Source organism: Pseudomonas sp. PAMC25584 (genome assembly GCF_058135675.1).
In genome coordinates, this window is record NZ_CM176870.1 from 2,473,142 (window position 1) to 2,703,827 (window position 230,686).

At 61.6% G+C, this 230,686-nt stretch carries 175 protein-coding genes and 16 pseudogenes (2 of these 191 cut by a window edge); 114 read left to right on the forward strand and 77 right to left on the reverse strand.

Features of this window, described 5'->3' with window-relative positions; genetic code table 11:
* From ACS5Q8_RS11520 to ACS5Q8_RS11530, 3 genes are all read left to right on the forward strand, one after another.
* Positions 1-716, forward strand: partial view of a M20/M25/M40 family metallo-hydrolase gene (locus ACS5Q8_RS11520; RefSeq protein ID WP_276193478.1) — the 3' portion only. It extends 514 nt beyond the left edge of the window; the window shows 716 of its 1,230 coding nt (coding positions 515-1,230); the start codon falls outside the window, past its left edge; it ends in the stop codon at positions 714-716.
* Positions 717-846: 130 nt separating this feature from the next.
* Complete coding sequence (locus tag ACS5Q8_RS11525; RefSeq protein ID WP_276193476.1) at positions 847-1,713, forward strand: pirin family protein; 867 nt, start codon at positions 847-849, stop codon at positions 1,711-1,713.
* A gap of 116 nt (positions 1,714-1,829) precedes the next feature.
* Positions 1,830-3,275, forward strand: coding sequence for a mechanosensitive ion channel domain-containing protein (locus ACS5Q8_RS11530; protein WP_443694071.1), 1,446 nt, complete (start codon positions 1,830-1,832; stop codon positions 3,273-3,275).
* A gap of 129 nt (positions 3,276-3,404) precedes the next feature.
* Here the strand turns inward: ACS5Q8_RS11530 and gudD are convergent, their stop codons facing one another.
* Both gudD and ACS5Q8_RS11540 read right to left on the reverse strand, forming a co-directional pair.
* Complete coding sequence (gene gudD, locus ACS5Q8_RS11535) at positions 3,405-4,754, reverse strand: glucarate dehydratase (protein WP_276193473.1); 1,350 nt, start codon at positions 4,752-4,754, stop codon at positions 3,405-3,407.
* 12 nt (positions 4,755-4,766) lie between these two features.
* Complete coding sequence (locus ACS5Q8_RS11540; RefSeq protein ID WP_276193472.1) at positions 4,767-6,116, reverse strand: MFS transporter; 1,350 nt, start codon at positions 6,114-6,116, stop codon at positions 4,767-4,769.
* 319 nt (positions 6,117-6,435) lie between these two features.
* Here ACS5Q8_RS11540 and ACS5Q8_RS11545 point away from each other — a divergent pair, with 319 nt between their 5' ends.
* Complete coding sequence (locus ACS5Q8_RS11545) at positions 6,436-7,137, forward strand: FadR/GntR family transcriptional regulator (RefSeq protein WP_247396974.1); 702 nt, start codon at positions 6,436-6,438, stop codon at positions 7,135-7,137.
* Positions 7,138-7,215: 78 nt separating this feature from the next.
* Positions 7,216-7,803, forward strand: coding sequence for a LysE family translocator (locus ACS5Q8_RS11550; protein WP_247396973.1), 588 nt, complete (start codon positions 7,216-7,218; stop codon positions 7,801-7,803).
* On the opposite strand, the gene ACS5Q8_RS11555 is transcribed toward ACS5Q8_RS11550, so the two are convergent.
* From ACS5Q8_RS11555 to ACS5Q8_RS11580, 6 genes are all read right to left on the reverse strand, one after another.
* A complete protein-coding gene (locus ACS5Q8_RS11555; protein WP_465160208.1) occupies positions 7,745-8,638 on the reverse strand; it encodes an AraC family ligand binding domain-containing protein in 894 nt (297 codons plus the stop codon). The two genes, ACS5Q8_RS11550 and ACS5Q8_RS11555, sit on opposite strands and share 59 nt — an antisense overlap.
* A 101-nt stretch (positions 8,639-8,739) precedes the next feature.
* Complete coding sequence (locus ACS5Q8_RS11560; protein ID WP_253395061.1) at positions 8,740-9,165, reverse strand: GNAT family N-acetyltransferase; 426 nt, start codon at positions 9,163-9,165, stop codon at positions 8,740-8,742.
* 258 nt (positions 9,166-9,423) lie between these two features.
* Positions 9,424-9,561, reverse strand: coding sequence for a hypothetical protein (locus ACS5Q8_RS11565; protein ID WP_465160209.1), 138 nt, complete (start codon positions 9,559-9,561; stop codon positions 9,424-9,426).
* Between the two features lie 43 nt (positions 9,562-9,604).
* Complete coding sequence (locus ACS5Q8_RS11570) at positions 9,605-9,997, reverse strand: hypothetical protein (RefSeq protein WP_443694073.1); 393 nt, start codon at positions 9,995-9,997, stop codon at positions 9,605-9,607.
* A 206-nt stretch (positions 9,998-10,203) separates the two neighbouring features.
* Positions 10,204-10,569 (reverse strand): hypothetical protein, encoded by a 366-nt coding sequence (locus ACS5Q8_RS11575; RefSeq protein ID WP_465160210.1) that lies wholly within the window; start codon positions 10,567-10,569, stop codon positions 10,204-10,206.
* A gap of 322 nt (positions 10,570-10,891) precedes the next feature.
* Positions 10,892-11,383: a GNAT family N-acetyltransferase gene (locus ACS5Q8_RS11580; RefSeq protein WP_276193468.1), complete on the reverse strand. Its 492-nt coding sequence runs from the start codon at positions 11,381-11,383 to the stop codon at positions 10,892-10,894.
* Positions 11,384-11,887: 504 nt separating this feature from the next.
* On the opposite strand from ACS5Q8_RS11580, the gene ACS5Q8_RS11585 reads away from it, so the two are divergent.
* The 4 genes and pseudogenes from ACS5Q8_RS11585 to ACS5Q8_RS11600 all read left to right on the forward strand — a co-directional run bounded on the left by ACS5Q8_RS11585 (position 11,888) and on the right by ACS5Q8_RS11600 (position 16,034).
* Complete coding sequence (locus ACS5Q8_RS11585) at positions 11,888-14,590, forward strand: M10 family metallopeptidase C-terminal domain-containing protein (protein ID WP_465160211.1); 2,703 nt, start codon at positions 11,888-11,890, stop codon at positions 14,588-14,590.
* A 313-nt stretch (positions 14,591-14,903) separates the two neighbouring features.
* Positions 14,904-15,224: pseudogene (locus ACS5Q8_RS11590) on the forward strand (helix-turn-helix domain-containing protein); the annotation flags it as partial.
* Positions 15,209-15,499, forward strand: a pseudogene (locus ACS5Q8_RS11595) (GFA family protein); the annotation flags it as partial. The pseudogenes ACS5Q8_RS11590 and ACS5Q8_RS11595, both read left to right, overlap by 16 nt.
* Before the next feature lie 97 nt (positions 15,500-15,596).
* Positions 15,597-16,034, forward strand: a complete 438-nt coding sequence (locus ACS5Q8_RS11600) for a GNAT family N-acetyltransferase (protein ID WP_276193466.1) — start codon at positions 15,597-15,599, stop codon at positions 16,032-16,034.
* Between the two features lie 263 nt (positions 16,035-16,297).
* Here ACS5Q8_RS11600 and ACS5Q8_RS11605 read toward each other — a convergent pair.
* Positions 16,298-16,570: pseudogene (locus ACS5Q8_RS11605) on the reverse strand (fructose-bisphosphate aldolase).
* Between the two features lie 250 nt (positions 16,571-16,820).
* Complete coding sequence (locus tag ACS5Q8_RS11610) at positions 16,821-17,102, reverse strand: hypothetical protein (RefSeq protein ID WP_426244313.1); 282 nt, start codon at positions 17,100-17,102, stop codon at positions 16,821-16,823.
* A 577-nt stretch (positions 17,103-17,679) separates the two neighbouring features.
* On the opposite strand from ACS5Q8_RS11610, the gene ACS5Q8_RS11615 reads away from it, so the two are divergent.
* The 3 genes from ACS5Q8_RS11615 to ACS5Q8_RS11625 are packed head-to-tail and all read left to right on the forward strand — an operon-like array spanning position 17,680 to position 21,983.
* Positions 17,680-19,266, forward strand: a complete 1,587-nt coding sequence (locus ACS5Q8_RS11615; RefSeq protein ID WP_276193461.1) for a ShlB/FhaC/HecB family hemolysin secretion/activation protein — start codon at positions 17,680-17,682, stop codon at positions 19,264-19,266.
* A gap of 7 nt (positions 19,267-19,273) precedes the next feature.
* Positions 19,274-21,088: a two-partner secretion domain-containing protein gene (locus ACS5Q8_RS11620; protein WP_465160212.1), complete on the forward strand. Its 1,815-nt coding sequence runs from the start codon at positions 19,274-19,276 to the stop codon at positions 21,086-21,088.
* Entirely contained in the window at positions 21,057-21,983 is a 927-nt protein-coding gene (locus ACS5Q8_RS11625; RefSeq protein WP_465160213.1) for a FecR domain-containing protein, read from the forward strand. The genes ACS5Q8_RS11620 and ACS5Q8_RS11625 overlap by 32 nt, the downstream gene beginning before the upstream one ends.
* Before the next feature lie 24 nt (positions 21,984-22,007).
* Here ACS5Q8_RS11625 and ACS5Q8_RS11630 read toward each other — a convergent pair whose 3' ends face one another.
* A complete protein-coding gene (locus tag ACS5Q8_RS11630) occupies positions 22,008-22,475 on the reverse strand; it encodes a copper chaperone PCu(A)C (RefSeq protein ID WP_276193456.1) in 468 nt (155 codons plus the stop codon).
* Positions 22,475-23,080, reverse strand: coding sequence for an SCO family protein (locus ACS5Q8_RS11635; protein WP_276193455.1), 606 nt, complete (start codon positions 23,078-23,080; stop codon positions 22,475-22,477). The genes ACS5Q8_RS11630 and ACS5Q8_RS11635 overlap by 1 nt, the downstream gene beginning before the upstream one ends.
* Positions 23,081-23,475: 395 nt before the next feature.
* Here ACS5Q8_RS11635 and ACS5Q8_RS11640 point away from each other — a divergent pair, with 395 nt between their 5' ends.
* From ACS5Q8_RS11640 to hemN, 4 genes are all read left to right on the forward strand, one after another.
* A complete protein-coding gene (locus ACS5Q8_RS11640; protein WP_276193454.1) occupies positions 23,476-24,792 on the forward strand; it encodes an OprD family porin in 1,317 nt (438 codons plus the stop codon).
* A gap of 96 nt (positions 24,793-24,888) precedes the next feature.
* Entirely contained in the window at positions 24,889-25,332 is a 444-nt protein-coding gene (locus ACS5Q8_RS11645) for a CopD family copper resistance protein (RefSeq protein WP_247405576.1), read from the forward strand.
* Between the two features lie 90 nt (positions 25,333-25,422).
* The gene (locus ACS5Q8_RS11650) at positions 25,423-26,742 is read left to right on the forward strand and encodes an oxygen-independent coproporphyrinogen III oxidase (RefSeq protein WP_465160214.1); all 1,320 of its coding nucleotides are present in this window, start codon (positions 25,423-25,425) and stop codon (positions 26,740-26,742) included.
* Positions 26,729-28,114 (forward strand): oxygen-independent coproporphyrinogen III oxidase, encoded by a 1,386-nt coding sequence (gene hemN, locus ACS5Q8_RS11655; protein ID WP_443694079.1) that lies wholly within the window; start codon positions 26,729-26,731, stop codon positions 28,112-28,114. Before ACS5Q8_RS11650 ends, hemN begins: the two co-directional genes overlap by 14 nt.
* A gap of 672 nt (positions 28,115-28,786) precedes the next feature.
* Here the strand turns inward: hemN and ACS5Q8_RS11660 are convergent.
* The 11 genes from ACS5Q8_RS11660 to nirS are packed head-to-tail and all read right to left on the reverse strand — an operon-like array spanning position 28,787 to position 37,696.
* The gene (locus ACS5Q8_RS11660) at positions 28,787-30,241 is read right to left on the reverse strand and encodes a cytochrome D1 domain-containing protein (protein WP_276193451.1); all 1,455 of its coding nucleotides are present in this window, start codon (positions 30,239-30,241) and stop codon (positions 28,787-28,789) included.
* Positions 30,238-31,062: a uroporphyrinogen-III C-methyltransferase gene (cobA, locus tag ACS5Q8_RS11665; RefSeq protein WP_426102379.1), complete on the reverse strand. Its 825-nt coding sequence runs from the start codon at positions 31,060-31,062 to the stop codon at positions 30,238-30,240. Before cobA ends, ACS5Q8_RS11660 begins: the two co-directional genes overlap by 4 nt.
* Before the next feature lie 44 nt (positions 31,063-31,106).
* The gene (gene nirJ, locus ACS5Q8_RS11670) at positions 31,107-32,288 is read right to left on the reverse strand and encodes a heme d1 biosynthesis radical SAM protein NirJ (RefSeq protein ID WP_276193449.1); all 1,182 of its coding nucleotides are present in this window, start codon (positions 32,286-32,288) and stop codon (positions 31,107-31,109) included.
* Between the two features lie 12 nt (positions 32,289-32,300).
* Positions 32,301-32,801 (reverse strand): siroheme decarboxylase subunit beta, encoded by a 501-nt coding sequence (gene ahbB / locus ACS5Q8_RS11675; RefSeq protein ID WP_426102377.1) that lies wholly within the window; start codon positions 32,799-32,801, stop codon positions 32,301-32,303.
* Positions 32,776-33,219, reverse strand: coding sequence for an Lrp/AsnC family transcriptional regulator (locus tag ACS5Q8_RS11680; protein ID WP_443694081.1), 444 nt, complete (start codon positions 33,217-33,219; stop codon positions 32,776-32,778). Before ACS5Q8_RS11680 ends, ahbB (ACS5Q8_RS11675) begins: the two co-directional genes overlap by 26 nt.
* Positions 33,212-33,727, reverse strand: coding sequence for a siroheme decarboxylase subunit beta (gene ahbB / locus ACS5Q8_RS11685; RefSeq protein WP_276193446.1), 516 nt, complete (start codon positions 33,725-33,727; stop codon positions 33,212-33,214). Before ahbB (ACS5Q8_RS11685) ends, ACS5Q8_RS11680 begins: the two co-directional genes overlap by 8 nt.
* Entirely contained in the window at positions 33,724-34,182 is a 459-nt protein-coding gene (locus ACS5Q8_RS11690; protein ID WP_465160215.1) for an Lrp/AsnC family transcriptional regulator, read from the reverse strand. Before ACS5Q8_RS11690 ends, ahbB (ACS5Q8_RS11685) begins: the two co-directional genes overlap by 4 nt.
* 1 nt (position 34,183) lies before the next feature.
* The gene (locus ACS5Q8_RS11695) at positions 34,184-35,353 is read right to left on the reverse strand and encodes a cytochrome D1 domain-containing protein (protein WP_465160216.1); all 1,170 of its coding nucleotides are present in this window, start codon (positions 35,351-35,353) and stop codon (positions 34,184-34,186) included.
* Positions 35,350-35,667 (reverse strand): c-type cytochrome, encoded by a 318-nt coding sequence (locus ACS5Q8_RS11700; RefSeq protein ID WP_276193442.1) that lies wholly within the window; start codon positions 35,665-35,667, stop codon positions 35,350-35,352. The genes ACS5Q8_RS11695 and ACS5Q8_RS11700 overlap by 4 nt, the downstream gene beginning before the upstream one ends.
* Positions 35,668-35,683: 16 nt before the next feature.
* A complete protein-coding gene (locus ACS5Q8_RS11705) occupies positions 35,684-35,998 on the reverse strand; it encodes a c-type cytochrome (protein WP_247408236.1) in 315 nt (104 codons plus the stop codon).
* Positions 35,999-36,022: 24 nt separating this feature from the next.
* Positions 36,023-37,696 (reverse strand): nitrite reductase, encoded by a 1,674-nt coding sequence (gene nirS, locus ACS5Q8_RS11710; protein ID WP_465160217.1) that lies wholly within the window; start codon positions 37,694-37,696, stop codon positions 36,023-36,025.
* 195 nt (positions 37,697-37,891) lie between these two features.
* On the opposite strand from nirS, the gene ACS5Q8_RS11715 reads away from it, so the two are divergent.
* The 11 genes and pseudogenes from ACS5Q8_RS11715 to ACS5Q8_RS11765 all read left to right on the forward strand — a co-directional run bounded on the left by ACS5Q8_RS11715 (position 37,892) and on the right by ACS5Q8_RS11765 (position 51,106).
* Entirely contained in the window at positions 37,892-38,668 is a 777-nt protein-coding gene (locus ACS5Q8_RS11715) for a CbbQ/NirQ/NorQ/GpvN family protein (protein ID WP_426102375.1), read from the forward strand.
* The gene (locus tag ACS5Q8_RS11720; protein ID WP_443694085.1) at positions 38,652-39,215 is read left to right on the forward strand and encodes a cytochrome c oxidase subunit 3; all 564 of its coding nucleotides are present in this window, start codon (positions 38,652-38,654) and stop codon (positions 39,213-39,215) included. Before ACS5Q8_RS11715 ends, ACS5Q8_RS11720 begins: the two co-directional genes overlap by 17 nt.
* A 7-nt stretch (positions 39,216-39,222) precedes the next feature.
* Positions 39,223-39,453 carry a cytochrome C oxidase subunit IV family protein gene (locus ACS5Q8_RS11725; RefSeq protein WP_276193437.1) on the forward strand — a complete coding sequence of 77 codons (231 nt, stop codon included), beginning with the start codon at positions 39,223-39,225 and terminating at the stop codon, positions 39,451-39,453.
* 251 nt (positions 39,454-39,704) lie between these two features.
* Positions 39,705-43,700 (forward strand): annotated as a pseudogene (locus tag ACS5Q8_RS11730) (RHS repeat-associated core domain-containing protein); the annotation flags it as partial.
* Positions 43,701-44,093: 393 nt separating this feature from the next.
* A complete protein-coding gene (locus ACS5Q8_RS11735; RefSeq protein ID WP_426102369.1) occupies positions 44,094-44,450 on the forward strand; it encodes a hypothetical protein in 357 nt (118 codons plus the stop codon).
* 98 nt (positions 44,451-44,548) lie between these two features.
* Positions 44,549-44,647 (forward strand): annotated as a pseudogene (locus ACS5Q8_RS11740) (hypothetical protein); the annotation flags it as partial.
* 149 nt (positions 44,648-44,796) lie between these two features.
* Positions 44,797-46,743, forward strand: a complete 1,947-nt coding sequence (locus ACS5Q8_RS11745; protein WP_276193432.1) for a type VI secretion system Vgr family protein — start codon at positions 44,797-44,799, stop codon at positions 46,741-46,743.
* Between the two features lie 15 nt (positions 46,744-46,758).
* A complete protein-coding gene (locus ACS5Q8_RS11750; protein WP_426103151.1) occupies positions 46,759-47,193 on the forward strand; it encodes a DcrB-related protein in 435 nt (144 codons plus the stop codon).
* A 140-nt stretch (positions 47,194-47,333) separates the two neighbouring features.
* Positions 47,334-47,774 carry a c-type cytochrome gene (locus tag ACS5Q8_RS11755; protein WP_276193430.1) on the forward strand — a complete coding sequence of 147 codons (441 nt, stop codon included), beginning with the start codon at positions 47,334-47,336 and terminating at the stop codon, positions 47,772-47,774.
* Positions 47,775-47,777: 3 nt separating this feature from the next.
* A complete protein-coding gene (locus ACS5Q8_RS11760) occupies positions 47,778-49,199 on the forward strand; it encodes a cbb3-type cytochrome c oxidase subunit I (protein ID WP_261755623.1) in 1,422 nt (473 codons plus the stop codon).
* A 65-nt stretch (positions 49,200-49,264) separates the two neighbouring features.
* Positions 49,265-51,106: a nitric oxide reductase activation protein NorD gene (locus ACS5Q8_RS11765; RefSeq protein WP_465160218.1), complete on the forward strand. Its 1,842-nt coding sequence runs from the start codon at positions 49,265-49,267 to the stop codon at positions 51,104-51,106.
* Here the strand turns inward: ACS5Q8_RS11765 and ACS5Q8_RS11770 are convergent.
* The 3 genes from ACS5Q8_RS11770 to ACS5Q8_RS11780 all read right to left on the reverse strand — a co-directional run bounded on the left by ACS5Q8_RS11770 (position 51,100) and on the right by ACS5Q8_RS11780 (position 52,703).
* Positions 51,100-51,291: a protein DnrP gene (locus tag ACS5Q8_RS11770; protein ID WP_276193426.1), complete on the reverse strand. Its 192-nt coding sequence runs from the start codon at positions 51,289-51,291 to the stop codon at positions 51,100-51,102. The genes ACS5Q8_RS11765 and ACS5Q8_RS11770 overlap by 7 nt on opposite strands.
* A complete protein-coding gene (locus tag ACS5Q8_RS11775; RefSeq protein ID WP_276193424.1) occupies positions 51,288-51,971 on the reverse strand; it encodes a Crp/Fnr family transcriptional regulator in 684 nt (227 codons plus the stop codon). Before ACS5Q8_RS11775 ends, ACS5Q8_RS11770 begins: the two co-directional genes overlap by 4 nt.
* A 132-nt stretch (positions 51,972-52,103) precedes the next feature.
* Positions 52,104-52,703, reverse strand: coding sequence for a hemerythrin domain-containing protein (locus ACS5Q8_RS11780; RefSeq protein WP_426103155.1), 600 nt, complete (start codon positions 52,701-52,703; stop codon positions 52,104-52,106).
* 61 nt (positions 52,704-52,764) lie between these two features.
* Here ACS5Q8_RS11780 and ACS5Q8_RS11785 point away from each other — a divergent pair.
* From ACS5Q8_RS11785 to ACS5Q8_RS11815, 7 genes and pseudogenes are all read left to right on the forward strand, one after another.
* Positions 52,765-53,733 (forward strand): annotated as a pseudogene (locus ACS5Q8_RS11785) (sigma 54-interacting transcriptional regulator); the annotation flags it as partial.
* 135 nt (positions 53,734-53,868) lie between these two features.
* The gene (gene nosR / locus ACS5Q8_RS11790) at positions 53,869-56,001 is read left to right on the forward strand and encodes a transcriptional regulator NosR (protein WP_465160219.1); all 2,133 of its coding nucleotides are present in this window, start codon (positions 53,869-53,871) and stop codon (positions 55,999-56,001) included.
* 11 nt (positions 56,002-56,012) lie between these two features.
* A complete protein-coding gene (gene nosZ, locus ACS5Q8_RS11795; RefSeq protein WP_465160220.1) occupies positions 56,013-57,914 on the forward strand; it encodes a TAT-dependent nitrous-oxide reductase in 1,902 nt (633 codons plus the stop codon).
* 141 nt (positions 57,915-58,055) lie between these two features.
* On the forward strand, positions 58,056-59,321 hold the full coding sequence (locus ACS5Q8_RS11800) for a nitrous oxide reductase family maturation protein NosD (RefSeq protein ID WP_426103159.1): 1,266 nt from the start codon (positions 58,056-58,058) through the stop codon (positions 59,319-59,321).
* On the forward strand, positions 59,321-60,244 hold the full coding sequence (locus ACS5Q8_RS11805; RefSeq protein WP_276197949.1) for an ABC transporter ATP-binding protein: 924 nt from the start codon (positions 59,321-59,323) through the stop codon (positions 60,242-60,244). The genes ACS5Q8_RS11800 and ACS5Q8_RS11805 overlap by 1 nt, the downstream gene beginning before the upstream one ends.
* The gene (locus ACS5Q8_RS11810; RefSeq protein WP_276193419.1) at positions 60,241-61,071 is read left to right on the forward strand and encodes an ABC transporter permease; all 831 of its coding nucleotides are present in this window, start codon (positions 60,241-60,243) and stop codon (positions 61,069-61,071) included. Before ACS5Q8_RS11805 ends, ACS5Q8_RS11810 begins: the two co-directional genes overlap by 4 nt.
* 30 nt (positions 61,072-61,101) lie before the next feature.
* Positions 61,102-61,617: a nitrous oxide reductase accessory protein NosL gene (locus ACS5Q8_RS11815; protein WP_276193418.1), complete on the forward strand. Its 516-nt coding sequence runs from the start codon at positions 61,102-61,104 to the stop codon at positions 61,615-61,617.
* 12 nt (positions 61,618-61,629) lie between these two features.
* Here the strand turns inward: ACS5Q8_RS11815 and ACS5Q8_RS11820 are convergent, their stop codons facing one another.
* From ACS5Q8_RS11820 to ACS5Q8_RS11830, 3 genes are all read right to left on the reverse strand, one after another.
* Positions 61,630-62,310 (reverse strand): Crp/Fnr family transcriptional regulator, encoded by a 681-nt coding sequence (locus ACS5Q8_RS11820; protein ID WP_253395131.1) that lies wholly within the window; start codon positions 62,308-62,310, stop codon positions 61,630-61,632.
* A 907-nt stretch (positions 62,311-63,217) separates the two neighbouring features.
* Entirely contained in the window at positions 63,218-63,865 is a 648-nt protein-coding gene (narL, locus tag ACS5Q8_RS11825; protein ID WP_276193417.1) for a two-component system response regulator NarL, read from the reverse strand.
* Positions 63,862-65,664: a HAMP domain-containing protein gene (locus ACS5Q8_RS11830; RefSeq protein WP_276193416.1), complete on the reverse strand. Its 1,803-nt coding sequence runs from the start codon at positions 65,662-65,664 to the stop codon at positions 63,862-63,864. The genes narL and ACS5Q8_RS11830 overlap by 4 nt, the downstream gene beginning before the upstream one ends.
* Positions 65,665-65,975: 311 nt before the next feature.
* Here ACS5Q8_RS11830 and ACS5Q8_RS11835 point away from each other — a divergent pair, with 311 nt between their 5' ends.
* From ACS5Q8_RS11835 to ACS5Q8_RS11895, 13 genes are all read left to right on the forward strand, one after another.
* The gene (locus ACS5Q8_RS11835; protein WP_276193415.1) at positions 65,976-67,232 is read left to right on the forward strand and encodes an MFS transporter; all 1,257 of its coding nucleotides are present in this window, start codon (positions 65,976-65,978) and stop codon (positions 67,230-67,232) included.
* 2 nt (positions 67,233-67,234) lie between these two features.
* On the forward strand, positions 67,235-68,632 hold the full coding sequence (locus ACS5Q8_RS11840) for a NarK family nitrate/nitrite MFS transporter (protein WP_426101747.1): 1,398 nt from the start codon (positions 67,235-67,237) through the stop codon (positions 68,630-68,632).
* A 57-nt stretch (positions 68,633-68,689) separates the two neighbouring features.
* Positions 68,690-72,463, forward strand: a complete 3,774-nt coding sequence (locus ACS5Q8_RS11845) for a nitrate reductase subunit alpha (protein ID WP_465160221.1) — start codon at positions 68,690-68,692, stop codon at positions 72,461-72,463.
* Between the two features lies 1 nt (position 72,464).
* Complete coding sequence (gene narH / locus ACS5Q8_RS11850; protein WP_426101746.1) at positions 72,465-74,003, forward strand: nitrate reductase subunit beta; 1,539 nt, start codon at positions 72,465-72,467, stop codon at positions 74,001-74,003.
* Positions 74,004-74,006: 3 nt separating this feature from the next.
* Complete coding sequence (narJ, locus tag ACS5Q8_RS11855; RefSeq protein ID WP_276193411.1) at positions 74,007-74,762, forward strand: nitrate reductase molybdenum cofactor assembly chaperone; 756 nt, start codon at positions 74,007-74,009, stop codon at positions 74,760-74,762.
* The gene (gene narI, locus ACS5Q8_RS11860; RefSeq protein WP_443698211.1) at positions 74,755-75,435 is read left to right on the forward strand and encodes a respiratory nitrate reductase subunit gamma; all 681 of its coding nucleotides are present in this window, start codon (positions 74,755-74,757) and stop codon (positions 75,433-75,435) included. The genes narJ and narI overlap by 8 nt, the downstream gene beginning before the upstream one ends.
* Positions 75,436-75,445: 10 nt before the next feature.
* On the forward strand, positions 75,446-76,372 hold the full coding sequence (locus ACS5Q8_RS11865) for a peptidylprolyl isomerase (protein ID WP_276193410.1): 927 nt from the start codon (positions 75,446-75,448) through the stop codon (positions 76,370-76,372).
* Position 76,373: 1 nt separating this feature from the next.
* Positions 76,374-77,360, forward strand: a complete 987-nt coding sequence (gene moaA, locus ACS5Q8_RS11870; RefSeq protein ID WP_276193409.1) for a GTP 3',8-cyclase MoaA — start codon at positions 76,374-76,376, stop codon at positions 77,358-77,360.
* 225 nt (positions 77,361-77,585) lie between these two features.
* The gene (locus tag ACS5Q8_RS11875) at positions 77,586-79,586 is read left to right on the forward strand and encodes a ribonucleoside triphosphate reductase (protein ID WP_465160222.1); all 2,001 of its coding nucleotides are present in this window, start codon (positions 77,586-77,588) and stop codon (positions 79,584-79,586) included.
* A 31-nt stretch (positions 79,587-79,617) separates the two neighbouring features.
* Complete coding sequence (gene nrdD / locus ACS5Q8_RS11880) at positions 79,618-79,773, forward strand: anaerobic ribonucleoside-triphosphate reductase (protein WP_017849317.1); 156 nt, start codon at positions 79,618-79,620, stop codon at positions 79,771-79,773.
* A complete protein-coding gene (locus ACS5Q8_RS11885; RefSeq protein WP_276193407.1) occupies positions 79,770-80,465 on the forward strand; it encodes an anaerobic ribonucleoside-triphosphate reductase activating protein in 696 nt (231 codons plus the stop codon). The genes nrdD and ACS5Q8_RS11885 overlap by 4 nt, the downstream gene beginning before the upstream one ends.
* Positions 80,466-80,535: 70 nt before the next feature.
* Complete coding sequence (locus tag ACS5Q8_RS11890; protein WP_276193406.1) at positions 80,536-82,155, forward strand: methyl-accepting chemotaxis protein; 1,620 nt, start codon at positions 80,536-80,538, stop codon at positions 82,153-82,155.
* A gap of 895 nt (positions 82,156-83,050) precedes the next feature.
* Positions 83,051-84,310: an IS256 family transposase gene (locus ACS5Q8_RS11895; protein ID WP_276194114.1), complete on the forward strand. Its 1,260-nt coding sequence runs from the start codon at positions 83,051-83,053 to the stop codon at positions 84,308-84,310.
* A gap of 791 nt (positions 84,311-85,101) precedes the next feature.
* Here ACS5Q8_RS11895 and ACS5Q8_RS11900 read toward each other — a convergent pair.
* The 3 genes from ACS5Q8_RS11900 to gspH are packed head-to-tail and all read right to left on the reverse strand — an operon-like array spanning position 85,102 to position 86,614.
* On the reverse strand, positions 85,102-85,518 hold the full coding sequence (locus tag ACS5Q8_RS11900; protein ID WP_465160223.1) for a hypothetical protein: 417 nt from the start codon (positions 85,516-85,518) through the stop codon (positions 85,102-85,104).
* A gap of 35 nt (positions 85,519-85,553) precedes the next feature.
* Complete coding sequence (locus tag ACS5Q8_RS11905; protein WP_465160224.1) at positions 85,554-86,165, reverse strand: type II secretion system protein GspJ; 612 nt, start codon at positions 86,163-86,165, stop codon at positions 85,554-85,556.
* Positions 86,162-86,614: a type II secretion system minor pseudopilin GspH gene (gene gspH, locus ACS5Q8_RS11910; protein WP_276197636.1), complete on the reverse strand. Its 453-nt coding sequence runs from the start codon at positions 86,612-86,614 to the stop codon at positions 86,162-86,164. The genes ACS5Q8_RS11905 and gspH overlap by 4 nt, the downstream gene beginning before the upstream one ends.
* A 93-nt stretch (positions 86,615-86,707) precedes the next feature.
* On the opposite strand from gspH, the gene ACS5Q8_RS11915 reads away from it, so the two are divergent.
* The gene (locus ACS5Q8_RS11915) at positions 86,708-87,136 is read left to right on the forward strand and encodes a type II secretion system protein N (protein WP_276197637.1); all 429 of its coding nucleotides are present in this window, start codon (positions 86,708-86,710) and stop codon (positions 87,134-87,136) included.
* Here the strand turns inward: ACS5Q8_RS11915 and gspI are convergent.
* The gene (gene gspI, locus ACS5Q8_RS11920) at positions 87,123-87,509 is read right to left on the reverse strand and encodes a type II secretion system minor pseudopilin GspI (protein ID WP_276197638.1); all 387 of its coding nucleotides are present in this window, start codon (positions 87,507-87,509) and stop codon (positions 87,123-87,125) included. The genes ACS5Q8_RS11915 and gspI overlap by 14 nt on opposite strands.
* Before the next feature lie 148 nt (positions 87,510-87,657).
* Between gspI and gspG the strand changes: the two genes are divergently transcribed.
* The 22 genes from gspG to ACS5Q8_RS12030 all read left to right on the forward strand — a co-directional run bounded on the left by gspG (position 87,658) and on the right by ACS5Q8_RS12030 (position 123,856).
* Entirely contained in the window at positions 87,658-88,107 is a 450-nt protein-coding gene (gspG, locus tag ACS5Q8_RS11925; RefSeq protein ID WP_058427239.1) for a type II secretion system major pseudopilin GspG, read from the forward strand.
* 8 nt (positions 88,108-88,115) lie between these two features.
* Entirely contained in the window at positions 88,116-89,006 is an 891-nt protein-coding gene (gene gspK / locus ACS5Q8_RS11930; RefSeq protein ID WP_465160225.1) for a type II secretion system minor pseudopilin GspK, read from the forward strand.
* The gene (gspL, locus tag ACS5Q8_RS11935; protein ID WP_443696224.1) at positions 89,003-90,085 is read left to right on the forward strand and encodes a type II secretion system protein GspL; all 1,083 of its coding nucleotides are present in this window, start codon (positions 89,003-89,005) and stop codon (positions 90,083-90,085) included. Before gspK ends, gspL begins: the two co-directional genes overlap by 4 nt.
* A complete protein-coding gene (locus ACS5Q8_RS11940) occupies positions 90,078-90,590 on the forward strand; it encodes a type II secretion system protein M (RefSeq protein WP_276197641.1) in 513 nt (170 codons plus the stop codon). Before gspL ends, ACS5Q8_RS11940 begins: the two co-directional genes overlap by 8 nt.
* The gene (gspD, locus tag ACS5Q8_RS11945) at positions 90,587-92,893 is read left to right on the forward strand and encodes a type II secretion system secretin GspD (RefSeq protein WP_465160226.1); all 2,307 of its coding nucleotides are present in this window, start codon (positions 90,587-90,589) and stop codon (positions 92,891-92,893) included. Before ACS5Q8_RS11940 ends, gspD begins: the two co-directional genes overlap by 4 nt.
* A gap of 924 nt (positions 92,894-93,817) precedes the next feature.
* The gene (gene gspE / locus ACS5Q8_RS11950) at positions 93,818-95,236 is read left to right on the forward strand and encodes a type II secretion system ATPase GspE (RefSeq protein ID WP_276197643.1); all 1,419 of its coding nucleotides are present in this window, start codon (positions 93,818-93,820) and stop codon (positions 95,234-95,236) included.
* The gene (gene gspF, locus ACS5Q8_RS11955) at positions 95,236-96,447 is read left to right on the forward strand and encodes a type II secretion system inner membrane protein GspF (RefSeq protein WP_276197644.1); all 1,212 of its coding nucleotides are present in this window, start codon (positions 95,236-95,238) and stop codon (positions 96,445-96,447) included. Before gspE ends, gspF begins: the two co-directional genes overlap by 1 nt.
* Before the next feature lie 474 nt (positions 96,448-96,921).
* Positions 96,922-98,085: a substrate-binding domain-containing protein gene (locus ACS5Q8_RS11960; protein ID WP_247407671.1), complete on the forward strand. Its 1,164-nt coding sequence runs from the start codon at positions 96,922-96,924 to the stop codon at positions 98,083-98,085.
* Between the two features lie 196 nt (positions 98,086-98,281).
* Entirely contained in the window at positions 98,282-110,878 is a 12,597-nt protein-coding gene (locus tag ACS5Q8_RS11965; RefSeq protein WP_465160227.1) for a filamentous hemagglutinin family protein, read from the forward strand.
* Positions 110,879-111,615: 737 nt separating this feature from the next.
* The gene (locus ACS5Q8_RS11970; protein ID WP_247404307.1) at positions 111,616-112,209 is read left to right on the forward strand and encodes a transposase; all 594 of its coding nucleotides are present in this window, start codon (positions 111,616-111,618) and stop codon (positions 112,207-112,209) included.
* Between the two features lie 59 nt (positions 112,210-112,268).
* Positions 112,269-113,855 carry a ShlB/FhaC/HecB family hemolysin secretion/activation protein gene (locus tag ACS5Q8_RS11975; RefSeq protein WP_465160228.1) on the forward strand — a complete coding sequence of 529 codons (1,587 nt, stop codon included), beginning with the start codon at positions 112,269-112,271 and terminating at the stop codon, positions 113,853-113,855.
* A 24-nt stretch (positions 113,856-113,879) separates the two neighbouring features.
* Positions 113,880-115,679, forward strand: a complete 1,800-nt coding sequence (locus ACS5Q8_RS11980; RefSeq protein ID WP_465160229.1) for a DUF2341 domain-containing protein — start codon at positions 113,880-113,882, stop codon at positions 115,677-115,679.
* Between the two features lie 11 nt (positions 115,680-115,690).
* Complete coding sequence (locus ACS5Q8_RS11985) at positions 115,691-116,116, forward strand: ExbD/TolR family protein (RefSeq protein WP_465160230.1); 426 nt, start codon at positions 115,691-115,693, stop codon at positions 116,114-116,116.
* A gap of 3 nt (positions 116,117-116,119) precedes the next feature.
* Entirely contained in the window at positions 116,120-116,824 is a 705-nt protein-coding gene (locus ACS5Q8_RS11990) for an energy transducer TonB family protein (RefSeq protein WP_276197649.1), read from the forward strand.
* Between the two features lie 42 nt (positions 116,825-116,866).
* Positions 116,867-118,567 carry a putative porin gene (locus tag ACS5Q8_RS11995; protein WP_276197650.1) on the forward strand — a complete coding sequence of 567 codons (1,701 nt, stop codon included), beginning with the start codon at positions 116,867-116,869 and terminating at the stop codon, positions 118,565-118,567.
* Positions 118,568-118,585: 18 nt separating this feature from the next.
* Positions 118,586-119,212 (forward strand): DNA repair protein, encoded by a 627-nt coding sequence (locus ACS5Q8_RS12000; RefSeq protein WP_443694367.1) that lies wholly within the window; start codon positions 118,586-118,588, stop codon positions 119,210-119,212.
* Positions 119,213-119,231: 19 nt separating this feature from the next.
* Positions 119,232-119,702 carry a YbjN domain-containing protein gene (locus ACS5Q8_RS12005; RefSeq protein WP_276197652.1) on the forward strand — a complete coding sequence of 157 codons (471 nt, stop codon included), beginning with the start codon at positions 119,232-119,234 and terminating at the stop codon, positions 119,700-119,702.
* Positions 119,699-120,649, forward strand: coding sequence for a peptidylprolyl isomerase (locus ACS5Q8_RS12010; RefSeq protein ID WP_443698663.1), 951 nt, complete (start codon positions 119,699-119,701; stop codon positions 120,647-120,649). Before ACS5Q8_RS12005 ends, ACS5Q8_RS12010 begins: the two co-directional genes overlap by 4 nt.
* A gap of 51 nt (positions 120,650-120,700) precedes the next feature.
* On the forward strand, positions 120,701-121,678 hold the full coding sequence (locus ACS5Q8_RS12015) for a LysR family transcriptional regulator (protein WP_276197654.1): 978 nt from the start codon (positions 120,701-120,703) through the stop codon (positions 121,676-121,678).
* 91 nt (positions 121,679-121,769) lie between these two features.
* Positions 121,770-122,324 carry a histidine phosphatase family protein gene (locus ACS5Q8_RS12020; RefSeq protein WP_426100934.1) on the forward strand — a complete coding sequence of 185 codons (555 nt, stop codon included), beginning with the start codon at positions 121,770-121,772 and terminating at the stop codon, positions 122,322-122,324.
* Positions 122,325-122,369: 45 nt separating this feature from the next.
* Positions 122,370-123,125, forward strand: a complete 756-nt coding sequence (cobF, locus tag ACS5Q8_RS12025) for a precorrin-6A synthase (deacetylating) (RefSeq protein ID WP_276197656.1) — start codon at positions 122,370-122,372, stop codon at positions 123,123-123,125.
* A gap of 11 nt (positions 123,126-123,136) precedes the next feature.
* On the forward strand, positions 123,137-123,856 hold the full coding sequence (locus ACS5Q8_RS12030; protein ID WP_465160231.1) for an alpha/beta hydrolase: 720 nt from the start codon (positions 123,137-123,139) through the stop codon (positions 123,854-123,856).
* 131 nt (positions 123,857-123,987) lie between these two features.
* Here ACS5Q8_RS12030 and ACS5Q8_RS12035 read toward each other — a convergent pair whose 3' ends face one another.
* Positions 123,988-124,542: a DcrB/PsbP domain-containing protein gene (locus ACS5Q8_RS12035; RefSeq protein WP_276197658.1), complete on the reverse strand. Its 555-nt coding sequence runs from the start codon at positions 124,540-124,542 to the stop codon at positions 123,988-123,990.
* Positions 124,543-124,618: 76 nt separating this feature from the next.
* Complete coding sequence (locus ACS5Q8_RS12040; protein WP_426100938.1) at positions 124,619-126,427, reverse strand: monovalent cation:proton antiporter-2 (CPA2) family protein; 1,809 nt, start codon at positions 126,425-126,427, stop codon at positions 124,619-124,621.
* Between the two features lie 246 nt (positions 126,428-126,673).
* Here ACS5Q8_RS12040 and ACS5Q8_RS12045 point away from each other — a divergent pair.
* The 5 genes and pseudogenes from ACS5Q8_RS12045 (at position 126,674) to ACS5Q8_RS12065 (ending at position 130,657) form a co-directional block, all read left to right on the forward strand.
* Positions 126,674-126,980: pseudogene (locus tag ACS5Q8_RS12045) on the forward strand (type II toxin-antitoxin system RelE/ParE family toxin).
* The gene (locus tag ACS5Q8_RS12050) at positions 126,973-127,278 is read left to right on the forward strand and encodes an XRE family transcriptional regulator (RefSeq protein ID WP_465160232.1); all 306 of its coding nucleotides are present in this window, start codon (positions 126,973-126,975) and stop codon (positions 127,276-127,278) included. Before ACS5Q8_RS12045 ends, ACS5Q8_RS12050 begins: the two are co-directional and overlap by 8 nt.
* 57 nt (positions 127,279-127,335) lie before the next feature.
* Positions 127,336-127,647, forward strand: a pseudogene (locus ACS5Q8_RS12055) (helix-turn-helix domain-containing protein); the annotation flags it as partial.
* A 95-nt stretch (positions 127,648-127,742) separates the two neighbouring features.
* Positions 127,743-129,296, forward strand: a complete 1,554-nt coding sequence (locus ACS5Q8_RS12060; protein WP_443700737.1) for a DUF726 domain-containing protein — start codon at positions 127,743-127,745, stop codon at positions 129,294-129,296.
* Positions 129,297-129,337: 41 nt separating this feature from the next.
* Positions 129,338-130,657 (forward strand): Nramp family divalent metal transporter, encoded by a 1,320-nt coding sequence (locus ACS5Q8_RS12065; RefSeq protein WP_426100942.1) that lies wholly within the window; start codon positions 129,338-129,340, stop codon positions 130,655-130,657.
* Positions 130,658-130,683: 26 nt separating this feature from the next.
* Here ACS5Q8_RS12065 and ACS5Q8_RS12070 read toward each other — a convergent pair whose 3' ends face one another.
* From ACS5Q8_RS12070 to ACS5Q8_RS12080, 3 genes are all read right to left on the reverse strand, one after another.
* Positions 130,684-131,061, reverse strand: coding sequence for a type II toxin-antitoxin system VapC family toxin (locus ACS5Q8_RS12070; protein WP_443700738.1), 378 nt, complete (start codon positions 131,059-131,061; stop codon positions 130,684-130,686).
* On the reverse strand, positions 131,058-131,417 hold the full coding sequence (locus ACS5Q8_RS12075; protein WP_465160233.1) for a type II toxin-antitoxin system Phd/YefM family antitoxin: 360 nt from the start codon (positions 131,415-131,417) through the stop codon (positions 131,058-131,060). The genes ACS5Q8_RS12070 and ACS5Q8_RS12075 overlap by 4 nt, the downstream gene beginning before the upstream one ends.
* A gap of 143 nt (positions 131,418-131,560) precedes the next feature.
* Entirely contained in the window at positions 131,561-132,493 is a 933-nt protein-coding gene (locus ACS5Q8_RS12080) for a LysR family transcriptional regulator (RefSeq protein WP_426100948.1), read from the reverse strand.
* Between the two features lie 117 nt (positions 132,494-132,610).
* On the opposite strand from ACS5Q8_RS12080, the gene ACS5Q8_RS12085 reads away from it, so the two are divergent.
* From ACS5Q8_RS12085 to ACS5Q8_RS12110, 6 genes are all read left to right on the forward strand, one after another.
* Complete coding sequence (locus tag ACS5Q8_RS12085; protein ID WP_276197704.1) at positions 132,611-133,099, forward strand: DMT family transporter; 489 nt, start codon at positions 132,611-132,613, stop codon at positions 133,097-133,099.
* 4 nt (positions 133,100-133,103) lie between these two features.
* Positions 133,104-133,556 (forward strand): DMT family transporter, encoded by a 453-nt coding sequence (locus tag ACS5Q8_RS12090; RefSeq protein WP_276197705.1) that lies wholly within the window; start codon positions 133,104-133,106, stop codon positions 133,554-133,556.
* Between the two features lie 89 nt (positions 133,557-133,645).
* On the forward strand, positions 133,646-133,816 hold the full coding sequence (locus tag ACS5Q8_RS12095; RefSeq protein WP_276197706.1) for a metallothionein: 171 nt from the start codon (positions 133,646-133,648) through the stop codon (positions 133,814-133,816).
* 75 nt (positions 133,817-133,891) lie between these two features.
* Positions 133,892-134,656, forward strand: coding sequence for an AraC family transcriptional regulator (locus ACS5Q8_RS12100; RefSeq protein WP_465160234.1), 765 nt, complete (start codon positions 133,892-133,894; stop codon positions 134,654-134,656).
* Between the two features lie 91 nt (positions 134,657-134,747).
* A complete protein-coding gene (locus ACS5Q8_RS12105; RefSeq protein WP_426100950.1) occupies positions 134,748-134,921 on the forward strand; it encodes a DUF1427 family protein in 174 nt (57 codons plus the stop codon).
* Between the two features lie 30 nt (positions 134,922-134,951).
* On the forward strand, positions 134,952-135,911 hold the full coding sequence (locus tag ACS5Q8_RS12110) for a quinone oxidoreductase family protein (protein WP_465160235.1): 960 nt from the start codon (positions 134,952-134,954) through the stop codon (positions 135,909-135,911).
* Between the two features lie 48 nt (positions 135,912-135,959).
* Here ACS5Q8_RS12110 and ACS5Q8_RS12115 read toward each other — a convergent pair whose 3' ends face one another.
* The 3 genes from ACS5Q8_RS12115 to ACS5Q8_RS12125 all read right to left on the reverse strand — a co-directional run bounded on the left by ACS5Q8_RS12115 (position 135,960) and on the right by ACS5Q8_RS12125 (position 139,043).
* Positions 135,960-136,988 (reverse strand): purine-nucleoside phosphorylase, encoded by a 1,029-nt coding sequence (locus tag ACS5Q8_RS12115; protein WP_465160236.1) that lies wholly within the window; start codon positions 136,986-136,988, stop codon positions 135,960-135,962.
* Positions 136,989-137,002: 14 nt separating this feature from the next.
* Positions 137,003-137,950, reverse strand: a complete 948-nt coding sequence (locus ACS5Q8_RS12120; RefSeq protein ID WP_247408040.1) for a nucleoside-specific channel-forming protein Tsx — start codon at positions 137,948-137,950, stop codon at positions 137,003-137,005.
* 172 nt (positions 137,951-138,122) lie between these two features.
* Positions 138,123-139,043: an AraC family transcriptional regulator gene (locus tag ACS5Q8_RS12125; RefSeq protein ID WP_426100954.1), complete on the reverse strand. Its 921-nt coding sequence runs from the start codon at positions 139,041-139,043 to the stop codon at positions 138,123-138,125.
* A gap of 291 nt (positions 139,044-139,334) precedes the next feature.
* Between ACS5Q8_RS12125 and ACS5Q8_RS12130 the strand changes: the two genes are divergently transcribed.
* A complete protein-coding gene (locus tag ACS5Q8_RS12130; RefSeq protein ID WP_321860897.1) occupies positions 139,335-140,108 on the forward strand; it encodes an L-iditol 2-dehydrogenase in 774 nt (257 codons plus the stop codon).
* Between the two features lie 75 nt (positions 140,109-140,183).
* On the opposite strand, the gene ACS5Q8_RS12135 is transcribed toward ACS5Q8_RS12130, so the two are convergent.
* A complete protein-coding gene (locus tag ACS5Q8_RS12135) occupies positions 140,184-140,876 on the reverse strand; it encodes an NUDIX hydrolase (protein ID WP_465160237.1) in 693 nt (230 codons plus the stop codon).
* A 144-nt stretch (positions 140,877-141,020) separates the two neighbouring features.
* On the opposite strand from ACS5Q8_RS12135, the gene ACS5Q8_RS12140 reads away from it, so the two are divergent.
* Positions 141,021-141,668, forward strand: coding sequence for a nicotinamidase (locus tag ACS5Q8_RS12140; RefSeq protein WP_465160238.1), 648 nt, complete (start codon positions 141,021-141,023; stop codon positions 141,666-141,668).
* A 584-nt stretch (positions 141,669-142,252) separates the two neighbouring features.
* Here the strand turns inward: ACS5Q8_RS12140 and ACS5Q8_RS12145 are convergent.
* The 3 genes and pseudogenes from ACS5Q8_RS12145 to ACS5Q8_RS12155 all read right to left on the reverse strand — a co-directional run.
* Positions 142,253-142,408: a DUF2256 domain-containing protein gene (locus ACS5Q8_RS12145; RefSeq protein WP_247397565.1), complete on the reverse strand. Its 156-nt coding sequence runs from the start codon at positions 142,406-142,408 to the stop codon at positions 142,253-142,255.
* Positions 142,405-143,943 carry a cryptochrome/photolyase family protein gene (locus ACS5Q8_RS12150; RefSeq protein ID WP_443699930.1) on the reverse strand — a complete coding sequence of 513 codons (1,539 nt, stop codon included), beginning with the start codon at positions 143,941-143,943 and terminating at the stop codon, positions 142,405-142,407. Before ACS5Q8_RS12150 ends, ACS5Q8_RS12145 begins: the two co-directional genes overlap by 4 nt.
* Positions 143,944-144,224: 281 nt before the next feature.
* Positions 144,225-144,410: pseudogene (locus ACS5Q8_RS12155) on the reverse strand (thiol-disulfide oxidoreductase DCC family protein); the annotation flags it as partial.
* A gap of 336 nt (positions 144,411-144,746) precedes the next feature.
* Here ACS5Q8_RS12155 and ACS5Q8_RS12160 point away from each other — a divergent pair.
* From ACS5Q8_RS12160 to ACS5Q8_RS12170, 3 genes and pseudogenes are all read left to right on the forward strand, one after another.
* On the forward strand, positions 144,747-146,387 hold the full coding sequence (locus tag ACS5Q8_RS12160; protein WP_443694379.1) for a methyl-accepting chemotaxis protein: 1,641 nt from the start codon (positions 144,747-144,749) through the stop codon (positions 146,385-146,387).
* A 326-nt stretch (positions 146,388-146,713) separates the two neighbouring features.
* A pseudogene (locus ACS5Q8_RS12165) lies at positions 146,714-147,397 on the forward strand (PAS domain-containing protein); the annotation flags it as partial.
* 105 nt (positions 147,398-147,502) lie between these two features.
* A pseudogene (locus ACS5Q8_RS12170) lies at positions 147,503-147,937 on the forward strand (methyl-accepting chemotaxis protein); the annotation flags it as partial.
* Between the two features lie 294 nt (positions 147,938-148,231).
* On the opposite strand, the gene ACS5Q8_RS12175 reads toward ACS5Q8_RS12170, so the two are convergent.
* The gene (locus tag ACS5Q8_RS12175) at positions 148,232-148,393 is read right to left on the reverse strand and encodes a hypothetical protein (protein WP_465160239.1); all 162 of its coding nucleotides are present in this window, start codon (positions 148,391-148,393) and stop codon (positions 148,232-148,234) included.
* 70 nt (positions 148,394-148,463) lie between these two features.
* Positions 148,464-148,666 (reverse strand): annotated as a pseudogene (locus ACS5Q8_RS12180) (molybdopterin-dependent oxidoreductase); the annotation flags it as partial.
* 181 nt (positions 148,667-148,847) lie between these two features.
* Between ACS5Q8_RS12180 and ACS5Q8_RS12185 the strand changes: the two are divergent.
* Together ACS5Q8_RS12185 and ACS5Q8_RS12190 are read left to right on the forward strand one after the other, a co-directional pair.
* Positions 148,848-149,483 carry a TetR/AcrR family transcriptional regulator gene (locus tag ACS5Q8_RS12185; RefSeq protein ID WP_276197716.1) on the forward strand — a complete coding sequence of 212 codons (636 nt, stop codon included), beginning with the start codon at positions 148,848-148,850 and terminating at the stop codon, positions 149,481-149,483.
* Positions 149,480-150,157, forward strand: coding sequence for a glutathione S-transferase family protein (locus ACS5Q8_RS12190; RefSeq protein ID WP_247397576.1), 678 nt, complete (start codon positions 149,480-149,482; stop codon positions 150,155-150,157). The genes ACS5Q8_RS12185 and ACS5Q8_RS12190 overlap by 4 nt, the downstream gene beginning before the upstream one ends.
* 285 nt (positions 150,158-150,442) lie before the next feature.
* Here the strand turns inward: ACS5Q8_RS12190 and ACS5Q8_RS12195 are convergent, their stop codons facing one another.
* From ACS5Q8_RS12195 to ACS5Q8_RS12245, 11 genes and pseudogenes are all read right to left on the reverse strand, one after another.
* Positions 150,443-151,225 carry a hypothetical protein gene (locus ACS5Q8_RS12195; protein ID WP_247397578.1) on the reverse strand — a complete coding sequence of 261 codons (783 nt, stop codon included), beginning with the start codon at positions 151,223-151,225 and terminating at the stop codon, positions 150,443-150,445.
* Between the two features lie 226 nt (positions 151,226-151,451).
* The gene (locus tag ACS5Q8_RS12200) at positions 151,452-151,691 is read right to left on the reverse strand and encodes a hypothetical protein (protein WP_247397580.1); all 240 of its coding nucleotides are present in this window, start codon (positions 151,689-151,691) and stop codon (positions 151,452-151,454) included.
* Between the two features lie 209 nt (positions 151,692-151,900).
* Positions 151,901-152,037, reverse strand: a pseudogene (locus tag ACS5Q8_RS12205) (short-chain dehydrogenase); the annotation flags it as partial.
* A complete protein-coding gene (locus ACS5Q8_RS12210) occupies positions 152,036-152,851 on the reverse strand; it encodes a methyl-accepting chemotaxis protein (RefSeq protein ID WP_426101016.1) in 816 nt (271 codons plus the stop codon). The pseudogene ACS5Q8_RS12205 and the gene ACS5Q8_RS12210, both read right to left, overlap by 2 nt.
* 42 nt (positions 152,852-152,893) lie before the next feature.
* A pseudogene (locus ACS5Q8_RS12215) lies at positions 152,894-153,796 on the reverse strand (methyl-accepting chemotaxis protein); the annotation flags it as partial.
* A gap of 645 nt (positions 153,797-154,441) precedes the next feature.
* Entirely contained in the window at positions 154,442-155,152 is a 711-nt protein-coding gene (locus tag ACS5Q8_RS12220) for an SDR family oxidoreductase (protein WP_276197719.1), read from the reverse strand.
* 36 nt (positions 155,153-155,188) lie between these two features.
* Entirely contained in the window at positions 155,189-155,749 is a 561-nt protein-coding gene (gene folE, locus ACS5Q8_RS12225) for a GTP cyclohydrolase I FolE (RefSeq protein WP_247397583.1), read from the reverse strand.
* Between the two features lie 155 nt (positions 155,750-155,904).
* A complete protein-coding gene (locus ACS5Q8_RS12230) occupies positions 155,905-156,369 on the reverse strand; it encodes a thiol-disulfide oxidoreductase DCC family protein (protein ID WP_247397584.1) in 465 nt (154 codons plus the stop codon).
* 691 nt (positions 156,370-157,060) lie between these two features.
* Positions 157,061-158,071, reverse strand: coding sequence for a zinc-dependent alcohol dehydrogenase family protein (locus ACS5Q8_RS12235; RefSeq protein ID WP_247397586.1), 1,011 nt, complete (start codon positions 158,069-158,071; stop codon positions 157,061-157,063).
* 55 nt (positions 158,072-158,126) lie between these two features.
* Positions 158,127-158,423, reverse strand: a complete 297-nt coding sequence (locus ACS5Q8_RS12240) for an ArsR/SmtB family transcription factor (RefSeq protein ID WP_247397610.1) — start codon at positions 158,421-158,423, stop codon at positions 158,127-158,129.
* Positions 158,424-158,712: 289 nt separating this feature from the next.
* On the reverse strand, positions 158,713-159,171 hold the full coding sequence (locus tag ACS5Q8_RS12245; protein WP_247397588.1) for a winged helix-turn-helix transcriptional regulator: 459 nt from the start codon (positions 159,169-159,171) through the stop codon (positions 158,713-158,715).
* 97 nt (positions 159,172-159,268) lie between these two features.
* On the opposite strand from ACS5Q8_RS12245, the gene ACS5Q8_RS12250 reads away from it, so the two are divergent.
* A complete protein-coding gene (locus ACS5Q8_RS12250; protein WP_247397591.1) occupies positions 159,269-160,210 on the forward strand; it encodes an aromatic alcohol reductase in 942 nt (313 codons plus the stop codon).
* Positions 160,211-160,408: 198 nt separating this feature from the next.
* On the opposite strand, the gene uraH is transcribed toward ACS5Q8_RS12250, so the two are convergent.
* Together uraH and ACS5Q8_RS12260 are read right to left on the reverse strand one after the other, a co-directional pair.
* Positions 160,409-160,819 carry a hydroxyisourate hydrolase gene (gene uraH, locus ACS5Q8_RS12255; protein WP_247397592.1) on the reverse strand — a complete coding sequence of 137 codons (411 nt, stop codon included), beginning with the start codon at positions 160,817-160,819 and terminating at the stop codon, positions 160,409-160,411.
* A gap of 10 nt (positions 160,820-160,829) precedes the next feature.
* Positions 160,830-161,333, reverse strand: coding sequence for a GlcG/HbpS family heme-binding protein (locus ACS5Q8_RS12260; RefSeq protein WP_247397597.1), 504 nt, complete (start codon positions 161,331-161,333; stop codon positions 160,830-160,832).
* Positions 161,334-161,479: 146 nt separating this feature from the next.
* Here ACS5Q8_RS12260 and ACS5Q8_RS12265 point away from each other — a divergent pair, with 146 nt between their 5' ends.
* The 4 genes and pseudogenes from ACS5Q8_RS12265 to ACS5Q8_RS12280 all read left to right on the forward strand — a co-directional run bounded on the left by ACS5Q8_RS12265 (position 161,480) and on the right by ACS5Q8_RS12280 (position 163,949).
* Positions 161,480-162,151 (forward strand): heavy metal response regulator transcription factor, encoded by a 672-nt coding sequence (locus tag ACS5Q8_RS12265; RefSeq protein WP_247397599.1) that lies wholly within the window; start codon positions 161,480-161,482, stop codon positions 162,149-162,151.
* On the forward strand, positions 162,148-163,518 hold the full coding sequence (locus ACS5Q8_RS12270) for a heavy metal sensor histidine kinase (protein ID WP_276197932.1): 1,371 nt from the start codon (positions 162,148-162,150) through the stop codon (positions 163,516-163,518). Before ACS5Q8_RS12265 ends, ACS5Q8_RS12270 begins: the two co-directional genes overlap by 4 nt.
* Positions 163,519-163,577: 59 nt before the next feature.
* A pseudogene (locus ACS5Q8_RS12275) lies at positions 163,578-163,691 on the forward strand (NAD synthetase); the annotation flags it as partial.
* A 72-nt stretch (positions 163,692-163,763) separates the two neighbouring features.
* On the forward strand, positions 163,764-163,949 hold the full coding sequence (locus tag ACS5Q8_RS12280) for a hypothetical protein (protein WP_426100968.1): 186 nt from the start codon (positions 163,764-163,766) through the stop codon (positions 163,947-163,949).
* 138 nt (positions 163,950-164,087) lie between these two features.
* On the opposite strand, the gene ACS5Q8_RS12285 is transcribed toward ACS5Q8_RS12280, so the two are convergent.
* From ACS5Q8_RS12285 to ACS5Q8_RS12315, 7 genes are read right to left on the reverse strand one after another with little or no spacing between them, the layout of a single operon-like run.
* On the reverse strand, positions 164,088-165,119 hold the full coding sequence (locus ACS5Q8_RS12285) for an ABC transporter substrate-binding protein (protein WP_465160240.1): 1,032 nt from the start codon (positions 165,117-165,119) through the stop codon (positions 164,088-164,090).
* 14 nt (positions 165,120-165,133) lie between these two features.
* Positions 165,134-166,231 (reverse strand): NAD(P)/FAD-dependent oxidoreductase, encoded by a 1,098-nt coding sequence (locus ACS5Q8_RS12290; RefSeq protein ID WP_465160241.1) that lies wholly within the window; start codon positions 166,229-166,231, stop codon positions 165,134-165,136.
* On the reverse strand, positions 166,228-167,571 hold the full coding sequence (locus ACS5Q8_RS12295; protein ID WP_443694383.1) for an FAD/NAD(P)-dependent oxidoreductase: 1,344 nt from the start codon (positions 167,569-167,571) through the stop codon (positions 166,228-166,230). The genes ACS5Q8_RS12290 and ACS5Q8_RS12295 overlap by 4 nt, the downstream gene beginning before the upstream one ends.
* A complete protein-coding gene (locus ACS5Q8_RS12300) occupies positions 167,568-167,858 on the reverse strand; it encodes a (2Fe-2S)-binding protein (RefSeq protein WP_046383765.1) in 291 nt (96 codons plus the stop codon). The genes ACS5Q8_RS12295 and ACS5Q8_RS12300 overlap by 4 nt, the downstream gene beginning before the upstream one ends.
* Positions 167,858-168,652 carry an ABC transporter permease gene (locus tag ACS5Q8_RS12305; protein WP_276197725.1) on the reverse strand — a complete coding sequence of 265 codons (795 nt, stop codon included), beginning with the start codon at positions 168,650-168,652 and terminating at the stop codon, positions 167,858-167,860. The genes ACS5Q8_RS12300 and ACS5Q8_RS12305 overlap by 1 nt, the downstream gene beginning before the upstream one ends.
* A gap of 4 nt (positions 168,653-168,656) precedes the next feature.
* Positions 168,657-169,502 carry an ABC transporter permease gene (locus ACS5Q8_RS12310; RefSeq protein WP_276197726.1) on the reverse strand — a complete coding sequence of 282 codons (846 nt, stop codon included), beginning with the start codon at positions 169,500-169,502 and terminating at the stop codon, positions 168,657-168,659.
* A complete protein-coding gene (locus tag ACS5Q8_RS12315) occupies positions 169,499-170,527 on the reverse strand; it encodes an ABC transporter ATP-binding protein (protein WP_426100972.1) in 1,029 nt (342 codons plus the stop codon). The genes ACS5Q8_RS12310 and ACS5Q8_RS12315 overlap by 4 nt, the downstream gene beginning before the upstream one ends.
* 242 nt (positions 170,528-170,769) lie before the next feature.
* Here ACS5Q8_RS12315 and ACS5Q8_RS12320 point away from each other — a divergent pair, with 242 nt between their 5' ends.
* Positions 170,770-171,600 carry an IclR family transcriptional regulator gene (locus ACS5Q8_RS12320; protein WP_247399775.1) on the forward strand — a complete coding sequence of 277 codons (831 nt, stop codon included), beginning with the start codon at positions 170,770-170,772 and terminating at the stop codon, positions 171,598-171,600.
* On the opposite strand, the pseudogene ACS5Q8_RS12325 reads toward ACS5Q8_RS12320, so the two are convergent.
* Both ACS5Q8_RS12325 and ACS5Q8_RS12330 read right to left on the reverse strand, forming a co-directional pair.
* Positions 171,580-171,897: pseudogene (locus ACS5Q8_RS12325) on the reverse strand (thiol-disulfide oxidoreductase DCC family protein); the annotation flags it as partial. The gene ACS5Q8_RS12320 and the pseudogene ACS5Q8_RS12325 sit on opposite strands and share 21 nt — an antisense overlap.
* Before the next feature lie 109 nt (positions 171,898-172,006).
* On the reverse strand, positions 172,007-172,885 hold the full coding sequence (locus tag ACS5Q8_RS12330) for a GGDEF domain-containing protein (RefSeq protein WP_247399785.1): 879 nt from the start codon (positions 172,883-172,885) through the stop codon (positions 172,007-172,009).
* 396 nt (positions 172,886-173,281) lie between these two features.
* Between ACS5Q8_RS12330 and ACS5Q8_RS12335 the strand changes: the two genes are divergently transcribed.
* Positions 173,282-176,086, forward strand: coding sequence for an ATP-binding protein (locus tag ACS5Q8_RS12335; protein ID WP_465160242.1), 2,805 nt, complete (start codon positions 173,282-173,284; stop codon positions 176,084-176,086).
* Entirely contained in the window at positions 176,076-177,188 is a 1,113-nt protein-coding gene (locus tag ACS5Q8_RS12340) for an HD domain-containing phosphohydrolase (RefSeq protein ID WP_247399789.1), read from the forward strand. Before ACS5Q8_RS12335 ends, ACS5Q8_RS12340 begins: the two co-directional genes overlap by 11 nt.
* On the opposite strand, the gene ACS5Q8_RS12345 is transcribed toward ACS5Q8_RS12340, so the two are convergent.
* Positions 177,185-177,883, reverse strand: a complete 699-nt coding sequence (locus ACS5Q8_RS12345) for a response regulator (RefSeq protein ID WP_426100976.1) — start codon at positions 177,881-177,883, stop codon at positions 177,185-177,187. The two genes, ACS5Q8_RS12340 and ACS5Q8_RS12345, sit on opposite strands and share 4 nt — an antisense overlap.
* On the reverse strand, positions 177,864-181,241 hold the full coding sequence (locus tag ACS5Q8_RS12350) for an ATP-binding protein (RefSeq protein WP_276197730.1): 3,378 nt from the start codon (positions 181,239-181,241) through the stop codon (positions 177,864-177,866). Before ACS5Q8_RS12350 ends, ACS5Q8_RS12345 begins: the two co-directional genes overlap by 20 nt.
* A gap of 312 nt (positions 181,242-181,553) precedes the next feature.
* On the opposite strand from ACS5Q8_RS12350, the gene urtA reads away from it, so the two are divergent.
* The 10 genes from urtA to ACS5Q8_RS12400 all read left to right on the forward strand — a co-directional run bounded on the left by urtA (position 181,554) and on the right by ACS5Q8_RS12400 (position 191,572).
* Positions 181,554-182,762, forward strand: coding sequence for an urea ABC transporter substrate-binding protein (gene urtA, locus ACS5Q8_RS12355; protein ID WP_247399793.1), 1,209 nt, complete (start codon positions 181,554-181,556; stop codon positions 182,760-182,762).
* A 159-nt stretch (positions 182,763-182,921) separates the two neighbouring features.
* Positions 182,922-183,839 (forward strand): urea ABC transporter permease subunit UrtB, encoded by a 918-nt coding sequence (urtB, locus tag ACS5Q8_RS12360; protein ID WP_010564283.1) that lies wholly within the window; start codon positions 182,922-182,924, stop codon positions 183,837-183,839.
* 10 nt (positions 183,840-183,849) lie between these two features.
* Entirely contained in the window at positions 183,850-185,010 is a 1,161-nt protein-coding gene (gene urtC / locus ACS5Q8_RS12365; RefSeq protein WP_443695477.1) for an urea ABC transporter permease subunit UrtC, read from the forward strand.
* Entirely contained in the window at positions 185,007-185,765 is a 759-nt protein-coding gene (urtD, locus tag ACS5Q8_RS12370; RefSeq protein ID WP_247399797.1) for an urea ABC transporter ATP-binding protein UrtD, read from the forward strand. The genes urtC and urtD overlap by 4 nt, the downstream gene beginning before the upstream one ends.
* A 10-nt stretch (positions 185,766-185,775) precedes the next feature.
* Positions 185,776-186,465: an urea ABC transporter ATP-binding subunit UrtE gene (gene urtE / locus ACS5Q8_RS12375; RefSeq protein ID WP_046383753.1), complete on the forward strand. Its 690-nt coding sequence runs from the start codon at positions 185,776-185,778 to the stop codon at positions 186,463-186,465.
* A 217-nt stretch (positions 186,466-186,682) separates the two neighbouring features.
* Positions 186,683-187,912, forward strand: a complete 1,230-nt coding sequence (fmdA, locus tag ACS5Q8_RS12380) for a formamidase (RefSeq protein ID WP_465160243.1) — start codon at positions 186,683-186,685, stop codon at positions 187,910-187,912.
* Between the two features lie 2 nt (positions 187,913-187,914).
* Positions 187,915-188,262 carry an FmdB family zinc ribbon protein gene (locus ACS5Q8_RS12385; RefSeq protein WP_253396519.1) on the forward strand — a complete coding sequence of 116 codons (348 nt, stop codon included), beginning with the start codon at positions 187,915-187,917 and terminating at the stop codon, positions 188,260-188,262.
* A gap of 143 nt (positions 188,263-188,405) precedes the next feature.
* Positions 188,406-188,978 carry a DUF2239 family protein gene (locus ACS5Q8_RS12390; protein WP_465160244.1) on the forward strand — a complete coding sequence of 191 codons (573 nt, stop codon included), beginning with the start codon at positions 188,406-188,408 and terminating at the stop codon, positions 188,976-188,978.
* Between the two features lie 25 nt (positions 188,979-189,003).
* A complete protein-coding gene (locus ACS5Q8_RS12395; protein WP_443695480.1) occupies positions 189,004-190,359 on the forward strand; it encodes an MATE family efflux transporter in 1,356 nt (451 codons plus the stop codon).
* A gap of 40 nt (positions 190,360-190,399) precedes the next feature.
* Positions 190,400-191,572 (forward strand): MFS transporter, encoded by a 1,173-nt coding sequence (locus ACS5Q8_RS12400; protein WP_443697958.1) that lies wholly within the window; start codon positions 190,400-190,402, stop codon positions 191,570-191,572.
* Here the strand turns inward: ACS5Q8_RS12400 and ACS5Q8_RS12405 are convergent, their stop codons facing one another.
* Both ACS5Q8_RS12405 and ACS5Q8_RS12410 read right to left on the reverse strand, forming a co-directional pair.
* The gene (locus ACS5Q8_RS12405) at positions 191,573-191,938 is read right to left on the reverse strand and encodes a type II toxin-antitoxin system HicB family antitoxin (RefSeq protein ID WP_276197736.1); all 366 of its coding nucleotides are present in this window, start codon (positions 191,936-191,938) and stop codon (positions 191,573-191,575) included.
* A complete protein-coding gene (locus ACS5Q8_RS12410) occupies positions 191,935-192,141 on the reverse strand; it encodes a type II toxin-antitoxin system HicA family toxin (RefSeq protein ID WP_276197737.1) in 207 nt (68 codons plus the stop codon). The genes ACS5Q8_RS12405 and ACS5Q8_RS12410 overlap by 4 nt, the downstream gene beginning before the upstream one ends.
* A 256-nt stretch (positions 192,142-192,397) precedes the next feature.
* Here ACS5Q8_RS12410 and ACS5Q8_RS12415 point away from each other — a divergent pair, with 256 nt between their 5' ends.
* Together ACS5Q8_RS12415 and ACS5Q8_RS12420 are read left to right on the forward strand one after the other, a co-directional pair.
* The gene (locus ACS5Q8_RS12415) at positions 192,398-203,332 is read left to right on the forward strand and encodes a non-ribosomal peptide synthase/polyketide synthase (protein ID WP_465160245.1); all 10,935 of its coding nucleotides are present in this window, start codon (positions 192,398-192,400) and stop codon (positions 203,330-203,332) included.
* Between the two features lie 3 nt (positions 203,333-203,335).
* The gene (locus tag ACS5Q8_RS12420) at positions 203,336-216,949 is read left to right on the forward strand and encodes a non-ribosomal peptide synthase/polyketide synthase (protein WP_465160246.1); all 13,614 of its coding nucleotides are present in this window, start codon (positions 203,336-203,338) and stop codon (positions 216,947-216,949) included.
* A gap of 114 nt (positions 216,950-217,063) precedes the next feature.
* On the opposite strand, the gene ACS5Q8_RS12425 is transcribed toward ACS5Q8_RS12420, so the two are convergent.
* Together ACS5Q8_RS12425 and ACS5Q8_RS12430 are read right to left on the reverse strand one after the other, a co-directional pair.
* Positions 217,064-219,475 carry a TonB-dependent siderophore receptor gene (locus ACS5Q8_RS12425; protein ID WP_443700527.1) on the reverse strand — a complete coding sequence of 804 codons (2,412 nt, stop codon included), beginning with the start codon at positions 219,473-219,475 and terminating at the stop codon, positions 217,064-217,066.
* 111 nt (positions 219,476-219,586) lie between these two features.
* Complete coding sequence (locus ACS5Q8_RS12430; RefSeq protein ID WP_276197740.1) at positions 219,587-221,239, reverse strand: cyclic peptide export ABC transporter; 1,653 nt, start codon at positions 221,237-221,239, stop codon at positions 219,587-219,589.
* A 199-nt stretch (positions 221,240-221,438) separates the two neighbouring features.
* Here ACS5Q8_RS12430 and ACS5Q8_RS12435 point away from each other — a divergent pair, with 199 nt between their 5' ends.
* Entirely contained in the window at positions 221,439-222,266 is an 828-nt protein-coding gene (locus ACS5Q8_RS12435) for a formyl transferase (protein ID WP_276197741.1), read from the forward strand.
* Between the two features lie 61 nt (positions 222,267-222,327).
* On the opposite strand, the gene pvdO is transcribed toward ACS5Q8_RS12435, so the two are convergent.
* Both pvdO and pvdM read right to left on the reverse strand, forming a co-directional pair.
* Positions 222,328-223,200 carry a dihydropyoverdine dehydrogenase gene (gene pvdO, locus ACS5Q8_RS12440; RefSeq protein WP_276197742.1) on the reverse strand — a complete coding sequence of 291 codons (873 nt, stop codon included), beginning with the start codon at positions 223,198-223,200 and terminating at the stop codon, positions 222,328-222,330.
* Between the two features lie 89 nt (positions 223,201-223,289).
* Positions 223,290-224,639, reverse strand: coding sequence for a pyoverdine-tailoring dipeptidase-like protein PvdM (gene pvdM / locus ACS5Q8_RS12445; protein WP_443697408.1), 1,350 nt, complete (start codon positions 224,637-224,639; stop codon positions 223,290-223,292).
* 142 nt (positions 224,640-224,781) lie between these two features.
* Between pvdM and pvdP the strand changes: the two genes are divergently transcribed.
* From pvdP to tssL, 5 genes are all read left to right on the forward strand, one after another.
* Entirely contained in the window at positions 224,782-226,410 is a 1,629-nt protein-coding gene (gene pvdP, locus ACS5Q8_RS12450) for a pyoverdine maturation tyrosinase PvdP (protein WP_443695787.1), read from the forward strand.
* Positions 226,411-226,884: 474 nt separating this feature from the next.
* Positions 226,885-227,388 carry a type VI secretion system contractile sheath small subunit gene (gene tssB, locus ACS5Q8_RS12455; protein ID WP_465160361.1) on the forward strand — a complete coding sequence of 168 codons (504 nt, stop codon included), beginning with the start codon at positions 226,885-226,887 and terminating at the stop codon, positions 227,386-227,388.
* Between the two features lie 32 nt (positions 227,389-227,420).
* Positions 227,421-228,959 carry a type VI secretion system contractile sheath large subunit gene (gene tssC / locus ACS5Q8_RS12460; RefSeq protein WP_465160247.1) on the forward strand — a complete coding sequence of 513 codons (1,539 nt, stop codon included), beginning with the start codon at positions 227,421-227,423 and terminating at the stop codon, positions 228,957-228,959.
* A gap of 23 nt (positions 228,960-228,982) precedes the next feature.
* Entirely contained in the window at positions 228,983-230,338 is a 1,356-nt protein-coding gene (tssK, locus tag ACS5Q8_RS12465) for a type VI secretion system baseplate subunit TssK (RefSeq protein WP_465160248.1), read from the forward strand.
* On the forward strand, positions 230,335-230,686 hold the 5' portion of the coding sequence (gene tssL / locus ACS5Q8_RS12470; protein ID WP_276197748.1) for a type VI secretion system protein TssL, short form. It continues 332 nt past the right edge of the window; the window shows 352 of its 684 coding nt (coding positions 1-352); its start codon is at positions 230,335-230,337; its stop codon lies beyond the right edge, outside the window. Before tssK ends, tssL begins: the two co-directional genes overlap by 4 nt.

Consider the following 230,686-nt stretch of genomic DNA (forward strand, 5'->3'; position numbering starts at 1 on the left):
GCGAAGAAACCGGTTCCGACGCCGCCTCAGCGCTGATCCGCAAAACCGCCAAGGCCCACGACGTGACCTTGAATCTCGAGCCCGGTCGCCCGGCGGATGGCCTGGTGGTCTGGCGCAAAGGCAGCGCCACTGCGGTGGTCGAAGTCAAAGGCAAAGCCGCTCACGCCGGCGTCGCCCCGGAACTGGGGCGCAACGCCGCGATGGAAGCTGCCCACCAGATCCTGCAACTGGGCCAACTGGGCGATGCAGAAAAGAAAACCACCATCAACTTCACCGTGCTTCAGGCCGGTGATCGCGTCAACGTGATTCCTGACCAGGCGACGGCCAAGGCCGATGTGCGTGCGGCGTTGCCGGAAGAGTTCGACCGCATCGAGAAAGACCTGGCGCGGGTATCGGCCAACAAGTTGATCCCCGAGACGCAAGTGACGACCAGCCTGCTGCGCGGTCTGCCGCCGATGCCACAGACGCCGGAATCGGACAAATTGGTGGCGATTGCCCAAGGCATTTATGGCGAGCTGGGGCGCACGCTGACCATTGAAGGCAGTGGCGGCGCGGCGGATGCGAGTTTGTCGGCCGGGGTAGGAACGCCGACCCTGGATGGGTTTGGGATTGTCGGTGGGAATATCCACACGCCCGAGGAATATGCGGAGGTGGGGAGTGTGGCGCCGCGCATTTATTTGTTGAGCCGTATGATCATGGAGTTGGCGAAGCGCTGACTTGAGGTTCCCAGGGAACGTTCTGTGAGGACCTGCTGATTGTCCTATGCATAGAACGAACAAGGTCGCGTTTACCGGCTAGTACCCCGGGATCGAGGGGCTTAGGGTGTAGGCACTTTGGAGGTACACCATGAAGAAACTCATCGGCATCTACACCAGCCCCAGCGCCCATTGGGTCGGCGACGGTTTTCCGGTGCGCACGCTGTTTTCCTACGACTCCCTGGGCAAGCACATCAGCCCATTTTTGTTGTTGGATCACGCCGGCCCGGCCGATTTCACCCCGACTGCACAACGTCGCGGCGTCGGCCAGCACCCGCATCGTGGCTTTGAAACCGTGACCATCGTCTACGACGGCGAAGTCGAACACCGCGACTCCACCGGGGCCGGCGGCACAATCGGCCCCGGCGACGTGCAATGGATGACCGCCGCCAAGGGCATCCTCCACGAAGAGTTCCACTCCGAAGCCTTCGCCCGTCGCGGCGGAGTGCTGGAGATGGTGCAACTGTGGGTCAACCTGCCGGCCAAGGACAAAATGGCCGACGCCGGCTACCAGACGATTGTCGACGGCGATATTCCGTTGCTGCCGCTGGCCAATGAGGCCGGCCAGCTGCGCCTGATTGCCGGTGAGTTCGCGGGCACAAAAGGCCCGGCACGCACCTTCACGCCCATCGACGTGTGGGACCTGCGCCTCAACGCCGGCAAGGCGCTGACCCTGGACCTGCACGCCGGACGCAATACCGCGCTGGTGATCTTGCGCGGTACGGTGCTGGTCAATGGCGAAGAAATCGCGCGCCAGGGGCAATTGGCACTGTTTGAGCGCGACGGCACGCAACTGTCCCTGGAGCCCAGCGACGACGCCAGGGTGCTGCTGCTCAGCGGTGAGCCGATCGACGAGCCGATCGTCGGGCATGGTCCGTTCGTGATGAATACTGAGCAGGAAATCCATCAGGCGTTTGCTGATTTTCACTCCGGTCATTTCGGGCAGATGCAGCGCTGAAAGGTTGACGCCAAGCCTAATGTGGGAGCGGGCAAGCCCCCGCATTTCGCTCCGCGCTATACCCCCACATCCCCATTTCATGCGATCTTCTCGGCATTCACCCTGGAGTCGTCTGGATGCCCTCATTTATCGCTGATCACCCCATGTTGTGCGCCCTGGCGCTGATTTTTATCGACATCGGTGTATGGCGCCTGATTTCCGCTGACCTGGCTAACTGGAAGCTGGCGGCGCGGCTGGTGATTTTTGCGGTGTTCAGCGCCGTGTTGTTCAACGACGGCATGAACCCGATGCTCGTCGCGCCGTATGCCGACAATACCGCGTTGCACCTGGCCGCCACCGCGTTGCAGATCGGTTGGTGGCTGTTCGCGGCGCGGACCCTGACGGTGTTGCTCGGCGCGGTGATGATGCAGCGCGTCGGCCATACCGGTCGCCTGTTGCAGGACCTGCTGGGCGCGGTGATTTTCCTGATTGCGATCATCGCCGCCATGGCCTACGTGCTCGACCTGCCGGTCAAGGGCGTGCTTGCCACCTCCGGTGCGGTGGCGATCATCGTCGGTCTGGCGTTGCAAAGCACCCTCAGCGATGTGTTTTCCGGGATTGTGCTCAACACCACCAAGCCGTACCAGCTCGGTGACTGGATTTCCATCGACGGCACTGAAGGCCGCGTCACCGATATCGACTGGCGCGCCACACGCTTGCAAACCTCCCAGGGCAGCATGGCGGTGATCCCCAATTCGCTGGCGGCCAAGGCCAAGATCATCAATTTCTCGCGCCCGGCGGACATGTTCGGCCTGTCGGTCTGCCTGCAAGTCAGCCCCCACGCGCGTCCGCAAACCGTGATCGAGGCGTTGGAGCGGGCGATGCAAGGTTGCCGGCCGCTGCTGGCTAAACCGGCGCCGAACGTGGCGTTCAAAACCTCGTCCAGTGGCGGCGTCGAGTATGAAATCAGCGGTTTTGTACCGGCGATGCTACTCAAGCGCGAAGTGCGCAATCAGCTGTACGACCTGGCTTTCCGGCACCTGCAGGCGGCAGGCGTCGGTTTGCTGTCGGCCACCGAAAGCAGCACGCCGCTGGCGCTGTCAGGTGCGCGGGCGTTGCTGGAGCGCTCGTCGATTTTCTCCACCTTGCGCCAGGAAGAGAAGGACACCTTCAGCCAGAATATGACCCTGCACAGCTACCGTGCTGGCGAGATGATCCTGCCGGCGGGGGAAGTCAGCGATCATTTGTTTATCGTCGAAACCGGCGTGGTCTCGGTGATGCTGAACAAGAGCGGGCACACGTTCGAAGCCGGGCGCATGGGCCCGGGGGAAGTGATCGGCGAGGCCGGGATCTTGTCCGACGAGGCCACGCTGGCTGACTTCTGCGCCAAGACCTACTGCACGCTCTACCGCGTCGAGAAGGAATACCTCAAGCCGTGCCTGGATGCGCGGCATGACATCGGCGAAGCGATGAAAGCACTGCTGGATTTTCGCGTACATACGGCGCAGACCCTGACCCAGGAAGCGCCGGTGGTACCGGTGAAGAAGGGCTTCCTGCAGTGGTTGCGCAAGCGCGGGTTGTAAAACGATCAGGCAAACGCCTCCCTCGCCGCCTGCTCGGTGGCGCCGGCCTGATGCCCGAGGATGGTCGGGTGCTGGGCGTTGACGATATCGTCCCCCAGGCACCCGCAGCGTTGTCCGTCAAATACGCGTTCAGCGCACCAGGCACGGGCGCTTGTTATCGAAGCTCCAGCCGGGAATCAGGAACTGCATGGCCACGCTGTCATTGCGCGCGCCCAGGCCCATGCCCTTGTAGCGTTCGTGGGCCTGGGCCACGGCGTCCATGTCGATCTCCACGCCCAGGCCCGGTTTGGCCGGCACCTGGATGTGACCGTCGACAATCGGCAACGGCGCCTTGGTCAGGCGCTGGCCGTCCTGCCAGATCCAGTGGGTGTCGATCGCGGTGATAGCGCCCGGTGCGGCGGCCGCCACCTGGGTAAACATCGCCAGGGAAATATCGAAGTGGTTGTTGGAGTGCGAGCCCCAGGTCAGGCCCCATTCGTGGCACATCTGCGCGACGCGCACCGAGCCTTGCATCGTCCAGAAGTGCGGGTCGGCGAGGGGGATGTCCACCGATTGCAGCTGGATCGCGTGGCCCATTTCGCGCCAGTCGGTGGCGATCATGTTGGTGGCGGTAGGCAGGCCGGTGGCGCGGCGGAATTCAGCCATGACTTCGCGGCCCGAATAGCCGTTTTCCGCGCCGCACGGGTCTTCGGCGTAGGCCAATACGTGATGTTGGTCGCGGCACAGGGCGATGGCCTCCTTGAGTGACCAGGCGCCGTTTGGGTCCAGGGTGATGCGTGCGTCGGGGAAGCGCTCGGCCAGGGCGGTGACCGCTTCGATTTCTTCGGCGCCGCGCAACACGCCGCCCTTGAGCTTGAAGTCGTTGAAACCGTACTTGGCCTGGGCGGCTTCGGCCAGGCGCACGATAGCGTCCGGGGTCAGGGCCGGTTCATGGCGCAGGCGAAACCAATCGTCTCCATCGGCTTCGCTGCGGTAGGCCAGGTCGGTCTGCTGGCGGTCGCCGATATAGAACAGGTAGCCGAGCATCTTTACCGCGTCGCGCTGCTGGCCTTCGCCGAGCAGGGCGGCCACTGGCACTTCGAGGAATTGGCCGAGCAGGTCGAGCAGCGCCGCTTCCATGGCGGTGACGGCGTGGATGGTGATGCGCAGGTCAAACGTCTGCAGGCCGCGCCCGGCGCTGTCGCGGGCGGCGAAGGTGCGGCGCATGGCATTGAGGATGCTCTGGTACTCGCCGATCGGTTTGCCGATCACCAGGCTGCGCGCGTCTTCCAGGGTTTCGCGGATGCGTTCGCCGCCCGGTACTTCGCCCACGCCGATGTGCCCGGCGCTGTCTTTGAGGATCACGATGTTGCGCGTGAAAAACGGCCCGTGGGCGCCGCTGAGGTTGAGCAGCATGCTGTCGTGGCCGGCCACCGGGATCACTTGCAGGTGGGTGACGATTGGGGCGTGACTGGCGTGGTGCTGGTGTTCTGTGTTCATGAAAACGCTTCCTTATTTGCTCAAGACGGGGGCGGGGTGCAGCACGCTCGGGCTTTGGGCGCCGGGCCGGGTCTTGGCGAAGAACACCAGGATCGCCGCGAGGATCGAGGTGCCGGCCAGCCCATACAAACCACCCTGGATCGACCCGGTGGTCTGCTCCAGAAACCCGAAGGTGGTGGGCGCGACAAACCCACCGAGGTTGCCGATGGAATTGATCAGCGCGATCACTGCCGCCGCGATGCGCGCATCCAGGTAGCCCTGGGGAATCGGCCAGAACAGTGACGACGCCGACTTGAACCCAATCGCAGCAAAACAGATGGCGACAAAGGCAAAGACCGGCCCACCGGTGGTGGAGAAAAACATCCCCGCGGCGGCAATCAACAGCGCCGTGGCCACCCACGCCTGCTGGTGCTTGTACTTGCCGGCCAGGGCCGCGAACGAGTACATGGCGATGATCGAAATCAGCCAGGGGATGGAGTTGTAGAAGCCCACCTGGATGTCACTCAGGTCGCCCATCTTCTTGATGATGCTCGGCAGCCAGAATGTGGCGGCATAGATGGTCAGTTGGATGCAGAAATACAGGGCGCAGAACAGCATGATCTGGCGGTCCTTGAGCAGCGTGCCCAGGCTCGGCTTGACCGTGGTGGCGGCGTCACGCTCGCGTTGTTCGCGCTCGATCTCGCCCACCAGCGCGTCCTGTTCTGCGCGGCTGAGCCATTTGGCATCGTGGGGTTTGGAGTCGAGCCAGAACCACACAAAAAAGCACAGCAGCACCGAAGCCATGCCTTCGATGATGTACATCCATTGCCAGCCGTGCAGGCCCAGCCCGTTGATTTGCAGCAGCACGCCGGACAGTGGGCCGGAGATCAGCGAGGCCAGGGCCGAGCCGCTGAGGAAGATCGCAATCGCCTTGCCGCGTTCCACCCCAGGCAGCCAGCGGGTGAAGTAGTAGATCACGCCCGGAAAGAACCCGGCCTCGGCCACGCCCAGCAGAAAACGCAGGATGTAGAAGTGGGTTTCGTTCTGGATAAAGGCCATCAGCGTCGCGGTGATGCCCCAGGTGAACATGATGCGGGTCAGCCAGATACGCGCGCCGACTTTTTGCAGCAGCAGGTTGGAGGGCACTTCGAACAAGGCATAGCCGATAAAGAACAAACCGGCACCGAAACCATAGGCGGCCGCACCGATGCCCAGGTCGTGTTCCATGTGGGTGCGCACAAAGCCGATGTTGACGCGGTCGATGTAGTTGACGATGAACATGATCACGAACAATGGCAGCACGTGCTGCTTCACTTTCTTGATCGCGCGGGCCAGGACGGGGTCGAGGGCGGGCGCAGCTGTCGCAGGGCTGGAAGAGGTCACGGGGTAGAACTCCCACGGATTATTGTTGTGCGGGGATGGGTTCAGGGCTGCCGGAGATGTCTGACAACTTGATAGACATCATACAACTGCTTTTTTCTATGTGGCAATGTAAATTTCGGCGGTTTGAGCGCGCTGTAGGCGCTTTGTTTCCTAAGAATTAGACGTCGTTGTGCTTGATATCAACCGCGTCGACGCAATCCAAGGCAAGCCTACTCCCACAAAAATCGTGGCCAGACATAGTGGAATTTGTTTGTTGTCATACAAGTTGATGGCGGATGGAGATGTTAGTATTGGCCGGGCCCAACCCATGGAATGACCGATGCACAACGACGCCCCCCGCAAGCGCTCCCAGGGCCTTGCCCATGACATCGTCACTACGTTGACCCAGCGCATTCTCCTCGGCCAAATGGCGCCGGGCGAGAAGTTGCCCTCCGAGTCGGCCATCGTTGGCGAGTACGGCGTCAGTCGCACGGTGGTGCGTGAGGCGTTGTCGAAGTTGCAGGCCGCGGGACTGGTGGAAACCCGGCATGGGGTGGGCACCTTTGTGCTTGAGCGGGACCAGCGCCAGGGCCTGCAACTGAACCACGACACCGCCGTCAGCGTGCGCGGCATCCTTGAGTTGCGCCTTGGCCTGGAAACCCAGGCCGCTGCCCTGGCCGCGTTGCGTCGCAGCGAGGCGCAGTTGCAGCTCATGCGCCAGGCCCTCGACGACTACCAGGCCTCGCTGGCCAACAACGACAGCAGCGTCGAACCCGACGTGCGCTTCCATCAGTTGATTGCCCAGGCCACTGGCAACAGCTACTTCACCGATGTGATTTATCACTTGGGTAACTCGGTGATCCCGCGCACGCGCATCAATGCCCAGGAGCGCGGCGATATCGACCTGATGAAGCTGGGCCAGTTGGCCAACCTGGAACACGAGGCGATCCTCAAAGCGATCCGCCGCCAGGACCCCGACGCCGCCCGCGCCGCCATGTGGTTGCACCTGAGCAACAGCCTGGAACGCATGACCGGCGAGTAGCAGGGGTATTTTCTTCAATACCCGGCTCGCCGGGGTGTTTACCGTGGCCCTTGTTCATCACTACAACAAGGAACCGTAATGAGCTTGATCCTTTCCATGGCCGCCTTCGCGTTGGCCACTTCCATCACACCGGGGCCGGTGAATGTGGTCGCCCTCAGTTCCGGCGCACGCTTCGGGTTTGCCGCCAGCCAGAAACACGTGTTCGGCGCCGCCGCCGGCTTCACGCTGTTGCTGGTGTTGATCGGCCTGGGGCTGCATGAAGTGCTGGTGCGCTGGCCCATCCTGACCCAGTTGATCCAGTGGGGCGGGGTCGCCTTCCTGTTGTACATGGCCTGGAAGCTCGCGGTGGACGATGGCCGGCTGGACGCCGAAGGCACCGCAACGGCGCCGTCGATGTTGTACGGGGCGATCATGCAATGGCTTAACCCCAAAGCCTGGCTGGCCTGCGTGGCGGGGATGGGGTTGTTTGTCGCCGATGGCGACGCCAGGCAAGTATGGCTGTTTGCGGCGCTCTACCTGGTGATCTGCTACCTGTCGGTGGCCTGCTGGGCCTACGCCGGCACGTTTTTGCGGCGTTACCTCGGCAACCCGCAGGGCGTGCGGGTGTTCAACCGTTCGATGGCCGCGTTGCTGGTGGCCAGTGTGGGTTATTTGCTGATGGCTTGAGCAAGTCGCGGTATTGCCCCGGCGTGGCGGCGAAGTGTTGCTTGAAGGTGCGCTGGAAGTGCGCCTGGTCGGCAAAGCCGGCGGCCAGGGCCACGTCGGCGATCAGTTCGCCGTTGCGCAATTGAGTGCGGGCAAACTGGATGCGCCGGTTCACCAGAAACGCATGGGGCGTCAGGCCGTAATACAGCTTGAACGCGCGGATCAAATACGAAGGCGACAGCTCGGCCGCCAAGCAAATGTCTTCGAGTTTCAAGGCCTGAGTGCAGTGTTCGCGGATGTACTCAGCGGCGCGTTCCAGCTTGTGGTTGACCTCCCGCACCGGCGTGTTCGAAGGGTTCAGGCGCTGCTGCACCTCACTGAAGTAACTCACCAGCACGCTCTGTTTTTGCAGCAGTTCGGCCTGCTCATCCAGCAGCACCCGGTACAGTTCGATCAGGCCGTTGTACAGCACCGGATCGCGGGTATAGGGCGTATTGAACGGTCGATAACCCAGGTCGGTGCTGAAACCCAATTGGTGTTGCAGGTCCGTCAGCCAGGGGGTGTCGAGGTAGAGCATGTGATACGACCAAGGCTGGTCGTGGATCGGGTTGCACGCATGCACATCGCCGGGGTTCATCAACACCACCGTGCCGGCACTGATCTGAAAGGTGTCCGCACCGTGGTGGTAATCGCTGCACCCGGTGGTAATCGCGCCGATGGAAAAGTGCTCATGGGAGTGGCGGGTGTACGTGACCTTACGCCCATCGGCGATGGTCCGCGCTTCGATGAACGGCAAGCGCTCGTCGCGCCAGAAGCGCGGCGCTTGCGCGGGGTGAGTGGCAGTGTTCAGCGACATGGCGGTGGCTCCATCCCTCGAGAGATCGAGGGAGGATCATTGCACAGACGGCGGGGGCCGTCAGCCTGGAAGTCCGAGCTCATCTCCCATAAAGGGGAATCTCACAGCTGTTTAGACAGAAACACCCGGCTGCTACCTTCGGGTTCACAGGGTATTTCGCCAAACCGCACCCAACCGTTCTTTTCATAGAACCCCGGCGCCTGGAAGCTGATGGTGTAGAGCACGGCATTGCGGCAACCACGGCGTCGGGCTTCGTCTTCGAATGCGTGCAGCAATTGGCTGCCGATGCCTGCACCGCGCAACGTGGCGGGCAAATGGAAGAGGTCGAGGAAGGCCATGCCGAATGCGCTCCGGCCGGTGATGCCGCCGAGCACTTGCTGGGTGTGCGGGTCTTTGACCAGCACCGTCAGCGGGCGTCGGTCATGGTAGCCGGTGGCTTGTTCGTTGAACGCCGCCAGGCCGTTGGCGAGGATGCGTTCGGCATCGGGGTTGGGTTGGTCGCTGATTTCAATGAGGGGGTGCTGCATCGCGCTGGATTCCTTGTTGTGCTGAGCCTTGACTCTGTCCCTGGGGGCAGACTTTATGCTTTTTTCGCTGCGTCTGCCGCAGGATTTCCTACGCGAATTCCTGGGGTGTTTGCAGGTGTCGTTACCGTGGCGGTTGCCGGCTGCGACTTTTTGGGGGCGCGAATCGCGTTGCTGTTTTGGGTGAGCACGCAGTCGGCCGATTGTTCCTTTGGCCTCGAGTGCGGCGGCCATCACGTCGAGACGACCTATCGCAGTCGCCTAGCTCGACAACGTATAAAACCCCAGCAGGGCGCCCAGCCCGGTAAAAATAGCGCTGAGCGGCGCCCAGAAGGTCAGCACCTGTTTGAGGTTCTTTTTCAACGCTTGTTGAAAGGTGAGCGGTCTTGCGGTGATCACGTGGCAGTTCCTTCCCAGGACTTAAAATGAGCGGCGCTGATTGTTACTGAGCCTTTTGTTCGGTGTCGACAGGGGGCTCCTCCAGCGCAGCAGCGTCAGCTTTCGACCGCTGCTCCTGCTCCAATTGCTTTTCCCTGGCTTCCAGGCGCGCCTTACGATCGGCCTCGATACGTTCCTGTTCGTGGCGCTGCATCAACGCCTCAAGGTCCTTGGCCTGCTGGCGATTACGTTCTTCGAGTTGACGTAACTGCTCCCTGGACTGGCGCGCCTGCTCCTCGGCGCGTTGGTCGGCCTCCCGGCGTAACTGGTCGGCGGATGAGTTTCTGATGTGCTCGATGTCTTGAGCCGTGGCCCCGAATGAAACCGGCACCATCGCCATCATCGTTGCAGCGATCAAAGAGGAGGTTAGCAAGCGGCTGATATGCGTCCCGGACATCAAGGCATTCCGTGTCGATTCGTGGTGCCTTGTTGGACGCTGCAAAAAGGATAAGTTCCCAGGGTGGCTATTAAAAGGCCATCACCCTTGCGTGCCACGCCATCCCGCTGTGATCCGACGCCGAGGGTAGTACCGCGCGCCAGCCCTATGGCGTGCTGGCGGGGTGCTACTGGGGAGGATGAATCCGCCCCAGCCCGCCAGTTGCCTTACGCCCGCTGCCAGCCGACCATGTTATCGGGCGTGATCTCGAAATCGATGGCCTCGCGGTAAGGATCGCCAAGCGGGGCGTATTGGCCGTTGCCGGCTGCCTGGGTGGGTTGCCAGCTTTGGGTATTCGGATCGAAGACCTCGGCATCGTCCCCGGCGGTGCTATCCAAGGGGTTATGGCGTGGAGAGTCGTTATCGATGCTGTCCTGCACGCCGTTATCGCAGCCGCCCGGTTTGGCGATCAGGGCATCATCCCCTTTCGCAGGGCCCCGTGAGTTGTGGCTTGAATTGTCGTTAGTGAACCCGCTTGCGCCTGACACTGGGTAAAGCGCGGGGTATAGGTTGGAACCGCCGATGGAAGACATGAGTACACCTCGTTGATGGGGAATGAAAAGATCCGCCAGACCCCGGTCTGGTTGATCGCATCGGCAGGCTACCGAGTCATCAAGGGGCGCTCAATAAGGTGAATTCGGGCGGATGTAACCGGTTAAAACCGGCGCTGGGCGCATCCACAGAATGCGCGAGGTGGCTGTAGGGCGTGTCCGCGTCATCCTGCGCCGCGTCAGGCGTTGCGTCAGATGTTGGGCATGCCGATACGGGTTTTGCGGGTTGAAATACATTTGCCGATTGGGCGGTCGCTGACGGTTAGACGTTTCGACACATAAATGCGCCCCATGCGGCGCCGACCTAAAGGTCCATCACCATCTCGTGCCACGCCATCCCGCCATGATCCGACGCAGACGGTTGCACATAGCGGTAGCCCATGCGTGTGTACAACTCGACATGGCGGTCTTTGCACATCAAGTGAAGGGTCTGCTTACCCATCGCGCGCATGCGCTGCACGAACTCGCGCATCAACGCGCTGGAATAGCCCTTGCCCTGGTGCGCCGGGGCGACCACCACCGACATGATCACCGCATTCGGCGCCTCGGCCGAATGGCCGACCAACTCCTTGAACGCCTCGTCTGACATCACCACCTTGTGCGCGCAGCCGCTGTTGATGAAGCCCACCACCTCGCCATCTGCCTCCAGGATCAAAAAGCCTTGCGGGTACAACGCAATGCGCGTGGCGATTTTTTCCAAGGTTGCGGCTTCGTCGCCTTCGTAGGCGCTGATTTCAATGTCAAAGCAACGGGCGGCGTCGGTGGGGAGGGCGTTGCGGAAGGAGAGGGCGGGCATGCGGTTTCCTGGGGTGTTAAGCGAAGGGCCACATCATAGCGGGGTGTCAATAGCGTCGCCATCGCGGCCTCGCTGGGGTTCGTATATTGATAATAAAAGCGTGGAACTTGTCAGCGATGTATTTGCTGGTAGTAGGAGGTCGTCCCGGTGAAAATGCAAGTTTGTTAACGTCTTACACGGCAACTGATAATGGTTGTAAGAACGTGAGTGGTTGATGAGTTAGAGTGTTTCTGAGTGCTGTAGGATTTGGTTCCTTTGCTCTCGATTGTAGTGTGTTTCTTTATTTTTTGTTGTTAAAACATTGGGTTGGAACGGTGTGTTGTATATTCTGCGTTTTTTGGGCATGAGTGAAAGTTTGATTGTTTGTCAGGATGGTACTTTTATTTCCATGTGTTAAATAGGCTTTGGATTTCTATGGGAGGATAGGGTAACTAACGACTGAGGAGGTCGGTCGTTTGTAGTTCTGTTTGTGGTTGTCCAGAAAAACTAATCTAAGGTTTATTTATGACGCTTTCTGTTTCACCCTCCTTTCCATGCTGTATAGACCCTGGCTTACTGAGTGCGCTGCCTGATAAGCCTGATCACTCGATTTTCTACGGGGGGGCCAAGAAGCCAAACTTCAGCACGGACGAAGCTGCAAAACATATCACGCGTGGTAGTTATAAGTTTCACGATAGAAACAGCGATGGACAGGTCGTGATCTCTTATCGTTTTGAGGGCAATCTGACCCCAGGGCAAAAAGAGAGAGCCCTGCAGGCGTTGCGCTCCTGGGCGGATCTGGCCAATGTGACCTTTGAGGAAAATGCCCAGAACGCGGACGGATTAATAACTATAAAGGATATACCCGATGCTCGCGGCGGTGTGGCGACATTCCCGTTGAAAAACTTCGCCAATGTATCGGCAGATATTGGTACTGAGGACGCAGAGAGTTATCCAAAGCTGGGCAGTGATTTTCCATTTGTCGCGGTGCATGAATTGGGCCATGCCATTGGCCTTGAACACCCTGGCGGTTACAACGGTGGTGGCAGTTACGATGACAACGCCGATTACACCGAGGATACCCGGGCGCGCTCTGTGATGAGTTATTTTTCCGAACTTCATCGGCCGGGTTATGATTTCAATCACCTCTTGCCTTCCGCGCCAATGATGGATGATATCGCGGCGATCCAGCGTGTTTATGGCGTAAATACCAAAACCCGAAATACCGATACAACGTATGGCTTCAACTCCAACAGCGAGCGTGATGCTTACAGTCTGAAAAGTGCTGACGACAAGCCGATTTTCTGTGTGTGGGACGGTGGTGGAGAAGACACTCTGGACTTTTCCAACTTCGTCCAACATCAGGTCATCAACCTCAATGCCGAAGCGTTCTCTGATGTAGGGGGGCTCAAGGGGAATGTCTCGATTGCCAAAGGCGTGACCGTGGAGAACGCCATTGGTGGCAACGGCAATGACAACTTGACCGGTAATCAGGCGAACAATCGCCTGAAGGGCGGCGGCGGGGCGGATACGTTGACGGGCGGTAGTGGCGCAGATACGTTCATCTACGCGCAGGCGAGCGACTCTACGCCCGAGGCGCCCGATATGCTTGCCGACTTCACCTCTGGCGTAGACAAGATCGATGTCTCTGGGCTACTCAAAAAGTCGGGAATTAAAGCGCTCAATTTTGGTGGTCTGAACGGACGGCCTGGTGATGCACTGCTGAGCTTCGACCATAAAAGTGGAATGGGAAGTCTTGCCATCGATCTGACGGGTAATGGCAAGTCAGATCTGTTGGTCAACAGCAAGGGTGAAATCAAGTCGGGTGATGTGCTGGGATACGACGGTAAACCGGATGACCCCACGCCCAAACCCAAGCCGCGTAGCCAGGACACCATTTATGGGTTCAACTCGACCAGTGGTCAGGCTGAGTCCACCCTCACCTCGTCGTCAGACAAACCTCGGTTCAAGGTCAAGGACGATGGCGGAATCGATACCCTGGATTTTTCGGGATTCACCCAGAATCAGATCATCGATCTGCATGCCGGGTCGTTGTCTGACGTAGGCGGGATGAAGGGCAGCGTGTCGATTGACGCGTCGTCCACCCTTGAAAACGCGATAGGAGGCACAGGCAACGACCTGTTGATCGGTAACCACGCGGGGAATCGACTTAACGGGGGCGGTGGCGCCGACAAGTTATGGGGGGGAGGTGGCGCAGACATCTACGTGTACGACAAGATCAGCGACTCCGCACCCGATAGCCCTGACCTGTTGATGGACTTTGCGTCGGGCGAGGACAAGATCGATGTGTCCAGGCTTATGCGCGATGCTGGCGTTAAAAAGTTGAACGTTGTGAATACACTATCGGGGAGCGCCGGCGACGCTGTCCTGAGGTTCAACGGCGAAACTGGCTTGAGTCGCCTTGGCATTGACCTGGCGGGGGACGGTAAGGTTGACCTGTTGGTGACTGCGTTGGGTGAGATCAAGCCAAGTGACTTGGTGGCACATGATGAAAAGGAGCCCGATTCGAAGCCTGATCCGAAGCCGGAAAAAACTGAAGACACCATCTACGGCTTCAACTCCAACACTGGCAAGCCGCACATGACGCTGGTGTCTGCCAACGACAGACCCGAATTCGTCGTGCATGACAAGACCGGCAATGACACTGTCGACTTTTCCGGCTTCAGCCAGGATCAGACCATCAGCCTGCGCGGCGGTACACACTCCAGCGTAGGTGGAATGAAGGACACTATTTTTATCACGAAGAAAACGGTCGTTGAAAATGCCATCGGCGGAAGTGGCAATGACCGGATTATCGGAAACAAGGCTGATAATGTCCTGGTGGGTGGCGCCGGGGCTGATCACCTGCTGGGCGGTGGTGGCTGGAACACCTTCAAATACAACGCTGCTTCCGACTCTGCGCGTAACAGGCCAGACCTGCTGCTGGACTTCGCCACTGGCATGGACAAGATTGATCTGTCCGCCGTCGGACAGGGTGAAGGCATCACGCTGAACTATGTCGATAAATTCACCGGCAAGGCAGGTGACACCATGATCACATTCAACCCCACCACCGCGCGCTATCTGTTGGCGGTGGACCTGACCGGCGATGGTAAAACCGACTTTCTTATCAAGAGCACGCGTTTAATCAGCCCGGAAGACGTAGTTGGTCTGACGATGGAGAATGAACAATATATGTTGCGGCATGAGGGGGTGTTAGGCGCTTGAAAAAAATCAGAGGTGTACGTTAATCGAAAAGTATAAATCGGGGGGTGCGTGACCATCAGGTATTAACGATGGTCATGGCCCTCTTTTTATGCGTTTTTATTGAACTGGATGTTAGGCGCTAAACGCCCGTACATATCCGTTTCTTCGGTAACGGCCACTGATGGTTCCGCTCTTGCGGCGGCTCACTTTTGAAAAGCGCAAAAGTAAGAAAAACGCTCTTGCCGGTATGACTCATCCACATGGGTTACCAATCAGTTCACACACATAGATAACAGTTTTTAACTGACAGGGTCGATTTCGCGAGGATCTGACCATGCCCTGGAGAGAGCTCAAACCTATGGACCTCAACGTGATGTTCATCGTTGAGTATCTATCTGAAAAGCACAGCTTTAGCCGGCTGTGCCAGGACTACCCGATCAGCCGAAAGACTGGCGACAAATGGGTCGAGCGCTATGAACTGGAGGGACCCAGTGGGCTCGACGAACGTAGTCGCCGAAGGCACCACCAAACCTATGTGGTGCCGCTGGTTGTGAGGCAGGCAATTATTGAGCTTCGTTCGGTTGGCGAAACGATTCCAGGTCCTAAAAAGATCCAGAACGACCTGATGAAACGTTTTCCGGGGCAGCATTCGCCTCTTACGGGAGCGTTCCCCGTCGCGCGCTTCGAATACTTGGCGGCTCCATCAGCATCAAAACCTATGCGTCTTCCGAGACTGTTTTACGCAAGTTCTGCGCGGAGTGTGGTTCGATCCTTTTCTGCTCACGATCACAAGGTGAGTTTGCGAACTGGGTTTTGATAGCACTGGGCACACTCGACACGCGCTACGTGCCTCAAAAGCAGAAACACGTTCATGTCGATACCGCAGCCCCCTGGTACACACCATCCCACCCCGGCCCTAAGGTTGACTGACTGCGTTGAGTGGATTGGTGCCTCTTGCATCGCTCAACCTGTCCGCACGAATATTCTCTTTCGGTGAAAATGGCTCACTCCAAATCAGGGGCGATGAATGAAATATGTCGAGATTCAACAGATCGCACATCTGCCACCACAGATTCTTACCTTGGAAAAAGAAGCGATTGGGGAGGGTTTCAGGTTTCTCACTCGCCTGATTGCCGAATGGCACTCCAGGGCAAATCGCTTCGATGCGCCCGGCGAATGTCTGATGGCGGCATATTTGAACCAGCAACTGATAGGCATCGGAGGCCTGTCGGTTGATCCATATGCTGAGAACAATACGGCTAGACTGCGACGCGTGTACGTCGCAGCTTCGTCAAGGGGGAAACACGTCGGACAGACGCTGGTGAAAGCACTTGTTGAACATGCGGCTCTTCGGTTCGAGATATTGCGTCTTTCTACCGATACCTCTGAGGGAAACGCGTTTTATCTGCATTGCGGCTTCAGGCGTTCAGATGACGTGCACGCCACTCATGTCATGCTGCTTTAGAACGCCTGATTCAGACTGCACTCGGCCCGTCTTCACTACGTTGGTTGCTGGTCAAATCGGTGCTATTACGCAGCCAAGTGAGGTGGTCTGGTGGCCGACCTGATTCTGGTGGCCGGACTCGGTCAACTGTGGGAGCTGTCGAGCCCCCGCGAGGCTGCGATGGCGGCGGCACAAACACCGTCAAATCCAATTTCCCCCCAACTTTCAGTTCACCAAAAACCAGAAAACCCGCCACAGCGGGTTTCCTCATAACTCAAATCACATCAACTCACCGCAGGCGAATCAAACCCGCGTCGTTCCATCACCGTAAACACATCCGCCACATCCTGGACCATGATCCGGGCGGTATTGGCGGCGGTATTGATGTCGTGCTCGGCATAGTTGGACACATTGGAACAGGCCATCAGGTGCAGGTAGGCGAGCGCGGCATTGAGGCGCTCGCTGGCGCAGGCGTGCTACTCGCTGAGCGGGGCCGGGTAGTCGATTGCGGTTTGGGACATGGGGGTGAAGCGGCGGGGCGAATTTTGATGGGTCATAAGGTTCGATTCTATTTGGGAAAAAAGAATGACCACCTTGCTGCTGCGAAACAGATTGGGTGGCAACTGTGCGCGGGTTCGCAGACCAGGAAGAATCACCCCCGGCAGACCCGAAGGTCTCCCACGCACAGCCGCCATAAAGCGAGACGCAGGCGGACTCCGCCTGATCGCCGCGCTCAAGCCAGGGCCGACAACGCATCGGCCTGGCTGTGCTGAGTCACGCAGGCGTTACCCCTGATCAGCGATGGGATTACTCGCTGGGTCCGACGTTTTGGATGTTCAGTTGCTGCAGCCGTGCGTCGAGTTGCGTGCCGAAGTTGTTGACCGCCTTCAAGTGTCCCGGGCTGTAGGTGTCATCCGGACGGTCCGGGCGGAAGTGGACGGACAGCGGCACCACGTTGCCCGGCGGGTTCAAGTTGTTATCGAAGTAGGGCTTGCCGTGGTGTGGGTTCAGATCCTTGATGCCGTTAGCTTCTGCCACGTCAAAAAAGGTATCCAGCGTGCGGTATGCATCCTCTTCTCTTACGCCCATGCGTATGGTTTCCCTGTCAGGCGCGCCTGCTTGGGGGCGCATACGCAACTCTTCGGGCGGTGCAGCGTTGAGCGGGCTGTTCAACGGCGAGTGCGGTGGAATTCCTATCATGGTCAATACTCAAAGGCTGTTGAAGTGAAAACGGCTATTAGCCGTTTCCCTATGTGGGCAGCCTTCAAATACGGTTCCGTCAGGCACGGGCGGCGATTGATGCAGGTTATGTCGCCCGCACCGCCGAGGGGCGGTCAACGCAGCGAGTTCAGCATTTTTTGCAACATCTCATCACGCTGCGCCAACTAGTGCGGTGTCGGTCGGTGCAATCGCCGGAATTACCGACGTCTGGAACGGCCCGGTGTCGCCACCACGCGCTCTTTCGGCGCGAAGGCATCGGATACAGAGCGCTCGGTTGCGGCCGCCCGTGGCGGGGTGATGCGCGCAAACCCTTATGGATGCGAGGGAAATATATTTCGAAATGGCAATATAGTGGCTACAATCCGCGCCACGGGGGACTCGCCCCTGCTGGCTCTTCACGCAGCGTAAGCCGTTTAAACCTCACGCCGCCCAAGGGCCACAATCCATGATCGATCGTTTCATGCAGTTGCTGGTGCCTGCGTCATTGGCGCTCTGCACTTCTTTCGCGGTGGCCGCTGATAGCGAACCGCTGTCTCCACGCTTTGACATCACCCGCTTTGAAGTCCGCGGTAATACGCTGTTGCCAGCCCTTGAGCTGGAGCAGAGTGTGGCGCCGTTCGTCGGCACCCAGCGCGATTTCAGCGATGTGGCCAAGGCCCAGGAGGCGCTCGAAGACGTCTTCCATCGGCACGGCTATCAACTGGTGCGCGTCAATCTGCCTGAGCAGGAGTTGAACGGCGGGGTGGTGGTGCTGGAGGTGGTGCAGGTGCGTGTGGGCACGGTGACGGTGACCGGCAATCAGCATTTCAGCGAGGCGAATGTGCGCCAGTCCTTGCCGGGCTTGCAGGAAGGTGGCTCGCCCGACCTGACGGCGGTGTCCAAGAGCCTGAAGCTGGCCAACGAAAACCCGGCCAAGCAGACCGTGATGAAACTCAAGAGCAGCCCTGCCGGCAACAGCGTCGACGCCGATGTTCAGGTGAACGACGAGTCGCCGTGGAGCGCCGCGCTCAACCTGGATAACGGCGGCGCGAAGGAAACCGGGCGCACCTACGTGGGCGCGGTGCTGCAAAACGCCAATCTGTTCGGCCGCGATCAGGTGATGAGCCTGCAATACACCACCACGCTGGAGAAGCCCGAGCGCGTCAGCGTCTACGGCCTTGGCTACCACCTGCCGCTGTATGCGCTGGGCGATTCCCTGGACTTTTTCACCAGCTATTCGGACGTCGACAGCGGGACTGTGACGGCGGGCATCTTTGACCTGGCGGTCAGCGGACGGGGTACGGTCTTCGGCTCGCGCTACAACCAAAACCTGGCGACGGTGGGCAATTACCAGTCCAAGTTGATCTACGGTGTCGACTATCGGGCCTATAAAAGCAGCCTGGAACTGTTCGATGTACAACTGGGTAACGACATCACCGTCCATCCCGTCAGCCTCGGCTACCAGGGCACTTGGGTGCGCGTGGATGGCGACGCGAACGTCGGGCTGTCGCTGCTGCACAACATTCCCGGTGGGCCCAAGGGCCAGCAGCGCGATTTCGACCTGGCGCGCGCCCATGCCAGGGATGACTACACCGCGTTGCGGTTCGCGACGAGCATCACCCAAATCCTGCCGGCTGCCTGGCAGTTACGCGCCGCGTTGAACGGTCAGTACACCAAGGATGCCCTGGTGCCGGGCGAGCAGTTTGGGGCGGGCGGGGCGTCGTCGGTGCGGGGCTTCCGTGAGCGCGAAGTGAGTAACGACTCGGGTGTGGTCGGCAACCTGGAAGCCTACACGCCGCCGCTGTGCCTGGGGGGAGGGAGCTGGCAGTGCCGCGCCCTGGCGTTCTACGACGTCGGCTACCTGACACGCAACGACGCACTGCCGGGCGAGTTCGAGCACGTCAACCTGAGCAGTACCGGCCTGGGCCTGCGCCTCATCTACCGGCGCAACCTCAACCTGCAAATGGACTACGGCCATGTGTTGCATGCCCAGGCCAGCGAAACCCAGCGTGGCGATGATCGCCTGCATGTCCGTCTCAGCCTGGCCTTTTGAGGGTGCCATGAACATCAAACTTACCTTAATGGCGCTGTCCCTGGCTGCGGCAACGAGTGCCCTGGCGGCACCGGTCAACCCGGTGGTTGTCAACGGCCACGTGACCTTCACCCAGGACGGCAACGCCCTGACCGTCACCAACAGCCCTAATGCAATCATCAACTGGTCGAGTTTTTCCATCGCCCAGGGCGAGCTGGTGCGTTTTCAGCAGCAGAGCAGCAGTAGCAGCGTGCTCAACCGCATCACCGGCCAAGACCCCAGCGTGATCCTCGGCACGTTACAGTCCAACGGGCGGGTGTACCTGATCAACCCGAACGGCATCGTGTTCGGTGGCGGTTCCCAGATCAATGTCGGTGGCCTGGTCGCGTCGAGCCTGGCGATTTCCAACGCCGACTTTCTCGCCGGTAACCGGCGCTTTGCCGCCGACGGGGCGGTCGGCCAGGTGAGCAACCAGGGCGCGATCACGACGCCGTCGGGTGGCCAGGTGTATTTGATTGCGCCGGATGTGAACAACAGCGGCATCATCACCACACCTCAAGGCGAAACGGTGTTGGCGGCGGGGCACTCGGTGCAATTGGTCGACTCCAGCAACCCTGGCATGCATGTGGTGGTGTCGGCGCAGAAAGACCAGGCGCTGAACCTGGGCACGGTGATCGCCCAGGGCGGCAACATTGGCATCTATGGCGCCCTGGTCAACCAGCGCGGCACGCTGAATGCCAACAGCGCCGTAGTCGGAGCCGGCGGCAAGGTAGTGCTCAAGGCCAGCGGCAGCACCTTGCTCGAAGCCGGCAGCACCACCACCGCCACGGGCGTTGATTACGGCGGTGATATCCAGGTGTTGGGCGAGCAGGTCGGTGTGATGGGCAATGCGCGCATCGACGCCAGTGGCCAGCGCGGCGGTGGCCGGGTGTTGGTGGGCGGTGACTACCAGGGCAAGAACTCGGCGGTGCTGAATGCCAAGCAAAGTTATGTGAGCAAGGATGCCCGGATTTCCGCCGATGCGCTGGCCAGTGGCGATGGCGGCAAGATCATCGTCTGGGGCAATGACACGACGCGAGTCTATGGCACGCTGTCGGCACGCGGTGGGGCGGCCTCGGGCAAGGGCGGTTTTGTCGAGACGTCCGGGCATTTCCTGGATGTGGCAGGCGCGCGAGTCGATACGCGCGCGGCCCACGGGACGGCCGGCTTCTGGCAGTTGGACCCGGCGAATATCCTCGTCACCTCGTTCCTCTCCGGCCCTTCGGCCTCGCTGGGCGACGTGTCGGCTTTCGCCAACGCCCCGGGCGCCGACAGTGAAATCGATGCCGATCTGCTGTCCAATGCAACGTCCAACGTTTTGCTGCAAGCCACCCACGACATCACGTTCTACACGGGCGTTAACAACACCAACGACGGTGTCAGCCTCACCGCCCAGGCGGGCAACAACATCAACGTCAACTCGCTGATCCATTTCAACGGGGATATCACCCTGGCGGCCAACCATAACGGCGCGGGCACGGCCAGTGGCAGCGGGCGGGTGTTCACCGAGGGCGTGCCCACCGCAGGCGGGCGCTTGACGATCACCGACGTTGATCGGCTGCCAGTTCCAGAGCCAGTGCCAGTACCCGCGTCAGTGCTGACGGAACCGGTCTCTGTTGCGTTGAACTCAACACTGACCGTCATCATGAATCACGGCACATCCAGCTTTCCGGGTTCCAATGATTCGCCCGGGATGATCGCCAGTAATTTGCCCAAGGCGCCCGACGACAAGTCGACCACAACCCCAAATAATGATTCCCAGGCCAGCAAAAATGACTCTTTTAAAAAAGCCTTCTGCAATTAACTTGCTGCTGTTGCTGGCGCTGGTGAGTGCGGCGCCGTGGGTTCAGGCCGCCCCGGCGGCCGGTACCGTAATTCATCTGAGCGGGCCGCTGTTCGTCAAGAAACTCGACGGCAGCATGCGCGTGCTGGGCGAACAGTCGGTGGTGGAAGTCGGCGATACGTTATCGACCCAGGGCAAGGGCTATGCGCAAGTACGCCTGCGCGATGAGAGCCTATTGACGTTGCAGCCGCGCACGACGTTGAGCGTCGACACGTTTGCCTACGATGTGGCTTCGCCTGCGACCGATGCAGTGGTGTTCACCCTGAAACAGGGCGGGTTGCGCTCGGATGGCGGGTTGCTGGGCAAGCGCAGTCAGGATCGCTCGACGTTGATCACGCCCGGTGGCCGTATCGGCCTGCAATCGGCCAGCGTGCTGGTGTATTACCAGCCGGCGGCAGTTGTCGCGACGCATGCTTCGACCCGGCTGAAAAGCCTGGCCGTGGGGTTGGCATCATCGGCTGGGCACACCGACTCATCTTACCGAGCCTTCGCCGCTGCGGTGTCGGCGCGCTATGCGTATCGCCTGGCCAATGTCCTGGCATCGGCCGAGTCATGGGCGGAGCAAGGGCGCGCTTCGCTCGCGGTGTTCTCGTCTGAGTTGCCGGCAAAGTCGCCAGTTCTCGCTCCGGGTTTATACGTGCAGGTTTTAGATGGCGTGATCAACATAACCAACGGCGGCGGAACGCAGAATTTCGCGCCCGGCCAGTTCGGATTCACGCCAGGCTTCACTGCTGCGCCAGTGGTGGTACCGAAAAATCCCGGCATGCTGTTAACTTCGCCGCCCTCATTCACCGCGTCTACGCCTAAGGCGAATAGCGGTAGCGAATCGACTGACGTCAAATGTGAGGTGCGCTGAGCCCTATTGCGTGCGATATACCGATCAATGCATCTTGCCAGGGTCCATGCCACCCAACGCGCGGGCAGCCGCCTTGACCTCGACGCTCTGCTGCTCGCCCTTGGCATTTTCCACGGTCAAGGTCAGCGGCACTTGGTCGCCTTCCTTGATCTGGCCGGTCAGGCCCATCAGCATCACGTGATAACCGTTCGGGTCGAGCTTGACCGCTGTGCCCGCGGGCAGGGCGATTGAGTCCACCGGGCCCATGCGCATCACGTCGTCCTTCATGCTCATTTCATGGATCTGTACGTCCTTGGCCACCGGCGAGGCGACGCGCAGCAGTTTGCTGTCGCTGTCGGCCGTCACGGTCATGAACGCGCCGCTGGATGGCTGGCCCGGCACCGTGGCGCGCACCCACGCGTCGCTGACGTGGACCTGGGCGCTGGCGTGCGCGGCGAGACCCAGCAGGGACAGGCCGATCAGGGTGCGCTTGAGGTGTTGAACGGCAGTCATTAGCAGACCTCCATGACGGTGAGCAGGTCTTCTGCGCACTCTTTAGCGGTAAGGGATGCCGACAGGCCCAGGCGCAGGTTGCCGCGGGTGTCGAACACGAAACTGGTGGCGGTGTGGGACAGGGTGTAGGTGTCGCCGGCGGGGACCTTTTCATAAAAGATCCCGAACTCCTTGGCAGCCACGGCGATTTCTTCTGGGGTGCCGTACAGCGCTTCGAAGCTGGGGTCGAAGGCCTTGACGTACTTGTCGAGAATCTGCGGCGTGTCGCGCTCGGGGTCGAGGGTGATAAAAATCACCTGCATGATTTCGCCGTCGCGGCCCATCAGTTTCTTGGCCTGGGCGGCGCGGGCGAGGGTGGTCGGGCACACGGCCGGGCATTGGGTGAAGCCGAAAAATACCATCGGCATCAGGCCACGGAACGAACTCAGGGTGACGGTTTCACCCTGGGTATTCTTGAGCTTGAAGGTGCGGCCCATGATCTTGTCGCTCAAGTCCTTGCCGTACTTGAAATTCAACTTGGGGCTGTTGTCACAACCGGCCAGCAGGCCCAGACCCAACAGGCCCATGCCGGTCAGGACGTTGCGGCGGGTGAATAACGTATTCATCAACTGTGCATCCTGTGAAGCGCCTGCCTTGCTCTGGATCTATACACCAGGCGTTGAAAAGGAGTAAACGCGGAGGGCGCCAAGTCTACCAACCCTGGCCAGTCTGCGTAATCTGCGACGTTCTGCCACAGGGGGGCGCCGCAGTGAGCGTGGCCGTCGTGTTCCTGATCAGCCTGCTCGCAGGCGGCTGCCCGTGGGGGCTTGCGAGCCCCGGCGCGGCGGCTGCGCGCGTGGGATTGTTACAAGAAATGAAAAACTGAATGACGGTTTTAGCGACTGTTTCCCGGCCGCCCAACGCTATACCGTGCGCGCACCCGTTGAATGCAGCACCACCCGACCTACAAAGAACAGGGCTGGGCTGTGACGGGTCGCCTCAATTACTTTCAGGAGCCTTCATGAATCACAAGACTTGCATGGCGCTCGCCGTCTCCCTTGGCGCCGCGCAGCAGGTGGCTGCGTCGGGTTTTATCGACGACAGCAAAGCCACTCTCGACCTGCGCAATTTCTACTACAACCAGGACACTCGTAACGCCAAGGCCCCTACGGATAAGGAGTGGGGCCAGGCGTTCATGTTCAACTACCAGTCCGGCTTCACCGAGGGCCTGGTCGGTTTTGGCCTGGACCTGCAAGCCATGTACGGCCTGCGCCTGGACGCCTCGGGGCGCGCAGGCAAGGCCGGTGAGGACTACACCCCCGGCAGCGTTTTTCCGTTGTCCGATGGCAAGGCCGCCAACGACTTCAGCAAAACCGGCGCCACCGGCAAGATGCGCATCGCCCAGACCCAGTTCAAAGCCGGCACGCTGATGCCCAAGCTGCCCGTGCTGACCACCGAAGACGGCCGGCTGTTGCCGCAGACGTTCCGTGGCTATCAAGTGGACTCCAAGGACCTGGAAGGCTTCAACCTGATCGCCGGTAAAATCGAGCAGGTATTGGACCGTAACTCCAGCAACGGCCAGGGCATGTCCATCGCCGGTGCGAATGATCCGGTCAAGGGTAAGTCCAGCAACCAGTTCTACTACGGCGGGGTGGATTACGCCGTCAGCAAGCAACTGCAACTGCAGTACTACTACGCCACCCTGGAGAACTTTTACCAGCAGCACTTCTTGGGCCTGGTCCACAACTGGCAGTTGCCGGTGGGGCAGCTCAAGACCGACCTGCGCTATTTCTACAGCACCGCCGACGGCAAGAACGCCAGCGCCGCCGGGCGTGGCGAAGGTTATGTCAGCTCCGGGTATTACGGCGCGGGCGTCAACGCCGGCAAGGTCGACAACCGCCTGTGGAGTGCGCTGTTTACCTATGGCCTGTACGGCCATTCCGTGAGTCTCGGTTATCAGAAAACCACCGGCGAAAGTGACTTTCCCCATATCAACCAGGGGCAGGGCCGTTCGCTGTACCTGATTACCAACGCCCAGTCGCTGAAGTTCGTCAATGCCGGGGAGCAGGCCACGGTGGGCAGCTACGCCTACGATTTCAGCAGCCTTGGCATTCCGGGCCTGCGCTCGAGCGTGACCTATATCCACGGCAGCAACATCCAGGCGGCGCGTCGCGACAACAGCGAATGGGAGCGCGACCTGCGTGTCGATTACGTGATCCCCTCGGGCACGTTCAAGGGCCTGGGCCTGACCTGGCGCGGTGCGGTATGGCGCGGGAATGACACGGCCGACAAGGACGAGACGCGGCTGATCGTCAGCTACAGCATCCCGCTGCTGTAAACCGCGCAGCCGCAACGGCTTGATCGGTATCAAGGCCTGGCCGTGCGCCAGGCCGCACACTGAAGTCCCAACGGCCGGTCCCCTTGAGAGGCCACCATGCTTTACCCCCTGTTTCTAGTGGCTCACCTGTTCGCCGCGCTGATCTTCATCGGCACGGTGTTTTTCGAGGTGCTGATCCTGGGGCACCTGCACCGGCAATTGCCGGCGCGGGTGATGGTCTTGGTGGAGCAGGGCGTCGGCCAGCGTGCCCGGGTATTGATGCCGTGGGTGTTGCTGGTGCTGTTCGGCGCGGGCCTGGGCATGGTCTGGTTACGATACCTGCCAGTGCTGGCTGCGCCGTCGGCCTCTGCGTTTGGCACCTTGCTGACCCTCAAGCTGATCCTGGCCGCCAGCGTGCTCGTGCATTTTCTGCTGACCATGGCGCGGATGCGCTGGGGCTCGGTGAGTGCGCGTTATGTGCGCTGGGTTCATCTGAGCCTGTTCGCGCACATGGTCGCCATTGTGCTGCTGGCCAAGGGCATGTTTTACCTGAGCTGGTAGACGGGCGGGGCTGCGACCTTGACGCATATCAAGGTGCGTTGCCGGGTCGCACCGGACAATGCACCACCGCCGCCCGAACCGGAGTCTGTCATGCGCACCCCTCTTCATCCCGCTCGCTTTCGTCACGATCAAGGCGTGTTGGACCTGGCTTGCCAAACAGACACCCGCCGCTTCCATGCCGGTGTCGGCTCCCTCGACCTGTTGCGCGCCTTGCGCGACAGCCGTCTGCGCCAGCGGCCCCTGGCGCTGAACCTGCACTGGCCGACGAGCGACGTTGGCGGTGACTATTGGCACAGCCTCGCCCAGGAAATCCATCTGATCGGCTGCCAACTCGGCCGCCGCCAGCCGGTCGATCACTTTCACCTGCGCGGCACCACACCGGCGTTCGCCCAAGTGCAGCAGTTGATGGCGCTGTTGCATGAGCGCTTCAATTTTCTCGACCACGACCGGGGCGACTACTGCATCGACCTCGACCCCTGGCACATGGACTGGGCCACGATGGGCCTGCTCCGCGGACAAGGCTTCAACCATGCAAGCATCGGCGTGCCGGACGCCAACCGCGAGGGGCCGCTGTGCCAGGCGCGGTATCAGGACCCGGCGCCGATCGAGTCGCTGGTGGATGCGGCCCGCACCTTCGGGTTTCGCTCGGTGAACATCGACCTCGGCTACGGGCATGCATGGCAGACCCCGGCCAGTATCGAGCTGAAACTGGCCAGCCTGATCGCCCTGGAGCCGGATCGCTTGCAAGTATTCGATTACGCCCACGCGCCTTCGCGCTATCAATCCCAACAACCCCAGGCGTTCTGCAGCGAGTCGGATAAGAGCGCCATGCGCCGTCTCTGCTTTCAGCACCTGGCGGCGGCGGGGTATCACTACATCGGCCTGGGCCAGTTCGCCCGCGCCGACGATGACCTCAAGCAAGCCCAGGAACGCGGGCGCCTGAGCCGTAACTGCGAGGGCTTCACCCTGCACGGTTACTGCGACCACGTCGGTTTCGGCCTCGGCGCCATCAGCCAGATCGACACCCTGTGCGTGCAGAACACGGCCGATGCCCGCGAGTACCGCGAACAGTTGGGTAATGCTCAGCTCGCCACGCAGCGGGGCTGGTTTCGCGAGACTTCTGACCCGGTGCGCCTGCACGTGGCCGAACGCCTGGCCTGTGACCTGGAACTGGATGTGCAGGCGGTGGAACGGCGCTACGGACTGGTGTTCGCGCGCTATTTCGCCTACCTGTGGCCGCTGCTGGAAGCCCTGCACCGCGACGGTCTGATCGAGCTGTCCGCGACGTTCATCTGGTTGCTGCCGGCCGGCCTGCCGCACGTGGATGGTATCTGCGCACTGTTTGAACGGGCAGCGCTCGCCACCCCGGTCAGTGCCAACGACGAGGTGATCGACCATGAGTGCGTTTGAATTCGACCGTGCCCTGGTGCACAAATACGACCGACCGGGACCGCGCTACACCTCGTACCCGACCGCGCCGCAGTTCAACAGCGCCTTTGCCCTGGATGACTATCATCAGGCGGTCCGCGCCAGCCACCAGGTGGCCGCGCCCAAGGCGTTGTCGGTGTACATCCACATCCCGTTTTGCCAGAGCCTTTGTTATTACTGCGGTTGCCACAAGATCATTACCCGCAAGACCCACCGGGCCGTGGAGTACCTGGCTTACCTCAAGCGCGAGATCCAGATGCAGGCGGCGTTGTTCGAGCGTTCCCGGCGCCTGACCCAGTTGCACCTGGGCGGCGGCACGCCGACCTACCTGGACGATACGCAACTGGCCGAGTTGATGGCCTGCCTGGCCGAACACTTCACCCTGGATGACAGCGACGCCCATGAGTTCTCCATCGAGGTCGACCCGCGCACCATCAGCGTCGAGCGGATCAACACGCTGCGCCGCCTGGGTTTCAATCGCCTGAGTTTCGGCGTGCAGGACTTCGACCCCGACGTGCAGGCGGCGGTCAATCGCGTGCAAAGCGAAGCGCAGATTCTGCAGCTGGTGGCGGCCGCCCGTGAGGCACGCTTCAAGTCGGTGAGCGTCGACCTGATCTATGGCCTGCCGCTGCAAACCGTGGCCAGCTTCGACGTGACCTTGAACAAACTGATTGCCCTGCGCCCCGACCGTGTGGCCGCCTACAGCTACGCGCACTTGCCGAGCCAGATCCGCGCCCAGCGCATGATCCGCCCTGAAGACATGCCCCCGCCGGCGCGCAAACTGGAACTGCTGGAACTGACTATCCGCCGCCTGACCGAGGCCGGTTACGTCTACATCGGCATGGACCACTTCGCCTTGCCCGACGATGAACTGGCGCTGGCCCGCGCCAACGGCACCTTGCAGCGCAACTTCCAGGGTTATTCGACCCATGCCGACTGTGACCTGATCGGCCTTGGCGTATCGGCCATCGGCAAGGTCGGTGACAGCTACAGCCAGAGCGTCAAGGAGCTGTCCCAGTACTACGCCCGGCTCGACGCGGGGATGCTGCCGGTGCAGCGCGGCTATCGGCTCAACCCGGATGACGTGCTGCGCCGTGAAGTGATCAACGGCCTGATGTGCGATGGCCGGGTCGACTTCGCACGGATCGAGGCCACCCACGGGGTGCGCTTCAACGACTATTTCGCCGAGGCATTGGTGCAATTGGATGAGCAGGTGGCGGACGGGTTATTGCTGATCCAGGCCGATGCGCTGCAACTGTTGCCCAAGGGCCAACTGATGGTGCGCAGCGTGGCCATGGCCTTTGACGCCTACCTGGGCGGCGCGCACAAAGGCCAGTTTTCCCGCACGGTTTGAGTGGATAGGGCTGTATGCCCTGTGGGAGCTGTCGATCGCCATTCCGCCCGCACCGCGGTCCCCTTGTGGGCGCTGTCGAGCTGCAGCGAGGCTGCGATAGCGGAGTGTCAGGCGCCAAAAGTGTCAGCAGAACCGGCGCCATCGCAGCCTCGCCGGGGCTCGACAGCTCCCACAGTAGATCTCCATTTTCGCCCGCACCGAGATCCCCTTGTGGGCGCTGTCGAGCTGCAGCGAGGCTGCGATAGCGGAGTGTCAGGCGCCAAAAGTGTCAGCAGAACCGGCGCCATCGCAGCCTCGCCGGGGCTCGACAGCTCCCACAGTAGATTTCCATTTCCGCCCGCACCGAGTTCCCCTTGTGGGAGCTGTCGAGCTTCAGCGAGGCTGCGATAGCGGACTGTCAGGCACCAAAAGTGTCAGCAGAACCGGCCCCCTCGCAGCCTCGCCGGGGCTCGACAGCTCCCACAGTAGATTTCCATTTCCGCCCGCACCGAGTTCCCCTTGTGGGAGCTGTCGAGCTTCAGCGAGGCTGCGATAGCGGACTGTCAGGCACCAAAAGTGTCAGCAGAACCGGCGCCATCGCAGCCTCGCCGGGGCTCGACAGCTCCCACAGGGGATTTTCATTTCAACCCATACCGGGTTCCATCGCTGGCGAGCAGGTGTCCGGCGCGATGTTCAGTGCGATGTGCCTTCGGCAAATTCAACCTTGTTGCCCACGTTGTACTTGCCCGACGGTTTGTTCATCGGGATGCGCTTGATCTCCTTGAGTGTCTGGCTGTCGTAGACGATCAACGCTCCATCGGTGGCCCAGATGCTCAGCAACAGGTAGCGGCCATCGCGGGTGAATTCGACGTGGGCGGCGGTCTTGCCTGGCATTGGGCGTAGGGTGTGGGCGATCTCCAGGGTTTGTTTGTCGATCAGGTGGATCGCATCGTTGTCCGGCCCGAAAAACACATCGCTCCACACGTAGCGCGAGTTCGCATGGCTGCGCATGAAAAAACCCGGGCCCAGGGTGGGGATCTGCTTGATCAGTTTCCAGGTCTTGAGGTCGATCACCGAGATTTGCCCCTTGCTGATATTGGGCGTGGCAAACACCCACTGGCCATTGCGCTGCCAATACGTGCCCGAACCCAGGTGCGGCATGCCGGACAGCGGGATGTCGGTGACCACGTGGCCGCTGTCCAGGTCGATGACCTGGCCGCCGCCGGCCTTGCGTGAGGTGGCGATCAGTTGGCGGTAGTCGGGGGAAAACGAAAAGTCATCGAGCACGTCCTGAGCCTGGATTCGCCGGGGTTCGAAGCTCGGCTGGGCGGCGGCATAGGACAGCTCCCAGACTTCATTCACGTCCTTGAGCGCCACGATAAAGCTGTTGCGCGGCGGTGCGGTGTACACCGCGCTGACCCGGGACGCGGTGTCCAGGGTCTTGACCAGCGACAGGTCGCGGGCATCCAGCACCACCAGGTTGCCTGGCAGGTAATTGCCCACCAGCACCCAGCGTCCGTCCTTGCTCACCGCGAGGTTGCGCGTGTTGAGTGCCACGCGGGTCTCGGCGATCAGTTTCAGGTTGTGCAGGTCGTACAGGCTGATCCAGCCGTCGCGCGAAGCGAAGTAAACAAAACGCCCGTCGGGGGAAAATTTCGGCCCGCCGTGGACCGCGAAATGGGTCGGGAAGCGGTCCAGCACGGCAAAGGTGTCACCGTCGAGAATGTCGATGTGATGGTCGCCGGACTCCACCACCACAAACAGGTTGAGCGGGTCGGCATGATGCGAAGGCGTGGTCGGCAAGCGGCTCAGGTCTGCCAGCAGGGTATGGCTGTTACGGATGTCCTGCTCGTTCCAGGTTGCCGGTGTGGCGGGCGGTTGCTGCAGGAAATTCGCCAAGCCGTCGATCTGCGCGGCACTCAGCTGTGGCGCAAACGCGGCCATCTGACTGGCCGGGCGCCCTTGCTCGATGACCTTGCGCACTTCCTCGGGCTTGATCCGCCCCAGGCTTTCCGGGAGCAGCGCCGGGCCGCTGGCGCCAATGCGGTTGAGGCCGTGGCAGCTTGCGCAGTGACGTTGGTAGTCCTCGGCCGGCGTGCCGTGTGCGGCGGTGGCCCAGAGCAAGGGCACCAGCAGCAGGCGTTTCATACCGCCACCGCTTCGCGGGCCGGTGACAGGCTGGCGGGGAAGTGCAGGGCGGCCCCGGCGAACAGGTTCACCACGTGGCCAATTACCGTCAGGGTCGGCACACCGGGTGCGCAGTCGGCGGCCATTGTCGGCAACTGGCGCAGGGTGCCACGCGCCACGTGCTGGTCGGCACGCGCGCCGTTGCTGATCAGCGCTGCCGGGGTATCCGCCGGCAGGCCTGCCGCCACCAGGTGTTCGGCGATCAGCGCGAGGTTCGACAGGCCCATGTAGAACACCAGCGTCTGGCTCGGCTCCGCCAGGCTGGCCCAAGGCAGCTTCAACGCGCCGTCGCGTTGCAGGTGCCCGGTGACGAAGCGGCAGGAGTTGACCAGGTCGCGGTGGGTCAGGGGGATGCCGGCATAGGCGCTGCACCCGGACGCGGCGGTGATGCCCGGCACCACCTGGCAGGGCACGCCGTGGGCCAGCAGGTATTCCAGCTCCTCGGCGCCACGGCCGAAGATAAACGGGTCGCCGCCCTTGAGGCGCACCACGCGTTGGCCCTGGTCGGCCAGTTCCACCAGCAATTCGTTGAGCTCATCCTGGGGCAGGCTGTGGCAGCCGCTGGCCTTGCCCACGTAATGGCGCGCGCAAGTCAGCGGGATCAGCGCCAACAACTCGGCGCTGACCAACCGGTCGAAGACCACCGCATCGGCCTGCATCAGCAGGCTCCAGGCGCGCAGGGTCAGCAGGCGCGGGTCGCCGGGGCCGGCACCCACCAACGCGACTTCGCCGGGGTGGAAGGGGCTGTGCAAACTGGCAGGTAAGGCGGTCGGAGTGTGCATGAGACGTCCTTGATACATCATCAGGTGGGCTGCCCCCGGTTGTGTCACCGGGTGGTCGAGCAAGGGATCAGGCTGCAAGGCTGCAGGGCGATCTCGGCGTCGCTGAGGTGGCAACCGGGGTCGGGGCCCCAAAGGTCGCCATCGGCCCAGGCGCGGGTGCGCGTATTGCCGTTGCAGATCGGCAGCCAACGACACTCGGCACATCGCCCGCCGATGGCCCGCGGGTGTTCGCGCAGGCGCAGCAGCAACGGGTCGGGTTGGTCGAGCCAGAGTTGGCGGAACGTGGTGTTGCGCACATTGCCCACCGAATGCTGCCACCAGTAAGTGTCGGGGTGGACCTCGCCGGTGTTGTCGATGTTGGCGACGCCGCTGCCCGAGGCATTGCCGCCCCAGTTGTGCAGCAGGTGTTCCAGTTGCGGGTAATGCTCGGGCAGATGCCGGTGGACCCATTGCAGCAACAGCACCGCGTCGGCGTCGTTGTTGCCGCTGACAAAATCGCTGTCGATGCCGTGCTCGATGTCATGCCAGGCCTGCTGGAATATCAGCATCATCGCATCGCGGCTCATCTGCCGGTGCGCGTCCAACTGGCGGCTGCGCTTGCCGCGCCCGCTGTAGTTGAGGTGCGACAGGTAGAACTTCTGTACATCGTAGTCACGCATCAGCGCCAGCAGTTGCGGCAACTGCCCATGGTTTTCCTGGGTCAGGGTGGTGCGCAGGCCCACGCGAATTCCGGCCTCGCGGCACAGGCGGATAGCGTGCATCGAACGCTGGAAACTGCCCTGCAACTGGCGGAACGCATCGTGGGTCGCCTGTAGGCCGTCGATGCTGATGCCCACGTAATCGAAACGCGCGTCGGCGATCTGCTGGATATTCTGTTCGTCGATCAGCGTGCCGTTGCTCGACAGCGCGACAAAAAAACCTTTGTCGCGGGCATAGGCGCTGAGCTGGAACAGGTCTGCGCGCAGCAGCGGTTCGCCGCCCGACAGAATCAGCACGCGCACCCCGGCCGCGTGCAAGTCATCGATCACCTGGAGCGCGGCCGGGGTGTCCAGTTCATCGCGAAACACACTGTCGGCGCTGGTGGCGTAACAGTGTTTGCAGGTGAGGTTGCAGCGCCGCAGCAGGTTCCAGATCACCACCGGCGGCCGGTCTTTGCCGGGCGGCGAGGTGCGGGGCGGCGGGCATTGTCCGGCCAGGGTACGCAGGTACTGACTGATCCGCAGCATGGGGCGCTCCTTCTAGTGGGCCGGCGTCAGGCGCAGGCCGGTTTTTTTCAGGATGCGGCTGCTCACCAGCATCTCGTCGGCGCGGCAGGCATCGCCGAGCAGGTAGCGCAGGTGCTCGCGGTAGCTGTCGATTTCTTCGCGGCTACGCCCATGCACCATGGCGAACAGGTTGTAGGGCCAGTCGGGACGGCGCGGGCGGCGGTAGCAATGGCTGACAAACGGCTGCGCCCCGATCAATTCGCCCAGGCGCGGCATTTGCTCGTCGCGCACATCCCACACGGTCATGCCGTTATGGCGATAACCCAGGCGGTAATGGTTGGGCACGGCGGCGACACGCCGGATCGCGCCCTCGGCCTGCAGGCGCTTGAGCAAGTCGAGGGTCGACTCGACGCTGATGCCCAACTGCTCGGCGAGCCAGCCCCAGGGATCGTCCACCAGCGGTAGGCCACCCTGGGTGAGGGCGACCAGGCGCAGGGCCAGGCGGTCGTCAGACCGGGAAATACAGACCGACATGGTAGGTTTGCTCCTTCGGCAGATTGAGCACCGCCAACCCCGTCAGGGTCTCGATGCGGGACAGCGTGGCGGCCAGTTCCGCCTCGGTGCCGCAGGCCAGCACGAACCACATGTTCCAGCGGTGTTCGCGGCGGTAGTTGTGGGCCACCTGGGGCAATGCGTTGAGTTGTTCGGCGACCGCCTCAAACCGCGCCTCGGGGACAGTCAACGCGGCCAGGGTGAAGACGCCACCGAGGCGCTCGACATCGAACATCGGACCGAAGCGCGTCAGCACCCCGTCTTCGAGCAGGTCATGCAGGCGGTCGAGCACTTCACTCGGCTGGCTGTGCAGTTCCTGCGCCACCTGCTGCCAGGGATCGCGCACCAGTGGCAGGCCGTGTTGCAGTCGATTGATCAGGCGCCGGTCGAGATCATCCATGGGCCCACACCTGCGACGACGGCGGCGTAAAGCGCCCACCGCATTGCTTGAAGGCGCGGGTGCTGAACAGCAGTTGGTGCGGCAGGTCACTCAATTGCTGCTGTTCCAGCATCCGCTGGATATGCGCCGTGACCTCCTCGCGCTCGCGGCCATGCACCATGCAGAACAAGTTGTAGCGCCACTGCGGCAGCCGGCGCGGGCGCTGATAACACAGGTTGACGCCGGGCGCGCGGCCCAGGCGGTTGCCGACTTCATCCACCAGCGCATCGGGCACGTCCAGCACCAGCATGGCATTGGCGACAAAGCCCAGGGCGCGGTGATTGAGCACCAGGCCGACGCGGCGGAACAGGCCTTGTTCCTGCCATTGCTGCATCTGTTGCAACACTTGGTCATGGTGCGCGCCGATCTGTTCGGCGAGGTTGTCGTAGGGGCGCGAGACAAGAGGCAAGCCGCGTTCCAGGCATTGGCGCAGGTCGAGCATTTGCTCTTGGCTCAGTGGGACGATCATGGATGCGCTCCCAGGGAAAACCCGAGGTCGATGCGGTAGGCGGTGAGCATCGGCAGGTCCAGGGGGATGAGGCCGGTGTCTTGCTCCAGTTCGTCGAGGATGTGTTGCAGGTGCTGACGGTGCGGGCCAGTCAAGACAAACCACAGGTTGTAGTGATGCTCGCGGGCATAGTTATGGTTGACTTCCGGGTACTGGTTGACGCGTCGCGCCACCTGTTCCAGGCGGTCGACCGGCACCGCCAGGGCGGCCAGGGTGCTGGCACCGGCGCGGGTGTGTTCGAACACCGGGCCGACCCGCGACAGCGAGCCGGCCAGTTCCAGGCGGTGCAGGCACGTCATCAACTGTGCTTCGCTGCAGCCCAACACCTGGGCCATTTCGCGATAAGGTTCGGCGCACAGCGGCATGCCGTGCTGGTAGCGTTCGATCAATTGACGGCTGAGCAGGTCAAGGTCCATTTCAATACCCCATTTTTTGCGCGCGGCTGCTGAAGAAAATTCCACTGGGACTCAAGGCCGGCAAGGTCTTGAGCAAGGTCATGCGGTACGGGTCCCAGATCTGCACCTGCTCGCCGTCGCGCACCGACAGCCACAGCTGTTCGCCACGTCCGGTGAACTCCATGTGCAGCACGCCGGGGCCGGGGCGCAGGTCGGCCACCACGCGGTGAGTCTCGGTGTCGATCACCTGCACGCGGTCGTTGTCCGGGTAGGCGAAATTGACCCACAACTGGCGCCCGTCGGGGCGTGCGGTGACGAAAATCGGTTGGCCGGCCACCTCAATAGCGGCGGTCTGCTGCCAACTGCGCGCATCCATCACCAGCACTTGGTGATGGCCGACGGCGGGCACAAAGGCTTGGTTGTCGGCCACGGCCCAGCCTTCGAGGTGCGGCATCTTGTACACCGGCAGTTTTGCCTGGCCGCGCCCGTAATCCGCGAGCACGCGCTTTACGCCGCGCTCCGGATGCCACAGGTCGAGTTGGGCCATGCCGTCCTCACCGAACAGCCCGGCCATGTAGTAATGGCCGTCGGCGGTGATCAGCGCGTCATAGGGTTGCTCGCCAATGCCCGGGTACCGCGTGATCCGCGGGGTGTTGCCCTGGCTGAAATCGGCGCTCCAGATCTCGCCGCTGTCGAACAGGCTGAACACGAAGCGCTGGCCGGGCGCATCCACCAGGCCCACCACCCGCGAGCGTTTACCGTCGGCCAGGGGCGTGGCGGGAATGTCGGCGACCTGGGCCAGGGTCACCGCATCGAACACCTTGACCCCGCCGGGTTGGTAGTTGGAGACGGCAATCAGACGCCCGTCCTGGCTGATCGCGCCGCCGATGCTGTTGCCGCCCTGGAGGATGCGTTTTTCAATGCGTTGGCGCAGCAGGTCGACTTTGGTCAGGCCGCCATCGCGGCCGAAAATGTAGGCATAGCGCTGGTCGCGGGAAAACACCGCCGAGGCGTGCGACAGGTCGCCCAAACCGTCGATCCGCCCCAGCTCGGTCATCCCGCTGGTTTCGATGATTTGCACACTGGCGCTGGCGCGTTCGATCACCAGGCCCAGGTCGCCAGTTCCGCGCAGCGGCGGTTGGGCACAGGCGCCGAGCAGCAGGCACAGCGATAGAAGAGTGGGACGCATCATGGTGCGGGGCTTCCTTGCAGGAGGCGTTCGACCAGCCAGGCGATCTCGCCGGCACTGAGCAACGGCGCCCAGCCGGGCATCGCGCGGGCAGGGCGGCCATAGGTAATGGTGGCGTTGAGGCTGTCGCGGCTGTGCCCGGCGAGGGCCGCCGGGGTGAGGGGCGGGCCCAGGCCGCCGGTGAGGTACAGGCCGTGGCAGGCGCCGCAGTCCTGGGTCAGCAGGTGTTCGAGGCGGGCGGCGTCCGGTGTGGCCAGCGCCCGCGCGGGAATCAGCAGGAGCAGCGCCATGGCCGTACCGATCGTCGATGCATTCATGGCGCGCTCCTTGTGCTTATTTCAAGGTCAGGACCCATTCGGCCAAGACCTTGGCTTCGTCTTCCGTCACCTGATTCGGCGGCATCGGAACCGGTCCCCAATTGCCCTGGGTGCCGTTTTTGATGCGGCTGGCCAGGGTCACGGCGGCGTCTTTCACACCGGCGTTCTTGGCCGCAACATCCTTCAAGGCCGGCCCCACCAACTTGCTGCCAACCATGTGGCAGCCGACGCAGGGTTTGCTGTTGAACAAGGCCTGGCCGTCTTGTGCAAGGGCCGGTTGCAGGCTGAATGCAGCGATGCAGGCCAGCAGCGCGAAGAGAGTATTTTTCATTGGAAGTCCTTGTGTTGATGGGGCTCAATAAATGTCGTGTTGGGTGTTGTAGACATTGAATTTTCCGGTCGGGGTGATCAGGCGCTTGTCCTTGATCACCGCCTTGAGCTTCAAGGTCTGGTCGTCGATCACCACCAGCGCCGATTCCTCGGTCTGGCCGTTCCACACCGAGAACCACACCTCGTCGCCGGCCTTGTTGTATTCCGGCTGCACCACCCGCAGCGCGCCTTGCTTGATGCCGGCGTATTCGGCGATCGGCAGCACGCTGTAGCCCTTGTCCAGATGGTCGATATCAAACACCGCCGCCGATTGGCTGAGCTTGGCGTCGGGGTTGAGGGTGGTGTCGACATACAAATGCCGGGAGTTGGGATGGGTCTTGATAAACAGCGAGCCGCCGCCCTGGCCCTTGAGCGATTCCACCTGTTTCCAGGCGTATTGCGGGTGGTTGATCGGGTCGGTGCCGATCACCGAAATACCGCCGTCGCCCAGGTGGCTGGTGGCCCAGACCGGCCCGTAGGTGGGGTGCACAAAGTTGGCGCCACGGCCTGGGTGCGGGGTCTTGCCGACCTCGACCAGCGCGGTGAGCTTGCGTTCCTTGGAGTCGATCACCGCGACCTTGTTCGAGTTGTTGGCCGCCGTCATGAAGTAGCGGTGCGTGCTGTCCCAGCCGCCGTCATGCAGGAACGGCGCGGCGTCGATGGTGGTGATGGTGAGGTTCTTGATGTCCTGGTAATTGACCAGCATCACCTTGCCGGTTTCCTTGACGTTGACGATGAACTCCGGCCATTCGTGAGAGGCGATGATCGCCGCGACACGTGGCTCGGGGTGGTATTCCTGCTTGTCGACGGTCATGCCCCGGGTGGAGACGATCTGTTTGGGCTCCAGGGTCTCGCCATCCATGATGGTGAACTGTGGCGGCCAGTAGGAACCGGCGATGGCGTACTTGTCTTCGTAGCCCTTGAACTTCGAGGTCTCCACCGAGCGCGCCTCGATGCCGACCTTGATCTCGGCGACCTTGGTCGGTTCGGCGGGCCACAGGTCGATCATGTCGATCTTGGCGTCGCGGCCGATCACCAGCAGGTAGCGGCCCGAAGCGGAGATCCGCGAGATGTGTACGGCATAGCCGGTGTCGATCAGTTTGACGATTTTCTTGCTGTCGCCATCAATCAACGCGATCTTGCCGTCGTCGCGCAGGGTCACGGAGAACAGGTTTTCCAGGTTGAGGCTGTTCAGCTGTTTCTTCGGCCGGTCTTCGGGCTTGACCAGCACTTTCCAGGTCTTGAGGGTTTCGGCCATGCCCCATTCCGGTGGGGTTGGCGCGGTGTGCTGGATAAAGCTGGCCATGTGGGTGATCTGGGTTTTGGTCAACGCGTTGGAGGTACCCCAGTTCGGCATGCCGGCGGGGGAGCCATAGGTGATCAAGGCTTCCAGGTAAGCCTGGCCACGGGCCTGGGTGATGTCCGGGGTCAGCGGTTTGCCGGTGGCACCCTTGCGCAGCACGCCGTGGCAGCCGGCGCAGCGCTCGAAGTAAATCTGTTTGGAGGTGTCGAAGTCGGCCTGACTCATGTCCGGCGCGCCGGCGCTTTTCACTTCTGTCGGCTGGGGTGCGCCATGGGCGCTCAAGGGCAGTGCCAAGGCCAGCGCGCAACTCAGTGCGGCGAGGCTCAGGGTGAAGGGGTTTCTGTTGCGAGTCAGCATTCCATTTACTCCTCAGGCGGGACCTTTGCGGTGCCTCGCAACGCGGTGCGGGGCGCAGGTTCTTCGTGCCGGCACAGACTATGGCGCCGTGCCGGAATACCTGCTTGACCGCGATCAAGTTCGCCGCAGGCGACGCTTGCCAAGTTGTCGCAGGCGCCCGTAGCGTGGCCGTCAAACCCGCTGTGGATGCCTGTCATGACTGAGCCCTTCTACCAACCCCTGGACAATGAACACCTGCTGTTCGAACACGCCTGGCGCCACCGCATGCCGGTGCTGATCAAGGGCCCTACGGGCTGCGGCAAGACTCGCTTCGTGCAGCACATGGCGCACCGTCTGCACTTGCCGCTGTACACCGTGGCCTGCCACGACGACCTGAGTGCCGCCGACCTGATTGGCCGTCACCTGATCGGCGCCGAGGGCACCTGGTGGCAGGACGGCCCGCTGACCCGCGCCGTGCGCGAAGGCGGCATCTGCTACCTGGACGAAGTGGTCGAGGCCCGCCAGGACACTGCCGTGGTGCTGCACCCGGTGGCCGACGACCGCCGCGAGTTGTACCTGGAGCGCACCGGCGAAGTGGTCAAGGCGCCGCCGTCGTTCATGCTGGTGGTGTCCTATAACCCCGGTTACCAGAACCTGCTCAAGGGCATGAAGCCCAGCACCCGCCAGCGTTTCGTCGCGATGCGCTTCGATTACCCGGCCGTCGAAGGCGAGGCGCGCATCGTGGCGCGTGAGGCTCAGGTGGACCTTGCCCTGGCGACCCAGGTGGTGCGCCTCGGCCAGGCCTTGCGCCGCCTCGATCAACACGACCTGGAAGAAGTCGCCTCCACGCGCCTGCTGATTTTCACCGCGCGCCTGATCGCCGCCGGCATGCCCATTCGCGAAGCCTGCCTGGCGTGCCTGGCCGAAGCGCTGACGGACGACCCGCACACCGTGGCCGCCTTGATGGACGTGGTGGATGTGTACTTTGCCTGAACCCCGCCGCCTGCCGGGCGACCTGGCGATGTGGTTTTTCATCCTCGCCGAGTTGTCGGTGTTCGCGATTCTGATCCTCGCGTTCGCCGTGACCCAGGTGCTCAAACCCGAGGTGTTTGCCGCAGGGCGCGCGCAACTGGACACCTCCACCGGGCTGGCGATGACCCTGAGCCTGTTGACCGCCGGGTTGCTTGCCGCGTTGGCGTTGCAGCAGGTGCGATTGCAGCGCTGGCGACGCGGCGCCGGTTTATTCGTCGCGGCGTTGTTGGTGGCGCTGGTCTATGTGGCGATCAAGCTCACCGAGTACGCCCACCTGGGCGCTGCGGGACTCGGCCTGGAGCACAGCACGTTTTTTACCTTGTACTGGATACTGACCGGGTTTCATTTCCTGCATGTGCTGCTGGGCATGGTGATTCTCGCGTGGCTGGCGCTGGGCTGCTGGCGCGTCGGGCTGTCGGTCGGCGGGCTGGAGTCGGGGGTGCTGTATTGGCACATGGTGGATCTGGTGTGGGTGGTGCTGTTTCCGTTGGTTTACGTGATTGGATGAGGTGCTGATGACCGCTTCCCAAGGGTTGATCGTGTGTTGGGCTACGTTGGTGTTGCTCAGCGTCGGCACCGTGCTGGCCGGCGGCTCCGGGCTATGGCTGGCGGTTTTGCTGCTGGCGGTGGTCAAGGCGTGGATGATTGCCGATGGGTTCATGGAGTTACGGCATGCCCCCAGGTTTTGGCGCGCTCTGGTGCTGGGCTGGCCTGTCGTTTTGGTGTTGGTGGTGGGGCTTGTCTAGGCTCGGAGTGCCCAAGATCAAAAGCCAAAGCGAGGCGGCCGTATAGCCGACTTGATCCGGTCACCTGTGGGAGCTGGCTTGCCTGCGATGGCATCGCCTGGGTGGACCTGATGGACTGAGGTGTCTGCATCGCAGGCACCTGCGCTCCGCCTGCTTTGGGAAAATTCTTACGCCTCTCTCGGAAAGTCTCACCTGAGCAACGCGTTAGTTGCGTGATTTGATTCCGGCCTTTTCAGGCAGGGATTGCAGGCATGACTGACGCGTTTTGGGCCGCCCGCGAAGGCGATGCGCTGCTGCACACCTCAATGATGGCCGATGTTCTCGGCGGTGTGCTGGAAGTCGCGGCCTATGCCGCCATCACGTCCGTGGGCTGCCTGGCCGCCGGCGCGTTGATCGCTGCAGCGACCGGCGTGACCATCGCCACTGGCGGCGTTGGCTGCGTCGCCCTGGGGCTGGCGGTCGGCGCTGTGATGGGGATCACCGCCGGGCTCTCGGGGGCTGACGTGAAGATCTCCAGTTGGTGCGAAACCGCCGCCAACTGGGTTTTTCCGCCGGTGATCGAGGCCTTTATCAGCAGCGGCTCAGACGACGTTTTCATCAATGGCAAACCGGCGGCCAGGGCGGCCGGAAAGATGATGGCTGTGCCGGTCGCGGCCAGTGAGCCACCGGCCCCCAGTTTTCTGGACATGGCACAGGGATTTTTCTCACAACTGTGGCGCCCGACGGTCGCCACACCCGCTGCCGGTACCGTGCCGTGTCCGCTGGACACGGTCGCCTGCACCAAGCACCCGCCCATGCCCGAGCAATTCATTGCCGAGGGTTCCAGTTCGGTCTTCATCAACGGGCAACCGGCCGCACGCAGCGGTGACCGCAGCACGTGTGACGCCAAGATCGGCAGCGTCGAGGGGCTGATTTCTGCCGATGTGCGTATCGGTGGCGACCCCGTCGTGGTGCGCGAAATTCGCAGTGGAAAGACACCGGGCGTCGGCTTGGCGATTGCCGCGCTGCTTGCGCTACGCGGCAATGTGAAAGGCTTTAGGAGCACATTGCCGTGCCTGGTCGGCGGCGCGGCGGTGGGCGGAGCCGTGGCCTATGGAACCAGCAAAATCACCTCGGCACTCAACAGCGCGGTCAACGGCACGCCCAACCCGGTGCATAGCCCGACCGGGGCCAAAATCCTCGGCGCCGAAGAAGAACTGGACTTCGTGCTGCCAGGCCTGCTCCCCATCGACTGGCAGCGCTTCTACAGCAGCCTTGACCAACGCCACGACGGCCTTTTCGGCGCCGGCTGGAGCGTTGCCTATGAGGTCGCCGTCGAGATCGATAACGATGAACACCTCACCTACATCGATGAGCAGGCGCGCCGTATAGACATCGGCTACATCCCGTTGTCAGGCGGCGCCTTCAGCACCGGCGAAGGCCTTGCGGTCCGGCGCAGCGCCGACGGCGCCATCCTGATCGAAAGTATCGACGGCCTGTATCGGCTCTTCGAACCCGACCCTCTGAACCCCTCGCGGATGCGCCTGCATCTGCTGGGTGATCGTAACGAAGGGCGCATCTTTCTGGATTACGACGCCCAGGGTCGCCTGTGCCGCCTGCGCGACAGCCATGCGCTGATGCACGTCGACGTGAGCTACACCGTCGAGCATCCGCGGCGCGTGAGCCATATCGAGCGCCGTTACCTGCATCGGCAACATTTTGCTGGGCGCAGCGACGTGTTGGTCAGCTATCGCTACGACACCCACGGCGACCTGGCTGAAGTCCTCGACGCACAAGGCACGAGCCAACGACGTTTTGCTTACGACAGCGCGCGGCGCATGGTCGAACACCAACTGCCGAGTGGCTTGCGTTGCTTCTACCAATGGCGCGCAGTGCCTGGCCCGCAGGGTGAAGAATGGCGCGTCAGCCGGCATTGGACCGATGCCGGCGATGCATTCACCTTCGACTACGACCTGGATGCCGGTATCACGCGCGTCACTGATGGCCTGAAACGGGTCAGCACACGCTATTGGAACCCGCATTACCAGATCACCCGCTACGTCGATAACCTGGGCCATACGTGGCAGTTCGAATGGAGCGAAGATCGCCAATTGCTCGGCGCGATTGATCCGCAAAACGGCGAGTGGCGCTTCAGTTACGACGAATCCGGCAACCTGAGCGCAGTGACCGATCCACTGGCCAGGATCAGCAACACCCAGTGGCTGGCGCATTGGGCATTGCCCGAAGTGGAAACCGACCCGGCGGGCAACCGTTGGCATTACCGCTACGACCGGCATGGCAACTGCATCGAAGAGATCGATCCGCTGGGCAACCGCACCCGTTATGTCTATGACGATTTCGGCCAGCCGGTGCAGATCATCGATGCCACCGACAAAATCCGGAAGCTGCACTGGGACGAGTGGAGCCAACTGATCGAGGAAGTGGATTGCTCGGGCTACGCCACCGGCTACCAGTACGATGCATTCGGCAATGTGGTGGTGCACACCAATGCTGAAGGTGAGTCGGTGCGCTATCAGTACAGCCGGCAAGGGTTGTTGCTGGAATGCCGATTTTCGGACGGGCGCCTTGAGCATTTCCAGCGCAACGCCAGTGGTTATCTGACGGGCTATGTCGACCCCGCCGGCAACATTTCCCGCTATGCCTACGACCGGCGCGGCCAGGTTAAACAACGCTGGGACGCGCATAACCGCTGCGTCACCTTCGACCACGATGCCTACGGGCGACTGCTGAAACTGACCAATGAAAACGGCGAAAGCTATCGCTTTGAGTGGGACGCAGCCGATCGCCTGGTGCAGCAACAAGACCTCGACCACAGTCGGCGCTGCTATGCCTATGACCCGCTGGATAACGTCGTCGCCGTCGGTTACCTGCCGGGAAGCGAAGGCGAGGCGGTAGACGCGCTGACACACCAGCTCCAACGCGACCCGCTCGGGCGCCTGGTCAGCAAAGTCACCGCCGACGGCACCACCGTTTATAAGCACGACCTGAACGACCAACTGGTCGCGGTCACCTTCACCGCTCTCGACGGTCGCGAGCAAGCACTTGGCTTTAGCTATGACGCGCTGGGGCAACTGCTCGAAGAACACAGCTCGGCGGGGTGTCTGCAACGCCATTACGACGAATTGGGCAACCTGACTCAAACCCACTTGCCTGACGGACGCTGGCTCAATCGCCTGTACTACGGCAGCGGCCATCTGCATCAGCTGAATCTCGACGGCCACGTCATCAGCGACTTCGAACGCGACCGCCTGCACCGCGAACTGCAACGCACTCAGGGTCAACTCAGAACAAATACCGACTATGACCGCAGTGGCCGGGTCCGCTCACGCCAGCGTCGCAGCATCGACCAACCGTGGCAGTTGCCGACATTGGTCGAAACCCACTACAGCTACGACCCCAGCGACAACCTGATCGGACGCCGCCGTACCGACCGCCAAGAGCACCTGGCCTACGACAGTAGCGGACGTATCCTCGTCAGCCAACAAATAGGCCGGATCGAAACCTATGCCTAGGATGCGGCAGCCAACCTGCTCGACGGGCCACAACAAGGCGGCCTGGTACGGCATAACCGGCTGCTGACGTATCAAGACAAGCGCTATACCTACGACGCTTTGGGGCGAATGGTTGAAAAGCGTAGCGCTGTGCGAGGTGTGCAGCGTTTTGCCTACGACGCCGAAAGCCGGTTAGTTGAAGTACGCAATGACAACGGCAGCGTGGTCAGGATGGCCTACGACCCGCTGGGTCGGCGCATTGAAAAAACTGAACACGGCAGCGATGGCTGTCCGCTGGGCGAAACCCGGTTCACCTGGGATGGCCTACGGTTGTTGCAGGAGCATAAACACAGTCAGACCAGCCTCTATCTCTACGATGGCGACAGTTACGAGCCTCTTGCCAGGGTCGACGGTAACGGTGAATACCAACGCGTGCGGTATTACCACAACGACCTGAACGGCTTGCCGGAGCAACTCACCGAGGCCGACGGCCATGACGTCTGGCGAGCGACTTATCGGGTGTGGGGCAACACGCTGGAGGAGGTGCGGGAGCCTTACTTCATTGAAGAGCAGAATTTGCGGTTTCAGGGGCAGTATCTGGATCGGGAGACGGGGCTGCATTTTAATACGTTTAGGTTTTATGATCCGGATGTGGGGAGGTTTACGACGCCGGATCCGATTGGGTTGGAGGGGGGCTTCAATCTTTACCAATATGCTCCAAACCCTATCAGTTGGATTGATCCATGGGGTTGGGCTAGCTCAAATCCTGGTGTGTATGACGTGTCGTTTGAGGCTCATATCAGCAAGGATATTTGGCATTCGAAAGACATGGTGCATTTCGCCGAATCCAACAGGCAGCTTCACTACGCGATGAAGAATGACCCCGTGTTGAGAAACACCGTAGAAACGAAGCACCCAGGTATTTCAGAGTGGGTAGCACCGAAGAAGAATGGCAAATTCAGATCGATAGCCTTGGCGGGTTCTACCTGGCACCACCATCCCGTCGTAGGCGGTAATCTACAGTTGGTAAGTTATGCAGACCATAAAGATCGTCACGGCGATTACCACCCTAAAGGTCCTAATGGGAAGCGTGTAGGCGGACGAAAAACCTGGGGCGGCGGTTCGTCTTGTAGAAAATAGGAGTTATCTGTGAAAAAAATACAAGGTATTGCAAACCTTTTTGACACCATTCACCCAGTTTCCGAGAATGCGTGGGTATATACCAATTTAAAAAAATGGGAGCAGCAGCCAGAAAATGCAGTTTTTTATCTTATTACTGAGGATGAGATTGATGAGCTTGAAGAAGATGATGAAACAGTAGAAAACACCGCAGGTGAGAGCATCCCTAAGTCTTTGGAGCGAGAAAACGTCGAAACTTGGCTTGAAGTTCAAACCTTGCAAGCAATATCACAAATTATCCAGAAAAACGTTAAAGCTCCCAATAGCATTATTTTGATCCAAGCAATTAACCACTATCGGGAGTACGACGACTTCATGGAGGTCTGATTTGTACACTGAGACGAAATTTCCCGTTAATAGTGTTTGTTTTTTCGGCCACTTAATCGAGTGCAAAAAGGCATAAATATAACGGTCCTGAAGGGCATGAATTCCTCACGCGCATGCTCGAAGGCAAGGCGCAGGCGGGTGTGCGGATCAGTAGCCGGGATAACGAATTGCACTACGCCTTCAGCGACGCCGAATAACGACTGTTGGAATGCGGTTTAAATGTGGGAGGGGGCTTGCCCCCGATGGCGGTGAATCAGTCACCACATGCATCAACTGACACACTGCTATCGGGGGCAAGCCCCCTCCCACATTTGGATTGGGTTCCTTCAGCTATTAGGGTACTTCGATGCTATTCAACCAAACCTCACGCCTAGCCAAAATCACCAGCCCCCTCGGGCCGGACGTGCTGCTGCTCAATCAAATGGGCGGCGGCGAAGCGTTGGGTCGGCTGTTCACCTACGACCTGCAACTGACCTCCCTGGACGCCAACATCGACCTCAACCAGTTGCTCGGCAAGCCGATGAGCGTCGGCGTGCAACTGGCAGACGGCGGCGAGCGGCATTTCCACGGGATCGTCGCGCAGTGCAGCCAGAGCATTGACCAGGGCCAGTTCGCCAGCTACCAGGTGACGCTACGCCCGTGGCTGTGGTTGCTGAGCCGCACCTCGGACTGTCGGATTTTCCAGAACCTGAGCATCCCGCAGATCATCAAGCAGGTGTTCCGCGACCTGGGTTTTTCCGACTTCGAAGACGCCCTGAGCCGGCCATACCGCGAGTGGGAATACTGCGTGCAGTACCGCGAAACCAGCTTCGATTTCGTCAGCCGCTTGATGGAACAGGAAGGCATCTACTACTTCTTCCGACACGAACAGGACCGCCACGTGCTGGTGCTGGCCGATGCCTACGGCGCCCACACCACGGTGCCGGGATACGCGTCGATTCCGTATTACCCCAAGGACGAGCAGCAACGCGAACGCGACCACATGCACAACTGGCACCTGGCGCAGCAAGTGCAGCCGGGCTCGCTGGAGCTCAACGACTACGACTTCCAGCGCCCCAGCGCGAGCATCGACGTGCGCTCGGCCATGCCGCGCCCGCACACCGCCGGCGACTACCCGCTGTACGACTACCCCGGCACCTACGTGCAAAGCGCGGACGGCGAACACTACGCGCGCACCCGCATCGAAGCGCTGCAAACCCTGCATGAACAAATCGAATTCAGCGGCAACGCCCGCGGCCTCGGCTCCGGCCACCTGTTCAGCCTCACCGGCTTCAGCCGCCAGGACCAGAACCGCGAATACCTGATCGTCGGCATCCGCTACAACATCCATCAGGAAAGCCTGGAAAGCGGCGGCGGCTCAAACTCTGCGCAGTACGAAAGCAGCCTCACCTGCATCGACGCCCAACAAAACTTCCGCCCGCTGGCCAACACCTATCGCCCCATCGTCAAAGGCCCGCAGACCGCCCTGGTGGTCGGCCCCAAAGGCGAAGAAATCTGGACCGACCAGTACGGCCGCGTGAAGGTGCATTTCCACTGGGACCGCCACGACCAATCCAATGAAAACAGCTCGTGCTGGATACGCGTGTCGCAGTCGTGGGCCGGCAAGAACTGGGGCTCGATGCAGATCCCACGGATCGGCCAGGAAGTGATTGTGAGCTTTCTCGAAGGCGACCCCGACCGGCCGATCATTACTGGGCGGGTGTACAACGCGGAGCAGACGGTGCCCTACGATTTGCCGGAGAACGCAACCCAGAGCGGCATGAAAAGTCGTTCGAGCAAGGGCGGCACGCCGGCCAACTTCAATGAAATCCGCATGGAGGACAAGAAGGGGTTGGAGCAGGTGTATATCCATGCCGAGCGGAATCAGGACATCGTGGTTGAGGTAGATGAGAGCCACTCGGTGGGGCATGACCGCAACAAGCGCATCGGGCACAACGAGACGGTAACGATTGGCGCTAATCGCCTGCGCGTAGTACGCAACAACGACACCGTGCTGGTGGGCGGCGCCAAATCCGACTGCGCCGCCACGCGCTATACCCTCGAAGCTGGAGACAGTATTCGCCTGGTGTGCGGCGACAGTGTGATTGAGCTCACGTCAGACGGAGCCATCAACCTGACCTGTGGCTCGTTCAATCTGTTTTCCTCCGGCAGTAGCAAGATCCAGACACAAGGCAAACTGGATATCAACCAGGGCAGTGACAAGGGCACATCACCCGGTCAGCAGGGTGTGCGAGCCACTATCCATAACGCCGTCGAATCAACATTTGCGGACACGCCGGGCGCCGGCCAATAACGAGATACTTGCACCATGAACTACTTGATCAATGAAGCCCAATTCACCTTGCCCGATGCCGCCGTACAGGATGCCTCGATCAATATCCTCAAGTTCGCCCACCTGGGCACCACGCTGGTCGTCAGCCGTAGCCCGCTGGCGGACGGCGAAACGTTGCAAAGTAACTTCCAAGCGCAGCTAAAAGCGCTCGAGCAACAGGAGAAGTACCTTCGTTACTCGCCAGTGCAAGCCATAAAGGTGGGGACCGCACAGGATGTCGATGCCTATGAAGTGCAGAACAGTTTCAACAAAGGCAGCGACAGCTTTTACCAGTACCAGTTGGCGCTGCAACTACCGGGCACACGCCGCCTGATCGCGTTGAGTTACGTCAAGACCCAACCCCTCGGGCCCGCCGAAGCGGCTCACTGGGCAACGCTCAAGCGCACGCTTAACTGCTTCGCCGCACCCTGAATCAAACGGAGCCAAACCGACCGCTACTCAATCCCCCAAGAATACCCGACCACCCCGATCAACAATTCTTGATCGCCATCAAGCGGTTTTCACCCCCCACCTTCCTATCATGGCCACCGCCAAGCCATGAGGAAGCGACCATGTCAGAGACCTTCACCAAGGGCATGGCCAGGAACATCTATTTCGGAGGAAGCGTGTTCTTCTTCCTGATTTTCCTGGCCTTGACCTACCACACCGAACAAACCTTTCCCGCCCGCAGCAACGTCGACCAGCTCACTGACTCCGTGATCCGCGGCAAGGGCGTCTGGGAGCGCAATAACTGCGTCGGTTGCCACACCCTGTTGGGCGAGGGCGCGTACTTTGCGCCGGAGCTGGGCAATGTGTTCAAGCGCCGTGGGGGTGACGAAGGGTTCAAGCCGTTCCTGCACGCCTGGATGAAAATGCAGCCCCTTGGGGTGCCGGGGCGTCGGGCCATGCCGCAATTCAACCTCAGCGACCAGGAGGTGGACGACATGGCCGAGTTCCTCAAATGGAGCTCGAAGATCGATACCAATAACTGGCCACCGAACAAGGAGGGCTGAGCCATGCGCAGCGCCAATCCCTATCTGAAATTCCAATCCCAGGCCGTGGCCAAACCCTACTTTGTGTTTGCCTTGATCCTGTTCGTCGGCCAGGTGCTGTTTGGCCTGATCATGGGCCTGCAATACGTGGTGGGCGACTTTCTGTTCCCGTTGATCCCCTTCAACGTGGCGCGGATGGTCCATACCAACCTGTTGATCGTCTGGCTGTTGTTCGGCTTCATGGGCGCCGCCTATTACCTGATACCCGAGGAGGCCGACCGCGAACTGCACAGCCCCAAACTGGCCATCGTGCTGTTCTGGGTGTTTGCCGCGGCCGGGGTGTTGACCATCCTCGGTTACCTGCTGGTGCCGTATGCGGCGCTGGCCAAGCTGACCCATAACGAACTGTTGCCGACCATGGGCCGCGAGTTCCTCGAGCAACCGACCATTACCAAAATGGGCATCGTGGTGGTGTGCCTGGGCTTTCTCTACAACATCGGCATGACCCTGCTCAAAGGGCGCAAGACCACGGTCAGCATGGTGATGATGACCGGCCTGATCGGCCTCGCGGTGTTCTTCCTGTTCTCCTTCTACAACCCCGGCAACCTCGCACGGGACAAATTCTACTGGTGGTGGGTGGTGCACCTTTGGGTCGAAGGCGTGTGGGAACTGATCATGGGCTCGATGCTGGCATTCGTGCTGATCAAGGTCACCGGCGTCGACCGTGAAGTGGTGGAAAAATGGCTGTACGTGATCATCGCCATGGCCTTGATCACCGGGATCATCGGCACCGGGCACCACTTCTTCTGGATCGGCGCACCCGAGGTGTGGCTGTGGGTCGGCTCGATCTTCTCGGCCCTGGAGCCGCTGCCGTTCCTGGCGATGGTGATGTTCGCCTTCACCATGGTCAAACGTCGGCGGCGCCAGCACCCGAACCGCGCGGCCACCTTGTGGGCCAAGGGCACCACCGTGACAGCGTTCTTCGGTGCCGGGGTCTGGGGCTTCCTGCACACCCTGGCACCGGTCAACTTCTACACCCACGGCACCCAGCTCACGGCGGCCCACGGCCACCTGGCGTTCTTCGGGGCCTACGCGATGATCGTGATGACCCTGATCAGCTACGCCATGCCACGCTTGCGCGGCCTCGGCGAAGCCCCCGATGCGCGTTCGCAGACCATTGAAATCTGGGGCTTCTGGCTGATGGTGCTGTCGATGGTGATGATCACCCTGTTCCTCACCGCTGCCGGCGTGGTGCAGGTGTGGTTGCAGCGCTGGCCGGCGGACGGTGTGGCCTTGCCGTTCATGGCCACGGTCGAGCATTTGACTGTCTTGTTCTGGGCCCGCTTGGCCAGTGGCGTGGTGTTCCTGCTGGGGCTGCTCTGCTACCTGTACAGCTTCCGCCAACGCCAAGCAGTCGCCGGTGCGCCGGCGCCGATTGTGTATTGATCGTCAATCCCTGAGAGGGCGGCCCGGCTGGTACAGCGGGCCGTTTTACGTTTGGAGCACACGTCATGGCCTTTACCCTGGAATTGGAAGAGTGGGTCGGCAGCGTCTGGCACCGCTTTATCACCCGCCGTGCCACTGTGGATTTCCCCGAGGCGCAGGTCGCGCTGACGGACCATCAGCGCAGCCTGGCCCTGTTGTTTCGCGCCCTGGGCGGCGCCGGCGGGATGGCGCTGGAGGCGGCCTGCGAGCGCGACCTGTTGCTGCGTCGCAACCTGTTGATGCGCATCGCCGGCACCTGCAAACAGGCGCCCTTGGCCTCTTGCGACGGCAACCGCCTGCGCTTGCCGGCGCGCCTGGCGGTGTTCCCCGACGCGGCGCTGAACCACGAGTTGTATCGCTGGCTGGCGTTGCTCGCGGCCCACGCCGGGCCGATGAGCCACTGGGCGCGCGACAACCAACGCTGGACCTGGCTGCTGTTGCAGCGCTACCCGGCGATGCTGCCGCGCTACCAGCGCCTGGTGGAGGCGCACCTGCAACTGCGCCCCGACCCGGCCAGCCTCAAACCCGATGACGCCGCGCTGGAACGGGCCTTGCGCAAGGCCCTGCGCGAACCCGGCAGCGTGCGTCACTTGCCGCGCAGTGCGCGGGCCGCCTGGCCGTTGCCGTTATGGCTGTACCCGGCGCTGCAGTTGGACACTCCGCAAAGTACCGACGTGGAGGAGGAGGGCGACGACCTGTCAGCCCCGCCCGGCGAGCAGCAAGGCGGGCCCAAGCGCGCCACCCGCGTTGACGACGCGAGCCGCGATGGCGGCCTGTTGGTGGTGCGCCTGGAAAACCTGTTCAGTTGGAGCGAACACGTCGACCTCGATCGCTGGTCTGACGACAGCCAGGACCCGGACGCCGCCCGTGTCGCCGAAGACCTCGACCAGTTGAGCCTGTCGCGCCAGCGCGTGCGCAAGAGCGGCGGGCTCAAGCTGCACCTGGATCTGCCGCCCGCCGATGTCGACGACATCCCCTTGGGTGAGGGCATCAAGTTGCCCGAGTGGGACTACCGTCGGCAGTGCTTGCAGGCAGGCTTCGTCAACCTGCAATTGATGCAGCCGCGTTGCGCCGCGCCGCAACCCTTGCCCGCGCGGTTGCAGGCCCAGGCCCAGCGCCTGCGCCGGCAATTCCAGAGCTTGCGCACCGACCGCCAATGGAAGCGCCAGCAGCCTCAAGGGTCAGAGGTGGACCTGCAAGCCTGGCTGGATTTTCACGTAGAGCGCCAGCAGGGCGCCTGCGCCGAGCGCGGGCTATTCCTTGAGCAGCGCCACACCCACCGCGACCTGGCGTGCCTGTTGCTGGCCGATCTGTCGATGTCCACCGATGCCCATGTCAACGATGAGCAAAAGGTCATCGATGTGATACGCGACAGCCTGCTGCTGTTCGGCGAAAGCCTGGCCGGGGCCGGGGACCGCTTTGCGTTGTATGGGTTTTCTTCGCTGCGGCGGCATCAGGTGCGTTTGCAGGTGCTCAAAACCTTCCAGCAAGCCTATGACGATCGCACGCGTGGCGCGATTCAGGGCCTCAAACCGGGTTACTACACGCGCATGGGCGCGGCCATCCGCCAGGCCACCCAACTGCTGGGCGCCTGCCCGCAGCGGCGCAAGTTGCTGTTGTTGATCACCGATGGCAAGCCCAATGACCTGGACCTGTATGAGGGCCGTTACGGCGTGGAGGACACGCGCCAGGCGGTGGTCGAAGCGCGGCGCCAGGGCTTGATTCCGTTCTGCATCACCATCGACAAACAGGCCGGCGACTACCTGCCGTACATGTTCGGCGCGCATGGTTTCACGCTGATCCATCGCCCGGAACAATTGCCGCTGCGCCTGCCGCAGCTGTATCGGCAGTTGACCGAGGCTCAGTAAAAGTCCCTGGGTAACCAGAAGAACATCACCGCGCAGAACAGCGTCAGGCCCAGGCAGAACCACTGGAAACGCTTCAGTCGGCGCGCCAGGGTGCTGGCGTGGGCCTCGGGCAGCGGCGTGGCACAGCGCTCGCAAAGGTCGCGCTCCACGGCGTTGCCGTGCTGGCAGACCAGGCAGGTTTTCACTCGAATTGCTCTAGGCGCGGGCGGTCGAGAATCGCGATTTGCCGGCCGTCCTGGGTGATGATTTTCTCATCGATCAAGCGCCGGATAATCCGCGAAAACGTCTCCGGCTGGATCGACAGGTGCCCGGCAATCAATTGCTTGGCCATCGGCAGCTCAAAGCTGCAGTTGGTGCTTTGCAGGCGCACCAGTTGCGTGAGCAGGTAGCGCACCACGCGGTGGGTGGCGTTTTTCAGCGACAGGGTTTCGATCTCGTTGACCCGCTGGTGCAGGCGCACGCACAACGTGCCGAGCAGGGCGAAGGTCAGGCGGCTGTTGCTTTGCAGCAAACGCATGTAGGTGGCGTTGGACAACCGGTACAACTGCGTGGGGCACACCGCTTCGGCGCAGGCCACGTAGTTGGGCGTATCCATCAGCATCATGGCTTCGGCAAAGGTCTGCCGCTCGCCGATCACCTCGAACACCTTCTCCTGGCCGTCCGGGGTGAGGCGGTAGATTTTCACTGCGCCGGCGATCACGAAGTAGAACGCGTCGGCCGGTTCGCCCTGGCGAAACAGTGGTTCGCCTTTATCGACACTGAGCAATTGGCTGCTGCTCATCAGTTCGTTCAGTTGCACCTCGTCCAGGGGCTCGAACAGGTGGTGGCTGCGCAGGATTTGGTGATGAACGCGATGGAGCACCATCTTGACCTCGGGGAATGACGGGAAGGGATGTCCGAGGATAATCCTGTTGGCGTCGGTCGTACTTGATCCTCGACAAGGGCAACGCACAGGCAACGTTGCACGATCGTCGCAGTGATCGGTTGAGCACGTGCGCTATGCGCGGGCCGGTACGAGGCCGGGCGCGGCGTTGGCGAACAGTATGTCGTTCTCCAGGCGGATGTGTTCGCGCAGGTCGGCATGAAAGGCGCTCAGCTCGCGGTACAGGCTGCGCCAGGTGTTACAGGCCTCGGCCGGCGGGGTGATCTGGTTCGTCAGGCTTAACAGCTGCTCCAGCGCCTCGGCGTGCTGGTCGTGCTCGTAGCGCATCACCTGGATCGGCGTCGCCGCCTGGGGGCCCATGCCCATTTGCAGCATCGGGAACAGCACCTGCTCTTCCTTGAGCATGTGGCTCTCCAGTTCCTGCTGCATATCGTGCAGCAGGTCGGCCAGGCCGTTGGGGCATTGCAGGTGGTGGCCGTGGACCTGTTCGACGCGGCTCGCCAGGCGCACCAGTTCCGGCAATTGCTCGCGATGACGCGCGTGGTAGCGCGTCAGCAGATGGTCGATCAAGTGGTCCTGGGGTTGGGTGTTCCAGTCGCTCACGCGCATCGGGCTTTCCTCATCGGCGGTACGGATATACACCGGTGATTGCACGTGGCGTGCCAATTTCAACTGATTGAAAAATAACGATATATCCCGGAGCAAGGTAATCATGACCACAGGTTGTCAGGGTGTTGTGAACCCCAGGAGGGTCGAAATGACCGCGCCGCCCGACGGCATCCTCGGCCAAAGCCCGGTGTTGCTGCAGTTGCTCGACGAGCTGGCGCTGCTGGCCGAAACGCAGTTGCCGGTGTTGTTGCTCGGCGAAACCGGGGTCGGCAAAGAGTTGTTCGCACGGCGCCTGCATCGCCTGTCGCGCCGCTGCAACACGCCTTTGGTGCAGGTCAACTGCGCCGCGCTGCCGGAGGCGTTGGCCGAAAGCGAGCTGTTCGGTCACGTCAAGGGGGCTTTCTCCGGCGCCACCCACGACCGTGCCGGGCGGTTCGATGCGGCCAACGGCGGCACCTTGTTCCTCGATGAGGTCGGCGAATTGCCCTGGAGCGTCCAGGCCAAGCTGCTGCGTACCCTGGAGAATGGCGAGATCCAACGCCTGGGCGCCGATCGGCCATTGCATGTGGACGTGCGCATCATCGCCGCGACCAATCGCCACCTACCGGACAGCGTGCGCGACGGCCTGTTTCGCGCCGACCTGTATCACCGGCTGTCGGTGTACCCGGTGCCGATCCCGGCGTTGCGCGAGCGCGGCGAGGACGTGTGGTTGCTGGCGCGGCATTTCGTCGAGCTCAGCCGTGAGCGCCTGGGCTTGCGTGACCTGCAGCTATCGCCAGCGGCGCAACGGGTGCTGCTCGATTACCCCTGGCCGGGCAATGTGCGCGAGCTGGAGCACGTGATCAGTCGCGCCGCGTTGAAACAGCTCAGCCGTGCTGAACCGCGCAGTTCGGTGATCTGCCTGGAGCCGCACGCCCTGGGCCTGGACGCGGCCGTCGTCGCGGCTGAACGCGCCTTGCCCGCGTCATCGATTGAGTCCTTCCAACCCTTGGCGGTGGCGGTGGACGAGTGCCAGCGCTGGAACATTCGCCACGCCCTGGAGCACTGCGCCGGCAATTGGGCGAGTGCTGCGCGCTTGCTTGGCGTGGACGCCAGCAACCTGCACAAACTGGCGCGGCGCCTGAAGCTCAAGTAAGGGGGTGCGGCAACGCGCCAGCCGTGCGCATCCGTCGCACCTGCGCCAGGCCCGACTTGATTCTGGTCAAGGGCCACTCGCCAGCATCGCTCCTACCATCCGTCCCATCTTCAGCCCGACGCCTCAAGGGACTCCATGACTCGCTCCGCGCGCTTGACACGCCACTGGCTGACTGTGCTGGTGGTGTTGCTCATCACCAGCTTCACCGCCCAGGCCCGGTCTTACGGCGACATCGAACAGCAGCGTATCGAGCGCACCTTTCCCGCCCAGGATGCGGTCTCCGCACCGGACGGCCCGTTCAAGGTGCGCACCATTTCGACGGCGGGCAAGCCCATCGGCTATGTGTTCCAGAGCCTGGATGTGGTGGCGATCCCGGCGTATTCAGGTAAACCGATCAACACCCAGGTGATCCTCGACACCGCCGGGGTGATCCGCGATGCCTACGTGCTGGAACACCACGAGCCGATCCTGTTGATCGGTATTCCCGAGATCAAACTGCACGAGTTCACCGCGCACTATTCCGGCGTCGATGTGCGCCAGCGCGTGGTAGTCGGGCGTTCCAGTGACCCGAAGGCGGTGACGGTGGACGCGATTGCCGGCGCGACCGTGACCGCGATGGTGGTCAATGAAGTGGTGATGCGGGCAGCCCGTGAGGTGGCGGTGTGGCTCAAGCTGATCGACGGCACGGCCGCTACCGCGCAGAAAGTTGCGCTGATCCGCACTGATCGGTTTGACCCCGCCACCTGGGCGCAATTGACCGGCAATGGCGCGATCCGCCGCCTGCTTTTGACCCGTGGCCAGGTCGACGCGGCCTTCAAGGACACCGCCGCCGAAGGCGCCGAGGCGGCGGACGAGACGTTCATCGAGCTTTATGTGGCCAACCTCAACCCGCCGAGCATCGGCCGTAACCTGTTGGGCGAGGCGCACTACCGCAGCTTGATGCAGGGGCTCAAACCCGGCGAACAGGCCATCGCGGTACTCGGCCGTGGGCTGTTTTCGTTCAAGGGCTCGGGTTACGTGCGCGGCGGGATTTTCGACCGGGTGCAGTTGCGCCAGTTCGGCAACGTGATCAGCTTCCGTGACCTCGACCACCAGCGCATCGACGATGTCTACGCCGAGGGCATGCCGGCTTTCGACGAGATGTCGATATTCATCGTGCGTCCGCAGGCCGGCTTCGACCCGGGTTCGGCCTGGACCCTGGAGTTGCTGGTGCGGCGCCAGACCGGTCCGGTCAGCGGCACGTTCAGCAGCTTCGAATTGCCTTACCAGATGCCGGAACAGTACCTGGAACGGCCGCTGCCCACCGCCGCCGAACAAGCCGCGCTGGATGAGGCCAGCCGCCCGCTGTGGTTGAGCATCTGGTACCAGAAGCAGGCCCAGATCATCGTGCTCGGCGTCGCGCTTCTGCTGCTCACTGCGATCCTGTTCCTGCAGGACAGCCTGGCTCGGCGCCCGCGTCTGCTGCACTGGCTGCGCCGGGGTTATCTGGTGTTTACCGTGGGGTTCGTCGGCGGGTATGCGCTGGGGCAGTTGTCGGTGGTCAATGTGCTGACCTTCGTGCATGCGCTGGTGCAGGACTTTCGTTGGGAGTTGTTCCTCACCGACCCGCTGATCTTCATGCTCTGGGTCTTCACCGCCGCCAGCATCCTGCTGTGGGGGCGTGGGGTGTTCTGCGGCTGGCTGTGCCCGTTCGGGGCCTTGCAGGAACTGCTCAACGAAGCCGCGCGCCGTCTGAAGATCCGCCAGTTCGAATTGCCTTTCGCGGTGCATGAACGGCTGTGGGCGATCAAGTACCTGATCCTGCTGGTGCTGTTCGGTCTCTCGCTGGAATCCATGGCCACCGCCGAACGCTTTGCCGAAGTGGAACCGTTCAAGACCGCCATCACCCTCAAGTTCGATCGCCAGTGGTGGTTCGTGCTCTACGCCTTGGCGTTGCTGGTGATCAACCTGTTCACCCGCAAAGTCTACTGCCGCTACCTCTGTCCCCTCGGCGCCGCCCTGGCGATCCCGAGCAAGTTCCGCCTGTTCGACTGGCTCAAGCGTCGCCAGGAATGTGGCAACCCATGCCAACTGTGCGCCAAGGAATGCGAGATCCAGGCGATCCACCCGGACGGCCATATCAACGCCAACGAATGCCACTACTGCCTCGACTGCCAGATGACCTGGCACAACGAAAACAAGTGCCCGCCGCTGATCAACAAACGCAAGAAGCGCAACAAGGCGGCGCCCGTACAGATTCCCGTAGTGCAGATAAATCCCAACACTTGAAGGAGCAACCCATGAACGATACAGACGATAAACACGACGGCCTGACCCGGCGCAGTTTCCTCGGCACCGGTGCGGTGACTGGCGCTGTGCTGGCGGGTGCGTCGGCGCTCGGCGGCGCGGTGTTTACCCGTGAATCCTTCGCGGCGGCGGCCAAGGACGCCAAATCGAAAATCCATGTAGAACCCGGTCAGCTCGACGATTACTACGGCTTCTGGAGTGGCGGCCACCAGGGCGAAGTGCGGGTGCTGGGCATCCCGTCGATGCGCGAGCTGATGCGCATCCCGGTGTTCAACGTCGACTCGGCCACCGGCTGGGGCCTGACCAACGAGAGCAAGCGCATCCTCGGCGAGGGCGTCAAGTACCGCAACGGCGATTGCCACCACCCGCACTTGTCCACCACCGATGGCCGCTACGACGGCAAGTACCTGTTTATCAATGACAAGGCCAACAGCCGGGTGGCGCGCATCCGCCTGGACATCATGAAGTGCGACAAAATCCTCACCGTACCGAACGTCCAGGCCATCCACGGCCTGCGCCTGCAAAAGGTGCCCTACACCAAGTACGTGTTCTGCAACGCCGAGTTCATCATCCCGCACCCCAATGACGGCCACAGCTTCGACCTGCAGGATCGCAACGCCTTCACCATGTTCAATGCCATCGACGCCGAGAAAATGGAAATGGCGTTCCAGGTGATCGTCGACGGCAACCTCGACAACGCCGACATGGACTACACCGGCAAGTACGCGGCGGCCACCTGCTACAACTCGGAAAAGGCCACCGACCTGGCCGGCATGATGCGTAACGAGCGCGACTGGGTGGTGGTGTTCAACATCCCGCGCATCGAAGCGGCGATCAAGGCCGGCAAGTTCATCAGTGTGGACGGCGTCAAGGTGCCCGTGGTGGACGGGCGCAAATCCGAGGACGGCAAGGACAGCGAATTCACCCGCTACATTCCGGTGCCGAAGAACCCCCACGGCTGCAACACCTCGCCGGATGGCAAGTACTTCATCGCCAACGGCAAGCTGTCGCCGACCTGCACCATCATCGCCATCGACAAACTCGACGACCTGTTTAGTGGCAAGATCACCGACCCGCGCGGCGTGGTGGTCGGTGAACCGGAACTGGGCCTGGGCCCGCTGCACACCACCTACGACGGGCGCGGCTTTGCCTACACGACGCTGTTCATCGACAGCCAGGTGGTCAAGTGGAATATCGCCGAGGCCATCCGCGCCTATGGCGGCGAGAAGGTCAACTACATCAAGCAGAAGCTCGATGTGCAGTACCAGCCGGGCCACAACCATGCGTCGCTGACCGAAACCCGTGACGCCGACGGCCAGTGGTTGGTGGTATTGAGCAAGTTCTCCAAGGACCGCTTCCTGCCGACCGGCCCGCTGCACCCGGAGAACGACCAGTTGATCGACATCTCCGGCGATGAAATGAAACTGGTCCACGACGGCCCGGCCTTCGCCGAACCCCACGACTGTGCGATGGCGCGCCGCGACCAGATCAAGACCAAGAAAATCTGGGAGCGCAACGATCCGTTCTTCGCCGAGACGGTAGCCATCGCCAAGAAGGACGGGATCAACCTGGAAACCGACAGCAAGGTGATCCGCGACGGCAACAAGGTGCGCGTGTACATGACCTCCATGGCCCCGGCTTACGGGCTCACGGAGTTCACCGTCAAACAGGGCGATGAAGTCACCGTGACCATCACCAACATCGACATGATCGAAGACGTGACCCACGGCTTTGTCATGGTCAACCACGGCGTGAGCATGGAGATCAGCCCGCAGCAGACCTCGTCGATCACGTTCATTGCCGACAAACCGGGGCTGCATTGGTACTACTGCAGCTGGTTCTGCCATGCCCTGCACATGGAGATGGTCGGGCGGATGAAGGTCGAGCGCGCCTGACACAAGGACACAGCAGGACAAAGGTGGGAGGGCGCTTGCTCCCGATGGCGGTGAATCAGCCAAGGATGCATCAACTGATACACCCTCATCGGGAGCAAGCCCCCTCCCACATTTAGCCGCATTCAGTTTAAGGACATCACTGTGGCTCGATCACTCATCACCTTGATAGGGCTCGCACTGCTCTCGTTCGGGGTGAACGCTGGCGTGCGCCCCATCACCGACTTACCCCTGCAAGCCGACGGCCCCAACCACTGGCGCCTGCCTGCCGGCGAATACCGGGGCTCGTTTCGCATCGACCAACCGCTGCAATTGACCTGCGCCCCCGGCGCCCTCTTCCAGGCCGAAGGGCAGGGCAACGGCCTGCTGATCAGCGCGCCGGATGTCAGCGTCCAAGGCTGCACGTTCCTCGATTGGGGCGACGACCTCACGGCCATGAACGCCGGTGTCTTCATCCAACCCCAGGCCCGCGGCGCGCAACTGCTGGGCAACCGCCTGCAAGGCCAGGGCTTTGGCATCTGGGTCGACGGCACCCAGGACGTGAGCCTGATCGGCAACCGCATCCAGGGCGATACCTCGGTACGCTCCCAGGACCGTGGCAATGGCATTCACCTGTACGCCGTACACGGTGCCCGCGTCATCGATAACCACGTGCGCGACACCCGCGACGGCATCTACATCGACACCTCCAACGGCAACCTGCTGCAAGGCAACACCCTGGAAGATCTGCGCTACGGCATCCACTACATGTTCGCCAACGACAACCAGGTCCTGGGCAACACCACGCGCCGCACCCGCACCGGCTATGCCTTGATGCAAAGCCGCAAGCTGACGGTGATCGGCAATCGCTCCGAGCAGGACCAGAACTACGGCATCCTGATGAACTACATCACCTATTCGACCTTGCAGGACAACGTCGTCACCGATGTGCGCGACGGCTCCACCGGCGACACCATGATCGCCGGCGGCGAAGGCAAGGCGCTGTTCATCTACAACTCGCTGTTCAACCGCATCGAACACAACCGCTTCGCCCGCAGCGCGGTGGGCATCCACCTGACCGCCGGCTCCGAAGACAACCGCATCGCCGGCAACGCCTTCATCGACAACCAGCGCCAGGTCAAATACGTCGCCAGCCGCTTGCAGGAATGGTCGGCGGACGGCCGGGGCAACTACTGGAGCGACTACCTCGGCTGGGACCGCAACGGCGATGGCCTGGGCGATGTGGCTTATGAGCCGAACGACAACGTCGACCGCTTGCTGTGGATGTACCCCCAGGTACGGCTGTTGATGAACAGCCCCGGCATTGAGTTGCTGCGCTGGGTGCAACGTGCGTTTCCGGTGATGAAGTCGCCGGGAGTGATGGACAGCCACCCTCTGATGCAAGCCCCCACGCATAAGGAACCTGCATGATGAATGTCGTCGAGATCGAAGGCGTCAGCCAGTGCTACGGGCGTGCCACGGTGCTGCACGACCTGAACCTGAGCCTGGCCCCCGGGGAAGTGTTGGGGTTGTTCGGGCACAACGGCGCGGGCAAGACCACCGCGATGAAACTGGTCCTTGGCTTGCTGCGCGCCAGCGCCGGCGAGGTGCGGGTGTTCGGCCGTGCGCCGAGTGACCCCCACGTGCGCCGCTGGCTCGGTTACCTGCCGGAAAACGTCACGTTCTACGCACAGTTGAGCGGCGTCGAAACCCTGCGCCACTTTGCCCGGCTCAAGGGCGCGCCGATGCATCAGGTCGACCGCCTGCTGGACGACGTCGGCCTGACAGCGGCGGCGGGGCGGCGGGTGAAGACCTATTCCAAGGGCATGCGCCAGCGCCTCGGGCTGGCCCAGGCCTTGCTCGGCGAGCCACGCCTGTTGCTGCTCGACGAACCCACCGTGGGCCTCGACCCGTTCGCCACCCAGGACCTGTATCGCCTGCTCGACCGCCTGCGTGCGGCCGGCACCAGTACCATCCTGTGTTCCCATGTGCTGCCGGGCGTCGAGGCGCACATCAACCGCGCGGCGATCCTCACCCAGGGCCGCCTGCTGGCCTTGGGCAGCCTGGCGCAATTGCGCGCCGAGGCCGGCTTGCCGACGCTGATTCGCACCAGCGGCTTGCAGCGCGTCGAGCTGCTGCAACAACGCTGGAACGCCGCCGGCCATGTTACCCGGCGCTGGGGCGTCGAAGGGCTGCAAGTGGCGGCGCACAACGGCAGCAAGGTGCAACTGCTGCGTCAACTGCTGGCCGAAGACAGCCCCAGCGACGTGGAAATCCTGCCGCCGTCCCTCGAAGACATCTACCGGCATTACATGGACGGCGCGATGGTCACGGCACAGGAGGTGGCCTTATGAGCCCGATCTGGAACATGGCCCGCAAAGAATTTTGCGACGGCCTGCGTAACCGTTGGCTGTTGGCGATCAGCCTGTTGTTCGCGGTCCTGGCCATTGGCATCGCCTGGCTCGGCGCCGCCGCTGCCGGGCAACTGGGCTTCACCTCGATCCCGGCGACCATCGCCAGCCTGGCCAGCCTGGCGACGTTCCTGATGCCGCTGATCGCGCTGTTGCTGGCCTATGACGCGATCGTCGGCGAAGACGAGAGCGGCACCTTGTTGCTGCTGCTCACCTACCCCTTGGGGCGTGGGCAGATCCTGCTCGGCAAGTTCGTCGGCCATGGGCTGATCCTCGCGCTGGCCACGGTACTCGGCTTCGGCTGCGCGATGCTCGCCATTGCGCTGCTGGTCGACGACGTGGATTTCGCCATGCTGCTCTGGGCCTTCGGCCGGTTCATGCTGACCTCGGCCTTGTTGGGTTGGTGCTTTCTCGGGATGGCCTATGGCTTGAGCAGCCTGTGCGCAGAAAAATCCACCGCCGCCGGGCTGGCGCTGGGCGTGTGGTTCTACTTCGTGCTGGTCTTCGACCTGGCGCTGCTGGCCTTGCTGGTGCTCAGCAAAGGCCAGTTCAACCCGCAGGGGCTGCCTTGGTTGCTGCTGCTCAACCCCACCGACGTGTATCGGCTGATCAACCTTTCCGGTTTCGGCACGGGCACCCAGTCCGTGGGGGTCATGGCCCTGGGGTCGGACCTCGACGTGCCGCCGCTGGCCCTGTGGGCGTGCCTGCTGGGGTGGGTGGCCGTGCCGCTGGCGCTGGCCTATGGGTTGTTCCGGCGCCGTGCGGCGTAAGGACTTTTTATGACTGTTGGAGTGAGTGATATGGGTTTCAAGACACGGGTAGTCGCGGCCTTGCTGGTCGGCTTGTTGGTGACCGCCTGCGACAAGGTGCAGGAGTCGAGCTTCAGCGAAGCGCCGGTGGCGTTTCATCCGAACGACGAGTGCCACGTGTGCGGCATGGTGATCAACCCATTTCCCGGGCCCAAGGGCCAAGTGGTAGCGCGAGACGGGGTGAAGAAATTCTGTTCCACCGCCGAAATGCTCGGCTGGTGGCTGCAACCGGAAAACCGCCACGACGACGCCAAGTTGTACGTGCATGACATGGGCCGCAGCCAGTGGGATGCACCGGACGACAAGCACCTGATCGACGCCCGCACCGCGTACTACGTGATCGGCACCGGGCTCAAGGGCGCCATGGGCGTGGTGCTGGCTTCGTTTGCCGATGAGGCGAAGGCGCAGAAAGTCGCGGCGGACACCGGTGGCCGGCTGTTGCGTTTCGAGCAGATCGACCTGGCGCTGTTGCAGCAACCGATGCCGATGATGCACAGCGGGCATTGACCGCGAGGGGTATCAACCGGCTTGATACCCCATCAACTGCTCTTCGTTGAGGATTCGAATGGTGCGCTGGCGCACCTCGATCAACCCGCCTTCCACCAGCCGATGCAGAATCCTCGAAAACGTCTCCGGCTGAATCCCCAGCTTCGACGCCACCAGGCGCTTGGGCACCTGCAACACCACCTCGCTGTTGACGCCGTCGCGCTCCTGGAACAGGAAATTGATCACCCGGCGGCTGGCATTGGCCAGGGTCAGGGTGTCGATGTCCTGGAGGCGCTGATGCAGGTGAATACTCATGCTCGCCAGAATCGCCAGGCAAATGGCCGGCTGGTCTTCCAGCGCCCGGCGATAGTGTTGGCCTTCGATGCTCACCAGGACGCTGTCCTTGAGCGCGGTACCACTCACCGGGTACGCCTTGGCCTGGGTGAACAGCAGCGCTTCGGCAAACGTCTGGCCGGGGTGGATGACTTCCACCAGATGCTCCTGACCTTCGCCCGTGACCCGGTGCAGCTTGATTTGGCCGCTGACCAGCAGAAAGAACCGATCGGCGGGATCGCCCTGGTGCATGAGCGGAGTGTGATTGGGCAAGCGCCTGAGACTGGCCAGGGTGCAGACATCCTGAAAGGTTTTTTCAGGCAACCGGCTGAACAGGTGATGCCGGCGCAGGGTTAGAACGATTTGGGGATGGGTGAGCATAAGGGCCTCCACGGGTCATCAGGGTAGGGCGACCCAGGGTTTGGGGATATGCCTCGAAGGGGGTACCTCTTCCCGCGTTTGGCGAGTTTGGGTTAACGGGGCGCCCCAGTAGCCGGCCTGACCGGTCAAAAAAGTGGGAGGGGGCTTGCCCCCGATAGCAGTGTGTCAGCCACTACATGCATGACTGATGCACCGCTATCGGGAGCAAGCCCCCTCCCACATTTGGATCTCCATGGATCAGATAGAACTCATTTTGGCTCTGGCTCTGGCTCTGGCTCTGGCTCTGGCTCTTAGGCGCGGGCTTATAGCCGACCTGATTCTGGAAGCCGAACGCGGTCAAGAATGTGGGAGGGGGCTTGCTCCCGATAGCAGTGTGTCAGCCACTACATGCATGACTGATGCACCGCTATCGGGAGCAAGCCCCCTCCCACATTTGGATCTCCATGGATCAGATAGAACTCATTTTGGCTCTGGCTCTGGCTCTGGCTCTGGCTCTGGCTCTGGCTCTTAGGCGCGGGCTTATAGCCGACCTGATTCTGGAAGCCGAACGCGGTCAAGAATGTGGGAGGGGGCTTGCTCCCGATAGCAGTGTGTCAGCCACTACATGCATGACTGTTGCACCGCTATCGGGAGCAAGCCCCCTCCCACTTTTTGATCTCCGTGGATCAGATAGAACTCGTTCTGCTTTTGTTCTAGCTCTGGTTTTTGATCTTGATCTTAGGCTCACCAAGCACTAGCGAGGTGCCGAGTGTTGGGGCAAGAGGCCTTTGGTTGCGTTGGGCTGGGCCGGCATTCCGGCTTTTCCAAAGTGACCCGCTGTAAGAGCGGAACCACCCGCCGCCATGACCAAAAAAACGAATATGTACCCAATACCAAAGCAGCCTGGTCGGCCCGGAGGCCGCCAAGTTCAACCCGCCTGCCGCAAATGCTCCATCGCCCAAACCGCCGCCTCCACCCGCGACCGCAACCCCAACTTATGCAGCAAATTCTTCACATGCACCTTCACCGTCCCCTCGGTAATCCCCAGCTTATGCCCGATCACCTTATTGCTATACCCACTGGCAATCGTGCGCAGCACCTGCCGCTCCCGCTCAGTCAACTCCACCGCCGCATGGGGTTGCGGCGAACGCAGGGCCTGGGCCAGCACTCGCGTCAACCCGGGGCTGATCACCAACGCCCCATGCAACGCGTCGCGGATGAACTCCACCACCAACTCCGGCTCCATGTCTTTGAGCAGATACCCGTTGGCATCCAGGCGCAGCGCATCGCGAATGTCATCCTCAGCATCGGACACGGTAAACAGCAGCACCTTGCCCGCATAGTTCATCGCGCGCAGGCGGCGCAGGGTTTCCAGGCCGTTCATCTGTGGCATGTTGTTGTCCAGCAGCACCAGGTCCGGTTGCAGGCTCTCGATCTGGTCCAGGGCTTCCTGGCCATTGCCGGCTTCGCCGACGACCTGCAAATCGTCTTCCAACTCGAGTATCTGGCGCATGCCGCGGCGCATCATCGGGTGATCGTCGACCAGCAGGATACGGTGGCGGGGGAGTGTGCTCATGGGAGGTTGCCTTGTAGAGGTTGCCCGAGAAATTCCGGTTGAAAGCGCATTTGCACCCGTGTGCCCTGGGGCTCGCGGGGGCCGATGTCGAGTTGGCCGTGCAGGCTGCGTGCACGTTCGTCCATGATGGTCAGGCCGTGGTGTTCACGTTGGTCGACGGCACCGCAAAAGCCACGGCCGTCGTCCTCGATGCTCAGGCTTACGGTCTCGCCCTCCTGGCGCAGTTGCAGCCAGGCGTTTTGCGCATGGGCGTGGCGCAGGCAGTTGGACAGGGCCTCGCGGGTGATTTGCAGCAAGTGAATCTGCTCGCTGGCCGACAATTGGAAGGCGAGGGCGTCGACGTGCAGGTGCACCTGGAATTCGCCGCGCCGGGAGAACTCTTCGGCGGTGTCCGACAGTTCCTGTACCAGCCCGGCATCGTGGATTTGCAGGCGGAAGGTGGTCAGCAGCTCGCGCAGTTGGCGGTAGGCGTTGTTCAGGCCGTCGCGCAGTTCGGCGGTGACGGTGGCCAGGGTCTCCACCGGCTCGCCACGGCGGATCAGGGTTTGCATGCGGCTGACTTGCAGCTTCATGTACGACAGCGCCTGCGCCAGGGAGTCGTGCAGTTCCCGGGCGATGATGGTGCGCTCGTCAAGCAGCAGCAAACGATGATCCTGTTCGCGCTGGCGTTTGAGCGACAGCGAGGTGCCGATCAGGTTGGCCAGGGCCTGGATCAATTGCTTCTCCCAGTCCTGCGGGGGGTGGCCATCGTCGAAGTGGGCCTTGAGTTCACCCAGTTCCGAGCCCTGGTTGCTGATGCTGAATACCTGTGGCGGCGCGACGTTGTGTTTATGGCAGCTCGCGCAATCGCCGATGGCGCAGATGTTGCGGCTGTCGCCGCCGTGCAAGGCGAGCATCTGCTGGGCTGGTGCGAGGAAGTGGCCTTGCAGGCACAACGACAGGCGCAACCCCGGCAGGCGTTTCTGGAAGCGCCGGATCAGTTCGTCCAGGCCTTCGGCATTGGCCAGGCGCGTGGCCAGGCTGCGGCTGCTCTGGTAGAGCAGTTCGAGCGCGGCGTTGGCTTGTTGCAGGTTGAGGGTCTTGAGGCGCACCTGGCTTTCCAGGGTGCGGTGCGACGCCTCGATGGTCTCGGCCATGGCGTTGAAGCTCAGGGCCAGTTGGCCCAGTTCATCCTCGGAGCGGTGGTTGACCCGGGTCTTGAAGTCGCCGTCGCGAAAGCGCCGGGTGGCCTGTACCAGTTCCTGCAAGGGGTTGACCACGCCGTACTGCAATTCATACAGGCCGATCAACAGGATGATCAGCGTGCTGAACAGCGCCAGGCCCTGGATCCCTTGCTGCCAGCCTTGTTTTTGTTCGCTCTGTTGCTGCAACAGGCTGACGAATTGATTCATTTGCTCGACAAAGGCCGGTGCGCTGGCCTGGAACAGCGCCGCATCACCGCGCCCCAGGGCCGGGCGCAGCTCGTCGTTCCAGCGTTGCTGGATTTGTTGGTAGCTCTGCAGCAGGGCGCTGTTCGGGCCGTCTTCCAGCACCGCCTTGAGCGACTGGCTGTCGAGGCGCCCTTGCAGGCTCTGGGTGATGGCGTCGATCTCCGCAACCGGCGCGGCAGCGGCGAGTCGCCAGCTCAGGTGGTAGGTCTCCATGCGCACGGAACCTGCGGTGTTGATCGCGGCGGCGTCGCCCTGGCTGAACCAGGCGATCAGCCCCGCGCTCAAGGAACTGGCGAGGGCCAGAATGGCGATCAGGATCACGGCCAAGCCAGCGCGCGCGGGCAGGGAGCTGCGCAGCCAGTTAAACATCACGGCGTATTCGGAGGGGGGACAAAGCCTGCATGGCGGCACCTGAAAAGGAAAAACGAGCTGGAAAGCCGCAATCCCTGGCGCACTACCTCTAAAGAGTTGCCGGCAAACCCTCCCACGGGAAAACGCCGGCACAAGAGATCAATCCATTGATAAATAAAGACTTTCTCTTGTTATAGGGACTACCTCCTTAGAGGTATGTGCGGTCAGCATAGCCTTATACCCCCCAGGCCGACGTTGATCTGCGTCAAGTTCCACGGGGGTGTCGCCCCTAACCTGCGCTCATGAAATCACCTTCTGGAGCGCATACCGTGACTCAACCCCGTATAAGACAAGGCCTGGTGCTGGGCATGAGCACGCTGGCCTTCACCGTCTGCTTTATGGTGTGGATGATGTTCGCCGTGTTGGGCGTGCCGATCAAAGAGCTGCTGCAACTCAACGAAACCCAGTTCGGCCTGCTGGCCGCCACGCCGGTCTTGACCGGTTCCCTGGTGCGCTTGCCATTGGGCTTGCTGACCGACCGTTTCGGCGGGCGCATCGTGTTCTTCCTGTTGATGCTGGCCTGCGTCCTGCCGCTGTACCTGATCACCTACGCCACTGCCTATTGGCAGTTCCTGGTGCTGGGCCTGTTTGTCGGCCTGGCTGGCGGTTCGTTTTCGGTGGGCATCGCCTATGTCGCCAAATGGTTCGACAAAGAGAACCAGGGTTTTGCCATGGGCGTCTTCGGCGCCGGTAACGCCGGGGCTGCGGTCACTAAATTCCTTGCCCCGGCGCTGATCGCCCTTGGCACCTGGCACCTGGTGCCCAAGGTGTTCGGCGCGATCTTGTTCATCACCGCGCTGCTGTTCTGGTTCCTCACCAGCGAAAACAAGGCCCACCGCAGTGCCGGCGGCGCCACCTTGCGCGAGCAACTGCGGTGCCTGAAAGACCCGGCCGTGTGGCGCTACTGCCAGTACTACTCGATTGTCTTCGGCGGCTACGTCGGCCTGGCGTTGTGGATGACCAAGTACTACGTGCAGGAATACGGTTTCAACCTGCAAAGCGCCGCGCTGCTGGCCGCCTGTTTCTCCCTGCCCGGTGGCGTGCTGCGTGCGGTCGGCGGTTGGATGTCTGACCGCTGGGGCGCCCAGAGCGTGACCTGGTGGGTGTTGTGGGTGAGCTGGATCTGCCTGTTCCTGCTCAGCTACCCGCAGACCCAACTGCAAGTGATGACCGTCAACGGTCCCCTGGATTTCCATATCGGCCTCAACCCCACCCTGTTCACCGTGCTGCTGTTCGTGATGGGCATCGCCTTCGCGTTCGGCAAGGCCTCGGTATTCAAGTACATCGCCAATGACTACCCGCAGAACATGGGCGCGGTGTCCGGCATCGTCGGCCTGGCCGGCGGCCTGGGGGGCTTTGTGCTGCCGATTCTGTTTGGCGCCCTGGTGGACCTCACCGGCGTGCGCTCGTCCTGCTTCATGTTGATGTACGGCGTGGTCTGGGTGTCCCTGACCTGGATGTACTTCAGCGAAATCCGCAAACAACCGCTGCTGGGCCACACCGCCCAACGTCTCCAAGGAGAATGAACATGTCCATCGCGCAAAAGCCCGAGTCGGGCCCGGTGATTCACGACTGGCGCCCTGAGGACCCCGCGTTCTGGGGGGCCAGCGGCAAAAAAACCGCCACCCGCAACCTGTGGATCTCGATTCCCGCGCTGCTCCTGGCCTTCGCCGTGTGGATGGTGTGGAGCACGGTGATCGTGCGCCTGAACGCCATCGGCTTTAGCTTCACCACCGACCAGCTGTTCTGGCTGGCGGCGTTGCCCGGCCTGTCCGGCGCGACCTTGCGGGTGTTCTATTCGTTCATGGTGCCGATCTTCGGCGGACGCCGCTGGACCGCCCTGAGCACCGCGTCGCTGCTGCTGCCGGCGCTGTGGATGGGTTTCGCGGTGCAAGACCCCAACACCTCCTACAGCGTGTTTGTACTGATCGCCTTGTTGTGCGGGTTTGGCGGCGGCAACTTTGCCTCCAGCATGTCCAACATCAGCTTCTTCTACCCCAAGGCGCAGCAGGGCACGGCCCTGGGCCTGAACGCCGGTCTGGGCAACCTGGGCGTCTCGGTGATGCAGTTCTGCGTGCCGCTGGTGATCACCTTTGGTGTGTTTGGCGTGGTCGGCGGGCAAGCGCAGACCCTGCCGGACGGTAGCCAGTTGTGGCTGCAAAACGCTGGGTTCATCTGGGTGCCGTTCATCCTCACCGTCACCGTGGCGGCGTGGTTCGGCATGAATGACCTGTCCAGCGCCCGCGCTTCGTTCAGCGAGCAGGCGGTGATCTTCAAGCGCAAGCACAACTGGCTGATGTGCTGGCTGTACCTGGCGACCTTCGGTTCGTTCATCGGCTTTTCGGCGGCGTTCCCGCTGCTGATCAAAACCTCGTTTCCGGACGTGGTGGCGTTGAAGTTTGCCTTCCTCGGCCCGTTGGTCGGCGCGCTGGTACGCCCACTGGGCGGCTGGCTGGCGGACAAATTGGGCGGCGCGCGGGTGACCCTGTGGAACTTCGTGCTGATGATCGTGATGGTGTTCGGCGTGCTGCACTTCCTGCCCCAGAACGGCCAGGGCGGCAGCTTCTACGGCTTCCTCGGCATGTTCATGTTGCTGTTCATCACCACTGGCGTGGGCAACGGCTCCACCTTCCGCATGATCCCGGTGATCTTCCGCACCCAGCACGAGAAAGCCAGCGCCGGTAAATCCGCTGCCGAGCGCGAGCAGGCCATCAAGGATGCCGGCAAGGAATCCGCCGCGGTGCTGGGGTTTAGTTCGGCCATGGGCGCCTTCGGTGCGTTCTTTATTCCCAAGTCCTTCGGCACGTCCATGGCCGCCACCGGCAGCCCGGCGATGGCCTTCTACATGTTTGTCGGTTTCTACCTGAGCTGCATCGTCGTGACCTGGTGGTGGTACGCCCGCAAAGGCTGCGCCACACCCTGCTAGTCCGACCTGAATTCGCGGGGCAACGCACCCCGCAGCACGCCTGATGAGGAAAGCACCATGAGTCACTTATTGGATCAACTGCGGTTCTTCAACCGCAAACAAAACGAATTCTCCGACGGCCACGGTGAGACTCGCAAAGAGTCCCGTGACTGGGAAAACGTCTACCGTTCGCGCTGGCAGTACGACAAGATCGTGCGTTCCACCCACGGCGTGAACTGCACCGGCTCCTGCTCGTGGAAGATCTACGTGAAGAACGGCCTGATTACCTGGGAAACCCAGCAGACCGACTACCCGCGCACCCGCAACGACCTGCCCAACCACGAACCTCGTGGCTGCCCGCGTGGTGCGAGCTACAGCTGGTACATCTATAGTGCCAACCGGCTCAAGTACCCGAAGATCCGCAAGCCGCTGCTCAAGTTGTGGCGTGAAGCGCGCCAGACCCTGGCGCCGGTGGAAGCCTGGGCGAGCATTGTCGAGGACAAGGCCAAGGCCGACGCCTACAAGAGCAAGCGCGGCATGGGCGGTTTCATTCGCTCGAACTGGGAGGAGGTGAATGAAATCATCGCCGCCTCCAACGTCTACACCATCAAGCAATACGGCCCGGACCGCATCGTCGGCTTCTCGCCGATCCCGGCCATGTCCATGGTCAGCTACGCGGCGGGTTCGCGTTACCTGTCGCTGATCGGCGGTGTGTGCCTGAGCTTCTACGACTGGTACTGCGACCTGCCACCGGCCTCGCCGATGGTGTGGGGCGAGCAGACCGACGTGCCGGAATCGGCCGACTGGTACAACTCCAACTACATCATCGCCTGGGGTTCGAACGTTCCGCAGACCCGTACCCCGGACGCGCACTTCTTCACCGAGGTGCGCTACAAGGGCACCAAGACCGTGGCGATCACCCCCGACTATTCGGAAGTGGCCAAGCTCACCGACCTGTGGCTCAACCCCAAGCAGGGCACCGACGCCGCGCTGGCCCAGGCCTTCAACCATGTGATCTTCAAAGAATTTCACCTGGACAAGCCGAGCGCCTACTTCACCGACTACGCCAAGCGCTTCACCGACTTGCCGGTGCTGGTGATGCTCAAGCCCATGACCGGTTTCGCCCCGGGTGCAGGCTACCAGCCGGACCGCTTCCTGCGCGCCTCGGACCTCACCGGCAACCTCGGCCAGGACAACAACCCGGAATGGAAAACCATCGCCCTCGACGAGAGCGGCGAACTGGTCTCGCCGCAAGGCTCCATCGGCTATCGCTGGGGCGAGAAGGGCAAGTGGAACATCCTCGCCAAAGAGGGCGGTGAAGGCCGTGCGATCGACCTGAAACTCAGCCTGATCGGTGACGACGTCGCCGAAGTCGCGTTCCCGTATTTTGCCGGCGAAGTCCAGGAGCATTTCCAGCACGTGGCCGGCGAGGCGGTGCAGTACCGCCGCGTGCCGGTGCATAACGTGACCCTGGCCGACGGCAGTGTGGCCAAGGTGGCGACCGTGTTCGACCTGTCGGCGGCCAACCTGGCCATCGACCGTGGCCTAGGCGGCCACAACGTGGCCAAGGACTACGACGACGCCAGCGTGCCGGGCACCCCGGCGTGGCAGGAAGCGATCACCGGCGTCAGCCGCGAGAAAGCCATCCAGATCGCCCGTGAGTTTGCCGACAACGCCGACAAGACCAAGGGTCGCTCGATGATCATCGTCGGCGCGGCGATGAATCACTGGTACCACATGGACATGAACTACCGTGGGCTGATCAACATGCTCATGCTCTGCGGTTGCGTCGGCCAGACCGGCGGCGGCTGGGCCCACTACGTCGGCCAGGAAAAACTGCGCCCGCAATGCGGCTGGCTGCCCCTGGCCTTCGGCCTCGACTGGAACCGCCCACCGCGCCAGATGAACGGCACCAGCTTCTTCTACGGCCACAGTTCGCAATGGCGCCACGAGAAAATGAGCATGCACGATGTGCTCTCGCCACTGGCCGACAAGTCGCAGTTCCCCGAACACGCGCTGGACTACAACATCCGCGCCGAACGCGCCGGCTGGTTGCCCAGCGCGCCGCAGCTCAACACCAACCCGCTGCATATCTGCCGTGAGGCGGCCGCCGCTGGCATGACGCCGAAAGACTACGTGGTCAAGTCCTGGCAGGACGGCAGCCTGCGCTTTGCCTGCGAACAGCCGGACAGCCCGGTGAACTTCCCGCGCAACATGTTCATCTGGCGCTCCAACCTGCTCGGTTCGTCGGGCAAGGGCCATGAGTACATGCTCAAGTACCTGTTGGGCACCAAGAACGGCGTGATGAACGAAGACATCGGCCACAGCACCGAGTGCAAACCGACCGAGGCCGAATGGGTCGAGGACGGCGCCATCGGCAAGCTCGACCTGGTGACCACCTTGGACTTCCGCATGTCCTCCACCTGCGTGTATTCCGACATCGTCTTGCCGACCGCCACCTGGTACGAAAAAGACGACATGAACACCTCGGACATGCACCCGTTCATCCACCCATTGTCGGCGGCTATCGACCCGGCGTGGGAATCGCGTTCCGACTGGGAAATCTACAAAGGCATTGCCAAGGCGTTCTCGGCCATGTCGGTCGGCCACTTGGGCGTGGAACAAGACCTGGTTACCGTACCGCTGATGCACGACAGCGTCGGCGAACTGGCACAGCCGTTTGGCGGCACCGACTGGAAAAGCGCACGCGTGGCCCCGGTGCCCGGCAAGAATGCGCCGAACATTGCGGTGGTGGAACGCGACTACCCGAACATCTACAAGCAGTTCTCGTCGCTGGGCCCGATGCTGGAAAAACTCGGCAACGGCGGCAAGGGCATCAACTGGAACACCGATGAAGAAGTCGAGTTCCTCGGCGAACTCAACCATCACGAAAACGATGCCGGGATCAGCCATGGTCGGCCGAAAATCGACACGGCTATCGACGCCGCCGAGGTGATCCTGTCCCTGGCCCCGGAAACCAACGGCAAGGTCGCCTTGAAAGCCTGGGCCGCGCTGTCGGAATTCACCGGCATCGACCACAGCCACCTGGCGATCTCCAAGGCCCATGAAGCGATCCGCTTCCGCGATATCCAGGCGCAGCCGCGCAAGATCATCTCCAGCCCGACCTGGTCTGGCCTGGAAGACGAACACGTGAGCTACAACGCCGGCTACACCAACGTCCATGAAAACATCCCATGGCGCACCATCACCGGCCGCCAGCAGTTCTACCAGGATCACCCGTGGATGCAGGCGTTCGGCGAGCAGTTGATGAGCTACCGGCCACCGGTCAACACCAAGACCATCGAAGGTGTGAAGGGCAAGCGCAGCAATGGCGAAACCGAGATCGTGCTGAACTGGATCACCCCGCACCAGAAGTGGGGCATCCACAGCACCTACAGCGACAACCTGCTGATGCTCACCCTGAGCCGTGGCGGCCCGATTGTGTGGCTCTCGGAAATCGACGCCAAGCGCGCCGGGATCGAGGACAACGACTGGATCGAGTGCTTCAACGTCAACGGCGCACTGACCGCCCGTGCGGTGGTCAGCCAGCGCGTCAAGGAAGGCATGGTGATGATGTACCACGCCCAGGAACGCATCGTGAACGTGCCGGGTTCGGAAACCACCAAGACCCGTGGCGGCCACCACAACTCGGTAACCCGCGTGGTGCTCAAGCCGACCCACATGATCGGCGGCTATGCCCAGCAGGCCTACGGTTTCAACTACTACGGCACGGTCGGTTGCAACCGCGACGAGTTTGTCGTGGTGCGCAAAATGGCCAAGGTCGACTGGCTCGATGGTTCCACCGGCGATGACTTGCCGCGCCCATTGCCGACTGATATCGAGGAGAACTGAGATGAAGATTCGCTCACAGATCGGCATGGTCCTGAACCTGGACAAATGCATCGGCTGCCACACCTGTTCCATCACCTGCAAAAACGTCTGGACCAGCCGTGAAGGCATGGAATACGCCTGGTTCAATAACGTCGAGTCCAAGCCCGGCATCGGTTACCCCAAAGAATGGGAAAACCAGGACAAGTGGAAGGGCGGCTGGGTGCGCAACGCCAACGGCTCGATCAACCCGCGCATCGGCGGCAAGTTCCGCGTGTTGGCGAACATCTTCGCCAACCCTGACCTGCCGAGCCTGGACGACTACTACGAGCCGTTCGACTTCGACTACCAGCACCTGCACACCGCGCCTTTGGGCGAGCACCAGCCGACCGCGCGCCCGCGTTCGCTGGTGTCCGGCAAGCGCATGCAGAAAATCGAGTGGGGCCCGAACTGGGAAGAAATCCTCGGCACCGAGTTCGCCAAGCGCCGCAAGGACAAGAACTTCGACCAGATCCAGGCCGACATTTACGGCGAGTACGAAAACACCTTCATGATGTACCTGCCGCGCCTGTGCGAGCACTGCCTCAACCCGGCGTGCGCGGCCTCGTGCCCGAGCGGCGCGATCTACAAGCGTGAAGAAGACGGCATCGTGCTGATCGACCAGGAAAAGTGCCGCGGCTGGCGCATGTGCATCAGCGGCTGCCCGTACAAGAAGATCTACTTCAATTGGAAGAGCGGCAAGTCCGAGAAGTGCATCTTCTGCTACCCACGCATCGAAGCCGGCATGCCTACCGTGTGTGCCGAAACCTGCGTCGGCCGGATTCGCTACCTCGGCGTGCTGCTCTACGACGCCGACCGCATCAGCGAAGTGGCGAGCACCGCCAACGAGCAGGACCTGTACGAGAAACAGCTGGACATCTTCCTCGATCCGAATGACCCGGCGGTGATTCGCCAGGCCCTGGCCGATGGCGTGCCGCAGTCGGTGATCGACTCGGCGCAGCGCTCACCGGTGTACAAAATGGCCGTCGATTGGAAACTCGCACTGCCGCTGCACCCGGAATACCGCACCTTGCCGATGGTCTGGTACGTGCCGCCACTGTCGCCGATCCAGAACGCCGCAGCCGCCGGCACCGTGGGCATGAACGGGGTGATCCCGGATGTCGACAGCCTGCGCATTCCGCTGCGTTACCTGGCCAACCTGCTGACCGCCGGCGATGAAAAACCGGTCAAGCGTGCGCTCAAACGCCTGTTGGCGATGCGTGCCTACAAACGCTCCCAGCAAGTCGACGGCGTGCAGGACCTGCAAGTGCTCGAAGACGTCGGCCTGAGCGTGGAACAGGTGGAAGAGATGTACCGCTACCTGGCGATCGCCAACTACGAAGACCGCTTTGTGGTGCCGAGCGCGCACCGTGAAGACGCCATGAGCGATGCGTTCGCCGAACGCTCCGGCTGTGGTTTCAGCTTCGGCAGCGGTTGCAGCGGCAGTTCCGATACCAACATGTTCGGCGCCAAGAAGGCCAACCGCCGCGACGTGCTGAAAACCGTCCAGATCTGGGAGGACTGAGCCATGCGCATTCTTAAAGTGATTTCGTTGCTGCTGGACTACCCCACCGACACCCTGGTGAACGGCCGCGACGAACTGGAACAGGCGATTATCGAGTCGCGGGAAATCAGCCCCAAGCAGCGCGGCGCGCTGTTCGAGTTGCTCGAGCTGATCTGCGCCAATGACCTGATGGATGGCCAGGAACACTACGGCGCGTTGTTCGGCCGGGGGCGTTCGCTGTCGTTGCTGCTGTTCGAACACGTCCACGGCGAGTCTCGTGACCGTGGCCAGGCCATGGTCGACATGATGGCCCAGTACGAAGAGGCCGGGTTTGCCATCGGCGTTAAGGAGCTGCCGGACTATATCCCGCTGTACCTGGAGTTCCTCTCGACCCGCGAAGACATCGAGGCCCGCGAGGGCCTGGCGGATGTGGCGCACCTGCTGGCGTTGCTCGCCGCACGCCTGGACGAGCGCGAGAGCGCCTATGCCAGTTGCTTCCGTGCGTTGCTGCAGATCGCCGGCGCCGAGCCGCACCAGGCCGTGGCCGAGCTGCGCGCCCAGGTCGCCGCCGAGCCGCGTGACGACTCCCTCGAAGCCCTGGACAAAATCTGGGAAGAGGAAGCGGTGGACTTTATGCAGGCCGAACAACAGGACCGTTGCAGCTCGATGCCCAGCGCGCCGGGTAAAGCCCGCGAAGAAAGCGCGGTGCCGTTGCACTGGGTGGATTTTCAGCAAGAAGGGCAGGCCGCAGTGCCAGCCGCGGAGGTGGGTAATGTCTAAGTGGAATTTGCTGGTTTTCGGGGTGTACCCCTATGTCGCCCTGGCGATCTGCCTGCTGGGCAGTTGGGCGCGGTTCGACCTGTCGCAGTACACCTGGAAGGCCGGCTCCAGCCAGATGCTCAACAACCGTGGCATGCGCGTGGCGAGCAACTTCTTCCACATCGGCGTGCTGTTCGTGCTGGCCGGGCACTTCGTTGGCCTGCTGACCCCGGCGTCGGTCTATCACCATGTGATCAGCACTGAAAACAAACAGTTGCTGGCGATGGTCTCCGGCGGCGTCTTCGGCCTGCTGTGCCTGGTGGGCTTGCTGATGCTGGTCAAGCGCCGCCTGAGCGACCCGCGTGTACGCGCCACATCGAGCCCGTCGGACATCCTGATCCTGCTGGTGCTGCTCGCGCAGTTGGTGCTTGGCTTGCTGACCATCGTCGCGTCCACCGGGCATATGGACGGTTCGGTGATGGTGATGCTCGCCGACTGGGCGCAGAACGTGGTGCTGTTGCGGCCGCTGGACGCGGCGGCTTCGATCGAGCCGGTCAGCCTGATCTACAAGGCGCATGTGGCGCTGGGCTTGACCTTGTTCGTACTGTTCCCGTTTACCCGCTTGGTGCATATGGTCAGCGCGCCGATCTGGTACCTGGGGCGTCGTTATCAAATCGTGCGGCAGAAGTATTGAGGAGAACGTCATGACAACTGGATGCGGATGTGGTGGCGGTAAAGGCGGCAGCGGTGGTTGCGGCTCGTCGGTCAAAGAACCGGTGGTGGCCGAGGTTGCGGCCCCGGCGCTGTTCGAGGAACTCAAGGCACCTGAGCTGATCGCCAGCAGTGAACAGGAATGGCCGATCATCAGCGTCAACGGCGTGCCCGTCACGCCGGAGGCCATGGCCCTGGAGTTGCAATATCACCCGGCGCAAAGCCGCGAAGAGGCGGTGTATCTGGCCGCCCGTGCGCTGGTGATCCGCGAGCTGTTGCAGCAGCGGATCGCCGAGCTGGGCCTGGCGGTGGAGATCGCCGCCGGCGAGAACGAAGAAGAAGCCGCCACGCGCTTGCTGCTGGAGCGTGAGGTCAAGGTGCCCGAGTGCGACGAGGCCACCTGTGTGCGTTACTTCGAGAACAATCGCGGGCGCTTTCACAGCGCGCCGTTGCTGGCGGTGCGGCACATTCTGCTCGAATGCGCGCCGGACGACGCCGAGGCGCGCCATTTGGCGCACACCCAGGCGGAAGCCCTGCTGCTGAACCTGAAAGACCAGCCCGGCCACTTTGCCGAGCTGGCCCTGCAGTATTCGGCGTGCCCGTCCAAAGCCCAGGGCGGTTCGTTGGGCCAGGTGAGCAAGGGCCAGACCGTGCCCGAGCTGGAGCGTCAGCTGTTTACCCTGGCGCCGGGCCTGGCCGGTAAGCCGCTGGAAAGCCGTTACGGCTGGCATGTGATCAATGTCGATCAGCGCATCGAAGGCCAACCGCTGCCGTATGAGGCGGTGGCGGTGGCGATCCGCACCCAGTTGCAGCAAGGTGTGTGGCAAAAGGCATTGGTGCAGTACCTGCAAACCCTGATTGGCGCGGCGGACATTCGTGGCATCGCGCTGCAGGGCGCCGACTCGCCGCTGGTGCAGTGACATGAGCCTGGTGGATGGGGTAGGCCGTTCGATCAATTACCTGCGCTTGTCGGTGACCGACCGTTGTGATTTCCGCTGTGTGTACTGCATGGCGAAAAACATGACGTTCCTGCCGCGCCAGCAGGTGCTGACCCTGGAAGAGCTGGAACGCCTGGCCGCGCTGTTCGTCGGCCAGGGCGTGCGCAAGATCCGCCTGACCGGCGGCGAGCCGTTGATTCGTCCGGGCATTGTCGGGTTGTGCCGCAACATCGCGGCGCTGCCGGGCTTGCGCGAACTGGTGATGACCAGCAACGGCTCGCAGTTGGCACGCCTCGCGCAGCCGCTGGTGGACGCCGGGGTCAAGCGCATGAACATCAGCCTCGACAGCCTCGATGCGCAGCGCTTTCGCGCGATCACCCGCAACGGCGATCTGCGCCAGGTGCTGGACGGTATCGAGGCGGCGCGAGAGGCCGGGTTCGAGCGGGTCAAGCTCAATTGCGTGGTGATGAAAGGGCGCAACTTCGATGAAGTGCCCGCGCTGGTGCAGTACGCGATCGACCAAGGCATCGACATCAGCTTTATCGAGGAAATGCCCCTGGGCGACGTGGGCCGTTCACGCGGCGAGACGTTCTGTGCCAGTGATGAAGTGCGCGCCGTGATCGCGCGTCACCATGCCGTGCTCGACAGCACCGAAAACAGCGGCGGCCCGGCGCGCTATGTGCGCCTGGCACGGCATCCGGGGACGCGCATCGGCTTTATCTCACCCAACTCCCATAACTTCTGCGGCAGTTGCAACCGCGTGCGCATGACCGTCGAAGGGCAGTTGCTGCTGTGCCTGGGGCAGGACAACGCGGTGGACTTGCGCGCTTTGCTGCGGCGTTATCCGTTGGACGATGGGCCGTTGATCGAGGCCTTGCACAAGGGGTTGAGGGGCAAGCCGCTGCGCCATGATTTCACCGGGGCAGGCGAGGTGCAGGTGGTGCGCTTCATGAATATGAGCGGCGGTTGACTGTGGGAGGGGCGGTGCGACGATTCGACTTGCTCCCGATAGCGGTGTGTCAGTCAATACATGCATGACTGATACACCGCTATCGGGAGCAAGCCCCCTCCCACATTTTGATCTTCATTCAGACTTGACCCTGATCAATGGCAGCCCAAACGCTTGACCGTAATATCACTGCATATTGTGTTTTAAAGATTTATTAAATCTATATGTAGTGTCTGGAGCCTTCCAATGCAAAGCATGCTCAGCCCGCTGGTCAGTAACCGCCTGCACAAACGCGACGGCAGCCTCGTTGCGTTCGACGCCGAAAAAATCCGTCAGGCGCTGATCGCCGCCGGCAATGCTACCGGCGAGTATCAGGAAGCCGAGGTCGACCTGTTGCTCGGCGCGGTATTGGCGCGGCTGCGCGGCATCGAACGGCTGGACGTGGAGCAGATCCAGGACAGCGTCGAGCGGGTGTTGATGGATGCCGGGTACTTCCTGTCGATGCGCGCTTATATCGTCTACCGCGAACAGCACGGCCGCCTGCGCCGCGATCGCAAGACCCTGGTGGAAGTCGCCACCTCGATGAACGAATACCTCGACCGTGAAGACTGGCGCGTCCAGGCCAATGCCAACCAGGGATATTCCCTGGGCGGGCTGGTGTTGAACGTGTCGGGCAAGGTCACCGCCAATTACTGGCTGGATGAGGTCTACAGCCAGCAGATCGGCCGCGCACACCGTGAGGCGGATCTGCATATCCATGACCTGGACATGCTCGCCGGCTACTGCGCCGGTTGGTCGCTGCGCTCGTTGTTGCACGAAGGCCTCAATGGCGTGCCGGGCCGCGTGGAAGCAGGGCCGCCCAAGCATTTGAGCAGTGCCCTGGGGCAGATGGTCAACTTCCTCGGCACCTTGCAAAACGAATGGGCCGGCGCCCAGGCGTTCAGCTCGTTCGATACGTATCTTGCGCCCTACGTGCGCAAGGACCAGTTGAGCTACCCCGAGGTGCGCCAGGCGGTGCAGGAGTTCATCTACAACCTCAACGTGCCGTCGCGCTGGGGCACGCAGACGCCGTTCACCAACCTGACCTTCGACTGGGTCTGCCCGGAAGATTTGCGCGAGCAGATCCCGGTGATCGGTGGTGAGGAAATGCCGTTTGCCTATGGCGACCTGCAAACGGAAATGGAGCTGATCAACCGTGCCTACATCGAAGTGATGCAGGCCGGGGATGCCAAGGGGCGGGTGTTCACCTTCCCGATTCCGACCTACAACATCACCCATGATTTCCCTTGGGACAGCGAGAACGCCGACCGCTTGTTCGAGATGACGGCGCGCTACGGTTTGCCGTATTTCCAGAACTTCCTCAATTCCGACATGCAGCCCAACCAGGTGCGCTCCATGTGCTGTCGCCTGCAACTGGACGTGCGCGAGTTGCTCAAGCGTGGCGGCGGGCTGTTCGGTTCGGCGGAGCAGACCGGCTCCCTGGGCGTGGTGACGATCAACTGCGCGCGCCTCGGTTACCTGTTCAAGGGCGACACCAGCGGCTTGCTGCAACGCCTGGACAGCCTGATGGAAATGGCCATGGAAAGCCTGGAGGTCAAGCGCAAGGTGATCCAGCACCATATGGACGCCGGGTTGTACCCGTACACCAAGCGTTACCTGGGCACCTTGCGCAACCACTTCTCCACCATCGGCCTCAACGGCATGCACGAGATGCTGCGCAATTTCACCGATGACACGCAGGGCACGCACACCGAAGAAGGGCGCGCGTTTGCCTTGCGCCTGCTTGACCATGTGCGCGCCACCTTGCTGCGCTTTCAGGAAGAAACCGGCCACCTCTACAACCTCGAAGCCACGCCGGCGGAAGGCACCACCTACCGCTTCGCCAAGGAAGACCGCAAGCGCTACCCGGACATTCTGCAAGCCGGCAGCGTGGATGCGCCGTACTACACCAACTCGTCGCAACTGCCGGTGGGCTTTACCCAAGACCCCTTCGAAGCCCTCGAACTGCAAGACGAACTGCAATGCAAATACACCGGCGGCACCGTGCTGCACCTGTACATGGCCGAACAGATTTCCTCGGCCCAGGCCTGCAAGCAATTGGTGCGCAAAGCGCTGGGGCGTTTCCGCCTGCCGTACCTGACCGTGACCCCGACCTTCTCGATCTGCCCGGTGCACGGCTACCTCGCCGGCGAACACGAGTTCTGTCCCAAGTGCGATGAAATCCTCGCGCTTGCTGCCCAGTCCTGAACCTGTTTTTCAACCCGCAAGGAGATTCACCATGCAAACATCCCAGCCACAACGTCAGCGCTGCGAAGTCTGGACCCGGGTGATGGGTTACCACCGGCCGGTGTCCGCGTTCAACCCCGGCAAACAGTCCGAGCACAAGGAGCGTGTTCACTTTACCGAAGCGGCTTGTGCGGCCGGGCGCCAATGAGTCGAATGCTACGGGTTGGGGGCATGGTGCCCCTGACCACCCTCGACTACCCTGGCATGCTCGCCTGCGTGCTGTTCTGCCAGGGCTGCGCCTGGCGCTGTCGTTATTGCCATAACCCGGACCTGATCACACCGCGCGGAAGCGCAGAGATCGATTGGCGCCGGGTTCTGCTGTTTTTGCAGCGCCGCCAGGACCTGTTGGACGCGGTGGTGTTCAGCGGCGGTGAGCCGACCCTGCAGGAAGGCTTGCCGGCGGCGATGGACGAAGTGCGCGCCATGGGCTTTCGCGTGGGCCTGCACAGCGCGGGGATCAAGCCGGCAGGCTTTGCCAACGCGCTGCGCCATGCTGACTGGGTGGGTTTCGATGTGAAGGCCCTGGTCGAGGACTATCAAATGATCACCCAGGTCAAAGGCAGCGGCGCCGCCAATTGGCGCAGTTTGGAGACCTTGTTGGCCAGTGGCGTGGACTACGAATGCCGCACCACGGTGCATTGGCACCTGATCGACCCGACGCGCCTGTTACGCCTGGCCCAGCGATTGCAAGCCAGTGGTGTCAAGCGCTTCGCCGTGCAGATGGTACGCACGGCGAGCATGCTCGATGAGCAACTGCCGATTGCTCCGGCACAGATGGCGTTGCCGGAGTTATGGGGGCGCATGCGCGAGTTGTTTCCGGCTTTTGTATTACGAGGGTGACCGATCGCCCTCCCAGGATTTTTAAAGATGTTGCCCGTTTCGGGCCGATATTCATCAAGGAATGTTTAGAATGACGCAGTTAACCACGGCACAACGCATTGTCATCGGCTTCGCGATTGCGCCGCTGGCTCTGGTCGGTTTGGTGTTTTACGCCTTGCACGACCTGGCAACCCTCAAGCAACAATCCGAACAGATCGTGCAGCAGGACTGGCCGAGAATCGCACCGATCATGGTGATCGCCACCGGCGTGCGCGATAACGGGCGCAACACCCGCGACCTGCTGATCGACCAGGATAACCAGCCGGCCCAGGAGGCCATCGGCACCACCCGGCAGCGCATTACCCAGGCGTTCGCCACCCTCGAGCCGCTGTTCGATACCGCCGAAGGCAAGGCGGCGTATGCCGCGTTGAAAACCCATCGGGAAACCTACGTCGCGGCCTTTACCCAGGTGCAGGCGCTGATCAAGCAGGGCGCCCGCGAGCAGGGCCTGGCCCAGCTCAAACAGCAGGTAGTGCCGGCCGAACTTGACGTGTTCAAGAGCCTCGATGCGTTGATGGCTATGCAGGGCCGGCTGTTTGTCGAGCGCGAGCAAGCTGCGCAAATCCTCTACGACGATGCGCGCCGCACGATGATCGGGCTGTTGCTGCTGTGCGTGACCCTGGTCGTGGCGGCCGCCGTGATCGTCACGCGCAGCGTCACCCGACCTTTGGGCGGCGAGCCGGACGAGGTGGCGCGGGTGCTCAACCATATCGCCCAGGGCGACCTGACCATCGACGTGCCGCTGGGCAACAGTGCCGACGGCAGCGTGATGCGCAACCTGCACCGGATGCAGCAGAGTCTTAACCAGATGGTCCGGCAGATCGCCGCCTCGGTGGATGGCGTGGCCAGCTCGTCGGAAGAGTTGAGTGCGGTCAGCAGCCAGACCAGCAGCAGCCTGCAGTTGCAGGGCCAGGAAATCGAACAGGCCGCCACGGCGGTGAATGAAATGACTGCCGCCGTCGACGAAGTGGCGCGCAACGCCGTGAGCACCAGCGAAGCCTCGCGCCTGTCGGAACAGACCGCCCAGCTTGGGCGGGCGCAGGTGCAGGAAACCGTGGCCTCGATCAACACCCTGGCCACCGGCGTGGTGGAAACCTCCGAACGTATCCAGCAACTCGCCGGCCGCGTGCAAGACATCAGCGGCGTGCTGGACGTGATCCGCAGCATCGCTGACCAGACCAACCTGCTGGCCCTCAACGCCGCGATCGAAGCGGCCCGGGCCGGCGATGCCGGGCGCGGTTTTGCGGTGGTCGCCGATGAAGTGCGCGCACTGGCCCATCGTACTCAGACCTCGACCCAGGAGATCGAGCAGATGATCGGCAACATCCGCCAGGACACCGAACACGCCGTGGCCGCGATGCACGACAGCAGCGAGCGGGTGCAGACGACCTTGGGCGTAGCGCAGCGTTCGGGGGAGGCGCTGGATGAAATCACCCGGTCGATTTCGCAGATCAATGAGCGCAATTTGATGATTGCCAGCGCCACCGAAGAACAGGCACTGGTGGCGCGGGAAGTGGATCGCAACCTGGTGGGGATTCGAAACCTGTCGCAGCAGGTGTTGCAGGGAGCTTTGCATACCGAGACGGCGGGGCATGATCTGGCGGGGATGGCGGGGGAGCTGCATCAGACGGTGGCGCGGTTTAAGGTTTAAGGGGGGGATACGGTGTGCATATCCGTTATTTAGGTAACGGCGGCTATTGGTTCCGCTCTTACAGTGGGTCACTTTTGGCAAACGCCCCAAAAGTAACCAAAAGGTCTTTGCCCCACCACTCGGCACCTCGCCTGCGTTCGGCCAGCGTGGTTTACGGGGCGCCCCAGATCAAAAGCCAAAGCAAAGCAAAGCAAGGCGGCCTTATAGCCTACCTGATCCTGGAAGCCTAACTCGGTCAGAAATGTGGGAGGGGGCTTGCCCCCGATAGCAGTGTGTCAGCCAATACATGCATGACTGATCCACCGCTATCGGGGGCAAGCCCCCTCCCACATTTTGATCTCCATGGATCAGATAGACCTCATTCTGCTTTGCTCTTGCTCTTGCTCTTGCTCTTGCTCTTGCTCTTGCTCTTGCTCTTGCTCTTGCTCTTGCTCTTGCTCTTGCTCTTGCTCTTGCTCTTGCTCTTGCTCTTGCTCTTGCTCTTGCTCTTGCTCTTGCTCTTGCTCTTGCTCTTGCTCTTGCTCTTGCTCTTGCTCTTGCTCTTGCTCTTGCTCTTGCTCTTGCTCTTGCTCTGGCTTTTGATCTTGATCTTAGGCGCCCCGTAAAACCACGCTGGCCGAACGCAGGCTTGAATCCGTGGGTAACCCGGCAGGACGCCGGGTTAGCCGTCCTGGGCCAAGGATGGCCCATGACGGCGGCCCACGGATTCAAGCCTGCGTTCGGGCACACCGAGCCTAGGCGAGGTGCCGAGTGGTGGGGCAAGAGCCCTTTGGTTACTTTGGGGCTTTTCCAAAGTGACCCGCTGTAAGAGCGGAACCATAAGCCGCCGTTACCAAAAAAACGGGACTGTCATAAATTTTGTGTTCGGGCATAACATTGCAGAAGAGGTGCATATATGCCGACCAAAAAGAAACCGGCCCGTGAGGCCCCGCGTGATCTTCCAACCATTCCCAAAGAGCTGATCGACCAGTTCGTCAGCGGTCCGATGAGTGCCGAAGCCATTCAGGATGCGTCGATGGCGTTCAAAAAGGCGCTGATCGAGCGAGCCCTTGGTGCCGAACTGGGTCACCACCTTGGCTATCCTCAGGGCGCGGAGCGCCCTGAGGAGTCGAGTAACCAGCGCAACGGCAAGAGCGGCAAAACGGTGCTCACCGATGACGGCCCGCTTCGCCTGGACATTCCCAGAGATCGCGATGGAAGTTTTGCGCCGATCCTGATCCCAAAACACGAACGCCGCTTTACGGGCTTTGATGACAAGATCATTGCGATGTATGCCCGAGGCATGACGGTCCGTGAGATCCGTGCATTTTTATCCGAACAGTACGGAACAGAGGTCTCTCACGATTTCATCAGTTCAGTGACCGATGCGGTTTTAGACGAAGTCACTGCCTGGCAACAACGACCGCTTGAGCCGATGTATCCGGTGATTTTCTTCGATGCGTTGCGAGTCAAAATTCGCGACGAAGGTTTGGTTCGCAACAAGGCAATCTACCTGGCGCTGGGTGTCTTGCCGGATGGAACCCGAGACATCTTGGGCATTTGGATTGAAACAACCGAAGGTGCGAAGTTTTGGATGAAGGTCTTCAACGACCTCAAAACCCGAGGTGTCGAGGACGTCTTGATCGCAGTAACTGATGGCCTCAAAGGTATGCCTGAAGCGCTGAGCGCGGTATTTCCCGAGACGACGTTGCAGACCTGCATTGTGCATTTGATCCGTAACAGTCTTGATTACGCGCCTTGGGATAAGCGCCGCGAGCTGGCGAAAGCGTTGAAGCCGATCTATCAGGCACTCAACGCTGACGCCGCTGAACAAGCGCTGTTAGCCTTCGAAACCGGCCCTTGGGGCAAGCAATATCCAACGGTCGCAAAGGCCTGGAAGCGTGCGTGGGATCGAGTTATCCCCTTCTTCGTGTTTCCCCCGGCCATACGTAAAGTGATCTACACAACGAACGCCATCGAGAGTATCAACGCTCAGTTGCGCAAGATCATCAAGACCAGAGGCCATTTCCCAACGGACGATGCCGCGACGAAGCTAATCTGGTTGGGCTTACGCAATATCACCGCAAACTGGGGCAAGCCGGCACACGACTGGAAGAGTGCGATGAATCAATTTGCGATCTTGTATGGAGATCGATTTATCAGGCCGACCTGGTAAAACTAAGGCCTACCTAACGGCAGGCCGTTAACGGCCCGCACACAAAAAATCTGACACTCTCATTTCTGCGGTAACGGCGGCTATTGGTTCCGCTCTTACAGCGGGTCACTTTTGGAAAAGAGCCCCAAAAGTAACCAAAAGGGCTCTTGCCCCACCACTCGGTGCCTCGCCTAGGCTCGGCATGCCCTCACTCCGGCTTGAATCCGTGGGCCGCCGTCATGGGCCATCCTTGGCCCAGGACGGCTAACCCGGCGTCCTGCCGGGTTACCCACGGATTCAAGCCTGCGTTCGGCCAGCGTGGTTTTACGGGGCGCCTAAGATCAAAAGCCAAAGCCAAAGCCAAAGCGAGGCGGCCTTATAGCCGACCTGATCCTGGAAGCCGAACCCGGTCAAAAATGTGGGAGGGGGCTTGCCCCCGATGGCAGTGTGTCAGTCACTACATGCATGACTGATCCACCGCTATCGGGGGCAAGCCCCCTCCCACATTTTGATCTCCATGGATCAGATAGACCTCATTCTGCTCTGGCTCTGGCTCTGGCTCTGGCTCTGGCTCTGGCTCTGGCTCTGGCTCTGGCTCTTGCTCTTGCTCTTGCTCTTGCTCTTGATCTTAGGCGCCCCGTAAAACCACGCTGGCCGAACGCAGGTATTACGCAGCGGGTAAACCGGCAGGGATGCCGGTTTAGCCGTCCCGGGCCAAGGATGGCCCGTGACGGCGGCCCGCGGAGTAATGCCTGCGTTCGGGCACACCGAGCCTAGGCGAGGTGCCGAGTGGTGGGGCAAGAGCCCTTTGGTTACTTTGGGGCTTTTCCAAAGTGACCCGCTGTAAGAGCGGAACCAATAGCAGCCGTTACCAAAAAAACGGATATGTACTCAGCCGCCGCCGTTACCAAAAAAACGGATATGTACTCAGCCGCCGCCGTTACCAAAAAAACGGATATGTACTCAGCCGCCGCCGTTACCAAAAAAACGGATATGTACTCAGCCGCCGCCGTTACCAAAAAAACGGATATGTACTCAGCCGCCGCCGTTACCAAAAAAACGGATATGTACTCAGCCGCCGCCGTTACCAAAAAAACGGATATGTACTCAGCCGCCGCCGTTACCAAAAAAACGGATATGTACTCAGCCGCCGCCGTTACCAAAAAAACGGATATGTACTCAGCCGCCGCCGTTACCAAAAAAACGGATATGCACTCAGCCGCCGCCATTACCGAAAAAACGAATATGCCCCCATCACCCAACCCTACCAAAGCGGCCCCACCACCTGCCGATACCGCTCCACCCCCTGCGCCGTCTGCCGCACCAGACTCACCTCCACCCCCAGCGGATCTTCCCGCCGATTCCCGCTCAACTGCCGCCAGCCCTTGTCCGCCTCCCACACCCGCACCTGCACATCACTGACCCCGGTCAACACCACCACCCCATCCTTCGCCGCCGGCAACGGAAAACGATCCCGCGCCGGCGCTGCTGCGCGGTACAGGCTGTCGCCCTTGAGCCACCAACGCACCCGTTGCAACCCATCCCCCGCGACCGGCGCGCTGCGGATCACGTCCAGGCGAAAACCCCTGCTGTCGGAACTGCGCACCGTCACCGCCGCCAACCCGCTGGGCTTGGATTTTTCCTCTTGCAGGGAAGCCGGCACGCTCAGCTCAACGCTGGCGCGCATGTTGAGATCGCGCTGCAACTGGTTCAGCGCCCGCAACAGCGCCTCGGTCTGTTCCGTGCTGGCCTGCAGGTGCTGATCCGCGCGGGTCACGCTGTCGAGGCCGCGCCAGGCGATGAGGCTGACCAGCGCCATCAGCATGATCGCCACCATCACTTCGATCAGCGTGAAGCCTTGCTGGGCGCGGCTCATGGTGGGCTCACCACGCGCATCAAACCGGCGGCATCACGTTGCAGGCTAAGGCGGTGTTGCCCGTCGGACAGTTCCACCCGCACGGGCGGGTTGATCCATTCGGCGTCGAGCACCAAGGTTTGCCGGGGCTCGATCGTGACCTGCATCGGCGTGCTCTCCCACGGGCGCGGGCGCAGTTGGTCGTCGCCCTGGAACGACTCCACGCCCAGGCCGTCATCGCTGCGGCGGTTGAAGCGGAACCCCTTGGCGTCCGCGCGCCAGGTGATCGGCCGCCCATCGGCGCGGGCTTCGGCCTGGGCCACTTGCAGCAACTGGCTCAAACGCTCGGCATCCTTGCGCAGCAGGTGCAGCGGGTCGGGCTTGATCGTCAGGCTGATGGCGGCGCTGGCGATGCCGATGATCACCAGCACCACCATCAACTCGATCAGGGTGAAACCTTGCTGTTTCATGGGGCGGCACCTGGAAAGCTGGCGAGGTTATGAAATAAAAACGTGCGAATTGGCCTGTAGGCTGGTGCCACGGACAAACAGGAGGTCCTCCCCATGGCATTTGCCCTTCGTTTCTCTGCCGCCCACGGCGTGCAGGCGCTGGCCTTGCTTGCGGCGTTGGCCGGCGTGGCGGTATGGACGCCGTTGCTGCTCAGCACTGCCGAATCCCACACGCCGCCGGCCGCAGCCGATGCGGCGGCGCGCAGCGATAACCCGGCGTTGCAATGGTTTTCTACGGCGCCAGCGGCGCTGCAGGTCAAGGTCTCGGGAGTCTTGGCTGGAGCGCGGGGCGCGGTGGCGATCCTCAGCCTCAACGATGGCCCGCCGCGCAGCTTTCTGCTCGGCGAGCGCGTCAGCCCAGGCATGCGTTTGACGGCCATCGCGGGCGACGGCGTCGAGATCGAACGCGGCGGCGAGAAGGTGCGCGTGCAGCTCGACACATTGCCGCAGGCACCCGCCTTGCCACGGCTCACTCGGCCTTGACCTGTGGCCTGGCCAACGACGTCGCCAGGCGCGCCAGGGGCGGCGCCTCGCGGCTGATGTCCCACACCTGCACATCGACCTGCACCAGCCGGCTATCGGTGCCGCTGCTGAGGGTCTGCTCGCAACGCAATTTCAAGCGGCCCTGATCGCACTCGAAGGTCTTTTTGCCGGGGGTCAAATGCCCCTCCAACTGCAACTCCGCCAGGCGACTTTGCGCCGCCAGCAGCGCCATCGACTTGTCGCGCAACAGGCCGTTGCTCTGGGTCATCAGCCCGGCCACGCGCACGGCCGCGGCCATGGCCACCGCGATGATCGCCAGCGCCACCAGCACTTCAATCAGGGTAAAACCTCGCTCGTTGCGGTGCCTGCGCATGGCGTTCTCAAAGCCTGGAAACAGGTGCGCAGCCTAGCGCCGGCAGTTGACCGATTGGCGACCGAAACTCCCGAGGATTTTCAATACGACTGACATGTGTTCTTGCAACACTGCGCCCCGAAACGCACTCAAGCCAAGGAATGTCGAGATGGATATCGCACGCCTAACATCCCCATTGCCAGGCCCTCGCGGCCAGCGTGGCTTCACCCTGATCGAGATCATGGTGGTGGTGGTCATTCTTGGGATTCTGGCGGCGATGGTGGTGCCCAAGGTGCTCGATCGCCCGGACCAGGCACGTGCCACCGCAGCGAAACAGGACATCGGCGGGTTGATGCAGGCGCTGAAACTCTATCGCCTCGACCACGGCACCTACCCGAGCATGAACCAGGGCCTCAAAGTCCTGGTGGAGCGCCCGGCGGATGCGAAGAACAGCAACTGGCGCGCTTACCTCGACCGTCTGCCCAATGACCCGTGGGGCCACCCCTATCACTACCTCAACCCGGGCGCCAACGGTGAGGTCGATGTGTTCTCCCTGGGCGCCGACGGCCAGCCGGATGGCGACGGCGTGAATGCCGATATCGGCTCCTGGCAGCTATAAGGCGCCCCATGAAACGGCATTCGCCCGCAGCGGCGAAGCAGCGCGGCATGGCGATTATCAGCGCGTTGCTGATCGCGGCGGTGGTGGCGGTGATCGCCGGCGCCATGCTCACGCGTCAGAGCGTATTCACCCGCAGCGTGGAGGCCGAGCAATTGCGCATTCAGGGCCAATGGTTGTTGCAAGGCAGCCTGGAACACAGCCGGCTGCTGCTATGGGATGCCCGTCAGAAGGACGTGCTGACCCGTCTTGATCAACCGTGGGCACGTCCTCAGGGCGGCGCGTTTGAAGGGCGCCTGGAGGATGAGCAGGGCAAGTTCAACCTGCGCAACCTGGTCAGTCGCCAGCAGGTAGTTGCCGAACAGGTGCAAAGTTTCGAGCGCCTGTGCCGCCTGATCGGCATCGATTCGGCTGTGAGCCAACGCATCAGCCAGCGAGTGATCGGGTCCTACGAGCAACGTGCCGACAAGTCCCTGCTGCCGGCCCGCTACCCGATGCTGCGCAGCCTGGATGACTTGAGCGGTATCGACGGCCTGGACACGTTGCTGCTAAGGCGCCTGCAGACCTTCGTCAGCGTGCTGCCCGGTAATACTTGGGTCAACGGCAACACCGCCAGCGCCGAAGTGCTCAGCGCGGTGGTGCCGCAGCTCAGCCTGGCCCAGGCCCAGGCGCTGGTGGCCGAGCGCGACAGCGGGCGTTGGTTTATCAACCGCGGCGATTTCGTCAACCGCCTGCACCTGCCGCAAGTGGCGGTAGAGAGCGTGCAGGTGGGCATTACCAGCGAGTGGTTTCGCCTGCAGGGCCAGGCCCGCCGTGAACAGCGCCGGGTGACGATCGACGCGTTGTTGCATCGCCCCGAAGACCGCCGGCCCCAGGTGATCTGGTCGCGGGTGGGCGCATGAAACGCCTGCGGATCGGCTTGCCGCCACTCGATCAATTGACGGCCGACAGCCAGGTGCAATTTGCCTGGCTGGAGCGTGGCGCGGTGCTGAGCGAAGGCCGCGAAAGCCTGCTGCAGTTGGGCCGGTCCAAGCCGCAGGTGGAGTGTTTTCTGCACCCTGCTGACAGCCTGCTGACCAGCCTCGACCTGCCGCCGCTGGCCGCCGCCAAAACGGCGGCCGCCGTGGCCTGTGCCGCACAGGCGTTGATTCTCGGGCCGGTGGAGCAGATGCAGGTGGCCCACGGCCCGCGTGACAGCGATGGGCGCGTGCAGGTGGCCTGGGTGCCCAAGGCCGGGTTGGCGCGACTGGGCCAGGTGTTGGCGCAGGGCCGGCTCACGTTGCGCGGCCTTTACCCGGCGCCGTATGCCTTGCCGCCAGGCGCTGCGGCCATGCACGAGGGCTACTTGCTGACGCGCCATAGCGTGCAACAAGCGACGGTGCATCCGCTCGGGCAACAGACGTTGGATCAAGGGCTGGGGGTGCCGCTGGTGCAGGAGGCACAGCGCTGGAGTGGCGTCGTACCCGGCTGGGGCTTGCACGGCCGTCTCAACCAACCGGCGAGCGGCGGCTGGGGCAGGGCGCTGGCCGCTGTCGCCCTGGCCACTGCCATTTGGACCCTGGGCCTGAACCTGTACGCCGCGCGCCAGGCGGACGAAGGCCAGCAGCTCAAGGCGCTGCTGAGCCAGCAAGTGCGCCAGGCCTTCCCCGAACTGCCGGTGATCCTCAACCCCTTGCAGCAGGCCCGCCAACAGTTGGCCGCCCGCCAAACCGGCGCCGCCGCCGACCCCGGCCAGCGCTTTGGCAGCCTGCTGCAAGTGGCCGGTAGCAGCCTGCCGTTCATGGTCGGCAACGTCGACAGCCTGACCTTCGAACAGGGGCGCTTGCACCTCGGGTTGCTGGCCGACAGCCGTAGCCCCGCCGTGCAAGGCGATTGGCAGGCGGCGCTGGCCCAGGCCGGGTTTGGCGCGACGCGCGATGAGCACGGCTGGACCCTCGGCCCGGTGGACGCCGCTGAAAAACCGGGAGCGGGTGATGAATAAGTGGCGCCGCCTACGCAGCCAGGCCCAGGCGTTCTGGAGCGGCCTGGCCCTGCGCGAACAACGCATGCTCAGCGGTGCCGGCCTGGTGTTGGCCAGTCTGTTGACCTGGCTGGTGCTGATTCAGCCACCCTTGAAGAAGATTGCGTATTGGCAGGCCGAAACGCCCAAGTTGCGCGCCCAGGCCGACACCTTGCACGCGCTGTTGCAGGGCGTCGTGGCGCCTCGTCCCGCCGATGCCGCCGGGCTGCAACAGGCCCTGGATAGCGCCGGCCTGCAAGGTCGTTACCAGTTGCAGGCGCTGGACGCCGGTGGCTGGCGCCTGAGCTTCGACAACGCGCCGGCCGATGCGGTGGTGGAGTGGTTGCTGGGCAACCCGCGTTCATTTTCCCTGGAGGTGTCCGAGGCGCGTTTGCAGCGTAGCGCGGACGCCGTCGACAGCTCGGCCGGCACTGTGTCCGGGACCGTTCGCATGGATCAGGCGCTTGGCGCTAAGGAAGCTTCATGAAGTGGTCAGTCCCCAACCCTGCGCCTTTTCGCAAGGTCGCGCCGCTGCTGTTACTGGCCTTGAGCGCGTGCAGCAACAACCCGTCGCCGACCACGCCGTTGCTGGTGGACAGCGAACTCGGCCAACCCCTGGCCGACACCCGGCGCAGTAGCGAGAGTGTGCTGGAGCGTCAGCACGAACCCGCGCCCAAGCCCCGCCTCCAGCACCCGCTGACCAACAGCGCCCGTGGCCACGCCCCGGCGGCGGTCAAGGCGCGCAACCCACTGGGCGATCAGCCGGTGCAACTGAATTTTGTCGACGCCGATATCCAGGCGGTGGTGCGTGCGCTGTCCCGTGCCACCGGCCAGCAGTTTCTGGTCGACCCTCGGGTCAAAGGCAACCTGACCCTGGTCAGCGAAGGCCAGGTGCCGGCGCATCAAGCCTACGACATGCTGCTGGCGGCGCTGCGCATGCAGGGCTTCAGCGTGGTCGACGTCGGCGGCGTGGCGCAGGTGGTGCCGGAGGCGGATGCGAAGTTGCTCGGCGGGCCGATCTACAGCGCCGGCAGCAGCGGCATGCAGACCCGCACCTTTCGCCTGCAATATGAAAACGCGGTGAACCTGATCCCGGTGCTGCGCCCGATCGTCTCGCCGAACAACCCGATCAACGCCTACCCCGGCAACAACAGCATCGTCATCACCGACTACGCGGAAAACCTTGCGCGGGTGGCGCAGATCATCGACGGCATCGACACCCCCAGCGCCATCGACACCGACGTGGTGATGGTGCAGAACGGCATCGCCGTGGACATCGCCGCCATGGTCAGCGAACTCCTCGACACCCAGGGCGCCGACCAGACCCAGAAGATCAACGTGATCGGTGACCCGCGCTCCAACTCGATCATCATCCGTGCCGGCAGCCCCGAGCGTACCGAGCTGGCGCGCAACCTGATCTACAAGCTCGACAATGCCCAGAGCAACCCGAGCAACATGCACGTGGTCTACCTGCGCAACGCGCAGGCGGGCAAGTTGGCGCAGTCGCTGCGTGGCTTACTCACTGGCGAGAGCGAGGCCGGCGTCAGCGACGAGGCGCGGGGCAAACTCAGTGCCATGGGCGGCAATGCGCAGAGCACGCAGGGCAGCAGCACCGCGCAGAATAGCAGCGGAACGCCCACCGGCAGCGGCGTGCAGACCGGGTATGGCCAGGATAAGAAAGCGACTGGCAGTACCCCCGGCAGTGATCAGAACACCGCGTTCAGTGCTGGCGGCGTGACGATCCAGGCCGACGCCACCACCAACACCTTGCTGATCTCCGCGCCGGACCCGCTGTACCGCAACCTGCGCGAAGTGATCGACATGCTCGACCAGCGCCGCGCCCAGGTGGTGATCGAAAGCCTGATCGTCGAAGTCAACGAAGACGACGCCAGCGAATTCGGCGTGCAATGGCAGGCCGGCAACCTCGGTGGCAAGGGCGGTTTTGGCGGGGTGAACCTGGGGGGCAGCGGGGTGAATGCCACGTCCACCAGCAAGACCAGCATCGATGTGTTGCCCAAGGGCCTGAATATCGGCCTGGTCAATGGCAGCGTGGACATCCCCGGGATCGGCAAGGTGCTCGACCTCAAGGTGCTGGCCCGCGCCTTGAAGAGCAAGGGCGGCACCAACGTGCTGTCGACGCCGAACCTGCTGACCCTGGACAACGAAGCCGCGAGCATATTTGTCGGGCAGACCATTCCGTTCGTCACCGGCAGCTATGTGACGGGCGGCGGCGGCACCAGCAACAACCCGTTCCAGACCGTGCAGCGCGAAGAAGTGGGGCTCAAGCTCAACGTGCGCCCGCAGATTTCCGAGGGCGGCACGGTGAAGCTGGATATCTACCAGGAAGTCAGCAGCGTGGACACGCGGGCGTCGGTGGACGCGGGCACCGTGACCAACAAGCGTGCGATCGATACCAGCATCCTGTTGGACGACGGGCAGATCATGGTGCTCGGCGGGTTGTTGCAGGACGGCTATAGCCAGAGCAATGACGCGGTGCCGTGGCTGTCGGATATCCCGGGGTTGGGCGCGTTGTTTCGCAACGAAAAGCGCAGTGTGAGCAAGACCAACCTGATGGTGTTTTTGCGGCCCTACATCATTCGCGACAGTGGCGCGGGGCGCAGTATTACGTTGAACCGCTATGAGTTCATGCGCCGCGCCCAGGGAGGCTTGCAGCCGGAGCGCAGTTGGGCGCTGCCGGATGTGCAGGCGCCGCAGTTGCCGTCGGTGGAGAAGGCGATTCCGGGGGCTGGGCCGAGGGCGGTGATCAGGGCGGTGCCGGCTCGTGATTGATGTTGAGCGAGGACATATCCGTTTCTTCGGTAACGGCGGCTTATGGTTCCGCCCTTACGGCGGGTCACTTTGGAAAAGCCCCAAAGTAACCAAAGGGCTCTTGCCCCACCACTCGGCACCTCGCCTAGGCTCGGTGTGCCCGAACGCAGGCTTGAATCCGTGGGCCGCCGTCATGGGCCATCCTTGGCCCAGGACGGCTAACCCGGCGTCCTGCCGGGTTACCCACGGATTCAAGCCTGCGTTCGGCCAGCGTGGTTTAACGGGGCGCCTAAGATCAAAAGCAAGATCAAAAGCGGCTCGCTTCGCATCGTGGTTACGCGGGGGGGCGGCGCTTTTTCATGGCTTGGATTTGTGCCACAAAGCTGCTGGAATCAATGCAGTGCCCAGACGGGGGCTGTCGGATTTGACTGAGAACTCCCAGGCACTCACCGCTTCAAAATGTGGGAGGGGGCTTGCCCCCGATAGCAGTGTGTCAGCCAATACATGCATGACTGATCCACCGCTATCGGGGGCAAGCCCCCTCCCACATTTACAGCGCGCGCCAGCTCCCAAAGGGGGAGAGCATATGTTTCCGAGATCAGGTCGGCTACCAGGCCGCCTCGGCTTTGTTTTTGATCTTGATCTTAAGCGCCCCGTAAAACCACGCTGGCCGAACGCAGGTATTACGCAGCGGGTAAACCGGCAGGACGCCGGTTTAGCCGCGCCGGGCCATGGATGGCCCGTCGCGGCGGCCCGCGGAGTAATGCCTGGGTTCGGGCACACCGAGCCTAGGCGAGGTGCCGAGTGGTGGGGCAAGAGCCTTTTGGTTACTTTTGGGCTCTTTCCAAAAGTGACCCGCCGTAAGGGCGGAACCAATAGCCGCCGTTACCGCAGCAACGGATATGTACTCAGTCCATCTAAAGCCAGCGCAAGCGAGCAAATCCCATGAGCCTGCTCCCCTACGCCTGGGCCAAATCCCAGCGCATCCTTCTGCGCCCCGGCGCGGCTGGCATGCGGCTGACCGTCTGCCCGTCGACCCCCGGCTGGTCGATCAGCGAAGTCCAGCGGCAGTTCGGCCAGAGCCACCTTGAACAGGTACGCGACGACGAACTCGACGGCCTGCTCGCCAGCGCCTATGCCGACACCGGCAGCGCCGCCGCGGTGGTTGGCGCCGCCGAAAACGAAGTCGACCTCGACCGCCTGATGCAGGACATGCCCGAGATCACCGACCTGCTCGACACCCAGGACGGTGCGCCGGTGATCCGCATGATCAACGCCTTGCTGACCCAGGCCGCCCGCGATGAGGCCAGTGACATCCACATCGAACCCTACGAAACCCATTCCGTGGTGCGCTACCGCGTCGACGGCACCCTGCGCGACGTGGTCTCGCCGCGCAAGGCGCTGCATGGCGCGCTGGTGTCGCGGATCAAGATCATGGCCCAACTCGACATCGCCGAAAAACGCTTGCCCCAGGACGGCCGCATCGCCCTGCGCGTGGCCGGGCGGCCGATTGATATCCGCGTGTCGACAGTGCCCACCGGGCATGGCGAGCGCGTGGTGATGCGGCTGCTGGACAAACAGGCCGGGCGCCTGCAACTGGAAACCCTGGGCATGGAAGCGCACCTGTTGGCGCGCCTCGACACGTTGATCCGCCAGCCCCACGGCATCGTGCTGGTCACCGGGCCTACCGGCAGCGGCAAGACCACCAGCCTCTATGCCGCGCTGGCGCGACTGGATGCGAGCACCAGCAATATCCTCACCGTCGAAGACCCGGTGGAGTACGACCTGCCAGGTATCAGCCAGATCCAGGTCAACGCCAAGATCGACATGACATTCGGCCTGGCCCTGCGCGCGATCCTGCGCCAGGACCCGGACATCATCATGATCGGCGAAATCCGCGACCTGGAAACCGCCCAGATCGCCGTGCAAGCCTCGCTCACCGGCCACCTGGTGCTCGCCACCCTGCACACCAACGACGCGGTATCGGCAGTCAACCGCCTGATCGACATGGGCGTCGAACCGTTCTTGCTGGCGTCTTCGCTGTTGGGCGTGTTGGCCCAGCGCCTGGTGCGGCGCCTGTGCCCGCACTGCAAGCAGGCAGACCCGGCCGCGCCCGGCACCTGGCGGCCGGTGGGCTGCGCGCAGTGCAACCAGATCGGCTACAGCGGGCGTACCGGCATTCATGAATTGTTCTGCGTTGACGACGAGGTGCGCAGCCTGATCCACCAGGGCGCTGGCGAACAGGAACTGCGCCTGGCTGCACGCCGCGCCGGCATGTTCAGCCTGCGTGAAGACGGCGAGCGTTGGGTGCGCAGCGGCACCACCGCCGCCGAAGAAATCCTGCGCGTGACACGGGACGCCTGATGAATCGCTATCGCTATGAAGCCGCCGACGCCAGCGGCAAAGTCGAGGCCGGGCACCTGGAGGCCGACAGCCAGAGCGCGGCGTTTGCCGCGTTGCGCAGCCGTGGCCTGACCGCGTTGCGGGTGCAGGTCGAAGGCAATCAGCAGGCAGCGGGCGCCAGCAGCCTGTTCAGCGCCAAGCTGTCGGACAACGACCTGGCCTGGGCCACACGGCAACTGGCGAGCCTGCTCGGCGCCAGCCTGCCGTTGGAGGCGGCGCTGAGCGCCACGGTGGAACAGGCCGAGAAAAAACACATCGCCCAGACCCTGGCCGCCGTGCGCGCCGATGTGCGCGGCGGCATGCGCCTGGCCGATGCCCTGGCGGCGCGGCCTCGGGACTTTCCGTCGATCTACCGCGCGCTGATCGCGGCGGGGGAGGAGTCCGGCGACCTGGCCCAGGTGATGGAGCGCTTGGCCGACTACATCGAAGAGCGCAACAACCTGCGCGGCAAGATCCTCACCGCGTTCATCTACCCTGGCGTGGTGGGGCTGGTGTCCATCGGCATTGTGATTTTCCTGTTGAGCTACGTGGTGCCCCAGGTGGTCAGCGCGTTCTCCCAGGCGCGCCAGGACCTGCCGGGGCTGACCCTGGCGATGCTCAACGCCAGCGACTTTATCCGCGCCTGGGGTTGGCTGTGTTTTGCCGGGATCGTCGGCAGCTTCTGGGCCTGGCGCCTGTACCTGCGCAACCCCGTGGCGCGCCTGAACTGGCACAGCCGGGTGCTGCGCCTGCCGCTGATCGGGCGCTTTGTGCTGGGCCTGAACACCGCACGGTTTGCCTCGACCCTGGCGATCCTCGGCGGCGCGGGGGTGCCGCTGTTGCGCGCCCTCGAAGCGGCGCGCCAGACCTTGTCCAACGAGCGCCTGAGCCAGTGCGTCAACGACGCCACCGCCAAAGTGCGCGAAGGCGTCAACCTTGCGCCCGCGCTGGCGGTGGAGAAGGTATTCCCGCCGGTGCTGATCCACCTGATCGCCAGCGGCGAAAAAACCGGCTCACTGCCGCCGATGCTCGAACGCGCGGCGCAGACCCTGTCGCGGGACATCGAGCGCCGCGCCATGGGCATGACCGCGCTGCTCGAGCCACTGATGATCGTAGTGATGGGCGCCGTGGTGCTGGTGATCGTGATGGCGGTGCTGTTGCCGATCATCGAGATCAACCAACTGGTGACCTGACTACACGCGGTCAAAAATGTGGGAGGGGGCTTGCCCCCGATTGCGGTGGGTCAGTTTATGCATCTGTGGCTGACACTCCCTCATCGGGGGCAAGCCCCCTCCCACAGTGGACCCTATCTGTTCAGTTGATGTCGGGGTGGGCCGATACCGCCAGCCCCAGACCTCGGGTTCCTCATTCCGTCACATCCAAGCCCCTCGCCACCGCCCGCGCCGCCTTGACGAAACCCCCACTGAAACCGCGCTGTCACCTGCCTCCAAACCGCTCAAAAGCATGACCAAAACACCCGAGAATCTTTTTAAAAATCAAGCCCTTCCTCCCGAGGTTTTTTCCCATTGCTGTCATCGGAAACTGCGAAATTCTCTAGCCATGGCCTCACCCCCAGCCACCCCCGGAACACGGCTTGGGACCGGAGCCATGGCGTCATGCAAGAGCCATCTACCCAAACGTACAAACACGACGAAAGGAGATTCTTCATGTTTAAGCGCAACGTTCTCGCGGTATCCATGACCCTCGCTGCACTGTGCTCGGCACAGGCTGCAATGGCTGACATCAACGGCGGCGGCGCCACTTTGCCACAAGCGCTGTACCAGACTACAGGCGTCCTCACCACCGGTTTCGCCCCTTACATCGGTGTGGGCAGCGGCAACGGCAAGGCAGCCTTCCTGACCAACGACTACACCAAGTTCGTGGCGGGCGTTACCAACAAGAATGTGCATTGGGCCGGTAGCGATTCGAAACTGAGCGCGACTGAGTTGTCGACCTACCTCACCAACAAACAACCTACCTGGGGCAAGCTGATCCAGGTGCCATCGGTTGCCACTTCGGTCGCCATTCCCTTTAACAAAGCAGGCACTGCGAATGTCGATCTGAGCGTCAACCAGTTGTGCGGCGTGTTCTCGGGCCGTCTGACTGACTGGAGCCAGGTCACTGGTTCCGGCCGCACTGGCGCCATCACCTTGGTGTACCGCAGCGAGTCCAGCGGCACCACCGAACTCTTCACACGCTTCCTTAACGCCAAATGCTCCGAGGCACTGCCTTTTGCCGTGACCACGACGTTTTCGTCGAGCTACGGCACTGGCGTTCCATCCACCGCAGTGGCCGCCACCGGCAGCCAAGGCGTAATGACTGCGCTGAACGCGACTGACGGTGGCATCACTTACATGAGCCCGGACTACGCCGCGTCTACCCTGGCCGGTCTGGATGACGCCACCAAGGTCGCCAAGGTTGGCGGTGTTTCCCCAGCCCCGGATAACGTCTCGGCAGCCATTGCGGTGGTGCCGGTTCCAACCAACGTCAACGATCAGAACGCCTGGGTACCGGTGTTTGGCCCTGCCGGTTCGGCGGATCCAACCGTTGTGCCATACCCCACCACTGGCTACCCGATCCTGGGCTTCACCAACCTGATTTTCAGTCAGTGCTACGCCGACGCGACCCAAACCTCGCAAGTGCGTGCGTTCTTCACCCGCCACTTCGGTTCCAGCGCCTTGAACAGCAACGACAACGCCATCAAGGCCAACCGCTTTGTGCCGCTGCCGACCACCTGGAAAACCGCTATTACCAATAACTTCGTCACTGCGACCAGCACGCTGAGCATCGGCAAGGCTGACGTCTGCAACGGCATCGGTCGTCCGCTGTAACCCTCGCTTCAACGACCTGCAATACCTGATCAGCAACGGCCCGTGCCGTTGCTGATTTTTTGCATTTCTGCCTGCGGTTAGCAGGCCTATATGAACTTTGCATGACAGAAGTTCAGTCGTGCTCCTTGCCAACCGCCTAACCCACATACGTGAGCCTGTCTTACCCCTGGGCGTTAACAAAGAAGGAAGATTCCCGATGGTCCGCTGCAAACCAACGCTTAAGCTGAATGCCCAAGGCCCGAGTGCCCCGGCTGTGTTGCGCCTCAAGCCACTGGCCCAGGCCATTGCCCTGTTGATGGTGGCCGGCAATGCCCAGGCGGCCACGGCGTTCAGTTCCGGTTGGTTTGCCGAAAAAGGCGCTTCCCAGGCAGCGACGGCGGCGCGGATCAGTGCCGGGCAGGTGCCGGGGATTCCGACGCTGAACCAGCAGGCGCAGGTCAACCAGCAGCTAGCGCGTTCGATCAGCACCTTGAACACCAGCGTCGCGGCGATTGCGGCCCAGCAGGCGGCGCAAGCGGCAGGGCGCCAGGCGGCGTTCGGCCAGGTCTCGACGATTCCCGATGGCCTGGGCAAGGGCGGCCTGCAGGTCGACAACAGCCTGACCCAGGGCTGGACCAACGCCAAGGGCCCGACCCAAAGCCAGTCCGGTGGCAAGACCACGGTGACCGTCGAGCAGACCGCCGACAAAGCGATCCTCAACTGGGAGACCTTCAACGTCGGGCGCAACACCGCCGTCGACTTCCAGCAGCAGTCCAACTGGGCGGTACTCAACCGTGTCAATGACCCCAACGCGCGCGCCAGTGAGATTCAGGGCCAGATCACCGGCGCAGGCACGGTGATGATCCTGAACCGTAACGGCGTTGTGTTCAGCGGCACCAGCCAGGTTAACGTGCGCAATCTGGTGGCCGCCGCGGCGAACATCACCGACGAGCAGTTCACCCAGCGCGGTATTTACGTCGACACCAACGGCACCCAGCCGACATTCACCGACGCGGCCGGCAAGGTTGAGGTGCAGCACGGCGCGTTGATCCAGACCCACAACCCCGCCACCTCCACCGACGCGGGCGGCTATGCCTTACTGCTCGGCAGTGAAGTGGAAAACGCCGGCACGCTCATCACTGCCAAAGGCCAGACCACCCTGGCGGCCGGCGACAGTTTCTACATTCGCAAGGGCGTCGGCACCACCGGCAACGACCGCTCCACCACCCGTGGCAATGAAGTGGCGACCAGCCTCAAGGCTGGCTCCACGGCGGGCAAGGTCAGCAACAGCGGCCTGATCATGGCCTCCACCGGTGATATCACCCTGACCGGGCACCAGGTCCAGCAAAATGGCGTGGTCCTGACCAGCACTTCGGTGGACACGCGCGGCACCGTTCACTTGCTCAATTCGGCCACTGACACCACCGGCAGCGTGACCCTCGGCGAGGGCAGCACCACCGCGATCCTGCTCGATGCCGGCGACAGCAGCGCCCTCGACAGCCAGAAGAGCGCCGGCCTGACCAAGCTCGACGGCCAAGCCGCCAACTTGATCACCGGCCAGTTCAACCACCTCAGCGCCGTGGCCGACCGCACCGACCAGTCGCGCATCGAGATCGTCAGTGGCGGCACCGTGGATTTCCAGAAGGGCTCGATCACCCTGGCCACTGGCGGGCAGGTCGCCGTCAGCGCCGCTGGGCGCAGCCTGGTGCGCGATGGGGCGATGATCGACGTGTCCGGCGCGGTCGGCGTCAAGGTGGCGATGAACGCCAACAACATCAAGATCAACGTGCAGGGCAACGAGCAGCGCGATGCGTCGGTCAACCGTGACGACGGCAAACTGATCAACAACGACGTGTGGGTCGACCTGCGCGAGCTGGTGTTTGTACCGGCGGGCACCAACGGTTATGCAACGGACCGCTGGTACACCGCTGGCGGCTTGCTGGAAGTCGGCGGTTACCTCGGCACCCAGGGCCACTCGGTGGGCGAGTGGATGGCCCAGGGCGGCACCGTGACCTTTACCGGCAAGGACGTGGTGACCCAGCAGGGCGCGCAGATCAACCTGTCGGGCGGCACCGTGGATGTGCAGGCCGGTTATATCGAACAGACTTGGCTGAAGGGCCCCGATGGGCGTTTGTATGAAGTGTCCAGAGCCCCGGGCGACATTCTCTACTCCGGCTTCTACAAGGGCTTTGAAGACACCAGTAAACGCTGGGGCCAGACCGAGTACTACTACAACCCGATGATCGCCACGCAACGCCGTTACGAGTCCGGTTACACCGTGGGCCGCGATGCCGGCAAGCTGGTGGTCGGCACTGCCAGCGCGGTGTTGGAAGGGCAACTGATCAGCGACGTGTTCCAGGGCGAACGCCAGACCCAGGCGGCGAATATCAACCTCGATGGCTACCAGCAATCGCAGAAGGCCCAGGCCCAGCGCGCGCAGTTGATCATTGGCCAATACCTACCGATCTACAACAAGACCACCGGCACCTTGCGTTATGCATTGGGCGCGACCACCGACCAGGTGCTGATCGACAGCAACACCCAGAAAGTCGCCGAGGGCCTGGACCTTGCCACCGCGCTGCCGGCGGATCGCCAAGGCAAGATGGTGCTCGACAGCGATCAGCTCAACGGCTACCAACTGGGTGCGATCAAGGTCGGGGCCCGACAGCAAATGAGCGTCAACGCTGCGCTGCAGGTGGCGGACGGCGGCGATATCACCCTGTTCGGGCCAGGGGTCAATATCAACGCCAACCTGACGGCCCACGGCGGCACCCTCAACGTGGGTAACATCCTCAGTCAGGTCGACCCGACGAAAGGGCTGGTGGTCGATACGATCCTGGCGGGCAGCGCCGGGATCAGGGTGGCCGGCGGGGTCAGGCTCGATACCAGCGGGCGCTGGAACAACCTGGCGCTGGACTCTTCCAGCATCGGCGGCGTTGCCTATGTGAATGGCGGCAAGGTGTCGCTTCGCAGCACCGGCGACGTAAACCTGGGCGCAGGCAGCGTGGTGGAGGCCTCTTCCGGTGGCACCCTTGGCGTGAATGGCACGCTCGCAGGCGGCAAGGGCGGTGACGTGACCCTGGCTGCGCTCGGTGCGCTGGGGCTGCAAGGTGAGGTGCTCGGCTATGGCGTCAACGGCGGCGGCACGCTGGCGTTGCAGGCGCGCCAGGTGCAGATCGGCGACAGCACCGACGTGCCGGCTGCGGATACCTTGAAATTGGCCGGCGATTTTTTCAACAAAGGCTTCTCGGCCTATGACATTACCGGTAATGAAGGGCTGATCGTTACCGACGGCACCCAGGTGGAGGTCATCGCGCCCGTTTTGCGGCAGGGCGAACAAGCCTCGAACATGCCAACCGGGAGCGACCCGGCTAAGGCCCTGGAGCGTTGGACCTCGTCGGTGTACCAAGAAGACGCGGCCAAGGGCGTGCTCACCCAGCGCCGTGGTGCCAGCTTGAACCTGAATGCCGGGCACGCGGATTCCACGGCGGCGCAGTTGGCAACCACGGCGCTGACGGTCGGCCAAGGCGCAGTGATCACGGTCGACCCGGGGCAGGCCATCAACCTGCGCAGTGTCGGGCAACTGACCCTGGAGGGCACCCTCAATGCCTGGGGCGGCACTGTCAGTCTGGGTAGCCCGACGGTTGTGCCCCAGGCGATGGAGCAGGCCAACGCGATCGGCCATGGCCGCTCGATCTGGATCGGTGAGCACGCGCTGATCGATGTCTCGGCGCGCGCGGTGACAGCGCTGGACTACCTTGGTCGCACCTACGGCCAGGTGCGCGACGGCGGCAAGATCAGCATCGGTGGCGAGATTGACACGGCCACCGGCATCGCCAAGGCCAGCGACCTGTTTGTGGTGGTGCGCGATGGCGCGCGGCTGGAGGCGTCCGGTACCGAGGCCCGGTTGAACGTTGCCGGGCAGGGCACGGTGCCCGTGGCCAGTAACGGTGGCAGCATCAGCCTGGCGTCCAACAACGGCCTGTATCTGGACGGCAGCTTTGTCGCCAAGGCCGGCGGTGCCGGTGCGGCGGGTGGGACCCTGGCGGTGGCGCTGGAAAGCCCGTATTACCAAAAAGGTGTGGTCACCGATCGCGTGCTGCAAGCCCGCGAACTGGTACTGAGCCAGACTCATCAACCCCACGCATTGGCCGGCACCGCCGAGGATGCCGCCGCCAGCCTGACATACGGCCATGGCAGCTTGGGCGTGGATCAGGTCAGCGCCGGGGGCTTCGATAACCTGGCGCTGTTGAGCAATGGTTTGTTGAGCGTTGCCGGTGATGTGAACTTGAACATGGGCCAGAGCCTGCGGCTGTACAGCACCGGCTATAGCCTCGCCGACAGCGCGTCTGCGAGCTCCCGCGTCAACCTGTCGGCCCCGTATGTGCTGCTGGCCGGCATCCTCGCCCCGGAGGAGGCTAACCGGGATAACTACGTGCGCGCGGTGCCGACGCTGATCAAACCGTCGTTGCTGGCGACCCAGGCGCAGTTCAATGCCAACGCCCAGGTGATCGATGTGCAGGGCAGCGTGGTATTCGGCAACAGCAGCAGCCTGCGCCAGGCTAACGGCAGTCTGGCGAGCCTGCAGCGGCGCGGTTTTGATCAGGTCAACCTGACCAGCCAGGGCGACCTGCGCTTTCTTGCCGGCGCCAGTACCAACGCGGTTGCCAAGGGCATCAGTACCCAATTGCTGACCCAGGGCGATATGACCTTGCGCGCGGCGCAGTTGTACCCCGGCACGGAAGTCAGTGCGCGGGTGGTCGCAGGCTATCAGGGCGAAGGTAATGGCAGCGATCTCAAGTTCGACCCTCTGCGCACGCTGACGATTGGTCGCGCCGGAACGGCGCTGGCGACGATGCCCTACTCGGTGTTCGGGCGTTTGCAGATGAACGCAGCCACTGTGCGCCAAGGCGGCGTGGTGCGGGCGCCCCTGGGGTTGATCGATATCGGCAGCCTGGGCAGCAACCTGGTGCAACTGCTGCCGGGTAGCCTGACGTCGGTGAGTGGCAAGGGCCTGGTGTTGCCGTATGGCGGCACGGTGGATGGCCAGGTCTACAACTACAACGGCAAGCAGGTGGCATTTATCGGCCAAGGCGGGGTGATCACCGAAGAACTGGCGATTGGTGTGGTGCTGGGCGGCAAGTCGGTCAGCGTGCTGCCGGACGCCACCCTGGACCTTTCCGGTGGCGGTGAGTTGTTGGGCGCCGGTTTCGTGTCCGGGCGCGGTGGTTCGACGGATGCGCGGTACAACCCGTTGGTACAGTTTGGCGCCGACGGAACGTTTGTGTTGCCGGGGCTGTCCACCAACCCGGTCTACGCGATTGTGCCGGGCGTGCAGCCCGTTGTTGCACCTGCGGGCGGGGACAGCGGGGCGGGGTCGCCGTTGATTGGCCAGCAAATCACCATTGGCGCCGGGGTGCCGGGGCTGCCAGCGGGTACTTACACGCTCATGCCGTCGACCTACGCATTACTGCCAGGCGCGTTCCGGGTCGAGGTCAACGGCTTGGCCGGGCCCGGCAACGAAGCCGCGACCCAGTTGATGAGCAACGGCTCGTGGACGACTGCCGGGCGCTTATCGATCGCCAATACCGGTATCAGCAACAGCGTTGCCAGCCAGGTGGTTCTGACGTCGGCCGATACCCTGCGTCAGTATTCCCAGTACAAGGAAACCAGCTATGCGCAGTTCGCCAGGGCGGATGCGGCGAAACTCGGGGTGCCGCGACCGATGCTGGAAGTCGACGCCAAGACCCTGAAGCTGGCGTTGCGCTCGGGCGGTGGGGCGGATGCGTTTTCCTTCCAGGGCACTGGCCGTTTCGAGGCGGCGGAGGGTGGCTACGGCGGCACCGTCGCGGTGATCGACCCGGGCCATGGCGGCATCGAAGTCATCGCGGCGGACCAACCGGCGACCAGCGGCTTTACAGGCATTACCCTCAAGGCCGACAGCCTCAATGCCCTGGGCGCATCACGCCTGATGGTGGGAGGGATGACGGCGGTGGTGTATGGCCAGTCCGGCAACTACATCATCTTGGCGAACGGGTCGAATCGGGCCAACAGCTCGATCATCTTGCGCGAGGGCACCACGCTTGCCGCGCCTGAGGTGTTCCTGGTGAGCAACATTGGCGCGATCACTCTGGAGCAAGGCGCATCGATCGATACGATCGGCCACGGCCAGGCCAGCTACGATGCCCAAGACGGCTATATCTACAAGGTCGCCAACATGCTTGCGGTGTCCAACGGCCAGCTCAATGTGATCGCGGCACCGGGCGCCGGTGGCGAGGTCAGCGCGGGGATCAGCATTGGCACATGCAGCGACGTGCTCTGCAGTGGGCAGACCGGGCTGTACTCCGAAGGCAGTATCGTTGCGTTGACCGACGCCAGGTTCGAGTTGGGTGACCAGGTGCGTTACGGTACGCGCCACCTTAACCTGGGCGTCAGCGCCATCAACCTGGGCAGCGCTGAAGCGCTGGCGGCTGCTGCTGCCGCGAACCAAGTGCCGGCTGGCCTGACACTCACCCAGGCCCTGCTCGACCGCCTGTTGCGTGGCGATACCCAGTTCGGCGCGCCCGCCTTGGAAACCCTGCAACTGTCGGCACGCGACAGCTTCAATTTCTACGGCAGTACCTCCCTGGACACCTACGACCCGCTCACCGGCAAATCGCTGCTGAGCAACCTGATGATTGCCACGCCGGCCATCTACGGTGCCGGCGGGACAAACGACGTGGCCAGCATCCACACCGCCAACCTGATCTGGCAGGGCGCAACCGACCCGGCGGGCGCGGTGGTGAGCGGCGGTGCCGGCACCGGCAGCGGGCGCCTGGATATCAATGCCGAGCGCATCGAATTCGGTTACGGGGCGTTTGCGCAGCCGAGCACCACCCTGACATTCGACCGCCTGGCCTTGGGCTTTGCCAACGTCAACCTGAACGCCAGCGAGCGCATCACCGCCAACCACAAGGGCAGCCTGTCGGTTTATCAGGCCCAGGGCGCCTACGATTCGGTGAAGGGCTTTGAGTACAGTGGCGGCAACCTCACGATTCTTACGCCGTTGATGACAGGTGAAGCCGGCTCGGTGAACCGCATCACCGCTGGCGGTGCGATTGATGTGGCGAGCTCCGCCGGCCCACGTGGCACAGTCGACGGCCAGGGCGCCGAGCTGTCGTTGCAGGGCGACAGCCTTCGCCTGGCCAGCGCGGTGGTACTGCCCAGCGGCAAGGTCAGCCTCGGCGCCCGCGGCGACGTGGTGTTGACGGACACTGCGTTGATTGATGTCGCCGGCCGTGGGATCGGGTTCAACGATGTGACCCAGTACGGCTGGGGTGGCGATGTGCTGCTCGACAGTCGCAATGGCAACATCTACCAGGCGGCAGGCTCGACGATCGACCTGTCGGCCAAGAACAACCAGGCCGGCAAACTGCGTGCCGTCGCAGTGGATGCGGCGGGCGGCATTGTCGACATGCAAGGCAAGATCCTCGGCAGCAGCAGCGGCGACTACGACGCGGGCGGCACCTTGATGCCGTACCAGGCCGGTACCGTGGAAATCCAGGCCCAGCGCCTGGGCAGCAGCGGTTCGCTGGACCAGCAGTTCGCGGACTTGAACCAGCGCCTCAATGCGGGCCAAGTCTTCGGCGCGCGCAGCTTCCAGCTCAAGCAAGGCGACTTGACCATCGGCAACGGCGTCAAGGCCAGCACCGTCAGCGTCTCGGTGGACAACGGCAGCCTGCGCGTCACCGGCCTGGTGGATGCCAGCGGTGAGCGCGTCGGCAGTATCAACCTGGCGGGCAAACATGGCCTGAGCCTGGACGGCAGCGCCATGCTGGACGCCCACGGCGGCCGGTTGCGGGTGGACAGCTATGGCAAGATCATCGACTCACCCAACCGCGCCATGGTGGTCCTCGGCTCCGGCGACGGCCAGTTGACCCTCGCCGACGGCATGCGCATTGACCTGCGCCACGGCACCAATGGCTCGTCCAGCAACGACGGGCGCAATCGCGGCACCCTGGAGCTTAATGCACCGCGCCTGGTCAACACCGATGGCAGCAGCAACGATATCAACATTGACGCCCGTGGCCGCCTGGCCATCCAGGGCGCGCGTTCGATCACCCTCAACGGCATGGCCACCTATGACGATGCGCCATTGGTTAACGACCCTACCGCCAGCGGGCGGCCTTACCAGCAGATCGACCAGGCCTACCTGGATGGCAAGCATGCGCTGAGCACGGCGTTTATCAACGCGGCACTGCTCAACCAGGACCTGTTGCAGGGCAAACTGGCGGGGCTCAACAATGCGACCTACGCCAATGCCTTCCATTTGCGCCCGGGTGTGGAAATCGTCAGCCGTACACCGGACGGCGATCTGGTGGTGCAGGGCGATCTGGACCTGTCCGGCTACCGCTACGCCAGCCTCAACCCCAACAGCCAGAAAACCTCGGTGTACGGCTCCGGCGAGTCCGGCAGCCTGACCCTGCGTGCTGGTGGCGACCTGAACATATACGGCAGCATCAACGATGGTTTTGCCCCACCGCCAGACACGGTGGACGACAAGGGCTGGGTGTTGCTGCCCGGAATCGACTTTACCGGCGGCGCGGTGGTGGTGCCGGGTAACGGCGTGACCCTGGCCGATGGCACCGCGTTCCCGGCGGGGGCCACCTTGAACTACGACGTGCCGATCAAAGGCCTGACGGTGGCGGCCGGCACTCGTCTGCCCGTGGCGGCGACCCTCGACCAGACCCTGGTGCTGCCGGCCGGCACCGTCCTGGCGGCGGCAATACGCGATGCGGGCGGCAACCTGCTGTTTGCCGCCGGCACCTTGCTCGACCGGGCGCAAACGCTGGTGGCCGGTACGCAGTTGGAGGCGGGCACCCTGCTGGCCCAGGGCACCCGCCTGGCGGCGATGACCTGGCCAAAAGGCGTACCGCTTCCGGCGGTGGCGGGGGCGAACCTGAATAACAACATCGTCATGCTCAATGGCAGCAAGGCGCTGCCACGGGGTGCATTGATCCCCGCCGGTACCAACGTGAAGTTGCCCGACGGGGTTGGCTCGGTGCAACTGCGCCCGGAAGTCGCCGGACGCCAGGGCAAGTTGTGGGCGATTGCACCGATGTTGGCCGAGGGCACGCAATCCTGGTCGCTGCGCCTGGTCGCTGGCGCCGATACCGAGGCGGCCGACAGCCGCATCCTGCAAAGCCATCCGCGCAGTGGCGACCTGCGCCTGGCTGACGCTCACTACGGCATGTTTGCCAAGGAATTGCCCGCCACCGGCGTGCAGACCTGGAGCGCCTTTGCCGTCGAAGATTTTGCCGCCAACGGTGTGACCGTCAAGGAAGGCGACCCGGTCGACCAGGCGATTCTGGATGGTTTCGGGTTGGGCTCGATTGCCGATTTCTGCAACGGCAACCCGGCGTATTGCGCGGTTAAGGTCGATTACCTGTGGACCCAGTCCGCTGCGCTGGAGCTGGCCGATTATGGGGTCTTCGTGAAAGCGGGCGATGTGATCAAGCAAAGTGAGCTGGACCAACTGGGCTTGCCAGCTATCGCTGATTTCTGCACCAGTTCACCGTCGTACTGCCTGCTGGGTGGCGGCAAGCAGTATGCGGCCACGCCGTCCAGTACGCGCTTCAGTGTGATCCGCACCGGCACCGGTGACCTGGAGCTGTTGAGTGGCGGCAACCTGAGCATGGAGTCACTGTTCGGGGTCTATACCGCAGGCACCTCCTCTGTTACCACCCAAGCCGGCGATCCGTATAACCAGGCTAAGGTGCTGAACAGCAACAAGACCGTACTCAATAGCCCAAACAGCTACTACGAGCAGTTCGTCAACGGCTCTTCGGACAGCCTGTACCGGGCCTGGTACCCGGAGGCCGGCGGCAACCTTACGTTGAACGTGGGCGGGAATCTCACCGGTAATATCGTGAGCCCTTCGACCTCCTTTCTCGGTCGTCCCGACACTCAGGACGTCGGCAACCCATCGGCCGCCGTCGGTAACTGGTTATGGCGCCAGGGCAGCGCGGACGTGGTGACGGGCGAGCAAGCCCAGCCGACCGCCTGGTGGGTCAATTTCGGCAGTTTCACCACGGTCAAGACGGCCCTGACGACATCCGATCAGTTAGTGGGCTTCACCGGTTTTGGCACCCTCGGCGGTGGTGACCTGGACGTGACTGTGCGCGGCAATGCGGGGGCCTTGAATAGCCTCGCGGACAGCGCCAACAACGCGGCGCTGAACGTGCGCACTGAAGGCCTGGTGCTGGCGGTGGGCAGTACCGGTCGGGTGGCCAGCGATGGCAGCCTGGTGCTGACCGGCGGCGGCGACCTGCAGTTGCACATCGGCGGTTCGCTGAACCCGGTCGCCTCACAGGCTGTGGATTCGCGCAATGGGGTGCTGGTCAACCTGCGCGGCAATGCGCAAGTAAGCAGTGGTACGGCGGGTGATATCAGCCTGACGTATGGCAGCATTTCGATACAGCACAGCCCCGGCGAAACACGCGCATACGACCCGTTGCAGGCCACCCGTGGCTTGCCTTCGGGCGGTATCACACTGGTACCGGGTGATGCCACGTTCAGTCTGGCCACGGCCGGCGATCTGGTCGTGCAGGATGTACTCGACCCGGGACGGGTCGAGGTGGCTAACAGGTCCGCCTTTACTCGCGGGACCCAGTCGGGGGACGGGGAAAGTTGGTTCACGTTGTGGACGGCCCACACGGCGATAGATCTGTTCTCGGCAGGCGGCAATTTGACCCCGAATGTCAGCGGCACAGCGACTGACCTGGCAATCGTCTATCCGTCGATTCTTCGTGCGACCGCGGCTGGAGGCAATCTCTACTATGGGAAGGCCGCGCATATTTCCCAGTCCGATGGCAGTTATTCGGGCACGCTGTTGCTTGCCCCGGGCCCTGACGGTGAGTTGCAGTTCCTGGCCCGCGACTCGATTTACGCCGGCGGCATGTTCGTCACGCCGTCTGCGGCCGACCCGGGCATCATGGCCACGCCTTGGCAGCCGGCATTTGTCGGCAGGATTGACGGTCAGGTGGTCGCCGATGGCAATAATCTGTCAGCCAACAGCGGTCTGCCGACGGAGGGTACGGTCACCTATTCTGACCCGCGTCCATTGTTGACGTTTGGGTCGGCCACGGCGTCGGCTGCTGCCTATGTGCCCAAATCCCCAGCGCGTTTCTATGCGCTGAGCGGCGACCTGGTCGGGGTCAGCAGCGGCAGGGTCATTGGCTTCAACAGTGCGCCGACGGCGAGCAATTCGGGGCAGACCTGGTACGAGGGCAACGGTCCGGTGTGGATGATGGCCGGGCGTGACATTGTCAGCAGTGGCAGCCTGTTCAACGATGCCCGGGGAACCTTGTCGGAGCAGCAGACGGGCAACCTCTTTATTCATAACAACCCCAACGACATTTCCATCGTTTCCGCCGGCCGCGACATTCTCTACAGCAACTTCCAGGTCGCCGGCCCCGGCCTGCTGGAGGTGACGGCGGGCGGCAATATCCTGATGGCTGGGCGGCCAGCGACGGCGGGGGGCGAGGTCAGCGTCACCAGCCTCGGCGCAGTGGTGGCAGGCGACAATCGCCCGGGCGCGAGCATCGTGATGCAGGCCGGTGTCGGTCCGAACGGCCCGGATTACCTGCACTTTGTCGAGGCTTACCTGGACCCTGCCAACCTGGCACAAGCGGGCGAGTCCTTGCAGGGCGGCAAGGTGGCCAAGACTTACGAAAACGAACTGGTCCGCTGGTTGGCCGAGCGTTTCGGTTTCGTCGGCAGCAGCGAACAGGCCCGCGCTTACTACGCGGCGTTGCCCGCCGAACAACAGCGGGTCTTCGCCCGTGATGTGTACTTCGCCGAACTCAAGGCCGCCGGCCGTGAATACAACCAGGACGGCAGTGTGCGCCAGGGCAGCTATGTGCGTGGTCGTGCCGCGATTGCCAAGTTGTTTCCTGAGACGGACGTGGCCGGTAACCCGATTACCTACAAGGGCGACATCACGATGTTCGGCGGCTCGGGTGTACACACCAACTTCGGCGGTTCGATCCAGATGCTCACCCCAGGCGGCAGCCAGACCTTCGGTATCGAAGGCGCAGCGCCTCCGTCCACGGCCGGCGTGATCACCCAGGGTGCGGGGGATATCCAGCTGTACTCCATGGGCAGCATTTTGCTCGGCCAGAGCCGCATCATGACCACCTTCGGTGGCTCGATCATGGCCTGGACCAGCGAGGGCGACATCAACGCCGGGCGCGGCTCCAAGACCACCGTGGTGTACACGCCGCCCAAGCGCGTCTATGACAACTGGGGCAACGTGAGCCTGTCGCCGGCGGTGCCAAGTACCGGCGCGGGGATCGCCACGCTGAACCCGATCCCCGAAGTACCGGCGGGGGATATCGACCTGATCGCGCCTTTGGGCACCATCGACGCGGGCGAGGCGGGCATTCGGGTCTCGGGCAACGTCAACATCGCCGCCTTGCACGTGGTCAACGCGGCCAACATCCTGACCCAGGGCAAGTCGTCCGGGGTGCCGGTGACCGCCAGCGTCAATACCGGCGCCATGAGCTCGGCCAGCGCGGCGGGGGCGGCGGCGTCCCAGGCGGCGGAAGACGCGGCGCGCAGCCAGCAGGCGGCGGCCAAGCAGGGCAGGGCGTCGATCGTGACGGTGGAGGTGTTGAGCTTTGGCTCCGAACCGGTGCAGCGCGAGCCGCAGGAACAGCAGAAAGCCTCGGAGTACAACCCCAACAGCCCGGTGCAGGTACTGGGCGCCGGGCCGTTGAGCGAACAGGCGCGTGCGCGGTTGACGGATGAGGAGCGCAAGCAGATCACGTTGTAGGTGGAAGGACCTCTCGATGTACGTTTGGGGCGATCAGTGATTGCCCCGTTTTTTTTGCTGTTGGCGCGGCGGCCTAATAGCCGGCTGGTGTTTCATGGCTAACTCGGTTGGAAAGGTGGGAGGGGGGTTGCCCCCGATAGCAGTGGGTCAGTTACAGATTAGTTGACTGACACACCGCTATCGGGGGCAAGCCCCCTCCCACATTTGGATCTCCATGGATCAGATATCTCCATAGGTCAGATAGACCTCATTTTGCTTTTGCTCTGGCTTTGCCTGGGCTTTTGATCTTGATCTTGATCTTGATCTTAGGCGCCCCGTAAAACCACGCTGGCCGAACGCAGGCTTGAATCCGTGGGTAACCCGGCAGGACGCCGGGTTAGCCGTCCTGGGCCAGGGATGGCCCATGACGGCGGCCCACGGATTCAAGCCTGCGTGAGGGCACACCGAGCACTAGCGAGGTGCCGAGTGGTGGGGCAAGAGCCTTTTGGTTACTTTGGGGCTTTTCCAAAGTGACCCGCTGTAAGAGCGGAACCGCCAGCCGCCGTTACCGAAGAACCGGATATGTACCCGCTCACCCCCCAAAAAAATGCCCCCCACTCAATCCAAAATGAAGCTTTCATGACAAAAGTTCGGTAGCTCCCCCCCACGCCCGTCTTGCCTATGTAACGCGCTGGAGGCGGCCACAAATCGCCTCCCCAGCCGTCAGCAGGACGCCAGGAGTGGGGCAAATGGGAACTATGGAACGTTACTCGAAAGTCGGCATGCAGGAGCTCGATCAGCGCCTGTCGAAGATCGTCGAAGCCGCGCGCAAAAAGCCGGTTTCGGTCTACCGCTACGGCGCGCCCTGGGTGTGGATCGTCTCGCAGGACGATTGGCAGGGCGCCTTGAAGGAAGTTTCCAGCTACATCCCCGCGGGCCATTCGCTGGTGTTGTTGCGCCCGCAGATCGACGAGATGTTCGACCGGCACCACGCCCTGCTGCGCCCCGCCCCGGGGATGCTGATCGCGCCGCGCACCGTGCTGCAGATCCTGCTGTTGCAACTGCTGTATTCCGTGCCCAGCGAACAGCAACTGCACGAGCAGCTCAATTACAACCTGCTGTTCCGCTGGTTCGTCGGCCTCGACCTGCACCAGAAGGTGTGGGGCATCCATGTGCTGCAACGCGATATCGCCACCCTGTTGAACGACCCACGGGCGGTGCAATTGATCCAGACCATCATCGGTGACGTGTTTTGCGGTGCCTTGCTGCACATGCCGGAGTTCTCGTTGAACTTCGCCTTGTTGCACACCTGGCTGGCACGGCACAGCCAACTTTCGACAACCCGCAATTGAGCAGGCCAAACGCCGTGCAATCGGCGAGGGCGCAATATTTTAGACATTTAGGGGGCTGTGTGGAGCATCTGTTCAAGTCAACGCTGGCGCTGTGTTGCCTGGCGCTGGGCACCTTGGTGCAGCCGGCGCTGGCCGAGGAGGGCGATGCCCCGGCGCGCCGGGTGGACGTCAACGAGTACTTCGTGCGCGGCAATACCGTGCTCGATGCGGCAACGATCGAAGAGGCGGTGTACCCGTTTCTCGGCCCGCAAAAGACCCTGAACGATATCGAAGGCGCCCGCGATGCGCTGCAGAAGATCTACCAGGCGCGCGGCTACCAGTCGGTGTTTGTGGAGCTGCCGGAGCAGAAGGTCGATGACGGCATCGTCTACCTGCAGGTCAGTGAAACCAAGGTCGGTCGCGTGCGGGTGGTGGGGGCCAAGCACTATTCGCCGGTGGACATCCGCGAGGAAGTGCCGGGGCTCAAGGAAGGCGCCGTGCCGGATTTCGCCAGCGTGCAAACCCAGCTCGCCGCGCTCAACCGCAGCGCCGGACGCCAGGTCACGCCGCAGGTACGTGAGGGCCAGCGCGCCGGCACGATGGATGTCGACCTGCAAGTGGAAGACCAGAACCCCTGGCACGCCAGTATCGGCCTGAACAACGACTACAGCGCCGACACCGAGAAGCTGCGCTCGGTCGCGACCCTGGGCTACGACAACCTCTGGCAACTGGGCCACAGCCTCTCGCTGACGTACTTCACCGCGCCCCAGGACAGCTCGAATGCCAAGGTCTGGTCGGGTTCCTACAGCGCGCCGCTGGATGAACGCTGGACGTTGCAGTTCTCCGGTTACCAGTCCGACAGCAACATCGCCACCATCGGCGGCAGCAACGTGTTGGGTAAGGGCCACTCCTACGGGGTGTCGGCCATTTACAGCCTGCCGGCGGCAGGCAACTGGGCCAATTCATTCTCCTTCGGCGTGGACTTCAAGGACTTCGACGAAGAGATGAAGTTCGGTTCCAGCAGCGACCAGGTGCCGCTCAAGTACGCGCCGTTCACCCTGGGCTACAACGGCTACCGCTACACCGAAAAATCCCAGCTGGGCCTGGGCTTGAACCTGGTCGTCGGCACCCGCGCATTCTTTGGCTATGGCAGTGACGCCGAAGAATTCGACTACAAGCGCTACAAGGCCAGCGCCAGCTTTGCGGTGCTCAAGGGCGACCTGAATTACACCTACACCTTCGCCAACGACTGGCAGTCGGCGTCCAAGGCCGGCTTCCAACTGGCTTCGGGGCCGCTGGTGTCCAACGAGCAATATTCCGCCGGCGGCGCCACCTCGGTGCGCGGTTACCTGGCGGCCGAGCGCACCGGGGATGACGGTTACCTGCTCTCCCAGGAGTTGCGCACACCGTCGCTGGCCAAGTTCCTCGGCAGCTACGTGCAGGAGTGGCGCTTCTACGCGTTCGCCGAAGGCGCGCGCATGCGTCTGCACGACCCGCTGCCCGAACAGGAAGACGAATACAGCCTGGCCAGTGTCGGCCTCGGCACCCGCGCCAGTTTGAGCAAATGGTTGTCCGGCAGCCTGGATTGGGGCTACCCGCTGCTCGACGGACCAAACACCCAGAAACAGGACTCGCGACTGCACTTCAGTGTGCAGGCGACTTTCTGACCCTTTTTTCCGGAGATTCTTCCCATGCAACGCCTATTCCTGAGCCTGTTGATCTGCCTGGGCTTCGCGCTCCCGGCCACCGCCCATGCCTGGTGGCAGGACGACTGGCACTACCGCAAACAGATCAGCGTGGACACCACCGCCCAAGGCGCCGCGATCAACCAGGCCCTGGGCCGCACCGCGCTGCTGGTGCGCCTGCACACCGGCAACTTCACCTTTGACGGGGTCAAGGATGACGGCAGCGACGTGCGCTTTGTCAGTGCCGACGACAAGACCGTGTTCAACCACCAGATCGAAAGTTTCGACCCGCTGATGGGCATGGCGCTGATCTGGGTCGATGTGCCCAAGGTCGAAGGCGGCCAGCGCCAGGATCTGTGGATGTACTACGGCAACCAGAAGGCCCCGGCCACCGCCAACGGCCAACTGACTTTCGACCCGAACTACACCGCGCTGTATCACTTTGACGGGGCCAGCGGTACACCGCCACGCGACACCACGGCCTACGCCAACACCGCGCTGAACGCCACCGGCAGCAGCATCGACGGCGTCGTCGGGCGTGCCTTGCAGTTCAGTGGCCAGCCCTTGCTGTTGCCGGCCAGCCCGTCGCTGCAACACACCGCCGGTAGCGCCTTCACGTTCAGCGCCTGGCTACGCCTGGACCAGGCCAGCGGCGAGCAAATCGTCCTGGCCCGGCGTGAGGGCATGCATAGCCTGTTGCTCGGGTTGAACCAAGGCACGCCGTTCGTGGAAATCGACGGTCAGCGCGCCGTCTCGACCCAGCCGCTGAACCCTGGCCAATGGCAGCACCTGGCGTTCACCGCCGAGGGTGAAAAACTCGCGCTGTATGTCAACGGCCGCGAAACCGCGAGCCTGGCAGTGGCCATGCCGGCGTTCAACACCCAACTGGCGATTGGTGCCGATCTGCCGGAAGCGGCGAGCCCGCACCTGCCGTTTGCCGGGGCGATGGATGAGCTGCGCCTGTCCAAAGTGGCCCGTCCAGCGACCTTGTTGCTGGCTGACGCGAGTGCCCAGGGTGCCGAGTCGAAACTGGTGGCTTATGGCGTGGATGAAGAACAGTCGGGCTACGGTTTCGGCAGCCTGGGCTTTTTGCTTAACGCGGTGCCGGTAGACGCTTGGGTGATCATCCTGGTGCTGGTGGCGATGATGTTCCAGTCGTGGGTCATCATGATCCGCAAGAACCGTATGGTCAGCCGCGTGAGCAGCGGCAACGAGGCGTTTCGCGAGCAGTTCGCACAGATCGGCACTCGCCTGGAAATGTTCTACGACGACAGCGTACTTGCCCAACGCCTGACCCATTCTTCGCTGTGGCGCCTGTACTGCGTGGCGGTCAAGGAAATCCGCACCCGCCGCGCCCAGGGCGCCGACACCTCGTCGGTCTCGGCGGCGACCATCGAAGCCATCCGCTGCTCCATGGACGGCGTGCGCACCCGCGAAAACCAGGCACTCAGTTCCAAATTGTCGACGCTGTCCAACGCCATCGCCGGCGGCCCGTACATCGGCCTGCTGGGCACGGTGCTGGGCATCATGGTGGTGTTCCTCGGCACGGCCATGGCCGGTGACGTGAACATCAATGCGATCGCCCCGGGCATGGCGGCGGCCTTGCTGGCCACGGCCATGGGCCTGTTCGTCGCGATCCCCGCGCTGTTCGGCTACAACCGCCTGATCACGCGCAACAAGGAAGTCAGCGCCGACATGCGCGTGTTTGTCGACGAGTTCATCACGCGCCTGGCGGAGATGCACGGTGAGAGCCAGTTCAGTGAAGCGGCGCACCGCGTGCCGCACCACGCGCCGGTTTCGGCCTGAGGAGAATCGCCATGGCTTCCGTAAATGCCTCCCACGACGATGACGACGATGCCGCTGTCGACAGCATCAACATCACGCCCCTGGTGGACGTGCTGATGGTGGTGCTGGTGATGTTCATCCTCACCGCTACCGCCCAGGTCTCGGGCATCCAGATTCACCTGCCCAAGGCCAGCGCCTCGGTGTCGCTGTCGCAGGCCAAGACCAAGGCCATCTCCGTCAACGACGGCGGCCAGGTGTTCCTCGATGCCTACCCGGTCACCCTGGGGGAGCTGGAGGAGCGCCTGCGCATCGAGAAAGCGCTGAACCCGGATTTCCCGGTGATCGTGCGCGGCGACGCCACCGTGCAGTACCAGAAGGTGATCGAGGTGCTCGATTTACTGCGGCGGCTGGAGCTGTCCCAGGTCGGGCTGGTCACCGGCAAACCGAGCCAGGGCTGAGTCATGACCGCACAGATCCCGATGCCGCCGTTGCCCGTGAAGAACAAGCCGCCGTTGCGCCCGCTGAAGTGGGGCGCCGGCCTGCTGCTGGGCGCCGTGGCCGCCTGGTTTCTCTGGCAATGGGCCAATGACATGAGTGGGGTACGCCGCGAAGCACCGAAGGTGCCGACCATTATCCCGTTGCCGCCACCACCGCCACCGCCGCCGGAAAAACCCAAGGAGCCCGAGCCCCAGGTGGAGGAAAAAGTCCCTGAGCCGGTGCCCACACCTGAGCCCGAAGAGGTGAAACCGGCGGAAGAAGCGCCGCCTTCACCGGCCGATGACTTGGCCAACCCGATGCAGATCGATGGCGATGCGCAGTCCGGCAACGACGGCTTCAACATCGGTGCTGGCAAAGGCGGTGGCATGGCCGGTTCCGGCGGCGGTGGTCTCGGGGCCGGCACGTACAAGCAATACCTGGCGGGGGTGTTTCAACGCCTGCTGAGGGAAGACCCGGAGTTGCGCAAAAAGGCCTACGCGGTACAGGCGGATGTGTGGTTGAGCGCCGAGGGCCAGGTCACGCGTGTGGAGCTGGCCAAGTCCAGCGGCGACAGCGAGACCGACGCCCAGGTGCTGGCGGCGTTGCGTGTACCCCATGCGGGGCAACGCGTTCCAGCCTCGGTGAGCATGCCGGTACGCCTGTCCCTCAAGGGCCGGCGCCCGGATTGATCGAACCCATTTTTTGCAGTTTTTTACAGGAGTTGCTTACGAATGATTTCCCCCGTGAATCGGCTGACCCTGGCGGTCGGCATGGTCATCGCGACCCTGGTCGGCCAGGCGACGGCAGCCCCGGTCGCCCCTTCGGAAAACGTCACGATCAACCTGATCCGCCTGCTGGTGCAGCAAGGCGTGCTCACCCAGGACACCGCCAATGGGCTGATTGCCCAAGCGGAAAAAGAAGCCCAACAGGCTCGCCAGGCGAATGCCGCCCCGGTGGTCGCCAGCGGCCCGACGGCGGCGCCTGGCGACGTGCGCGTGCAGTATGTGCCGCAAGCGGTGCGCGATCAGATCCGCGATCAGGTGAAAGCCGAAGTCATGGCCACCGCCAAGCAGGAAAACTGGGCGCAGCCCAATACCTTCCCCGACTGGGTGTCGCGCGTGACCTTTGACGGCGATATTCGCCTGCGTGACGAGTCGCGCTATTTCTCGGGCAACAACAGCCCTCAGATCACCGACTTCGCCAAGGTCAATGAAACGGGGCCCTATGACGTCAACAAAAACTCGAACACCAAGTTTCCGCCGTTGATCAACACCATCAAGGACCGCGAAAACCTGTTCCGCCTGCGCGCTCGTCTGGGCATGAAAGCGGTGATCTCGCCAGAGTGGACCGCCGGTATTCGCCTGGGCACCGGTTCTGACAATAACCCGGTGTCTACCACCCAGACCCTGGGCGGTGGCTTCGGCAAAAAAGACATCTGGCTCGACCAGGGTTACCTGAGCTGGAAAACCACCGACGCCATCACCTTGACCGGCGGGCGAATCGCCAATCCGTTCTACGCCACCGACATGATGTATGCCAACGAGCTCAATTTTGACGGTGTGGCCGCGATCTTCAACCATAAGCTCAACAGCGAGTGGGGGCTGTTCGGCACCCTCGGCGCATTCCCGGTTGAATACTCCTCGGATGCCGCCAGCACCAACGGCATCGACAAGCAAGACAGTGAGACCAAGTGGCTGTTCGGTGGGCAAATCGGCGCGAATTGGAAGATCAACCGCGCCAACAGCCTCAAACTTGCCGCTGCCTACTACCAGTTCCAGGACATCGAGGGTCAGCGTTCCAGCCCGTGCTCCCCGTGGAAGGGCGAACCCGGTTGCGACACTGACGGCACGCGTGTGGCCTTTATGCAAAAGGGCAACAGCGTGTTCAACCTGCGCAACAACACCACCAACCCGACGGACCCTGCCAAAACCCCGGACCCACAATACGTCGGCCTGGCGTCCAAGTTCGATGTGCTGGACCTCAACCTGGTCTGGGACAGCGAACTGCCCAGCGACTTCAAGCTGCGCACCCAAGGCAACTACATCCGCAACCTGGCCTACGACAAGGGCGAAATGCTCAAGCGCAGCGAAGGCGAGATCGTCAACAACCTCAATTCCAACGGCCAGTTTGAAAGTGGCGGCAACGCCATGATGGTCTCGTTCACCCTCGGCAGCGCGCTGGAGATGCGCAAACGCGGCGACTGGAACGTGTTGGCCGGCTACAAATATATCCAGCCTGATGCGTTGCCCGACGGTTTCAACGACTCCTCGTTTCACCTCGGCGGCACCAACGCCAAGGGCTACTTCATTGGCGCTAACTACGGCATCGACAAAAACATCTACGCCAGTGCGCGTTGGTTGAGCGCCTCCGAAGTGTATGGCGCGCCGTTCGAAGTCGATGTGATGCAACTGGAACTCAACACGCGCTTCTGATGCGCAGGGAGATGCCCCATGAACACGCGAATATGCGCGCTGCTGTTGCTGCTGGTTGCCACCGGCGCCTCGGCCGAAGGCATGGAAGAGCGCCTGCGCACGCAACTGCGCAGCACCACCCAGCAGTTGCAGGCGCTGCAAAGCGAGCAGGCCCAGGCCAGTGCTGCACGCCTGGCCGCCGAGAACCAGGCCAAGCAGGCCCAGGCGCAAATCAAGCAACTGACCGCCGAGCTGGATAAGGCCCGTGGCGTCGCCGAGCAAATGGTGGGCCAGCAACAGAGCCTGCACAGCCAGGCGCAAGCCCAGGTGGCCGCGAGCAACGAGCAGATCGGCAAGTTCAAGAAGGCTTATGAAGAACTGCTGGTGTTGGCCAAGGGCAAAGAAACCGAACGTGCGCGCCTGCAGGCGCAGTTGAGCGAACGTGACACACAAGTGCAGCAATGTTCAGCCAAGAATCAACAGATGTACGGCGTGGCCCAGCAGTTGCTCGCGGCCTACGAAAAAATCGATGTGGCCGAGGTGATGAGTATTCGCCAGCCCTTTGCCAGCGGCGCGCGGGTCAAGTTCGAGGAACTGGCCCAGGGCTTTGGCGACGAGTTGTACAAGAGCCGTTTTGATGCGCCCCAGGCAGCCGCCAATCACTGATAGACAAGGAACAGATCCCATGAGCGAATTGATCACCAGTGTTACCGTCCAGAGCCTGACCGCGCTGTTGCAGGAAGCCGGCTACCGGGTCAACCAAAGCGAACAGAACGGCATCGTGCAACTGCTCAGCGCCAGCCAAGGCATCGGCTTTGCCGTGCGCTTCGGCAACCCGGCGGCGGAGCAGGGCAGCTATGTGGATTTCACCTACAGCTGCGCGCTGCGCGTGCAGGGCGACTTGCCCGAAGGGCTGACTCAGGTGTGGAACGCCTCGCGCCGGTTTGCCCGGCTGTCCGTGCAGGGCGAATTTTTGCTGATGGAAATGGACGTGGTGGTGGCCGGTGTCGGTGCCACGCACCTGCGCAGCCAACTGGAACTGTGGGACCGTCTGCTGCAGGAATTTATCGTCTATCTGCGTGAGTACAGCCAGCACGCCGCGCAGTTGCAGGCCCAGGCGGCTGAGCCTGTCGCTGAAGAGGTACCGGTGCTGTGAAGAAGCCAACCTTGCTTATCGGCGCCGGGGCGCTGACGTTGCTGGTGGTGGCGGTGGGGTTGAGCCTGCGACCGGGCAGCGACCCGGTCGCCGCTCAGCAACCGGCGCCTGTCATCACGTCCTCGCCGAGCGAGCGCGGCGCACCGGCCGTGGCGCGCCTGGGCAACCAGCAGATCGACCTGCCTGAACTGAAAAGCGTGCTGGCGAGCCTGCCGGCCGAATCCCGTGAGCAACTGCGCGGCAACCGTGGCGCCCTGGAGAGCTGGCTGCGTTCACGCTTGGCGCAAAAGGCCGTGCTCGAACAGGCCGACGCCCAAGGCTGGCGCCAGCGCCCGGAGGTGGAACAACAGACCCGCACCGCCACCGAACAGATTGTGTTTCGCGACTACATGCTCTCGGTCAGCCAGGTGCCGGCCGACTACCCCAGCGCCGCTGAATTGCAGCAGGCCTACGACAGCGGCAAGGCGCAGTGGGTGACGCCGCCGATGTACCGGGTCAGCCAGATCTTCCTCGCGGTGAATGACCTGCAAAGCGTCGACGCGGTACGTCGCCAGGCCCAGGAGCTGAGCCGCAAGGCCCAGGCCGCGCCGGGGGATTTTGCCGCCCTGGCCACGCAATACTCCCAGGACCCGGAAACCGCCCAGCGCGGTGGCGATTCGGGCTTGCAGCCGTTGCAGCAACTGGTGCCGCCCGTGCGCGAAGCGGTGTCGCGGCTCAAGGTCGGCGCGGTGTCGGAGGTGGTGCAAAGCCCGGCGGGGTTCCATGTGCTCAAGCTCACGGCCCAGCAACCGGCGCGCACCGCCACCCTTGACGAACTGCGCGAGCGCCTGACCCAGGCCCTGCGCGCGCAACGTCAGGAACAGATCGCCAAGGCGTACCTGGAAGGCATGCTCAATACCGCGACGTTGAGTATCGACGGCGCGCAGTTGAACACGTTGCTGGAGTAACCCGCGTCGACCGCATTGGATGCACAAGACCCACAAGACAGGGAGTCTCCCATGGCATTTCTAGAACCGTCTGGCCCCCCGGGGCGCGCACCCTATCGCGAGCCGAATCAATCCCGTAGCGCCTGGCTGGCGCTGGCCAACGACATCGAACCGGAGGTCGCGCGCTACTTTCTGGTGAGTGCGCGCTGCGGCTGTTTCATGCAGGCGGCGCGCAGCCTGAATATCAAGGCGACGCTGCTGCGCAAACGCCTGGCGCAACTGGAAGAGCAGCTGCACCATGCGTTGTTCAGCTACCAGGGCAACGGTCTGGTACTCAGCCGCGATGGCCAGCAGTTGCAGGCGCAGTTGCTGGCCCTGGCTCACGCGCGGCGCTTGCCGGCGGTGGCGCAGCCGCTGATTCGCCTGGCCGTGGCCGAGCCGATCCTGCACGACATCCTCGGGCGCGACTTGATCGCCTTGCTGCGCCGCAACGCCAGCGTGCGCCTGGAGATCATCTCCATCGACAGCCAACTGTCCCTGCAAGCGGTGGACGTTGACGTGGTGCTGTGGCTATCCGACGCGGACGGCCCCGCGCCCGGCCCGAGTTTTCTCACCGAGCCGCCTCGGGTCCTGGCACGTTTGCACTACCTGCCGCACATCGCCAAGCGTTACTCGCGGCCGACGACCCGCCCCGACAGTGTCGAAGACCTCGATGACTACATGTTGGTGCAGTGGCAGCCGGATGGGCAGGTGGACGCCTTGCAGCCGTGGAACACCGTAGTAGCACAGCGCCTGGCCGCAGTGGTGCAAGTGCATGCCTATTCGCTGATGCTGGAGATGATCCGCTGCGGTGCCTGCATCGGTTTGCTGCCGCACTACATGGGCAGCTTAGACCGTGGCCTGGTGGCCTTGCCGGGATTGCTCGCCGAGCCCATGCAGCGCCAGGTGTGGCTGGCGGTGAATGCGCGGGTGCAGCATGCCGAGGCGGTGCAGAGGATTGTCGAGTTGATCGCCAGTACGTTCGAGGGGCGGCGGGAGTGGTTTGATTAGCTCAGCCGCGCCCTCTGGCTCAAGGCGTTGCGTCACGGCGCCAATTGCGCCAGTCTTGGTCGCCTTATCCTTTACCCAGCTGCGATCTGCGATGCAAGCCAGCCGTTTGACACTGATCTGCCATGCCGCCACGCCGTTGCAAAAGCGCGGTTGCTTTGCCGATGACGAATCGGTGGCGATGGATTGGCAAAGCGCGGCGTTATCCCTGGCCGGCCGCTACAAGAAAGGCCTGCGGCTGCGCTGTGGGCCCGAGGCGCGAACCCGTCAGACGGCGAGCTTGTTCGGCAATCAGGCGGTGATCGACGAAGCCTTGCGCGATGGCGATGTGGGGCACTGGAAAGGTCAGGACATCGCCGCACTCGACAGCGCCGAACTGACCACCTGGCTCACCGACAGCGCCAGCGCACCTCACGGTGGCGAGTCGGTGGATCAGCTCTGCGCGCGGGTCGCGCAGTGGATGCAGTCGCTGCAAACCGAATCCGGCCAGGTCGTGGCAATTACCCACCCGTTTGTCATCCGCGCCGCAATGCTGTACGTCATGCAGTTTCCCGTCTCGATGTTCTATCGCATCGATGTGGAGCCGCTGTCTTGCACTGAACTGCGTTTCAACGGCGTCTGGCGTCTGCGCCTGGAAACTCACGCCTGAGTGCGTGAACATGGCAAAATCCACGCCCCGCAATGAGAGCAACCCATGAAACGCATCCTGATCATCGGCATTGGTGCCGGCAACCCTGACTACATCACGATGCAGGCCGTGAAAGCGCTGAACCGCACCGACGTGTTTTTCCTGATGGACAAGGGCCAGAGCAAAGACAAGCTGATCGACCTGCGCCGTGAGATCTGCGCGACCTACATCACCGAGCCCGGCTACCGCTTCGTCGAGGCCGATTGCCCCGAGCGGGTGCGCGGGGACATCGACTACACCACCGCCGTGCAGGACCTCAACCGCGACAAGCAGCAGACCTTCGAGCGCATGATCAACGAGGAAATGGCCGACGGCGAAGTGGGGGCTTTCCTGGCGTGGGGCGATCCTGCGTTGTACGACAGCACCCTTCGCATTTTGCAGGCGATCCTGGCCAGTGGCCGCTGCGTCTTTGAATTCGAAGTGATCCCCGGCATTACCAGCGTGCAGGCCCTGGCGGCCCAGCACAAAGTGCCGTTGAACCGCATCGGCCGCTCCATCGAGATCACCACCGGGCGCCGCTTGGCGGCGGGGCAGGCGAGTGATGCCGACACCCTGGTGGTGATGCTCGACGCCGAAGATTCCTACCGCACCGTGGCCGATCAGGACCTGGATATTTATTGGGGTGCCTACCTCGGCACGCCGGATGAAATCCTCATCAGCGGCAAGGTGAGTGAGGTCGGTGAAGAAATCCAACGGGTGCGCAAGGCTGCGCGTCTGGCCAATGGCTGGATCATGGACACTTATTTGCTGCGCAAACCCTGAGGTCGATTCCCATGTTCAAACTGTTCGCTCTGGCACTGACCCTGGTGGCCGGTGCCGCCCATGCCGATTCCAGCCTGCACACCGACTTGCCGCTGTCGTACCTGGAACAGACCCAGGGCGATGCGCGCAACCAGCCGCTGGTGATTTTCCTGCACGGTTTCGGCAGCAACGAGGAAGACCTGTTTGGCATCAAGGATGCGCTGCCGTCCACCTGGACCTACCTGTCGGCGCGGGCGCCGACGCCGGTAGGCCCCAATGGGTTTCGCTGGTTTACCAAGACCCCGGGCGACGGCGATTACGATGGGGTGACTGAGGACCTGCAGAACAGCGCCAGGCTGATCAAGGCGTTTGTCGCCAAGGCCACCGCCAAATACCACACCCAGCCTGACCGGGTGTTTTTGGTAGGGTTCAGCCAGGGCGCGATCATGTCCTACGAGGTGGCGTTACGTGACCCTGAGTGGGTGCGCGGGATTGCTGCGCTCAGTGGCAGCGTGCTGCCGGTGCTCAAGGCGCAGCTCAAGCCGGATGAGCGATTGGGCCAACTGGCGATTTTCATTGGCCACGGCACGTTGGACCAAGCGCTGCCGTATGCCTCGGCGACGCGGGCGAACGAGGTGTTGTCGGGGTTGGGGTTGAAGCCGGAGTTTCATACTTACCCGGGCATGAACCACACCATCAGCGCGGCAGAAGTGCAGGATTTGAAGGTCTGGTTGGAAACCAATGTGAAGTGAACACCGCTAGAACTGTGGGAGGGGGCTTGCTCCCGATAGCGGAGTGTCAGTCAGTACATCTATCAACTGATACACCGCCATCGGGAGCAAGCCCCCTCCCACAGTTGATCTGTGTCGCTTGATAGATCGGTTTACTTGCCGCCGGTGATCTGTTTCACCAATTCTGCATGCCCCTTCACATCATCCGCCCGCGAAATGGCCTGGATCACCAGCAAGTGATTGCCGGAACCGCCGAGGAAGGTGGAGTTCAAGGTCTTGCCGCCGCCCTGGGTGGCCGTGCTGTCGACCTGGCGCAGGCCAAGGCCCTTGAAGGTCAGTTTCTTTTCGTTCTGTTTCTTGAAGTCGGGCAGGGCGGCGCTCTGGTCCTTGATGAAGCCAGCTACCGCGCCGTCGAGGAACTGCGGGTCATTGTCTTTAATGGTTACCCCGTCGTTGCGCACGGTTTCGGCGACGATGACCACACTTTTCGTGGTCGGGTTCGCGTACATCGTACCTTGGGTATCCCCGGTGCCGTCTGCTGCCTTGCCGGCTGGCAGGGTGTCGGCGACGTAGGCTTTGGGCAAGTTGAAGGTGAACTTGCCGCCCAAGGTGGAGATGCTCTGGTCAGCCGGTTTGGCCGCGGCGAATACGCAGCCGGCGCTAAGCGCCAGGGCTAGCAGAACGGCGGTCTTGGTGAAAGTGGCCATGAAGAAGCGCTCCAGTAGATGAACGAAATTGCGCCGTATTCTGTCAGAAAATTCGCAAGATCGTTCATCCACGCGATCACACCTTGTCGGACTCTTCCTCAAGCCGGTCCATCTCAAACAACCGCGCCAGTTCTGCACGCGCTTCCTGGGCGGTCTGCATGACCTTGGCCGCGTCGTCGTACACCGCGTGCTGGGCGGCGAGGACTTGCAGGTCGTGGTTCTTGAAGCGGGTGATGCGTGCGTCGGCCTGGGCCTGGCTCAGGCCGAGACCCACCAGGGTGCGGCGGCTCATCTCCAGGCTGGAATAGAAGGTTTCGCGCACCGGTGACGCGTCGAGGTCCACCAGGCGGTGGACGTGCTGACGGTTACGGGCGCGAGCGATGATCTTCATGTGCGGATAGAGGCTGCGCACCAGTTCGGCGGTTTTGATGTTGATCTCCGGGTCATCCATGGCGATGACGAAGAACTCTGCCCGGTCGACCTTGGCTGCGTGCAGGATTTCCGGACGTTGCGGGTCGCCGTAGAACACCGGCATGCCGCCGAAACTGCGGGTCAGCTCGATGGTTTCCACCGAGGTGTCCAGCGCGATAAACGAAATGTTTTGCGCGCGCAGGATTCGCGCGACGATCTGACCCATACGGCCCATGCCGGCGATAACCACGCGCGGTGCATCGCTTTGGATGGTGCGATATTCCTCGGGGACTTCCACGGGTTTGACCCTGGGCTTGAACAGTTTCGGGCAGACCAGCAACAGCAGTGGCGTCACGGCCATCGACAGGGTGATGGTCAGCACCAGGATGTCGTACAGGTGCGGTTCGAACAGGCCCTGGTCGCGGCCGATCTTGAACACCACGAAGGCGAATTCACCGCCTGCGGCCAGCACCACGCCCAGGCGCAAGGCGCTCTCGCGGTTGAGATCGCCCACCAGTCGGCCGACGGCATACAGCAGCGGCAGTTTCAGGCCGATCAACAGCAGGGTCAGGCCGATCACCACCAGCGGCGAGCTGAGCAGCAGGCTGAGGTTGGCGCCCATGCCCACGCTGATGAAAAACAGGCCCAGCAGCAGGCCCTTGAACGGTTCGATCTGGGACTCCAGCTCGTGGCGGTATTCCGAGTCGGCCAGCAGCAGGCCGGCGAGGAAGGCCCCCAGGGCCATGGACACACCCACCAGTTCCATCAGCCAGGCGGTGCCGATCACCACCAGCAACGCGGTGGCCGTGGACACTTCGCGCAGGCCAGTCTTGGCGACGATGCGAAACACCGGGCGCAACATATAGCGCCCGCCGATGATCACCACGGCGATGCTGCCGAGGATCTGCAACACGTGCTGCACGCCCTGGGCCTGCGTGCTTGGGTGATCGCCCCCGGCGAGCAACGGCACCATGGCAATCAGCGGGATCGCCGCAATGTCCTGGAACAGCAAAATCGCAAAGGCCAGGCGCCCGTGGGGCTGGTTCAATTCCTTGCGCTCGGCCAGGCTTTGCAGGCCAAAAGCGGTGGACGACAGCGCCAGGCCCAGGCCGAGCACGATCGCGCTGTTCCACGACTGGCCAAACAGCCACAGCGCCACCCCGCCCATCACCAGGCCGGTGAGCAGCACCTGGGCCAGGCCGACGCCGAACACCGCCTTGCGCATCACCCATAAACGTTTCGGCGACAACTCCAGGCCGATGATGAACAGCAGCAACACCACACCCAGCTCCGAGAACTGCGCGACGCTTTGCGGGTTACCGATCAACCCCAGCACCGACGGGCCGATGATGACACCGGCGAACAGATAGCCCAGCACCGCGCCCAATTGCAGGCGCTTGGCCAGGGGCACGGTCAGCACGGCGGCGAGCAGGAACACCACGGCTGCTTGTAACAGGTTGCCTTCATGGGGCATTGCGAACTCCAAAATCTTTAAAACCAGTCAACAGGCGGCTATTAGAGCGCTTTTTACCTGTCGATAATTGTGTTTTTGCAGTGCGTGATCGTGCAAGGCGCGGGATTTTCTGCTGGGCGACCGCGTTCTCGCGGGCGTGTCGGAAGGATGTACAAACAATTTTCCCGGGGGATCGGGTGGCGGTCTGTCCCATTGGTCTTCTAGCGTTATGTTCTTGAGTTTATATTCCTTGGGTGGAATATTTGCATGGATTGGGACATTGAATACACGGATGAATTCGGCAACTGGTGGAATGGTCTGGATGCAAAGGCGCAGGTGTCGGTATCTGCCAGCTTTGATCTGCTGGGGCTTTTCGGGCCAGGGCTGGGCTTTCCTCACAGCAGCGATATCAAAGGCTCTCGATACGGGCACCTGCGGGAACTGCGCGGTATTGCTGATCGGTGGCGATAAGCGCGGGCAACATCGATGGTACGACGAGCACGTCCCCGCGGCAGAAAAGCTGTATGACGAACATTTGAAAACACTGGGTAAAGAGGGCCGCAACCATGGCTAAAAAATTCGCTGAACTGCAAGCGCGCATGACGCCCGAGTCGCGCGCCGATGCAGAGCAGCTATTCCAGCAGCACTTGAAAGAGATGCCCCTGCATGAACTGCGCAAGGCTCAACAGTTGAGCCAGGCCAGCCTGGCCAAAGCACTGAATATCAACCAGGCCGCGGTCTCCAAGATGGAGCGGCGCACCGACATGTACATCAGCACGCTGCGCGACTACCTCCGCGCGATGGGCGGCGAGCTGGAAATTATCGCGACGTTTCCCGATGGTCCGGTGAAGATCGACAATTTCGCTGGCTGAGTGTTTTGCCATGCGCACTTGCGGGCGTGCGGTACAACCCTACGGCCAGTCCCGTGAGCCTGCCAACGATTTCTTGAGGCGCCTACGCAAAGTGTCTCCATTGACGAAATGGCCGCTTGGTCGAGCATGAGTCGACGCACCTTTCCCCGGCATTTCCTTGAGAACACGGGCATGACGTTCGTCTCCTGGCGCCAGCAAGTCTGCCTGCTGGAAGCCACCGCCCGGCTCAGCCACGGCGTGTCCATCACCGACGTGGCGTTTGAGTTGGGCTTCAGCAGTGCCAGCGCGTTCACTGCGCTGTTCCGGCGCAACCTGGGCGATACCCCGGCGCGTTATCTGGCTAAATCAAAGGCGGCGGCGTTGTTCTGAGCCCCTTGTGCCGTCCACGCCCGTCAGGATTCATCTTCCTGTGGCACCGCCCTTTGTTACTATCGCCGTCTCTCGTCACCAGGAGTCACCGGCCCATGCAGCACCAGTGGGATGAAATGCACCGTACCCGCAAGCCCACGTTCGTACTGTGCGGCGAGCCTCAGGGGGACGTGCTCAATCTCTATGTTCACGGTTACTCGGCGTTCTTTGACCGGCAGCAACTGGGCAACTTCACGGCGCAACTGGCACGTATCGAGGGTTCGACCAACCTGATGCTGTTCTGGCCTGCCGGGCATTTTCTGGAAAACCTGTTTGCGCCGTTCAAGGACGTGATCACCGCGATGCTCGGCGGTGGTGGCCTGGGCGCTGCGACGGTGGGGGTGGGCAAGGCGATTGGGTATTTTCTCGACCATTACAAAAGTGTCGAGGCCCGGGTGGATGAAGTGGCCCGCAGCCTGTTGCCGGAATTGGCCGAGTTCCTCCACGGCGAGTCGCTGCAGGTGCGGCGCATCAACTTGATCGGCCATTCCCTCGGCGCGCGCATCCTGGTCAAGAGCGTGTTGGCCAACCCCGACACCGCCCGCGAACTGCCGTTGAACAATTTGCTGTTGATGGGAGGGGCGATCTGCACGTCGAGCCCTTGGGATGAAGTGTGCGCACCGCTCTCGGGGCGGGTGATCAACTGTCATTCCAGCAAGGACTGGGCCCTGGCGATGAAACCGGATACCGAGCGTTGCATCGGCCGCTATGCCATCCCGATCACGCCCGCGCTCAAGGCCAAGGTGACCAACGTTCACCTGGCCAGCTTTGATCACGCGGCCTATTGGCCACAGTTGCAGACGGTGGTGCAGTACACCGACCTGCTGCAGGAGCGACGCGGCATGATCCGTGCCGACCAGCGCAGTACCGAAGTGCGCTTTGCCGAAGACGATGGCGAACTGTTCCCGGCGTTGGTGCAGGCGCGCCCGGACGAGCTGAAATTCCTCGCCGAATTGATCGCGCAAAAGCGCAGCGCCTCGATTGATGCGGCGGTGCGTGAGCCATTGAAGTTGGCCATCGAGTTGCAGCGCATGGGCGGTGACAGCTTCATGAACCTCGCCCGGGGGCACGGCGTGGGTTATCGCCAGATCGCCGAGGATGTGGCGCAGCGGCTGGGGATCAAGTTCGATGAGCCGATGGAGACCGTCGCGCTGGCGGACATCGAAGCGCAGGTCGCGGAAACACTGATCGAGCAATACAAGGACAAACTCAGCCATGCCGACCGCCAGGCGTTCGATGCCGAGCTTCAGGCGGCGGCGCAAAAGGAGCAGGGCTTGTTCCATCGCATCGATCTCGGCCGTTCGGCTGCCACGGCGTTGAGCGGTACGGCGTTGGCGGGGCTCACTGGGTTTATCCTGCGGCGCGGCGCGGCCACGGCGATTCCGCTGGTGGGCCAGGCGCTGGCGGCGGCGATGTTGTTGGTGAGTGGGGTGCGCGCGTTTTCCGGCCCGGCGTATTCGATCACAACCTTGGCGGTGCTGGTGATCGGGGTGATCCGCCAGCGCATGGAGCGCGAAGCATTGAACCAGGAAATGGACCTGGTGGTGCAAGTGGTCGAAGCGTTTGACCTGCCGCGAGACACGGTGATGCGCACGGTTACGTCCGACTGATAAGCTGCGGGCTTGCCTAATGTGTTTGCCTGGAATACTGCGTGAAATTCAGCCTGCCGAAAATCGCTACCGCTCCGTTCTGCCCGCCTGAAGTGGCCGGCTCTGTCATCGTCGATCCCAAGGCGTCGTTTTTCAAACGGATGCTGATGTTTGCCGGCCCCGGCTTGCTGATTTCCATTGGCTACATGGACCCGGGCAACTGGGCCACGGCCATCGAGGCCGGTTCGCGCTACGGCTACAACCTGCTGTTTGTGGTGCTGCTGGCCAGCCTGGCGGGCATGGTGGTGCAGTGCCTGTGCTCGCGCCTGGGCATCGCCACCGGCAAGGACCTGGCGCAACTGTGCCGCGAACGCTATAGCCAGCGCTCGGCCCGCACCCAGTGGGTGTTGGCGGAAATTTCCATCATTGCCACCGACCTCGCCGAAGTGCTTGGCTGCGCCCTGGCTTTTCACTTGCTGCTGGGTGTTTCGTTGACCACCGGTATTGTCATCACGGCGTTTGACACGCTGTTGGTCCTGGCCCTGCAAAATCGCGGTTTCCGCCGCCTGGAAGCGATCATGCTGGCGCTGGTCGCGACCATCGGCGTGTGCTTCTTCATCGAACTGATGCTGATCAAACCCTACTGGCCGGACGTGTTCAGCGGTTTCGCGCCGTCGCTGTCGGCCATCAGCGATGCCGCGCCGTTGTACCTGGCGATTGGTATCCTCGGCGCCACGGTCATGCCGCATAACCTCTACCTGCACAGCTCGATCGTGCAAACCCGGCTGATCGGCAAAGACCTCGCCAGCAAGCAGGACGCGGTCAAGCTGGCGCGTATCGACACCATCGGCTCCCTGGCCCTGGCGTTGCTGGTCAACGCCGCGATCCTGATACTGGCCGCCGCCGCGTTCCATAAAACCGGGCATGCGGATGTGGTCGAGATCCAGGACGCCTACCATTTGCTCGATCCGCTGGTCGGCGGCGCCTTCGCCAGCATTCTGTTCGGCGTCGCCTTGCTGGCCTCCGGGCAGAGTTCCACCTTCACCGGCACCATCGCCGGGCAAGTGATCATGGAGGGCTACCTTAACCTGCGTATTCCCTGCTGGCAGCGCCGCCTGATCACCCGTGGGCTGGCGCTGATCCCGGCGTTTGTGGGGGTGTGGCTGATGGGCGACGATGCCATTGGCAAACTGCTGATTCTCAGCCAGGTGGTGCTCAGCCTGCAGTTGCCGTTTGCGCTGTATCCGCTGATCCGCATGACCGGCGACGCGCAACTGATGGGCCCGTTCGTCAACCGCCTGCCGACGCGGTTGCTGGCGTGGTTTCTGTTTGCGCTGATCAGTGGGGCAAACGCGTGGTTGATCGCGCAGTGGTTGTTTTGATCCAAGGCTCGCGGCGCTTGGGCGATCTACACCAGGATCGCCAGCGATGTGTATTGGGCAACCTGCGGATCGGCGGTCAATAGCTTCATCGGTTCGCTCATGGCGGTTGCAACGATGAGCCGATCGAAAGGGTCTTTGTGATGAGGCTCAAGATCCTTTACGGCAATAGCGTGTTCTGACGTGATGGGGAGTTCGACGAAACCGCTTTGCAGGCAGTACTCACGGATGTCATCCAGATCGACAGTGAGTTTCCCCAAGCCTACCTTGATCGCCAGTTCCCAGAATGTGGCGGCACTGACGTAGATCTCTGCCGCATGTTCAATCAGCTTTCGGGCTTTGCTGGATAGCTTGGGGTCGTCGTTCAACGTCCACAGCAGGATGTGGGTATCCAGCAGCACTCTCATGAATGAGTGCCTTGGAACGCATCGAGGAGGTCGTCAGACAAAGGCGTGTCAAAGCCATCCGGGATCACCAACTTGCCTTTCATGGCGCCAATCCGCTGGCCTTTGGATTTTCCGACAGGGACAAGCTGTGCCATCGCCCGTCCATGCTTGGAGATAGTGATGATGTTGCCGGCAGCCGCCTCATCAACCAGTTTTGACAGCATGTTTTTTGCTTCAGCCAGCGGGACGGTCATCATGTGGCTCTCCGCATATTTTGGCCAAATATAGCCAAAACTGCTGGCGCTATCAAAGACGGCCTGACCGCTGGTTGACGCCAACCGTTTTGAGTGCGACGGGTAGCGGTTCATGACATCCATGGCATTTCTCCGAACAAGGAATTCGCCAAAGTCTGTCGCAGCGTTGGGGGGCTTAGGAATAGTGGCCCGAAAAAACGGAACGGACCTACATTTAGCCGCGAGGCGTTTTCCTCATGAGCGTGGTTGTGGCGGATCTCGCTCGCTTATCGATCCCAATACGGCACCGCTCCAAAACACTCCACAAAATAATCAATCACCGTGCGCACCTTCAACGACAACCGCCGACTCCCGGGCCACAACGCTGCAATCTGCTGCGGCTCCAGGGTGGTCGCCACGTCGTATTCCGTCAGCACCGCCTGCAAGGTGCCGGCGCGCAGGCTTTCACCGATCAGCCACGAGGGAAACACCACCAGCCCCAGGCCCTGTTCGGCGGCGTGGGTCAGGGTGTCGGCGTGGTTGCCGGTGATGGGGCCTTTGACGCTGTAGGGCGTCCAGTCGCCCTGGTCGCGGCGGAAGAACCAGCGCTGCTGGCCGGTGATGCCTTTGTAGGCCAGGCACTGGTGGTTAACCAGTTCGTCGGGGTGGCCGGGGGTGCCATGTTCTGCCAGGTACGCCGGGCTGGCGGCGATGCGAAAGCGCTGGGGGGCGAAGATGCGCGCCTGCATGCCCGAGTCGTTGAGTACGCCGATGCGAAATAGCAGGTCGGTGCCGTCTTGCAGCGGGTCGACGTAGGTGTCGGTTTGCTGGATATCCAACTGCAGCTTCGGATAGCGCCGGCACAACTCCCCCAGCCACGGTGAAAGGTGGCGTTGACCAAACACCATCGGCGCGTTGATCCGCACCAGGCCGCTGGGCTCGCTTTCCTGTTCTTGCAGGGCCTGGCCGGCGGCCTCCAGTTGTTCCAGCATCAAGCGTGCGTGCCGCCCGAGCAGGCGCCCGGCTTCGGTGGGGCTGACCGCACGGGTGTGGCGATAGAGCAACTGTTGCCCGAGCGCCTGTTCCATCTGTTGGATCTGCCGGGAAATGGAAGAGGGCGCCAGGCCCTCACGGCGCGCCACTTCGGAAAAACTGCCGTGGTCCAGCACCGCGACGAACAGGCGCAGCGCCTTGAAACTCAATTCATTCAAGCCCTGCATCATGCCTCCAGGCTGTGCGTTTTGCACAAAGGTGTTGTACGTATGCTCCCATTTATCGCACAGCACGGCCACCGGATAATGCGCGCCAGGTTTCCTTTTTTGACACGCAGGTGATGTATGCAAGCCAGTTCTATCGAGGGTGCGGCGCAGGCCGGGCCGAAAAAAAACCTTCTGCGGTTGCTGTTGTTGCCCCTGGTGATCTTCGCCGGCATGGGCTTGTCAGTGGAGGCCGGTTTGCTCGGCCCGCTGGGTGTGCAGGTCGGGCATTTGTGGGCGACCTTGAGCATTTTTGGCGTCGGCTCGGCGATTTTGTATGTGCTGTTGTTGTTCAGCGGCCCGCAAAAGGGCCCGGCGTTGACCGATCTGCCGCGCTGGCAGTTGATCGGCGGGTTCCTGGGGCCGATGTACGTGGTGGTGCTGACCCTGGCCACGCCGCATATCGGCATCGCGATGACGATGATCGCGATTCTCTCGGGGCAGGTCGGCAAGAGCGTGCTGATCGACCATTTCGGCTGGTTCGGCACCGCGCGCAAGCGGGTCAACGGCGAGCGCTGGATTGCGTTGGCGTTGATTGTGGCGGCGCTTGTTTTGATTGCACGAGGCTAAGGCGATGAATTTGACTCTGTTGTTGGTACTGGTGATCGCCGCAGGTGCGGTGTTGAGTGTGCAGGCGGCGATCAATGGCCGTTTGGGCCAGACGGTGGGCGTGTTGCGCAGCAGCTTGCTGACCTTTACGGTGGGCGCGCTGACGACCGCGCTGTTGATTTTCTTCTTCGAACCGCCCCAGGCCGTGAGCCTGCTGGACGTACCGAAGTGGCAACTGACCGGCGCCCTGTTCGGGGTGGTGTACATGATGGTGATGGTCGGCGCGGTGCCGGTGGTCGGTGCGGCAGTCGCCACCGTGGCGGTGATCGTCGGGCAATTGGGCATGGGCATGCTGATCGATAACTTCGGCTGGCTGGGCAACCCGGCCATCGAGCTGTCGGGCAGCCGGATCGTGGCGATGGCCTGCCTGGCACTGGCGCTGGTGTTCATGTACCGCAGCAATACCCGCACCGACTGATGGTTGGAACCCTCCGCGTCGGGCGGCAGTCACTGCTAAAGGTGTCGGCGCTCGCCGCACCGGGACGACCATGACGAAGGAGTTTGACCATGCCAGATACAACCTGTGCCTGCCCACACTGCAAGTGTGTGCTAGGAAAGGATGCGGTGATGAAAGACGGTAAGGGCTATTGCTGCCAGGGCTGCGCCGAACACCATGCGCATGGTGAGCCGTGTGCGGCGGCGACAGGCTGCGAATGCGCCAAGTCGGCTGGCGGCTGAACGCGGTAAAAATTCACTCGGCTTGTCGGGCGCTGGTCATTACCATGGCCGCTCACCTTTGCCGGATGTGTACCCATGGCCCTGGCCGCGCCCCCCGACCTCAGTGATCACGCCTTCCCCGTGCAGCGGCTGGCGCGTACTTACCCGCGCGGTTTGTATGTGGAACCCCATCGCCATGATTGGGGCCAGTTGCTCTATGCCATGAGCGGCGTGATGTGGGTCGAGACGCCACGCGAAGCGCTGGTGGTGCCGCCCCAACGAGCCGTCTGGCTGCCGCCGGGTGTGGAACACGGGATACGTGTGGTTTCGGATTTGCAGATGCGCAATATCTACCTGCGCCCGGCATTGGCGGCGACGCTGGACAGCCAGGTGCATGTGATTGAAGTCGGCGGGCTGCTGCGCGAGTTGATCGTCACGCTGGTGGAGCAGGGCGACAGTGGCGATGCCGTCTATTACGACGCGGTGGTCGGCCTGGCCTTGCTGGAGCTGCAGCGCGCACGCCGCGCGTCAATCCGCATCGCCATGCCGCTGGAGGCCGACCGCCGCCTGATCAATGTCTGCCAGGCGGTCATGGCTGCGCCGTCCCTGGCGATTCCCTTCGAACATCATGCCGAGGCCGCCGGTGCCAGCGTGCGTACCTTGGCGCGGCTGTTCCAGAACCACCTGGGGATGGGCTTTGCGCAATGGCGCCGCCAGGTGCAACTGGCCACGGCGGTGGCCGAGTTGACCCAGGGCCAGCCAGTCAGCGCTATTGCGCGATCCCTGGGTTACTCGCCCAGCAGTTTCAGCGACATGTTCCGTCGGGAACTCGGGGTGGCGCCGTCGCAGTACAGCGGTTGAGGGTTTGGCCGAAATTCTGAAGCACTTGGCCGACGAGGTGGGCGGCGGCTTCCTACACTAAGCGCCATCCAACCACCAGGCGCGGCTCCCCATGAATTACCTGATCTCCCTTGCCATTGGCCTGTTTGTCGGCGTGATCTACGGCGCGCTGGACTTCCGCTCGCCCGCGCCGCCGGCTATCGCACTGGTAGGCCTGATGGGCATGCTGGTCGGCGAAAAACTGTGGCCCATGGGGCGCCAGTTGGTCAGTGGTTGGTTGTCCTGAATGTCCTTTCCCCTTTGATGGATGCCGCTCATGAAAGCGCTGCAATTTACCGCCACCGGCGACCTCTCCACCCTGCGTTTCGTCGATGTGGCCACCCCGGTACCCGCCGCCGGTGAAGTGCTGGTACAGATCAAGGCCGCCGGTCTTAACCCCAGCGACGCGAAGAATGTGCTCGGGCGCTTTCCCTACACCACGCTGCCGCGCATTCCCGGTCGCGACTTTGCCGGCGTGGTGGTCGAAGGCCCACAGGAATGGGTGGGGCAGGCGGTCTGGGGCACCGGGCGTGACCTTGGTTTCTTCGCCGACGGTTCCCACGCCCAGTACCTCACCGTGTCCGCCAAGGGCGTGGCCCACAAACCCACGCACTTGAGTTTTGCCCAGGCCGCCAGCCTCGGCGTGCCGTACACCACCGCCTGGGACGCCCTGGAGCGCAGCGGTGTCGGCGAGGGGACGCGGGTGTTGGTTATCGGTGCGAACGGTGCTGTCGGCAGTGCGGCGTTGGCCTTGGCGAAAATTCGCGGGGCACAGATCCTGGCGGCGGTGCGGCGCCCTGAGCAGGTCGGGGTGTTGCAGGCGCAGGGTTTCGAGGCGATTGTGCTGGGCCAGCCGGAGGACTTGGGCGCGCAGGTCAATGCGCTCTTCAAGGGCGGCGCGGATGTGATCTTCGATACCACCGGTTTCTGGTTACCCGCCGCCGTGGCCGGGCTGGCACCGTTCGGGCGCATCGCAATCATCGCAGCGCCAGTCGACGGCCATGTGCAACTGCCGGCCCTGGCCCTGTACCGCAAGGGCGGCTCGGTGGTGGGGATCAATTCGTTGCTCTACACCTGCGAACAGTGTGCGGTGATGCTGGAGCAGTTCGGGCGCTTCTTTGATCAAGGGCTGCTGCCGCTGCCGACCGGCCTGCGTGAAGTAGCGTTGGCTGAAGGGGAGAAATGCTACGAAGAAGTGAATGCAGGCAGTGCCGATAAGATCGTTTTCCTGCCCTGACGCGGTTAAAAATGTGGGAGCAAACCCGCTCCCACATCGGGGTTTTTATTAGGCTTCGGGCACGCCTTTTTCCCACGCCGACCAGTTCTTCAGGATCGCCTGGACCAACGGGTTACCCGTGCGGTACAGGTTCTCCAGCGCCGGGACGAACCCGCCCTGGTCGGCATATTTCAGCAGGTTATCCACCTCGCTGTAGCCCGGATAAGGCCGGTCGAAATCCGACCCGGCGCGTACCACCGCCAGGCGCTGGATGTCCACCAGACCCTCGCGACTGGCGCGCAGCAGGGCTTCATAGGTGGAGTTGTCTTCCTGCTGGGTGGTGCAGTATTCGCCTTTGTTGTCTGTGAGCAAGCGGGTCCAGACTTCGGCGCGCTCGCTCAGGCGCGTGCCGGAGAACCAGGTGTTGCCCGCCAGTGTGTCGCAGCGGGTGACTTGCGGCGGCTGATTGGCCGGTGCGGCAGGGTAGTGCTTACGCCAGGCGGCGGATTCCTGGCTTTCCGTCAGCTCCACCTTCTGCGACAGGGCAAACGCCTTGGCCTGCAGTTTCGGGTTCAGTTCGAACACTTCGGTCTTGTAGTCCAGCGGCGGTTTTTCGTTGGGCCCCTTCGTATTGATGCCGATGTAGCCGGTCGGCCAATCCTTGGGCGCATCCCGCGAATCCAGCTCCCATTGGGTGCCGAACTCCACCAGGTAATGGGCCCAGGCCGCCGTGCCGATGGTGCCGTGTTTGGGGTTGATGCCGGCGATCCCGGCGATCAGAAAGTAGCTCTGGCGCAGGTCGAACTTGGGCGATAACGCCAGGGCCAGGGTGGACGCGGCGGCGTTGGTCTGGCCCATACCGGTCACCAGCAGGCACACCTCTTCGGTGTTGCAACGAATCACCGGGTATTCGGCGGACAAGCCCGGCACGCGGACTTCCTGCTTGAGCGCCAGGCGATCGATCCAGGTTTGCGCCTCGGGGGCGAACATGGTGATCAGCATCACTTTCGGTTTGATCGGCGCAGGCGCTTGCGCCAGCACCACGAGGGGCAGCAGGGCCAGGCCGACGGCCAGCGAGAGACGGTTAAACGCTTTCATCTAAGACTCCTTGATCAGAATTGGTAGCCCACGCCGGCGTAATAACCCCAGCCGTTGGAGCGGGCGCGGAAGTTGCCGTCGCCGAAATTCAACTCGCTGCCATCTTCCCAGTTACCGCCGTTATGAAAGTAACGACCGACCAGGGTGAAGCGCAGGTGGGTGAACGAATACAGCAGCACATTGGTTGCTACCAGCGCGTTGGCGGTGCGCGCCGGGTTGTCCTTGTGCAGGTCCGAGCCGAAATCGTAGTTGGTGAAGCCGATGTAGGTCAGCGAGGCGCCGTTGTCGAACGTGTCGATGGGCACGATGTACTTCATCTGCGCACGGTAACCGTCCCAGGAGTATTCATTGCTGGCGCCATAGTTTTCCCACTGGTAACGCCCATAGAAGTTCGCGGACAGGTTGACCCGCGAGTGCGTATCGATGTCGGTGCCGAGGCCGCTGTACAAGGTGTTGGCGCGGTTGGCGGTGTTGCTGCCGTGGTCGTAGATCCAGTCAAAGGCCACATACCATTCCTTGAACGGGCCGATCGCCAGGCTGCGCCCGGCCAGGTAATCGATGGAGATCCGCGGTTCGTGCTCCATGAACAGCGGCGAGCCATGATCCCACGCACCTTTGTCATTGCTGTTACCGATGCCGAGGATCTTCGGCACGTCGATGTAACCGTACAGTTCGAACGGGCCCTTGCGGCCGAAGTACTCGTACTCCAGGTAAACGTCATCGGCCGGCTTGGGGCCGAAGCTGATGTCTTTGCTGCCGATCAATGTCAGGTCCTGGTTGAACCAGTCCGACAGGTATGCGCCTTTTTTCGTCGGGCTGGCTTCAGGGCTCAGGGTTTCGCCCTGTGCTGAGTCATCGACGGGTTGTTCCTGCGCCAGAATGGACGGGCTGAGTACTCCCGTAACGGCGCTCAGTAGCAGGGAGACACCAAAGGAAGCGGAACGCCTTGAGGTGGAGTGCATTGAAAATCCCTATTCGTTCGCGGTTTAGACCCGATTCTTCGGGTTGGAGTGAACCTGGCGATCAAGTTCGTTACGCAAACGTTTGCACAGGCTGTACCAACTTTACTCAATGGCTTGAATTGCTTTGAAAAAAGTGGAATTAATCGACCTTTTGGTCAGCATTGACGCGGTGTCATTTTTCGCTGCGATTGAACAGGTGCATGGCGGTTTCGCGCCGATACTCGCTGGGCGTCTGGTGCATCTCGATGCGAAAGTGCCGGTTGAAATTGGACAGGTTGGCGTAGCCCACTTCAAAGCAGATAGCCGCCACTGACAGCTCGCTTTGCAGCAACAGCCGGCACGCCCGCTGTATACGGAACTTGCGCATCAGGTCGATAAAGCCATGGCCGGTGTTGCGCTTGAAGAAGCGTGAGAAGCCCGGCTCGCTCATCTCCAGTTGCCGGGCGATCACCGACAGGCGCAAATCGCCGGTCAGTTCACGCATCAGGTAGTCGAACGCTTTGTTGATGCGCTCGGCGCTGCGCGCGTCCAGGGTCGGCGCGTAGCACGGGCTGGCCAGGGCCTGGACCTGCGGCGGCGGGGCGTTGTTGAGGGTGTCGAGCAGTTGCAGGAACAGGATCAGGCGTTGCAGGCCGTGGGCGCGGCCGATGTCTTCCATCAGTTGGGCCGCCTGCACAGCGGTCTCGCCGCTGAACGCCAGGCCGCGCCGGGCCTGTTCGAACAACGCCTGCAAATCGCCGAGTTCCGGCAGGGTCTCGCGCAGGGCGAGGAGGGCGGCGCCATCGAATTGCAGCACCACATCGCGGCCGCTCAGGTACTCACCGGGGGCCAGGTCGCCGATCCAGTCGTGGGGCAGGTCCGGGCCGATCAGCGCGACATGCCCTGCACTGAATGCGCCGATGTAGTCGCCCGCCACCAACTTGCCGCTGCCTTGGCGAATCAGGTGGATCTCGAATTCGGGGTGGTGATTCCAGCGAGCCAGCTCGTAGGGATAGTCATGTTCTAACCAGCGAAAGCAGTGCTCCGGTTCGGGCAGGATCACTTCGAGTTCGGCGGGGCGGTGCTCGAACAGCTCGGCGCGACTGACGGGCATGGTGATGCCTCTTGTACTTGGGGGAGTGCCCCAAAATACGCGGGTTGGCGACAGCGGCGCTACCCAAGGTTTTGCCCGGTACTGATACTTTTTTGCGCTGGGGTCTAGGGTCAAAAAAGTATCAGCCGAGCATTCGCCATGGGTTTGTGAGGGCCTGGCCAAGCTGCTGTAATCGGCCCTCACCGATAAAAACAACAGGTGGAAACTGCCGGTTCCAGGCTCAGCCCACCACCGAGCGCGAGATGAACCGCGCCGGTTATCCCAAATAAATGCCCAAGGGACACGCACCCCATGAAACGACTGGAAGGTAAGAGCGCGCTGATCACCGGATCGGCGCGTGGCATCGGCCGCGCCTTTGCCCAGGCCTATATCGGTGAAGGCGCGACGGTTGCCATCGCCGATATCGACCTGCAACGGGCCCAGGCCACGGCGGCCGAACTGGGCCCGCAGGCCTACGCGGTGGCGATGGACGTCACCGACCAGGCCTCCATCGACGCCGCGATTGCCGCCGTGGTGGCCCATGCGGGCCGGCTGGATATCCTGATCAACAACGCCGCGCTGTTCGACCTGGCGCCGATTGTCGACATCACCCGCGAGCGCTTCGAGCGGCTGTTCTCGATCAACGTCGCCGGCACGCTGTTCACCCTGCAGGCCGCAGCCCGGCAGATGATCCGCCAGGGCCACGGCGGCAAGATCATCAACATGGCCAGCCAGGCCGGGCGGCGTGGCGAGCCGCTGGTCGCGGTGTACTGCGCGAGCAAGGCGGCGGTGATCAGCCTCACGCAATCGGCGGGGCTGAACCTGATCAAGCAGGGCATCAACGTCAATGCCATCGCCCCGGGTGTGGTCGACGGCGAGCATTGGGACGGGGTGGACGCGCTGTTCGCCAAGCACGAAGGCCTGGCGCCGGGCGAGAAAAAGAAGCGGGTAGGCGACGAGGTGCCGTTCGGGCGGATGGGCACCGCTGAAGACCTCACCGGTATGGCGATCTTCCTCGCGTCGAAGGACGCCGACTATGTCGTCGCCCAGACCTACAACGTCGATGGCGGTAACTGGATGAGTTAGGCCATACACCGATCAACATGTGGGAGCGAGCAAGCCCCGTCCCACATTGGATCGTGGTTGTTCTTGAATACCGCGCTAGTCGGCAAAACTGCGATCGAAGAAATAAATCTTCCCCGGCTTCAAGTTCTCCATCGTCGCCTGGGGCCTGCCGCCTTCGCCTGGTTTCTTGCGCCCCGTTTCCCGCAAATACCCCACCTCAGTCAGCTTCAGCAAACGCTGGCGAACACTGGTCTTCAACACCGGCCGCGCGAGCACCAGCGAGAAGATCGCCGTCGCTTGCGGGGCGCTGAATTCCTCGCTCAGGAACATCAGCGGCAAGCTGCTGTACAGCGACTTGGACAGTAACCGCGCCTGCACGGCGGCCACGATGGTGTTGTGATCGAACGGCAACTTGATGCGGCCGTCGGCTACTGCATCCAGCGAAAACCAGGCTTGATGCTCGCTCAGCGTCACCTCATCCGCGATGATCGCCAGGTAGAAAGTGGACGACGACCAGCAACGCGGGTCGCGGAATGCATCGCCCACCGTACCCACTTGCTCGCTCCACACCAGGTCGAGGCCGACTTTGTCACTCGCGCGCAGGCGCTCCACGGCATCCGTGAGGCTCAGGTCCTGCACGTCGCCATTCACCACCACACCCGGCAGTGCCCAATGCCCGGCGAAGGGTTCGGTGTCGCGCTTGTTCAGCAGCAGCTTCAGTTCTCCTGCCGCGCGGCAGTAGAACAGCACGCACAGGTCGACGGTGTGGAGGTAGGCGCTAAGTGGCATGTGCAGTCCTTCTAAACAGCGGTGGTGCACAGTCTAACGAATCGAACAAATATGTCATGTACTGACTAAAACCTATATAAATAAATCTTTCTTGCAATGAAAGTACGTGACGTGTACTTTTTTTCAGGCCGCAGGAGACCCGCCATGACCCTCTCGAAACATGCCATCGCTTCATTCGACGTCGACGCCCAGAAGAGCTTTACGCCGCTGTGCCCCAACGAATTGCCAGTGGCCGGGGGGGACCTCATCGGTGCCGAACTCAACTACATGGCCAGCCTCGCGGGCTACCGTGTCGGCAGCAAGGACGCCCACACTCCACATGCGCCGTGGGTGGTCAAGCAACACAGCGAGATGCTGCAACCCACCGGCCTGGCCCACGCCGATGTCACCTGGGTCAGCCACTGCGTGCCGGGCACCGAGGGCTTCAGCCTGCTCGATGAACTGCCCACGCCCTATGACTACGATTACTTCATCTGGAAAGGCGTCGAACCCAACCTGCACCCCTACGGCGCCTGCTACCACGATCTGCACGACAAGCTGTCCACGGGCGTCATCGAGTACCTCAAAGCCCAGGGCGTAAGCCGCGTGATCGTCGGCGGCCTGGCCCTCGACTACTGCGTCAAGACCACCGCGTTGCAACTGCTCAAGGCCGGCCTGGAAGTGGTGCTGCACCTGCCGGCGTGCCGGGGTATTGCGCAGGAGGGCGGTGTACAGGCTGTCAACGAGTTGCTCAAGGCCGGTGCCGGCATCAGCCGCACCCGCGAAGAACTGGCTGCGATGGCCACGCGCTAAGGGGACACACCATGGAAAGTGCCTACGACTACGAAGCCCCGGTGATCCTGGGTTTGCTCGACACCGACAGGTATACCCGTGAGCATGTCTAAAGATTTACCGCCTAAATCCAATAAATTCAAAGAGTTACAGAGTCAGGATTTTGTCCATGTTTTCGGCCAGAAATGGACACGACTGAGGCGCTAGCTCAGAGGCGGATAAAGGATGGGGATTTATTGAAAAGGTTCAAGAAGATCCAGATGAGTTGATACGTGCAGATATCGGGGCTTCCACATGGCGGGTCAATTCCATCAGGGCTGCCTCAAGGGCTAGCTGGTTTTGGTACGTCCTCTCTAGGACATCAGCTAGCGAATATTGCGATGGCATGAGCTCGATCCTTCCTCGTAAAAACTTGGTTTGGTAGCGTAGGAATTGAAGGCCGCAGTTTGAGTTTCAGGTCATCCCACACTGGGCGTTGAACGCAGTGACGGTGCTTTAATCTTGGTACGCAGAGGTTTAAATATTTCCACCGGTCTATCCAACGTTTGATAAAAACCTACCGTTATCAAACACCGTAGCTTTGCGTGGGTCGGAAATGCTTCCAATCAAATTACCACTTTCGACCCGGAAGAAAGAATGCTACGCCGGCGGAGCTCTAAGCAGTAACGAACTTTCTCCCTGCAGCGCGCCCATTTCTTTCTCCATGTGAAGGGAACACCGCAGATCATGCAGGTGTTGATGGGGCGCTCACGCTGTTTCAAAATGCCACCCCTTCATCTAATTTAGCGAGCAACCACTCGCCGCGTCGCCACAGCGCCTGCTGTTTGGATTCATCCATGCGGTCGAGGTTTTTATAGGTCATGCCCATGCGGTTATTACCGCGCAGACGGTCACCGTGACGCATCAGGAAGTGCCAGTAGAGTGAGTTGAAAGGGCAGGCGTCGTCCGTGATGCTTTCGCTCACCTTGTACGTGCAGCCATGACAATAGTCAGACATGCGCTTGATGTACTGGCCACTTGCGCAGTAGGGCTTGGAGCCCAGATACCCGCCATCGGCATGCATGACCATGCCGAGTGTATTGGGTAGCTCCACCCAGTCGAACGCGTCCATGTAAATTGCCAAGTACCACGCACAAATTTGACTGGGTACGATGCCCGCGAGCAGAGCGAAATTACCGGTGACCATCAGTCTCTGGATATGGTGTGCGTAGGCATGCTCGAGACTTTGGCCGATGGCTTGGCGCATGCAGTTCATGCGTGTTTCGCCTGTCCAGTAGAACTCAGGCAGCGACCGGGTATTACCGAATGCATTGCCCTCGGCATAGTCAGGCATCTTCAGCCAGTAGACGCCCCGGACGTATTCCCGCCAGCCGATCAACTGGCGAATAAAGCCTTCCGCAGCATTGAGCGCAATACTGCCCGCCAAATAGGCTGACTCCACATCGCTGCAAAGCTGACGAAGATCCAGTAGGCCAATATTTAGTGCAGCGCTTATACGGGCATGAAACAGGAAAGGCTCGTCGCTAGCCATGGCGTCTTGATAGTCGCCGAAGGCTGCCAAGCCCCAGTCAAGGAAGTAAACCCATAGGGCCTGAGCTTCGGCGTGGGTTACTGGGTAGGAGAACGTGTCGAGGGCGCCATAGTGGCTGGAGAAGTGTTTGGCTACCAACGCAAGCACATCCTGAGTGATTGCATCCGGGCTGAAGCGGGCTGGCGAAGGGGGTCTAATACCCTTGGGCAATGCCTTGCGGTTGTCCGCGTCAAAGTTCCAGGCGCCTCCGACCGGGGTGCCGTCGCCATTTAGTAATAACTCGCTCTTGCGACGCATCTCGCGGTAGAAAAACTCCAGGCGCAGCTGCTTTTTGCCTTTGGCCCAGTTAGAGAACTCTGTGCGTGTGCAGAGAAAGCGACTATCGAGGTGCCATTGGATCGCTAAGCCACAGTCCTTGAGTGATTGCTCCAGGCGCCAGTCGCCGCACTCTGTGATGTGTACTTCATCTGGTTGCATGAGTGCCTGCCACCGCCGTAATTCGCTCGGCACCGACCCAGTATTTTCTGGATCATCGAGCGCAACGTACTGCACTCGAATTCCTCGCTGCTGCAGAGCCTCTGCGAAATGCCGCATGGCGCTAAAGATCAGGGCGATTTTTTGCGGATGGTGAGGGACATGGCGTGCTTCCTCCATCACCTCGGCCAACAGCACTGTATCGCTTTTGGTATCCAGCCCATGCAAGGAGGCGAGATTGAAAGATAGCTGGTCACCTAGGACGAGGAGTAGCCGGCGAGTCGTATGCATCAAACAGAATCCAGTGGAATAAATGCGCGCAGAAGCAATAAGGCGCCGCAGCGATTATGCGCAGTACCGATCCTTCCATCGAACTTTCGATATCGAGCGAGAAAACCTATACAGGGAGATGTGAGTGTATAGGTGTTTTTTGGCCGGTTTGGTGGGTGACGTGAGTGTTTTTTTGCTGTCAGCAAACCTGTACCGCCTAATCGATTTTGCTACTACCGGTCAGTTCACCTTACGTAGTGACATCGTCGCTCTGCGACTATCAACGTGGCTACGTTCCCACATGTTCCATCGACGAACCTGGCGTGCAGCGACGACTCCGTAGGCTCAAGAGGAGATCCCAGGGGTTTTGCGTCGAACGCATCATCGCGGATGTCAACAAGCAGGAGGCGATCCGGCATAGCCTGTGTGCGTAGTGTCTTGATTTCTCGAGCGCATGGTGGGCGCGCGCCATCAAAATAGAGCGTCAGTGGCCACTATTTTTATTGTACATAAACAAACATTTTGTATAAGTTTATTTAAAGGATATTCTCAAAGAGCTGAACTGACAATGGGAGCTCAGCTAAGCGATGAAATGGGCTTCTTGGTGCCCCTTTGGTGATCTCAAGAACGTTGGCTTTCGACAGCCTCACTCATCAGATACGACTGCAAAAGTCACCCTGAAATCCCATGGATAGCCCGCTATGCCCATTGCAGTTCAGATGACGCATCCAGCATCGATTTATCGTCGGCGGATTTAACGCGATTACAGATTAGAAGCGATCGCATTAAGCCTGTCCCGGACAGGGCATATTATTGAGCTAGCCATGAAGAAAACGCTTTCGTTGGCCACACGTATAGGCCTCAGTTTCACAGCCATCCTGGCGCTACTTATCGTGATAACAGCCATCGGTATTCAGCGCGTTGCGTTCATTGATTCGACCTTGGCCGACGTTAGCGAAAACGCGGCAAAGGTGCAGCGCTATGCCATCAATTTCCGTGGGAGCGTGCACAACCGCGCCATTGCTATCCGGGATGCGGTGCTGGTGACGACCGATCTGGATCTGGAAAAACACTTGTCGGAGGTTACAACCTTGGAAAAGGCTTACTCCGACTCGGCGGCGCCTATGGATCAGCTGTTCAAGGGCGTAAGCGTGACTGCGGAAGAGGTTCGATTGCTCAGCGCTATTAAGGACATCGAACAACAAACCCTGAAATCTACCCAGGCGGTACTGTCCCTGCGCCGGACTGGCGATATTTCAGGAGCCCAGGCACTGCTGATGCGTCAAACGTCTTTGGATTACAGTGAGTGGTTGAAACGCGTGAATGCGTTGATCGACTACGAGGAGGCGTCAATCAAGGTGAAGCTTGGCGCGATTCAGGCAACCGCTAGCCAGTTCAGTACGCTGATGCTGATCGCAACCGTTATTGCCCTGCTGCTGAGCATCATGCTGTCAGCTGTGATTATTCGTTTCGTTAAGTCCACACTGGGCGCGGAGCCCGCCGAGGTTGCATTAGCTATCCAGCGGCTGGCTTCAGGTGACCTGAATCAGACTATTTCTACAGATTATCCGGACAGCGTGATGGGGGTATTGAAAGACGCGCTTAGCCACCTGGCAGAGACTATCCAGCAGGTGCGGATAGCGGCCCGTGAGGTCAATCACTCGTCTGCCCAATTGTCTGCCACCTCATCGGCTAACAATGAGCAGATCAGCCTGCAAACCCGCGAAGCCGAGCAGGTGGCCGCAGCAATCACGCAAATGGCTGCGACTGTTAATGAAGTATCCGGGTATGCCGCGCAGGCGGCTAATGCTTCCCGGTTGGCCGATATAGAAGTGGAAAGTGGCAATCAATTAGTTGCAAGCACCACTCTTGCCATCGAACGGCTTGCAATAACCCTGGAGCAAACCACGGACACCGTGAATCAGGTATCCAAACACAGTGAAAATATCGAGTCAGTGATCGACGTAATCAACTCCATCGCCTCGCAAACCAATTTGTTGGCCCTAAACGCTGCTATTGAGGCTGCTAGGGCAGGAGAGCATGGGCGCGGGTTTGCGGTGGTAGCTGATGAGGTGCGCTCGCTGGCCAATCGTACACAGCAGTCGACCGAGGAAATTCGGGAGATGATCAGCACGCTGCAAGTGGGTACTGAAACCGCATCGCAAACAATGCGCAATAGTTGCGAGCTGGTGAGCCAAACGGTCACACAAACCCGCAGTGCGCAGAATGCATTAACCAGGATCAGCGAGCAGGTTGGCGCCATCAGTCATATGAACGCCCAGATCGCAAGTGCCTCCGTGCAGCAGAGTAGCGTTGCCGATGATGTCGCTCAAAATATAAACCGCATCCACGGATCCACGGTGCAGTCGGCCACCGGCTCGCTTCAAGTGGCAACGGCTAGCATGGAGCTCTCGCAGTTGGCGGATCGCCTTACCGCGAAAGTGGCGGTCTTCAGCGCCGCTTAGGATATTCGGGGTGAGCTAGGAAGTCCCTCTATGGCGCATGGGTGCCTGCTACGCTACCAGTGATCTGCCCGCCGAAAGATTGAACGTCTAACCCGGACGCGAGTAAATACGGTATGTCATGGCAGCTCAGCGACGATGTAGGAAGATTTTTCTATATGACGTTTCACTCGGCTGGTCGCCTCAACATCCTGCTGACCATGCCGATAGACTTATTATGACCCAACAGGCGGTTTCCCATGTTCAATACCAAAATCAAGAACCAGCTTCAATCTCAGGCAGCAGAGCTGTCGGAGCTGCGCCAATTACGCGATGGCCTAAACCGTGAAATGCTAACGTTGAGTATTGATTCAACTTTTAAAATTACCGCATGCAATGAAAGTTTTGCGCAGGCTTTGGGCTACACCCAGAGTCAGCTTATAGGTCGCGCCATGGCCGATCTCGTTCCGCAGTATGTGTCCAAGCTACCGTGCTTTCACAACTTTCGGGCAGCCGTAGCCGCAGGTAAGTCTATCTCTGACGAATACAGGTACCTGCACACTGACGGTTCATTGGTGTGGCTTCATGCGCATTGGCAGCCCATAACGGATATGACTGGCAAGTTGAGTCATATCACCTGCTATGCGACGAACATTACCTCTCGATTGGAAAAAGCATCGGAAAGCGTCTCGTTCATTGACGCATTACTTCGTTCGACGGCGGTGATTGAGTTTGATCTCTCCGGGCATGTACTTACGGCGAATGATCAGTTTTTAAAAGCAATGGGCTACAGCCTGGGCCAAGTTAAAGGCAGTCATCACCGTATTTTCTGCACACCAGAAGAAACCTCGTCCCAGAAATACAAGGATTTTTGGGCAATGTTGAACAAGGGTGAGTTTGTTGCCGGCCGATTTGAGCGTATTGACAGTCGCGGTCAGACGGTATGGCTGGAGGCGACGTACAACCCGGTTTATGACACCGAAGGAACACTCTGCAAGGTGGTTAAATTTGCGACCGTTGTCACCGACCAGGTTATCCGTGAACAAGCGGTCAGTGAGGCTGCCCAAACTGCGTTTGAAATTTCCCAGCAGACTGATGTCAGTGCTCAGCGAGGAGCCGTGGTAGTCAATGACACTATGCATACTATGCGTAAAATTGCCGTTGATATGCAGGCTGCCTCTGGCGGGGTCGAAGCGCTTGGTAAGCAGTCATTGTTGATCAGCTCGATCATTCAAACGATCAGTAGTATTGCCCAACAAACCAACCTGTTGGCATTGAATGCCGCGATTGAAGCCGCCCGTGCAGGCGAACAGGGCCGAGGCTTCGCGGTAGTAGCGGATGAGGTTCGACAATTGGCTGGACGCACCAGCAGCGCTACTGAAGAAATTGCCTCTGTCGTCTTGCAGAACGAGAAGCTGGTCGAAGAGACCGTAGCTGAAATGGCGAACAGCAAGTCCCAAGCTGAACAGGGCCTTGTACTTGCTACTCAGGCAGGAGAGGTAATACTGGAAATCCAGGATGGCGCTAAAAGGGTAGTCGACGCGGTCGGCAAATTTGCGAATCAGGTTGCTTAGGAAATGATGTGGCTCTGGAGTGCGAATCGCCCTAGGTGTCAGATGAGTAAGGCCTCCATCCAGGCCAGTCTCATATCAGGCAATATCAAAGAGTCCACCCGCATCAAATACTCAAATCCAAGAAGGATTGAGGGGGCAATGCAGCGAACCTGAACTTCGTAACTTCAAATACCTTACCAAATAGGGTGAGGCATTGCAGTTACATCCTGATCCCATACACCTATAAGCGCCATCGAGAAAACCCGCTGAGGCGGGTTTTCCAGACGCAGTATAATTTTCCTGCAATGCCCTGCTTTACTGAGAAATGTCATTCTTTTTCATGTCGTCTTTTTTCATGCCGTCATTGGACATGGAATCTTTTTTCCTCGTGTTCTTCTTCATCGTATCGTCGGCATGTACAACCGCGACGCCCACTGCGAGGTAAATACCTAGGATTGCAGCCGTTAACTTTTTCATAGTGAAGCTCCTTGAGACTCAGGTTGCGAAAAAGCGCAGCCCGGGCTGCGCAATGGGGTTGCCATGGGCGTCAGCTACCACCGAACCAGTTGTAGACCAGGTCTTCCCAGTAATCACCCGGATAGGTATTGGTGACGAAAATCGCTTGAATGGCTTTGGGTTCTTATAACCAAGCTTGGTGGGCATGCGCAGTTTCATTGGGAAGCCATATTCACGGGGCAGTACGGCACCGTCGTAGGTCAGCGTCATTAGCGTTTGCGCATGCACTGCCGTGACTGGATGTGCAAGGGAGCGAGTCGATATCAAAAATTGACCAGTTGTTGCTCTTCCATTCGATAGTTCTTCCGTGCGCATCACTGGTCAGTGAGGTTCTGGGATGTGAAATTTGTTTTGTGGTGAGCGATACAAAACATGTGCTATGGTCAACAACAGTTCTCTAATGCGTGCGAAAACCATGGCCCGTCCCCGTACATTCGATGAGTCGACTGTTTTAACAGCCGTCGCTGAAGCGTTCTGGACGCAAGGCTACGAGGCCACCTCGACCCGAGACCTCGTCAATCGCACCGGGCTCAATCAGCCAAGCCTTTACAACGCGTTTGGCGACAAACGTAGTCTTTACCGTCGCGCCCTCGTGCACTATCTAGAGTGCAGTGTGCGTGATCGAATTCGGCGCCTTGAAGCTCTGCCAAACGCTGGAATGGCCATAACTGGGTTCTTCGCAGAGGTGTTGAATCGCACACTGAACGATCCTTTTCATCGTGGGTGTCTGCTGGTGAATTCTGCCCTCGAAGCAAATGCAGAAGACACGGATTTGCGACAGGCCGTCGCAGAAGAGTTCGAGTCCATTCGCAGTTTTTTTGAAGGCCGCCTGCAAACCTTCCGCATGCAATCTGTCGATTCCGTCGAGATTGATGTGAAGCAGGGTGCGCATCATTTGCTCAGTGTGTTGCTGGGCATTCGAGTTTTGGCACGGGTTAATCCCGATCCCGCGTGGGTAACAGACGCCATTAGTATTGCAATCAAAAGCCTTGGGCTTCCTCCCTTGGCGTTAGCGATGTTCACTGAAAACCACTGCACGGAGTCAATATGATCAAGCTCTACTATCACCCGTCTCCTAACCCCGCCAAGGTTGCGCTTTTCTTGGAGGAGTCAGGCCTTGAGTACGAACTCATCCCTGTTGATACGCGCAAGGGTGAACAGCACGATCCGGCGTTTCTTAAGATCAATCCGAATGCCAAAACACCGGCTCTGGTTGATGGTGACAACGTGGTATTCGACAGCAACGCCATACTGCTCTATCTAGCCGAAAAAACAGGTATGTTCCTGCCTGCTGACAATCTCAAGGCTCGAGGTGAGATGTATTCCTGGCTCATGTTCGTCGCGACCGGTATCGGCCCTTACTCTGGACAGGCTGTTCACTTTAAGCACTTCGCACCCGAGCCAAAAGACTACGCCGTTACCCGCTACACCTTCGAAGCCTGGCGTCACTGGACGATCATCAACGAGCACCTGGCCAAACAGCCTTACATGCTCGGAAGTGAGTACACGCTGGTGGATATGGCCGTATGGGGTTGGGCGCGCGCGGTACCTTTCATCCTAGGTGATGACGCTTGGGTAAAACTTCCAAACGTAAAACGGCTCCTTGATGGCATCAATGCTCGACCGGCAGCACAGCGAACCGAAGAACTGAAGACCCGCCACAGTTACAAGACCGAGATGGATGCTGACGCGCGTAAGGCAATGTTTCCTCAGATTAGTCAGTAGGCGCGCCAGATCATGATCGACTTGCATGAATGGACTCCCCGCTATTGGGTCGAGATTTAATGTTCTTTTACGTATCCGGGCTTCCGCACGTCATTGCTCCAGTGAGCATTGGTAAAAGTGGAGCAATTTGCTCGGTTCAAGGCTGCGGGCCCCTATAAGGGGCCCGCACCGGGCGGCTTTTTCCTATGCACAGCGCCTTTAACAGCCGCTCAAGTGGTGCTCCTAAGTGCTACCTACAAACCAGTCTGGCAAGCCAACCTCAAGTGTGATGTCAGCATTAGGCGGTCACCATTGTGGATCAGGCGCACAGCGCCAACCTCCAGCTGGACTGTATGTGCCGAGTGAAGACATGACGGTTTCGTTAGCAAAAATAGCCGGAGCAAACGGATCCACTGACGACGGCAGTAGGAATTGGCCTGTTTTGGCGGGGAGCGTCGAACACTCTATTTTCCATGGAGTTTCTCCCGCGTTATGCCTACCAAAAGACAGTTCGCAGGCTAAAAGGGAGGCTGGGTTAAATGAGTTTTCGGGTTCGCCGAATTTTTCGCGCAAATGAGTCCCCGGTGTTATCGGTGTGGGACGACTGGCGGCGAAAATAAAATAGTCTCCGGCCAATAGCAGGCAGCCCTGGTGCGACGGCTCGTCCACCGCTTTCAACCATTGACCTCGACAAGAGCCGAGTGAGTCGGGTAAACGTTCCCATATTTCGTAGTAACTCTCATCCAGAGCCGTCTCTACTAGGCGCTCACTGGTTTCAAAGTGCATGCGTCCAATGTCTTCCTCGTCATTGACCGGCTGGTAGTCCAATTTGCGATGCCATTGGCAAATGTCTTCGTCTACTTGGGTCACCCCGGCGAAACCTTGCTGTTCACACAATGCCAGTTGTTGAGAGTGGCTGAGGTCTTCGAGCGCCAGACTTGGAAGTGAAATCGAGGGGATTCTTAGGTCTGCAAACAGTCGCGGTGTTTGTAGCCAGTACACGGCTGTTTCGCTGTCCGAACGCCCTGAGCGGTACTGGATCAGACTCCGCTTCCATACGCCAAAGTACCTTTCAGCAACCTGATTCATAGATATTCCTTGTGTGCGTCGCGTTTGGGTGGATATGGCTGCGCATACATTCCCAGAAAGATCTAGAACATGGCAATAGCCGGTACTGATACTCGGAAGGCTCGCTAAGTTAAGTTCTACGAAAACCCGGAATCTGGCGGTGTGTCTATTCATCGCGACCACTGAAGCCCTCTGGCAGAATTGGCGCCACGAATGAGCCATTGCGCCTTGCGCGGGCACTTAGCATTTAGTTGGCAAGACCGGTCTTCAGGACGAGGTCGCGAGTTGAAGGAAAAACACCGATGGTCGCTGAAAAATCCGAGCGCCCTTTGATGGAGTCTGGCCATGGCGTGCGGTACGTCACAGCAAAGCTTTGCAGACAACACCAAGACTGCGAATTCTCCGGCCCAAAGCCTTTGGGCTTGGGGCGCAGCCAGATGGGCGTCCATAACCAGCTCTGGTTGTTGGCGCTATCAAGCGTACTCATCGCTGGCTGCTCCAGCTCCAAATCCAATTCGCCCCCGCCGGTCGAGCGCGACCCATGCCTGGATGCGGGGCCGGCTAAAAGCGTGGAGTACGATAACTGTGTGGCTGATCGGGAAGCCAGCAAGAGGGAGGCTCTCAGAGCACTCCTCGACGATACCGGCGTTTATTCCCGACAGATGCAAATAGTCGAATCTGAGGACAATACTTACCAATGCTTGCCGGTCTGGCTTCAGAGGCACCGCGAAAGGGGGGGGCGGCAGGCACGAAATAGCGGTGCCGGGATGAAGACTCAACAAGCGGATCTGAGGCCGCGTTCGTGCCAGTTCGAAGGCGGCCGTTTTAAGGTTAGAATTTGAACTGATGCACGATTTCCAATAAGCGCTCGGCGTCTCCGCCGCTTTCGCGTCCGCGCTTAAGAGTGCTTTCGGCTAGCGCTACAGTGGTGTTCGCGACGACCGAGACACTGCTGATTCGTCGATTAATTTCATCGGTAACCATGGCCTGCTCATTTGCAGCTTGAGCTATCTGTAGGCTCATGTCTGATACAGAAGACACTAGTCCGCTGATGCGTTGCAGCGCCTCGCCAGCGCTAATCGCCTGCTGCACGCCTCGCTCTGCGAAGACACGGCTATCGTCCATTACTTCTACGGCTTGCTTCGAAGCGTTTTGGAGGCGGTCGATCATGCCATTTATCTCTTGCGTAGACTTTTGTGTTCGGCTAGCGAGCGTACGCACTTCGTCAGCCACTACGGCAAAACCACGACCTTGCTCGCCTGCACGAGCGGCTTCAATGGCTGCGTTGAGAGCCAATAAATTGGTTTGTTCGGCAATAGTACGAATCACCTCCAGTACCCCACCTATCTCGCGTGAATGGCCTTCTAGATCGCAAATCACAATCGCAGCACGACCCACCTCATCTGCAAGGGCGCGAATATCGATGATGGTTTTATTGACGACGGTAATCGCCGCTTGTGCCTGCTTGTCGGCATCTTGAGTTTGAGCCGCGCTGGCTTGGGCGTTTGTAGCAACGCCCTGCACGTTGGTAGCCATCTGATTAGCCGCCGCCGCAACTTGTTCCACCTCGACTTGAAGATCTGTAGCACTGCGCTGAGACGCGTCAGCATCACTCAGCAATTGTTCGGCGGAGCGCTCCAGCCCCATTGAAACATCTGCAACTGTGGTGATTTTGAGGCGTAGGCTTCCAAGGAATGCATTGAACAGTTCGATAACCTGACCAATTTCGTCATCTCGATTCGATTTGATAGTGCGGCTCAGGTCGCCACTGCCATCATTCAACGCGCTCAGAGCCTTACTCAAAGAGTACATGGGGGGTAGTACTCGATTGGCAATTAACCACAACGCCCCCAGCATAATGACCAAGACCGTGCCCCAGGCGATGAGGTTGGTGGTTCGAATCATTGTGCGCTCAGCCTTGCTGTCAATTAGCTGCTGACGATATAGCTTATCCAGCGGCTCACTAAAAGCAGCAAAGTCGGAAATAACTTTCGCTGAACGCAGGTCAAAGTCTTCCATGACTTTATCACCATCAACTTTATCACGGGCATAGGCCTGCACCATGAGCTTTCCGGTGCTGTTAAGCTGCTCAAGTGGAGTGCGCAAAGCCTGAATATTGCTGGAGAGGCTCGGAACCATAGGTGTTAGTTCATCGAGCAACTGAAGCGATGCGTTGTAATATTTCTGTGCATCGCCTATGGGTTCTTGGTCTTGGGTTAGGCTAGCGTCAGTGTAAAACTGTTGGATTTGTGCGCTGTCGTAGCGCAATTTTTGGGTCGATTCAAGAGCGATCCCTAACCGTTCGCTATTGAGCTCCATGCCATCGAGTTCATTAATTTGGGTGTGCATTAATAGGGTCAAACCAACGGCAGTTGCGACCAAGCCTGCTGCACAGAAAGCCATCAAACGAGAGATACTTAACGTCACCGAGTTCTCCAATATTGTAAAGGAAATAATAGCGTGGCTCACGCGTTTGCGTCTGAAGCGCACGTTCAAGAAATTGCCTGCACTGTAATCGGCGTATGACTTGGTCAAGACGTCGCGCTGGATATGCAGCGTATCTAACTGTTGCCGACTCCTCTCTAAGAGCATCAACAAAAAACGGCTTGGTAATTATGAGTTTACCAAAGAAAGATACCGTGCCAGCGGTATAAGCGTCCGTCCAACATATCTTACATAATTAAATAAAATGGCTCCCTTTTGGTTGAGCAAATATTGTGCGATCTTACTCATTTTCAGGCCGAAACGCGAACCGTCATTGAAACTGCGTAAATCGCCATTTTGAATGGGGTGAAAAGCTTAGCTTATCTAGAATGGATTCAATGGCCTGCGATGTTGGTGATGGTGCTCGCTGCCTGGCTTATCGGGTCTCAACGACCAGCAAGGCGGATGACAGGATTTGAATGCTTTAGCCTGAGCAATATATTGTGGGCAGGTTTGCCTTTTCATGATGAACCTTCGCGGGTTCAAAAAGAACTTCGACGTACACTAGGTTTAGTCGTAAACATCAGGAGCTTTCAGGGACTAATCCTTACCTCTGGCACCGGGCATCTGCGATACCATGATTGATGGTGCGAAGGTGGATAGGCTACAACGTCCAGCAAAGTGAACAGGTCGTGATAGAGACTGACTCGTGCCAGATAAAAATCGCCCTCTAGCGACAGCTGCTCCAACTCGCGTACTTCCCCATTCGATACCCTTTCAGTCAACGCCTACGATTCAAGGTTAACTCGCTGCCTACCAAGGAAGGCGTTCTCCGTTATAGGCAAAGAAATTGCCGCTGTCGGCAGGCTCTAATTGGTCGATCAGTGATAGTAATTCACAGGCGGCCACGTTTGCCGGCCTGGCGGCAGAGGCGCCACGAAAGGGTTGCGACAGTGCTGAAACAACTGTACCTGGGTGAAGGCTCAGCAGGCGGCTCTGAGGTCGCGTTCTTGCCAGTTCGATGGCCGCCGTTTTAATCAGCATATTTAGTGCTGCCTTGGAGGCGCGATAGGCATACCAACCGCCCAAGCGGTTATCGCCGATACTACCCACCTTGGCAGAGAGCATCGCCATCGCGCCACGAGGATCAAGCAAGGGCAGAAAGTGACGCAAAACCAGCGCAGGCCCGATTGTATTGACTTGGAATATCGCCTGGAGCGTATCCGCCTCAATAGCGGAGTAACTTTTTTCAGGTTTGATTTCGTCGCGATGGAGCAGACCGGCAGCATGCAAAATTAACTGGTACGGGGCTTCTTGAGCTAATTCGGAGGCCGCCCTGGCGATACTGTCGGCATCCTCCAGATCGAGGTGTGGAACACTGTTGCGCCCCAACTGACGAACATACGCACACTGTGGATCCTGATTGAGTAACTCACAAAAAGCCGAGCCAAGCGCGCCACTGGCGCCAATCACCAAGGCACGGTAGCCCTCGCCAAGGGAGTTCATCTTGAAGGAACTGTTCATTTAGCCTCACCCACAGTCTGGCGCGATTTTTCGGTATTAACCCATTCGCCCTATCAGTTGCAGAAATTCGTGACGCGAAGCGGACGACTCGCGAAAAGCTCCCAGCATCACCGAAGAGGTCATCACCGAGTTTTGCTTCTCCACGCCTCGCATCATCATGCACATGTGCTTAGCTTCAATGACTACTGCCACGCCAGCCGCATGGGTAATTTTCTGTATGGCGTCGGCAATTTGCTTTGTAAGATTTTCCTGGATCTGTAAGCGACGGGCGAACATATCCACCACTCGGGCGACCTTCGACAGGCCCAGTACCCTTCCTGTGGGGATGTACGCGACATGAGCCTTACCGATGAAGGGCAGCATGTGATGCTCACACAATGAATACAGTTCGATGTCGCGCACTATGACCATTTCATCGTTTTGTGATTCGAACAATGCGCCATTGATCACATCATCGAGACTCATTGCGTAGCCGTTGCACAGGTACTGCATTGCTTTGGCTGCGCGCTTGGGTGTATCCAGCAGTCCTTCACGCTCAGGGTTTTCGCCTACGCCGACGAGAATTTCACGGTAATGCTCTGCTAATGATGGGTTCATCTTGATTCCTCGAAGCCTTGCTGCGCTTTATGTGTCGGCCAATCCTTGGCAGTAGGAGACTATCTGCTGCGCACGATCTGACGCAGATGACACAGGGTTCGCCAGATCAGCTATGACCCAGGCTCTTCGCCGGGCCCATTACAAATTGGAGCTTTCTAGGTCTGCTTTGTTTTCAACGTGGACTGGTCGTCCGATGCGGGTTTGGACGCCGGCACCTCGCAACGGTTATCGAGACAGCGACGGCCACTATCTGGGTGAGGTAACCACGCCAAATGGGGGCGTAAGTGGCAGAAAAGGCGATAACCGAATTCAAGCAGCGGGCGGAATAAACTCCACGTCAGTGGCGTTGCCCAAAAGCCCAAGCCGGCGGCTCGCCAGCTCCACAGTGTGGCATCCAGGCCCGTTACCCAGCGTCCATCAGCGAAACGGGCGTGCAGCGAGGACTGCATCTGCTCGAACGTGAACCCGAGTGCATTGGCGTCGAATACACCGCTGCTGATGTCCACAAAAAGCAGTCGATCCTTTACGGCATGTCCGCGCAGGAGCTTGATTTCGCGCGCACACAGAGGGCATTCACCGTCAAAGTACAGCGTCAGTGGCCACTTCATTTTGTTGTACATTGAGCATGCTCTTGTATAGGTTGTGTACAAGATATGCTGAAAGAAACGGACTGACAATGAGCAATGTTCTTTTGCCGTGCTATGCGCTCTGACGCCCGGTTTCGTGAACGGATCGCCTGTCTGTTCATATCCAGGTTCGTGACGGCAAGGTGCTCGAAGGCGTTCCCGTTATCGTGGGCACCCCCATTATTCTTGGAAAAGCGGGGCGTTATAGAATTGGTCAGGCACGTTAATGCTTGCGGCGCAGGACTGAATTCATCACTAAGACGTGAGCGAGTCCAAAGGTGTGATGCAGCTTGAATCGCCCAGGATTCTCTAGACACCTTGCAAATAGCCCAGTCCGTTTTTTGAGAACACCTTGCAAAAAGTTATACAAGGTGCTCGATTGAGTACAAGGGTGGTGGCCGACCTATGCAAGTCAGCATGCAATCCTACCGATCAATCACTACGCTCCACCCTGAAGCCTCTCTAGGTGGTTTTGACATCTGCCGCGGTCAGGAGAAAGTCCGGTTAGCGCATTGCTTTCAAGACAGGACGGTTGCAGAGGTCGCATACGCCGTCATGAACAGTGAGAGGCAACTATTGTGGATGGGTTTTTCCTACATTGAGGTCTGAATGACGAACCTTGCAAGCCGTGAAGAGCTAATCACATGGCGAACCTTAAGGTCTTCTCATGCTCAGTAATGCGCGCTTAGATATCCAGACAAATTTTGCCGAAATGCTTGTTGGTTTCCTGATACTTGAACGCTTCGACAATCTCGCTCAAAGGGAAATGACGATCAATAATCGGACGCATACCATTAGCATTGATGGCTCGGATCATGTCTTGCTGCTGGCTGCGGCTGCCCACCAGTACACCCTGCAGACGCACTTGCTTGATCAGTGCGGGTACAAAATTCATTGCACCGCTTACTCCACTCAGTATCCCGATGATGGAGATGTGACCAGCAACCCGAGTTGCAATCATCGATTGCTCAAGAGTCGCAGGGCCGCCGACTTCTATGATGTGATCAACACCACGGCCGCCCGTTAGAGCGCGTGCAGTTTCACCCCAGTTAAGGTCTTTGCGGTAATTGATCACATGATCAGCGCCTAGCCCTTTCAGACGTTCAAGTTTTTCGTCGCTTGAAGAAGTAGCAATGACGGTAGCACCCGCCATTTTAGCGAACTGCAGAGCGAAAATTGAAACGCCACCAGTGCCTTGGACGAGCACAGTGTCGCCCGGCTTGAGTGAGTCATCGGCCATCAGGGCGCGCCATGCAGTAAGGCCTGCAGTGGTGAGCGTCGACGCTTCAGCATGGCTGTATCCGGTAGGCGCGAGGGTGAACGATGTGGCTTTGGCCGTCACTTGCTCACGAGCGTAGCCGTCAATGCCATCACCTGGCACGCTAACAAAGCCCTCAACCAGTGGCGCACCGTTGATCCACTCAGGGAAGAATGTGCTAACAACCGAGTCACCCACCTTAAATTCAGTGACATCTTCGCCGACAGCAATGACTTCACCTGCACCATCGGCCATGGGGATGCGTTTTTCGCTAGGCCCCCACATACCGCTGACCACCGCGAAGTCGTGGTAGTTGAGCGAGTTGGCGTGAAGGCGCACGGTGATTTCGCCGCGCGCTGCGGCCCGGACTTCGCTACTGCCAACCACAACCTTTTCATAACCGCCACCGGGTTGGACGAAGATAGTTTTAGTGCTCATAGGGGATTCCTTGCGTTTTCTAATTACGCGAAATAACGAAATGAAATGTTAGAAATTATAGTTCGATTGTCAGTCTAGCCGCAAAATCAGCAATCGCCTGCTCGTTGCGCCGATAGTAAGTCCATTTTCCGATGCGGGTGGTTAGCACGAAGCCTGCACGTTGCAAGATAGCTAAGTGTGCAGACGCGGTCGAAGGTGAAAGGCCGGCCTTGTGCTGCAAATGGGTTACGCACACTCCTATTGCAGGATCGTCATGATCCTGAGGTGGGAAATTACTGAGTGGGTCTTTGAGCCACTCCATCATTTGCATGCGAGTGTCATTGCCCAAGGCTTTGAGCTGTTCGAGTATCATGGTGGGCGATGTTACGGGTTTTTGCAAAATGTTCAATAAATAATCTATATGGCCAGCGGATTTACTGCTGAGTAGCTCGCCTCCAGCAGTCTTTGGTCGACGTACATAGCCCAATCATCATCTGTCAGCGGATAGACTGCCGCTGAAAGTACCTCGGCGCGCTTCTCAATGAGCAGGCGCTCCGGATCGCGAGCGACTTTATAGGCTCTGCCTGATACACGTCGAGTTACTGAGTTGGACGGACGCTTAGCCCGATTTAGCCTAAGGACGTTACTTGCAACGCTAAAGATTACTCAAGCGCTTCTGGATCTACTGGAATCGACGAGGGGATTTGCCATGAAGGTTTTTTGCCATCCTGACTGTCGAAAATGCGACGTGCCTTGCGGAAATCCTCGGCATTTTCGACTACCCACGTCCAGATAGGGGACATACGGATCAACAGCCCCATGCCCAGCGGCGTCAGTTCGTACTCGACGCGGGGCGGAATTTCACCGAATTCCCGCCGAATCAGTAGGCCATCACGCTCCATGGAGCGTAGCGTCTTCGTCAACATTCGCTGAGTCACACCAGCCATCTGCCTTTTTATCTCGGCATGGCGCATCTTACCGTACACGCCCAAGGCATGCAGGATGCCCAATGACCAGCGGCTACCTGCGTGAGCGAGGACTTCCCGCCTGACTCCATCATCATCTTCTCTAAGCGTTTGGCAGATAGCTTCTGCTTGGCTAAGAGTTTCATGATCGGTCATTTCTCCCCCCTGGTATCACACGTGTGCCTTCTTACGAGCGCTGCTGAATCGTGCAAGCATTCGCTTATCTTACAGGCAACCGGTCTCAGGAGAAATCATGACCAAAGTGACCCCGCTTTCCCCACAATCAATTCTCGTTCTAGGCGCCGGTGAACTTGGCCTTCCGGTTTTACGCAATCTTGCGCAGGTGGCAAAGCGTATACCCGGCTCCACAATCAGCGTCCTGCTCAGGGATTCGACCATCAACACTCAGGTGCCTGAGAAAAAGGTAGAAATCGATGAGCTCCGTAGTCTGGGCATTCAAATGGTCGCCGCAGACCTAGTGAATGATTCAATCGATCAGCTTGCTGAAGTGTTCGCACGGTTCGATACGGTAATAGGCTGCGCAGGCATGGTCGCGGGTCGAGAAACCCCGATGAAGTTGGCGACAGCAGCTCTCAAGTCCGGCGTGAAGCGCTACTTCCCATGGCAGTTTGGCGTCGATTTTGAGGTGATCGGTCGGGGCAGTCCCCAGGATCTATTCGATGCTCAGCTCGATGTGCGCGAGTTGCTTCGTGCCCAAAACAAAACTGAATGGGTAATCATCTCGACGGGTATGTTCACCAGTTTCCTTTTCGAGCCTGTATTTGAGGTAGTGGACTTCGAAAACGACGCAGTGAACGCCCTAGGCAGTCTTGAAAACAGCGTGACGCTCACGACACCAGACGACATCGGTACTCTGACAGCGGAAGTCGTTTTCTTTGAACCTCGATTCCGCAATCAAATCGTCTACCTTTCTGGCGACACTGTGACGTATGGGCAGGTTGCGAGCATCCTTGAACGTGTTCTGGGACGCCCATTCAAACGTAACGTGTGGACTGTTCCGTACCTAATCCAGGAATTGGAGAAAGACCCGACTCATCACATCAAAAAGTACCGCGCTGTGTTCGCACAAGGTCGAGGCGTGGCGTGGCCTAAAGCTGTCACTTTCAACGAGCAGCAGTCGATTCAAGTCACCACCGCTGAGCAGTGGGCTCGGAAATACCTTACAGACAATTGAACGCAAAAGCAGGTAGCCGAACGTTCTCGCGCCCATGATTTACCTGCTCAGAAGCACCTTGGCCCGATAGTGGGTGCTATGCGAAGGCGTTAACGTTCGGGCGGAGTCCCCAACCGGTTATTCTCAGCAAAGTGGGGCGTGCACAAAAATGCCGCCCATGCGATCAGGGGCGGCCTTGTCTCTTTGTCTGGTAGACGCTCAATTCCCTCTGTAGGTAGAGAAACCGTAGGGGCTGAGCAGTAATGGGATGTGGTAGTGCGCAAGGGTGCCGTCTACCTCAAAAATGACCGGTACCTCCGGAAAGAAACTTGAGATTTTGTGAGCGTTGAACCACTCACCGGTTTTGAAGGTGACACGGTAGGTGCCTTTTTCCAGGGCTTGACCATTGGGGTACAGCCCGGGAATACGACCTTGCTCGTTTGTCGCTGCGCTGTTGAGCATGTTCCAGCTCTTGCCGTCCTGTTTTTCCAACGTGACATTGACACCCGGAGACGGCAAACCATCTTGTAAGTTGAGTACATGCACACTGAGCGGGTTTCCTGCCGCTAATGCCAGTGACGATACGACACTCAATACAACGCCAGCGAAGAGAGCTTTTAATACAGTCATGATGATGTCCTTAGTTTTTAACGGCAGGTAAAATTTTGTTGATAGCGACTAATGCGCACCCTTCATCGAATGCTGCCCCACCTGCACCGGCCACTCCGATAGCGCCAATGACTTGGCCTTCAAACAACAGCGGCACTCCGCCGCCCAGCAGCAATAGCTCATTCAGGGTGTTGAGGTTTTCAGCATCGGGTGTACTGCGAGCACGCTCTGCCAATAGTCGTGTTGGCGTCTTGGTCGATAGGGCGGTATAGGCCTTACGTTGGGCTGCTAATGTGTTGTGTGGGCCAACGTTATCGTCGCGCTGCAGGGCGACTAAATTGCCTCCACGGTCGACAATTGCAGCAACACTTGTACGGCCATCGGCATGACACGCTGCCCGCGCGGCATTTAGCAAGTCATTGGCCATTGCCAATGACACGTCGTTGCGCTGCACAACTTGATCCGGTGATGCGACGGCGAGCGCGGAGCTCATTGCGAGTGACGTCAGCAATGAAGTCGGTAGGCTTATACGCATGCTTTTTCCTTTATTTTGTCTGGCTGAGTCATAGCCACACATGATGACCGGTGCACTCCGTCAGAATGATTGCCTCATGATTACCAAGATGTAATGTGCCAAAACGGTCAGGCGCGCTAGCCTATGCTCCAGTTTTGGAGGAAAAGATGCGTATCCTGGTCGTCGAAGATGAAACGAAAACAGCGGATTACCTCCACAAAGCCCTGACTGAATCGGGCTACGTGGTTGAGGTTGCCTTGGATGGCCTGGAGGGCCAGTACCTGGCGCAGGAAAGTGAGTTCGACTTGATCATTCTGGACGTCATGCTGCCGGGCCTGGACGGATGGCAATTGCTTCAGATTATTCGGCGCAAGTGGCAAACGCCGGTGCTTTTTCTTACCGCCAGGGACTCTGTGGAGGATCGGGTCAAAGGGCTTGAGTCAGGGGCCGATGATTACCTGGTCAAACCTTTTTCCTATGCCGAGTTGTTGGCCCGTGTACGTACCCTGCTGCGCAGGGGGCCTCCCCGTGAGGTCGAGCAGTTCTTGGTTGCAGACCTGAGCGTGGATCTGTTGCGGCGTAAGGTCACGCGTCAGGGTGAACGCCTGACCCTGACCAACAAGGAGTTTGCCCTGTTGCACCTGTTAGTCAGTCGGGAAGGGGAGGTGCTGTCGCGCTCCTCGATTGCTTCGCAGATCTGGCAGATGAACTTTGACAGTGATACCAATGTGGTCGATGTCGCCATTCGGCGACTGCGCGCCAAGGTTGACGATCCTTACCCACTAAAGTTGATACACACAGTACGTGGCATCGGCTACATGCTTGAGGTGCAATCCTGAAACTGTTTCCGCGTGCCCTGAGCTTGCGCCTGGCGGTTATGTTCGCGTTGGTCAGTGCGCTGCTGCTGGGCTCCATTGGTTTTTATCTTTATCAGTCGTTACAGCGAGAAATCGCGTGGCGCGATGACCAGGCCCTACTCGGGCGCCTGGATCGCATGCAGGCGTTGATCAACGACAGTGACAGCATCGAGCAACTACGAAATCGGCCCAAACTTTACGAAAACATGCTGGGCAATCGCGACAACCTGCTGTGGATTGTCGATGACACTGGCCAGGTGCTGATCGAAATCAACCCCGTAAGCATGCGCTTGCCCCAGTTACCTGCCGCAGCCCAGGCTCAGCTCGGTGACGGCCACTCTTCAGTGTCAGTGCGGCTTGCTTGGCAGCATGTCATGCAGGGTGATCGCGGCTTGACCCTGATTGCTGGCAAGTTGTTGAGTGAGCGCGAGCAGATGCTCAGGGCTTACCGACTCAAGCTCTGGCTCGCGATGTCAGTCGGCGCGCTGCTGGCTTTTGTGCTCGGCTGGTGGGTCAGTCAGCGAGGCTTACGACCTGTGCGCCTGCTGGCGAAGCGCGCTGCCGCAATTGATGTACACCATCTGCATCTGCGGCTGGATGAGTTCAACGATCTGAGTGAACTACAAGCGCTCAGCCAGGCGCTTAATAACATGCTTGCACGCCTCGAAGAGGGGTTCGCCCAGCTATCACGATTCTCAGAGGATCTCGCCCATGAGATGCGTACCCCGCTCACTAACCTGATGGGGCATACCCAGCAATCCCTGAGGCATGGTCGTTCAATCGAGGACTATCAGAACCTGCTGGTTTCCAATCAGGAAGAATATGAGCGTCTAGCGCGAATGATCGACAGCATGCTGTTCCTCGCGCGTACCGAGCAGTCGCATGCATCTGTAAGTGATGAGCTCATCAACCTGCACGATCTAGTAGAGCAACTGTGTGAGTATTTTGAAGGCGTGGCGCAAGAACGCGATGTCACGCTAATCAATCAAGCCCATGATCAGTTGCGTGCTGATCCGGCCTTGATCCGTCGAGCATTGGCTAACCTGCTCGCCAACGCACTGCGTTATGGGGCTCCCGCTACGGCAGTGACTATTAGCAGTGTGGTGTTGGCGGACAGTATTGAAGTTACTGTGCACAACCAAGGCCAGCCGATTTCAGCGGAACACCTTCCTCGACTGTTTGATCGCTTCTACCGTTGCGACCCCTCACGCAATCAGCCGGATGATTCCGGTGGCCTGGGGTTAGCAATCGTTCGCTCAATTCTGCAGCTGCATGGCGGTCGAGTGACCGTAGATAGCAGTCAATTAGGAACTAGCTTTCGCTTGGAGTTTCCTATTCGAAACGTTTGAATAGTTTTCCTTAAATGACTGCGCCGGCTTACCCAATCTAATCCGCCCTCACGCACTGACTGACTGCAAAATTACTCAAATTGTGGCAGCGAGCAGGGGCATTGCCTAAAAGCTATAGTGCCCACCCAATCCGTCATGCCACCTTGACTCAGTTAAAGGATGTCTTGGGGGGCTGACCGCTGCAAACCGAAGTGTCTGGTTGGGGCCTGCTTTCGTTGACAGCTTTTCTAGTGTTTGGAAACTTCATGATTGCGCGTGGCCGTCGATGGGCCGCTGGATTTATGGTGGGCTATTTCGCTTTTTGCCTGATGCTGGTGATCCCGACGATTCCATTCAGTCCCCATACGTTGGCTTATGCGCTGGGTATCGCGTTTCCGCTCCTGGGGTTGCTTCTGTTCAATACTCCCCGCCATCGAGAGATGCGGCAGTAGCTTAGCGAGATTCGAGCCCAGAGGGCGGTCGTGGTCGCGTTCTACGAAAAACACTCAAAGTAACGCAAACTCAATGCTTGCAGGGCAAGGTAGTAATCGCACCCACGCAAACGCGTGGGCGCGAGCCGTTATCGCTGCCTACCGCTCAATCGACCGACTCCACCGCGCATTCCACTCCGGCCGCGCCTGGTTCACCTGGTCCCAATCAATCGAAATCGCCGTCTGCAAATAACCCTGCATCGCCTCCACTCGCGCGCGGGTCTTGTCGCTGGTCGGCGTGGTCGGGTTCGACGGGATCTGGTCACCTTCCTCCAGCGCCGGCGCCTGGGCTTCGGCGGTGAGCAGGAAGGCCGCGAGTTTCTGCGCCAGTTCCGGTTGATCGTTACGCGCGATCACGCATTCGGCGACGTTCAACACCACGGCGCCTTCCTTGGGTTGCGCGTATTCCATCGGCACGCCGAGCAGTTTCTGCGTGGCGACCTGGGTCGGGGTGAGGGGGAAGATCGCGGCTTCGTCGGTTTGCACCATCTCGGAAATTTTCGCCGAGCTGGCGATGTATTCCAGTACGTTGGGGCCGACGGTTTTTGGCCAGGCCTTGAAGCCTGGGTCTACGTTGGTCTCAGAGCCGCCCTGGATACGGTTGAACATCAGGAAACCGTGCAGGCCGAAGGTGGAGGAGGCCAGGGACTGGAATACCACTTTGTCCTTGAAGCGCGGGTCGGCCAGGTCCATCCACGAGGTCGGTGCGGCCCAGCCTTTCTCTTTGAACATCCTGGCGTTGTAGCCCAGGCCGGTGACGCCGAGGGTCACGGCCACGGCTTCGTCCTTGATTTTCGCCTTGGCCGGGATCTGCTCCAGGGGCGGGCTGGGCGCCAGTTTTTCGCACAGGCCCATGGAGATGGCGCGGTACATGATGCCGTCGTCGAGGAACATCACGTGCATCTGCGGGTTGTCTTTGTTGGCCTGGACCTTGGCGAGGATGTCCGACGAAGTGCCGGGCACGATCACTACCTTGACGTTATTGGCCTTCTCGAACGCGGGCAGCACCTTGTCGGCGTAGACCCGTTCCATGGTGCCGCCGTTCATGCCCAGGTACAGCGTCGGCGCCGCCTGGGCGGTGGAGGCGAGCAGAGCGAGGGACAAGCAGGACTGCGCAATACGAGTATTCATGGATGTTTTTCCTCTCAGGCTTGGAAACGACGGATGGAAAACGCTTCGATGGGTTGCCGGCTGGCCCCTGTGCAGACGATCTCTGCCAGGGCTTCGCCGACCGCCGGGCCCAGCTGGAACCCGGCGCCGGCAAAGCCGAAACCGTGGAGCAGGCCAGGTTGGGTGCTGCTGGGGCCGATCACCGGTTCATGATCGGGTAGGTAACCTTCGGTGCCGCTCCAGGTGCGAATCGCCTGGGCCCCCTTGAGAAACGGGTACAGCTCGCCGGCATTGCGCAGGATCTCCAGCACCGCCGCGTGCCCGGGCCGCGCCTGCCGGGGGCCAAGGGCAAAGCCGCGACCGCCGCCGAGGATGCAATTGCCCCGGGCCACCTGGCGCGCATAAATTCCGCCGCCTTCGACGCCGGTGCTGACGGTCATCACTATGGGCAGCGGCTCGGTGACCAGCATTGCCGGGTGCGCAGACGTCATGGGGACCGGCTCGCCGAATTGCGCGGCGACTGTCCCCGCCCAGGCACCGGCGCAATTGAGCAGCCATGGCGCCTGCAGGTGCAGGCCATTGGCGCAGTCCACCTGGAACCGCTGGCTGTCATGTTCGATGCGGATCACCTCGGCTTGTTCGTAGACACTCGCGCCAAGGCGTTGCGCGGCACTGGCGAAGGCGGGGGATACCAGGCGCGGGTTGGCATGGCCGTCTTCGGGGCATAACGAAGCACCCACTGCGATATACCCGACCCACGGAAAACGTGCGCGCAGTTCGGCGTGATCGAGCAACTGCAAGCCCAGGCCAAAGCCCCGCGTGTGTTCGGCATACGCCTGCAACGCGGCAAAATCCGCATGACTGCGCGCCAGTTTCAAATGCCCGGAGCGCACGTATTCGCCGTCGATACCGATCAAACCGGGCAGGTCGTCCCATAACTGATGGGCGCGCTGCGACAACGGCAACTGATGCAACGGGCGTCCCTGGCGCCGCACGCCGCCATAGTTCACGCCACTCGAGTGCGAGCCGCAGAAGTCCCGTTCCACCAAGGCCACACGCTGACCTTTGTGCGCCAGCATCAAGGCCGCCGACGCACCGACAATCCCGCCGCCCAGGACGATGACGTCGATCATGGCTGCACCTGCACGCCAAACGGCAGCGGCTTGATCGGGGCCTGGCCGCGCAAACGCCCGACGTTTTCAATCGCGCGACCACTGCGCTCGGCGACGATTTCTGCCGCCGCCAACCCGCACATGCGGCCCTGGCAGCGGCCCATGCCGACCCGGCAATGGGCCTTGACCCGATTGATTTCCCAATGCCCTTCATCCACCACGGTGCGTATATCGCCCACCCTGACTTCTTCACAGCGACACAGCATCAAGTCGTCCGGCGCCTGCGCCGCCCAGTCTTGCGGGAAGGGAAACGCAGTCTCCAAGCCCTGGCGAAAGCGCTGGATACGCGCCAATTGCCGCTCAAGCAGGGCGGGGCGCCGATGATCGATCGCGACCCCCGCATCCTCCAGCACCGCCAGCGCCGCCCGCTCACCGGCCATCTGCGCGGCATCGGCCCCCATGATCCCTGCACCGTCGCCCGCCAGGTACACACCGTCGACGCTGCTGCGCCCGGCGCGGTCCCGTTGCGGCAGCCACGCACGGTTCAAGGCATTCCAGGCAAATTCACAACCGAGCAGGTCCGCCAACTGCGTCTCGCTGCGCAGCGCATGGGCGAAGGCCACGGCGTCGCAGGCCAGGGTGTGCTTGCGCCAACGTAGGCCGCTGACCCGTTGTTCACCGTCGATCTGCTGCAGCGTCACGCCCTGATGCACGGGAACGCCATGGGCGGTGAGCCATGCGCGGTAATACAAGCCCTTGGCCAAGGTCGCCGGTTGCCCGAGCAGCGCCGGCAAGGCGCGGCATTGGGCGCTTAACGGCGCGCTGTCGAGCACGGCGACCACCTTGGCGCCGGCCTTGGCGTATTGATACGCCACCAGGTACAGCAACGGCCCGCTGCCACAAAACGCCACGCGTTCGCCGATGGCGCAACCTTGGTACTTCAAGGCGATTTGCGCCGCGCCTAGGCTGTAGACACCGGGCAAGGTCCAGCCCGGCACCGGCAGGATACGGTCGGTGGCGCCCGTGGCGACGATGATCCGCGAATACTCGACGCTTGCTGCGTGACCGTTGTTCAACAGGTCCAGGCGCCCGTCCTCGGCATTCCACACCAGGGTTTCGGGCCGGTAGTCGATCAGGCGCGCCAGTTCATCCAGGGTGCGATGCACGGCCTCGGCCTTGTTCGCCTCAAATCCGTATATCTGCTTGGCGGTCCGTTGGAAACCCAGGGGTTGGCGGCGATAGATCTGCCCGCCGCCGCGCAGGCTTTCGTCCACCAGGCAAGGCGTTACGCCGTGGTCGAGCAGGGTGCGCGCCGCACTGATCCCCGCCGGGCCTGCGCCCACAATCACCACCGGCTTCATAACTGGCGCCCCGGGTCGCGGCTGATCGCCTGGCCTTCTTCCAGCAGGGTCGAACAGGCGCGCACGCGTTGTCCGTCCGCCAGGCGCACCCAGCAGTCCTGGCAGGCGCCCATCAAGCAAAACCCGGCGCGGCGTTCGGCACTGAAATCGCTGCCGCGCAGGTGCTCGGCGCACGTCAGTACCGCGGTCAGCAGGGTGTCGCCGAGCAAGCCTGTGGCCGGTTGCCCGTCGAGGGTAAACGCCAGGGCCGGGCGTGCGGTTTCGGTCAATCGTTTGAACAAGGCCATCAGTGTTTCCCCACCAGCACACGATCCAGGCCGTAGACCCGGTCGAGCACAATCATGGCCGCCGCCGTGAGGGCAATCACCAGTGCCGACACTGCCGCCATCATCGGGTCGATGGATTCGGTGGCGTACACGTACATGCGCACCGGCAAGGTTTGCGTGGCCGGCGAGCTGACGAAGATCGACAAGGTCACTTCGTCGAAACTGTTGATGAAGGCCAACAACCAGCCGCCGGCCACGCCGGGCAGGATCATCGGCAACGTCACCAGACGAAACAGCGTGAAGCGTCCGGCGCCGAGGGATTCGGCTGCCTGCTCGGCGCTGCGATCAACCCCGATCGCTGCCGCCAATACCAGGCGCAGCACATAGGGCGTGATGATCACCACGTGCGCCAGCATCAGCCAGGTGAAGCTGCCGTTGACGCCCATCAAGGCGAACAACCGCAGCATCGCCACTCCCAACACCAGGTGCGGGATGATGATCGGCGACAGGAACAACGCACTGAAGAAGTTGCGCCCAGGGAACGCATAACGGCTGATCGCCAGCGCCGCCGGCACTGCAATCAGCGTCGCCAGGGTCGCGGCGGTGAATGCCAGGATCAGGCTGTTATAGAACGCCTGGATAAAGTCGGCACGCTCGAACACCGCACGAAACCAGCGCAGGGAGAAGCCTGAAGTGGGCAGGCTCAAGGTGTTTTCCGGGGTGAAGGCCACCAGGCACACCACCACCAGCGGCGCCATCATGAACACCACCACCAGGCCGTGGAAGCCAAGGGCCAAAGGACCGTTTCTGGACATGCGCTTAAACCCCCAGGGACTTTTTGTAGCGGCCTTCGACCATGCGGTTCCAGCTCAGCATGATCAGCAGATTGACCAACAGCAGCACCACCGCGATGGTCGCGCCCATGGGCCAGTTGAGTTCCGAGAGGTACTGGTCGTACACCACGGTGGCGACCATTTTCAGGCGCCGCCCGCCGAGCAGGCCGGGGATCGCAAAGGAGCTGGCGGCCAGGCCGAACACGATCAGGGTGCCGGACAGCACGCCCGGCATCACCTGGGGCAACACGATCTTGCGCATCACCGTGGCCTGGCTCGCGCCCAGCGACAAAGCCGCCTGTTCGGCCGATGGGTCGAGCTTTTGCAGGGAGGTCCACACCGGAATGATCATGAACGGCAGCATCACGTGCACCAGCGCAATGATCACCGCGAACGGCGTGTACAACAGCTTCACCGGGCGCCCGCCCAGTGCCTGGATCACCTGGTTGACCAGCCCGTCGGCGCCGAGCAACAGGCTCCAGCCGAACGCTCGCACCACCACCGAAATCAACAGCGGCGTGAGGATCAGGATCAGGAAAATCGAGCGCCACGGCGTGCCCATGCGGCTGAGGATATAGGCCTCGGGCACGCCGATCGCGACGCAGAGCAGCGTCACCAACGCGCTGATCCAGAAGGTGCGCCAGAAGATTTCGTAGAAGTACGCATCGCTGAACAACGACAGATAATGAGCGAAGGTCCACTCATCGGCCTTAACCCCCACTTGGTAATCGAACACGTTGAACGACAGCACCAGGGTCAGGCTCAGCGGCAGAATCAGCAGCCCGGCGAACAGCAGCAACGCCGGCAGCGAGAGTAAATAACCGCGACTCATGGGTGCACCTCATCCGCCGTCAGCACCCGCAGCAAGTCGGCTTGCCAGTCCAGGCCCACTGCCGCACCGCGACCCAGCGGCGCGCTGCCGTCGTTGCTGCGCACCACGGTGATTTCGCCCAACGCGGTATGGACCCGGTACAGCCACTGGCTGCCGAAGAAGTAGCGGTCGAGCACCTGGCCCCGCAGGCGACCTTCGCTGGCGTCCACCAGTTGGATTTTTTCCGGGCGCAGGCTCAAGACCAGCTCGCCGTCGCCGCCGGCGTGGCGCACTTGCGGGATACCGAGTGCGTCATAGTCGCCGGCCAGCAGGTTAGCCTTGCCGACGAAGTCCGATATAAAGCGCGTCCGTGGGTGTTCATACAGCGTGTACGGCACGTCGATCTGGGTCACGCGCCCGGCCTGCATCACCACCACACGGTCGCTGATGGACAGCGCCTCGGCCTGGTCGTGAGTGACCATCAGGGTGGTGATGCCCACCGCGCACTGGATGCGACGGATTTCAAACTGCATCTCTTCGCGCAGGTTGGCGTCGAGGTTGGACAGCGGTTCATCCAGCAGCAACACCGGCGGCTCGATCACCAGCGCGCGCGCCAGGGCCACGCGTTGGCGCTGGCCACCAGACAACTCGCGGGGGTAACGGTCGGCGTGGGGAGCCAGGCGCACCAGCTCCAGCACGGTCTTGACCTTGGCGGCGATCTTGGCAGCCGGCACTTTGCGCATCTTCAGGCCGAAGGCGACGTTGTCGCGCACGCTCATGTGCGGGAACAGCGCATAGCTTTGGAACACCACCCCCAGGCCACGGCTGGCGGGCTTGGCGTGGGTGATATCGCGACCGTCGAGGAGGATTTGCCCAGCGCTCACGTCGACGAAGCCGGCGATCATTTGCAGGGTGGTGGTCTTGCCACAGCCCGAGGGGCCGAGCAGGGAAACGAACTCGCCTTTTTCCACCGCAAGGTCAGTGGCGACCACCGCGTCGACGGCGCCGTAGCGTTTGCTCAAGGCGTTGAGTTGGAGAAATGCCATGTCTGCGTTCCACCTGTTTTGAGTCGCGTCGAAACGCGCTTTTTTGTTTTGGGCAGATGCGAAAAGGGTGTTGCGGGTGCGTTGGCGCTCGATCTTGAGTCGGCTGCCGGTTGTTGTTCATTTCGCCCCTGTGGACGCAGATTAGGACGAAGACTAGGATGGGCGGAAGACAGAATTTCACTGAATGGAGTAGTTTTTTCAGTTTTATTCACTGACAAGAATTATTAATGAGATTGCGCGTTATGAATTCCACTGAGCGGAATGAAAATACCAAGGAGGTGGGCGCGGGCGGCGTGTCTCGCCTGTTCGCATTGCTGCGTACCTTGGGTGGCGTGCCCGACGGTGGCGAACGCGTGACCCAGCTCGCACAACAGGTCGGCCTGTCCCAACCCACCACCCACCGCCTGCTGCGCAGCCTGATCGACGAAGGCATGGTCGAGCAGGACGCGCGCAGCAAACGCTATCGCCTGAGCCTGGAGTTCTTCGCCCTGGCGGCGAACGCGGGCAAGACCGGCAACCTGCGCGACCTGGTCAGGCCGAGCATGCTGCGCCTCAGTGCGTCACTGGGCGATTCATTGTTTTTGCTGGCGCGCAGCGGCTTTGACGCGATCTGCCTGGACCGCAGCGAAGGCCCGTACCCGATTCGTACTTTTACCGGTGATATCGGCGGGCGCGTGGCATTGGGCGTGGGGCAGGGCAGCCTGGCGATCCTGGCCTTTTTGCCGGAGGAAGAGCGCGAGACGGTGATCCGCTACAACTTGCCCAGGCTCAAGGATTTTCACCTGTATGACGAGGTGCTGTTGCGTTCGGAAGTGGAGAACGTGCGCCATCTGGGCTATGCGGCGCGCAATACCGGCGTGCTGGAAGGCATGGCGGGATTGGCGGTGCCGATCCTGAACCGCGACGGCCATGCGGTGGCAGCATTGAGCGTGGCGACCATCAGCGACCGGTTGGGACCGAGTCGCTTGCCGATGGTGGTGGAGTTGCTCAAGCGCGAAGCGGCGGCGATTGGGCCGCGGATCAATCCGTTTGATCCAACGCTGCGCCGGCCCTCACAGACCTTTGGTGGGTAGGTCATGGTTGGTTTGCGACGTTGTACAGCTGTCGTCACGGCAGCGACGGCTGCCATCAGGATGCGGCAGCCATGCCAGATAGGGGCGCCTGCGACAAAAAAGGCGATAGCCAATGTTAAGCAGCGGCCTGGCTAACCGCCAGGATAGCGGTGCGGCCTAGATACCGAGACCCACTGCGCGCCAACTCCAGAGCGTAGCGTCCAGCCCCTTTACCCATGTTCCATCGTCGAACCTGGCGTGGAGTGATGACTCCATCTGCTCAAGCGTGAATCCCAGCGATTCTGCGTCGAACGCATCAACGATTGCTCATCTGATTGTCGGGTGAGCACTTAAGTGAATGGCATGTTTTGGTGTTGCGGAGTTCGCTAGATGACTTGGCCGGACGCATACACTTCTTACGTTTTACTTATGTGCCGGGCGCTTTATTGTCTAAAAAACGCTGCCTTTTCATCTGGTACATTTCATTGTCCGAGTAGGTAAGCAGTGTGTCTGCATCCTTCCCGTCCTCGGGATAATAGGCCGCGCCGATACTGCACGACGGCATCTTGAGTGTGCCGAATTCAGGCGGTAGTGGCGCGGCCATGACGGTGTGAATCTGTTCTAACTTCTTGGTAATGGCGTCTCTCGAATGGATATCTGTCAACAGCACTGTAAATTCATCGCCGCCCATTCGGGCCACGGTGTCCGTCGCACGCGTGCAGTTTTCTAAACGTCGGGCAATCATGCAGAGAATACGATCCCCCACTGCGTGGCCATGAACATCATTGATACTCTTGAAGTCATTGATATCCAGAAATAGCAAAGCCAACTGACTATTGTGACGGTGCGCCACGTGCAGGGCAGATTTCAGTCGGTCACTGAAAATCGACCGGTTGGTTAATTTTGTCAGCGGATCATGATGGGCGAGGAAACGTAATTCCTCCTCGGCTTTAGCTAACGCCGTGACGTTGCGCGCGACTCCAATCCTTGCACCCACCTCTTCCGACCAGAATGCAGCCCACAGGATGTACACGACTCCTCCATCCTTACGGATGTAACGGTTGCGAAAATCGAAGTGAGATTGACCATTCATGACGCGGGTAATCGAGGCCCGTGTGGCCGTCAGGTCTTCGGGATGCATATAGCGACTGATAGGGGTGCCGTTCAGCTCGTCAGAACGGTAACCCAGTAGTGCCTCACAGGCATCGCTCACAAAAACGATGTGGTCGTTTCTATCAACCACAAATACCGTATCCAGCATCAGATGGATAAGTTTGGGGTAGAGCGCTTGTAGATCAACGGCCATAAGTCGTGGGGATCTGATTCATTGAGCTCGATCATATCTCGATCGAGAGGCCGGGCGGCGAGTAATCTTGCAGGCATTCGGTAGGCATGGGAACGCGTATGCCAGGTGAGCCTGCCGGCCGCCATATTTTGGCAAGTCATTTTTCACACACTTTAGTCGGGTAGGCCCGTCGGGCAGTCTTCCAGCGCCCTATAACAAGGGTTTGCGCTAGGACAAACGTCATTTTGAAAATTCCCCACATAAAAAGCATGGAAACGGTTCACCGGATGAGCTATCGTTTTTGTTGATATCGTATTGCCACTATTCAAATAAAGGCTGATGCCATTTGCAGGAGTGCTCTTAGTGAATGAAAGGGCTTCTCAAATAGGCTTGCGCCATTGGATTTGGCGGGCATTTATGCACAGTGCATTAATCCCGTTGGTCTTGGTGGAGACGATTCTGATTACTTGTTACTTGCTGACCAATCAGGCGATCCGTGTATCCCAGATCGATTATTTGGAACGCAGTGCAATTGAAAGCCTCGGCGCAACCGTCGACCAGCACACCAGAATCATTCAGGATCAATTAACCCACATCGCTGATGTCACTCAGCTATTTGCGGATATGACGGCTAACGCACTTCGTGCCGCCTCAACACCCTTGAGTGAAACATTAAGTACCTCGGTTGATGGGGCTCTGTTCAGTGGAAAAGACCTGGGAGGGGCCGCGTCGTTCTACTCGGCGGTCACACCGGTTGCGCAACAGAACCTGAGTAAAGTGCAGAAGTTATCCAGTCTCGACCCATTGATGCGTGCGATAAACGATCATGAGTCGATGGTGGCCAGTGTTTATTTCAATGCATGGGACAGTTATAACCGGATTTATCCGTGGATTCGTGCAGATGAACAATATCCGCATGATATGCAGATACCCAGTTATAACTTTTATTATCTGGCCGATGCCGAACATAACCCGCAGCGCGGGGTTCGCTGGACTGACGTCTACCTCGATCCGGCAGGTCATGGCTTGATGATGTCTGCCATCGCGCCTGTTTATGAACGCAACTTTCTCGAAGGCGTGGTCGGGCTGGATATCACCGCGGGCCAGTTGCTCAAAGAAATTTCCACGCTTAAGGTGCCGTGGGGCGGGTACTTGATGCTCGTCGGCGCGGATATGAAGATCATGGTGTTACCGCCCGAAGCCGAACATGATTTTGATAAAAACGATTGGGGGCGTTGGGGATCGAACGCCTCGAATGAGGCTGAGTTTAACCCTACGGGTCAAGATTTAACCGACGCAGTGAACCCCCGGGAGTTGCTCGCCGCTGTCGCCCTGCATGGCCGTGGCAACGCCGAAGTCGTGCTCAACGGGCGCACGCACTTTGTCGCGTGGGCCGAAGTAAAACCCGCGGGTTGGCGATTGCTGGCGGTCGTTGATGAAGAGGACGTCATGGCAGCCACGAACAGCCTGGCACTGCATTCCCGCAACATCGGCTATTTGATGATTGCCGGGCTGGTGATGTTTTACCTCGCGTTCTTCAGTTACATGTGGATTCGTGCGCGTAAATTGAGCCATAGCCTGCGGCGGCCGATCCGCGATATCAGAGACATGCTGCAGCAAATTGGTAACGGCCAGTTGCTCCCTCAGCGTGCACGATCGACCATTCGCGAGTTGGATGAGATGGCGGGCAACGTGCTTTCAATGGGCGCTCAACTGTCATCCAGTGAAGCACGGCGCAACGCGGCTCAGAATCGCCTCAACCTGGTCGTTGAAAGCATCACCGCCGGGCTCTGGGAATACCGCCTGGATACTGACTGCCTGTCGTTGAGCGAAGCGTTCTGCAAGCGTTTTGGCGTACCGGCGTCTCAACTGGAGCGCGTCCGTTTTTACGATCACGTTGACGCCGAGGATGTGCAGGCCCTTGATCGGGCACTTAGCGCGTTGCGGGCAGGCACGGCGTCGGTGATCGACCTGGAGTTACGTTTATTGCGGCCCGATGGCTCGCCGATCTGGTTTCTGTGTCGTGGTCGCCTGATCGAGTCCCCCGACACGCGCATGCGTTTGTCCGCGGGTACGTTCGTCGATATCGACACGCTTAAACAGGTTGAAGAGGATTTGCGCCGGCGCACCCTTGAAGCGCAAGGGGCGAGCAAGGCGAAGTCGCGTTTTATCTCCAGCATGAGCCACGAGTTACGCACACCGCTGAATTCGATTCATGGATTTGCCCAGTTATTGCGCCTGCAAGTGGCCGATGGGCAGGAGGAGGCCAAATCCCTTGATGAGATCCTGGGCGCCAGCCAACACCTGGCCCACCTGGTCGACGATTTGCTCGATTGGTCGAGCCTGCAGGCTAAAGCGCCTCGCGTGCAGATGCGTGTCCTGGAGGTCAACGGACTGATGCGCGAATGTGCCGAAATGGTCCGTTCCCAGGCCAAGGCTGCGGGTCTTGACCTTGAGTTGCAGTCGACGAACCCGACGCTGAGTGTCCTGGCCGATGCGAGGCGCCTGCGCCAGATCCTGCTGAATCTGCTGTCCAACGCCATCAAGTACAACCGCCCTCACGGTCGTTTGTTCGTGGGGGCTGAACTCCACAATGGGCGCGTGAGGGTGTTTGTCGAAGATGGCGGCGCCGGTATTTCCCCGGCCTTGCAAGGCGCGCTGTTCGAGCCCTTCCAGCGTTTGGGCCAGGAAAATACCGCGATCCAAGGCGCCGGTATCGGCCTTGCGTTGTGCCGAGAACTCGCTACGTTGATGAATGGCAGCATGGGGCTCGTCAGCGAAACCGGCGTTGGCAGTCGCTTTTGGGTCGATCTGCCCCAAGGCGTTACGGCACCCAAGGTCCGCAAGCGTTTGCCGTCGCTGTGTTTCGTGGGGCAGGACGACGAGACGCTGCGCTGTCTTGACGACACGTTGAGGGGCATAGTGGAACTGCGCCACGGTATGCTTTCGGAATGCCTGGAGCAGGTACGGCACGACACGGCGCCGGACGTCATGCTGATTGACTGTGACTTACTGGGAGATGACTTGATCGATGCGTTGTCTCGGTTACGACGTTTGCCAGGCGGCGATCAAATCCCGCTTATTTTGCTGTGTACATCACCCCGCATGCTCGCGACGCTGGGGTGCGAATTTCAAGCAGTGCTAAAACAACCGCTGGAGCCCAATGAACTACGCGAACTCATACACGCGATGATGCAAGTGGAGACACCGAATGTTCAGTGATATCCCTGCCGATACCCGCATCGTGATTATCGATGATGTGGCTGCGAACCTGCGCTTGCTGCACTCCAGCTTGAAAGCCTTCGGTTTGCGCCACGTTGTGAGTTTTGCCGACTCGGCCAGCGGTCTGGTTTGGCTCAAGGAGCAACCCTGGGATTTGCTGCTATTGGATCTGGATATGCCGGCACCTGATGGGTTTGAGATTTTGCGCCAACTCAGCGAGCGCGATCGTTCAAGGTCTCCGGTGATTATCTTGACGGCCTTGAGCGAGCCGCAGAACCGCCGTCTCGGCCTTGAACTGGGGGCCAACGATTATCTGCTCAAACCCTTGGATTTGCCCGAGCTGCTATTACGCATACGCAACGCCCTGCGTTTGTCTCACGCAACCCGCCAACTGCAAGACCTGAACCACGCGCTGGAGCAAAGAGTGCACGAGCGCACCTTTCAGTTAGAGGACAGCTATTGCGCAATGCTCAGGGCATTGAGTCGCGCGGCCTGCTACCGCGATGACGAAACGGGCGCCCATGTATTGCGCATTGGCGAAACCGCCGCCGTGATGGCCAAGGCAATCGGTATGCCGCAACCGTGGTGCGACCTTATTCGCTTGGCGGCGCCGATGCATGACTTGGGCAAAATTGGCATTCCTGATCGGATCTTGCATAAGGACGGCCCATTAACGGCGCAGGAACGCCAGCAGATGATGGACCATCCGCGCATAGGGCATGCAATTCTGCAGGACGCTCACGCCACGGAGCTGAGCGATATGGCTGCGGACATTGCCTATGGTCACCATGAAAAATGGGACGGCAGCGGCTATCCGCAAGGGCTTGCCGGTAAGGACATTCCGCTTTCGGCAAGGATTGTTGCGCTGTGTGATGTCTATGATGCGTTACGTATGGAGCGGCCCTACAAGCGTGCCTGGAGCCCTGAACGGGCGCAGGCCTATATTCTTGAACAGTCGGGCATGCATTTTGATCCGGAACTGGTGACGGTGATGTGCCGTTGTTTTGGCCAGGTGGAAAAACTCATTGAGGATGATGCCGAACAGGCTGGCGCGCACACGCAACGACCCTCCAAAGCGGGCGCGGGCCAGCCCCCAGATTAAAGGGTCGCCAGCATGGGCGCCCGGCTCGGGCTCATCGCCGCCAATGCCACCGACGTCGCCGCCGTGCGCGTCTCCACTCCCAGCTTCACGTACACATGTTCCAGGTGCTTGTTCACCGTCCTTGGGCTCAACCCCAAGATATCGCCGATATCCCGATTGGTCTTGCCGCACGCTACCCAGCGCAGCACCTCGACCTCGCGCTCGGTCAACTGAAACCGCGCCGACAACAGCTTGTGCGCCGGCTCATCCTCCAGGGTCAACACACTCGGCTGCGTCGCCGCCCGCGCGGACAGCAGGATGCGCGAGGTGCGCAAATGCGCCGCCACCCGCGCCAAGACTTCATCGGTCTGGATCGGCTTGGTCACATAGTCGCTGCCGCCCACCTCGAAGCCGCGCACCACATGCTTGCTGTCGGTCAGCCCGGTCATGAACACCACCGGGATATCCGCACTGGCCGGTAGCGCCTTGAGCCGGCGGCAGGTTTCGAAACCGTCCAGGCCCGGCATCATTGCGTCCAGCAGGATCAGGTCCGGGCGCCGGCGTTGCACGCGGTTCAGCGCGCTGAGCCCGTCGAGGGCCACCAGCACCATGTAGCCAGCATCGTCGAGGGCGTCGGAGAGCATGGCCAGGTTGTCCGGGGTATCGTCGACGATCAGTACCACGCCGGGTTCGGTGCTACGGGTGAGTACATTCATCTTCGGCCTCCTTGAGGGTTCGGTTTAGTTCATCCAGGCGAAAACCCTTGAGCAATCCGCGCACTTTGGTGATGAACGGTGCGGCGTCCGGGCGGTGTTCGAGGATCGTGTCGAGCTTTTCGTGCAGGCCCCGCACATAGCCGATTGCGCTGAGTCCGGCGAGCGCGGCGAGGTCATCGGCGCTCGGCAGCACGCTGGGCGGTGGTGGCGCGACGAAGGTTTTGGTGCGCCGCAGCCATTGCAGGCCGAGGTGTTGTTGCAGGCGCCCGAGCAGTTCCGGGGTGCGCACCGGCTTGGCCAGGTAGTCGTTGCAGGCGGCGGCGATGCTGCGTTCGCGGTCGTCGGTAAAGGCGTTGGCCGAGATCACGATGATCGGCGCAGTGGACAGCGCATTGCGCCGGATCAACCGGCTGGTTTCCAGGCCATCCAGGGTCGGCATCGACAGGTCCATCAGGATCAGGTCCGGCGCCAGCAGCGCGACCTGGCGAATCGCATCCTGGCCATTACTCGCCTGGATCACCTCAAAGCCCAACGGCGTGAGCATGCCGCTGAGCACCTTGCGGTGGTCCACATGGTCGTCCACCACCAGAATCCGTCGGCGTGCGCCCTGGTAGCCGATGATGTCGTGTTCCACATGCACCACCGCCTGCGGCGCGCGCACCTGGGACAGGAACAAGCGCACCTGGAAGCAGGTGCCCTTGTCCAGCTCGCTGGTGACGCGCAACTCGCCGCCCATCAGCGAGGTGAGCATGCGCGTGATGGTCAGCCCCAGGCCGACGCCCTTGTCCTGGCGCATCAGGTCGCCGCGCTCGAACGGCTGGAAGATCCGCTCGATCTGCCCGGGGTCGATGCCGATGCCGGTGTCGATGATTTCAAAGTTGGCGGTCTCGCGCATGTAGCTGACCCGCAGGCACACCTCGCCGCTGTCGGTGAAGTTCACCGCGTTGCCGAGCAGGTTGATCAGGATCTGGCGCACGCGTTTTTCATCACCGCGCACCACCGCCGGGATCTTGCCGACGCAATCCAGGCGAAAGCGCAGGCCCTTGTCCTGGGCCTGGGGCGTGAACATCTGCTCCAGGTCGTGGATCAGTTCGGGGAAGGGGATTTCGGTGAGTTCCAGGCGCAACTTGCCGGCCTCGATCTTGGCCACGTCGAGCAGGCCGTCGATCAGCGACAGCAGGTGCGAGCCGCTGCGCAGGATGGTCGCCAGCGCGTCCTGGTGCTGCTCGGGCATGGCGCTGTCGCGCTGCAGAATCTGGGTGAAACCGAGGATGCTGTTCAGCGGTGTGCGCAGTTCATGGGACAGCCCGGTGACGTAGCGGCTCTTGGCGGCGTTGGCGGCTTCCGAGGCTTCCTTGGCCTGTTGCAGGGCCTGGTCCGTGAGGCTGTGGGCGTCGATTTCCTGCATCAACAGCAGAGTCTGGCGGTCGGATTCTTGCTGGGCCACGCGGCGGCTTTCACGCGTCAGCACCACCCACCAGGCAAGCACGGCGGCCAGCACCGACAGGGTGAGGAAGGCTTTGAAGAACGCTTGGTACAGGGTTTGCGAATGCGGCAAGCCCTGGGCCGCCTGCACGTAGATCAAGGCCAGGGCGCCGGCGAGCAGCAGCACCAGGACCAGTAACAGCCCCAGGTAATGGGCCAGCCGCGTATGCAGGCGTGGCATCAGGCTGTGGGGCAGCAACCGGCGCAGTACGCCTTCGAACTGGCTGACCAGCCGCGCATGGGGTTTGCAACGGTCGCCGCAGCGCGCATCCAACGAACAACACAACGAGCAAATGGGCGTGCTGTAGGCTGGGCAGAACGCCATGTCCGCCGTCTCGAACGGGTTGCTGCACAGCCCGCAGACCGCATGGGTGGCCGGTGCCACCGGGTGAATCAGTTGTGCGTCGCTGGTGCGCGCGATGTAGTACTTGCCCTGGGTCAGCCAGGCCAACAGCGGCGCCATCACCAGCGCTGTGCCCAGCGCGACAAAGGGCGGCGCAGCCTGGGCCAGGGCGCCAAACAGGCCGAAGTGGGCGAGGATCGACAGCAACGACGCAATCAGCATCGAGCCGACGCCCACCGGATTGATGTCGTAGAGGTGCGCGCGTTTGAACTCGATGTGTTTGGGCGACAGGCCCAGGGGCTTGTTGATCACCAGGTCGGCGACCAACGTGCCAATCCAGGCAATCGCAATATTGGCGTACAGCCCCAGCACCTGGTCGATCACATCGAACACGCCCAGCTCCATCAGCATCAACGCAATGGCCACGTTGAATACCAGCCACACCACGCGCCCGGGGTGGCTATGGGTGACGCGGGCGAAGAAGTTCGACCAGGCCAGGGAGCCGGCATAGGCGTTGGTCAGGTTGATTTTCATCTGTGAGATGAACACAAACAGCACCATGGCGCCGAGGGCCCATTCCGGCGAGCTGAACACATAGTGGAAGGCGACCAGGTACATCTGGGTCGGTTCGGCGGCGCGCTCCATGGGGATTTCATGTTGCAGGGCAAGGAACGCCAGGAATGCGCCGCCAAACATCTTCAACGCGCCGGGGATAATCCAGCCCGGGCCGGAGCAGAGCAGGGCGGCCCACCAGCGCTTGCGGTTGGCGGCGGTCTTTTCCGGGAGAAAGCGCAGGTAGTCCACTTGCTCGCCGATCTGTGTCACCAGCGACAGCGCCACGGTACAGGCGGCGCAGAACGCCAGCAGGTTGAAACCGCCGCCGTCGCCGCTGCGTCCGACGAAGCTGGTCCAGTCGCTGAAGGCGTCAGGGTTTTTCCACCACACAAAACCATAGGGCAGCACCAGCAACAGCAGCCACAGCGGTTGGGTCCACAGTTGCAGGCGACTGATCAGCGTGACGCCGTAGGCCACCAGCGGAATCACCAACAGTGAGCAGATCACATAGGCGAAAGCCAGCGGGATATGGAAATACAACTCCAGCGCCAACGCCATGATCGCCGCTTCCAGGGCGAAGAACAGGAAGGTGAAGCTGGCGTAGATCAGCGAAGTGATGGTCGAGCCGATATAGCCAAAGCCGGCGCCGCGGGTCAGCAAGTCCATGTCCACGCCATAGCGGGCGGCGTAATAGCTGATGGGCAGGCCGGTAAGAAAGATCACCAGGCTGATGGCCAGGATCGCCCAAAAGGTATTGGTGAAGCCGTAACTGAGCACCAACACGCCGCCAATCGCCTCCAGCGCCAGGAACGACACCGCACCCAGGGCCGTGTTGGCGATGCGCAGCTCCGACCATTTGCGAAAGGATTTTGGGGTGTAGCGCAGGGCGTAGTCTTCCATGGTCTCGTCGGCGACCCAGGAGTTGTAGTCGCGGCGGATCTTGACGATGCGCTGGGTGCCAGAGGTGGGGTGCACGGTGGGGTGCTCCGGAAAGAGGGCCAGGTTAAATGAGCAAGTTCCATGCCCTCGAGTGCGCTGAGATCCAAATGTGGGAGGGGGCTTGCTCCCGATGGCGGTGTGTCAGTCAACGGATGCGCAACTGACCCACCGCCATCGGGAGCAAGCCCCCTCCCACAGGGGATCGCAGTGGCTGGGCGGACGCGATCCTGCCCTGCATTGGTGCGCAACGGCATACGTCAAATGACGTACTGCGTTACGTCAGGCTGCGTATACCCGCGATTGCCTGCCGCCGCCATGCTGGAGCCCTCATTGCACAGGAGTCGCCCCATGGAACCACGATTGATCCGCTCCACACCGCTGTTGGCCCTGTCGCTGCTGGCGGCCAGCCTGTTCAGCCAGGGCGTGCTGGCCGATAACGAAGGCTTGGCCGTGACGCCCACCGAAGTCACCGTCGGCCAGTTGCACTCGGCCACCGGCACCATGGCGATTTCCGAGACCGGCTCGATCCAGGCCGAACGCCTGGCTATCGAGCAAATCAACGCTTCGGGCGGGATCCTGGGACGCCAGATCAAAGTGATCCAGGAGGACGGCGCCTCCGACTGGCCGACCTTCGCCGAAAAGGCCAAGAAGCTGCTGGTCAACGACAAAGTCGCCGCCGTGTTCGGTTGCTGGACCTCGGCCTCGCGCAAAGCCGTGCTGCCGATCTTCGAGAAAGAAAACGGCCTGCTCTACTACCCGACCTTCTACGAAGGCCTGGAACAGTCGAAAAATGTGATCTACACCGGGCAGGAAGCCACGCAGCAGATCCTCGCCAGCCTGGATTGGATCGCCAAGACCAAAGGCGCCAAGACCTTCTACCTGGTCGGCTCCGATTACATCTGGCCGCGCACGTCGATGAAGATCGCCCGCAAGCACATTGAAAACGTACTGCACGGCAGCGTGGTCGGCGAAGACTACTACCCACTCGGCAACACCCAGTTCGGCTCGCTGATCAACAAGGTCAAGCTGAAAAAACCTGACGTGGTGTTCGCCGCCGTGGTGGGCGGTTCCAACGTGGCGTTCTACAAACAACTCAACGCGGCAGGCGTGAACGCGTCCAAGCAAACCCTGCTGACCCTGTCGGTCACCGAAGACGAACTGCTCGGCATCGGCGGCGAAAACATGGCCGGCTTCTACGCCTCGATGAAGTACTTCCAGAGCCTGGACAACCCGAACAACAAAGCCTTCGTCGAAGCCTTCAAGGCCAAGTACGGCAAGGACGCAGTGATCGGCGACGTGACCCAGGCGGCCTACCTCGGCCCGTGGCTGTGGAAAGCGGCGGTGGAGAAGGCCGGCAGTTTCGACGTGGATAAAGTCGTCGCCGCCTCACCGGGCATCGAGCTGAAAACCGCGCCAGAAGGTTATGTGAAGGTCCACGAGAACCACCACCTGTGGAGCAAGTCGCGCATCGGCGAAGTGCTGCCCAACGGCCAGTTCAAGGTGATCTACGAGTCGGATCTGATCGAACCGAATCCGTTTCCAAAAGGTTACCAATAACCCTCAGGCACACCGATTCAAATGTGGGAGGGGGCTTGCCCCCGATAGCGGTGGTTCAGTCAACTGATTGGCTACTGATACACCGCCATCGGGGGCAAGCCCCCTCCCACACAGAGCAACAGCAGACTGCATTTCATCTCTCTGTAGGAGACCATCATCATGGAATGGCTATCGGAATTTGGAGCCATCGCGGCGATGCAGGGGTTCAACGGTTTGTCCGTGTTCTGCGTGCTGTTGCTGATGGCGTTGGGACTGGCAATCATCTTCGGCCAGATGGGCGTGATCAACATGGCCCACGGTGAATTCCTGACCATCGGCGCCTACACCACCTACGTGTGTTCCAGCCTCACCGCGCACTTTGCGCCGAGCTTTCAACCCTATTACTTCTTCTTCGCCATTGCCTTGTCGTTCCTCGTTGCCGGCGCCGTCGGCTGGTTGGTCGAATGGGCGATGATCAGTCGCTTGTACAAGCGGCCGCTGGACACGCTGCTGGCGACCTGGGGCCTGTCTTTGGTCATGCAGCAAACCTTCCGCTCGGTGTTCGGCGCCCGCGAAGTCAGTGCCGAGCCACCGGCCTGGTTGATGGGCTCGGTGAACTTCACCGATGCGATTGAAATCCCGCGCAACGGCCTGTTCATGATGGCCCTGACCGTGCTGCTGACGGCGGCGATCTTCCTGATGTTGTACCGCTCGCGTTGGGGCTTGCAGGTGCGCGCCACGGTGCAGAACCGCCTGATGAGCCGCGCGGTCGGGATCAATACGCGCAAGGTCGACCGCATGACCTTCGCCCTCGGTTGCGGCGTGGCCGGGGTGGCCGGTGCGGCGTTCACCACCATCGGGTCAACCGGGCCGACGGCGGGCTCGCAGTACATCGTCGACACCTTTCTGGTCGTGGTGTTCGGCGGCGCGCAAAGCCTGTTTGGCACCATCGCCTCGGCGTTCGTGATCGCGCAGACGCAATCGCTGTCGGAGTTTTTCCTGAGTGGCTCGATGGCCAAGGTGCTGACCTTGTCCTCGGTGATTCTGATCCTGATGCTGCGCCCGCAAGGGTTGTTCTCCATCAAAGTGCGCAAGTAGAGGCGAGCAGATGAAGGCTTTAGACAAGCTGCTGGGCGGCCAGCAAAACCTGATCGGCATCGTGCTGCTGGCGTTGCTGATTCTCGTGGTGTTCCCCCTGACCCTGGATGCGTTCCGGCTGAACATGGTCGGCAAGTACCTGACCTACGCGTTTGTCGCGGTGGGGCTGGTGCTGTGCTGGGGCTATGGCGGCATTCTCAGCCTGGGGCAGGGCGTGTTCTTTGGGGTGGGCGGCTACTGCATGGCGATGTTCCTCAAGCTGGAGGCGTCGGACCCGCAGAGCACCAAGATCCAGTCCACACCGGGCATTCCGGACTTCATGGACTGGAACCAGATCACCGAGTTGCCCTGGCTGTGGCAGCCGTTTCACAGCTTTGGCTTTACCGTCGTCGCGGTGGTCGCCGTGCCGGTGCTGCTGGCTTTTATCATCGGCATGGCGCTGTTCAAACGGCGCGTGGGCGATGTGTATTTTTCCATCGTGACCCAGGCGATTGCGCTGATCCTCACGGTACTGATCGTCGGCCAGCAAGGGCTGACCGGCGGCGTCAACGGCATCACCGACCTCAAGACCTTGCTCGGTTGGGACCTGCGCACCGACAGCGCGAAGCTGATCCTGTACTTCATCAACGCCGGCTTGCTGTTTGGCTGCATCTTTATCGGCCGCTTCATTCTCGCGTCCAAGCTCGGCCGCCTGCTGATGGCCATGCGCGACAAGGAAGAGCGCGTGCGTTTCTCCGGGTATGACGTGGCCAGTTTCAAGATCTTCGTGTTCTGCGTGGCTGCGGCGTTTTCGGCGATTGGCGGCGCCATGTTCGCCTTGCAGGTGGGCTTTATGTCGCCGTCGTTCGTCGGCATCGTGCCGTCGATCGAGATGGTGATCTTTGCCGCCGTGGGCGGGCGCATGTCGCTGCTCGGCGCGGTGTATGGCGCGCTGCTGGTGAACTACGGCAAGACCTACTTTTCCGAGTCCTTTCCCGAGCTGTGGCTGTACCTGATGGGCGGGCTGTTTATCGCCGTGGTCATGTACTTCCCCAATGGCCTGGCCGGGTTGTGGGACAGCCACGGTCGGCAGGCATTGGCCCGACTGTTGCGCCGTCAACCGCCGATGAAAGCCGTGGCGCCGGTGGTCAAGCCCAAGACTGAAAGCAAAATCCTGGAGACCCAGCCATGACCGCCGTCGGCTTTGAAATGAACAAACCGGTGTTGGCCATCGAAGGCCTGACCGTGTCATTCGACGGCTTCAAGGCCGTCGACAACCTCAACCTGTATATCGACCGCAACGAAGTGCGTGTGGTCATCGGCCCCAACGGTGCCGGCAAGACCACGGTGCTCGACCTGATCTGCGGCAAGACCCGCGCCACCAGCGGCAGCATCCAGTTCGACGGCCAGGAACTGACCAAAATGCGCGAGTACAACATCGTGCGCGCCGGGGTCGGGCGCAAGTTCCAGAACCCGTCGATCTACGAAAACCTCACGGTGTTCGAGAACCTCGAGATGTCCTACCCGGCGGGTCGCAAGGTCTGGGGCGCGCTGTTTTTCAAGCGCAATGCCCAGGTGATCGCACGGGTGGAAGAGGTGGCGCGGGAGATCTTCCTTGGCGAGTTGCTGCAACAACAGGCGGACTTGCTGTCCCACGGGCAAAAGCAATGGCTGGAGATCGGCATGCTGCTGATGCAGGACCCCGAGCTGCTGATGCTCGACGAGCCCGTGGCCGGCATGAGCGTCAACGAGCGCGCGCAAACGGCGGAACTGCTCAAGCGCATCAGCCAGGGCCGCTCGGTGCTGGTGATCGAGCACGACATGGAGTTTGTCAAAAGCATCGCGCACAAAGTCACGGTGCTGCACCAGGGCAAGGTGCTCGCCGAGGGCAGCATGGAGTCGGTGCAAAGCAATCCGAAAGTCATCGAAGTGTATTTGGGCCACTGAGGAGTCCGGCATGTTCAAGATCGACCAGCTGTCATGCGGCTACGGGCAGAGCCAGATCCTCCACGACCTGGACCTGAACGTGGCCAAGCGCGAGATCGTCGCGGTGATGGGCCGCAATGGCATGGGCAAGACCACGTTGTTCAAGAGCTTGATGGGCATCCTGCCGCAGTGGAAAGGCCAGGTCAGCGTGGACGGACACGACGTGTCGGCGCTGGAAACCCATGAACGGGTCGAGCGCGGGATTGCCTATGTCCCCCAGGGCCGCATGATTTTTCCGAGCATGACGGTGCTGGAAAATATCCAGACCGGCCTGCCGGCCTCCGCGCGGGGCAAGGTGCCGGAGGATTTGTACGCGCTGTTCCCGGTGCTGTACGACATGCAATCGCGCAAAGGCGGCAACCTGTCCGGCGGGCAACAGCAACAGCTGGCGATTGCGCGGGCGCTGGCGACCAACCCCAAGGTGCTGCTGCTGGATGAACCGACGGAGGGCATTCAGCCGTCGATCATCAAGGACATTGCACGCACGCTGAAGGAGATTCGCAACCTGCGCGATCTGACTATCGTGGTCTCGGAGCAGGTGCTGTCGTTCACCCTGGAAATCGCCGACCGCTTTTTGGTGATCGAAAAGGGCCGCTTCGTGATCGAAGAGACGCGGGACCGGGTCGACGAGGCGACGATCAGCCGCTACCTGTCCGTCTAAACCACACAGGTCAACTGTGGGAGCGGGCTTGCTCGCGATGGCGGTCTATCAGTCAATCAAACTGTGACTGATAGACCGCCATCGCGAGCAAGCCCGCTCCCACATTTTTTGCGTATTCCAAGCAACCTTTTTATACGTCATCCAACGTATTCCCCGTTTTACCCCGCTCCCCGAGACTGGTTTCAACGCCACAAGCCATCCGTCCAGGAGCCAGTCCATGACCGAAACGCTGATCAAAGTCGACCTCAACCAACCCGTCACCGAAAACGAGCAGATCCACAACCGTTGGCACCCGGACATCCCGATGGCCTGCTGGGTCAAGCCGGGCGATGACTTCATCCTCGAAACCTACGACTGGACCGCCGGCGCGATCAAGAACAACGACGACGCCAGCGACGTGCGCGATGTGGACCTGTCCACCGTGCATTACCTGTCCGGCCCGGTGGGTGTGCACGGCGCCGAGCCGGGCGATTTGCTGGTGGTGGACTTGCTCGACATCGGCGCCAAGGCCGACTCCCAGTGGGGCTTCAACGGCTTCTTCTCGCGGCAGAACGGCGGGGGCTTTCTCACTGATCACTTCCCCAGTGCGCAAAAGGCGATCTGGGATTTCAAGGGTATGTTCACCAGCTCGCGGCACATTCCGGGAGTGAACTTCGCCGGCCTGATCCACCCTGGCCTGATCGGCTGCCTGCCGGACCCGGTGATGCTCGCCGACTGGAACCGCCGCGAACAGGAACTGATCGACACCAACCCCACCCGCGTACCGCCGCTGGCCAACGCGCCGCTGGCCGCCACCGCGCACATGGGCAAGCTCAAGGGCCAGGCCCGCGACGATGCCGCCGCCACGGGCGCGCGCACCGTGCCGCCGCGTGAGCATGGTGGTAACTGCGATATCAAGGACTTGTCACGCGGCTCGAAGATCTTCTTCCCGGTCTACGTCAACGGCGCCGGGCTGTCGGTGGGCGACTTGCACTTCAGCCAGGGCGACGGCGAAATCACCTTTTGCGGCGCCATCGAAATGGCCGGCTGGGTGCACATGAAGGTCGAGCTGATCAAGGGCGGCATGGCCAAGTACGGGATCAAGAACCCGGTGTTCAAGCCGAGCCCGATCACCCCGAACTACCAGAATTACCTGATCTTCGAGGGCATCTCGGTGGACGAACAGGGCCAGCAGCATTACCTGGACGTCAACGTCGCGTACCGCCAGGCGTGCCTGAATGCGATCAACTACCTGACCAAGTTCGGCTACTCACCGGCCCAGGGTTATGCGTTGCTCGGCTCGGCACCGGTGCAGGGGCATATCAGCGGCGTGGTGGATATTCCGAATGCATGCGCGACCTTGTGGCTGCCTACGGAAATCTTCGAGTTCGATATCAACCCCAACGCCAACGGCCCGACCCGGTTCCTCGACGGCAGCGTCGACCTGCCCATCGCCCCGGACCTGTAGCCATGCCGACCTACGAATACGCCTGCGAGGCGTGCGGTACGTTCACGATGTTGCGGCCGATCGCCCAGCGCAACGAACCCAGCCAGTGCCCGTACTGCGCAGGGCCGGGGGGGCAGTTGCGGGTATCGGCCCCGGCCTTGCAAACGCTGTCGGCCAACCAGCGCAAGGCCATCGCCGGCAACGAGCGCAGCGCCCACGCGCCGCAAACGCTCGGCGAGTACCAGGAAAACCGCCGACACCCAGCCGGATGCGGCTGCTGCGGCGCCAGTAAAAAGGTTGAACCGAGCAAGGCCAACCCGCTGGGCCTCAAGACCAAAACCGGGCCACGGCCGTGGATGATCAGTCACTAGACCAGGAGCGTTGCAATGCGTCATGCCTTGGGCGATGGCGACAGCCGGATGACCGGTGGCTGGTTTCTGTGCAATAGGCTTGCAGTCTGAATATTTTTGACTAATATAACCCGGGTAAAACAAATACTACCCGGGTATAAAACATGGATTCGCAAACCCCCCCTCGTTGCACCGCTTTCGTTCACCACCAACGTGTGGTGGACGGCCCCTATGCCCACGTTGCCCAGGCGTTGGCGGGCCTTGACCTGCCCTCCGGCAGCTTTCTGGTCTTCGACGATGCCAGCGGCACCCAGGTCGATTACCCTTGGCCCTTAGGTTATGCACCCGCGTTACCCGCGCCCGCAGAGGCGCAAGATGAGCCGCCCGCGGCCCCTACGGTCGGGCGCCCCAAGCTGGGCGTGGTCGCCCGCGAAGTCACTTTGCTACCGCGCCACTGGGAGTGGTTGGGCCAGCAGCGTGGCGGTGCGTCGGCCGCGTTGCGGCGGTTGGTGGATGAAGCGCGCAATGCTCATGCCTGCCGTGATCAAATGCGCCAGGCCAAGGAGGCCAGCTATCGTTTCATGAGCGCCATCGGCGGTGACCTGCCGGGTTTCGAAGAAGCCTCGCGGGCGCTGTTTGCGCTGGACGCCGCAGACTTTTCCAATAAGATCGCGCTCTGGCCGGTGGACGTGCAGACGTACCTGGCCTGGCTGTCGCGCAACGCTTTTACTGCCTGATTATCATCCAGGGACCCGAATTACCATGGAAGTCACCCAACAACGCCCGCTGTGGCAGATCTACCTGATCTTCCTCGCACCGATGGTGCTGTCCAACTTTCTGCAGAGCTTTTCCGGCACGCTCAATGGCATCTATGTCGGGCAAATGCTCGGTACCCAGGCGCTGGCGGCGGTGTCGGGGATGTTCCCCATCGTGTTTTTCTTTATCGCCCTGGTGATCGGCCTGGGGGCGGGGGCCTCGGTGTTGATCGGCCAGGCCTGGGGCGCCCGGGAAATCCATATGGTCAAGGCAATCACCGGCGCCACCCTGACCCTGGGCGCGCTGGTGGGCTTGGTTGCGGCGGTGCTCGGCAGTCTGTTTGCGCGTCCGGCACTCCAGGCGCTGGGCACGCCGGGGGACGTGCTGGACGACGCGGTAGGCTATGCCCAGGTGATGATGCTGATCATGCCGCTGCTGCTGGTGTTTATTCTCTACACCCAGTTGCTGCGCGGTGTCAGTGACACGGTTTCGCCGTTGCTGGCGTTGATGGTCTCGACGTTCGTCGGCCTGCTGCTGACGCCAGCGCTGATCCGCGGCTGGATCGGCCTGCCGCCCATGGGAATCCAGAGCGCGGTGTATGCCGGCCTGGTGGGGAACGCAGCGGCCATGCTGTATCTGATCCTGCGCCTGCGGCATAAAAACCATGTGATGGCGCCGGACCGCGAATTGCTCGCGGCCTTGCGGTTGGACCGCGTGATTCTCGGCAAAGTCTTGCGCATTGGGCTGCCCACCGGACTCCAGATGGTGGTGCTGTCGCTGTCGGAGCTGGTCATCCTGGCCCTGGTCAACAGCCACGGCTCCCAGGCCACGGCGGCCTATGGCGCGGTGACGCAGATCGTCAACTATGTGCAGTTTCCGGCGCTGTCGATTGCCATTACTGCGTCGATCCTCGGTGCCCAGGCGATTGGTGCCGGGCGCCTGGAACGTATCGGGCCGATCCTGCGCACCGGGTTGCTGATCAATACCTGCCTGACCGGCGGCCTGATCCTGCTCGGCTACCTGCTGTCGCACTGGTTGCTCGGCCTGTTCATCACCGACGACGCCGCGCGGATCAAGGCCGAACACCTGCTGCATATCATGCTGTGGAGCATTCTGGTGTTCGGCTTCCAGGCCGTGATAGGCGGGATCATGCGCGCCAGCGGCGTCGTGCTGATGCCGGTGGCGATTTCGATCTTCTGTGTGCTCGGCGTGGAATTGCCGGTGGCCTACCTGCTCAATGCGCAGTTCGGCCTGGAAGGGGTGTGGATGGCGTTTCCGCTGACGTACCTGGCGATGCTCGGTTTGCAGACCGCGTATTACCGGCTGGTGTGGCGGCATAAACAGATCACCCGGTTGGTGTGATAAAAGGTTGCGCAAATCAAGGAAAGAAGGCGTTTCAGTCATGGCAAATCCCTACGCCGAATTGTTCCAGGCGCCCGGCGCCCGGGCTTTCGTACTGGCCGGCATGCTCGCGCGCATGCCCATCTCCATGACCGGTATCGGCGTGATTACCATGCTCTCGCAGGTGCATGGCGGCTACGGCCTGGCCGGCTCGGTGGCGGCGGTGTTCGCCCTGGCCACGGCATTTTGTGCGCCGCAGGTGTCACGGCTGGTCGACCGCTACAGCCAGGGCAGGGTGTTGCCGATCGCTGCGCTGCTCGGCGGTGGGGCATTGTTGTTGCTGTTGCTGAGTACGCGTTTGCAGGCGCCGAACTGGGTGTTGTTTGTGTTCGCCGCGCTGGCCGGTTGCATGCCCAACATGTCGGCGATGGTGCGGGCACGCTGGACCGAGTTGTACCGGGGCCAGCCCAAGCTGCAGACCGCGTTTGCCCTGGAGTCGGTGCTCGACGAGGTGTGCTTTATCATCGGCCCGCCGATTTCGGTGGGGTTGAGCGTGGTGCTGTTTCCGGAGGCCGGGCCTTTGGTGGCGGCGTTGCTGTTGGCAGTCGGCGTCACTGCGTTCGTGATGCAACGCCAGAGCGAGCCGCCCGTGCATGAACGCCATGATCATCACGACCGCTGGCTGATCGCTTCGCCTTCGGTGTTGATCCTGATGATCCTGTTGCTGGCCATGGGGGTGATTGTCGGTGTGGTGGACGTGGTCAGCGTCGCTTTTGCCCAGCACCAGGGCCAACCGGCGGCGGCAAGTATTGTGCTGTCGGTGTATGCCATCGGCTCGTGTCTGGCCGGTCTGGCCTTTGGCACCCTCAAGCTCAAAGCCGCGTTGCCTCGCCAGTTCCTGTGCTGCGGGGTGGCCACGGCGTTGACGACCTTGCCGTTGTTGCTGGTGACCAATATCCCCGGCCTTGCGGTGGCAATCTTCATCTCCGGGCTGTTCTTTGCCCCAACCCTGATCGTGTCCATGGCCCTGGTGGAGCGGATCGTGCCGCCGAGCCGCCTGACCGAAGGCATGACCTGGCTGATCACCGGCCTGAGCATCGGCGTAGCCATCGGTGCCGCCAGCTCCGGCTGGATGATCGACCACTTCGGCGCGGCCAGCGGGTTCTGGGTGGCGCTGGCGGCGGGAGCGGTGGTGCTCGGCGCGGCCGTGTTGGGCAGTCGGCGGTTGGGCTAGTCAGCCAATCGCCGGGGCCGGTTCGGCGCAGTGATGTAGCAAAAACTCATTCAGCGCCTGGCGCGTCAGGTCGTTGAGCGTGACTTTTTTACGGCTCGCCGCCAGCGCGGCCGCCAGGTGCAGGTCATGGCCGACGCGCACATTGAACGAGCCTTTGCACGGCTTCTCCGGCGTTTGCCCCAGGGCCTGGCAGGTCTTGATGTAGTCATCCACGGCCTCGCGAAAGGCCGCGTCCAGCTCTGCGACGGTTTTCCCTTCGTAGCTCACCAACGCCTTGATGAACAGGATTTTGCCGAACAGGCAGTTGTCGTCGAGGCTGGCTTCGATAGAGCCGATGTAGCCTTTGTGTTTGAGTGGGTTGTTCACTGAATCAGTTCTCCTGATTTCAATTGTTCGATGATCTGGCGCCGAATGTAGTGCTTCAGTTCGTTGCCGGGGTGCGGCTTGTGCAACGTGATCATTGCACTCGGGTCACCGATGTCGAACTTGACGCGGCTTCCAGCGCCTTCGATCTGCGTGTAGCCAAGGCGACGCAACAGCGTGACGCGCTCGGGCCAGGTAAATGCCATGTGCTCGTTGAGCAATTTGGCTAGCAGCTTCTCTTTTTTTGGACACGGCGTTCACCGCGTGTAACTAAATTTAGTTGCACGATGTGGTGTGCGTCAATGCTAGCCCGACTTCGTGCGCCTTTCCCGAGATTGATGTAACCCCTGATGACGCGTCGCTCGACGCCCGCCATCCCCCCGCTAATTTTTGCCTGTCCGGTTCGTTTTATAGGGACGACGTGCCTTTGTGCTTCCCGCCTATTGCTCCGGACTCCAAGAAATGAATGCTGAAGACTCCTTGAAACTCGCTCGCCGGTTTATCGGGTTGCCCCTGGAAAAACGCCAACTGTTCCTGCAGGCGCTGCAGAAGGAAGGGGTGGATTTTTCCCGGTTCCCGATTCCGGCAGGGGTGGAGGCGGCGGATCGCCAGGCGTTGTCCTACGCGCAGCAGCGCATGTGGTTCCTTTGGCAACTCGACCCGGCCAGCGGCGCCTACAACCTGCCGGGGGCGGTGCGGCTCAAGGGCGCACTGAGTCTGAGCGCTATGCGGCAGGCGTTCTCTAGTCTGGTGGCGCGCCATGAAACCTTGCGCACGGTGTTCCAGCGCCAGGCTGATGAGCGCCTGGCGCAAGTCGCGGTCGAGCCGTCGTTGGCGGTCGAGCCGCTCGATCTGAGCGCGCTGGCCCCCGCCGAGCGCGAGCAGGCGGTCAACGACGCGCTCATCGGTCAATCGCTGCTGCCGTTCGACCTGGAGCACGGCCCGCTGCTGCGCGTGCAATTGCTCAAGCTGGACGCGCAGGAGCACGTCTTGCTGCTGACCTTGCACCACATCGTCTCCGATGGCTGGTCGATGAACGTGCTGATCGACGAGTTCATCCGCTGCTACGACGCCCATGAGCGCAACAAGGCACCGCAACTGCCGCCATTGCCGATCCAATACAGCGACTACGCCCTGTGGCAGCGCCGTTGGCTGGAAGCGGGGGAGCAGGCCCGTCAGCTCGAATACTGGCAAGCGCGCCTGGGCGACGAGCATCCGGTACTGGAGTTGCCGACCGATCGTCCGCGCCCGGCCATGCCCAGCTACCTGGGCACGCGCCATTCCTTCGCGATTGAGCCAGCCCTGGCCGCGCAACTGCGCCGCTGTGCGCAACAACACAACGTCACCCTGTTCATGCTGCTGCTCGGCGGGTTCAACGTATTGCTGCATCGCTATACCGGCCAGGGCGACATCCGCATCGGCGTGCCGATCGCCAACCGTAACCGCAGTGAAGTCGAAGGGTTGATCGGCTTTTTCGTCAACACCCAGGTGCTGCGCACCGAGCTCACCGGGCAGACCCGTGTCGCCGAGCTGCTGCAGGACATCCGGGAGCACGCCCTGGGCGCCCAGGCTCACCAGGATTTGCCGTTCGAACGCCTGGTCGAAGCGCTGAAGGTCGAACGCAGCCTGAGCCATACGCCGCTGTTCCAGGTGATGTACAACCACCAGCCGGTGGTGGCGGACATGGCCTCGGTCCGTACCGCTTCCGGCCTGGAACTGGCCCTGGTCGAGGGGCAAGGCCGCACCACTCAGTTCGATTTGACCCTGGACACCTATGAACAAGCCGGCACCCTGCAGGCCGCGCTGACCTATGCCAACGACCTGTTCGACGCGCCCTCCATCGCACGCATGGCGCGGCACTGGATCAGCCTGTTGCAGGCGATGGTCGCCGACGGCGAACAGCGCATTGGCGAGTTGCCGATGCTGGCCGCCGACGAACAACACGTGGGGGTGCATGCCTGGAACCAGACCGCCGAGGCGTACCCGACCGAGCGCGCCATTCACCATTTGATCGAAGACCAAGTACAGCGCACGCCGGATGCGCCGGCGCTGGTGTTTGGCCACACCACCTTGACCTATGCCCAACTCGAGGCCCGCGCCAACCAACTGGCCCATGCCTTGCGCGAGCAGCAGGTCGGCCCCGATGTGCTGGTCGGTGTCTGTGTCGAGCGCTCGGTCGAGATGGTGGTCGGCCTGCTGGCGATCCTCAAGGCCGGCGGCGCCTACGTGCCGCTGGACCCGGAATATCCGCGTGAGCGCCTGGCCTACATGATCGAAGACAGTGGCGTGCGCCTACTGCTCAGCCAGCAGAGCCTGTTGCCGTTGCTGCCCGTCGAAGGCCTGCAGGTGATTGCCCTCGACCAGGCGGCGCAGTGGCTCGACGGTTACAGCCGCGCGGCGCCAGCGGTGCCGATCCACGCGCTGAACCTCGCCTATGTGATCTACACCTCCGGCTCCACCGGCCAACCCAAGGGCGCCGGTAACAGCCATCGTGCGCTGGTCAACCGCTTGTGCTGGATGCAACAGGCGTATGGCCTGGATGCCAGCGATGCGGTCTTGCAGAAAACCCCGTTCAGCTTTGACGTGTCGGTATGGGAGTTCTTCTGGCCGCTGATGACCGGCGCACGCCTGGTGGTCGCAGCGCCTGGCGAACACCGCGAGCCGGCGCGACTGATCGAAACCCTCGACGCGCAGGCGATCACGACCGTGCACTTCGTGCCGTCGATGCTCCAGGCCTTCATCCATGAGCCCGGCGTGCAACGTTGCAGGCGCCTCACGCGCATCGTGTGCAGCGGTGAAGCCTTGCCCGTGGACGCGCAAAACCAGGTGTTCGCCAAACTGCCGAACGCGGCGTTGTACAACCTCTATGGCCCGACCGAAGCCGCTATCGACGTGACTCACTGGACCTGCGTCGACGAAGGCGCGGCCAGCGTGCCCATCGGCCGGCCGATCGCCAACCTCGCCACCTACGCGCTCGACGCGCAACTCAACCCGGTGCCGGCCGGCGTTAGCGGCGAGCTGTACCTCGGCGGCACGGGCCTGGCGCGCAGTTATCAGCGTCGCCCGGCGCTGACCGCCGAGCGTTTTGTGCCGAGTCCGTTCATTGCTGGCGAACGCCTGTATCGCAGCGGCGACCGCGTGCGCCAACGCACCGATGGGGTGATTGAATACCTCGGCCGCCTCGACCATCAGGTCAAGCTGCGTGGCCTGCGCATTGAGCTCGGCGAAATCGAAACGCGCCTGCTGCAACACCCCGGCGTGCGCGAAGCGGTGGTGCTGGTGCATGGCGGCAAACAACTGGTGGCCTATTTGGTACTGGAAGGCCAAGCGCCGACTGACCTCAAGGCCTGGCTGCTCGGCAGGCTGCCGGAATACATGGTGCCGACGCATCTGATCGCCCTGGCGCAGTTGCCGGTGACCGCCAACGGCAAGCTGGATCGCAAGGCCCTGCCATTGCCGGACGCCGCCGCGCAGCAGACCTATAGCGCCCCGGAAACGCCCGTACAACAAACCCTGGCTGCGATCTGGAGCGATGTGCTTGGCATTTCGCAGGTCGGCCTGGACGACAACTTTTTCGAACTGGGCGGTGATTCAATCATCTCCATCCAGGTGGTCAGCCGCGCCCGTCAGGCGGGGATTCGCCTGAGCCCACGCGACCTGTTCCAGTACCAGAGCGTGCGCAGCCTGGCGTTGGTGGCGAGCCTGGAGTCTGCTATCACGATTGACCAAGGCCCGGTCAGCGGTGAAGTAATCCTGACGCCGGTGCAGCAGGGCTTCTTCGCCCAGGCGATCCCGGCGCGTGAACATTGGAACCAGTCGCTGTTGCTGACCCCGCGTGAGGCGCTGGAGCCTGCACGGCTGGACGCGGCCTTAACGCAGTTGATCAACCATCACGATGCCCTGCGCCTGCGTTTTACCCAGCAGGCCGGTGGCTGGCGGCAAGCTCACGCGGCCCCAGTTGCGGCGTCCGTGTTGTGGCAATCCTACGCCGCGAGCGACGCCGAACTGGCGGCGCTGTGCGATGAAGCCCAACGCAGCCTCGATCTCGAACAAGGGCCGCTGCTGCGCGCGGCATTGGTGAGCTTGGCCGATGGCAGCCAGCGCGTGTTGCTGGTGGTGCATCACCTGGTGGTCGATGGCGTGTCCTGGCGCATCCTGCTCGAAGACCTGCAACAGGCGTACCGCGCGCAAACGCTGCCGAGCAAAACCAGCGCCTACCAGCATTGGGCCCAGCAACTGCAGGCCTACGCGGCAACGCTCAACGCGCAATTGCCTTACTGGCAGGCACAGTCCTTGGACGCCGATCTGCCGTGCGACAACCCCCAGGGCGGCCTGCAAAACCGCCTGGGCACCACGCTCGAAATGCGCCTTAACGCCGAACAGACCCGCCAACTGCTGCACGACGCCCCGGCGGCGTACCGCACCCAGGTCAACGACCTGCTGCTGACGGCCTTGGCGCGGGTGATCAGTCGTTGGAGCGGCCAGCCCGCTGCGCTGATCCAGTTGGAAGGGCATGGCCGCGAAGACCTGTTCGATGCGCTCGACCTGACGCGCACGGTCGGTTGGTTCACCAGCCTGTTCCCGGTGCGCCTGCAAGGCGACGGCGAGCTGTCGAGCGCGATCAAATCGGTCAAGCAACAACTGCGCGCCGTGCCCGACAAAGGCCTGGGCTACGGTGTGTTGCGCTACCTCGGTACGCCCGAGGCGCGCGAATCCCTCGCAGGCCTTGGCGCACCGCGCATCACCTTCAACTACCTGGGCCAGTTCGACCGCCAGTTCAATGAGTCGGCGCTGTGGGTGCCGGCCAACCAGGGCAGTGGCCAGGCCCAGGACCCCGAAGCAGCGTTGGCCAACTGGCTGACGGTGGAAGGGCAGGTGTACGGCGGCGAGCTTGCGCTGCGATGGGGCTTCAGCCGCGAGATGTTCGAGGCTTCGACCATTCAAGGCCTGGTGGACGATTACCGGCGCGAACTGCTGGCCCTGATCGAACACTGCGTCGACCCGCAACACGGCGGTTTCACCCCCGTCGATGTCGACCTGGCGCGCCTCACCCAGCAGCAACTGGATGACCTGGCGCTGTCGCCCAGAGAGGTGCAGGACCTGTACCCGCTGTCGCCGATGCAACAGGGCATGCTGTTCCACAGCCTGTACCAACAGGGCCAGGACGACATCTACGTCAGCCAACTGCGCGCCGACATCCACGGCCTCGACGTGCCGCGTTTCCGGCGCGCCTGGGAGCACGCACTGGCGCGGCACGCCATGCTGCGCACCGGGTTTGTCTGGCAGGATGCCCAGGCGCAGCCGCTGCAGGCGGTGTATCACACGCTCGGTTTGCCGTTCGCCGAATATGACTGGCAGGCCCGGCCAGATCAGCAGGCAGCACTGGATGCCTTGGGCGAATCGACCCGGGCGCAAGGTTTTGTGTTGGAACACGCGCCGCTGCTGAGCCTGAAACTGGTGCGTACCGGTGTCGATCGCTTTCACCTGATCTACACCAATCACCACATTCTGCTGGATGGCTGGAGCCGCGCGCAGCTATTCGGCGAGGTCTTGCAGCACTATGCCGGGCGGCCGTTGGCCGCACTGCAAGGGCATTACCGCGACTACATCGGTTGGCTGCAGGCCCAGGACGCGGCGGCCAGCGAGGCGTTCTGGAAAAGCCAACTGACGGCGTTGCAGGAGCCGACGCGCCTGGCGCGTGGCACGCCGTCGGGTCACCCGTCGGCCAAGGGCAGCTACGAGCTGGCGCTTAGCACCGAGCAGACCGCGCAACTCAAGGCTTTCGCCCAGGCACACAAAGTCACCCTGAACACCCTCGTGCAAGGCGCCTGGGCGTTATTGCTGCAACGCCACACCGGCCAGGACAGCGTGGTGTTCGGCGCGACGGTTTCCGGGCGGCCCGCCGGCTTGGCGGGCGTGGAGCAGCAGGTCGGGCTGTTCATCAACACGTTGCCGGTGATCACCACGCCGAGCCCGACGCTGTGGGTCGCTGACTGGTTGCAGCAGCTCCAGCAACAGAACCTGAGCCTGCGTGAACACGAGCACACGCCGCTGTTCGACATCCAGCGATGGGCCGGGGCCAGCGGTGCCGCATTGTTCGACACGCTGTTGGTGTTTGAAAACTACCCGGTGTCCACCGCGCTGGCCGCCGGTGCGCCGGCCGGGCTGGCCTTCAGCAACGTGCAGAACCTCGAACAAACCCATTACCCGCTGACGGTGCTGCTGGGGGCAGGGGCTGCGTTGGCGTTCGAGTTCAGCTTTGATGTGCAGTTGTTCAGTGAGGCGCAGATTCGGCAGTTGGCCGAACACTTCCAGTACCTCCTGCACGGCTTGGCCAGTGCGACGCCGCAGCGGTTGGGGGATTTGCCGTCGCTGACGGACGCAGCACGCCGGCAGGTGCTGTACGACTGGAACGCCACGGCGCGCGATTACCCGCTGCAGCGTTGCGTGCATCAGTTGATCGAAGCGCAGGTGGCGCGCACGCCGCACGCACCCGCCTTGGTGTTCGGCCAACAGCGCCTGGATTATGCCGAGCTGAACCGCCGCGCCAACCGCTTGGCCCATCGCTTGATGGACGCCGGCGTGGGCCCCGATGTGCTGGTCGGGCTGGCGCTGGAACGTTCCATCGACATGGTCGTCGGCCTGTTGGCGGTGCTCAAGGCCGGTGGCGCTTACGTGCCGCTGGACCCGGACTACCCGCGTGAACGCCTGGCTTATATGCTCGAAGACAGTGGCGTGAAGTTGCTGCTGACCCAGGCGCATTGGCTGGAACAGCTGCCGATTCCCCAAGGCTTGCAAACTCTGCTGTTGGGCGAGTCAACCTTTGAAGGCTACCGCGAGCACAACCCAGACGTTGCCCTGCACGGCGAAAACCTCGCCTATGTGATCTACACCTCCGGCTCCACCGGCCAGCCCAAAGGCGCCGGCAACCGGCATGCGGCCCTGACCAACCGCTTGCTGTGGATGCAGGAAGCCTACGCCCTCGACCTCGGCGACGCGGTGCTGCAAAAGACCCCATTCAGCTTCGACGTGTCGGTGTGGGAGTTCTTCTGGCCGTTGATGACCGGCTCACGCCTGGTGGTCGCCGCGCCGGGTGACCATCGCGAGCCGGCCAGGTTGATCGACCTGATCAATGCCGAACGCATCACCACGCTGCACTTCGTGCCGTCGATGTTGCAGGCGTTCCTGCAAGAGCCGGCGGTCGCTACCTGCCACAGCTTGCGGCGCATCGTGTGCAGCGGCGAGGCGCTGGCGGTGGACGCGCAGCAGCAAGTCTTCGCCAAGTTACCGCAGGCCCGGCTCTACAACCTGTACGGCCCGACCGAAGCGGCGATCGACGTGACCCACTGGACGTGCGTCGATGAAGGTCGCGATGCGGTACCGATTGGCCGTCCGATTGCCAACCTGGGTGGCTACATCCTCGACAATCACCTCGAACCGGCCCCGGTCGGTGTCTTGGGTGAGTTGTACCTGGGCGGCGTCGGCCTGGCCCGGGGTTACCATCGCCGTCCTGCATTGACTGCCGAACGCTTCATCGCGCATCCCTTCGTCAACGGCGAACGTCTGTATCGCACCGGCGACCTGGCGCGTTATCGCGATGACGGCGTAATCGAATACGCCGGTCGCATCGATCATCAAGTCAAGCTGCGCGGCTTGCGCATTGAACTGGGCGAGATCGAAGCGCGCCTGCTGGAACACGACCTTGTGCGTGAAGCCGCAGTGCTGGCGGTCGACGGCCAATACCTGGTGGGTTACCTGGTGCTGCAAGACGCTGGCGATGATTGGCGCGATGCAGTCAGCGCGCATTTGGCTTGCCATCTACCGGACTACATGGTCCCGGCGCAATGGCAATTGCTGGCACGCATGCCCCTTAGCCCCAACGGCAAACTCGACCGCAAGGCGCTGCCCAAACCGCAGGCCGCCAACCGCGAGTACCGCGCACCGCACAGCGAGCGCGAGCAGCAGATCGCCGCGATCTGGGCCGAGGTGCTGGAGCTGGAACGCGTCGGCCTGAACGACAACTTCTTCGAACTGGGCGGGCATTCCCTGCTGGCCACGCAAGTGGTGTCACGCCTGCGCCATGGCCTGGGCCTCGATGTGGGCTTGAAGGCGCTGTTCGATCAACCGGCGCTGGGCGATTTTATCCGCACCTTGGCGCCGGCATGTCTTGAAACCAGCCGCATCGAGCGGGTTGAACGCGACCAACCGCTGGCCTTGTCCTATGCGCAGGAGCGTCAGTGGTTTCTCTGGCAACTGGACCCGCACAGCGCCGCCTACCATGTGCCACGGGCCTTGCGCCTCAAGGGCCGGCTTGACCACGCGGCTTTGCAGCGGGCCTTCGACAGCCTGGTGGCGCGCCACGAAAGCCTGCGCACCCACGTGCAACAAGAGGCCGAGCACACCGTGCAGGTGATCCGCCCGTCGGCGCGGATCGAACTGGCCTTGGTCGACATTGACGCAACCGCCCTCAAAGCGCGGGTGCAGGCCTGCGTTACCCAGCCATTCGACCTGCGCCAGGGCCCGCTGATGCGCGTCAGCCTGTTGCGCCTGGCTGCGGATGAGCATGTCTTGGTGCTGGTGCAGCACCACATCATCTCCGATGGCTGGTCGATGCAGGTAATGGTCGACGAGCTGGTGCAGCTCTACGCCGCCTATAGCCAGGGCCAGGCCCTGCAATTGCCGGCGTTGCCGATCCAATACGTCGACTATGCGCTGTGGCAACGCCGTTGGATGGACGCCGGGGAGAAGGCCCGCCAACTCGCGTACTGGCGTGCAGTGCTCGGTGGCGAGCAGCCCGTGCTGGAACTGCCGTTCGATCACCAACGCCCGGCCGTGCCGACCCATCGCGGTGCGCGCTTGAATATCGCGCTGGCGGCGCCGTTGCTTGACGCTCTCAAGACCCTGGCCCAAGGCGAAGGCGTGACGCTGTTCATGCTGTTGCTGGCGTCGTATCAAGTCTTGTTGCACCGCTACAGCGGCCAGCAGGATATCCGCGTCGGCGTGCCGATCGCCAACCGCAACCGCGTGGAAACCGAGCGCCTGCTCGGCTTCTTCGTCAACACCCAGGTGCTCAAGGCCGAGATCGATGGGCACACCACCGTCCGCCAACTGTTGGCCCAGGTCAAACAGCGTGCGCTGGAGGCGCAGGCGCACCAGGACCTGCCGTTCGAACAGCTGGTCGAGGCTTTGCAGCCGGAGCGCAGCCTTAGTTTGAGCCCATTGTTCCAGGTTGCGTTCAACCACCATGTCAGCCGGTCCGGCCGGCATTTACAACGCCTGGCGCAGTTGGACATGAGCCCGGTGAGCTGGGACGAAACGGTCGCGCAATTCGACTTGACCCTGGATATCGAGGAGTCCGACGAGCAACTGGGCGCATCGCTGAGTTACGCCACCGATCTGTTCGAAGCCTCCACCATCGAGCGCATGGCGCGACACTGGCAGAACCTGTTGCAGGCGATGGTTGCCGACCAGCAGCAAAGCATCGCCCAGTTGAACCTGTTGGACAGCGATGAGCAGCAGCACATTTTGCAGCTGTGGGATCGCACCGATTCGGGCTTCTCGGCCCAGCGTCTGGTACACGAATTGGTCGCCGACCGTGCACGGGAAACCCCCGGTGCGGTGGCGGTGAAGTTCGATGCGCAGCACTTGACCTATGGCGAGCTGGATCGCCAGGCCAACCGCCTGGCCCATGCCCTGATCGCCCGTGGCATTGCTCCGGAAGTGCGTGTGGCGATTGCCCTGCCGCGCAGTGCCGAGAGCTTGGTGGCGTTCCTTGCCGTGCTCAAAGCGGGTGGCGTGTACGTGCCGCTGGATGTCGAATACCCGCGTGATCGCCTGCTCTACATGATGCAGGACAGCAATGCGAAGTTGCTGTTGACGCACAGCCGAGTCATGCAGCAACTGCCGCTGGCCGAGGGCCTGGACACCCTGGCGATTGATAATCGCGAGGCGTGGGCCGATTACAGCGACACCGCACCAGAGGTCACGCTGCACGGCGACAACCTCGCCTACGTGATCTACACCTCCGGCTCCACCGGCCTGCCCAAAGGCGTGGCCGTCGCCCACGGCCCGTTGGTGGCGCACATCATCGCCACCGGCGAACGCTACGAAACCACGCCGGCCGATTGCGAATTGCACTTCATGTCGTTCGCCTTCGACGGTTCCCACGAAGGCTGGATGCACCCGTTGATCAACGGCGCCAGCGTGCTGATCCGCGACGACAGCCTCTGGTTGCCGGAGCACACCTACGCGCAGATGCATCGCCACAACGTGACGATGGCGGTGTTCCCGCCGGTGTACCTGCAACAACTGGCCGAACATGCCGAACGCGACGGCAATCCACCGGCCGTGCGCGTGTATTGCTTCGGCGGTGATGCGGTGGCGCAGGCTAGCTACGACCTGGCTTGGCGTGCGCTTAAACCGACGTACTTGTTCAATGGCTACGGCCCGACCGAAACCGTGGTCACGCCACTGCTGTGGAAGGCCCGCCGAGGCGACCCGTGCGGCGCGGTTTACGCGCCCATCGGCACACTGCTGGGCAACCGCAGCGGCTACGTATTGGACGCGCAACTCAACCTGCAACCGATCGGCGTGGCCGGCGAGCTGTACCTGGGCGGCGAGGGCGTTGCTCGTGGTTATCTCGACCGTCCTGCGTTAACGGCTGAGCGCTTTGTGCCGGACCCGTTCGGCAAAGCCGGCAGCCGCGTCTACCGCAGCGGCGACCTGACCCGTGGCCGTGCGGATGGCGTGGTCGACTACCTCGGCCGCGTCGACCATCAAGTGAAAATCCGTGGCTTTCGCATCGAACTGGGCGAAATCGAAGCGCGGCTGCGCGAACAGGACAGCGTCAGCGAAAGCGTGGTGGTGGCCCAGGACGGTCCGACCGGCAAGCAGTTGGTGGCCTATGTCGTACCGGCCGATCCCGCTTTGATCAACGAAGTCGAGTTCCGCGACGCCCTGCGCCGCGCACTCAAGACCCGTCTGCCGGATTACATGCTGCCCACGTATTTCATGTGCATGGCGCAGATGCCGCTGACCCCCAACGGCAAGCTCGACCGCAAGGGCCTGCCCACGCCGGACGCGAGCCAGTTGCAGCAGCACTATGTGGCCCCCGAAACCGAGTTGGAGCAGCAGATCGCCGCGATCTGGGCCGATGTGCTGCGCCTGCCGCAAGTGGGTCTCAACGACAACTTCTTCGAAGTCGGCGGCCATTCGCTGCTGGCGATCCAGATCACCTCGCGGGTCCAGGCCGAGTTGGGCCTGGAGGTGCCGTTGGTGGACGTGTTCCAGACCGAATCATTGCGCGCCTATGCCCAGGCAGCGGCGACGTTCCGCGCCGGTACCGCGCAAGATTTTGATGACCTTCGTGACTTTTTGAGCGAACTAGAGGCGATTTGAACCATGCTTTCCAACCCCAATATCGACCTGGTGTCGCGCTTTCTTCGCCTGCCTCTGGAACAACGCCAGCAGTTTTACCAACGCCTGCAAAGCCGGGGCATGAGCTTCGGCCAATTGCCGATTGCCCCGGCGCGCCAGGACGGCGAGAGCCTGCCGCTGTCTTACGCCCAGGAGCGCCAATGGTTCCTCTGGCAACTGGAGCCGGACAGTGCCGCCTACCACATCCCGAGCGCCTTACGCCTGCGTGGGCGCCTGGACAAAAGCGCGTTGCAGCGCAGCTTTGACAGCCTGCTGGCCCGCCACGAAAGCCTGCGCACACGCCTGCACCTGGAGGGCGAAAACCGCTCGCAGGTGGTGCTGGCCCACGCCTCGATCGACATGACCGAAAGCGCGGTGACGCAAGAACAGGTGCAGGCGCGCATACAGGCGGAAATCGCCCAGCCGTTCGATTTGCAGCACGGCGCCTTGTTGCGGGTATGCCTGCTGAACCTGAGCGAAGACGAGCATGTGTTGGTGCTGGTGCAGCACCATATCGTCTCGGACGGCTGGTCGATGGGCGTCATGGTGCAAGAGCTGATGCAGCTATATGCCGCCTATAGCCAGGGCAATGAATGCCAACTGGCGCCGTTGCCGATCCAGTACGCCGACTACGCCCTGTGGCAGCGCAGATGGATGGAAGCCGGGGAGAAGGAGCGCCAGCTTGGCTATTGGCGCGAACACCTCGGCGGCGCTCAGCCGGTGCTGGAGTTGCCCTTGGACCACCCGCGCCCGGCCCGGCAAACCTACCGTGGCGCGCGCCAGGGTGGGCTGTTGGAACCGGCGTTGGTCGCTGGCCTTAAAGCCTTGGCGCAACGTGAAGGCGTGACCCTGTTCATGTTGCTGCTGGCCGCGTTCCAGACCCTGTTGTATCGCTATAGCGGCCAGTCGGATATCCGCGTCGGTGTACCGGTCGCCAACCGCAACCGCGCCGAGACCGAACGCCTGATCGGTTTTTTCGTCAATACCCAGGTACTCAAGGCTGACATTGACGGCCAGATGACCTTCAGCCAACTGCTGGCCCAGGTCAAACAGCGCACCCTGCAAGCCCAGAGTCATCAGGACCTGCCGTTCGAACAGTTGGTGGAGGCGCTGCAGCCGGAACGCAGCCTGAGTCACAACCCGTTGTTCCAAGTGATGTTCAATCATCAGGCGCAAGCGCTCACGCCCCATGGCGAGCAGCAGTTACCCGGCCTGGACGTGGAAACGCTGGAGTGGCAAGGCCAGACTGCGCAGTTCGACTTGAGCCTGGATACCGAGGAAAGCCCGCAGGGGCTATGGGCCTCGTGGACCTACGCCACCGACCTGTTCGAAGCCGCCACCGTTGAGCGCATGGCGCAGCATTGGCACACCGTGCTGCGCAGCGTGGTCAGTGGCGCCGCCACGGGTATTGCGCAACTGGCGATGCTGGCCGCAGATGAGCAGGGCCATTTGCTCAACGACTGGAACCACGGCGCCGCCGCCTTCGGCAGCCCGAGCGGGGTTCACGCTCTGTTCGAAGCGCAAGCGCAACAACGGCCGGACGCCATCGCGCTGTGCCTTGACGAGCAGGTGCTGACCTACGCTGAGTTGAATCGCCAGGCCAACCAGTTGGCCCATTACCTGATCGGCCAGGGTGTCGGGCCGGAAGTGATGGTCGGCGTCGCGGTGCAGCGCTCGTTCGCCATGGTCGTTAGCCTGTTGGCGATCCTCAAGGCCGGTGGCGCGTATGTGCCGCTGGACCCGCAATACCCGCGCGAGCGCTTGCTGCATATGCTCGAAGACAGTCACGTGCGCCTGGTGCTGTGCCAATCGCCGCAGCCATTGCCGTTGCCCGCCGATGTCATGCGGCTGGACATCGACCGCGCTGATCAAGCGTTGCGGGGTTGCGCCCAGCACAACCCGCAGGTGGCGGTTGATCCGCTTAACCTCGCCTATGTGATCTACACCTCCGGCTCCACCGGCAAACCCAAAGGCGTGGCGATCAATCACGCGGCGCTGACCGAGTTTTCCAGCATCGCCGCCAGCTATTCGCAACTGACCGCCGAAGACCGCGTCCTGCAATTCGCCACCCTGAACTTCGACGGCTTCGTCGAGCAGCTTTACCCGGCCTTGACCCACGGCGCCACGGTGGTGCTGCGCGGCGCCGAACTGTGGGACAGCGGCCGCCTGTACGCCGAAATCATCCGCCAACGCATCACCCTGGCCGATTTGCCGACCGCCTACTGGCACCTGTTCCTGCTCGATTGCCTGGCGGCGGGGCCGCGCAGTTATGGGGCGTTGCGCCAGGTGCATATCGGCGGCGAAGCCATGCCGTTGGACGGCCCGGCGCAATGGTTGAAAGCCGGCCTCGGTCATGTGCGGCTGCTCAACACCTACGGCCCGACCGAGGCCACGGTGGTATCGAGCGTGTTGGATTGCACCTCGGGCAACGAGACCATCGGCGCTACTGCCAGCCCGATTGGCCGCTCGCTGCCGGGGCGTGCGCTGTACGTGCTCGACCGCGACCTGAACCTCGCACCCTTCGGTGCGGTGGGTGAGTTGTATATCGGCAGTCAATGTGGCCTGGCCCGCGCTTATCTGAACCGGCCGTTGCTGAGCGCCGAGCGCTTCGTGCCGGACCCGTTCGGTGCCAGCGGCGAGCGGCTGTACCGCACGGGCGACCTGGCACGTTACCGCGCCGACGGTGTAATCGAGTACGTCGGCCGGGTCGACCATCAGGTGAAAATCCGTGGGTTCCGTATCGAACTGGGGGAGATCGAAGCGCTGTTGCTGGCCCAGGACGGCGTGCGTGAAGCCCTGGTGCTCGCCGCTGATAATCAACTGATCGCCTACCTGGTTTCTGCCGAGCAAGATGCTGAAACTCTGAAAACCGCGCTGCGCGAGCAACTGCCGGACTACATGGTGCCCGCGCACCTGATCTTCCTCGAACGCATGCCGCTCAACCCCAACGGCAAACTGGACCGCCAGGCGCTGCCCAAACCGGATGCCAGCCTGACGCAGCAGGCGTGGATCGCGCCAGTCACCGAGCTTGAGCAGCAAATCGCCGCCGTCTGGGCCGACATCCTCGGCGCCGAGCGCGTCGGGCTGACCGACCATTTCTTCGCGATGGGCGGGCACTCGCTGCTGGCGATGCAGGTGGTCTCGCGCCTGCGTCACACCCTGGCGCGTGAAGTGCCGTTGAAGCTGGTGTTTGAACAGCCACGCCTCGACGCTTTCGCCGCCGCTTTGCAAGCGCTGGAGGCGCAACCCCTTGAGCAGGCTCCGCCGCTGGTCGCGCTCAGCCGTCTTCAACCGTTGCTGCTGTCTTACGCCCAGGAGCGCCAATGGTTCCTCTGGCAGTTGGACCCCGACAGCGCTGCTTACCATATCCCCAGCGCCTTGCGTCTCAACGGCCCGCTGGACCGCGACGCCTTGCAGCGCAGTTTCGACAGCCTGGTGGCGCGCCATGAAAGCCTGCGCACCCATGTGCAGCCGGCAGGCGAGGGCGCCGTGCAAGTCATTCGAGCGCCGGCCCCGTTGCCGATGATGTTTGCCGAGATCGATGAGGCCGATCTGCAGGCGCGGGTTGCTGCCGACATCGCGTGCCCGTTCAATCTGCAACAGGGCCCGTTGTTGCGCGTGAGTCTGCTGCGCCTCGCGGCAGAAGAACATGTGCTGGTGCTGGTGCAGCACCATATCGTCTCCGACGGCGGCTCGATGCAGGTGATGGTCGATGAACTGGTGCAGCTGTATACCGGTTACACCCAGGGTCGCACCGTGCAACTGCCGGCCATGTCGATCCAGTACGCCGACTATGCGCTGTGGCAACGCGACTGGATGGAAGCCGGCGAAAAACACCGGCAGTTGGCTTACTGGCGCGACCTGTTGGGCGGGGAACAGCCGGTATTGGAGCTGCCGTTCGATCACCCGCGACCGGCCCAGCAGAGCCATCGCGGTGCGCGTTTGGACGTGCCGTTGCCAGCGCCGCTGACGGCCGCTCTAAAAGCTCTGGCCCAGGCCCAGGGCGTGACGATGTTCATGTTGCTGTTGGCCTCGTTCCAGACCCTGTTGCACCGTTACAGCGGCCAGCAGGACATCCGCGTCGGCGTGCCGATTGCCAACCGTAACCGGGTCGAGACGGAACGCCTGATCGGCTTCTTCGTCAACACCCAGGTGCTCAAGGCCGAGATCGACGGGCATACCACCGTCCAGCAACTGTTGGCCCAGGTCAAACAGCGTGCGTTGGAAGCCCAGGCGCACCAGGACCTGCCGTTCGAACAGTTGGTCGAAGCCCTGCAGCCGGAGCGCAGCCTGAGTCTCAATCCGCTGTTCCAGGTGATGTTCAACTACCAGACTGATGCCCCCAACGTCGCCGCACCGGCACTCTCGCAACTGCGTATCGAAAACCTGGCCTGGGAGCGCCGGACCGCGCACTTCGACCTGGATCTGGACACCCACGATAGTCGTGACGGTCTCTGGGCTTCCCTGGGGTACAGCACCGACCTGTTTGACGCCTCCACCATCGAACGCATGGCGCGACACTGGCAGAACCTGTTGCAGGCGATGGTTGCTGATCAGCAACAAAGCATCGGCCAGTTGAACCTGTTGGACAGCGATGAGCAGCAGCACATTTTGCAGCTGTGGGATCGCACCGATTCGGGCTTCTCGGCCCAGCGTCTGGTACACGAATTGGTCGCCGACCGTGCACGGGAAACCCCCGGTGCGGTGGCGGTGAAGTTCGATGCGCAGCACTTGACCTATGGCGAGCTGGATCGCCAGGCCAACCGCTTGGCCCATGCCCTGATCGCCCGTGGCATTGGCCCGGAAATGCGCGTGGCCATCGCGATGCCGCGCAGCGCCGAGAGCTTGGTGGCGTTCCTTGCCGTGCTCAAAGCAGGTGGCGTGTACGTGCCGCTGGATGTGGAATACCCGCGTGATCGCCTGCTCTACATGATGCAGGATAGCCGTGCGAAGTTGTTGTTGACGCACACTCGAGTCATGCAGCAACTGCCGCTGGCTGAAGGCCTGGACACCCTGGCAATCGACCGCACTGAAGTATGGGCCGATTACAGTGATTCAGCCCCCGAGGTCGCGCTGCACGGCGACAACCTCGCCTACGTGATCTACACCTCCGGTTCCACCGGCCTGCCCAAAGGCGTGGCCGTCGCCCACGGCCCGTTGGTGGCGCATATCATCGCCACCGGCGAACGCTACGAAACCACGCCGGCCGATTGCGAATTGCACTTCATGTCGTTCGCCTTCGACGGTTCCCACGAAGGCTGGATGCACCCGTTGATCAACGGCGCCAGCGTGCTGATCCGCGACGACAGCCTGTGGCTGCCGGAGCACACCTACGCACAGATGCATCGCCATAACGTGACGATGGCAGTGTTCCCGCCGGTGTACCTGCAACAACTGGCCGAACATGCCGAGCGCGACGGCAATCCACCGGCCGTGCGTGTGTACTGTTTCGGCGGTGATGCGGTGGCGCAGGCCAGCTACGACCTGGCCTGGCGTGCGCTGAAACCGACGTACTTGTTCAACGGCTATGGCCCGACCGAAACCGTGGTCACGCCACTGCTGTGGAAGGCCCGCCGAGGCGATCCGTGCGGCGCGGTTTACGCGCCCATCGGCACACTGCTGGGCAACCGCAGCGGCTACGTATTGGACGCGCAACTCAACCTGCAACCGATCGGCGTGGCCGGCGAGCTGTACCTGGGCGGCGAGGGCGTGGCCCGTGGTTATCTCGACCGTCCTGCGTTAACGGCTGAGCGCTTTGTGCCGGACCCGTTCGGCAAAGCCGGCAGCCGCGTCTACCGCAGCGGCGACCTGACCCGTGGCCGTGCGGATGGCGTGGTCGACTACCTCGGCCGCGTCGACCATCAAGTGAAAATCCGTGGCTTTCGCATCGAACTGGGCGAAATCGAAGCGCGGCTGCGCGAACAGGACAGCGTCGGCGAAACCGTGGTGGTGGCCCAGGACGGACCCACTGGCAAACAACTGGTGGCCTACGTGGTGCCCGCCGATCCGGCGCTGGCCGAGGCCGGCCCGGCGCAGGTGGCGTTCCGCGAAACCTTGCGGCGTGCCCTGAAAACCGGCCTGCCGGATTACATGGTGCCGGCGCACTTCATGTGCCTGGCGCAGATGCCACTGACCCCCAACGGCAAGCTCGACCGCAAGGGTTTGCCCGCGCCGGAAATGCTGCAAGGCGTGTGGGTCGCGCCGGTCAGCCCTTTGCAACAGCAAGTGGCCGCGATCTGGGCCGATGTGCTGGGGGTCGAGCGCATTGGCCTGAGCGATCATTTCTTTGAACTCGGCGGGCATTCCCTGCTGGCCATGCAGGTGATCTCACGCGTGTGCCAACTGCTGGACCGCGACGTCGCCCTGCGCGTGTTGTTCGAACAGCCACAGCTCGAAGGCTTTGTCCTGGCGGTGCAAGCGCTGGATGTCAGTGATGTGCCCCTGGCGCCGCCGCTGGTGGCGGTCGAGCGCGATCAACCGTCGGCGCTGTCCTACGCCCAGGAGCGCCAGTGGTTCCTCTGGCAACTGGAGCCGCACAGCGCGGCCTATCACGTGCCCAACGCCTTGCGCCTGAGCGGCCACCTGGACCGCGACGCCTTGCAGCGCAGCTTCGATAGCCTGCTGGCGCGCCATGAAACCTTGCGCACGGTGTTTGTCAGCGACGCTGATCGCACCTTGCAGCAGGTGCTGGCGCCGGCCGCGCTGCCCATCGACACCTGTGTGCTCGACAGCGCGGACGCCGCGCAGGTACACGCGCGGGTCGAAGCAGAAATCGCCCGGCCGTTCGATTTGCGCCAGGGCCCGCTGCTGCGCGTCACGTTGTTGCAACTGAGCGAACAGGAGCATGTGCTCGTGCTGGTACAGCACCATATCGTCTCGGACGGCTGGTCGATGCAGGTGATGGTCGATGAGTGGGTGCAACTGTATGCCGCTTACAGCCAGGGGCGAGACGCGCAATTGCCCGACATGCCGCTGCAATATGCCGACTACGCCCTGTGGCAGCGCGACTGGATGGAGGCGGGTGAAAAGCAACGCCAGCTGCGCTATTGGTGCGAGTTGCTGGGCGCCGAGCAGCCCGTGCTGGAACTGCCGCTGGATCACCCGCGCCCGGCGGTGCAGAGCTACCGGGGCGCGCGTCTGGAGGTCGCCCTTGAGGCGGCGGTGGTCGCCGGGCTCAAGGCCTTGGCGCAACGCGAAGGCGTGACTCTGTTCATGCTGTTGCTGGCCGCGTTCCAGACCTTGTTGCATCGCTACAGCGGCCAGGCGGATATCCGCGTCGGCGTGCCGATTGCCAACCGCAACCGGGTCGAGACCGAGCGCTTGATCGGCTTTTTCGTCAACACCCAGGTGCTCAAGGCCGATATCGACGGGCAGATGACGTTTGCCCAATTGCTGCAACAGACCAGGCACCGCGCCCTGGAAGCCCAGGCGCACCAGGATTTGCCGTTCGAGCAACTGGTGGAAGCCTTGCAGCCCGAGCGCAGCCTGAGCCATAACCCGCTGTTCCAGGTAATGTTCAACCATCAATCCGACGCTCGCGTACAGCGTGGCGAACAACTGCCTGGCCTGCGACTGGAAGGGTTGGAGTCCGACAGCCATCCCGCACATTTTGACTTGAGCCTGGACACCCAGGCCTCGGCCGATGGCCTGTGGGCGACGCTGACCTACGCAACCGACCTGTTCAGCGAAGCGACCATCGAGCGCCTGGCGCAGCACTGGCGTCACCTGCTGCAGGCCGTGGCCGTCGATGCCCAGCAGCGCCTGTGCGAGTTGCCGTTGCTGACCGGCACCGAGCAGGCGTGCCTGTTGCAACAATGGAACGCCGGTGCCGCCGCCTTCGAACACCCGCTCGGCGTGCATGGGCTGTTTGAAGCTCAGGCGCAGCGACGTCCCGAGGCGATTGCGCTGCGCCTCGACGAGCAGGCGTTGACCTATACCGAATTGAATCGCCAGGCCAACCAATTGGCCCATTACCTGATCGGCCTGGGCGTGGGCCCGGAGGTCTTGGTCGGCGTCGCGGTGCAGCGCTCATTCGCCATGGTGGTCAGCCTGTTGGCGATCCTCAAGGCCGGTGGCGCCTATGTGCCGCTGGACCCGCAATACCCGCGCGAACGCCTGCTGCATATGCTTGAGGACAGTGGTGTACGCCTGGTGTTGAGCCAATCCCATGTGCCTATGCCGTTGCCCGAAGGCGTGCAAAGCCTGGCGATTGATTCTGTGGCGGGCCCGTTGGCGCAGTGCGCCCGGCATAACCCACAGGTGGCGGTCGATCCGCTTAACCTCGCCTATGTGATCTACACCTCAGGCTCCACCGGCAAACCCAAAGGCGTGGCGATCAACCACGCGGCGCTGACCGAGTTTTCCAGCATCGCCGCCAGCTATTCGCAACTGACCGCCGAAGACCGCGTCCTGCAATTCGCCACCCTGAACTTCGACGGCTTCGTCGAGCAGCTTTACCCGGCCTTGACCCACGGCGCCACGGTGGTCCTGCGCGGTGCCGAATTGTGGGACAGCGGCCGCCTGTACGCCGAAATCATCCGCCAACGCATCACCCTGGCCGACTTGCCGACCGCCTACTGGCACCTGTTCCTGCTCGATTGCCTGGCGGCGGGGCCGCGCAGTTACGGGGCGTTGCGCCAGGTGCATATCGGCGGCGAAGCCATGCCGCTGGACGGCCCGGCGCAATGGTTGAAAGCCGGCCTCGGTCATGTGCGGCTGCTCAACACCTACGGCCCGACCGAGGCCACGGTGGTGTCGAGCGTGTTGGATTGCACCTCGGGCAACGAGACCATCGGCGCCACCGCCAGCCCGATTGGCCGCTCGCTGCCGGGGCGTGCGCTGTACGTGCTCGACCGCGACCTGAACCTCGCACCCTTCGGTGCCGTGGGCGAGTTGTATATTGGCAGCCAATGCGGCCTGGCTCGCGCTTATCTGAACCGGGCGTTGCTGAGCGCCGAGCGCTTCGTGCCGGACCCGTTCGGTGCCAGCGGCGAGCGGCTGTACCGCACGGGCGACCTGGCGCGTTACCGTGCCGACGGTGTAATCGAGTACGTCGGCCGGGTCGACCATCAGGTGAAAATCCGTGGGTTCCGTATCGAATTGGGGGAGATCGAAGCGCTGTTGTTGGCCCAGGATGGCGTGCGTGAAGCCCTGGTGCTCGCCGCTGATAATCAACTGATCGCCTACCTGGTTTCTGCCGAGCAAGATGCTGAAACTCTGAAAACCGCGCTGCGCGAGCAACTGCCGGACTACATGGTGCCCGCGCACCTGATCTTCCTCGAACGCATGCCGCTCAACCCCAACGGCAAACTGGACCGCCAGGCGCTGCCCAAACCGGATGCGAGCCTGACGCAGCAGGCGTGGATCGCGCCAGTCACCGAGCTTGAGCAGCAAATCGCCGCCGTCTGGGCCGAGATCCTCGGCGCCGAGCGCGTCGGGCTGACCGACCACTTCTTCGAGATGGGCGGGCATTCGCTGCTGGCGATGCGGGTGATCTCACGCCTGCGCCATCTACTGGGGCGCGAAGTGCCGCTGCGCAGCCTGTTTGAACAGCCACGCCTGCAAGGTTTTGTGGCCAGCGTGCTGGCGCAGGCGACCCCTGCGCAGCCGCTGGCTCCGCCGATGCGCGCGGTGGATCGCGAGCAGCCGTTGCCGCTGTCCTATGCCCAGGAGCGCCAATGGTTTCTGTGGCAGTTAGACCCGGACAGCGCCGCCTATCACATTCCTGGCGCGCTGCGCCTCAAAGGCCCGCTGGACCGCGTCGCCCTGCAGCGCAGTTTCGACAGCCTGGTGGCGCGCCATGAAAGCCTGCGCACCCATGTCCGGCAGGACGGCGAAGGCGCGGTGCAGGTGATTGCCGCGCAGGCCGTCGTCGACATCCTGCGACTTGAGTGTGACGAAGCCGGCTTGCTCGCGCAGGTCGAGGCGCAGATCGCCCAGCCGTTCGACCTGCAACAGGGCCCGCTGCTGCGCGTGAGCCTGTTGCGCCTGGCCGAGGACGACCATGTGCTGGTGCTGGTGCAGCACCATATCGTCTCCGATGGTGCGTCGATGCAGGTGATGGTCGATGAGCTGGTGCAACGGTATGCGGCGTACAGCCAGGGCCAGGACGTGCAACTACCGGCGATGGCGCTGCAATACGCCGATTACGCGCACTGGCAGCGCGCCTGGATGGATGCCGGGGAAAAACAACGCCAACTGAACTACTGGCGCGAGTGTTTGGGCGGTGAGCAACCGGTGCTTGAACTGCCGTTGGACCATGCGCGGCCGACCCAACAAAGCCATCGCGGTGCGAGCCTGGATATCCATGTGCCGTCGCCGCTGCTGGCTGCACTGCGTGAGTTGGCCCGGCAGCAGGAAGTGACGCTGTTCATGCTGCTGCTGGCCTCGTTCCAGACCTTGCTGCACCGCTACAGCGGCCAGGCGGATATCCGTGTCGGCGTGCCGATTGCCAACCGTAACCGGGTCGAGACCGAGCGCCTGATCGGCTTCTTCGTCAACACCCAGGTACTCAAGGCCGATATCGACGGGCACCTGACCGTGGCCCAACTGCTGCAACAGGTCAAACAGCGTGCGCTGGAAGCCCAGTCCCACCAGGACTTGCCGTTCGAACAATTGGTCGAAGCGCTGCACCCCGAGCGCAACCTGAGTTTCAACCCGCTGTTCCAGGTGATGTTCAATCACCAGACCGAGGATGCCGATCAACCCTGGCAGTTGCCGGGCCTGCACGTCAGTGGCCTGGAATGGCAGACCCGCACGGCCCAGTTCGACCTGAGCCTCAGCACCCAGGAAACCGGGGATGCGCTGTTTGCGTCGCTGATTTACGCCACCGACCTGTTCGAAGCGAGTACCCCGGCGCGCATGGCGCGTCACTGGTTGAACCTGCTCGAAAGCATGGCCCGCGATGCGCAACAACGCATCGGGCAGTTGCCGTTGCTGCAGGAAACCGAGCAGCAGGCGTTGGTCCATGACTGGAACGCCACCGCACAGGCTTACCCGCTGCATCGCGGTGTCCACCAGTTGATACAAGAGCAGGTCGCACGTACTCCGGATGCGCCGGCACTGGTGTTCGGCCAGGAACGCCTGAGCTACGCCGAGCTGAACCGCCGCGCCAACCGTTTGGCCCATCGTTTGATCGAGGCCGGCGTGGGCCCGGATGTATTGGTCGGTGTCGCGTTGGAGCGCTCCGTGGAAATGGTGGTCAGCCTGTTGGCGGTGCTCAAGGCCGGGGGCGCCTATGTGCCGCTGGACCCCGACTACCCGCGCGAGCGCCTGGCCTACATGCTCGAAGACAGCGGTGTGGCGTTGTTGCTGACCCAGGCGCGGCGGCTGGAGCACCTGCCGATTCCGCCCGGGTTGCCAAGCCTGGTGGTGGGCGAGTCCTGGTTCGAAGGCTATGGCGAAGGCAATCCGGGGATTGTCCTGGACCCTGAAAACCTGGCCTACGTGATCTATACCTCAGGCTCCACCGGGCAGCCCAAGGGCGCAGGCAATCGCCATTCGGCCTTGACCAACCGCCTGTGCTGGATGCAGGACGCCTATCGGCTGGAGGCGCGCGACGGCGTGCTGCAGAAAACCCCGTTCAGCTTTGATGTATCGGTGTGGGAGTTCTTCTGGCCGCTGATGACCGGCGCTCGATTGGTGGTGGCGGCGCCTGGCGAGCATCGCGATCCGGCCGCGCTGGTCCGCCTGATCAACGCCGAACAGGTCACCACGCTGCACTTTGTGCCGTCGATGTTGCAAGCGTTCCTGCAAGACCCCGGCGTCGCCACGTGCCACAGCCTGCGGCGCATCGTGTGCAGCGGCGAAGCCTTGCCAGTGGATGCCCAGCAACAGGTCTTTGCCAAACTGCCCGCAGCCGCCCTGTACAACCTGTACGGCCCGACGGAAGCCGCCATCGACGTGACCCACTGGACCTGTGTCGATGAAGGCCGCGACACGGTGCCGATCGGCGAACCTATCGCCAACCTGCGCACCCATGTGCTGGATGCCCACCTGCTGCCGGTGCCTGCGGGCGTGGCGGGTGAGCTGTACCTGGGCGGCGAAGGCCTGGCGCGCAGCTACCATCGTCGTCCGGGCCTGACCGCCGAGCGCTTCGTGCCATGCCCGTTCCACCACGGCGCACGTTTGTACCGCAGCGGTGACCGGGTACGGCAGCGCGCCGATGGGGTGATCGAATACCTCGGGCGCCTCGATCATCAGGTCAAATTACGCGGCTTGCGCATCGAACTCGGTGAAATCGAAGCACGCTTGCTGGAGCACCCACGGGTGCGCGAAGCCACCGTGCTGGTGGTGGAGGGGCAGCATTTGGTTGGTTATGTGGTGCTTCACGACGGCCACGCCGACTGGCGCGCCGACGTCAGCGCCCATTTGGCCCGCCACCTGCCGGACTACATGGTGCCGGCGCAATGGGTGGTGCTGGCGCAGATGCCGCTGAGCCCCAACGGCAAACTCGAGCGCAAAGCCTTGCCCAAGCCGGATGTTGATGGGCAGGGCCAGACATTCGTCGCGCCGCAGACCACGCTGCAACAGCAGATCGCCGGGATCTGGGCTGAGGTGCTGGACATCGAACGCGTGGGGTTGCACGACAACTTCTTCGAATTGGGCGGCCATTCGTTGCGGGTGCTGGTGCTCAAGGAACGGATCAATCGGCTGTGTGGCGGCGCGCTGGCGGTCAGCCAATTGATGCTCAATCCTACGGTGGCCGGCCAGGCGCGCTGTATCGACGGGGATGGATCAAGTTCGTTGATCGTGCGGCTCAACAGTCAGACCGAGGGCACGCCGCTTTATCTGTTCCACCCCAGTTTTGGCTCGGTGCATTGCTATAAGCCGATTGCGCTGGCGCTGCGCGAGCAACGGCCGGTGCTGGGGCTGATGTGCCGGGCGCTGGTGGAAGAGGGCGGCGCGGTGCCGACCTGGATGCAGATGGTCGAAGACTACGCCGAACAACTGTTGAGCGCTCAGCCGCAGGGCGCCTTCCGCCTGGCGGGCTGGTCGTTGGGCGGCAACCTGGCGATGGAAGTGGCTTATCGGCTGGAGCAGGCCGGGCGCACGGTGGAATGGGTCGGCTGGATCGACGCGCCACCGCCGGCGCGGTTTGCCGCGTTCTGGAATCAGGCTGCCGCTGAGCCTCAGTGGGAGAGCAGCGCAGTGCAGCGGCGGGCGCAGATGCTCGAAGTGATGTTCCCGGCGTTTGCCGCGCAGATCCAGGCGCAATGGCGACTGGCGCAACAGGCTGGATGTAGCGAGGAGCAGCAGTGGCAGCAGGTGTCCGACTGGGCCGATGCGACGCTGGGGGAGAGCTTTCGGGTGCTCAAGGATGAACTGCAGGACGGTGGTGAAACCGAGCGTTCGTGGGCGATCAAACAGATCCTCGACCAGCGCTTGCAGGACACCGACTACCGCGCCATCAAGGCACCGGTTACATGCTGGTGGGCGGCGCGCAGCGAAGCTGGCCTGCACCAGGCGCTGATCGAGAACGGCATGCGCGAGGTGATTGGCCAGGCGGGTATCCGGCGCTCGATTGTCATCGACACGACGCACCACCGGATTGTCGATAATGCTGAATTCATCAAGAGCCTGGTGGCGGAAATGGCGTGATTCAACCCACGCCGCCGATCCCTTGTGGGCGCTTTAGCGCCCCACAGTGGATTGGCGAACGGCCATGAAAAAGCCCCGTATCTCGCGATACGGGGCTTTTGTGTCAACGCGGGGTCAGAAGTTCCAGCGGGTGGTGACCATCATGTTGCGTGGGGTGCCAGGGTACGCCGAGTCATAAAAACCGATGTTGGTGTAGTAGTGCTTGTCGAACACGTTGTTGACGTTGAGGGTGGCTGACAGGTTCTGGGTGATCTGATAGCGCGCCATCACGTCCACCAACCAGTACGCGTCTTGGGTGAGGACTTCAGAGCGGCCCAGGCCGGAGTTTCTGATCGACTTCCAGCCTTCGCTCTGCCAGCGCGCGCCACCGCCGAGGGTGAATTTGTCCAGCGGGCCGGTGAGTTTGTAGGTGGTGTAGAGGTTGATCTGGTCTTCCGGCTCCCAGGTAGAGATCTTCGTGCCGCTGTCGTCGCGGGCGACCTTGTGGGTGTAGCCAGCCTGCAGTTGCCAGCCAGTGGCGATTTCGCCGGAGATTTCCGCTTCGTAACCCTTGGTCTTGGACTTGATGCCGTAGTAGGGCGAATCGTTGATCAGGTCGGCGCCGGGTGAGGTGTCGAGTTCTGGACGGTTCTCTTCGTGGACTTCGAAATAGGCGAGGCTGGCGTTCAGGCGGCCGTCGAAGAATTCGCCCTTGAGGCCGATCTCGTAGTTCGTGCCTTCGTCGGGTTCGAGCATCTTGTCGTTGCGGTCGCGGTAGTCGGTTTGCGGCTGGAAGATCTCGGTGTAGCTGGCGTAGGCGGTGAAGTTGTCGTTGAGGTCGTAGGTCACACCGGCATACGGCACGACTTTGCCGCTTACCTTGGATTTGCTGGTGCCGGTGACTTCATAGTTGGCCAGGCGCGCGCCGAGCAACAGGTGCATTTCGTCGGTCAGGCTGAAGCGGCTGGTGAGGTAGCTGCCGGTCTGGCGGGAAGTCTGGTCGATGGTGCGGTATTGAACCCACGCTGGCTCCGGGATGTCGCCGTCCCAACTGTAGAAGTCAGCGGAGTTGGTGCCGGGCGCGAAGACGGCGTTATAGCTCTTGCCGTCCCATTTGCTGATCGACAGGGACTGGCCCACCACCAGTTCGTGCTCACGGCCAAACAGTTCAAACGGTCCGGAGGTATAGGCATCCAGGCTGTCGGCGGTGGTTTCGCCGGTGTGTTTTTTCGCAAACAGCGAGCTTTGGTTGCCGGAGTCCTGGGACAGGGCGCCCAGCGGCGCGTTGTAGCCGTTGACCTGATGGTTGTATTGACCTTTGGCGACCCAGCCATTGCTGAAGGTGTGTTCCAGGGTGGCGAATGCCGTGCGGCTGTACTGCCCCCACGAACCCCATTTCGGGCCGTTGTTGAACGAACGCGGCAAGTCCAGCTCTTTACCCTCGGCATCGAAGATCATGCGGCTGCCGGTCCAACTGGAGCCTTTCGGGTCGCTGTCTTGGTAGTCGGCACCGACGGTCAGCAGGGTGTCTTCGTCCAGGTCGGCTTCGAGAATCCCGTAGAACACGCTGGTCTTGCGCGAGTAGTGGTCGAGGAACGACTGCTTGTCGTTGTACGCCGCGACCACGCGGCCACGGACGTTGCCGGTGTCGGTCAGCGGGCCGCTGACGTCGATCTGCGAGCGGTAGTTGTCCCAGGAGCCGGCCCCCAGTTCGATACTGCCCTTGAAGTCGGCCGTCGGCTTCTTGCGGATCAGGTTGATGGTACCGCCCACGCCGCCGGCGCCGGTGAGCAGGCCGGTGGCGCCCTTGAGCACCTCGATGCGGTCATAGATGGCCATGTCGGTGAGGGTCTGGCCGGCGGAGTACTGGGCGTCGCGCAGGGTCGGAATGCCATCGTACTGGAAGGTGTTGATGGAGAAGCCGCGCGAGAAGTAGTTGGTACGTTCGCTGTCATAGGTCGACACCGTGATGCCGGGGGTGTGGCGCATCACGTCGTCGATCGAGCTGAGGGCGAAGTCATCCATGGCTTGGCGCGTGACCACGGAGATCGACTGCGGGGTTTCCCGTGGCGTCAGCACCAGGCGCGTGGCGGTGGCGATGGTGCCTGGGGTATAGGAGCCGGTGCCTTCGGTCACGGTGCCCAACTGGTTGGCGGTTACCTGGGTGGCGCCGAGTTCTATGCCGGTCGAAGCCTGGAGGCTGATGCTCAGGGTGTTGCCCTGCAGGCCATAGCCGACGCCGGTGCCTTGGAGCAGGGTGGTGATGGCGCGGTCCGGGTCGAGCTTGCCTTTGACCGCATTGCTGCGCTTGCCTTCCACGTCGGTTGGGCTGTACAGCACTTGCAGATTGGCCTGCCGACCGAATGCCTGCAGGGCACTGCCCAGGGATTGGGCCGGCACGTCGATCTCGAGTTCTTGTGCCTGCACATAGCTGGCAATCGGCAGCGACACGGCCAGGGCCAGCGCGCTGGGCAGCAGGTTGAAATGCAGGGCCCGTCGCATCGATAGCGCTTTGCTCAGGGGGCTCAGACCGAGTCGTACTGACATGAATGCTTTCTCTTCTAGGTTTTTAGGTGGGCAGTTTATACGTATCTATTGAGGCTGGTTCTCATTACCACTAGTGAGACGTTCCTAATTGGAAAAACCGGAAAAGAAATTTCAAGCCGGCGCCATTTCCTCTACGACCTGGCCCGCGCGCAGGCGCACCAACTGGTCGGCGATGTCGAAATAGCGGTCGTCGTGGCTGATCACGATGATGGTTTTGCCCAGGCGTTTGAGGTCCGGCAGCAACTCGGTGTAGAAGATGCGGCGAAAGGCCGGGTCCTGGTCGGCGGCCCATTCGTCGAACACCAGCACCGGGCGCTGTTCGAGCCAGGCGTTGACCAGCGCCAGGCGCTTGCGTTGGCCGGTGGACAGGTCGGTGGTGCTGAACACGCCATCCTTGACGCTGACCTTGTGCGCGATTTCCAGGCGTTCCAGGTACGGGGTCGCGCTGTCCAGGGACTGGGTTGCGCTGCCCTGGACGAGGTCGTCGAACAGGTAATAGTCAGCGAACACGGTGGTGAACAACTGGCGATAGTCATCGCGCAGCAGGTCGGTGACGGTTTCGCCGTTGAGGCGGATCTCCCCGACATGGGGCTGATACAGGCCCAGCAGCAACTTGATCAGGGTGGTTTTGCCACAGCCGTTTTCGCCGACGATAAACACAATATCGCCTTGCTTGATGCTCAGGTTGATCGGCCCCAGGTGGAACGGTTCGCTGCCTGCCACCGGCGGCGGGCTGTAGCTCACGCCGCGCAGTTCGAGGCTGTGGACCTGCGCATGCGGCGCTTCGCTAGCGTCCATCAACAGGTGCGGTTCCGGCGACGAGAAGCGCTCGGACAGTTCGGTGATACGCGCAAAGGCAATCCGCGCCTTGCCGATGATCGGCAGGTAACCCACCACGTGTTCCAGCGGGCCTTTCATGTACAGCAGCACCAGCACGAACCCGGTGATCACCGCCGGGTCGGGGTTCGGGTTGTAGGCCTGCATGGCCAGCGCGAGGCCGATCACCACGAAGAACAGCATCGAGCCGAAGGTCTTGGCCACGATGTAGATGTTGACTGAGCGCACCTGGATATCGCTGATGCGGTCGGCGGTTTCCTGGATGCGGTGGGTGTTCATGCGGTAGCGGCGCGGCCGATGAATGCGCAGTTCCTTGGCGCCGGAGGCAATTGCCGAGTAGTGGCGTTGCAACTCATCTTCCAGGTCGCGTGCCTCGTCGAAGCCACGGATGCCCTTGGCCCCGGCGATGAACTGGACGCTGCAGCCGATGACGATGGCGACGATCATCATCAGGAACATCGGCACCGACAGATACGCCAGGTAGCCCAGGCAGCCTAGGGTGACGGTGGTGGCGATCGCCAGCGGGGTGAAGGCGAAGGAAAAATCGCTGATGGTGTCGACGTCGTGGGTCAGCACCGGGATCAGGCGGTGGGAGCGGTAGCGCTCGATCTGCTCGATGGGCGCCGACAGCACTTTCTCGCCGAGTTCCTTGCGCAACGCGGCGATGATGCGTTGGCCCACGTAGTTGGTGCCGATGTCCGACACAATCGAACTGGTCAGGGCCAGCAGGCACAGGGCGGCAAACGTCAGCACCACGCCTTGGGTCATCCCGGTGGAGGCGTGCAGCGCGTTGTTGATAGTGGCCAGCAACAAGGTGATGGCCAGGCCACCGGCCATGCCCAGCGCGACGGAAACCGTCACGAGGGTCCGAAAGGGCCTGAGTAATGCGAGCAGACCGTTGAAGGCGCCGCGCTTGGGGTCGGTCATAAATACTTCCCGGAGAGTGAATAGAGGGGCTGGGCACACAAACCCTTACCCATGACAAACGAAGCGTCGGCGCGAGTATTTAGCGCGGCGCGCCTGGCGGCAGTGGCGGCGGATAAATTGCCCGGGGCCTGGTTCGTTCTTGTGGTGTAGGCGCACGCGTAACCACGCCGTGCGCGTTCCCTTCAGCGAGAGCGAAATAATGACGAAAAAGAATCTGGTGTATGTGTGGTCCCTGCGAAATGCTGCCGCCGACAAGGCCGGGCAGGCGGTGGCCTACAAGGACCACGCGCGCTACATGAAGTCGGTGCTGGAGTTTCTGGTGGGGTCGCTGAACGACACGCCGCTGGGCGAGGCCTACAACCTGGTCGGCGTGGTGTATGACGACGACGAGCAGAACCCGCGGGACCGGCAGTTGGTCGCCGATTACGGCTTTGCCTACCAACCTGGGCGCCAGTGGCTGTACCCGGCCGACCTGCAGGTGCAGGGCCAGCGGGTCAACGACCTGCTGCTGAGCGTGCCGTCCACCTACCGCCGCCTACCACGGGGCAGCGCCGAACATATCGCCGGCAAACAGGATTTCGAGCGCCGCCTGCATGACACGCTGGTGGAACTGAAGGCCGATATCGTGGTGTTGGACGGCTTGCTGGTGATCCTTGATGAATTGGTGCGTCCCGGTGCGCCGTTCGCGCGGCGGATCATGAATATCCATCCGGGCATTACCCGTCTCGAATCGCCTTACGAGCGCCGTGGCGCCTATGCCACCTGGAACGCGCTGTACGGAGCGCGTGGGCAGACTGTGGTGGACTGGGCCACCAAGGCAACCACGCCATCGGAACCGCTGTACCTCACCGGAGCGTCATTCCACTACGTGGACAACGGCATCGATTCCGGGGAAGTGTTCCACGACGTGCTCAAGACCGAGATCTCGCCGGACGACACGATCCTCGAACTGCGCTGGAACAACTTCAATAACAGTCTGTTCCCGGCGCTGCATGAAGGGCTGGCGTTGTTGGCGCAGAAGGATTGAAGCAAGCGCGGTCAAAGGTGGGAGGGGGCTGGCTCCCTCCCACATTGAAAAGGGCGGTGTTTTAGAGATCGCGCACCACGCGAAAGCCGATCCAGTCCCCACGCGTCTGCGGATAGATGTTGTTGCGGTTGCCAGAGCGTGAAAACACCGGCGCTTCACCCCAGTCGTTGCCACGAATCTGATAGACCTCGCAGCCCGGTTCGACCCAGGCACTGCCGTCTGCAGGCGCCCCTAGGTAATTCTCGTGGTAACAGTCGGCTACCCGCTCATAGACGTTGCCGTGCATGTCATACACGCCAAACGCATTTGGCGGGTAGCTGCCGGCTGGCGAGGAATAGCTATAGCCATCCGCTGGCCCATAGGTGTTGGCATGCTCGGCGATGCTGTAACCCTTGCCTTCATCGAAAGGAAACGGGAACGGTCCGCTTGAGCCGGCGCGGGCGGCGTATTCGCGCTGCGCTTCACTGACCATCTGGTAGGTCTGCCCGGTCTTCTTCGACAACCAGGCGACATACGCCTTGATGTCGTCCATGTCCATGCACACCGCTGGCTGGCGCGGGCCCTGGGGGTAGCGCGGTTTGCTGGCGATGCATTCACGGCCTGGGCGGGTGTCGCCATCGGCGATCTTGACCCCGGCCTGGCGCACGTAGCTGTCCCATTCGGCGGCGGTGATCTGGAAACGGCTCATGGCGAAGGGCTTGGCGAAGGTCACTACATGCAGCGGGCCTTCGTCGGGCTCGCGGCCGACTTCGTCGTCCGGGGTGCCCATGGTGAAGGTGCCGGCCGGCAGTACGACCAGCTCCGGGCAGTCTTTGCAGTCCTTGAACACGTTGCCCGGCTGCGGGGTGGCGGCGTGGGCCAGGCCGGGCAGCAGGGCGCCGCAGAGGACGGTAAGCGCCAGGCCGGGCAGGCGGTTGAAGCGGGATGAAATCATCGGGGCCTCTCGTTCAAAGGAAAAAATCGCCGTCACCACCGCTGGCTCAGAGGGGCATAAAAGGTCTGGCGGTCGGTCATGGACTGACGTCATGGGTGATTGGCCGGTTTGGCCGCTTGTTGGACCTGGTCCCACACCCGCAGGAAGTTGCCGCCCCACAGCTTGGCGATATCGGCTTCGGAGTAACCGCGCTGGAGCAGTTCGGCGGTGACGTTGCGGGTGTCGCCGACGTTCTCCCAGCCCTGAAGGCCGCCGCCGTCGTTGAAGTCCGACGAAATGCCGACGTGATCGATGCCGATCTTGCGCACGGTGTAGTCGATGGCATCCCCCCAATCCTTGAGGGTGGCCTTGGGTTCGTCTTCGAGAATGGCGTATAGCGCCTGGGCGTATTGGCCGAACTTCTGCTCGGGCCATGCGGCGATGATCGCGTCCCCCGGCATCAGGGCCATCGCCAGGTTGGGCAACGGTGGCAAATCGAAACGGGCGCGCAGGGCGTTGAGCGTGTCCTGGGTCGCTTGGCTCAGCGGGCGCAAATACGCCGGGAAACCCACCACCTGCACCACGCCGCCGCTGCGCTTGATCAGTTGCAGCTCTTTGTCGCTGAGGTTGCGCGGGATCTCCACCGAGGCGCGTGGTGCCGAGTGGGACGCCACCAGCGGCGTGCGGCTCAGTTGCGCAACCTGCTCCAGGGCCTTGGTCGACATCTGCGACACATCGATGATCACCCCCAAGTCGTTGAGGCGGTGTACCGCTTGCTGGCCGATGTCCGACAGCCCGTCGAGGGCATCGGTGGAGTCATTGAAAAACGGCAGCGGCCGCGATGAGTCGGACCAGGCGTTATTGCCGATATAGCTGAAGCCGAACATGCGCATGCCGCGTGCCGTCCACAGGTCGAGTTGGTTCAGGTCGGTGCCCAGCGGGTAGGCGTTGAGCATGCTGATAAAGACCGCGAATTTGCCTTCGCCATGCAGGCGCCGAAAGTCATCCGGGGTGTAGGCGATGCCCACTTGGTTGGGGAAGTCACGCACCATGCCGGAGATGATTTTGTAGCGCACCTCCTGCTCGTGGCGGGCTTCCTCGACAAACCCGTCGCTGGGCTTGTGCGGCGCGTTGGGGCCATTCCAGATTTCCGGCCAGCCGAAAATCGTCAGCGCCGCCCCGGACAATCGCCCGCGCCGCGCCTTGGCCAGGTCGAACTGGCCGCCGCGATCCTGGTCGGCCTCGTTGCCGGCGGTGCCGAAATCCAGCGGTACGGTGATATGGCTGTCGAACGACAACAAGCGGTCCTGCAAGTCATTGGCCTGCTTGATCACCGCCAGCGGGTAGCCGGCAGTGCCCTTGAACCAGTGATCCCAGACCAGGAAACCGACCCCGGCGCCGATGGCCAATGCCAGCGGCAGGCCGATAAACAGCGCCTTTTTCGAACGTGGTTTTGTCATTGCCATCTCAGTCAGTTGAGGCCTTTGCTATCTGGGAGGAACGAGCGATGAGCGGGGAAATTTAGGCCGTGGCGACGGCGCGGTAAATTTCCCCCACAGGCAAACGTTCTAGCTCTGATAAAGCCGCTTCCCAAGGTAGACAATGACGATCTCTCGACGTGGGTTCATCGCAGGCCTGGCGCTGACCGGCGCCGCCGTGCCTGCGGCCCTTTATGCCCATCGCGAGTGGACGCGTGAAGCATTCCCCATCACCCCCGGCGAAGCCACGGTGGATCTGGCTGACACCGCCGGCCAACACTTGGCGAACACCCTGCGCGGGGTGTGGAACCTGCGCTTGGAAGGCCGCGACGCCGGCCTCAAGGGCTTGCCCACGCAGGGCCTGGCGTTGCTGCTTGATGTCGCGCCGCGTGGGCGCGGCCTGCGTGGCTATCTCGACACGACCGAACACCTGCGCGCCGATGGCGAACCGCGCTACCGCATCCTGGGTGATTTGCTCACGGGCGAGGGCACCGAGCTCTATTGGCGCCTGATCGACCGTGACGCCGCAGACGGCGCGCCCGCCTACGAATTCAGCATGACCGTTGATGAAGTCTGGGGCGTGTTCGGCAATGCCGGCAGCGGCACCCTCAGCGGGCGGATCCTCGACCTCGCCCGACCCCTGGCGTTGACCGAGCCGGATAATCGCTTTGTCGCGCATAAACAGCTATTCCCCGAAGCCCGCCAGCGCATCGGCCTCAACCCGTCGCTGCTGGCCTGGTTGATTTCCCCCGAACACCGCCTGTTCCACCAACTGTGGCACGCCACCCGCGATCAATGGCACAAGCTCTCCGAGGACAAACGCGAGGCCCTGCGCGGCATCGGCTGGCAGCCCGGCCCACGCGGTAAGGAGCGCGAAGCGCGGGGCAAACTCAAGGATCGCAACGGCTCGGGCATCGACTTCTTCTTCATGCACCGCCACATGCTCGGCACCGCACGCTCGATGCAGGACTTGCCGTCGTGGCCTGCGTTCCCCGAACCGCAACCGGCGTTGGAACGTGATCGCCTGGGCTTCCTGCGTTACTTCGATAACCACGACGGTTTTGCCCTGCCGCCCACCTGGCGGGCACCGGACGACGGCGACTACACCCAATGGGTCAGCGATATCAAGGCCGCTGAGACCTACCACAGCAACTTCCAAGTATGGGAATCCCAATACCGCGACCCGCGTTACCTGGCCAAGCTGACCCTGGGCCAGCTCGGTTCTGAAATGGAACTGGGCCTGCATGACTGGCTGCACATGCGCTGGGCCTCGGTGCCTCGCGACCCCTCCAACGGCGCGCCCGTGCCCTTCGCCCGCGACCCGGCGGACTTTGCCGCGCGTTGGTATGCGCCCGAAAACGACTTTCTTGGCGATCCGTTTTCCTCCCACGTCAACCCAGTGTTCTGGCACTTCCATGGCTGGATCGACGACCGCATCGAAGACTGGTTTCGCGCCCATGAGCGCTTCCATCCGGGCGAGGTCAACCGCCTGGAGGTCAACGGCGTGGCATGGTTCGCGCCGGGGCGTTGGGTCGAGGTCGGCGACCCGTGGCTGGGCCCGGACACCCATGGCTGCAGCACCACGCCGGGCTTGCAGAGGGGGCGCTCGATGGAGATGGACCCCGAGACCATGAAGCTCGCCCTGCGTATTACGTTTGCTGCGCAAGACGAAGCGCTGCAAGGCTTGTTCAAGCGGGTGCCGAAGCGGCCGTGGTATGCGCGGCATTTGAAGGTGAAGGCGCGGGAGGTTTAGGCGTTTTTTGCTGGGGTTCAATGTTTATGATGTAAAACGGCGGCGGGGTGGTTTATCTCCTGGTCCCTGAACGTTCGCTTGCTTATATGTTTTAGTACTAGTGGTGTGGAAAAATATCGAAATGGATTTATATAAAACTCCATATTTCTACTGTTGTTTTGTTGTATGCCTATAGGGTTAAGAAATATCTGACAGTTAAATCCCGGCTCGGGGTTTAAATCTTAAATATTCTTTGCAATAAAGATAATCTGCGTGATTTGTGGGAAATATCTCCGATGCGCAATGGAAAGTTCCCGTCCGTGATTCGGGGGGTGGTAAATTCCCGCAGTGATACTTCATTCTAGTGAGCAAGGGGATGCCGTGTGCCATGTAGCACGTTGGTGTTCCAGAGTGGGGATTTAACTTCATTAAGTTCCCGTCTTACTTTTCTCTAATGGCTGATCAGCGCTGTTGGAAAAATCACGGAATGAAGCGATGACGCTAAGCAGCTTTCAAAATGAAGTGCCAAAGGCCCGGGTTAATATCAAGCTCGACCTGCATACCGGCGGTGCGCACAAAAAGGTTGAGTTGCCTTTGAAACTGATGGTGATGGGTGACTACAGTAACGGCAAGGAGCAGCGTCCGCTCTCCGAGCGCAGCAAGGTTGATATCAATAAAAACAACTTTGACAGCGTCCTGGGCGAGTTCTCGCCGGGTCTGAAGCTGGCTGTCAACAACACCTTGGACGACGATGCGTCCGACACCGCTGTCGAACTGAGTTTCCGGCGCATGAAGGACTTCGAGCCCGAACAGGTAGCACGGCAGATTCCACAATTGCGTGCCTTATTGGCGATGCGCAACCTGTTGCGTGATCTCAAATCGAACCTGCTGGATAACGTGACCTTCCGCCATGAATTGGAACGCATCCTCAAAGATGACGCGCTCAGTGACGAACTGCGCGCTGAGTTGGCGGCCTTGGCGCCCGAAGAAGAACGTTAATTCATAACGGTAGTTTAAAGGGAAGTTAAATCATGTCTTTAGAACATTCCAACGTGCAATCGCGCGGCGCAACAGTGTTGTCTGAAGAGTCTGCGGGTGTCTATGCTGCGCTGTTTAATAAAATCAATTTAAGTCCTGTTTCTGAGTTGGCAGGTATTGATATCTTTCAGAGCTCGGACGCGCTGTCTGAAGTGTCCGTCGATGAACGGGTGACGGCGGCGGTTAGTGTGTTTTTAAACTTGCTTAAGCAAACGCCGCAAAAAATCGAGCGATTGGATAAAGTCCTGCTGGATGAACATATCGCTTCGCTGGACAGGCAGATTGGCCGTCAGCTCGATGCAGTCATGCACCATCCTGACTTCCAGCGCGTCGAGTCAACCTGGCGCGGTGTGAAATCGCTGATTGATCAGACAGATTTCCGTCAGAACGTTCGCATAGAACTATTGGATGTCAGCAAGGACCACCTGGTACAAGACTTCGAGGACGCGCCAGAAATTGCCCAGAGTGGCTTGTACCTGCATACCTACACGCAGGAGTACGACACCCCGGGTGGCGAGCCGATTGCGGCGGCTATCTCAAACTATGAATTCGATCGTAGGCCTCAGGACATCGCGCTGCTGCGCAATATTTCCAAAGTGGCCGCCGCCGCGCACATGCCGTTTGTGGGGGCCGTCGGCCCAGCCTTCTTCGGCAAAGAGACTATGGAGGAGGTGGCCGCGATCAAAGACATCGGCAACTACTTTGATCGTGCCGAATACATCAAGTGGAAGTCATTCCGTGACAGTGATGATGCGCGTTACATCGGCCTGACCATGCCACGTGTCCTGGGGCGCTTGCCCTATGGGCCCGACACCGTTCCCGTGCGCAGTTTCAATTACATCGAGACTGTCAAAGGGCCGGATCACAACAAGTACCTGTGGACCAACGCATCGTTTGCCTTTGCCGCGAACATGGTCAAGAGCTTCATCACCAACGGTTGGTGCGTGCAGATTCGTGGGCCGCAATCGGGTGGTGCGGTGACTGAACTGCCGATCCATTTGTATGACCTTGGCACCGGCAATCAGGTCAAGATCCCTTCCGAAGTGATGATTCCGGAAACCCGTGAGTTCGAGTTCGCCAACCTCGGGTTCATTCCGCTTTCGTACTACAAGAACCGCGACTATGCGTGTTTCTTCTCGGCCAACTCCGCGCAAAAGCCGGCGCTGTACGACACGGCCGATGCCACGGCGAACAGTCGAATCAACGCGCGCCTGCCTTACATTTTTCTGCTCTCACGCATTGCTCACTATCTGAAGCTGATCCAGCGCGAAAACATTGGCACCACCAAGGACCGGCGTTTGCTCGAGCTGGAACTGAACAAGTGGATCGGCGGGCTGGTCACCGAGATGACTGATCCGGGCGATGACTTGCAGGCCTCACACCCGCTGCGGGATGCGAAGGTTACGGTGGAAGACATCGAGGACAACCCCGGTTTCTTCCGCGTCAAGTTGTATGCCGTGCCGCACTTTCAGGTCGAGGGTATGGACGTGAACTTGTCGCTGGTTTCGCAGATGCCCAAGGCCAAAGCCTGATTCAGTCGTAGGGAAACGATGCCATGAATATCGATCGCCCTCTGTGGGCCGCCGGGGCGTTGCTGTCGCCGCAGCAATTCCAGCAACAGGCACGCTGGGAGGCTTGGACCAACGAACAGCTCGCGCACTTGGCCCTGGCACACCCTTGGGGTGTCCAGGCGGTGGGGTTCGACCTCGACGCATTGCGGCTGGGTAAGCTCAAGGCGACTCAACTGCGTGTGCGCATGCCTGATGGCACCTGGATCGACACTGAGCAGGTGGACCGCCTGCCTGCCGCCTTGGAACTGGCGCAGGTGCTGGCTGACGACGATCAGGCCGTGTTATTGCACGTGGCCTTGCCCCTGGAGCAGGCCAATGGCAACAACTGCCTGTTCGAGGGCGGTCGGGCCGATCGACCGATGCGCTACTGCCAGTCTTGGCGTGAAGTACAAGATCTTTACGCCGATGAGGTGCAGTCGATTGGCGTGCTGGAGCATGCACTGAGCCTACGCCTGCAGCGTGATGACAATGCGGATTACATGACGTGCCCGGTCGCACGTCTGGTGCGCGATGGGCAGGGAGCCTGGAGCCTCGACCCGGCCTATGTGCCGCCGTTGCTGAGTTTCGCCGCGCACCCGGGGCTGCTGAACCAGTTGGACAACCTGTTGACGCAGTTGTCCGCCAAGCGGCAAAGGCTCATGGGGATGCGGCGGGAAAGCAACCAGCGCATGGCCGACTTTGCCGTTGCCGACGTGTCGCTGTTCTGGCTGCTCAATGCCTTGAATACCTATCAGCCGGTATTGGCCGATCTTCTGGAGTTCCCCGCACGCCATCCCGAGCAGGTCTACCAGCAGTTGATCAAGCTGGCCGGCAGCCTGCTCACGTTTTCGCTGGAACACGATGTAGACAAGATCCCCGCATACCGGCACACGTCGTTGGAAGCAGTGTTCCCGCCGCTGATGCACACCCTGTCGCTGTTGTTGGAGGCCAGTCTACCGTCGCGGGTCGTTGCTCTGGTGCTGGAGGTGCAGGGAATTAATCGTTGGCAGGTCACGCTGAATGACCCGCGCTTGCGCGAGCGTGAGGGGGCCGATTTCTATCTGTCGGTGCGCAGCCGGTTGCCGGCGGCGCAGGTGCAGGAGCAGTTCCCGCGCCTGTGCAAGATCGGTACGCCGGATGATGTCGATTATCTGATCAACGCGGCACTCGACGGGGTGCCGTTGCAGTCCCTCAGCCATGTGCCGGCGGCGATTCCATTGCGCCTGGAAAATCAATACTTCGCGCTGGATCTCGGTCATTCCAAGGGGCAGGCGGTGTTGGACGAAGGGGTCTGCGCTTTCTACGTTCCAAGCAGCTTGGTCGACGTCAAGCTGGAACTGTTTGCGGTGCTGCGCTCATGAAACCGACGCCTTCCAACGCGCAAACCGCAGTGGCGGTGGATATTGACGCGCTGTTACAGGACACCTACCTGTTGGTGGTTGAGTTGCGCCAGGGCGCCTCGGTGCAGCCTGGTCGGGAGTTGGGCGAACTTTGTGTCGAGCAGGTTGAGCAGACTCGGCAGCGCCTTGAGCGGGCGGGCCTGAGTCCGCGCAGTATCGACCACATCAGTCATGCTCAATGCGCGCTGCTCGACGAAGCGGTGCTGACCTGCGCCGACGCCGATGCCCGTACCGATTGGGCCAGCGCACCGTTGCAGGCCAAGTTTTTCAATCGTCATCAGGCCGGTGAGTTCCTGTACGAGGCCATGC

Bases quoted from the DNA above. Each gene is read 5' to 3' on its own strand.
- ACS5Q8_RS11525 (WP_276193476.1), top strand. From the start codon at position 847: ATGAAGAAACTCATCGGCATCTACACCAGCCCCAGCGCCCATTGGGTC.
- ACS5Q8_RS11530 (WP_443694071.1), top strand. From the start codon at position 1,830: ATGCCCTCATTTATCGCTGATCACCCCATGTTGTGCGCCCTGGCGCTG.
- gudD (WP_276193473.1), bottom strand. From the start codon at position 4,754: ATGAACACAGAACACCAGCACCACGCCAGTCACGCCCCAATCGTCACC.
- ACS5Q8_RS11545 (WP_247396974.1), top strand. From the start codon at position 6,436: ATGCACAACGACGCCCCCCGCAAGCGCTCCCAGGGCCTTGCCCATGAC.
- ACS5Q8_RS11550 (WP_247396973.1), top strand. From the start codon at position 7,216: ATGAGCTTGATCCTTTCCATGGCCGCCTTCGCGTTGGCCACTTCCATC.
- ACS5Q8_RS11555 (WP_465160208.1), bottom strand. From the start codon at position 8,638: ATGTCGCTGAACACTGCCACTCACCCCGCGCAAGCGCCGCGCTTCTGG.
- ACS5Q8_RS11560 (WP_253395061.1), bottom strand. From the start codon at position 9,165: ATGCAGCACCCCCTCATTGAAATCAGCGACCAACCCAACCCCGATGCC.
- ACS5Q8_RS11570 (WP_443694073.1), bottom strand. From the start codon at position 9,997: ATGTCCGGGACGCATATCAGCCGCTTGCTAACCTCCTCTTTGATCGCT.
- ACS5Q8_RS11575 (WP_465160210.1), bottom strand. From the start codon at position 10,569: ATGTCTTCCATCGGCGGTTCCAACCTATACCCCGCGCTTTACCCAGTG.
- ACS5Q8_RS11580 (WP_276193468.1), bottom strand. From the start codon at position 11,383: ATGCCCGCCCTCTCCTTCCGCAACGCCCTCCCCACCGACGCCGCCCGT.
- ACS5Q8_RS11585 (WP_465160211.1), top strand. From the start codon at position 11,888: ATGACGCTTTCTGTTTCACCCTCCTTTCCATGCTGTATAGACCCTGGC.
- ACS5Q8_RS11600 (WP_276193466.1), top strand. From the start codon at position 15,597: ATGAAATATGTCGAGATTCAACAGATCGCACATCTGCCACCACAGATT.
- ACS5Q8_RS11610 (WP_426244313.1), bottom strand. From the start codon at position 17,102: ATGGGCGTAAGAGAAGAGGATGCATACCGCACGCTGGATACCTTTTTT.
- ACS5Q8_RS11615 (WP_276193461.1), top strand. From the start codon at position 17,680: ATGATCGATCGTTTCATGCAGTTGCTGGTGCCTGCGTCATTGGCGCTC.
- ACS5Q8_RS11620 (WP_465160212.1), top strand. From the start codon at position 19,274: ATGAACATCAAACTTACCTTAATGGCGCTGTCCCTGGCTGCGGCAACG.
- ACS5Q8_RS11625 (WP_465160213.1), top strand. From the start codon at position 21,057: ATGACTCTTTTAAAAAAGCCTTCTGCAATTAACTTGCTGCTGTTGCTG.
- ACS5Q8_RS11630 (WP_276193456.1), bottom strand. From the start codon at position 22,475: ATGACTGCCGTTCAACACCTCAAGCGCACCCTGATCGGCCTGTCCCTG.
- ACS5Q8_RS11635 (WP_276193455.1), bottom strand. From the start codon at position 23,080: ATGAATACGTTATTCACCCGCCGCAACGTCCTGACCGGCATGGGCCTG.
- ACS5Q8_RS11640 (WP_276193454.1), top strand. From the start codon at position 23,476: ATGAATCACAAGACTTGCATGGCGCTCGCCGTCTCCCTTGGCGCCGCG.
- ACS5Q8_RS11645 (WP_247405576.1), top strand. From the start codon at position 24,889: ATGCTTTACCCCCTGTTTCTAGTGGCTCACCTGTTCGCCGCGCTGATC.
- ACS5Q8_RS11650 (WP_465160214.1), top strand. From the start codon at position 25,423: ATGCGCACCCCTCTTCATCCCGCTCGCTTTCGTCACGATCAAGGCGTG.
- hemN (WP_443694079.1), top strand. From the start codon at position 26,729: ATGAGTGCGTTTGAATTCGACCGTGCCCTGGTGCACAAATACGACCGA.
- ACS5Q8_RS11660 (WP_276193451.1), bottom strand. From the start codon at position 30,241: ATGAAACGCCTGCTGCTGGTGCCCTTGCTCTGGGCCACCGCCGCACAC.
- cobA (WP_426102379.1), bottom strand. From the start codon at position 31,062: ATGCACACTCCGACCGCCTTACCTGCCAGTTTGCACAGCCCCTTCCAC.
- nirJ (WP_276193449.1), bottom strand. From the start codon at position 32,288: ATGCTGCGGATCAGTCAGTACCTGCGTACCCTGGCCGGACAATGCCCG.
- ahbB (WP_426102377.1), bottom strand. From the start codon at position 32,801: ATGTCGGTCTGTATTTCCCGGTCTGACGACCGCCTGGCCCTGCGCCTG.
- ACS5Q8_RS11680 (WP_443694081.1), bottom strand. From the start codon at position 33,219: ATGGATGATCTCGACCGGCGCCTGATCAATCGACTGCAACACGGCCTG.
- ahbB (WP_276193446.1), bottom strand. From the start codon at position 33,727: ATGATCGTCCCACTGAGCCAAGAGCAAATGCTCGACCTGCGCCAATGC.
- ACS5Q8_RS11690 (WP_465160215.1), bottom strand. From the start codon at position 34,182: ATGGACCTTGACCTGCTCAGCCGTCAATTGATCGAACGCTACCAGCAC.
- ACS5Q8_RS11695 (WP_465160216.1), bottom strand. From the start codon at position 35,353: ATGATGCGTCCCACTCTTCTATCGCTGTGCCTGCTGCTCGGCGCCTGT.
- ACS5Q8_RS11700 (WP_276193442.1), bottom strand. From the start codon at position 35,667: ATGAATGCATCGACGATCGGTACGGCCATGGCGCTGCTCCTGCTGATT.
- ACS5Q8_RS11705 (WP_247408236.1), bottom strand. From the start codon at position 35,998: ATGAAAAATACTCTCTTCGCGCTGCTGGCCTGCATCGCTGCATTCAGC.
- nirS (WP_465160217.1), bottom strand. From the start codon at position 37,696: ATGCTGACTCGCAACAGAAACCCCTTCACCCTGAGCCTCGCCGCACTG.
- ACS5Q8_RS11715 (WP_426102375.1), top strand. From the start codon at position 37,892: ATGACTGAGCCCTTCTACCAACCCCTGGACAATGAACACCTGCTGTTC.
- ACS5Q8_RS11720 (WP_443694085.1), top strand. From the start codon at position 38,652: ATGTGTACTTTGCCTGAACCCCGCCGCCTGCCGGGCGACCTGGCGATG.
- ACS5Q8_RS11725 (WP_276193437.1), top strand. From the start codon at position 39,223: ATGACCGCTTCCCAAGGGTTGATCGTGTGTTGGGCTACGTTGGTGTTG.
- ACS5Q8_RS11745 (WP_276193432.1), top strand. From the start codon at position 44,797: ATGCTATTCAACCAAACCTCACGCCTAGCCAAAATCACCAGCCCCCTC.
- ACS5Q8_RS11750 (WP_426103151.1), top strand. From the start codon at position 46,759: ATGAACTACTTGATCAATGAAGCCCAATTCACCTTGCCCGATGCCGCC.
- ACS5Q8_RS11755 (WP_276193430.1), top strand. From the start codon at position 47,334: ATGTCAGAGACCTTCACCAAGGGCATGGCCAGGAACATCTATTTCGGA.
- ACS5Q8_RS11760 (WP_261755623.1), top strand. From the start codon at position 47,778: ATGCGCAGCGCCAATCCCTATCTGAAATTCCAATCCCAGGCCGTGGCC.
- ACS5Q8_RS11765 (WP_465160218.1), top strand. From the start codon at position 49,265: ATGGCCTTTACCCTGGAATTGGAAGAGTGGGTCGGCAGCGTCTGGCAC.
- ACS5Q8_RS11775 (WP_276193424.1), bottom strand. From the start codon at position 51,971: ATGGTGCTCCATCGCGTTCATCACCAAATCCTGCGCAGCCACCACCTG.
- ACS5Q8_RS11780 (WP_426103155.1), bottom strand. From the start codon at position 52,703: ATGATTACCTTGCTCCGGGATATATCGTTATTTTTCAATCAGTTGAAA.
- nosR (WP_465160219.1), top strand. From the start codon at position 53,869: ATGACTCGCTCCGCGCGCTTGACACGCCACTGGCTGACTGTGCTGGTG.
- nosZ (WP_465160220.1), top strand. From the start codon at position 56,013: ATGAACGATACAGACGATAAACACGACGGCCTGACCCGGCGCAGTTTC.
- ACS5Q8_RS11805 (WP_276197949.1), top strand. From the start codon at position 59,321: ATGAATGTCGTCGAGATCGAAGGCGTCAGCCAGTGCTACGGGCGTGCC.
- ACS5Q8_RS11810 (WP_276193419.1), top strand. From the start codon at position 60,241: ATGAGCCCGATCTGGAACATGGCCCGCAAAGAATTTTGCGACGGCCTG.
- ACS5Q8_RS11815 (WP_276193418.1), top strand. From the start codon at position 61,102: ATGGGTTTCAAGACACGGGTAGTCGCGGCCTTGCTGGTCGGCTTGTTG.
- ACS5Q8_RS11820 (WP_253395131.1), bottom strand. From the start codon at position 62,310: ATGCTCACCCATCCCCAAATCGTTCTAACCCTGCGCCGGCATCACCTG.
- narL (WP_276193417.1), bottom strand. From the start codon at position 63,865: ATGAGCACACTCCCCCGCCACCGTATCCTGCTGGTCGACGATCACCCG.
- ACS5Q8_RS11830 (WP_276193416.1), bottom strand. From the start codon at position 65,664: ATGTTTAACTGGCTGCGCAGCTCCCTGCCCGCGCGCGCTGGCTTGGCC.
- ACS5Q8_RS11840 (WP_426101747.1), top strand. From the start codon at position 67,235: ATGTCCATCGCGCAAAAGCCCGAGTCGGGCCCGGTGATTCACGACTGG.
- ACS5Q8_RS11845 (WP_465160221.1), top strand. From the start codon at position 68,690: ATGAGTCACTTATTGGATCAACTGCGGTTCTTCAACCGCAAACAAAAC.
- narH (WP_426101746.1), top strand. From the start codon at position 72,465: ATGAAGATTCGCTCACAGATCGGCATGGTCCTGAACCTGGACAAATGC.
- narJ (WP_276193411.1), top strand. From the start codon at position 74,007: ATGCGCATTCTTAAAGTGATTTCGTTGCTGCTGGACTACCCCACCGAC.
- narI (WP_443698211.1), top strand. From the start codon at position 74,755: ATGTCTAAGTGGAATTTGCTGGTTTTCGGGGTGTACCCCTATGTCGCC.
- ACS5Q8_RS11865 (WP_276193410.1), top strand. From the start codon at position 75,446: ATGACAACTGGATGCGGATGTGGTGGCGGTAAAGGCGGCAGCGGTGGT.
- moaA (WP_276193409.1), top strand. From the start codon at position 76,374: ATGAGCCTGGTGGATGGGGTAGGCCGTTCGATCAATTACCTGCGCTTG.
- ACS5Q8_RS11875 (WP_465160222.1), top strand. From the start codon at position 77,586: ATGCAAAGCATGCTCAGCCCGCTGGTCAGTAACCGCCTGCACAAACGC.
- nrdD (WP_017849317.1), top strand. From the start codon at position 79,618: ATGCAAACATCCCAGCCACAACGTCAGCGCTGCGAAGTCTGGACCCGG.
- ACS5Q8_RS11885 (WP_276193407.1), top strand. From the start codon at position 79,770: ATGAGTCGAATGCTACGGGTTGGGGGCATGGTGCCCCTGACCACCCTC.
- ACS5Q8_RS11890 (WP_276193406.1), top strand. From the start codon at position 80,536: ATGACGCAGTTAACCACGGCACAACGCATTGTCATCGGCTTCGCGATT.
- ACS5Q8_RS11895 (WP_276194114.1), top strand. From the start codon at position 83,051: ATGCCGACCAAAAAGAAACCGGCCCGTGAGGCCCCGCGTGATCTTCCA.
- ACS5Q8_RS11900 (WP_465160223.1), bottom strand. From the start codon at position 85,518: ATGGCGGCGGCTGAGTGCATATCCGTTTTTTTGGTAACGGCGGCGGCT.
- ACS5Q8_RS11905 (WP_465160224.1), bottom strand. From the start codon at position 86,165: ATGAGCCGCGCCCAGCAAGGCTTCACGCTGATCGAAGTGATGGTGGCG.
- gspH (WP_276197636.1), bottom strand. From the start codon at position 86,614: ATGAAACAGCAAGGTTTCACCCTGATCGAGTTGATGGTGGTGCTGGTG.
- ACS5Q8_RS11915 (WP_276197637.1), top strand. From the start codon at position 86,708: ATGGCATTTGCCCTTCGTTTCTCTGCCGCCCACGGCGTGCAGGCGCTG.
- gspI (WP_276197638.1), bottom strand. From the start codon at position 87,509: ATGCGCAGGCACCGCAACGAGCGAGGTTTTACCCTGATTGAAGTGCTG.
- gspG (WP_058427239.1), top strand. From the start codon at position 87,658: ATGGATATCGCACGCCTAACATCCCCATTGCCAGGCCCTCGCGGCCAG.
- gspK (WP_465160225.1), top strand. From the start codon at position 88,116: ATGAAACGGCATTCGCCCGCAGCGGCGAAGCAGCGCGGCATGGCGATT.
- gspL (WP_443696224.1), top strand. From the start codon at position 89,003: ATGAAACGCCTGCGGATCGGCTTGCCGCCACTCGATCAATTGACGGCC.
- ACS5Q8_RS11940 (WP_276197641.1), top strand. From the start codon at position 90,078: ATGAATAAGTGGCGCCGCCTACGCAGCCAGGCCCAGGCGTTCTGGAGC.
- gspD (WP_465160226.1), top strand. From the start codon at position 90,587: ATGAAGTGGTCAGTCCCCAACCCTGCGCCTTTTCGCAAGGTCGCGCCG.
- gspE (WP_276197643.1), top strand. From the start codon at position 93,818: ATGAGCCTGCTCCCCTACGCCTGGGCCAAATCCCAGCGCATCCTTCTG.
- gspF (WP_276197644.1), top strand. From the start codon at position 95,236: ATGAATCGCTATCGCTATGAAGCCGCCGACGCCAGCGGCAAAGTCGAG.
- ACS5Q8_RS11960 (WP_247407671.1), top strand. From the start codon at position 96,922: ATGTTTAAGCGCAACGTTCTCGCGGTATCCATGACCCTCGCTGCACTG.
- ACS5Q8_RS11965 (WP_465160227.1), top strand. From the start codon at position 98,282: ATGGTCCGCTGCAAACCAACGCTTAAGCTGAATGCCCAAGGCCCGAGT.
- ACS5Q8_RS11970 (WP_247404307.1), top strand. From the start codon at position 111,616: ATGGAACGTTACTCGAAAGTCGGCATGCAGGAGCTCGATCAGCGCCTG.
- ACS5Q8_RS11980 (WP_465160229.1), top strand. From the start codon at position 113,880: ATGCAACGCCTATTCCTGAGCCTGTTGATCTGCCTGGGCTTCGCGCTC.
- ACS5Q8_RS11985 (WP_465160230.1), top strand. From the start codon at position 115,691: ATGGCTTCCGTAAATGCCTCCCACGACGATGACGACGATGCCGCTGTC.
- ACS5Q8_RS11990 (WP_276197649.1), top strand. From the start codon at position 116,120: ATGACCGCACAGATCCCGATGCCGCCGTTGCCCGTGAAGAACAAGCCG.
- ACS5Q8_RS11995 (WP_276197650.1), top strand. From the start codon at position 116,867: ATGATTTCCCCCGTGAATCGGCTGACCCTGGCGGTCGGCATGGTCATC.
- ACS5Q8_RS12000 (WP_443694367.1), top strand. From the start codon at position 118,586: ATGAACACGCGAATATGCGCGCTGCTGTTGCTGCTGGTTGCCACCGGC.
- ACS5Q8_RS12005 (WP_276197652.1), top strand. From the start codon at position 119,232: ATGAGCGAATTGATCACCAGTGTTACCGTCCAGAGCCTGACCGCGCTG.
- ACS5Q8_RS12015 (WP_276197654.1), top strand. From the start codon at position 120,701: ATGGCATTTCTAGAACCGTCTGGCCCCCCGGGGCGCGCACCCTATCGC.
- ACS5Q8_RS12020 (WP_426100934.1), top strand. From the start codon at position 121,770: ATGCAAGCCAGCCGTTTGACACTGATCTGCCATGCCGCCACGCCGTTG.
- cobF (WP_276197656.1), top strand. From the start codon at position 122,370: ATGAAACGCATCCTGATCATCGGCATTGGTGCCGGCAACCCTGACTAC.
- ACS5Q8_RS12030 (WP_465160231.1), top strand. From the start codon at position 123,137: ATGTTCAAACTGTTCGCTCTGGCACTGACCCTGGTGGCCGGTGCCGCC.
- ACS5Q8_RS12035 (WP_276197658.1), bottom strand. From the start codon at position 124,542: ATGGCCACTTTCACCAAGACCGCCGTTCTGCTAGCCCTGGCGCTTAGC.
- ACS5Q8_RS12040 (WP_426100938.1), bottom strand. From the start codon at position 126,427: ATGCCCCATGAAGGCAACCTGTTACAAGCAGCCGTGGTGTTCCTGCTC.
- ACS5Q8_RS12050 (WP_465160232.1), top strand. From the start codon at position 126,973: ATGGCTAAAAAATTCGCTGAACTGCAAGCGCGCATGACGCCCGAGTCG.
- ACS5Q8_RS12060 (WP_443700737.1), top strand. From the start codon at position 127,743: ATGCAGCACCAGTGGGATGAAATGCACCGTACCCGCAAGCCCACGTTC.
- ACS5Q8_RS12070 (WP_443700738.1), bottom strand. From the start codon at position 131,061: ATGAGAGTGCTGCTGGATACCCACATCCTGCTGTGGACGTTGAACGAC.
- ACS5Q8_RS12075 (WP_465160233.1), bottom strand. From the start codon at position 131,417: ATGGATGTCATGAACCGCTACCCGTCGCACTCAAAACGGTTGGCGTCA.
- ACS5Q8_RS12080 (WP_426100948.1), bottom strand. From the start codon at position 132,493: ATGCAGGGCTTGAATGAATTGAGTTTCAAGGCGCTGCGCCTGTTCGTC.
- ACS5Q8_RS12085 (WP_276197704.1), top strand. From the start codon at position 132,611: ATGCAAGCCAGTTCTATCGAGGGTGCGGCGCAGGCCGGGCCGAAAAAA.
- ACS5Q8_RS12090 (WP_276197705.1), top strand. From the start codon at position 133,104: ATGAATTTGACTCTGTTGTTGGTACTGGTGATCGCCGCAGGTGCGGTG.
- ACS5Q8_RS12095 (WP_276197706.1), top strand. From the start codon at position 133,646: ATGCCAGATACAACCTGTGCCTGCCCACACTGCAAGTGTGTGCTAGGA.
- ACS5Q8_RS12100 (WP_465160234.1), top strand. From the start codon at position 133,892: ATGGCCCTGGCCGCGCCCCCCGACCTCAGTGATCACGCCTTCCCCGTG.
- ACS5Q8_RS12105 (WP_426100950.1), top strand. From the start codon at position 134,748: ATGAATTACCTGATCTCCCTTGCCATTGGCCTGTTTGTCGGCGTGATC.
- ACS5Q8_RS12110 (WP_465160235.1), top strand. From the start codon at position 134,952: ATGAAAGCGCTGCAATTTACCGCCACCGGCGACCTCTCCACCCTGCGT.
- ACS5Q8_RS12115 (WP_465160236.1), bottom strand. From the start codon at position 136,988: ATGAAAGCGTTTAACCGTCTCTCGCTGGCCGTCGGCCTGGCCCTGCTG.
- ACS5Q8_RS12120 (WP_247408040.1), bottom strand. From the start codon at position 137,950: ATGCACTCCACCTCAAGGCGTTCCGCTTCCTTTGGTGTCTCCCTGCTA.
- ACS5Q8_RS12125 (WP_426100954.1), bottom strand. From the start codon at position 139,043: ATGCCCGTCAGTCGCGCCGAGCTGTTCGAGCACCGCCCCGCCGAACTC.
- ACS5Q8_RS12130 (WP_321860897.1), top strand. From the start codon at position 139,335: ATGAAACGACTGGAAGGTAAGAGCGCGCTGATCACCGGATCGGCGCGT.
- ACS5Q8_RS12135 (WP_465160237.1), bottom strand. From the start codon at position 140,876: ATGCCACTTAGCGCCTACCTCCACACCGTCGACCTGTGCGTGCTGTTC.
- ACS5Q8_RS12140 (WP_465160238.1), top strand. From the start codon at position 141,021: ATGACCCTCTCGAAACATGCCATCGCTTCATTCGACGTCGACGCCCAG.
- ACS5Q8_RS12150 (WP_443699930.1), bottom strand. From the start codon at position 143,943: ATGCATACGACTCGCCGGCTACTCCTCGTCCTAGGTGACCAGCTATCT.
- ACS5Q8_RS12160 (WP_443694379.1), top strand. From the start codon at position 144,747: ATGAAGAAAACGCTTTCGTTGGCCACACGTATAGGCCTCAGTTTCACA.
- ACS5Q8_RS12175 (WP_465160239.1), bottom strand. From the start codon at position 148,393: ATGAAAAAGTTAACGGCTGCAATCCTAGGTATTTACCTCGCAGTGGGC.
- ACS5Q8_RS12185 (WP_276197716.1), top strand. From the start codon at position 148,848: ATGGCCCGTCCCCGTACATTCGATGAGTCGACTGTTTTAACAGCCGTC.
- ACS5Q8_RS12190 (WP_247397576.1), top strand. From the start codon at position 149,480: ATGATCAAGCTCTACTATCACCCGTCTCCTAACCCCGCCAAGGTTGCG.
- ACS5Q8_RS12195 (WP_247397578.1), bottom strand. From the start codon at position 151,225: ATGAATCAGGTTGCTGAAAGGTACTTTGGCGTATGGAAGCGGAGTCTG.
- ACS5Q8_RS12200 (WP_247397580.1), bottom strand. From the start codon at position 151,691: ATGAGTACGCTTGATAGCGCCAACAACCAGAGCTGGTTATGGACGCCC.
- ACS5Q8_RS12210 (WP_426101016.1), bottom strand. From the start codon at position 152,851: ATGGGGCTGGAGCGCTCCGCCGAACAATTGCTGAGTGATGCTGACGCG.
- ACS5Q8_RS12220 (WP_276197719.1), bottom strand. From the start codon at position 155,152: ATGAACAGTTCCTTCAAGATGAACTCCCTTGGCGAGGGCTACCGTGCC.
- folE (WP_247397583.1), bottom strand. From the start codon at position 155,749: ATGAACCCATCATTAGCAGAGCATTACCGTGAAATTCTCGTCGGCGTA.
- ACS5Q8_RS12230 (WP_247397584.1), bottom strand. From the start codon at position 156,369: ATGTACAACAAAATGAAGTGGCCACTGACGCTGTACTTTGACGGTGAA.
- ACS5Q8_RS12235 (WP_247397586.1), bottom strand. From the start codon at position 158,071: ATGAGCACTAAAACTATCTTCGTCCAACCCGGTGGCGGTTATGAAAAG.
- ACS5Q8_RS12240 (WP_247397610.1), bottom strand. From the start codon at position 158,423: ATGATACTCGAACAGCTCAAAGCCTTGGGCAATGACACTCGCATGCAA.
- ACS5Q8_RS12245 (WP_247397588.1), bottom strand. From the start codon at position 159,171: ATGACCGATCATGAAACTCTTAGCCAAGCAGAAGCTATCTGCCAAACG.
- ACS5Q8_RS12250 (WP_247397591.1), top strand. From the start codon at position 159,269: ATGACCAAAGTGACCCCGCTTTCCCCACAATCAATTCTCGTTCTAGGC.
- uraH (WP_247397592.1), bottom strand. From the start codon at position 160,819: ATGACTGTATTAAAAGCTCTCTTCGCTGGCGTTGTATTGAGTGTCGTA.
- ACS5Q8_RS12260 (WP_247397597.1), bottom strand. From the start codon at position 161,333: ATGCGTATAAGCCTACCGACTTCATTGCTGACGTCACTCGCAATGAGC.
- ACS5Q8_RS12265 (WP_247397599.1), top strand. From the start codon at position 161,480: ATGCGTATCCTGGTCGTCGAAGATGAAACGAAAACAGCGGATTACCTC.
- ACS5Q8_RS12280 (WP_426100968.1), top strand. From the start codon at position 163,764: ATGATTGCGCGTGGCCGTCGATGGGCCGCTGGATTTATGGTGGGCTAT.
- ACS5Q8_RS12285 (WP_465160240.1), bottom strand. From the start codon at position 165,119: ATGAATACTCGTATTGCGCAGTCCTGCTTGTCCCTCGCTCTGCTCGCC.
- ACS5Q8_RS12290 (WP_465160241.1), bottom strand. From the start codon at position 166,231: ATGATCGACGTCATCGTCCTGGGCGGCGGGATTGTCGGTGCGTCGGCG.
- ACS5Q8_RS12295 (WP_443694383.1), bottom strand. From the start codon at position 167,571: ATGAAGCCGGTGGTGATTGTGGGCGCAGGCCCGGCGGGGATCAGTGCG.
- ACS5Q8_RS12300 (WP_046383765.1), bottom strand. From the start codon at position 167,858: ATGGCCTTGTTCAAACGATTGACCGAAACCGCACGCCCGGCCCTGGCG.
- ACS5Q8_RS12305 (WP_276197725.1), bottom strand. From the start codon at position 168,652: ATGTCCAGAAACGGTCCTTTGGCCCTTGGCTTCCACGGCCTGGTGGTG.
- ACS5Q8_RS12310 (WP_276197726.1), bottom strand. From the start codon at position 169,502: ATGAGTCGCGGTTATTTACTCTCGCTGCCGGCGTTGCTGCTGTTCGCC.
- ACS5Q8_RS12315 (WP_426100972.1), bottom strand. From the start codon at position 170,527: ATGGCATTTCTCCAACTCAACGCCTTGAGCAAACGCTACGGCGCCGTC.
- ACS5Q8_RS12320 (WP_247399775.1), top strand. From the start codon at position 170,770: ATGAATTCCACTGAGCGGAATGAAAATACCAAGGAGGTGGGCGCGGGC.
- ACS5Q8_RS12330 (WP_247399785.1), bottom strand. From the start codon at position 172,885: ATGGCCGTTGATCTACAAGCGCTCTACCCCAAACTTATCCATCTGATG.
- ACS5Q8_RS12335 (WP_465160242.1), top strand. From the start codon at position 173,282: ATGCACAGTGCATTAATCCCGTTGGTCTTGGTGGAGACGATTCTGATT.
- ACS5Q8_RS12340 (WP_247399789.1), top strand. From the start codon at position 176,076: ATGTTCAGTGATATCCCTGCCGATACCCGCATCGTGATTATCGATGAT.
- ACS5Q8_RS12345 (WP_426100976.1), bottom strand. From the start codon at position 177,883: ATGAATGTACTCACCCGTAGCACCGAACCCGGCGTGGTACTGATCGTC.
- urtA (WP_247399793.1), top strand. From the start codon at position 181,554: ATGGAACCACGATTGATCCGCTCCACACCGCTGTTGGCCCTGTCGCTG.
- urtB (WP_010564283.1), top strand. From the start codon at position 182,922: ATGGAATGGCTATCGGAATTTGGAGCCATCGCGGCGATGCAGGGGTTC.
- urtC (WP_443695477.1), top strand. From the start codon at position 183,850: ATGAAGGCTTTAGACAAGCTGCTGGGCGGCCAGCAAAACCTGATCGGC.
- urtD (WP_247399797.1), top strand. From the start codon at position 185,007: ATGACCGCCGTCGGCTTTGAAATGAACAAACCGGTGTTGGCCATCGAA.
- urtE (WP_046383753.1), top strand. From the start codon at position 185,776: ATGTTCAAGATCGACCAGCTGTCATGCGGCTACGGGCAGAGCCAGATC.
- fmdA (WP_465160243.1), top strand. From the start codon at position 186,683: ATGACCGAAACGCTGATCAAAGTCGACCTCAACCAACCCGTCACCGAA.
- ACS5Q8_RS12385 (WP_253396519.1), top strand. From the start codon at position 187,915: ATGCCGACCTACGAATACGCCTGCGAGGCGTGCGGTACGTTCACGATG.
- ACS5Q8_RS12390 (WP_465160244.1), top strand. From the start codon at position 188,406: ATGGATTCGCAAACCCCCCCTCGTTGCACCGCTTTCGTTCACCACCAA.
- ACS5Q8_RS12395 (WP_443695480.1), top strand. From the start codon at position 189,004: ATGGAAGTCACCCAACAACGCCCGCTGTGGCAGATCTACCTGATCTTC.
- ACS5Q8_RS12400 (WP_443697958.1), top strand. From the start codon at position 190,400: ATGGCAAATCCCTACGCCGAATTGTTCCAGGCGCCCGGCGCCCGGGCT.
- ACS5Q8_RS12410 (WP_276197737.1), bottom strand. From the start codon at position 192,141: ATGGCATTTACCTGGCCCGAGCGCGTCACGCTGTTGCGTCGCCTTGGC.
- ACS5Q8_RS12415 (WP_465160245.1), top strand. From the start codon at position 192,398: ATGAATGCTGAAGACTCCTTGAAACTCGCTCGCCGGTTTATCGGGTTG.
- ACS5Q8_RS12420 (WP_465160246.1), top strand. From the start codon at position 203,336: ATGCTTTCCAACCCCAATATCGACCTGGTGTCGCGCTTTCTTCGCCTG.
- ACS5Q8_RS12425 (WP_443700527.1), bottom strand. From the start codon at position 219,475: ATGTCAGTACGACTCGGTCTGAGCCCCCTGAGCAAAGCGCTATCGATG.
- ACS5Q8_RS12430 (WP_276197740.1), bottom strand. From the start codon at position 221,239: ATGACCGACCCCAAGCGCGGCGCCTTCAACGGTCTGCTCGCATTACTC.
- ACS5Q8_RS12435 (WP_276197741.1), top strand. From the start codon at position 221,439: ATGACGAAAAAGAATCTGGTGTATGTGTGGTCCCTGCGAAATGCTGCC.
- pvdO (WP_276197742.1), bottom strand. From the start codon at position 223,200: ATGATTTCATCCCGCTTCAACCGCCTGCCCGGCCTGGCGCTTACCGTC.
- pvdM (WP_443697408.1), bottom strand. From the start codon at position 224,639: ATGACAAAACCACGTTCGAAAAAGGCGCTGTTTATCGGCCTGCCGCTG.
- pvdP (WP_443695787.1), top strand. From the start codon at position 224,782: ATGACGATCTCTCGACGTGGGTTCATCGCAGGCCTGGCGCTGACCGGC.
- tssB (WP_465160361.1), top strand. From the start codon at position 226,885: ATGACGCTAAGCAGCTTTCAAAATGAAGTGCCAAAGGCCCGGGTTAAT.
- tssC (WP_465160247.1), top strand. From the start codon at position 227,421: ATGTCTTTAGAACATTCCAACGTGCAATCGCGCGGCGCAACAGTGTTG.
- tssK (WP_465160248.1), top strand. From the start codon at position 228,983: ATGAATATCGATCGCCCTCTGTGGGCCGCCGGGGCGTTGCTGTCGCCG.